190 protein-coding genes, 2 tRNA genes and 6 pseudogenes are annotated in these 222,883 nt (G+C 67.8%); 126 read left to right on the plus strand and 72 right to left on the minus strand.

What is annotated here, in order from left to right:
* From A5753_RS07980 to A5753_RS07995, 4 genes are all read left to right on the plus strand, one after another.
* Nucleotides 1–453 (plus strand): spirocyclase AveC family protein (locus tag A5753_RS07980; RefSeq protein WP_156656013.1); only part of this gene is annotated, 453 nt, incomplete at its 5' end.
* Nucleotides 454–1,266, plus strand: coding sequence for a CbbQ/NirQ/NorQ/GpvN family protein (locus A5753_RS07985; RefSeq protein WP_067125496.1), 813 nt, complete (start codon nucleotides 454–456; stop codon nucleotides 1,264–1,266).
* A 2-nt stretch (nucleotides 1,267–1,268) separates the two neighbouring features.
* Nucleotides 1,269–2,969: a nitric oxide reductase activation protein NorD gene (locus A5753_RS07990; RefSeq protein WP_067125499.1), complete on the plus strand. Its 1,701-nt coding sequence runs from the start codon at nucleotides 1,269–1,271 to the stop codon at nucleotides 2,967–2,969.
* Nucleotides 2,970–3,139: 170 nt separating this feature from the next.
* The gene (locus A5753_RS07995; RefSeq protein ID WP_067125925.1) at nucleotides 3,140–3,919 is read left to right on the plus strand and encodes a DUF6065 family protein; all 780 of its coding nucleotides are present in this window, start codon (nucleotides 3,140–3,142) and stop codon (nucleotides 3,917–3,919) included.
* A gap of 7 nt (nucleotides 3,920–3,926) precedes the next feature.
* On the opposite strand, the gene A5753_RS25175 is transcribed toward A5753_RS07995, so the two are convergent.
* Both A5753_RS25175 and A5753_RS08000 read right to left on the minus strand, forming a co-directional pair.
* Nucleotides 3,927–4,070 carry a hypothetical protein gene (locus A5753_RS25175; protein ID WP_369829302.1) on the minus strand — a complete coding sequence of 48 codons (144 nt, stop codon included), beginning with the start codon at nucleotides 4,068–4,070 and terminating at the stop codon, nucleotides 3,927–3,929.
* Between the two features lie 338 nt (nucleotides 4,071–4,408).
* Nucleotides 4,409–5,500, minus strand: a pseudogene (locus tag A5753_RS08000) (FAD-dependent oxidoreductase); the annotation flags it as partial.
* Between the two features lie 204 nt (nucleotides 5,501–5,704).
* Between A5753_RS08000 and A5753_RS08005 the strand changes: the two are divergent.
* Genes A5753_RS08005 through A5753_RS08020 form a run of 4 tightly spaced genes read left to right on the plus strand, consistent with a single transcriptional unit; the run spans nucleotide 5,705 to nucleotide 8,960 of the window.
* Entirely contained in the window at nucleotides 5,705–6,256 is a 552-nt protein-coding gene (locus A5753_RS08005) for a TetR family transcriptional regulator (RefSeq protein WP_067125502.1), read from the plus strand.
* A gap of 46 nt (nucleotides 6,257–6,302) precedes the next feature.
* A complete protein-coding gene (locus A5753_RS08010; RefSeq protein WP_067125927.1) occupies nucleotides 6,303–6,740 on the plus strand; it encodes a nitroreductase family deazaflavin-dependent oxidoreductase in 438 nt (145 codons plus the stop codon).
* Between the two features lie 38 nt (nucleotides 6,741–6,778).
* Nucleotides 6,779–8,062, plus strand: coding sequence for a threonine ammonia-lyase (ilvA, locus tag A5753_RS08015; RefSeq protein ID WP_067125505.1), 1,284 nt, complete (start codon nucleotides 6,779–6,781; stop codon nucleotides 8,060–8,062).
* A gap of 16 nt (nucleotides 8,063–8,078) precedes the next feature.
* Nucleotides 8,079–8,960, plus strand: coding sequence for a phosphatase PAP2 family protein (locus A5753_RS08020; RefSeq protein ID WP_067125507.1), 882 nt, complete (start codon nucleotides 8,079–8,081; stop codon nucleotides 8,958–8,960).
* A 13-nt stretch (nucleotides 8,961–8,973) separates the two neighbouring features.
* Here the strand turns inward: A5753_RS08020 and A5753_RS08025 are convergent, their stop codons facing one another.
* Complete coding sequence (locus A5753_RS08025) at nucleotides 8,974–9,645, minus strand: pyridoxamine 5'-phosphate oxidase family protein (RefSeq protein WP_067125509.1); 672 nt, start codon at nucleotides 9,643–9,645, stop codon at nucleotides 8,974–8,976.
* A gap of 40 nt (nucleotides 9,646–9,685) precedes the next feature.
* On the opposite strand from A5753_RS08025, the gene A5753_RS08030 reads away from it, so the two are divergent.
* Nucleotides 9,686–11,014 carry an aminotransferase class I/II-fold pyridoxal phosphate-dependent enzyme gene (locus A5753_RS08030; protein WP_067125512.1) on the plus strand — a complete coding sequence of 443 codons (1,329 nt, stop codon included), beginning with the start codon at nucleotides 9,686–9,688 and terminating at the stop codon, nucleotides 11,012–11,014.
* 7 nt (nucleotides 11,015–11,021) lie between these two features.
* On the opposite strand, the gene A5753_RS24545 is transcribed toward A5753_RS08030, so the two are convergent.
* From A5753_RS24545 to A5753_RS08060, 7 genes and pseudogenes are all read right to left on the minus strand, one after another.
* The gene (locus A5753_RS24545) at nucleotides 11,022–11,195 is read right to left on the minus strand and encodes a hypothetical protein (RefSeq protein ID WP_197694625.1); all 174 of its coding nucleotides are present in this window, start codon (nucleotides 11,193–11,195) and stop codon (nucleotides 11,022–11,024) included.
* Between the two features lie 37 nt (nucleotides 11,196–11,232).
* Nucleotides 11,233–12,975, minus strand: a complete 1,743-nt coding sequence (gene treZ, locus A5753_RS08035) for a malto-oligosyltrehalose trehalohydrolase (RefSeq protein WP_067125515.1) — start codon at nucleotides 12,973–12,975, stop codon at nucleotides 11,233–11,235.
* Nucleotides 12,968–15,271, minus strand: a complete 2,304-nt coding sequence (gene treY / locus A5753_RS08040) for a malto-oligosyltrehalose synthase (protein WP_067125519.1) — start codon at nucleotides 15,269–15,271, stop codon at nucleotides 12,968–12,970. Before treY ends, treZ begins: the two co-directional genes overlap by 8 nt.
* Before the next feature lie 3 nt (nucleotides 15,272–15,274).
* Entirely contained in the window at nucleotides 15,275–17,476 is a 2,202-nt protein-coding gene (gene glgX / locus A5753_RS08045) for a glycogen debranching protein GlgX (RefSeq protein ID WP_067125521.1), read from the minus strand.
* Nucleotides 17,477–17,538: 62 nt separating this feature from the next.
* A complete protein-coding gene (locus A5753_RS08050; protein ID WP_067125524.1) occupies nucleotides 17,539–19,695 on the minus strand; it encodes an acyltransferase family protein in 2,157 nt (718 codons plus the stop codon).
* A gap of 366 nt (nucleotides 19,696–20,061) precedes the next feature.
* Nucleotides 20,062–20,706, minus strand: a pseudogene (gene ripD / locus A5753_RS08055) (NlpC/P60 family peptidoglycan-binding protein RipD); the annotation flags it as partial.
* Between the two features lie 330 nt (nucleotides 20,707–21,036).
* Nucleotides 21,037–21,513, minus strand: coding sequence for a hypothetical protein (locus tag A5753_RS08060; protein ID WP_067125530.1), 477 nt, complete (start codon nucleotides 21,511–21,513; stop codon nucleotides 21,037–21,039).
* A 62-nt stretch (nucleotides 21,514–21,575) separates the two neighbouring features.
* On the opposite strand from A5753_RS08060, the gene A5753_RS08065 reads away from it, so the two are divergent.
* The 4 genes from A5753_RS08065 to A5753_RS08080 are packed head-to-tail and all read left to right on the plus strand — an operon-like array spanning nucleotide 21,576 to nucleotide 25,234.
* Nucleotides 21,576–22,880: an adenosylmethionine--8-amino-7-oxononanoate transaminase gene (locus A5753_RS08065; protein ID WP_067125533.1), complete on the plus strand. Its 1,305-nt coding sequence runs from the start codon at nucleotides 21,576–21,578 to the stop codon at nucleotides 22,878–22,880.
* A 6-nt stretch (nucleotides 22,881–22,886) separates the two neighbouring features.
* Nucleotides 22,887–24,032, plus strand: coding sequence for an 8-amino-7-oxononanoate synthase (locus A5753_RS08070; RefSeq protein ID WP_067125537.1), 1,146 nt, complete (start codon nucleotides 22,887–22,889; stop codon nucleotides 24,030–24,032).
* A gap of 9 nt (nucleotides 24,033–24,041) precedes the next feature.
* The gene (gene bioD / locus A5753_RS08075; RefSeq protein ID WP_067125540.1) at nucleotides 24,042–24,722 is read left to right on the plus strand and encodes a dethiobiotin synthase; all 681 of its coding nucleotides are present in this window, start codon (nucleotides 24,042–24,044) and stop codon (nucleotides 24,720–24,722) included.
* Nucleotides 24,722–25,234 (plus strand): 2'-5' RNA ligase family protein, encoded by a 513-nt coding sequence (locus A5753_RS08080; protein WP_067125542.1) that lies wholly within the window; start codon nucleotides 24,722–24,724, stop codon nucleotides 25,232–25,234. Before bioD ends, A5753_RS08080 begins: the two co-directional genes overlap by 1 nt.
* Here the strand turns inward: A5753_RS08080 and A5753_RS08085 are convergent.
* From A5753_RS08085 to A5753_RS08110, 6 genes are all read right to left on the minus strand, one after another.
* Complete coding sequence (locus A5753_RS08085) at nucleotides 25,231–26,637, minus strand: mechanosensitive ion channel domain-containing protein (protein WP_067125545.1); 1,407 nt, start codon at nucleotides 26,635–26,637, stop codon at nucleotides 25,231–25,233. The two genes, A5753_RS08080 and A5753_RS08085, sit on opposite strands and share 4 nt — an antisense overlap.
* Nucleotides 26,637–28,712, minus strand: a complete 2,076-nt coding sequence (locus A5753_RS08090) for an adenylate/guanylate cyclase domain-containing protein (protein ID WP_231990042.1) — start codon at nucleotides 28,710–28,712, stop codon at nucleotides 26,637–26,639. Before A5753_RS08090 ends, A5753_RS08085 begins: the two co-directional genes overlap by 1 nt.
* Nucleotides 28,713–28,794: 82 nt before the next feature.
* The gene (locus tag A5753_RS08095; protein ID WP_067125551.1) at nucleotides 28,795–30,159 is read right to left on the minus strand and encodes a hypothetical protein; all 1,365 of its coding nucleotides are present in this window, start codon (nucleotides 30,157–30,159) and stop codon (nucleotides 28,795–28,797) included.
* Nucleotides 30,156–30,521 carry a hypothetical protein gene (locus tag A5753_RS08100; RefSeq protein ID WP_067125554.1) on the minus strand — a complete coding sequence of 122 codons (366 nt, stop codon included), beginning with the start codon at nucleotides 30,519–30,521 and terminating at the stop codon, nucleotides 30,156–30,158. The genes A5753_RS08095 and A5753_RS08100 overlap by 4 nt, the downstream gene beginning before the upstream one ends.
* Nucleotides 30,522–30,525: 4 nt before the next feature.
* On the minus strand, nucleotides 30,526–32,358 hold the full coding sequence (locus tag A5753_RS08105) for a hypothetical protein (RefSeq protein ID WP_067125930.1): 1,833 nt from the start codon (nucleotides 32,356–32,358) through the stop codon (nucleotides 30,526–30,528).
* Between the two features lie 113 nt (nucleotides 32,359–32,471).
* Entirely contained in the window at nucleotides 32,472–32,663 is a 192-nt protein-coding gene (locus A5753_RS08110; protein WP_067125557.1) for a hypothetical protein, read from the minus strand.
* A gap of 132 nt (nucleotides 32,664–32,795) precedes the next feature.
* On the opposite strand from A5753_RS08110, the gene bioB reads away from it, so the two are divergent.
* From bioB to A5753_RS08125, 3 genes are read left to right on the plus strand one after another with little or no spacing between them, the layout of a single operon-like run.
* On the plus strand, nucleotides 32,796–33,833 hold the full coding sequence (gene bioB / locus A5753_RS08115) for a biotin synthase BioB (RefSeq protein WP_067125560.1): 1,038 nt from the start codon (nucleotides 32,796–32,798) through the stop codon (nucleotides 33,831–33,833).
* Nucleotides 33,834–33,863: 30 nt separating this feature from the next.
* Entirely contained in the window at nucleotides 33,864–34,091 is a 228-nt protein-coding gene (locus tag A5753_RS08120) for a hypothetical protein (protein ID WP_064883538.1), read from the plus strand.
* A gap of 23 nt (nucleotides 34,092–34,114) precedes the next feature.
* Entirely contained in the window at nucleotides 34,115–34,759 is a 645-nt protein-coding gene (locus tag A5753_RS08125) for a DUF2567 domain-containing protein (protein ID WP_067125934.1), read from the plus strand.
* On the opposite strand, the gene A5753_RS08130 is transcribed toward A5753_RS08125, so the two are convergent.
* Together A5753_RS08130 and A5753_RS08135 are read right to left on the minus strand one after the other, a co-directional pair.
* Nucleotides 34,754–36,094, minus strand: a complete 1,341-nt coding sequence (locus tag A5753_RS08130) for a lipase family protein (protein ID WP_067125937.1) — start codon at nucleotides 36,092–36,094, stop codon at nucleotides 34,754–34,756. The genes A5753_RS08125 and A5753_RS08130 overlap by 6 nt on opposite strands.
* A 160-nt stretch (nucleotides 36,095–36,254) precedes the next feature.
* Nucleotides 36,255–36,980 (minus strand): NUDIX domain-containing protein, encoded by a 726-nt coding sequence (locus A5753_RS08135; RefSeq protein WP_067125563.1) that lies wholly within the window; start codon nucleotides 36,978–36,980, stop codon nucleotides 36,255–36,257.
* 46 nt (nucleotides 36,981–37,026) lie between these two features.
* Between A5753_RS08135 and nadA the strand changes: the two genes are divergently transcribed.
* The 3 genes from nadA to nadC are packed head-to-tail and all read left to right on the plus strand — an operon-like array spanning nucleotide 37,027 to nucleotide 40,510.
* Nucleotides 37,027–38,076, plus strand: coding sequence for a quinolinate synthase NadA (nadA, locus tag A5753_RS08140; protein WP_067125566.1), 1,050 nt, complete (start codon nucleotides 37,027–37,029; stop codon nucleotides 38,074–38,076).
* Nucleotides 38,073–39,653 carry an L-aspartate oxidase gene (locus A5753_RS08145; protein ID WP_067125569.1) on the plus strand — a complete coding sequence of 527 codons (1,581 nt, stop codon included), beginning with the start codon at nucleotides 38,073–38,075 and terminating at the stop codon, nucleotides 39,651–39,653. The genes nadA and A5753_RS08145 overlap by 4 nt, the downstream gene beginning before the upstream one ends.
* Nucleotides 39,650–40,510, plus strand: a complete 861-nt coding sequence (nadC, locus tag A5753_RS08150) for a carboxylating nicotinate-nucleotide diphosphorylase (protein WP_067125572.1) — start codon at nucleotides 39,650–39,652, stop codon at nucleotides 40,508–40,510. The genes A5753_RS08145 and nadC overlap by 4 nt, the downstream gene beginning before the upstream one ends.
* Nucleotides 40,511–40,636: 126 nt before the next feature.
* Here nadC and A5753_RS08155 read toward each other — a convergent pair whose 3' ends face one another.
* Nucleotides 40,637–41,050: a nitroreductase family deazaflavin-dependent oxidoreductase gene (locus A5753_RS08155; protein ID WP_067125574.1), complete on the minus strand. Its 414-nt coding sequence runs from the start codon at nucleotides 41,048–41,050 to the stop codon at nucleotides 40,637–40,639.
* 86 nt (nucleotides 41,051–41,136) lie between these two features.
* Between A5753_RS08155 and hisD the strand changes: the two genes are divergently transcribed.
* The 9 genes from hisD to A5753_RS08200 all read left to right on the plus strand — a co-directional run bounded on the left by hisD (nucleotide 41,137) and on the right by A5753_RS08200 (nucleotide 48,806).
* Nucleotides 41,137–42,483, plus strand: coding sequence for a histidinol dehydrogenase (gene hisD / locus A5753_RS08160; RefSeq protein WP_067125578.1), 1,347 nt, complete (start codon nucleotides 41,137–41,139; stop codon nucleotides 42,481–42,483).
* Complete coding sequence (locus tag A5753_RS08165; protein WP_067125581.1) at nucleotides 42,480–43,622, plus strand: histidinol-phosphate transaminase; 1,143 nt, start codon at nucleotides 42,480–42,482, stop codon at nucleotides 43,620–43,622. Before hisD ends, A5753_RS08165 begins: the two co-directional genes overlap by 4 nt.
* Nucleotides 43,619–44,239, plus strand: coding sequence for an imidazoleglycerol-phosphate dehydratase HisB (gene hisB / locus A5753_RS08170; RefSeq protein WP_067125584.1), 621 nt, complete (start codon nucleotides 43,619–43,621; stop codon nucleotides 44,237–44,239). The genes A5753_RS08165 and hisB overlap by 4 nt, the downstream gene beginning before the upstream one ends.
* Nucleotides 44,236–44,859 (plus strand): imidazole glycerol phosphate synthase subunit HisH, encoded by a 624-nt coding sequence (hisH, locus tag A5753_RS08175; RefSeq protein ID WP_067125587.1) that lies wholly within the window; start codon nucleotides 44,236–44,238, stop codon nucleotides 44,857–44,859. Before hisB ends, hisH begins: the two co-directional genes overlap by 4 nt.
* An 82-nt stretch (nucleotides 44,860–44,941) precedes the next feature.
* Nucleotides 44,942–45,673, plus strand: a complete 732-nt coding sequence (gene priA / locus A5753_RS08180) for a bifunctional 1-(5-phosphoribosyl)-5-((5-phosphoribosylamino)methylideneamino)imidazole-4-carboxamide isomerase/phosphoribosylanthranilate isomerase PriA (protein WP_067125590.1) — start codon at nucleotides 44,942–44,944, stop codon at nucleotides 45,671–45,673.
* A gap of 6 nt (nucleotides 45,674–45,679) precedes the next feature.
* Entirely contained in the window at nucleotides 45,680–46,480 is an 801-nt protein-coding gene (locus A5753_RS08185) for an inositol monophosphatase family protein (RefSeq protein WP_067125593.1), read from the plus strand.
* A gap of 1 nt (nucleotide 46,481) precedes the next feature.
* Nucleotides 46,482–47,270 (plus strand): imidazole glycerol phosphate synthase subunit HisF, encoded by a 789-nt coding sequence (gene hisF, locus A5753_RS08190; protein WP_067125596.1) that lies wholly within the window; start codon nucleotides 46,482–46,484, stop codon nucleotides 47,268–47,270.
* Nucleotides 47,267–47,614, plus strand: a complete 348-nt coding sequence (hisI, locus tag A5753_RS08195; RefSeq protein ID WP_067125599.1) for a phosphoribosyl-AMP cyclohydrolase — start codon at nucleotides 47,267–47,269, stop codon at nucleotides 47,612–47,614. The genes hisF and hisI overlap by 4 nt, the downstream gene beginning before the upstream one ends.
* Nucleotides 47,615–47,714: 100 nt before the next feature.
* Nucleotides 47,715–48,806 carry a calcium:proton antiporter gene (locus tag A5753_RS08200; RefSeq protein ID WP_067125602.1) on the plus strand — a complete coding sequence of 364 codons (1,092 nt, stop codon included), beginning with the start codon at nucleotides 47,715–47,717 and terminating at the stop codon, nucleotides 48,804–48,806.
* Between the two features lie 3 nt (nucleotides 48,807–48,809).
* On the opposite strand, the gene A5753_RS08205 is transcribed toward A5753_RS08200, so the two are convergent.
* Nucleotides 48,810–49,268 carry a peroxiredoxin gene (locus A5753_RS08205; RefSeq protein WP_067125606.1) on the minus strand — a complete coding sequence of 153 codons (459 nt, stop codon included), beginning with the start codon at nucleotides 49,266–49,268 and terminating at the stop codon, nucleotides 48,810–48,812.
* Between the two features lie 127 nt (nucleotides 49,269–49,395).
* Here A5753_RS08205 and A5753_RS08210 point away from each other — a divergent pair, with 127 nt between their 5' ends.
* The 10 genes from A5753_RS08210 to A5753_RS08255 all read left to right on the plus strand — a co-directional run bounded on the left by A5753_RS08210 (nucleotide 49,396) and on the right by A5753_RS08255 (nucleotide 60,709).
* Nucleotides 49,396–50,928 (plus strand): anthranilate synthase component I, encoded by a 1,533-nt coding sequence (locus A5753_RS08210; RefSeq protein ID WP_067125608.1) that lies wholly within the window; start codon nucleotides 49,396–49,398, stop codon nucleotides 50,926–50,928.
* The gene (locus tag A5753_RS08215) at nucleotides 50,921–51,607 is read left to right on the plus strand and encodes a TIGR02234 family membrane protein (protein WP_067125611.1); all 687 of its coding nucleotides are present in this window, start codon (nucleotides 50,921–50,923) and stop codon (nucleotides 51,605–51,607) included. The genes A5753_RS08210 and A5753_RS08215 overlap by 8 nt, the downstream gene beginning before the upstream one ends.
* A gap of 110 nt (nucleotides 51,608–51,717) precedes the next feature.
* Nucleotides 51,718–52,536: an indole-3-glycerol phosphate synthase TrpC gene (gene trpC, locus A5753_RS08220; RefSeq protein WP_007776189.1), complete on the plus strand. Its 819-nt coding sequence runs from the start codon at nucleotides 51,718–51,720 to the stop codon at nucleotides 52,534–52,536.
* Between the two features lie 69 nt (nucleotides 52,537–52,605).
* Nucleotides 52,606–53,868: a tryptophan synthase subunit beta gene (trpB, locus tag A5753_RS08225; protein ID WP_197694626.1), complete on the plus strand. Its 1,263-nt coding sequence runs from the start codon at nucleotides 52,606–52,608 to the stop codon at nucleotides 53,866–53,868.
* Entirely contained in the window at nucleotides 53,865–54,680 is an 816-nt protein-coding gene (trpA, locus tag A5753_RS08230) for a tryptophan synthase subunit alpha (protein WP_067125615.1), read from the plus strand. The genes trpB and trpA overlap by 4 nt, the downstream gene beginning before the upstream one ends.
* The gene (locus A5753_RS08235) at nucleotides 54,677–56,218 is read left to right on the plus strand and encodes a prolipoprotein diacylglyceryl transferase (RefSeq protein WP_067125617.1); all 1,542 of its coding nucleotides are present in this window, start codon (nucleotides 54,677–54,679) and stop codon (nucleotides 56,216–56,218) included. Before trpA ends, A5753_RS08235 begins: the two co-directional genes overlap by 4 nt.
* A gap of 89 nt (nucleotides 56,219–56,307) precedes the next feature.
* A complete protein-coding gene (locus A5753_RS08240; protein ID WP_082971222.1) occupies nucleotides 56,308–56,751 on the plus strand; it encodes a DUF2752 domain-containing protein in 444 nt (147 codons plus the stop codon).
* Nucleotides 56,752–56,817: 66 nt separating this feature from the next.
* Nucleotides 56,818–58,236, plus strand: a complete 1,419-nt coding sequence (gene pyk, locus A5753_RS08245) for a pyruvate kinase (protein WP_067125621.1) — start codon at nucleotides 56,818–56,820, stop codon at nucleotides 58,234–58,236.
* Between the two features lie 14 nt (nucleotides 58,237–58,250).
* The gene (locus A5753_RS08250) at nucleotides 58,251–59,168 is read left to right on the plus strand and encodes an acyl-CoA thioesterase II (RefSeq protein WP_067125623.1); all 918 of its coding nucleotides are present in this window, start codon (nucleotides 58,251–58,253) and stop codon (nucleotides 59,166–59,168) included.
* Nucleotides 59,169–59,308: 140 nt separating this feature from the next.
* Nucleotides 59,309–60,709, plus strand: a complete 1,401-nt coding sequence (locus A5753_RS08255) for a bifunctional lysylphosphatidylglycerol flippase/synthetase MprF (RefSeq protein WP_067125939.1) — start codon at nucleotides 59,309–59,311, stop codon at nucleotides 60,707–60,709.
* Here A5753_RS08255 and cydC read toward each other — a convergent pair.
* The 7 genes from cydC to A5753_RS08290 form a co-directional block, all read right to left on the minus strand.
* Nucleotides 60,656–62,410 (minus strand): thiol reductant ABC exporter subunit CydC, encoded by a 1,755-nt coding sequence (cydC, locus tag A5753_RS08260; protein ID WP_369829303.1) that lies wholly within the window; start codon nucleotides 62,408–62,410, stop codon nucleotides 60,656–60,658. The two genes, A5753_RS08255 and cydC, sit on opposite strands and share 54 nt — an antisense overlap.
* Nucleotides 62,411–62,444: 34 nt before the next feature.
* Nucleotides 62,445–64,034 (minus strand): thiol reductant ABC exporter subunit CydD, encoded by a 1,590-nt coding sequence (gene cydD, locus A5753_RS08265; protein ID WP_231990044.1) that lies wholly within the window; start codon nucleotides 64,032–64,034, stop codon nucleotides 62,445–62,447.
* Nucleotides 64,035–64,120: 86 nt separating this feature from the next.
* A complete protein-coding gene (gene cydB, locus A5753_RS08270; RefSeq protein WP_067125627.1) occupies nucleotides 64,121–65,161 on the minus strand; it encodes a cytochrome d ubiquinol oxidase subunit II in 1,041 nt (346 codons plus the stop codon).
* A gap of 35 nt (nucleotides 65,162–65,196) precedes the next feature.
* Nucleotides 65,197–66,669 (minus strand): cytochrome ubiquinol oxidase subunit I, encoded by a 1,473-nt coding sequence (locus A5753_RS08275; protein ID WP_067125629.1) that lies wholly within the window; start codon nucleotides 66,667–66,669, stop codon nucleotides 65,197–65,199.
* Between the two features lie 91 nt (nucleotides 66,670–66,760).
* The gene (locus A5753_RS08280; RefSeq protein WP_156656014.1) at nucleotides 66,761–67,348 is read right to left on the minus strand and encodes an HdeD family acid-resistance protein; all 588 of its coding nucleotides are present in this window, start codon (nucleotides 67,346–67,348) and stop codon (nucleotides 66,761–66,763) included.
* 45 nt (nucleotides 67,349–67,393) lie between these two features.
* Nucleotides 67,394–68,725 carry an adenylate/guanylate cyclase domain-containing protein gene (locus tag A5753_RS08285; RefSeq protein WP_067125634.1) on the minus strand — a complete coding sequence of 444 codons (1,332 nt, stop codon included), beginning with the start codon at nucleotides 68,723–68,725 and terminating at the stop codon, nucleotides 67,394–67,396.
* 753 nt (nucleotides 68,726–69,478) lie between these two features.
* Complete coding sequence (locus A5753_RS08290) at nucleotides 69,479–71,077, minus strand: alkaline phosphatase family protein (RefSeq protein WP_231990040.1); 1,599 nt, start codon at nucleotides 71,075–71,077, stop codon at nucleotides 69,479–69,481.
* Nucleotides 71,078–71,495: 418 nt separating this feature from the next.
* Here A5753_RS08290 and A5753_RS08295 point away from each other — a divergent pair, with 418 nt between their 5' ends.
* Nucleotides 71,496–72,197, plus strand: coding sequence for a GAF and ANTAR domain-containing protein (locus A5753_RS08295; protein WP_156656015.1), 702 nt, complete (start codon nucleotides 71,496–71,498; stop codon nucleotides 72,195–72,197).
* A gap of 35 nt (nucleotides 72,198–72,232) precedes the next feature.
* On the opposite strand, the gene A5753_RS24270 is transcribed toward A5753_RS08295, so the two are convergent.
* Complete coding sequence (locus tag A5753_RS24270) at nucleotides 72,233–72,382, minus strand: hypothetical protein (RefSeq protein WP_156656016.1); 150 nt, start codon at nucleotides 72,380–72,382, stop codon at nucleotides 72,233–72,235.
* Nucleotides 72,383–72,439: 57 nt separating this feature from the next.
* On the minus strand, nucleotides 72,440–72,850 hold the full coding sequence (locus A5753_RS08300) for a hypothetical protein (RefSeq protein ID WP_067125644.1): 411 nt from the start codon (nucleotides 72,848–72,850) through the stop codon (nucleotides 72,440–72,442).
* Nucleotides 72,851–73,818: 968 nt separating this feature from the next.
* Between A5753_RS08300 and A5753_RS23735 the strand changes: the two genes are divergently transcribed.
* Together A5753_RS23735 and A5753_RS24275 are read left to right on the plus strand one after the other, a co-directional pair.
* Nucleotides 73,819–74,157, plus strand: a complete 339-nt coding sequence (locus A5753_RS23735; protein WP_082971224.1) for a hemophore-related protein — start codon at nucleotides 73,819–73,821, stop codon at nucleotides 74,155–74,157.
* Nucleotides 74,158–74,819: 662 nt separating this feature from the next.
* Entirely contained in the window at nucleotides 74,820–74,999 is a 180-nt protein-coding gene (locus A5753_RS24275; protein WP_067125647.1) for a hypothetical protein, read from the plus strand.
* 17 nt (nucleotides 75,000–75,016) lie between these two features.
* On the opposite strand, the gene A5753_RS08310 is transcribed toward A5753_RS24275, so the two are convergent.
* A tRNA-Leu gene (locus A5753_RS08310) sits at nucleotides 75,017–75,090 on the minus strand.
* Between the two features lie 110 nt (nucleotides 75,091–75,200).
* Here A5753_RS08310 and A5753_RS08315 point away from each other — a divergent pair.
* Nucleotides 75,201–75,824 carry an ANTAR domain-containing response regulator gene (locus A5753_RS08315; RefSeq protein ID WP_067125650.1) on the plus strand — a complete coding sequence of 208 codons (624 nt, stop codon included), beginning with the start codon at nucleotides 75,201–75,203 and terminating at the stop codon, nucleotides 75,822–75,824.
* Nucleotides 75,825–75,941: 117 nt separating this feature from the next.
* Here the strand turns inward: A5753_RS08315 and A5753_RS08320 are convergent, their stop codons facing one another.
* Together A5753_RS08320 and A5753_RS08325 are read right to left on the minus strand one after the other, a co-directional pair.
* A complete protein-coding gene (locus A5753_RS08320) occupies nucleotides 75,942–77,105 on the minus strand; it encodes a lipid-transfer protein (RefSeq protein WP_067125942.1) in 1,164 nt (387 codons plus the stop codon).
* A gap of 35 nt (nucleotides 77,106–77,140) precedes the next feature.
* Nucleotides 77,141–77,584: a Zn-ribbon domain-containing OB-fold protein gene (locus A5753_RS08325; protein WP_067125653.1), complete on the minus strand. Its 444-nt coding sequence runs from the start codon at nucleotides 77,582–77,584 to the stop codon at nucleotides 77,141–77,143.
* Nucleotides 77,585–77,748: 164 nt separating this feature from the next.
* Between A5753_RS08325 and polA the strand changes: the two genes are divergently transcribed.
* The 3 genes from polA to coaE all read left to right on the plus strand — a co-directional run bounded on the left by polA (nucleotide 77,749) and on the right by coaE (nucleotide 83,286).
* Nucleotides 77,749–80,409, plus strand: coding sequence for a DNA polymerase I (gene polA / locus A5753_RS08330; protein ID WP_197694636.1), 2,661 nt, complete (start codon nucleotides 77,749–77,751; stop codon nucleotides 80,407–80,409).
* 243 nt (nucleotides 80,410–80,652) lie between these two features.
* A complete protein-coding gene (gene rpsA / locus A5753_RS08335; protein WP_067125657.1) occupies nucleotides 80,653–82,089 on the plus strand; it encodes a 30S ribosomal protein S1 in 1,437 nt (478 codons plus the stop codon).
* 18 nt (nucleotides 82,090–82,107) lie between these two features.
* Nucleotides 82,108–83,286: a dephospho-CoA kinase gene (gene coaE, locus A5753_RS08340; protein WP_067125659.1), complete on the plus strand. Its 1,179-nt coding sequence runs from the start codon at nucleotides 82,108–82,110 to the stop codon at nucleotides 83,284–83,286.
* 7 nt (nucleotides 83,287–83,293) lie between these two features.
* Here the strand turns inward: coaE and A5753_RS08345 are convergent, their stop codons facing one another.
* The 6 genes from A5753_RS08345 to A5753_RS08370 form a co-directional block, all read right to left on the minus strand.
* A complete protein-coding gene (locus tag A5753_RS08345) occupies nucleotides 83,294–83,707 on the minus strand; it encodes a hypothetical protein (RefSeq protein ID WP_067125662.1) in 414 nt (137 codons plus the stop codon).
* 56 nt (nucleotides 83,708–83,763) lie between these two features.
* Nucleotides 83,764–84,540, minus strand: coding sequence for an Fpg/Nei family DNA glycosylase (locus A5753_RS08350; protein ID WP_067125664.1), 777 nt, complete (start codon nucleotides 84,538–84,540; stop codon nucleotides 83,764–83,766).
* Nucleotides 84,533–85,423, minus strand: coding sequence for a non-homologous end-joining DNA ligase (ligD, locus tag A5753_RS08355; protein ID WP_067125666.1), 891 nt, complete (start codon nucleotides 85,421–85,423; stop codon nucleotides 84,533–84,535). Before ligD (A5753_RS08355) ends, A5753_RS08350 begins: the two co-directional genes overlap by 8 nt.
* On the minus strand, nucleotides 85,423–86,433 hold the full coding sequence (ligD, locus tag A5753_RS08360) for a non-homologous end-joining DNA ligase (RefSeq protein WP_067125668.1): 1,011 nt from the start codon (nucleotides 86,431–86,433) through the stop codon (nucleotides 85,423–85,425). The genes ligD (A5753_RS08355) and ligD (A5753_RS08360) overlap by 1 nt, the downstream gene beginning before the upstream one ends.
* A gap of 36 nt (nucleotides 86,434–86,469) precedes the next feature.
* The gene (locus tag A5753_RS08365) at nucleotides 86,470–86,910 is read right to left on the minus strand and encodes a DUF402 domain-containing protein (RefSeq protein WP_067125670.1); all 441 of its coding nucleotides are present in this window, start codon (nucleotides 86,908–86,910) and stop codon (nucleotides 86,470–86,472) included.
* Between the two features lie 96 nt (nucleotides 86,911–87,006).
* Nucleotides 87,007–89,730 (minus strand): ATP-binding cassette domain-containing protein, encoded by a 2,724-nt coding sequence (locus tag A5753_RS08370; protein ID WP_197694628.1) that lies wholly within the window; start codon nucleotides 89,728–89,730, stop codon nucleotides 87,007–87,009.
* 422 nt (nucleotides 89,731–90,152) lie between these two features.
* Between A5753_RS08370 and A5753_RS08375 the strand changes: the two genes are divergently transcribed.
* The 3 genes from A5753_RS08375 to A5753_RS08385 all read left to right on the plus strand — a co-directional run bounded on the left by A5753_RS08375 (nucleotide 90,153) and on the right by A5753_RS08385 (nucleotide 95,840).
* The gene (locus A5753_RS08375; RefSeq protein WP_369829304.1) at nucleotides 90,153–92,117 is read left to right on the plus strand and encodes a serine/threonine-protein kinase; all 1,965 of its coding nucleotides are present in this window, start codon (nucleotides 90,153–90,155) and stop codon (nucleotides 92,115–92,117) included.
* Nucleotides 92,118–92,204: 87 nt separating this feature from the next.
* A complete protein-coding gene (uvrB, locus tag A5753_RS08380; RefSeq protein WP_067125674.1) occupies nucleotides 92,205–94,364 on the plus strand; it encodes an excinuclease ABC subunit UvrB in 2,160 nt (719 codons plus the stop codon).
* A 57-nt stretch (nucleotides 94,365–94,421) separates the two neighbouring features.
* The gene (locus A5753_RS08385) at nucleotides 94,422–95,840 is read left to right on the plus strand and encodes an MFS transporter (protein WP_067125676.1); all 1,419 of its coding nucleotides are present in this window, start codon (nucleotides 94,422–94,424) and stop codon (nucleotides 95,838–95,840) included.
* Nucleotides 95,841–95,884: 44 nt separating this feature from the next.
* On the opposite strand, the gene A5753_RS08390 is transcribed toward A5753_RS08385, so the two are convergent.
* Nucleotides 95,885–97,471 (minus strand): hypothetical protein, encoded by a 1,587-nt coding sequence (locus A5753_RS08390; RefSeq protein ID WP_067125679.1) that lies wholly within the window; start codon nucleotides 97,469–97,471, stop codon nucleotides 95,885–95,887.
* A 282-nt stretch (nucleotides 97,472–97,753) separates the two neighbouring features.
* On the opposite strand from A5753_RS08390, the gene A5753_RS08395 reads away from it, so the two are divergent.
* On the plus strand, nucleotides 97,754–98,197 hold the full coding sequence (locus A5753_RS08395; protein ID WP_067125681.1) for a universal stress protein: 444 nt from the start codon (nucleotides 97,754–97,756) through the stop codon (nucleotides 98,195–98,197).
* Nucleotides 98,198–98,204: 7 nt separating this feature from the next.
* On the opposite strand, the pseudogene A5753_RS08400 reads toward A5753_RS08395, so the two are convergent.
* Nucleotides 98,205–98,390: pseudogene (locus A5753_RS08400) on the minus strand (MBL fold metallo-hydrolase); the annotation flags it as partial.
* 15 nt (nucleotides 98,391–98,405) lie between these two features.
* Between A5753_RS08400 and A5753_RS08405 the strand changes: the two are divergent.
* The 14 genes from A5753_RS08405 (at nucleotide 98,406) to A5753_RS08455 (ending at nucleotide 107,448) form a co-directional block, all read left to right on the plus strand.
* Nucleotides 98,406–99,860: a recombinase family protein gene (locus tag A5753_RS08405; RefSeq protein WP_067125685.1), complete on the plus strand. Its 1,455-nt coding sequence runs from the start codon at nucleotides 98,406–98,408 to the stop codon at nucleotides 99,858–99,860.
* A 158-nt stretch (nucleotides 99,861–100,018) separates the two neighbouring features.
* Entirely contained in the window at nucleotides 100,019–100,189 is a 171-nt protein-coding gene (locus tag A5753_RS24280; RefSeq protein ID WP_156656018.1) for a hypothetical protein, read from the plus strand.
* Nucleotides 100,190–100,347: 158 nt separating this feature from the next.
* A complete protein-coding gene (locus tag A5753_RS08410; RefSeq protein WP_067125686.1) occupies nucleotides 100,348–100,608 on the plus strand; it encodes a hypothetical protein in 261 nt (86 codons plus the stop codon).
* Nucleotides 100,605–101,711 (plus strand): AAA family ATPase, encoded by a 1,107-nt coding sequence (locus tag A5753_RS08415; protein ID WP_082971225.1) that lies wholly within the window; start codon nucleotides 100,605–100,607, stop codon nucleotides 101,709–101,711. Before A5753_RS08410 ends, A5753_RS08415 begins: the two co-directional genes overlap by 4 nt.
* Before the next feature lie 331 nt (nucleotides 101,712–102,042).
* Nucleotides 102,043–102,180, plus strand: a complete 138-nt coding sequence (locus A5753_RS24285; RefSeq protein ID WP_156656019.1) for a hypothetical protein — start codon at nucleotides 102,043–102,045, stop codon at nucleotides 102,178–102,180.
* Nucleotides 102,177–102,485, plus strand: a complete 309-nt coding sequence (locus A5753_RS08420) for a hypothetical protein (protein ID WP_067125689.1) — start codon at nucleotides 102,177–102,179, stop codon at nucleotides 102,483–102,485. The genes A5753_RS24285 and A5753_RS08420 overlap by 4 nt, the downstream gene beginning before the upstream one ends.
* The gene (locus A5753_RS08425) at nucleotides 102,475–102,912 is read left to right on the plus strand and encodes a hypothetical protein (protein ID WP_067125691.1); all 438 of its coding nucleotides are present in this window, start codon (nucleotides 102,475–102,477) and stop codon (nucleotides 102,910–102,912) included. The genes A5753_RS08420 and A5753_RS08425 overlap by 11 nt, the downstream gene beginning before the upstream one ends.
* Nucleotides 102,909–103,244, plus strand: coding sequence for a hypothetical protein (locus A5753_RS08430; RefSeq protein ID WP_067125694.1), 336 nt, complete (start codon nucleotides 102,909–102,911; stop codon nucleotides 103,242–103,244). The genes A5753_RS08425 and A5753_RS08430 overlap by 4 nt, the downstream gene beginning before the upstream one ends.
* A gap of 27 nt (nucleotides 103,245–103,271) precedes the next feature.
* Nucleotides 103,272–104,057 carry a hypothetical protein gene (locus A5753_RS08435; protein ID WP_067125695.1) on the plus strand — a complete coding sequence of 262 codons (786 nt, stop codon included), beginning with the start codon at nucleotides 103,272–103,274 and terminating at the stop codon, nucleotides 104,055–104,057.
* A gap of 88 nt (nucleotides 104,058–104,145) precedes the next feature.
* Nucleotides 104,146–104,286, plus strand: a complete 141-nt coding sequence (locus A5753_RS24290; protein WP_156656020.1) for a hypothetical protein — start codon at nucleotides 104,146–104,148, stop codon at nucleotides 104,284–104,286.
* Between the two features lie 4 nt (nucleotides 104,287–104,290).
* The gene (locus A5753_RS08440) at nucleotides 104,291–104,569 is read left to right on the plus strand and encodes an HNH endonuclease (protein WP_067125698.1); all 279 of its coding nucleotides are present in this window, start codon (nucleotides 104,291–104,293) and stop codon (nucleotides 104,567–104,569) included.
* A 98-nt stretch (nucleotides 104,570–104,667) separates the two neighbouring features.
* On the plus strand, nucleotides 104,668–104,901 hold the full coding sequence (locus A5753_RS08445) for a hypothetical protein (protein WP_231990041.1): 234 nt from the start codon (nucleotides 104,668–104,670) through the stop codon (nucleotides 104,899–104,901).
* Entirely contained in the window at nucleotides 104,898–106,334 is a 1,437-nt protein-coding gene (locus A5753_RS08450; protein WP_067125702.1) for a hypothetical protein, read from the plus strand. Before A5753_RS08445 ends, A5753_RS08450 begins: the two co-directional genes overlap by 4 nt.
* A 316-nt stretch (nucleotides 106,335–106,650) precedes the next feature.
* Nucleotides 106,651–107,448, plus strand: coding sequence for a TIR domain-containing protein (locus tag A5753_RS08455; protein WP_197694629.1), 798 nt, complete (start codon nucleotides 106,651–106,653; stop codon nucleotides 107,446–107,448).
* 404 nt (nucleotides 107,449–107,852) lie between these two features.
* Here the strand turns inward: A5753_RS08455 and A5753_RS08460 are convergent, their stop codons facing one another.
* On the minus strand, nucleotides 107,853–108,206 hold the full coding sequence (locus A5753_RS08460; RefSeq protein ID WP_082971233.1) for an ANTAR domain-containing response regulator: 354 nt from the start codon (nucleotides 108,204–108,206) through the stop codon (nucleotides 107,853–107,855).
* Between the two features lie 258 nt (nucleotides 108,207–108,464).
* Complete coding sequence (locus A5753_RS08465; protein ID WP_067125708.1) at nucleotides 108,465–109,142, minus strand: MBL fold metallo-hydrolase; 678 nt, start codon at nucleotides 109,140–109,142, stop codon at nucleotides 108,465–108,467.
* Nucleotides 109,143–109,341: 199 nt separating this feature from the next.
* On the opposite strand from A5753_RS08465, the gene uvrA reads away from it, so the two are divergent.
* On the plus strand, nucleotides 109,342–112,257 hold the full coding sequence (gene uvrA, locus A5753_RS08470; protein ID WP_067125710.1) for an excinuclease ABC subunit UvrA: 2,916 nt from the start codon (nucleotides 109,342–109,344) through the stop codon (nucleotides 112,255–112,257).
* A 7-nt stretch (nucleotides 112,258–112,264) separates the two neighbouring features.
* Here uvrA and A5753_RS08475 read toward each other — a convergent pair whose 3' ends face one another.
* From A5753_RS08475 to lysX, 4 genes are all read right to left on the minus strand, one after another.
* Nucleotides 112,265–112,513, minus strand: coding sequence for a hypothetical protein (locus A5753_RS08475; RefSeq protein WP_067125713.1), 249 nt, complete (start codon nucleotides 112,511–112,513; stop codon nucleotides 112,265–112,267).
* A 9-nt stretch (nucleotides 112,514–112,522) separates the two neighbouring features.
* Entirely contained in the window at nucleotides 112,523–112,939 is a 417-nt protein-coding gene (locus A5753_RS08480; RefSeq protein WP_369829299.1) for a DUF6653 family protein, read from the minus strand.
* Between the two features lie 8 nt (nucleotides 112,940–112,947).
* Nucleotides 112,948–114,426: an alpha/beta hydrolase family protein gene (locus tag A5753_RS08485; RefSeq protein ID WP_197694630.1), complete on the minus strand. Its 1,479-nt coding sequence runs from the start codon at nucleotides 114,424–114,426 to the stop codon at nucleotides 112,948–112,950.
* A 77-nt stretch (nucleotides 114,427–114,503) separates the two neighbouring features.
* Nucleotides 114,504–117,836, minus strand: coding sequence for a bifunctional lysylphosphatidylglycerol synthetase/lysine--tRNA ligase LysX (lysX, locus tag A5753_RS08490; protein ID WP_369829300.1), 3,333 nt, complete (start codon nucleotides 117,834–117,836; stop codon nucleotides 114,504–114,506).
* Nucleotides 117,837–118,290: 454 nt separating this feature from the next.
* Here lysX and infC point away from each other — a divergent pair, with 454 nt between their 5' ends.
* From infC to A5753_RS08510, 4 genes are all read left to right on the plus strand, one after another.
* Complete coding sequence (gene infC, locus A5753_RS08495) at nucleotides 118,291–118,896, plus strand: translation initiation factor IF-3 (protein ID WP_082971234.1); 606 nt, start codon at nucleotides 118,291–118,293, stop codon at nucleotides 118,894–118,896.
* A 49-nt stretch (nucleotides 118,897–118,945) separates the two neighbouring features.
* Nucleotides 118,946–119,140, plus strand: coding sequence for a 50S ribosomal protein L35 (gene rpmI / locus A5753_RS08500; protein ID WP_066882282.1), 195 nt, complete (start codon nucleotides 118,946–118,948; stop codon nucleotides 119,138–119,140).
* Between the two features lie 81 nt (nucleotides 119,141–119,221).
* Nucleotides 119,222–119,617 carry a 50S ribosomal protein L20 gene (gene rplT, locus A5753_RS08505; protein WP_007776071.1) on the plus strand — a complete coding sequence of 132 codons (396 nt, stop codon included), beginning with the start codon at nucleotides 119,222–119,224 and terminating at the stop codon, nucleotides 119,615–119,617.
* Nucleotides 119,618–119,635: 18 nt separating this feature from the next.
* The gene (locus A5753_RS08510; RefSeq protein WP_067125719.1) at nucleotides 119,636–120,436 is read left to right on the plus strand and encodes an RNA methyltransferase; all 801 of its coding nucleotides are present in this window, start codon (nucleotides 119,636–119,638) and stop codon (nucleotides 120,434–120,436) included.
* On the opposite strand, the gene A5753_RS08515 is transcribed toward A5753_RS08510, so the two are convergent.
* Nucleotides 120,423–121,502, minus strand: a complete 1,080-nt coding sequence (locus A5753_RS08515; RefSeq protein WP_067125722.1) for an oxygenase MpaB family protein — start codon at nucleotides 121,500–121,502, stop codon at nucleotides 120,423–120,425. The two genes, A5753_RS08510 and A5753_RS08515, sit on opposite strands and share 14 nt — an antisense overlap.
* 210 nt (nucleotides 121,503–121,712) lie before the next feature.
* On the opposite strand from A5753_RS08515, the gene A5753_RS08520 reads away from it, so the two are divergent.
* From A5753_RS08520 to A5753_RS08600, 17 genes and pseudogenes are all read left to right on the plus strand, one after another.
* Entirely contained in the window at nucleotides 121,713–122,624 is a 912-nt protein-coding gene (locus A5753_RS08520) for an adenylate/guanylate cyclase domain-containing protein (protein WP_067125724.1), read from the plus strand.
* Between the two features lie 9 nt (nucleotides 122,625–122,633).
* The gene (locus A5753_RS08525; protein ID WP_067125726.1) at nucleotides 122,634–123,452 is read left to right on the plus strand and encodes a rhomboid-like protein; all 819 of its coding nucleotides are present in this window, start codon (nucleotides 122,634–122,636) and stop codon (nucleotides 123,450–123,452) included.
* Between the two features lie 146 nt (nucleotides 123,453–123,598).
* Complete coding sequence (gene pheS, locus A5753_RS08530; RefSeq protein ID WP_067125728.1) at nucleotides 123,599–124,642, plus strand: phenylalanine--tRNA ligase subunit alpha; 1,044 nt, start codon at nucleotides 123,599–123,601, stop codon at nucleotides 124,640–124,642.
* On the plus strand, nucleotides 124,642–127,137 hold the full coding sequence (gene pheT, locus A5753_RS08535) for a phenylalanine--tRNA ligase subunit beta (RefSeq protein ID WP_067125730.1): 2,496 nt from the start codon (nucleotides 124,642–124,644) through the stop codon (nucleotides 127,135–127,137). Before pheS ends, pheT begins: the two co-directional genes overlap by 1 nt.
* 30 nt (nucleotides 127,138–127,167) lie before the next feature.
* Nucleotides 127,168–128,227, plus strand: a pseudogene (gene argC / locus A5753_RS08540) (N-acetyl-gamma-glutamyl-phosphate reductase).
* Nucleotides 128,224–129,438 (plus strand): bifunctional glutamate N-acetyltransferase/amino-acid acetyltransferase ArgJ, encoded by a 1,215-nt coding sequence (argJ, locus tag A5753_RS08545; RefSeq protein WP_067125733.1) that lies wholly within the window; start codon nucleotides 128,224–128,226, stop codon nucleotides 129,436–129,438. The pseudogene argC and the gene argJ overlap by 4 nt, the downstream one beginning before the upstream one ends.
* 49 nt (nucleotides 129,439–129,487) lie before the next feature.
* The gene (gene argB / locus A5753_RS08550; protein ID WP_067125735.1) at nucleotides 129,488–130,375 is read left to right on the plus strand and encodes an acetylglutamate kinase; all 888 of its coding nucleotides are present in this window, start codon (nucleotides 129,488–129,490) and stop codon (nucleotides 130,373–130,375) included.
* Nucleotides 130,372–131,565, plus strand: coding sequence for an acetylornithine transaminase (locus A5753_RS08555; RefSeq protein ID WP_156656022.1), 1,194 nt, complete (start codon nucleotides 130,372–130,374; stop codon nucleotides 131,563–131,565). The genes argB and A5753_RS08555 overlap by 4 nt, the downstream gene beginning before the upstream one ends.
* Nucleotides 131,562–132,488, plus strand: coding sequence for an ornithine carbamoyltransferase (gene argF, locus A5753_RS08560; protein WP_067125737.1), 927 nt, complete (start codon nucleotides 131,562–131,564; stop codon nucleotides 132,486–132,488). Before A5753_RS08555 ends, argF begins: the two co-directional genes overlap by 4 nt.
* A complete protein-coding gene (locus tag A5753_RS08565; protein WP_067125740.1) occupies nucleotides 132,464–132,979 on the plus strand; it encodes an arginine repressor in 516 nt (171 codons plus the stop codon). Before argF ends, A5753_RS08565 begins: the two co-directional genes overlap by 25 nt.
* 22 nt (nucleotides 132,980–133,001) lie before the next feature.
* Nucleotides 133,002–134,219, plus strand: coding sequence for an argininosuccinate synthase (locus A5753_RS08570; protein ID WP_067125743.1), 1,218 nt, complete (start codon nucleotides 133,002–133,004; stop codon nucleotides 134,217–134,219).
* The gene (gene argH / locus A5753_RS08575) at nucleotides 134,216–135,634 is read left to right on the plus strand and encodes an argininosuccinate lyase (RefSeq protein ID WP_067125746.1); all 1,419 of its coding nucleotides are present in this window, start codon (nucleotides 134,216–134,218) and stop codon (nucleotides 135,632–135,634) included. The genes A5753_RS08570 and argH overlap by 4 nt, the downstream gene beginning before the upstream one ends.
* 110 nt (nucleotides 135,635–135,744) lie before the next feature.
* Nucleotides 135,745–136,806, plus strand: coding sequence for a type III polyketide synthase (locus A5753_RS08580; protein WP_067125749.1), 1,062 nt, complete (start codon nucleotides 135,745–135,747; stop codon nucleotides 136,804–136,806).
* Between the two features lie 132 nt (nucleotides 136,807–136,938).
* Nucleotides 136,939–143,316, plus strand: a complete 6,378-nt coding sequence (locus A5753_RS08585; protein ID WP_067125751.1) for a type I polyketide synthase — start codon at nucleotides 136,939–136,941, stop codon at nucleotides 143,314–143,316.
* Between the two features lie 19 nt (nucleotides 143,317–143,335).
* Nucleotides 143,336–149,689, plus strand: coding sequence for an SDR family NAD(P)-dependent oxidoreductase (locus A5753_RS08590; RefSeq protein ID WP_369829301.1), 6,354 nt, complete (start codon nucleotides 143,336–143,338; stop codon nucleotides 149,687–149,689).
* 2 nt (nucleotides 149,690–149,691) lie between these two features.
* Nucleotides 149,692–152,778, plus strand: coding sequence for a type I polyketide synthase (locus A5753_RS08595; RefSeq protein ID WP_067125755.1), 3,087 nt, complete (start codon nucleotides 149,692–149,694; stop codon nucleotides 152,776–152,778).
* Nucleotides 152,779–152,932: 154 nt separating this feature from the next.
* On the plus strand, nucleotides 152,933–153,994 hold the full coding sequence (locus A5753_RS08600) for a type III polyketide synthase (RefSeq protein ID WP_067125757.1): 1,062 nt from the start codon (nucleotides 152,933–152,935) through the stop codon (nucleotides 153,992–153,994).
* A gap of 38 nt (nucleotides 153,995–154,032) precedes the next feature.
* Here A5753_RS08600 and A5753_RS08605 read toward each other — a convergent pair whose 3' ends face one another.
* The 8 genes from A5753_RS08605 to A5753_RS08640 all read right to left on the minus strand — a co-directional run bounded on the left by A5753_RS08605 (nucleotide 154,033) and on the right by A5753_RS08640 (nucleotide 163,536).
* Nucleotides 154,033–155,823 carry an ABC-F family ATP-binding cassette domain-containing protein gene (locus A5753_RS08605; RefSeq protein ID WP_067125760.1) on the minus strand — a complete coding sequence of 597 codons (1,791 nt, stop codon included), beginning with the start codon at nucleotides 155,821–155,823 and terminating at the stop codon, nucleotides 154,033–154,035.
* A gap of 22 nt (nucleotides 155,824–155,845) precedes the next feature.
* Nucleotides 155,846–156,532 (minus strand): PAS and ANTAR domain-containing protein, encoded by a 687-nt coding sequence (locus tag A5753_RS08610; RefSeq protein ID WP_067125955.1) that lies wholly within the window; start codon nucleotides 156,530–156,532, stop codon nucleotides 155,846–155,848.
* Nucleotides 156,533–156,636: 104 nt separating this feature from the next.
* Nucleotides 156,637–157,743 carry an enolase C-terminal domain-like protein gene (locus A5753_RS08615; protein ID WP_067125957.1) on the minus strand — a complete coding sequence of 369 codons (1,107 nt, stop codon included), beginning with the start codon at nucleotides 157,741–157,743 and terminating at the stop codon, nucleotides 156,637–156,639.
* Nucleotides 157,740–158,756, minus strand: a complete 1,017-nt coding sequence (locus A5753_RS08620) for an SDR family oxidoreductase (protein WP_067125762.1) — start codon at nucleotides 158,754–158,756, stop codon at nucleotides 157,740–157,742. The genes A5753_RS08615 and A5753_RS08620 overlap by 4 nt, the downstream gene beginning before the upstream one ends.
* Nucleotides 158,757–158,781: 25 nt before the next feature.
* Nucleotides 158,782–160,575, minus strand: coding sequence for a glycoside hydrolase family 15 protein (locus tag A5753_RS08625; protein ID WP_067125764.1), 1,794 nt, complete (start codon nucleotides 160,573–160,575; stop codon nucleotides 158,782–158,784).
* Entirely contained in the window at nucleotides 160,568–162,268 is a 1,701-nt protein-coding gene (locus tag A5753_RS08630) for a GMC family oxidoreductase (RefSeq protein WP_067125781.1), read from the minus strand. Before A5753_RS08630 ends, A5753_RS08625 begins: the two co-directional genes overlap by 8 nt.
* Nucleotides 162,268–163,014 carry a gluconate 2-dehydrogenase subunit 3 family protein gene (locus A5753_RS08635; protein ID WP_067125784.1) on the minus strand — a complete coding sequence of 249 codons (747 nt, stop codon included), beginning with the start codon at nucleotides 163,012–163,014 and terminating at the stop codon, nucleotides 162,268–162,270. The genes A5753_RS08630 and A5753_RS08635 overlap by 1 nt, the downstream gene beginning before the upstream one ends.
* An 18-nt stretch (nucleotides 163,015–163,032) precedes the next feature.
* Nucleotides 163,033–163,536, minus strand: a complete 504-nt coding sequence (locus A5753_RS08640; RefSeq protein ID WP_067125787.1) for a hypothetical protein — start codon at nucleotides 163,534–163,536, stop codon at nucleotides 163,033–163,035.
* Between the two features lie 801 nt (nucleotides 163,537–164,337).
* On the opposite strand from A5753_RS08640, the gene A5753_RS08645 reads away from it, so the two are divergent.
* Nucleotides 164,338–167,364 (plus strand): acyl-CoA synthetase, encoded by a 3,027-nt coding sequence (locus tag A5753_RS08645; RefSeq protein ID WP_156656026.1) that lies wholly within the window; start codon nucleotides 164,338–164,340, stop codon nucleotides 167,362–167,364.
* The gene (locus tag A5753_RS08650; protein ID WP_067125792.1) at nucleotides 167,361–167,576 is read left to right on the plus strand and encodes a Trm112 family protein; all 216 of its coding nucleotides are present in this window, start codon (nucleotides 167,361–167,363) and stop codon (nucleotides 167,574–167,576) included. The genes A5753_RS08645 and A5753_RS08650 overlap by 4 nt, the downstream gene beginning before the upstream one ends.
* On the opposite strand, the gene A5753_RS08655 is transcribed toward A5753_RS08650, so the two are convergent.
* The 4 genes from A5753_RS08655 to A5753_RS08670 form a co-directional block, all read right to left on the minus strand.
* A complete protein-coding gene (locus tag A5753_RS08655) occupies nucleotides 167,542–168,165 on the minus strand; it encodes a TetR/AcrR family transcriptional regulator (RefSeq protein ID WP_067125795.1) in 624 nt (207 codons plus the stop codon). The genes A5753_RS08650 and A5753_RS08655 overlap by 35 nt on opposite strands.
* 55 nt (nucleotides 168,166–168,220) lie before the next feature.
* Nucleotides 168,221–169,039, minus strand: coding sequence for an ABC transporter permease (locus A5753_RS08660; protein WP_197694631.1), 819 nt, complete (start codon nucleotides 169,037–169,039; stop codon nucleotides 168,221–168,223).
* A complete protein-coding gene (locus A5753_RS08665; RefSeq protein WP_067125798.1) occupies nucleotides 168,973–169,728 on the minus strand; it encodes an ABC transporter ATP-binding protein in 756 nt (251 codons plus the stop codon). The genes A5753_RS08660 and A5753_RS08665 overlap by 67 nt, the downstream gene beginning before the upstream one ends.
* Before the next feature lie 110 nt (nucleotides 169,729–169,838).
* Entirely contained in the window at nucleotides 169,839–171,119 is a 1,281-nt protein-coding gene (locus tag A5753_RS08670) for an ammonium transporter (RefSeq protein ID WP_067125801.1), read from the minus strand.
* Nucleotides 171,120–171,228: 109 nt separating this feature from the next.
* Here A5753_RS08670 and A5753_RS08675 point away from each other — a divergent pair, with 109 nt between their 5' ends.
* The 14 genes from A5753_RS08675 to xerD all read left to right on the plus strand — a co-directional run bounded on the left by A5753_RS08675 (nucleotide 171,229) and on the right by xerD (nucleotide 184,915).
* Entirely contained in the window at nucleotides 171,229–171,873 is a 645-nt protein-coding gene (locus A5753_RS08675; protein WP_067125804.1) for a DNA-3-methyladenine glycosylase, read from the plus strand.
* 33 nt (nucleotides 171,874–171,906) lie between these two features.
* On the plus strand, nucleotides 171,907–173,178 hold the full coding sequence (gene tyrS, locus A5753_RS08680) for a tyrosine--tRNA ligase (RefSeq protein ID WP_156656023.1): 1,272 nt from the start codon (nucleotides 171,907–171,909) through the stop codon (nucleotides 173,176–173,178).
* Nucleotides 173,179–173,276: 98 nt separating this feature from the next.
* Entirely contained in the window at nucleotides 173,277–173,639 is a 363-nt protein-coding gene (locus tag A5753_RS08685; RefSeq protein WP_197694632.1) for a DUF732 domain-containing protein, read from the plus strand.
* 28 nt (nucleotides 173,640–173,667) lie between these two features.
* Nucleotides 173,668–174,468 (plus strand): tetratricopeptide repeat protein, encoded by an 801-nt coding sequence (locus A5753_RS08690; protein ID WP_197694633.1) that lies wholly within the window; start codon nucleotides 173,668–173,670, stop codon nucleotides 174,466–174,468.
* Nucleotides 174,468–175,517 carry an HAD-IIA family hydrolase gene (locus A5753_RS08695; protein ID WP_067125810.1) on the plus strand — a complete coding sequence of 350 codons (1,050 nt, stop codon included), beginning with the start codon at nucleotides 174,468–174,470 and terminating at the stop codon, nucleotides 175,515–175,517. The genes A5753_RS08690 and A5753_RS08695 overlap by 1 nt, the downstream gene beginning before the upstream one ends.
* Nucleotides 175,518–175,540: 23 nt before the next feature.
* Nucleotides 175,541–175,726 (plus strand): hypothetical protein, encoded by a 186-nt coding sequence (locus tag A5753_RS08700; protein WP_064885493.1) that lies wholly within the window; start codon nucleotides 175,541–175,543, stop codon nucleotides 175,724–175,726.
* Between the two features lie 8 nt (nucleotides 175,727–175,734).
* The gene (locus A5753_RS08705; RefSeq protein WP_067125815.1) at nucleotides 175,735–176,544 is read left to right on the plus strand and encodes a TlyA family RNA methyltransferase; all 810 of its coding nucleotides are present in this window, start codon (nucleotides 175,735–175,737) and stop codon (nucleotides 176,542–176,544) included.
* The gene (locus A5753_RS08710) at nucleotides 176,541–177,470 is read left to right on the plus strand and encodes an NAD kinase (protein WP_082971228.1); all 930 of its coding nucleotides are present in this window, start codon (nucleotides 176,541–176,543) and stop codon (nucleotides 177,468–177,470) included. The genes A5753_RS08705 and A5753_RS08710 overlap by 4 nt, the downstream gene beginning before the upstream one ends.
* A 25-nt stretch (nucleotides 177,471–177,495) precedes the next feature.
* Nucleotides 177,496–179,247: a DNA repair protein RecN gene (gene recN, locus A5753_RS08715; RefSeq protein ID WP_067125817.1), complete on the plus strand. Its 1,752-nt coding sequence runs from the start codon at nucleotides 177,496–177,498 to the stop codon at nucleotides 179,245–179,247.
* 113 nt (nucleotides 179,248–179,360) lie between these two features.
* Entirely contained in the window at nucleotides 179,361–180,542 is a 1,182-nt protein-coding gene (steA, locus tag A5753_RS08720) for a putative cytokinetic ring protein SteA (protein ID WP_067125820.1), read from the plus strand.
* Nucleotides 180,543–181,487, plus strand: a complete 945-nt coding sequence (locus A5753_RS08725; protein ID WP_067125823.1) for a copper transporter — start codon at nucleotides 180,543–180,545, stop codon at nucleotides 181,485–181,487. It abuts the gene before it with no gap.
* A gap of 122 nt (nucleotides 181,488–181,609) precedes the next feature.
* Nucleotides 181,610–183,361 (plus strand): CTP synthase, encoded by a 1,752-nt coding sequence (locus A5753_RS08730; protein ID WP_067125826.1) that lies wholly within the window; start codon nucleotides 181,610–181,612, stop codon nucleotides 183,359–183,361.
* Nucleotides 183,354–183,977 (plus strand): NUDIX hydrolase, encoded by a 624-nt coding sequence (locus A5753_RS08735; protein WP_067125829.1) that lies wholly within the window; start codon nucleotides 183,354–183,356, stop codon nucleotides 183,975–183,977. Before A5753_RS08730 ends, A5753_RS08735 begins: the two co-directional genes overlap by 8 nt.
* Nucleotides 183,974–184,915: a site-specific tyrosine recombinase XerD gene (xerD, locus tag A5753_RS08740; protein WP_067125832.1), complete on the plus strand. Its 942-nt coding sequence runs from the start codon at nucleotides 183,974–183,976 to the stop codon at nucleotides 184,913–184,915. Before A5753_RS08735 ends, xerD begins: the two co-directional genes overlap by 4 nt.
* A gap of 33 nt (nucleotides 184,916–184,948) precedes the next feature.
* On the opposite strand, the gene A5753_RS08745 is transcribed toward xerD, so the two are convergent.
* Nucleotides 184,949–185,704 carry an O-methyltransferase gene (locus A5753_RS08745; RefSeq protein WP_067125835.1) on the minus strand — a complete coding sequence of 252 codons (756 nt, stop codon included), beginning with the start codon at nucleotides 185,702–185,704 and terminating at the stop codon, nucleotides 184,949–184,951.
* A gap of 277 nt (nucleotides 185,705–185,981) precedes the next feature.
* Between A5753_RS08745 and A5753_RS08750 the strand changes: the two genes are divergently transcribed.
* The 14 genes from A5753_RS08750 to A5753_RS24305 all read left to right on the plus strand — a co-directional run bounded on the left by A5753_RS08750 (nucleotide 185,982) and on the right by A5753_RS24305 (nucleotide 199,400).
* Nucleotides 185,982–186,845 (plus strand): ParA family protein, encoded by an 864-nt coding sequence (locus tag A5753_RS08750; RefSeq protein ID WP_067125839.1) that lies wholly within the window; start codon nucleotides 185,982–185,984, stop codon nucleotides 186,843–186,845.
* Nucleotides 186,842–187,657: a segregation/condensation protein A gene (locus A5753_RS08755; RefSeq protein WP_067125842.1), complete on the plus strand. Its 816-nt coding sequence runs from the start codon at nucleotides 186,842–186,844 to the stop codon at nucleotides 187,655–187,657. Before A5753_RS08750 ends, A5753_RS08755 begins: the two co-directional genes overlap by 4 nt.
* A complete protein-coding gene (scpB, locus tag A5753_RS08760; protein WP_067125845.1) occupies nucleotides 187,658–188,365 on the plus strand; it encodes an SMC-Scp complex subunit ScpB in 708 nt (235 codons plus the stop codon).
* Nucleotides 188,365–189,108 carry a pseudouridine synthase gene (locus A5753_RS08765; protein ID WP_067125848.1) on the plus strand — a complete coding sequence of 248 codons (744 nt, stop codon included), beginning with the start codon at nucleotides 188,365–188,367 and terminating at the stop codon, nucleotides 189,106–189,108. The genes scpB and A5753_RS08765 overlap by 1 nt, the downstream gene beginning before the upstream one ends.
* Nucleotides 189,105–189,791: a (d)CMP kinase gene (cmk, locus tag A5753_RS08770; protein ID WP_067125850.1), complete on the plus strand. Its 687-nt coding sequence runs from the start codon at nucleotides 189,105–189,107 to the stop codon at nucleotides 189,789–189,791. Before A5753_RS08765 ends, cmk begins: the two co-directional genes overlap by 4 nt.
* A complete protein-coding gene (gene der, locus A5753_RS08775; RefSeq protein WP_067125853.1) occupies nucleotides 189,788–191,188 on the plus strand; it encodes a ribosome biogenesis GTPase Der in 1,401 nt (466 codons plus the stop codon). Before cmk ends, der begins: the two co-directional genes overlap by 4 nt.
* Nucleotides 191,189–191,380: 192 nt before the next feature.
* Nucleotides 191,381–191,454, plus strand: a tRNA-Pro gene (locus A5753_RS08780).
* Nucleotides 191,455–191,546: 92 nt separating this feature from the next.
* Nucleotides 191,547–192,740 (plus strand): site-specific integrase, encoded by a 1,194-nt coding sequence (locus A5753_RS08785; RefSeq protein ID WP_067125856.1) that lies wholly within the window; start codon nucleotides 191,547–191,549, stop codon nucleotides 192,738–192,740.
* A gap of 103 nt (nucleotides 192,741–192,843) precedes the next feature.
* The gene (locus tag A5753_RS25045; protein WP_067125859.1) at nucleotides 192,844–193,053 is read left to right on the plus strand and encodes a helix-turn-helix domain-containing protein; all 210 of its coding nucleotides are present in this window, start codon (nucleotides 192,844–192,846) and stop codon (nucleotides 193,051–193,053) included.
* 155 nt (nucleotides 193,054–193,208) lie between these two features.
* Nucleotides 193,209–194,225 (plus strand): bifunctional DNA primase/polymerase, encoded by a 1,017-nt coding sequence (locus A5753_RS08795; RefSeq protein WP_067125861.1) that lies wholly within the window; start codon nucleotides 193,209–193,211, stop codon nucleotides 194,223–194,225.
* The gene (locus A5753_RS08800; RefSeq protein WP_197694634.1) at nucleotides 194,222–196,273 is read left to right on the plus strand and encodes a phage/plasmid primase, P4 family; all 2,052 of its coding nucleotides are present in this window, start codon (nucleotides 194,222–194,224) and stop codon (nucleotides 196,271–196,273) included. The genes A5753_RS08795 and A5753_RS08800 overlap by 4 nt, the downstream gene beginning before the upstream one ends.
* Before the next feature lie 71 nt (nucleotides 196,274–196,344).
* Nucleotides 196,345–197,004 carry a hypothetical protein gene (locus A5753_RS24300; protein ID WP_156656024.1) on the plus strand — a complete coding sequence of 220 codons (660 nt, stop codon included), beginning with the start codon at nucleotides 196,345–196,347 and terminating at the stop codon, nucleotides 197,002–197,004.
* Between the two features lie 132 nt (nucleotides 197,005–197,136).
* Nucleotides 197,137–197,571, plus strand: a complete 435-nt coding sequence (locus A5753_RS08805) for a hypothetical protein (RefSeq protein WP_067125867.1) — start codon at nucleotides 197,137–197,139, stop codon at nucleotides 197,569–197,571.
* A gap of 689 nt (nucleotides 197,572–198,260) precedes the next feature.
* Nucleotides 198,261–199,400 carry an amidohydrolase family protein gene (locus tag A5753_RS24305; protein ID WP_067125870.1) on the plus strand — a complete coding sequence of 380 codons (1,140 nt, stop codon included), beginning with the start codon at nucleotides 198,261–198,263 and terminating at the stop codon, nucleotides 199,398–199,400.
* Nucleotides 199,401–199,417: 17 nt separating this feature from the next.
* Here the strand turns inward: A5753_RS24305 and A5753_RS24800 are convergent.
* Nucleotides 199,418–199,621, minus strand: a pseudogene (locus A5753_RS24800) (serine/threonine protein kinase); the annotation flags it as partial.
* A 283-nt stretch (nucleotides 199,622–199,904) separates the two neighbouring features.
* On the opposite strand from A5753_RS24800, the gene A5753_RS08820 reads away from it, so the two are divergent.
* Nucleotides 199,905–201,458, plus strand: a complete 1,554-nt coding sequence (locus A5753_RS08820) for a serine/threonine-protein kinase (protein ID WP_067125876.1) — start codon at nucleotides 199,905–199,907, stop codon at nucleotides 201,456–201,458.
* A gap of 118 nt (nucleotides 201,459–201,576) precedes the next feature.
* Here A5753_RS08820 and A5753_RS08825 read toward each other — a convergent pair.
* The 3 genes and pseudogenes from A5753_RS08825 to A5753_RS08835 form a co-directional block, all read right to left on the minus strand.
* Nucleotides 201,577–202,110: pseudogene (locus A5753_RS08825) on the minus strand (hypothetical protein); the annotation flags it as partial.
* 186 nt (nucleotides 202,111–202,296) lie between these two features.
* Nucleotides 202,297–202,716: a cytochrome c oxidase subunit 4 gene (locus A5753_RS08830; RefSeq protein WP_067125878.1), complete on the minus strand. Its 420-nt coding sequence runs from the start codon at nucleotides 202,714–202,716 to the stop codon at nucleotides 202,297–202,299.
* A 13-nt stretch (nucleotides 202,717–202,729) separates the two neighbouring features.
* Entirely contained in the window at nucleotides 202,730–203,830 is a 1,101-nt protein-coding gene (locus tag A5753_RS08835) for a cytochrome c oxidase subunit II (protein ID WP_156656025.1), read from the minus strand.
* Between the two features lie 156 nt (nucleotides 203,831–203,986).
* Between A5753_RS08835 and asnB the strand changes: the two genes are divergently transcribed.
* The gene (asnB, locus tag A5753_RS08840; protein WP_067125880.1) at nucleotides 203,987–205,945 is read left to right on the plus strand and encodes an asparagine synthase (glutamine-hydrolyzing); all 1,959 of its coding nucleotides are present in this window, start codon (nucleotides 203,987–203,989) and stop codon (nucleotides 205,943–205,945) included.
* Between the two features lie 47 nt (nucleotides 205,946–205,992).
* Here asnB and A5753_RS08845 read toward each other — a convergent pair whose 3' ends face one another.
* Entirely contained in the window at nucleotides 205,993–206,964 is a 972-nt protein-coding gene (locus tag A5753_RS08845; RefSeq protein ID WP_067125882.1) for a carbohydrate kinase family protein, read from the minus strand.
* 185 nt (nucleotides 206,965–207,149) lie between these two features.
* Here A5753_RS08845 and A5753_RS08850 point away from each other — a divergent pair, with 185 nt between their 5' ends.
* Entirely contained in the window at nucleotides 207,150–207,827 is a 678-nt protein-coding gene (locus A5753_RS08850) for a hypothetical protein (RefSeq protein WP_067125885.1), read from the plus strand.
* 57 nt (nucleotides 207,828–207,884) lie between these two features.
* Here the strand turns inward: A5753_RS08850 and A5753_RS08855 are convergent, their stop codons facing one another.
* Nucleotides 207,885–208,244 (minus strand): iron-sulfur cluster assembly accessory protein, encoded by a 360-nt coding sequence (locus A5753_RS08855; protein WP_067125889.1) that lies wholly within the window; start codon nucleotides 208,242–208,244, stop codon nucleotides 207,885–207,887.
* Between the two features lie 96 nt (nucleotides 208,245–208,340).
* Nucleotides 208,341–209,417 carry a glycerate kinase gene (locus A5753_RS08860; RefSeq protein ID WP_067125969.1) on the minus strand — a complete coding sequence of 359 codons (1,077 nt, stop codon included), beginning with the start codon at nucleotides 209,415–209,417 and terminating at the stop codon, nucleotides 208,341–208,343.
* A gap of 247 nt (nucleotides 209,418–209,664) precedes the next feature.
* Between A5753_RS08860 and A5753_RS08865 the strand changes: the two genes are divergently transcribed.
* The 4 genes from A5753_RS08865 to A5753_RS08880 are packed head-to-tail and all read left to right on the plus strand — an operon-like array spanning nucleotide 209,665 to nucleotide 212,680.
* On the plus strand, nucleotides 209,665–210,294 hold the full coding sequence (locus tag A5753_RS08865) for a DUF3043 domain-containing protein (RefSeq protein ID WP_231990047.1): 630 nt from the start codon (nucleotides 209,665–209,667) through the stop codon (nucleotides 210,292–210,294).
* Between the two features lie 27 nt (nucleotides 210,295–210,321).
* The gene (locus tag A5753_RS08870; protein ID WP_067125895.1) at nucleotides 210,322–210,858 is read left to right on the plus strand and encodes a bifunctional adenosylcobinamide kinase/adenosylcobinamide-phosphate guanylyltransferase; all 537 of its coding nucleotides are present in this window, start codon (nucleotides 210,322–210,324) and stop codon (nucleotides 210,856–210,858) included.
* Entirely contained in the window at nucleotides 210,855–211,928 is a 1,074-nt protein-coding gene (gene cobT, locus A5753_RS08875) for a nicotinate-nucleotide--dimethylbenzimidazole phosphoribosyltransferase (RefSeq protein ID WP_197694641.1), read from the plus strand. Before A5753_RS08870 ends, cobT begins: the two co-directional genes overlap by 4 nt.
* Nucleotides 211,925–212,680, plus strand: a complete 756-nt coding sequence (locus tag A5753_RS08880) for an adenosylcobinamide-GDP ribazoletransferase (protein WP_067125901.1) — start codon at nucleotides 211,925–211,927, stop codon at nucleotides 212,678–212,680. Before cobT ends, A5753_RS08880 begins: the two co-directional genes overlap by 4 nt.
* Before the next feature lie 9 nt (nucleotides 212,681–212,689).
* Here the strand turns inward: A5753_RS08880 and A5753_RS08885 are convergent, their stop codons facing one another.
* Together A5753_RS08885 and gcvT are read right to left on the minus strand one after the other, a co-directional pair.
* Nucleotides 212,690–213,799 (minus strand): branched-chain amino acid aminotransferase, encoded by a 1,110-nt coding sequence (locus A5753_RS08885; protein ID WP_067125904.1) that lies wholly within the window; start codon nucleotides 213,797–213,799, stop codon nucleotides 212,690–212,692.
* 55 nt (nucleotides 213,800–213,854) lie between these two features.
* Nucleotides 213,855–214,949, minus strand: a complete 1,095-nt coding sequence (gene gcvT / locus A5753_RS08890; protein ID WP_197694635.1) for a glycine cleavage system aminomethyltransferase GcvT — start codon at nucleotides 214,947–214,949, stop codon at nucleotides 213,855–213,857.
* 44 nt (nucleotides 214,950–214,993) lie between these two features.
* Here gcvT and A5753_RS08895 point away from each other — a divergent pair, with 44 nt between their 5' ends.
* Complete coding sequence (locus A5753_RS08895; protein WP_067125906.1) at nucleotides 214,994–216,097, plus strand: adenylate/guanylate cyclase domain-containing protein; 1,104 nt, start codon at nucleotides 214,994–214,996, stop codon at nucleotides 216,095–216,097.
* Nucleotides 216,098–216,127: 30 nt separating this feature from the next.
* Nucleotides 216,128–217,675 (plus strand): leucyl aminopeptidase, encoded by a 1,548-nt coding sequence (locus tag A5753_RS08900; RefSeq protein WP_067125909.1) that lies wholly within the window; start codon nucleotides 216,128–216,130, stop codon nucleotides 217,673–217,675.
* Between the two features lie 7 nt (nucleotides 217,676–217,682).
* On the opposite strand, the gene A5753_RS08905 is transcribed toward A5753_RS08900, so the two are convergent.
* Together A5753_RS08905 and A5753_RS08910 are read right to left on the minus strand one after the other, a co-directional pair.
* The gene (locus A5753_RS08905; protein ID WP_067125913.1) at nucleotides 217,683–219,278 is read right to left on the minus strand and encodes an NAD(P)/FAD-dependent oxidoreductase; all 1,596 of its coding nucleotides are present in this window, start codon (nucleotides 219,276–219,278) and stop codon (nucleotides 217,683–217,685) included.
* Nucleotides 219,275–219,724, minus strand: coding sequence for an SRPBCC family protein (locus tag A5753_RS08910; protein WP_067125916.1), 450 nt, complete (start codon nucleotides 219,722–219,724; stop codon nucleotides 219,275–219,277). The genes A5753_RS08905 and A5753_RS08910 overlap by 4 nt, the downstream gene beginning before the upstream one ends.
* 146 nt (nucleotides 219,725–219,870) lie before the next feature.
* Between A5753_RS08910 and A5753_RS08915 the strand changes: the two genes are divergently transcribed.
* Nucleotides 219,871–220,212 carry an aminopeptidase gene (locus A5753_RS08915; protein ID WP_067125919.1) on the plus strand — a complete coding sequence of 114 codons (342 nt, stop codon included), beginning with the start codon at nucleotides 219,871–219,873 and terminating at the stop codon, nucleotides 220,210–220,212.
* Between the two features lie 6 nt (nucleotides 220,213–220,218).
* Here A5753_RS08915 and A5753_RS08920 read toward each other — a convergent pair whose 3' ends face one another.
* A complete protein-coding gene (locus tag A5753_RS08920; RefSeq protein ID WP_067125922.1) occupies nucleotides 220,219–221,997 on the minus strand; it encodes an SDR family oxidoreductase in 1,779 nt (592 codons plus the stop codon).
* A 197-nt stretch (nucleotides 221,998–222,194) separates the two neighbouring features.
* Between A5753_RS08920 and A5753_RS08925 the strand changes: the two genes are divergently transcribed.
* Nucleotides 222,195–222,883: biotin/lipoyl-containing protein (locus tag A5753_RS08925; RefSeq protein ID WP_304441434.1), on the plus strand; the 689-nt coding region annotated here is incomplete at its 3' end.

Here is a 222,883-nt window from a genome sequence, read left to right on the forward strand (position 1 = left end):
TCGGTCAATCCCGGCACGTATTACCAATGGCCCGTCTATGAAGGTCTGATGTGGGGCGGTGTCCTGACCGCGCTGTGCTGCATGCGCTACTTCACCGACGACCGAGGAAGGACCTTCGTCGAGCGCGGACTCGACCACGTTCGAGGCGGTCTCGTCAAACAGCAGCTCACCCGCTTCCTGGCGATCTTCGCCGCCTGCAGCGCCTTCTTCTTCGTCTTCTACAACCTGCCCGCGCAGTGGTTCGCCATGCACCAAGATCCCTGGCCCGACGACATCCTGAAGCGCTCCTACTTCCTGATGGGCATCTGCGGTGCCGACACCGACCGGCCGTGCCCCGATCCTTCGCTGCCGGTGCCCCTTTCGAATTCCGGCTACATCAATCACGAAGGTCAGCTCGTCCTACCCGGGGGCGTGAAGCTGCCGAAGAACGTTCCACTCGATCGGGGGAAGTAATTGCTTAACAGCCAACCCGCAGCCGTTCGCTCCGTTCCGGAGGCCCCCTTTTACAGGGCCGTCGGCGACGAGGTCGAGGTCTTCCGCGCAGCGGCCCGCAGAGGCCTGCCCGTCATGCTGAAAGGTCCCACCGGGTGCGGCAAAACACGGTTCGTGGAGGCGATGGCTCACCAGCTGGGCCGGGACCTGATCACCGTTGCGGGCCACGAGGACATGACGTCGGCCGATCTGGTCGGTCGTTTCTTGCTCAAGGGTGGTGAAACGGTCTGGGTGGACGGACCGTTGACCCGGGCCGTACGCGAAGGCGCCATCTTCTATCTGGACGAGGTGGTGGAGGCGCGCCAGGACACCACCGTGGTAATCCACCCGCTCGCCGATCACCGGCGGGAGCTTCCGGTCGACCGCCTCGGCACCACGTTGCGGGCGGCGCCCGGATTCCAGTTGGTGATCTCCTACAACCCCGGCTACCAAAGCGTCCTGAAAAACCTCAAAGAGTCGACCCGTCAGCGCTTCGTCGCCATCGAGCTCGGCTACCCGTCCCCCGAGGTCGAGACCGAGGTGGTGGCCTACGAAGCCGGGGTCGACACCGAGACCGCTCGTTCGTTGGTCAGGCTCGCGTCCGCCATCCGCAACCTCGACGGCTCACCGCTGCGCGAAGTGTCTTCCACTCGCATGTTGATTCTCGCCGGCGGCCTAGCGGCTGAAGGGTTGAACCTGCGCAGTGCAGTCCACGCGGCCGTCGTCCAGGTGCTTTCCGACGACGACGATGTGATCCGAGCCCTCGATGAACTCGTCAACACCGTCCTGCCCTAGACGTGACGAACCACCCTGACCGGTTCCGGCTCCTTGCCACCTACATCGCCCGCAGATCCGTCGAGATCACCGAGGCGCCCGTCGGCCAATCCGCGCACACCAACGGCCGGTTCATCTTCGTCTCGCCCGGTGCCTCCGTCGAACAGCAGCGCCGCGAGACGGTGGTCCAGGCGGCACTTCTCGGCGCGGGCAGCCTTGATCCACGGTTGGTGAAGGGCTTGCGCGCTCGGTCCAACGTGGCGCGCCGCTACCTGGCACTCGAAGGTCGGCGGGTTCTTACCGACCTAGCCCGACAGATTCCACTCGATGCCGTGCTCCTCCCGGACGGACGGCCCAGCACCACGACCGCCGATGAGTCACTCGAGGTCGCCAAGAGCCGAACCAGAATTGCCGACCCACCGGGATGGTTCGGTGTCATCAAGCCCTCTCGTTTGATGGCGGCGCCCACTGGACCGGGCGGACGGGCCACCAACAAAGACCTGCAATTGCAGTTCGACCCAATCGACATGCCCGAATCGGAGGACGACGACGACGAAGACGACGACGGCGGGAGGTCGGGGGAGAGCAAGATTCTCAAACTGTTCGAAAGTCCGCTCCTGAACAACAAGTCGATGTCGGACTACTTCCGCAAGATGTTCGGAGGTTCGCGCTCCCCTGGAGAGGGTGCCGCGGGCGCCGAGATGACGGTTCGCTCAACCCGGCGGGTGCAAGACGTCGGTCCGAATGCCCGTCCCCTGCCCACCCGGGTCCAATTCACCGATGACGGCAAGCCCGGTGCCGCGATCGGCGTGGGCGGCGCCCTACATCCGGAGTGGGATGTCTTCAACGACCGGTACAAGCCGGACTGGTGCCGGGTCATCGACTTTCCGTTGACCGTAGCCGCCGACGTCTCCGATGCCGGTGTGGCGCACGACGACCTGCTGCGGCGGCGCCTGGCTCGCGTCGGGCTCGGCCCGAAGGTCCTGCGCGGACGGGCCGACGGGGACGACCTCGACATCGAAGCGCTCATCGACCTGTTCGTCGATCTGCAATCCGGGTTTTCCCCACCCGAACACGTCTACCTGGAGCGCCGCAAACTTGCCCGTAATCTCGGCGTGCTCATTTTGATCGACGCCTCCGGGTCCGCGATCGATGCCGATGCGGACGGCCTCGCCGTGCACGACCACCAGCGACGGGCGGCCGCTACGCTGGCCGTCACACTCGAAGAGCTTGGTGACCGGGTCGCGGTCTACGCCTTCAGATCGCGGGGCCGCCATGCTGTCCATCTGCCGGTCATCAAGACCTTCGACCAAAGTTTCGGCGCCGTCGGGCGCGCTCGGCTCAACCAGCTCGAACCGTCCGGCTACACACGGCTCGGTGCCGGGATCCGAGGTGGGGGTGAAATACTCAAAACCCAGGCGGGCACCCCGAATCGGCTGCTCGTCGTCCTTTCCGATGGATTTCCCTACGACGACGGATATGAGGGCCGTTACGCCGAAGCGGACTCCAACAAGGCCCTCGAAGAACTTCGCACGGAAGGCGTTGCCTGTCTTTGCCTTTCAATCGGTGCCACCACCGCTACCGATGCGCTCGAACGCGTCTTTGGTTCTGCCGGCTACGCCAGCGCCGCAACGCTGGCCGAATTGAGCCCACGGATGGATGAGTTGTTCCTGTCTTCCCTGCGGGAACTCGCCGCGCCGAGACCTTCGCGAAGCACTGCGTGAAGATGATGCCGGATGCGATCCGAACATTCGCCGGAGCGCATGATAGGTGCTATGCCGTTATGGTGGACGTGATTCCAAGGCGGGGCGACGGGCACCAGGCTGGCAACAGCTCGACCGGCCGTCTCGATGGAAACACCGCTACCCCGGGCAGTCAACGGATCGAGGAGCCGATGAGTGACAACTCCGACAGTGGGCAATCCCGCCCACTGATCGGGTACGTCACCCACGACATCGCGCCGCCGATCAGCCCCGCGCCGATCGGCCGGACGTGGATGTCGGAGATGCGGCAAGGGTGGCCGCATCGCTGTCTGCCCATGCTGATCGCCAACCAGAGCGGCTGGGAGGTTCGCAACCGCAGCGCGTTCACCGCTACCTGGATGGGCGGCAATGACCGCACGAACCTGATGATCGCGCCCGACACCCGCGAGAGCGGTCAGTTCCTGCCGTCGAGCCACTTCGGCTACGGCATCCTGACCTGGCACCTGCCGATGCTGTTCCGCACCCCGGCGGGCTACAACCTGCTGGTCCGCGGGCCGGCCAACCGTCCGAAGGATGCCATTTCGCCGTTGGAGGGCATCGTCGAGACCGATTGGTCCAGTTCAAGTTTCAGCATGAACTGGAAGTTCACCCGCGAGTTCATGCCGGTGCGATTCGAGGTCGACGAACCGATCTGCATGATCGTGCCGCAACGCCGGGGCGAGCTCGAGGAGTTCGCTCCCGAGGTCAGGCCGATCGAATCCGACGAGGAGCTGTACGCAAAGCACGAGCACTTCCTCGGTTCGCGTGGCGCACTGGGCCGCGAGCAGGAAGCCGCGGAGAACGAGAAGGTGCCGTGGCAAGGCGATTACACGCGGGGCCGGCACAGCGACGGGGAGCCCGGCGCGAAAGATCACCAAACCCGCCGTCGGCTGCGGTCATTCGTTGCGCGTCAGCCCGAGGACACGGACTAGGACGAAATCACCTCGCGCGCAGGGCGACTCCGCGGCCCGTGATGTTTGCCACCGCGTCGGCCGCCTGCGCCGAGGGACCGGCCCACGCGATGTACCCGTCGGGGCGCACCAGCACGGCCGGCCCGCCGTCGGCCCGCTCGGCCTGCAGCATCCCCGGTGTCTCGACCGGGGCGGCGCCGTATCCGCGGATGAGGACGAAGCCGCCGCCGCGCTGCAGGTGGTAAGCCGCCCCTCGACGAGGGGGATCGCGTCGGCGCGGGTGCCGACCAGGCCGCGCCGGCCGTAACGCAACGTCGTGCCCGCGAAGCTGCCCCCGACGAAATCCAGTACTGCCGCAATCCGAAGCAGGTTGGGCACCAGCAGATTACGCAGCCAGATCGCGGTCCGCCGATGCAGCGTCGCGCCGCGCGCGATCATCCCGGACTGCAACAGCACCCGCTTGCCGATCGGGTGGCGTTCGTCCTGGTAGGTGTCCAGCAGGCCGTCGTCGGCGCCGCCGAGCACCGCGTCGAGCTTCCAGGCCAGGTTCGCGGCGTCCTGGATGCCGGTGTTCATGCCCTGGCCGCCCATGGGGGAGTGTACGTGCGCGGCGTCGCCGGCCAGGAACACCCGTCCATGCCGGTACTGTGCGACTTGCCGTTCGTCGCAATGGAATCGTGACTTCCAGCCGATCTCGATCACACCGAAGTCGCTTCCCATGGCGCGGCCCAGGACGTCGATGATCTCGTCGTCGTCGACGGGCGCGCCGTCGGGCAGCTGGTGGTCGCGGTCCCATACCAGCGCTCGGTACCACGAACCGTCCGCGTCGTGGCGGTTGTACGGGGCCAAGAACCCCAGCGCGTCACCGGTTGTGCCCACCACCAACCCGCCGCGCGAGGGGCCGTGCGCCAGCTTGACGTCGGCCAGCATGAGCGAGGTCAGCACGGTCTTGCCGGGAAAGTCGGTGCCCAGCAGCGTTCGGACGGTGCTGTGCGCGCCGTCGGCGCCGATCACGTACCGCGCCCGCCACGTCTGCCGCTGTGCGGGGTCGTCGTCGTCCTTAAGACGGGCGGTAACGGTGACGCCGTCGGCATCCTGCTCGAGCGCGATCGCCTCGACGCCGCGCCGGATCTCGGCCCCTTCGGCCACGGCGTAGCCGCGCAGTGCCGCGTCGACGTTGGTCTGCGGGGTGATCAAGACGAACGGGTAGGCCGAGTCGAGGCGGGTGAGGTCGAGGCGGGCCTTGGCGAACAGTGTCACGTCCGGTCCGCGCTGGCCTTGCGCCAGCAGGCCGTCGGCCGCGTCCCGCGCGTCGAGTAGCTCCAGCGTCCGCGGCATGACGGCGAAGGCGCGGCTGGTGGGATTCTCGGCGGACCAGCGCTCCAGCACGGTCACCGACCGTCCGGCGCGGGCCAGGTCGCCCGCGGCGGTCAGGCCCGTGGGGCCGGCTCCCACCACCAGGACGTCGACATCGCGAACAGCGGTTGCACTCATCGGATCGCTCCTTCCGGTTCGGGGTACCAGCGACGGATGTCGCCGGGGTGGCTTGGGCCGCCCGATTGAACACGAAGCGGCAGCCGGGCTGGGTGCTGTGCGCGACATTGGCGGTCCGCAGCACCTCCTTGGACGGGCCTGCGAACTGGGCGAACTCCGGCGACGAGTAGTCGATCACGTCGGGATCGAGCCCGATCTGAATGACGGTCACGGTCATGTCTGACCTCCTCGACGAACCGATTCAACAACTGTTGAAATCAACGTAAGCCCACGTGGTAGCGATGTCAACAGTTGTTGAACTAGAATTTCGGCATGCCCACCCGTGACGGCAAAGTCACCCGCGCGACGATCCTCAGTGCGGCGCGCAGCCTGTTCTCCGCCCACGGCTTCGAGCGGACCACCATCCGTTCGATCGCGGCCGAGGCCGGCGTCGATCCCGCGCTCGTGATGCACTACTTCGGTAACAAGGCCGACCTGTTCGCCGCGGTCTCGCGGCTCGACATCACCTTCCCCGACCTCATCGGCCTCGCCCCGGAACGCATCGCCGACGTACTGGTGCCGTTTTTCGTCCGGGTGTGGGACCCGGCCGGGCCCTTCCTGCCGCTGCTGCGCGCGGCCGCCACCAACCGGCCCGCCGCCGAAGCGCTACTGGAAGTGTTCGTCGAAAAGGTGGCGCCGGCCCTGACCACCCTCACTCCCGACCGCGCCGCTGAGCGGACTGCGATGGTGGGATCGCAGGTGTTGGGAATCGCCATGGCGCGCAACGTTGTCGGCGTGCCCGCGCTGGTCGCGATGGACGACGCGACGCTGACCGAATGGTTGCGCCCGGTGCTCGCCCACTACCTCACCGGCTCGGCGCCGTGATTGCGCCGGCGATCGCAGCCGGGAATCCGCGCCTAGAGTGAACGGCATGCCGCTTACCGGAGAATACGAACCGTCCCCTTTAGATTGGTCTCGCGAGCAAGCTGACAAGTACGCCGAGTCGGGGGGTGCCGAGGCCGCCGACATGAAGGGCAAGCCGATCATCCTGCTGACCACGGTCGGCGCCAAGACCGGCAAACTGCGCAAGACGCCGCTGATGCGCGTCGAACACGATGGCCGGTACGCGGTGGTCGCCTCGCTGGGCGGGGCGCCGAAGAACCCGGTCTGGTACCACAACATCAAGAAGAACCCCCGCGTCGAGCTGCAGGACGGGTCGGTCACCCGCGATTACGAAGCCCGCGAGGTCTTCGGCGAAGAGAAGGCCACCTGGTGGGAGCGGGCCGTCGAGGCGTGGCCGGACTACGCCGAATATCAGACCAAGACCGATCGCCAGATCCCGGTGTTCGTGCTGAACCCGATCGGCTGAATTCCGGAGTTGGTCGCCTGTCGTGGCACCATTGACCAGTGTCCGCCGAATTGCGTCACCCCTCGAGCGTCTCGCCGTTATCCGCGGCTGACATCGACGGCGCGGCCAAGCGGATCGCCGCGGTGGTCACGCCGACCCCGTTGCAGTTCAGCGACCGGTTGTCGGCCGTCACCGGCGCGCAGGTCTACCTCAAGCGCGAGGACCTGCAGATCGTGCGCTCTTACAAGCTGCGCGGCGCCTACAACCTGCTGGTCCAGTTGTCCGAGGAGGAGCTTGCCGCGGGGGTGGTGTGTTCGTCGGCGGGCAACCACGCGCAGGGCTTCGCCTACGCCTGCCGGATGCTGCAGGTGCACGGCCGCGTCTACGTGCCAGCCAAGACACCGATGCAGAAGCGCGACCGGATCCGCTACCACGGTGGCGACTTCATCGACCTGATCGTCGGTGGCGCCACCTACGACCTCGCGGCCGAGGCGGCGCTGAGCGACGTGCAAAGCACCGGTGCCATCCTGGTGCCGCCTTATGACGATCTGCGCACCATGGCGGGGCAGGGCACGATTGCCGCGGAAGTGCTCGACCAACTCGACGGCGAGCCTGACCTGGTGGTGGTCCCGGTGGGCGGCGGCGGCTGCATCGCCGGCATCACCACCTATCTGGCCGAGCGGACCGACAACACGTCGGTGCTGGGTGTCGAGCCGGCCGGCGCCGCGGCAATGATGGCCGCGCTGGCCGCCGGGGCGCCGGTGACGCTAACAGACGTCGACCAGTTCGTCGACGGCGCAGCGGTGCGACGGGCCGGAGACCTGACCTACGCCGCGTTGGCGGCCGCCGGCGACATGGTGTCGATCACCGCGGTAGACGAGGGAGCGGTGTGCACCGCGATGCTCGACCTCTATCAGAACGAGGGCATCATCGCCGAGCCCGCGGGGGCGCTGTCGGTCGCCGGATTGCTGGACGCCGACATCGAGCCCGGTTCGACGGTGGTCTGCCTGGTCTCGGGCGGCAACAACGATGTGTCGCGCTACGGCGAAGTGCTGGAGCGCTCGCTGGTCCACCTCGGCCTCAAGCACTACTTCCTGGTCGACTTCCCACAGGAGCCCGGCGCGCTGCGCCGCTTCCTTGACACGGTGCTCGGGCCGAACGACGACATCACCCTGTTCGAGTACGTCAAGCGCAACAACCGCGAGACCGGCGAGGCGCTGGTCGGCGTCCAGTTGGGATCCTCCGCCGACCTGGACGGCCTGCTGGCCCGGATGCGCGCGACGGAGCTGCACGTCGAGACCTTGAAACCCGGCTCGCCCGCCTACCGTTACCTGCTGTTCTAACCCACCGCCGGCAAATATGCACCAGCCGCCTGGACCCGGCGCCGGCGGTTTTGGGCTGGTCAGCGCCGGCGCCATAGCTGCGCTCGTACTGCTCGTATGGGCGGCGATTTGGGTCGCTCGGCATGGGCCGCGGTTACGGGCACTCATTAAGCGGATGTCCGAAGTTCCCGCGACCGGCGAAGCGATGACATGGGTGCGGGGGCGGATCGGTCGATTGCCGACGAGCGAGGTCGCCGGCATCGCAATGCTTCTCGGGCTCGCCGTGGTCGTGTCGTTGGCGGTCGGCTTCACCGAAGTGCTCGACGACGTGCTCGACGGCGACGGCATCGCCGGAATCGACCGGCCGATAACCTCGTGGCTTGCGGCTCACCGTGATCTCTGGCTGACCAGCACCCTGCGGGTGGTCACGCACGCGGGCGGTCCCCTGTTGCTGGCGGCATTTGCGTTTCCGATTTCCGTTGCCGCCGCCTGGCGGTGCAGGTCGTGGCGGCCGGTGGTGCTTGTTCTCGTCTGTGGCGGTGGGATCCCATTGGTGCTCTTCGCCGCCAAGGCCTTGGTAGGCCGAGAACGCCCGCCCGTGCCGTTCGCCCTGGTCGACGCGGACGGGTACTCGTTTCCCTCCGGGCACGCCACCGGCACCGCCGCGACGACGGTCATCACTGCGTGGCTGCTGACCCGGTGGCTGATCCCATGGTGGACCGGGCGAGTGGTGGTTTGGACCGTGGCGATCGCTTCGGTGTTCCTGATCGGGTTCTCGCGCGTCTATCTGGGTGTCCATTACGTCAGCGATGTGCTCGCCGGCTGGATGCTGGGCATCGCTTGGGCCGGCGCCGTCATGCTCGCCGGATTCTGGTGGGACAACGCCAGGAGGGCGGGCCCGCGACAGCCGGATCCGTGAGCACCGTCGCGGATCAGAGGCGGTGCTCGCGGAGGTACGGCGGCATAGGAGTGCCGGGATGGAGGTCGTCGGCCGGCACCGGCGTCCCGGCCGTCAGGCTTAGCGGCACCACGCCCGCCCAGTACGGCAGCGGAACGTCCTGCGGATCATCGGCCGGCGGACCGCTACGCACTTTCGCCGACACCTCGACGAGGTCGAGCGCGAGCACCCCGGTCGCGGCGAGCTCACGGGCATCGGGAGCCCTGCAGTCCTCGGCGCGCCCGGGCGCGACGTGGTCGAGCAGGCAGTGCAGCGCCTGCGACTTCTCCGCCGGATCGTCGACGACGCGCGCATCACCCACCACGACCACCGAGCGGAAGTTCACCGAATGGTGCATCGCGGACCGGGCCAGCACCAGGCCGTCGAGCAGGGTGACGGTCACGCAGACCGGCACTGACGCCCCTGATGCGCTGGCCGCCTTGGCCGCCAGCAACGGGCCGCTACCGGTCGAACCGTGCAGGTAGAGCGTTTCGTCGCGCCGGGCGTGCGTCGTGGGCAAGACCACCGGCCGACCCCCGCTCGAGTAACCCAAATGGCAGATCAGCGCCTCGTCGAGGATGGCGTGGATGGCGCGGCGGTCGTAGTGCGCGCGCTCCCGGTAGCGGGTGGGGGTAGTACGTGCCGTCGGCTGATAGGCGGTGTCCATAACATTGCCCTTTAGTTTGTCCTAGTACATAATTAGTCACGTGCCAGTACAAAACAGCATAACCGGAACGGGCGCGGAGTCCATAGCCGCCAGCATCGAAGCGGCGATCTCGGCCGGCGCCCTGGCGCCGGGCGACCCGCTCCCGCCTGTCCGCGAACTGGCCGGCCAGCTCGGCGTGAACGCCAACACCGCCGCCGCGGCCTACCGCCTGCTGCGTCACCGCGGCGCCGTCGAGACCGCGGGTCGGCGCGGCACCCGCGTGCGCCACCGCCCGGCGACCACCCCGCGCTCGCTGCTCGGGCTGGACGTCCCCGCGGGCGTGCGCGATCTGTCGACCGGCAACCCGAACCCGGACCTGCTGCCCATCGCCGGCGCGTCGCTGGCCGGTTCAGGCGCGGGCCAGCCGGTGCTCTACGGCGAGCAGGCCCTCTCGCCCGAGCTCGAGGATTTCGCCCGCCGCGCGCTGGCCGCGGACGGCATCCCCGCCGAACGCCTGGCCGTGACCAGCGGCGCGCTGGACGGCATCGAACGCGCGCTCACCGCGCATCTGCGCCCGGGCGATCGTGTCGCCGTCGAGGATCCGGGCTGGGCGAACCTGCTCGATCTCCTTGCGGCGCTGGGACTTTCGGCTGAGCCGGTGCGGGTCGACGACGACGGTCCGCTGCCCGACGATCTGGGCCGGGCGTTGGGGAGCGGGGTGCGTGCGCTGGTGCTCACCAACCGCGCGCAAAACCCCACGGGCGCCGCGCTTTCGGCGGAGCGCGCCAAATCGTTGCGCGCGCTGTTGGGTCGGCGGCCCGACGACCTGCTCGTGGTCGAAGACGATCACTGCGCGGGCATTGCCGGGGTATCGCTGCGCGCCCTGGCCGGCTGCACCGCGCATTGGGCGTTCGTGCGCTCGGCGTCCAAGGCTTACGGTCCCGATCTGCGAGTCGCCGTCCTCGCCGGCGACCAGCGGACCGTCGAGCGGGTGCACGGCCGGTTGCGGCTCGGGCCGGGTTGGGTCAGCCACCTCCTGCAGCGCCTCGCCGTCGACTTGTGGTCCGACCAGGCGGCGGTGGCGCTCGTCGCGACGGCCGAACGGCACTACGCCGCCAGACGTCAACGGCTATGCGACGCGTTGGCCGAACGCGGCCTGCCGGCGCACGGACGATCCGGGCTCAATGTGTGGGTGCCGGTTCCCGACGAGGCGGTCGCGGTTTCGCGGCTGCTGGGCGCGGGCTGGGCGGCGGCACCGGGCAGCCGGTTCCGGATGAAGACGCCCGCCGGCATCCGCATCACGATCTCCGAGCTGACTCTCGATGAGATCGATCCACTCGCCGACGCGGTCGCACGGGCGGTGCATCCCGACGGCCGGGTGATCGTGTAGCCGCAGCTCAAGCGCCCTCGTCGTCGTCGGCGGCAGCGGGCCCGGGGCCGCTCCAGAACAGCTCGACGCCGGCACTGGGCGCCGCGTCGGGGCGCACGGAGCGCCGTTTCGGCTCCGTATTCAAGCGTTGGCTCGGCCAGTGCGAACAGATTCGTCGTTGACCGGATTCAAATTGACTCATGGCGGCATCATCAGGTCTGGGCATGTGGGGCCGCCAGTCAGTTATCCACAGCCCGCTCAAGGATGGCGAACGAATGGCCTTGTAGCACAGTGCCGTCCGCGTCGACGGCCGGCTCGTCCCAGGCCAGCACCACGGTACCGCTGACCGGGACCCGCACCGGTTCGGCGCCGAGGTTGCACACGATGCGCAACCTGCCACGGGACAGGCTGATCCAGCGCTGGTCCTCGTTGTAGTCGACCGTGAGGTGGTCCAGCCACGGATCGGCCATGTCCGGGTGGTTGCGCCGCAACGCGATGAGGTCCCGATACAAGCGGTGCAGCCGGGCGTGCTCGCCGGTGTCAACCTCGTTCCAGTCCAGTTTGCAGCGCGCGAACGTCTGGGGGTCCTGCGGGTCGGGGATCTCGTCGGCGTCCCAGCCGTGTTCGGCGAACTCGGCCTTGCGCCCCTCGGCGGTGGCCTTCGCCAGCTCAGGTTCGGGGTGCGAGCTGAAGAACTGGAACGGAGTCGACGCCGCGTATTCCTCGCCCATGAAAAGCATGGCGGTATAGGGGGATCCGAGCGCGAGTGCGGCTTTGGTGGCGAGCTGGCCGCCGGTCAGGTTCTGCGACGGGCGATCCCCGAGCGCGCGGTTGCCGACCTGATCGTGCGTGCAGGTGTAGGCGACCAACCGGGTGGCCGGGATGCCGGTTTCCTCGCTGGTGTCCAGCGGCCGCCCATGGCGGCGACGCCGGAACGACGAATAGGTGGCGGCGTGGAAGAAGCCGTGGCGCAGCGTCTGCGCCAGGGTGGCCAGGCTGCCGAAGTCGCCGTAGTAGCCCTGACGCTCGCCGGAAACCGCGGTGTGGATGGCGTGATGGATGTCGTCGGCCCACTGCCCGGTCAGACCGTAGCCGCCCCGGCCGCGCGGGGTGATCAGCCGCGGGTCGTTCAGGTCGCTCTCGGCGATCAGCGACAGCGGGCGCCTCAACTGCTGTGCGAGCCAGTCCGTTTCGGTGGCGAGCTCCTCGAGGATGTGGATCGCGGTGGTGTCCACCAGGGCGTGGACGGCGTCCAGCCGCAGGCCGTCGGCGTGAAAATCGCGCATCCAGCGCAGCGCGCATCCGATGATGTAGCGGCGCACCTCGTCGGAATCGGCGTCGGCGATGTTGATGCCCTCGCCCCACGGATTGCTCGCCGACGACAGGTAGGGCCCGTAGCGCGGCAGGTAGTTGCCCGACGGGCCGAGGTGATTGAAGACCGCGTCGATCAGCACCCCCAAACCCTTGGCGTGGCAGGCGTCGACGAAGCGCACCAGTCCGTCGGGGCCGCCGTAGGGCTCGTGCACGCTGTACCACAGCACACCGTCGTATCCCCAACCATGGGTGCCGGCAAAGGAATTCACCGGCATCAGCTCGACGAAGTCGACGCCGAGATCGACCAGATAGTCGAGTTTCTCGATGGCGGCGTCGCAGGTTCCGGCCTCGGTGAACGCGCCAAGGTGCAACTCGTAGATCACCGCGCCCTCGACCGCGCGGCCGGCCCACCCGCTGTCTGTCCACGTCGCGGCGGCCGGATCCCACAATTGCGAGCGGGCGTGCACACCGTCGGGCTGGCGGGGCGAGCGCGGGTCGGGCAACACTGTGGGGTCGTCGTCGAGCAGGTAGCCGTAGCGGGCGTCCGGCGCGGTATCCACGGTCGTATGCCACCAACCGCCGGCCGACCGCTTCATGGCGTACACCTGGCCCTCGACGTCCAATTGGACCTGCGCGGGTTTGGGCGCCCAGACCCGGAATTCAGTCATGGTGGCGCTCCAGCAGAGCCACCGGCAGGTCGGCGAACAGTTGGGCGGCCGACGTGGGACCGTCGGCGATCGCCCCGGTGAGGGTGTCCTTCCAGGTTCCGTCCGGCAGCGGCAAAACCGTGTTGCCCCAGCCTGTTTCGGCCAGCCGCACGGTCCAGCGGGTCACCGCCACCACGATGTCCTCGCCGCGGCTGAAGGCCAGCACGTGATCGCTGGCGTCGCCGTCGGCGAGTAGCGGGAGGTAATCGCCGTGCAGGAAGGCGTCCGGATGCTGACGGCGCACCCGAAGTGCGGTGGTGACGACCCGGATCTTCGGATGCTCCAGGGCCAGCAGGGCGGACCGGCGGGCGGCGTAGTCCACGGCACGGCGATTGTCCGGGTCGACCAAACTGTCGTCCCACAGCTCGGTGCCCTGATACACGTCCGGGATCCCGGGCACGGTCAGCGCGAGCAGCTTCTGGGCCAGGGCGTCGCTGGCCGCATGTGGATTGAGTTGGGCGACAAGCTCGGTCAGCTGGCCGGCCACCGGGCCGTCGAGCACGGTGTCCAGCCATCGGTGCACCGCGCCCTCGAATTCGGTGTCCGGCTCGTTCCACGAGGTATGCCAGGCCGCTTCCCGGATGGCCTTCTCAGTGTAGGCGTGCAACCGCTCGCGCAGCTCGGCGGTGACTTCGCCGCTGACGGGCCATACACCGAAGATGTTCTGCCACAAAAATTGTCCGGTTGCCGAATCTGGGGAGGGTGCGTCGATCTCCCAGCGCGCGAGGAACTCGGTCCACAGCGAGGGCACCTGTGACAGCACCGAAATGCGGGCCCGCACGTCCTCGCCGCGCTTGGTGTCATGAGTGGTCAGCGCGGTCATGGTCTGCGGCCACAGCCGGGCCCGGGTGCCGGCGCTGTGATGGAATTCGGCCGCGCCGACACCGAAGCGGTGCGGCTCGCCGCCCACCTCGTTCAGCGAAACCAGCCGGGCGTCGCGGTAGAACAGGCAGTCCTCGACGGCCTTGGCGGTGACCGCCCCACAGAGCTGCTGCAGCCGGGTGGCCGGCTCCCCTCCGCGGGCCAGCGCCGCAGCCAGCACCTGCAGCGCGGGGCCCAATTGTGGTGCGGTCGACTCGGTTTCGGCCAATGCGGTGGGCAGCAGCGCGACCAGGCCGGGGTAGTCGCAGCGGTAGACGTCGATATGGGTGAGCAGCGCGGCCACCGCATCGGGCAGCAACGGGTGGTCGACGCCGGCGGCCGCCACGATGCTGCGGCGCAGGCGACGCAGCTCACTGGCCAGCGTGTCGGTGGCCGAATGGATCTTGAGGTCCACCAGCATGTCCGGCATCGCCGCGTAGTCCACGCCGGCGGATTCCACCAACTCGGTCAGCGCCGGGGCGCCGCTGGGATCCACCAGCACGCCGCCGACTTCGCGCAGCACGTCATAACCGGTGGTGCCGCCGACGGGCAGGGTGGGCTCGAGCGCCTCGTCAACGGCCAGGATCTTCTCGATCACGATCCAGGCTTGCGGGCCGGTCAGTTCGCGCAGCCACGCCAGATACCCGCACGGGTCGGACAGCCCGTCTGGGTGGTCGATGCGGATGCCGTCGACCAGCCCTTCGGAGAACCACCGGCCGACCTCGGCGTGGGTGGCGTCGAAAACCGCGCGATCCTCCTGACGCAACCCGGCCAGCGAGGTGATCGAGAAGAAGCGGCGGTAGCCGCACACGCCGTTGCGCCAGCCCACCAGCCGGTAGTGCTGACGGTCGTGCACCTCAGGGCCGCTGCCCCCCGTGGTGGTGCCGGGCGCGATCGGAAACGCCAGATCGCCCAGGCGCAGCAGGTCCCCGTCGACCCTGAGATCGGCGGCGTCGTCGTCGGACCCCAGCACCGGCAGCACGATGCGACCGTCGTCGTCGAGGTTCCAGTCAATGTCGAAAAACGTTGCATAGGGCGAAGAACGGCCGTTGCGCAGGACGTCCCACCACCACGGGTTCTGCTGGGGCACGTCGATGCCCACATGGTTGGGCACGATGTCGACGATCAGGCCCATGCCGCGCTCCCGGGCCGCCGCCGACAACCGCGCGAGGCCTTCGCGCCCGCCGAGCTCGGGGGACACCGTCGTCGGGTCAGTGACGTCGTAGCCATGGCTCGATCCCGCGGTCGCGGTCATGATCGGAGACAGGTACAGGTGCGACACCCCGAGGTCGTTCAGGTAGTCGAGCAGGTTTTCCGCGTCGGCGAAGGTGAACGCGAACCCACTGGATTCACCACGCAGTTGCAGACGGTAGGTGGCGATGACGGGTAAAGCCATGCGTCACTGCGTCTTACGCAATACCAGCAGTGAGCGCGAGGGCAGCGACACCTTGTCCTCAGCGGTCACCACCTGATCGGCTCCTTCTTTGCGGCCCGCCGGTTCGTTGGTGTCCAGTTCCACGGCCCACTCTTTCGCATAGTCGCTGTTCGGCGTCACGAACTCCACCGGCTCTTCGCCGGCGTTGAAACACAATAGGAATGAGTCGTCGACGACCTGTTCACCTCGGGCGTTGGGTGCGGTGATGGCCTCGCCGTTGAGGAACACCGCGACACACTTGTGAATGCTTTCGCCCCAGTCCTCGTGCGTCATCTCGCGGCTACTTGGATTGAGCCAGGCGATGTCACGCACCTCGTCGCCGCTGCGGATCGGTTCGCCCTCGAAGAACCGGCGCCGGCGGAACACCGGATGCCGCGTGCGCAGCGTGGTCACCCTGCGCGCGAACTCCAGCAGGTCGGCATTCTTATCGACCAAAGACCAGTCCATCCAAGACAATTCAGAGTCCTGGCAGTACACGTTGTTGTTGCCGTTCTGGGTGCGCCCGAACTCATCCCCGTGCGCGATCATCGGCGTGCCCTGGCTGAGCATCAGGGTCGCCCAGAAGTTGCGCATCTGGCGGCAGCGCAGCTCGATGATGTCGGGGTCATCGGTGGGCCCTTCGACGCCGCAGTTCCACGATCGGTTGTGGCTCTCGCCGTCCCGGTTCTCTTCCCCGTTGGCCATGTTGTGTTTCTCGTTGTAGGACACCAGGTCGTTGAGGGTGAATCCGTCGTGTGCGGTGACGAAGTTGATGCTGGCGCTCGGGCGCCGACCGGTCGCCTCGTACAGGTCCGACGACCCGGTCAGCCGGGAAGCGAACTCGCCCAGGGTTGCGGGCTCGCCCCGCCAGTAGTCGCGCACAGTATCGCGATACTTCCCGTTCCATTCGGTCCACAAACCCGGGAAATTTCCGACTTGGTAGCCGCCCTCGCCGACGTCCCACGGCTCGGCGATCAATTTGACCTGGCTGACAATCGGATCCTGCTGCACCAGATCGAAGAACGCGCTCAACCGGTCGACGTCGTGCAGTTCGCGGGCCAGCGTGGCGGCCAGGTCGAAGCGGAAACCGTCCACGTGCATCTCGGTCACCCAATAGCGAAGTGAGTCCATGATCAGCTGCAGCACGTGCGGGTGGCGTGGATTCAGGCTGTTGCCGGTGCCGGTGTAGTCCTTGTACAGCCGCAGGTCGGTGTCGACCAGCCGGTAGTACGCGGCGTTGTCGATGCCACGGAAATTGATCGTCGGCCCGAGGTGGTTGCCCTCGGCGGTGTGGTTGTAGACGACGTCGAGGATCACCTCGATGCCGGCTTCGTGGAAGCTGCGCACCATGGACTTGAACTCCGCGACGCTGGACGTGCGGTTGGCCGCGTACTGGTTGTGCGGGGCGAAATAACCGAAAGTGTTGTAGCCCCAGTAATTTCGCAGGCCGAGGTCCAGCAGCCGCGAGTCATGCATGAACTGGTGCACCGGCATGAGCTCGATGGCCGTGACCCGCAGCGAGCGGAGATGGTCGATGATCGCCGGGTGGGCCAGCCCGGCGTAGGTGCCCCGAAGTTCCTCGGGGACGCTGGGATGGGTTTGTGTCATCCCCTTGACGTGGGCTTCGTAGATGACGGTCTCGTGATACGGGGTCAGCGGTGCGCGGTCGGATCCCCAGTCGAAGAACGGGTTGCTCACCACGCTGGTCATGGTGTGGCCGAGCGAATCGACCATGGGGGGAGTGCCCGGATCGGCTCCGTCGGCGTTGGGTCCGTCCGGGTCTACCGCCTTCATGTCGTAGGAGAACAGCGCCTGGCCGAAGGTGAAGTCGCCGTGAAAAGCCTTGCCGTACGGGTCGAGCAGCAGCTTGCTGGGGTCACAGCGGTGACCGGCCGCCGGGTCGAAGGGGCCGTAGACGCGGTAGCCGTAGCGCTGGCCGGGAGTGATGTTCGGCAGATAGGCGTGCCAGACGAATCCGTCCACCTCGTCCAAGGGAATTCGCGACTCGCTGCCGTGATGGTCGATCAGGCACAACTCGACCTTCTCGGCGATTTCGGAGAACAACGAGAAATTGGTTCCCGCGCCGTCGTAGGAGGCGCCGAGCGGATACGGGTCGCCCGGCCACACGGTGGCGAGTTTGGGTTGGTGGTTACCGCCTGGTTCTGAAGCGGGACTGTTGGTTGACACGCATCGACCTTATCCGCGCGCGGTTGCGCTCACGCGCGTTGGAGGCCGGGTAGTAAGGTGGCTCACCACCAACCCGTGGCCTCGGCGATCTGGCGGCCCAATTCGGGTGCCATGGTCCGCACGTAGGTGGGGGACAGGTGGTGGGCGCCGTGATAGATCAAGATGTTTCCCTCGACCGGGCGGCACAGGTCGGCGCGGCAGATCGCGTCCGACATGTCGAGCACCTTGAGCTGGGGGAACTGTGCGACGAAATCGAGCGTCTGGTTGCGGTCGGAGAGCATGTCGGAGCGTTTGATCGCGCAGGACTGCGCGGTGCCGCCCCGTTTCGCCAGGCAGTCCGCCGGGTCGAACGGCTGACCGTTTTTGACCAGCCAGGGCGTGTCGCGCATGCCGAGAATGGGAATGTTGTTGTCGGACAACGTTTGCCAGATCCCGATATAGGTGGCAGGCATGACATCGCCGTTCTTGATATTCCACGGTCGGGTGGTGGTGGTGAAGACGTAGTCGGGCCGGTCGGTGACCAGTTTGGTCATCGTTTGTTGCACCCACTCCCGGCACTGCGGGTAGGGGGCGTTGTTGCCCATGATCAGCGGGACCTGCTCGGTCGACAGCGGGCAGCCCATCTTGAGGTACGTCACGACCTTGAAGCGGTGCAGCTTGCCCAGGATGTCCAGCGCGGGCAGCCAGTGCTCGGCATGCGACCCACCCGCCAGCGCGATGGTCCGGTCGGCCGCCACATCGCCGTAGGTGCAGGTGACCACCGCGGGATTGACGAAGTCGCTGATGCACCCGTCCCGGGTCGACACGGGCAGGTCCTGCGTGACCTCTAAGACCGTGGGCCGCATGGGCAACGCGGGCGCGCGCAGGTGTTCGGTGAGGGCACGAGCGCCCGGATAATCCTGCGGGTTGAGGACGCTGAGCTCCTTGCCGGCCGACCGCAAGACCGTGACGTGCTGGCGCCAGGTGAACGAGGTCGCGGTCAGCGTCACGCCCAGCAACACGATGGCCGATCCCAGTGCCATCGTCGGCCGGGCCAGGCGCGTGAGCCACGGAATGGTCGGCGCCGCCGCGGCCGGCTTCGAGGATGCGCGGTAGCGCAGCGGGTCCTCGACGAGCCGGTTGGTCAGATACGCCAGCACACCGGACACCAGCAGCAGCACCGCGCCTTCGACGAAGCCGGCGTGCTTATGGCCGCTGTAGGACAGCCAGAAGATCAGCAGCGGCCAGTGCCAGAGGTACAGCGCATACGCCATCGCGCCCAGCTCCACCAGCGGGCGCGTCGCCAAAATCCGGTTGGGCACCGGCAACCGACCGCCCCGCAGGTTGGCTCCGGCGAGGATCATCAGCATGGCGGCGCCGACCGGTACCAGGGCCCACGGGCCGGGGAACGCGTGCACGCCGTCGATCAGCGCCCCGCAGGACAGCACCGCGGCCAGCGCGACCGTCGCCAATACCGTCCGCAACCACATCGGCCAGCGGACGCGGGTGACCAGCGCGCCCACCAGCGCGCCCAGCAGCAGCTCCCAACCTCGCGCGAAGGTGTTGTAGTAGGCGGCCGCCTGGTCCTGCTGATGCGCGATGATCGCGTAGACGAACGAGGCCACCGTCAACGCGGACAGCGTCCCCAGGAACACGGTGCGCAACCGGGCGCCCATCCGGCGCCGGAACAGATAGGTCAAGCCGGCGATCAACACCAGGAAGCTGACGTAGAACTGGCCCTGCACCGACATCGACCAGATGTGCTGCAAGGGGCTGACGGCTTCGCCCGCCCGCAGGTAGTCGGATGCGGTGTTGGCCAGCTCCCAGTTCTGGTAGTAGCCGAGGCTGGCGAGGCTTTGATCAGCGAACGTCTCCCAGCGGGTCTCCGGTTGAACCAGGATGGTCAACACCGCGCAACCGGCCAGCACCACGACGAGGGCGGGAACGAGGCGTCGGGCCAGCCTGACCACCTCGGACGGCGGCGACAATGTCACAGCGGGATTCAGTGCGGCGCGAATCACCTTGCCGCCGAAGAAGAATCCGGACAGCGCCAGAAACACGTCCACGCCGCCCGAGACGCGGCCGAACCAGACATGGAAGACGGCGACCAGCGCGATCGCAATGCCGCGCAGGCCGTCCAGGTCGTAGCGATAAAACCCCTCGGACCCCGCTTTGTGCACCCCGGTGGCCCGCGGATCGGCGATGGCGTCCGGCGCAGGAGACGGTGGCGGGGTCTGCATGATCGACAGTCAATTTACCCAAAACCCGCCACCGGCTCCCGGCACCTCGCGGCGCGGCGGCTGCTCAGGTGGGTCGCTGAGCTTCCGCGCCGGACGGCTGGGGAACTGGTGGCGGGCGTCGGACGGTCGAGAAGGACGGCGAAATTACCTGCCGAGACCGGCGCCGGTCGGCTGCAACGGCGACTGCTGGGTCGGCAGCTGCTGCACCGGGGCCTGCTGGAACGGCGACTGCTGCAGCGGTGCCTGTTGCGCAGGTGCCTGCTGCAGCGGTGCCTGTTGCAGCGGCGCCTGCTGGGCGGGCAGCTGCTGTGGTGCCTGTTGGTACGGCGACTGCTGCAGCGGCGCCTGCTGGGTGGGCAGCTGTTGCGGTGTCTGCTGGTACGGCGACTGCTGCAACGGTGCCTGTTGGGTCGGCAGCTGCTGCGGTGTCTGCTGGGCGGGCAGCTGCTGCGGTGTCTGCTGGGCGGGCAGCTGTTGCGGCGCTTGCTGCAGCGGCGCCTGCTGCGCCGGCGTGGAAACACCGAGAACCCGGACCATGTAGGGCGTCATGCCGTTGGCGCGCACCGGCGAGACCTGCACGACGTCGCCGACCTCGAGCATCTGGTTGTTGCCCAGGTACATCGCGACGCTCTGCGTGCCCTCGGGGCCGTAGAAGATCAGGTCACCCTTGCGGGCCTGCTGCGGCACGATCTTCTGGCCGACCCGGTAGATCGCGCCCGACGAGCGCGGCAGCTTGATGCCGGCGCCGGCGTAGGCGTACTGCATCAGCCCGGAAGCGTCGAAGCCGACGGTGTTGATGCCGGTGCCGGTGCCGCGGGTGGGCCCGTTGATGCCGCCACCGGCCCAGGAGAACGGCACACCGCGCTGCGACAGACCGCGGGCGACCACCACGTCAGTGGCCTGCTGGTAGTCCATCGACCTGGCGCCCGGGTCGGCGGTCGCGATGGTGGGAACCACCATCGGCGCCCCGAGCAGGGCCAAGCCGATCGCGAAGGCGTAGATGCGTTTCATTTTTTTCGTGGCCTCTCAGGCGCTCAATGGCCTCGGCGCGGTGACTTCGCGCGTCCGCCCCCGGTTCATGAACCAAGCGAGGCCCCGACGCTGGGGCCGGACACGGTCCATGACACTTGCGAAGTGAATCAGCGGTCAGGCCGCTCGATTCACATCAGTCACACAAGCCACTTTGACAACAGATTGTGTTGGCCGCCAGACCCACGCGGGATTTTTTGTCGTACCGTGACCGGAAGGTGACTGGGGCGCCCAATCCCAAATGCGCAGTTGTGATTTCGGTCTCAGTCGGCTACAGATTCGTACGTCCGCGGGAGGCCGGCAGCGGGGTGATCAGAGCCAGTAGCGTTCGCTGAACATCGTCAGCAGCGATCCGGCTATCGAGCTGACCATCACCAGCGCCAGCGACAGCACCGGCCAAAAGGACATGTACCAGCCCTTCAGCAGGGAAACGACCGGCCCGATGACCGCCGCGGTCATGGCCGCACCGATGCCACCCCACACCACCGGGTGGATGTACAGGTCGAGCCCATAGGGAACCGGCCCGCAGGTCTCGTCCTCGCACACATTCGCCAGGAAGCCGAAAAGCCTCGTCGGCCAGGTCGTCGCCGTGGCGAGCACCGCGAGCAGGACCAGCAATGCGACGGTGCAGACGATGTCCCAGGGCGCCACCCGCACGCGAAGCACGCGGAGCGCTTCGTCGTCGTAGTCCAGCAGCGGGTAGTGGGTGTCCCGGGACCAGCCGGGCCCCGGCGCGGGCCCGGCCTCGGCTCCGGGCGCTGCGCTGTCGGGCGGCTGCGGCGTGGCCATGATGTCCCATGCTTCCCGACGTCTGAATATTGCGCGAATCGGCTGCTTTACCCTCGATCACTATGCCCGCGGCGAAGGCCGGGATGACGCCCGATCAGATCAGCGCGATCGACGCCGCGCACCTGTGGCATCCCTACAGCACCATCGGCGCCGAATCCGTCGCGCCCGTGGTGGCGGTCGGCGCCCGCGGCTCCTGGCTCACCCTGATCCGCGACGGCACGCCCGTCGAGGCGCTCGACGCCATGAGCTCGTGGTGGACCGCGATCCACGGGCACGGCCACCCGGTGCTGGATGCCGCCATTACGGCCCAGCTCGGCGCGATGAACCACGTCATGTTCGGCGGGCTGACCCACGAACCCGCGGCGCGCCTGGCCCAGCTGCTGGTGGACATCACCCCGGCGGGACTGGAAACGGTGTTCTTCAGCGACTCCGGATCGGTGTCGGTGGAGGTGGCGGTCAAGATGGCGCTGCAGTACTGGCGCAGCCGTGACCGGCCCGGCAAGCACCGGCTGATGACCTGGCGCGGCGGCTACCACGGCGACACATTCACGCCGATGAGCGTCTGTGACCCCGACGGCGGCATGCATTCGCTGTGGACCGACATCCTGGCCAAACAGGTGTTCGCACCGCAGGTGCCGCGGCACTACAACGCCGGCTACAGCGCGGCGTTCGAGGAGCAACTGGTCCGGCACGCCGCCGAGCTGGCCGCCGTCGTCGTCGAGCCCGTCGTGCAGGGCGCCGGCGGCATGCGCTTCCACGACCCGCGATACCTGCGCGACCTGCGCGACATCTGCCGACGGCACGACGTACTGCTGATTTTCGACGAGATCGCCACCGGCTTCGGGCGCACCGGCGAGCTGTTCGCCGCCGACCACGCCGGCGTGAGCCCGGACATCATGTGCGTCGGCAAGGCGTTGACCGGGGGATATCTGACCCTGGCCGCCACCCTGTGCACTGCCGAGATCGCCCATACCATCAGCGGCGGCGAGGCCGGAGCGCTGATGCACGGCCCCACCTTCATGGCGAACGCGCTGGCCTGCGCGGTGTCGGTGGCCAGCGTCGAGGTGCTGCTCGGGCAGGACTGGCGGGCGCGGGTCGGCGAGGTCGGCGCCGGGCTGGCGGCCGGACTCGAGCCTGCCCGGGCGCTGCCCGGCGTGAGCGACGTGCGAGTGCGCGGCGCCATCGGCGTCATCGAATGCGAGCGGCCGGTCGACCTGGCCGTCGCCACCCCCACGGCGCTGGACAGCGGCGTCTGGCTGCGGCCGTTCCGCAACCTGATCTACGCCATGCCGCCCTACATCTGCACGCCCGACGAGATCGCCCAGATCACCTCGGCGATGGTCGAGGTCGCGCGCCTCGTAGGCTGAGCCACGATGAAGGCACCGATCGAGGTCTCCCCGCTGGCCTGGCTGGGGGCGGTGGAACGGCAGCGCCGCGAGGCCGGGCTGCGCCGCTCACTGCGGCCGCGTCCCGCCGTCGCCACCGAGCTGGACCTGGCCTCCAACGACTACCTCGGGCTCTCGCAGCACCCCGATGTGATCGACGGCGGCGTCGCCGCGCTGCGCATGTGGGGCGCCGGTGCCACCGGGTCCCGGCTGGTCACCGGCGACACCGAACTGCACCAGCAGTTCGAGTCCGAGCTAGCCGACTACGTGGGCGCGGAATCGGGGCTGCTGTTCTCCTCCGGGTACGCGGCCAACCTGGGCGCCGTCGTCGGCTTGTCGGGCCGGGGTTCGCTGCTGGTCTCCGATGAGTATTCGCACGCGTCGTTGGTGGACGCCTGCCGTCTGTCGCGGGCGCGGGTGGCGGTGACGCCGCACCGCGACGTCGGCGCCGTGGCGGCCGCGCTGCAGGCGCGCGACGAGGAGCGCGCCGTCGTCATCACCGAGTCGGTGTTCAGTACCGACGGCGCGCTGGCGCCGCTGCGCGAATTGCACGAGGTGTGCCGCGCGCACCGCGCCCTGCTCATCGTCGACGAGGCGCACGGTCTGGGTGTGCGCGGCGCCGGGCGCGGGCTGCTGCACGAGGCGGGCCTGGCCGGGGCCCCCGACGTGGTCATGACCACCACGCTGTCCAAGGCGCTGGGCAGTCAGGGCGGCGCGGTGCTGGGGCCGGCGTCGGTGCGCGCCCATCTCATCGACGCCGCGCGCACGTTCATCTTCGACACCGGCCTGGCCCCGGCGGCGGTGGGCGCCGCGCGGGCCGCGCTGGGCGTGCTGCGGTCGCAGCCCTGGCGCCCCGCCGCGGTGTTGCGCCACGCGGCCATGCTGGCTGAAGCGTGCGGGGTGGCCGAGGTGCCGCAGTCCGCGGTGGTGTCGGTGATCCTGGGTGACCCGGACGTGGCGGTGGCCGCCGCGACCGCCTGCCTGGATGCCGGCGTGCGGGTGGGCTGCTTCCGGCCACCGACCGTGCCCGCGGGGACGTCGCGGCTCCGGCTGACCGCGCGCGCGTCCCTGGATGACGCCGAGCTGGAGGTCGCGCGCCGGGTGCTGACCGATGTGCTCGCCACGCTGGGCTGAGGCGCGCCGGTGACGGTTCTGGTCGTCACCGGCACCGACACCGGGGTCGGCAAGACGGTGGCAACGGCGGCGCTGGCCTGTCACGCCCGTCAGGCGGGCCTCGACGTGGCGGTGTGCAAACCGGTCCAGACCGGCACCGACGCCGGCGACGATGACCTCGCCGAGGTGGCCCGGCTGTCCGGGGTGAGCCAGCTGGCGGGGTTCGGCCGGTACCCGCTGCCGCTGGCGCCGGTGGCCGCCGCCGAGGCGGCCGGGATGCCGTTGCCCACCCGCGAGCAGCTGCTGACGCTCATCGGGGAGCTGGACCGGCCGGGGCGGCTGACATTGGTCGAGGGCGCGGGGGGACTGCTGGTCGAACTCGGCGAAAACGGTGTCACCGCACGCGATCTCGCCGTCGCGCTGGGCGCCGCGGTGTTGGTCGTGGTCAGCCCGTCGCTGGGCACCTTGAACCACACCGCGCTGACCCTGGAATCGATTGCCGCACAGGGTCTTTCGTGTGCAGGCCTGGTCATAGGCAGCTGGCCACGCGGGCCCGGGGTGGTCGAGACGACGAACCGGTCCGCGCTGGCCCGGCTGGCCGCGGTGCGCGCCGCGTTGCCGGAAGGGGCGGCATCGCTGGACAGCGCCGAGTTCGCGACGCTGTGCGCCAAGGCGTTCGACCGCGACTGGGTCACCTCCCTGGTGGCCTGATGGTCCACTCCATCGAGCTGGTCTTCGACCGCGACACCGAGGTGGCGATCCAGCACATCTGGGAAGCGTTGGCCGCGGCGGGAATTCCCAGTCAGGCGCCCGCCAGTCGGCCGCACGTGACGCTGGCGGTGGCCGAATGCATCGCGCCCAACGTCGACGAGCCGCTGAGCCCGGTGAGCGCGCGGCTGCCGCTGCGCTGCCTCATTGGTGCGCCGGTGTTATTCGGCCGCACCAGTACGGTTTTCGCGCGGCTGGTGGTGCCGACCGCCGAGCTGTTGGCCCTGCACGCCCAGGTGCACCGGGTGTGCGGTCCGCACGTCAAGCCCGGTCCGATGCCCAACAGCCTGCCCGGTCAGTGGACCGCGCACGTCACCCTGGCGCGCCGCGTGGGCGGCGCCCAACTCGGTCGGGCATTGCGCATCGCGGGCCGGCCACCTCAAATCGACGGCAGCTTCGCGGGTTTGCGGCGCTGGGACGGCAACCGGAAGGTCGAGCACCTGCTCGGTGGCTAGGCGTCCGCCAGCGCCGGCGCGGTGGCCGCCTGCACTCGGGCGCGCCGCTCGTCGATGGCGCGGCCCAGCTCTTGTAACAGCAGCGGCTTGTCCATGACCAGCTCGACGAGGTGATCGCGATCGATCTCCAGCGCGGTCACTTCGCCGACGGCCTGCGCATCGGCCAGGTTGGGTTGTCGGGTCAGCGCGGTCACACCGAGGAACGAGCCCTCGTCCAGCCCACCGACCACGACCACCGTCCCGTCGGTGGCGGTCGCGGTCATCCGCACGGCGCCCTCGAGCAGAAACGTCATCTTGGCGGGAACGCGGCCGGCATGCTCGACGATCTCATTCGCCCCGTAGCGAACGACTTTCGCGTGCGACACGACTGCCTGCTGATCCGGTTGGCTGAGCCGCAGCGCCGGTGCCACCACGGTCCGCACCGCCCTCTCGATGCGCTCGGTCGTCGAGATGTCGTCCTCGGCGCCGTCGAGGTGCAGACCCTCGCGCCGCGCCGCGTACCAGAGCCAACGCAAAAACGTGGCCTGCGCGGCAGAGTCGTCGGCGGGCGACGTCAGTCCGACGGTGACCCGATACTCGGCACCTCCGGTGGGCACCGACATTGCCGCCGCGTTGGGCCTGCGCTGCGGCAGCGCGTTGGCGATCCGTTCCAAGAGCGCACACACCCGATCCGGCGGGTCGATCTCGGAAAACGTTGCGGTGATCGCCAATTGGTGGGCGCCGGGTGGGCGGCTGAGATTGGTGAACGACGTGGTGGCCAGCACCGAGTTCGGGGTGATCTGAAGCCCGTGGCCGGATTCGATGTGCACGGACCGCCAGTTCGCCTCCACGATCCGGCCGCGGGCCGACGGGGTATCCAGCCAGTCGCCGATCCGAAAGGGCTGCTCGAACAACATGAACAGGCCCGACACGATCTGGCCGACCGAATTCTGCAGCATCAGGCCGATGACCACCGAGGTCACCCCCAGCGCGGTGAACAGACCGCCGACCCGTACGCCCCAGACGTAGGAGAAGATGACCGCCAGTCCTACCCCGATCAGCACGAATCGGGTCACGTCGAGGAAGATGCCCGGGATCCGCTGGCGCCAGGACCCCTGCGGCGCACCTTCGAAAACCGTTGCGTTGAGCCCGGACAGCAGCAGCACCAGCACCACGAAACCGAACACCGTCGCGAGCACCCGAACCGATGTGAACTGGGCCGGCATTCGCGCCACATTCACCAGCAGCACCAGCAGGGCCCCAAGCGGAATGAGGTAACTGCGCAGCAGCAGGACGGGCTGCGCCAGCGGACTCGCCTTGCGCACCAGGCTCTGGTGCCATTCGGTCAGGGCGATCAGCAGCAGGGGCAGGCCGAACACCACACCGGCTGCCCAATAAAGCGACGACGAGTCGAAGGTATTCACTATTCCTTCCCTTCCGACAGCTTCCAGATCTGCTGCTCGGTCCCGCCGACGGTGATGGTGCCCGCCGGGGTGAATCGGCGGATGTCGCGCATCACCTCGTAAACCTTTGCGGTGACAAAGATCCCGGGTTGCGTTGTGCTGCTGCGTGTCTGGTGGGCCAGGTTCACGGCCGCACCCCACATGTCGTAGACGATGCTGGATCGCCCGACCAATCCGCTGATCACGTTGCCGGTGTTGATGCCGGCGCGCAGCGCCAGGTGATAACCCGTCCTGCTGTTGAAGCGCGCGATGATGTCTTGCATCTCGATGGCGAATTCGACGGTGCGGTGGATGCTGTCCAGACGGGGGAAGTTCAGGCCGCAGCTGGCGAGGTATCCGTGGTGCAGTGTGCGGATCGGCTCGATGCCAAGGGACTCCGCCGCCGAATCGAGTTCCCGGATCAGCTCGTCGACGATGCCCACCAGTTCGCGGCCGGAGAGTTCGCCGGAGATGTCGTCGAGGCCGACGATGTCGGCGAAGATGACGGTGACGTCCTGGTGCTCCTGGGCGATGGTTTGTTCGCCGTCACGATAACGCCGCGCCACCGGTTCGGGCATCAACGAAGCGAGCAGCCGGTCGTTCTCTCTGCGCTGCTCGGTCAGCAGTTCCTCTTTGATCTGCAGGTTGCGGCTCATATCGTTGAAAGCGGCCATGAGTTCACCGATTTCATCGCGTGAGGTGACCGGGATCGCGACGTCGTAGTTGCCGGCGGCGATCTCGCGCGCCCCGGCCTGCAACCGGCGAATGGGCCGCACGAAGATCTGGGCGACCAGCAGCGCCACCACGCAGATGACGAAAACCATTGCCGTAGTGGTCAATATCAGCGTCTGGGTCAGTGACGCCACCCGGGCGTTGGCCTCCGAGGTTTCCCGGGTCGCCACGATCGACCAGTGCAGGTCGGAATTCGGCAGGGACAGCGGGGCGTAGGACGCGAGCTCGCGCTGGCCCAGATAGCCGGTGTCGGTCACTGTTCCGGTCTCGCCGCGTTGCGCGGCGCGCACGGCCGCGGTGGCCACGGGCTGGACCAGCGTGGTGCCGCCCCACCTGATCGCGGTGTCGACGGTCTCGCGGCGAGCGCCGGCGGCCAGCGCCTCACGCCGGTATCGCTGCGGGTCTTCGGAGAACAGCCGGGAATCGGAGCGCATGAGGTTGTCCGGCCCCGCGAGATAGGTCTCGGCGGTCTGGCCCATACCCGCGGCGCGCCACTGCTTGTCGGCGGTCATGATCCGATTCACCTTCGCGATCGGCAGCGGCAGCGCCAGCACCCCGGCCGGTCTGCCCGGCGGCCCGACGGGTGCGACCAACCACGCGATGGGCTGACCAAGCTGAGGCTGATACGGCTGAAAATCGGTGATCCAAACGAAATTCACCGAGTTCGCGGCCATCGCCTTCTCGTAGGCGCCGCGCAGATTGGACTGCCGATACGGGCCGGTGAGCACGTTGGTGCCCAACGAGGCGCTTTTGCGCACGGTGTAGACCACGTTGCCGCGGGTGTCCAGCAGCAGCGCGTCGCGGTATTCGAAGCGGGTGGCGATCTCGCGGAAGTAGTCGTTGAAGCGGGCATTGGCGGCCGACCAGGCGCTGCCGTCGCCGGCGTCGTCGGGCGCGGATCCATTCGGAGTCCCATGTGCCGCAACGGTGTAGTGCGCCTGCAGATACCGCTGTGAGTTATTGGTCGGCAGCAGAGCATCCAGAGCCAGCTTGTTTCCGGTGTCGCGCTCCAGCGGTTTTATCAGCCGCTCGTTGTAGAAGTCCACCAGCGCCCGCTGCTGTCCGGGGTCGACCGGTGCATTGGCCAGCTGGTCGAAGCCGGCCGTGAAGGCCTGCACCGCATCCAGCGCGGTGGAACCCCGGCTGTAGACGACCAGCGAGTCCGACAGGTCGGAGAACAGCGTCTCGATCGCGCGTTTCTGTGCCTCCCGCAACTGCGTCATGCGCTCGGAAGCCGCGGGCAGCAGCGCATTGCGCGCCGCGACATACTCGACCGTTCCGATCACGCCCAGCGAGGCCAGGCTGGACACCAGCAGCATCAGCATCACCTTGGACTGAATGCTGATCCACGACAGCGCCCGCGGGCGGCGCCTTTTCCGGGCCGGGGCCTGTTCCACGCCCCGACGCCTACCCCCCGAAGAGCAAATACAAACCGGTGAACGTGTAGCCGACCATCACCAGCATCATCGTCAGCTGCCCGGTGAGCTGATGGCCGGCGGGCAGCAGCCGCAGCGCTTTGTCGTGTGCCGCGATGACCGCGACGATGTGCCCGGTGACCACACACGTCACCTTGACCGCGGCCAGCACCGGAGGGTGCATCGACAACACGTAGGCCACATGCAGATGCGCCAGGCCCAGCAGATTCCACCCGTGGCCGAAGGGGTCGGCGAGCGCGAACAGCGCCTGCTGTCCACGCTCCACCAGGTAGGACAAATAGTGCGCGAAGATGTAGCCCACCACGATCGGGATCAGCGAATGCGCCATCTCGCCGGGCAATTCGCGGCGCTGCTCTGCGGTGACCCCGCCGGCGGCGCGCGCCGCGAGTGAAAACGTCACCGCCACAACGCAAATGAAAACTAGCAGTCCCACTGTGCGCAGCGCCCACGACGCCAGGGTCGGGGGTGCCCCGAATTCCCGGGTGAGCTGGTCGGAGAAGCCGCGCCACGTCGGCGACGACGAGAAACTGTCGAACGCCGTCGAGCCGAGCAGCACCGCCAGCAGCACCACGACCCCCGGCCGCACCGGCAGCGACGGCAGATGGTCGAGCGGATTGCCGATGACGATCTTTGCGGTCTCCCGGTTGCGCCGAAACGGCGACAGCCGGGAGACGGCCATGCTGTAAACGCCGAACGGGTCGGCGCGCGCCAGCCAGCGCTGCCCGCACAGCCACGCGCCGACCAGCATGAGCACGCCGTAGCAGGCTATCCACGTCATGACCCAGGGCAGCGACGCTGAGTTGGGGCTGGCCAGCTCCATCCAGACGAAGGCGAACAGGCCGACCGCGGCGGGCCGATAGCCCCAGCTTTCGGGGTAGGACAGCCGTGGCCGGCCGAGCCGCTCCGGGGCGACGCGCCGCAGCAGCAGGTACACCGTGCGCATCGGCGAAATCACCCGCCACACCGGTCCGATGACTAACGACAGCGCGACGATCCCGACCCAGAGCAGCACGTAGAACGCGCCGAGCAGCGCGTTGGACTCCGATTCGGGACCCCATACCCCGGCGGCCACCGCCCACGCCGCGAACGCCAGGGCCACCGCGGCCGCCAACCACCGCGTCACGCGCGAGTCGACAAACGTCGTCAGCGCCGTCGGCAAGGGCCGTCCCGGCTTGCGCGGATCGAACCGCGGTCGGCGCCACGCGAACGCCACCAGGGCGAAGGTGAAGGTCAGTGCCCAGGCCGCCCCGACCATCGCGTAGGCGTAGGGCACCGGGAGGTCACCCGACCCACCGAGACCGTGCGCGAGCACCACCGCCGCGGCGGCGGAGCTCACGACTGGACTTGGATGGTTGCGATGGTGCGGTCCAGATGGTGCAGCTCCACCGCGACGTTGCCGGGAACATCGACGGCAAAACCGAACGTCTGGTTGGGCGCGGCCGCGACCTGGAACTTATGGTCGGGCGTCGAATGCACGTGTAACTCGTCGGTGGCGTCGCTGGTCACGCGCAGCGTGATCTGCTGATGCACCTTGGCCTGCAGCGTGGCGTTGGTCGGAGTGACCTGCCCGTTGGCGATGGTCACGTCGATCGTCAGCGGTGCGGTCGCGGATTTACCGGCGGAGCCGCCGCCGCAGCCGACCAAGCCGCCGACGAGCGCCACCGCGCACGCCGCTACCAGAGTGCTCCGAAGGGACATCGCCCTACGCCGCCCGCGGAATCGGCCGCTTGTCTTCCACCGGTTCGGGCTCGGCAATAGAGTTGTTGAGCCGGCCGGCCCCCCAGGTCAGGCCGGCGATCACCATGAGGGTCAGGAACAGCACCACGATCCCGCCCGCGGTGAACAACCAGGCCGGTGCGCTTTGGTCGCGTTCGCGCTGCAGGATGGTGACTTCCAGGACGAACGGCCGCGTGCTCGATGCCAGCGCGGGGACTTCGGGGGCCGGAATGGCGGCGTCCGCAGGTTCCCAGATCGGCACGGCCGTCATGGTGCGGCCGTCCTGGACGCGCAGCAGAGTCTTCCATTCGCCCCACACCGGAACCGGCGGGGTTGAGCGGTAGTGCCCCGGCCCGACCTTGGCGAGCCGGTCGATGAGCAGACCGCGGTCGTTATTCATGCGCCCCTGCCAGGACAGGATCGTCAGCCAGTCCGGATTGTCGCTGACCATGTCGGGAGGTAGCAGTTGGACGTCGGCCGAGACCATCCGCTGTCCCGGCGCGCTGGGCAGATCGGTCAACGTGATGGTCGCGTTGTTCTGGCCGGGCACCACGATGTGCAAGCCGTTGGCCACCGCGCCGCCGATCACCAGCACGGTCGCCACAACCACCGAGATGCCGACGGCGCGCCCCGGGAGGCGCTGTCCGGTGAGCACCATGCCGAACATGGCGCCGCACATGCCCATCAGGATCGCTACCGGGACGGCCATGGTCAGGGCCTCGCCCCACATGCTGATCGGCCAGGGGTAGTGGTACACCGCCCCGATCCACAGCGACTCCAGCCAGAGCCCGACGGTGCCCACGCCCAGCCCGGCGACGGCGCCAAACACGATGGGGCGCTTGAAAAGCGGGGTCAGCGCGACCAACTCGACGACCAGAGCGGGGCCGAGATACAGCGGGAACCAGTTGATCGGGGCCCCCAATATCGGCCCGACGAGCAAGGCGACCCCGCCACGAAGGGCGATGGCGAAGAGGGCCGCGATCACGGCCGCACCCCGTCCCATCGTGGTGCGGGCGGCGACCGCCGCGAGGGCCGCAGCGGCGGCGATCAGCATCGGTTGGAACACCAGGCGGAATTGCGGGACACCGAAATCGAATTCGATCTGATAGACCGACAAGCCGATGAACAACCCGCCGAACGACAGGTAGCGCAAGAAGGTAATGAAGACGCCGTGGTAAACGCCCTCGCCTTCTTCGGCCTCACCTTCGCGTTCGAGCATCAGCACCGCGAACAGCGAGAAGCAGGCGCCGCCGATCATCATTAAATGCGTTGGCCCCCAAAGGGTTACGTCTTGGCCGAAGATGCGGTGCCAGATGTCGTCGAGCGGGAACCCGATCATCGCGTACAGCCCACAACCGGCCATCAGCACCCCGCCCACCGGTGCGTACCAGTTTTGCGTGATGCGCACCGCCGCAGGGCCGGGCTTGTCGTACGGCAGCACGACCGCCGTCATCCCACCCAGGAAGATGCCGAACAGTCCGATGATGATGAAGTAGTGCGCCGGGTTGGCCAACGGCCCGGGGTCGCGGCCGTTGCCGATGTGCCAGCTGACGTCCCAGATGAAGCCGAACAACGCGCAGATGATGGACGTGGTGAACACCAAGACGGGCAGGGCAACCCAGCCGGGCCGGTGAAATTTGTCGCCGACCTTGTCCGCGACGCGGGTCAACCAATGAATGCGACGGGTGCGATGGGCATGGCCCACCCACAGCAACAGCAAGGTGATGACCAGCGCCGCGATCGATAGCCCGATCACCTGATTGAGCCCCGCGCCACGAGCCGGTGCCTCAGCAATAATTGTCAGTTCATTCGACCGCATCGTCATGCCTCCCAACCGCGCCGGGCTGCCCCGGAGGATCCGATTCCGTCAACCGCTTTATTACTGTCAAGTAGGTACGTGATTGTTTGTTTAATGCCCCGATGCAGGGCTCGTCAATCACGCTTTGTGTCGGGCGTGTCGGAAGGGGAGGCGTCGGTTGGCGAACGCGTGGCGTTGCGGGCCTCGCGCCGGTCGCGCAATGCGATGTACAAGATCACTCCCACCACGATCACCGCAGGCAGGAACGCCGGCGCCGCCAACAGCAGGTAGTGGTGCGCCAGGATTTCGACGTGCGGAGTCACCAAGGTCGTATACCCATAGGTAGGTCGAGTACTTCGGCCGCTACCCTACTTTGAACACTTTTCATTCGGGCTGCCATCAACACGTGGCGGTGTGTCCCCACGCGCGGGCACGAAAAAGAGGCAGGGGAGTACCTGGTGACGCAAGCGGCGACTCGACCGACGGCCGAAACCGGCAACGACGAGGACATCTTGGCGCTGGCCCGGCAGCAGGTGCTGGAGGACGGCCAAGGACTGAGCCGGGACCAGGTGCTGCGGGTGCTGCGGCTGCCCGACGACCGGCTCGACGAACTGCTGGCACTGGCCCACGAGGTGCGGATGCGCTGGTGTGGCCCCGAGGTCGAGGTTGAGGGCATCATCAGCCTGAAGACCGGCGGCTGCCCGGAGGACTGCCACTTCTGCTCGCAGTCGGGCCTGTTCGCGTCGCCGGTGCGCAGCGCGCGGCTGGACATTCCCAGCCTGGTTGAGGCGGCCAAACAGACCGCCAAGTCCGGAGCCACCGAATTCTGCATCGTGGCGGCGGTGCGCGGTCCCGACGAGCGGCTGTTGGCCCAGGTCGCGGCCGGTATCGAAGCGATCCGCAACGAAGTCGAGATCAACATTGCCTGCTCGCTGGGGATGTTGACGGCCGACCAGGTCGAACAGCTCTCCACGATGGGCGTGCACCGCTACAACCACAACCTCGAGACCGCCCGCTCCTACTTCACCAACGTCGTGACCACGCATAGCTGGGAGGAGCGTTGGGAAACGTTGTCGATGGTCCGCGACGCCGGCATGGAGGTCTGTTGCGGCGGCATCCTCGGCATGGGTGAGACCCTCGAGCAGCGCGCGGAATTCGCCGCCGAGCTCGCGGAACTCGGCCCCGACGAGGTGCCGCTGAACTTTCTCAACCCGCGTCCCGGAACCCCGTTCGGCGACCTCGAGGTCATGCCGGCGAGCGAGGCGCTGAAGTCGGTGGCCGCGTTCCGCCTGGCGCTGCCGCGCACCATGCTGCGCTTCGCTGGGGGCCGCGAGATCACGCTGGGGGATCTGGGTGCCAAGCAGGGCATCCTGGGCGGCATCAATGCCGTGATCGTGGGCAACTACCTGACCACGCTGGGGCGTCCCGCCGAATCCGACCTGGAATTGCTGGACGATCTGCAGATGCCCCTCAAGGGGCTCAACGCCAGCTTGTAGGCCGGCTGACGCGGCTAGGGTTGGAAACTTGTGGTTGGCGATCTGGGCGCTGCGGTCAGCGCGGGCGTCTACAACGTCTACACCGGGGAATTAGGGGGCACCTCAGTGCCGACAGCGGCGCAGTTGGGCCTGGAGCCTCCTCGATTTTGCGCGGCGTGTGGGCGCCGGATGGTGGTGCAGGTTCGCCCCGACGGCTGGCGGGCGCGCTGCTCGCGGCACGGTGAGGTCGATTCCGGCGATCTGGAGACGCAGCGGTGATCGAGCCGGCCAAGTCGGAGGCCGTGGATGTCGCCGTGTCCGCCGCCGTTTCCGCCCGGACGCGAACGCGCGCACTTTTGGTCGTGCTCCTCGGGCCGGTGGTCGCCGGTGTGGTGATCGGCGCGGTGTGGGCGTGGATCGCCCCGGCAATCCACGCCGTCGTGGCGCTCACCCGCTCGGGTGAGCGCGTCCACGACTATCTGGGCAACGAGTCCGAGCAGTTCTTCGTCGCGCCGGCCATGATGCTGGGGCTGTTGACCGTGCTGGCGGCGGTGGCCTCGGTCGGGGCGTGGCAGTGGCGCGAGCACCGTGGGCCGGAGATGGTGATCGCGCTGTCGAGCGGCATGGTGGCAGCGGCGGCCGCGGCCTCGGCGGTGGGGGCCGGGCTGGTCCGGCTGAGCTACGGTGCCCTGAACTTCGACGCGGTACCGCTGACGCAAAGCCCGTCGGTGGCGTACGTCGTGCAGGCGCCGCCGGTGTTCTTCTCGGACGGCCCGCTGCAGATCGCGGTGACCCTGGCGTGGCCGGCCGGTATCGCGGCCCTGATCTACGCCGTGCGTGCGGCCGCGGACGCCCGCGACGACTTGGGTGCGCTGCCGCCGCAGCCTAGGCCTTCCGAAGCGCTGCCGGTGGGCGGCGGAGACGCCGCGGAAGCGCCCATGTCATAGCGGGCGACGGCCGATCTTGCGGCCCGTGACGACTTTTGCCGCGATCTTCATCAGCCGGGCCATTCCGACGTAGGTCATCGGGTTGAACATCGTCGGCCACGTGGTCCGGATCAGGTGTTCGGTCAGCGGGCGCTTTTCGAACCGATCCGTCAGCCAGCGCAGGGCCATCGGCGCCGATAGCGGGTGCAGCATCATGTGCTCGTTGAAGGCGTCGCGGTGGTAGGTGACGTGCGCGCCGCCGGCCGAATAGGCATCGGCAAGCACGTCGATGTCGTTCACGTCGATCAGGTAGTCGTGCACCGCCTGCACAATCAGCACCGGCGGTGTCGGTACCGCGGCACCCAACTTGATGTGATCGAAGACGTAGGTGACTTCCGGGGTGGACAGGATCTGCTCGAGCGGTTCGTCGAGGTAGTCGCCCATGTTCTTGCCGGCCATTCGCACCACGGCTTCCACCGTCGTCATCTTCTCCAGCGAGTCGAGCAGGGCGCGCCCCTCCTCGTTGGTGTGCTCCCGGATCACCCGGTCCAGTTCGGGGTAGATGTGCGCGAGGGCGGCCACCACCAGGGCGGGAAGCCCGGACAGAAAGCTGCCGTTGAGCCGGCGGAAGGTGTTACCGAGGTCGCCGACGGGAGAGCCCAGCACCGCCCCGACGATGTCCAGTTCGGGCGCGTACTCGGCGCACATCTCGGCAGCCCAGGCACTGGCCAGTCCGCCACCGGAGTATCCCCACAGCCCGACGGGGGCCGAGGAGGACAGGTTCAGGCGCTCCGAGCTCCGCGCGGCCCGGATGCCGTCCAGGACGCGGTAGCCGGGTTCATACGGCGCACCCCACAGGCCGCGCAGGCCTTCGTGGTCGGGCACCGAGACGGCCCACCCCTCGGCGACGGCGGCGGTGATCAGGAAAAGCTCGAACTGGCCGATCGCTCCCAACGCCTTCGCCCTGCGGCGCAGCGCGTAGGAGGGAAAACAGCGCGACGAGACGGCGTCGATCGCGCATTGGTACGACAGCAGCGGACACGACTGACCCGGCGCGAGGTCGGCGGGGACGATCACCGTCGTGCCGGTGGCCTCCGGCTCGCCGTTCATGTCCATGGTCCGGTAGAGCAGCTGGACGGCCTTCATCGGTTGCGGGATCAGCCCGAGGAACGCCAGCTCGACGTCGCGCGAGCGCAGCACGGTGCCGGGCGCGGCGTGCTGGAAGCCCAGCGGCGGTTGGTAGAACGGGTCGTCCGAGGGCAGCAGCGGACGCACCTTGTGCTGCAGGTCCTCGTGCGGCGGGCGGGCGATCCATTCCGCGCCGTGCGTGCCTGCCAGGTTGCCGAGCTCAGCCATTGAGGCTCCCTTCGTGGCCACCCGGCATTCTCGCGCACGAACAGCAGGTAACCAAAACGTAATCGCCGCATTGTGGGCGACTTCTCGGCACAGTGGCCAGGTCAGAGCGCGACTCAAGTCGAATTGCCCTCGCGTCGCCCGACGACGCATTCCCACCAGCCTAGCCCGGCAGTCCCGGCGGCTTGAGCGCGGCGAATTCGTCGGTCACCCGCAGCGCCGCGTCGGTGAACCGATACAGCGCCGCCGGGCGTCCGCCGCTGCGCCCGGATTGAGCGATGGTGCCGGTCGCCGTGATCACCCCGCGCCGGCCCAGCACTCGCTGCAGGTTTGTCGCGTCGACCTGATAGCCCAGGGCGGCGCCGTAGATGTCGCGCAGCGTCGAGAGCGCGAATTCCCTTGGTGCCAAAGCGAAGCCGATGTTGGTATAGGACAGCTTGGCGATCAGCCGGGTGCGGGCGTTGTCCACCATCTGACCGTGGTCGAAGGCCATCGGCGGTAGGGCGTTGACCGGATGCCAGCGGGTGTCCGGCGGCAGCTCGGGGCTGGCGGGAGAGGGCACCAACCCCAGGAAGGTCGACGCGATCACCCGGGTGTCCGGCACTCGGTGCGGGTCGGAGAAGACCGCGAGCTGTTCCAGGTGCGCCAGCTCTTTGAGGTCGACCTTCTCGGCCAGTTGCCGCCGAACGGAGGTGATCATGTCCTCGTCATCGCGCAGCTGCCCGCCCGGCAGTGACCACTTGTCCTGTTGCGGCTCCCTGGCGCGCTGCCATAACAGCACGTTCAGCTGCGGTTTCGCGGTGTGGCGTCCCCTCGTAATCTGTTCGGTCACTCCGCGAACCTGGAACACGACCGCGAGCACTTCGTGGGCGGTGCTACCATGGGCCATGTTTTCGATTATAAGTCGAAAACCTCCTGCGCCGAAAGGAGCCGCCATGACGGTTGTCAATCGCATGGACTCGCTCGCCGAAAGCATGGTTGCCGACATCACGAATTCATCCACCGGGTACGCCGGTGTGGCCGGTGATGAGCAATGGGCCGCCGAGGTTCGCCGCCTGGCCAAACTGCGCGGCGCCACCGTACTGGCGCACAACTACCAGCTGCCCGAGATCCAGGACGTCGCCGATCACGTGGGCGACTCGTTGGCGCTCTCGCGGATCGCCGCCGAGGCGCCCGAGGACACCATCGTGTTCTGCGGTGTGCACTTCATGGCCGAGACCGCCAAGATCCTGAGCCCCGACAAGACGGTGCTCATCCCGGATCAGCGCGCCGGGTGCTCGCTGGCGGACTCGATCACCGCCGACGAACTGCGCGCCTGGAAGGACGAACACCCCGGAGCGGTCGTCGTTTCCTACGTCAACACCACCGCGGCAGTCAAAGCGCTCACCGACGTCTGCTGCACCTCGTCAAATGCCGTCGAGGTCGTCGAGTCCATCGACCCGGACCGCGAGGTGCTGTTCTGCCCGGATCAATTCCTCGGCGCCCACGTACGTCGGATGACCGGCCGCGAGAACCTGCATGTGTGGGCGGGCGAGTGTCACGTGCACGCCGGGATCAACGGCGACGAACTCAATGACCAGGCCCGCGCCAATCCCGATGCCGAGCTTTTTGTGCACCCCGAATGTGGTTGCGCCACTTCGGCGCTGTATCTCGCGGGCGAGGGCGCCTTCCCGTCGGACCGGGTGAAGATCCTTTCCACCGGCGGCATGCTGGAGGCCGCCAATCAGACCAACGCGCGCAAGGTGCTGGTGGCCACCGAGGTCGGCATGCTGTACCAATTGCGCCGGGCCGCACCGCAAGTCGACTTCCGCGCGGTCAACGACCGGGCGTCCTGCAAGTTCATGAAGATGATCACCCCGGCCGCGCTGCTGCGCTGCCTCGTCGAGGGGGCCGACGAAGTCGATGTCGCCCCCGATATCGCCGCCGCCGGGCGGCGCAGCGTGCAGCGGATGATCGAAATCGGGCAGCCGGGCGGTGGCGAATGACCGCCCACCCCCAGTGGACGCACAGCGCCGATGTCGTCGTCATCGGCACCGGCGTCGCTGGACTGGCCGCCGCGCTGGCTGCCCATCGCGCCGGGCGCAGCGTCGTGGTGCTGAGCAAGGCCGAGGCGGCTCGCGGGGCGACCGCTACGCATTACGCGCAGGGTGGCATCGCCGTCGTGCTGCCCGACAATGACGACTCGGTGGAAGCCCATGTCGCCGACACCGTGGTCGCGGGCGCGGGGTTGTGCGATCCCGAGGCGGTCTATTCGATCGTCGCCGACGGATACGCGGCGGTGGCCGAATTGGTCGGCGACGGAGCACGATTCGATGAATCGGCGCCCGGCAAGTGGGCGCTGACCCGCGAGGGTGGACACTCCAGGCGCCGCATCGTCCATGCCGGCGGCGACGCCACCGGCGCCGAAGTGCAGCGCGCCCTCGACCATGCCGCGCGGATGCTGGACATCCGCACCGGCAATGTCGCGCTGCGGATCCTGCGCGACGACGCCGCGGTGACCGGGGTCCTGGTCGGCACCCCGAACGGGTGCGGAATCATCAGCGCGCCTTCGGTGATCCTGGCCTCCGGCGGCCTCGGGCACCTGTACGGCGCAACCACCAACCCCGAGGGCTCCACCGGCGATGGACTCGCGCTGGGCTTGTGGGCCGGTGTCGCGGTCAGCGATCTCGAGTTCATCCAGTTTCACCCCACAATGCTCTTCGTCTGCGGCGCCGCCGCTGGCCGGCGTCCGCTGGTCACCGAGGCCATCCGTGGTGAGGGGGCGAAACTAATTGACTCTCAAGGTGATTCGGTGACCGCCGGTGTTCATCCGATGGGAGATCTGGCACCCCGCGACGTCGTCGCCGCGGCCATCGACGCCCGGTTGAAGGCCACCGGCGACGCCTGCGTTTACCTCGATGCCCGCCACATCGGCGACTTCGCCAACCGGTTCCCGACGGTGACGGCCGCCTGCCGGGCCGCCGGCATCGATCCCGTCCGGCAACCCATTCCGGTCGTCCCCGGGGCGCACTACAGCTGTGGCGGCATCGTCACCGATGTGTACGGCCAAACCGAGCTGCCCGGGCTGTTCGCCGCGGGCGAGGTGGCACGCACCGGACTGCACGGAGCCAACCGGCTGGCGTCCAACAGCCTGCTCGAGGGTTTGGTGGTCGGCGGGCGGGCCGGCAAATCGGCGGCCGCGCATGCCGCTACGACCGGGCGCGTGCACGCCGCCGCGCCCGAGCCAGTCGTGCACACCGCGCCCGAACGCGACGAACTGCAGCGCGCGATGAGCCGCGACGCTTCGGTGGTGCGCGACGCCGCTGGGCTGACCCGGCTGTCCACCGCGCTGTCGGAGGCGCAGATCCGCCGGGTGTCCGGCCGTCGCGACTTCGAGGATGTCGCGCTGGCTGTCGCCGCCCGCGCGGTTACCGCCGCCGCCCTGGCCCGCACCGAGAGCCGGGGCTGTCACCATCGCGCGGAATACCCGCAGACCGCATCCGAGCTGGGACGCAGCAACGTGCTGCGCCTGGCCGACGACCAGGACGCCGTGCTGGTGGAGGCGTTGGCGGCGGTCGTATGACCACGATGTCCGACTGCGAAGTGACCGCGGCGCGCGAAATCATCAAGCTCGGCCTGGCCGAGGACCTGCGTTATGGCCCCGATGTCACCACCCTGGCGACGGTGCCCGCCGAAACGATTGCGACCGCGGCCATGGTGCCTCGCGAGCCGGGCGTGATCGCCGGCATCGACATCGCTTTGCTGGTGCTCGACGAGGTCCTCGGTGCTCGCGGCTACGAGGTGATCGACCGCGTCGAAGACGGGGCCCACTTGGAGCCGGGTCAGCCGGCGCTGACGCTGCAAGCCGAAGCCCGTGGCCTGCTGACCGCCGAGCGGACCATGCTCAACCTGATCTGCCACCTGTCCGGAATCGCCACCACGACGGCGCACTGGGTGGACGCGGTGCAGGGCACGAAGGCGAAGGTGCGCGATACCCGCAAGACCCTGCCCGGCCTGCGCGCCTTGCAGAAATACGCGGTCCGGGTCGGTGGCGGCGTGAACCACCGGCTGGGGCTCGGCGACGCGGCCCTGATCAAGGACAACCACGTGGTGGCCGCGGGCTCGGTGGTCGACGCGCTGCGTGCTGTGCGCGACGCGGCACCGGATCTGCCTTGCGAGGTAGAAGTGGATTCACTCGAGCAGCTGGACGAGGTCCTGCCCGAAAAGCCCGAGCTGGTCCTGCTGGACAACTTCCCGGTGTGGCAGACGCAGATGGCGGTGCAGCGCCGCGACGCGCGCGCACCGGCCGTGCTGCTCGAATCGTCGGGCGGCCTCAGCCTGGAGAATGCGGCCGCCTACGCCGCGACCGGGGTGGATTATCTGGCCGTCGGCGCCCTGACCCATTCAGTGCGGGCGCTCGACATCGGCCTCGATATGTAGCCGGCGCTTTCGGGCGCGTCGAGTGTGCATCGTGGGCGCCCCGTTCGTCGCGGCTTTGTCGCCGCCCTGAGCGCACACTCAACGCCGTCAACGCACACTGCACGCCGAGGCGGCGGCCGAAAAGCCTCAGGCGATGTCGGCGACGAATACCCCGATCCGGCGCAGCTGCATGCGTGCCATGCCCGGCAGGCCATCCCCGTCCGAGCCGGCCGGCAGGATCCGCGGGTTGATCAGGTGCACCGTTCGATTGCGGCTGAATTCGACGTCCGCCTGGCCGGCGGCCAGCACATTCTTCACCCAGTTCGTCTTGCCGTGGCCCAGCGCGATCGCCAGGGTGTTGCCCTTGCGATAGGGCGTGACGATCGTCTCGTACGCCTTGCCCGAGGTTCGGCCGCGATGCTTGATCGTCGCTGTCCCGGGCAGGAAGCGGGCGATCGGCTTGAGCGCCGGATTGAAGTATTTGATCTGGAAACGCTCAAACCAGGGCGGGAAGACCATCGGGACGCCTGGGGCATTGTTGGGGTGATCCTTGGCGGGCATGGCGGCTCCCTGAGTCGGCAACGCGGGGTATGGCCTCGATACCGGCACTGTACCGGTCGGATATCGACTTGAGTTCCTCTGGGACAATGGACACCGTGAGCACCGTCCAGCCGTCGCCGATGGCCCGCATCGACCTGCGGGGCGCGGAGTTGACCTCTGCCCGGTTGCGGGCGGCGCTGCCCCGCGGCGGCGCCGACGTGGAGACGGTGCTGCCCAAGGTCCGGCCGATCGTGCAGGCCGTCGCCGACCGCGGCGCCGACGCCGCCTTGGAGTTCGGCGCCACCTTCGACGGGGTCCGCCCCCCGGCCGTCCGGGTGCCCGATGCCGCGCTCGAGGAGGCCCTGGCCGAGTTGGCCGCCGGCGTGGCCGACGCGCTGCGGGTGATGATCGAACGCACCCGCGCGGTGCACGCCGACCAGCGTCGCACCGACGTCACGACCACCCTTGGCCCTGGCGCGACCGTCACCGAGCGGTGGGTCCCGGTCGACCGGGTGGGGCTCTACGTGCCCGGCGGCAACGCCGTCTACCCCTCCAGCGTGGTGATGAACGTGGTGCCGGCCCAGGCCGCCGGCGTCGCCTCGCTGGTGGTCGCCAGCCCGCCGCAGGCCCAGTTCGACGGCCTGCCCCACCCGACGATCCTGGCCGCCGCCCGGCTGTTGGGGGTCGACGAGGTGTGGGCAGTGGGCGGCGCGCAGGCGGTCGCGCTGCTTGCCTACGGCGGCACCGACCTCGACGGCGCCGAGCTGGCGCCCGTCGACATGATCACCGGACCGGGCAACATCTACGTCACCGCCGCCAAGCGGCTGTGCCGGTCGCGCGTCGGGATCGATGCCGAAGCCGGCCCGACGGAGATCGCGATCCTGGCCGACCACACCGCCGATCCCGCGCACGTGGCCGCCGACCTGATCAGTCAGGCCGAGCACGACGAGATGGCGGGCAGCGTGCTGGTGACTCCCAGCGCGGACCTGGCCGACGCCACCGACGCCGAACTGACCACCCAGCTACAGACGACCGTGCACCGCGAACGGGTGACGGCGGCGCTCGGTGGACGCCAATCGGCCATCATCCTCGTCGACGACGTGGACGCCGGGGTAGAAGTCGTCAACGCCTATGCCGCCGAACACCTGGAGATCCAGACGGTCGACGCAGCCGCCGTCGCGGGCCGAATCCGTTCCGCCGGAGCAATTTTCGTCGGACCGTATGCGCCGGTGAGCCTGGGCGACTATTGCGCCGGATCCAATCACGTGCTGCCGACCTCCGGCAGCGCCCGGCATTCCAGCGGCCTGTCCGTGCAGACATTCCTGCGCGGCATCCACGTCGTCGACTACACCGAGGCGGCCTTGAAAGACGTGTCCGGTCATGTGATCGTGCTCGCCGAGGCCGAAGACCTGCCGTCACACGGTGAAGCGGTGCGGCGGAGGTTCGAGCGATGACGACCGAGAGGCCCACCCGCCAACCGACATTGGATGATCTGCCGCTGCGCGACGACCTGCGCGGCAAATCGCCTTACGGCGCACCGCAATTGGACGTCCCGGTGCGGCTGAACACCAATGAGAATCCGCACCCGCCCAGCAAGGCGCTCGTCGACGACGTGGTGCGCTCGCTGGGCGAGGTCGCCGCCGATTTGCACCGCTATCCCGACCGCGACGCGGTGTCCCTGCGCACCGACCTGGCCGCTTACCTGAGCGCCCAGACCGGCGTTCGGCTGGGGGTCGAAAACCTTTGGGCGGCAAATGGTTCCAATGAGGTCCTGCAACAGCTGCTGCAGGCGTTCGGGGGACCGGGGCGCACGGCCATCGGGTTCGTCCCGTCCTACTCGATGCACCCGATCATCTCCGACGGCACCCGCACCGAATGGCTGCAGGCCGCCCGCGCTGAAGACTTCAGTCTGGATGTCGACGCCGCCGTGGCGGCCATCACCGACCGCCGGCCCGATGTCGTGTTCGTCGCCAGCCCGAACAACCCGTCCGGGCAGAGTGTTTCGCTGCCGGACCTGCGCAGGCTGCTCGACGCGGTGCCCGGCATCCTGATCGTCGATGAGGCCTACGGTGAGTTCTCTTCGCAGCCCAGCGCGGTGGAACTGGTGGGGGAGAATCCGACCAAGCTCATCGTCTCGCGCACCATGAGCAAGGCGTTCGCGTTCGCCGGTGGCCGGCTTGGCTACCTGATCGCCACCCCGGCGGTGATCGACGCGATGCTGCTGGTGCGGTTGCCGTATCACCTGTCGGTGCTCACCCAGGCCGCCGCACGCGCCGCGCTGCGGCACGCCGAGGACACGCTGGGCAGTGTGGCGACGCTGATCGCCGAACGCGAACGTGTCTCAACCGCCCTGAGTGGCATGGGTTTTCGGGTGATTCCCAGCGACGCGAACTTCATGCTGTTCGGGGAGTTCGCGGACGCGCCGGCGACCTGGCAGCGCTACCTGGATGCCGGCGTGCTGATCCGCGACGTCGGAATCCCCGGCTACCTGCGCGCCACGACCGGCCTGGCGGACGAGAACGACACCTTCCTGCGCGCCAGCGCCCAGCTGGCCACCACCGAACTCGCCCCCAGCCCCGTAGGAGCACCGTGACAGCGACCGCTACCCGCCGTGCGCGCATCGAGCGCCGCACAAAGGAATCCGACATCGTCATCGAACTCGACCTCGACGGCACCGGCCAGGTCGACATCGACACCGGTGTGCCGTTCTACGACCACATGCTCACGGCCCTGGGCAGTCACGCCAGTTTCGACCTGACCGTGCGCACCAAGGGCGACATCGAAATCGAGGGACACCACACCATCGAGGACACCGCCATCGCGCTGGGCCAGGCGCTCAACCAGGCCCTGGGTGACAAGCGGGGCATCCGCCGGTTCGGCGACGCCTTCATCCCGATGGACGAGACGCTGGCCCACGCGGCGGTCGACGTGTCCGGCCGGCCCTACTGCGTGCACAGCGGAGAGCCGGATCACTTGCAGCACGCCACCATTGCCGGTAACTCGGTGCCCTATCACACCGTCATCAACCGGCACGTCTTCGAATCGCTGGCGATGAACGCGCGCATCGCGCTGCACGTGCGCGTCCTCTACGGGCGCGACCCGCACCACATCACCGAGGCGCAGTACAAGGCGGTTGCCCGTGCGCTGCGCCAGGCGGTGGAGTCCGACCCCCGGGTCTCGGATGTGCCGTCCACCAAAGGGGTTCTGTGACGGCACACAAGAAAGTAGTTGTCCTGGATTACGGCTCGGGCAACCTGCGGTCGGCTCAGCGCGCCCTCGAGCGGGTCGGTGCGTCGGTCGAGGTGACCGCCGACGCCGATGCGGCGGCCGCCGCCGACGGATTGGTGGTGCCGGGCGTGGGCGCCTATGAGGCCTGCATGACCGGGCTGCGCAACATCGGCGGCGAGCGCATCATCGCCGAGCGGGTCGCCGCCGGTCGCCCGGTGCTGGGCGTCTGCGTCGGCATGCAGATCCTGTTCGCCCGCGGCGTCGAATTCAGTGTGGAGACACAGGGCTGCGGTCAGTGGCCGGGATACGTCACGCGGCTGCAGGCGCCCGTCATCCCGCACATGGGCTGGAACGTCGTCGAATCCGGGCCAGGCACCGTGTTGTTCAAGGGGCTCGATGCCGACACCCGGTTCTACTTCGTGCACTCCTACGCCGCGCAGCAGTGGGAGGGTTCGCCCGATGCGGTGCTGACGTGGGCCGCCCACGAGGGCCCGTTTCTGGCGGCGGTCGAGGACGGGCCGCTGTCGGCCACCCAATTTCACCCGGAGAAGAGCGGGGACGCCGGCGCGGCCGTGTTGAGCAATTGGGTCCATGGGTTGTGAAGGGCCTCGCGAAAACGCTCTCTATTAAGCACAAGCCAGGGATGCACGTGACGCGTTGCTATCTCGGCACACAGGAGGAAATGTGTTGATCTTGTTGCCCGCGGTCGACGTGGTCGACGGCCGCGCCGTGCGTCTGGTGCAAGGTAAGGCGGGCAGTGAAACCGAATACGGTTCGGCGCTGGACGCCGCGCTGACCTGGCAGCGCGACGGTGCCGACTGGATTCATCTGGTCGACCTGGACGCGGCGTTCGGACGCGGCTCCAACCGCGAACTTCTCGCCGAGGTGGTCGGCAAGCTCGACGTGCAGGTGGAGCTCTCCGGCGGGATCCGCGACGATGATTCGCTGGCCGCCGCCCTGGCCACCGGCTGCGCGAGGGTGAACCTGGGCACGGCGGCCCTCGAGAACCCTCAGTGGTGCGCCAGGGCGATCAGCGAACACGGCGACAAGGTCGCCGTGGGTCTGGACGTGCAGATCGTCGACGGTGAGCACCGGCTACGCGGGCGTGGCTGGGAAACCGACGGGGGCGACCTGTGGGAAGTGCTGGAACGGCTTGACGGGCAAGGGTGTTCGCGATTCGTGGTCACCGACGTGACCAAGGACGGCACGCTGGGCGGCCCCAATCTGGACTTGCTGGCGTCCGTCGCCGAACGCACCGACGCCCCGGTGATCGCCTCCGGCGGCGTGTCCAGCCTCGGCGACCTGCGTGCGATCGCCACCCTCACGGACCGCGGGGTCGAGGGGGCCATCGTCGGCAAGGCCCTCTACGCCGGACGATTCACCTTGCCGCAGGCGCTGGCCGCGGTGGCGGAGTAGCGCCGCATGGACGTACACACGCTGGTGGTCCAGGCGTCGGCGATCCTCGACGACGCCTCCGAGCCGTTCCTTGCCGGTCACCGCGCCGATTCCGCGGTCCGTAAGAAAGGCAACGACTTTGCCACCGACGTCGACCTCGCGATCGAACGGCAAGTGGTCGCCGCGCTCGTCGAGGCCACCGGAATCGGCGTGCACGGCGAGGAATTCGGTGGCTCGGCCGTCGACTCGCCTTGGGTGTGGGTCTTGGATCCCGTCGACGGCACCTTCAACTACGCGGCCGGATCGCCGATGGCCGGCATCCTGCTGGGCCTGCTGCGGCACGGCGAACCGGTGGCCGGGCTGACCTGGCTGCCGTTCATGGACCAGCGCTACACCGCGGTGGCGGGCGGCCCGTTGCGCAAGAATGGGGTGCCGCAGCCGCCGCTGACGTCCATCGACCTTGCCGACGCCCTGGTCGGTGTCGGGTCGTTCAGCGCGGACGCGCGGGGCAGATTTCCCGGACGCTATCGAATCGCGTTGTTGGAGAACCTCAGTCGGGTCTCGTCGCGATTACGTATGCACGGATCCACCGGACTCGACCTTGCGTTCGTCGCCGACGGAATACTCGGTGCGGCAATAAGTTTCGGCGGCCACGTGTGGGACCACGCCGCCGGAGTCGCGCTGGTGCAGGCCGCCGGTGGCATCGTCACCGATCTGGCCGGCGAGCCCTGGACTCCCGAGTCGGATTCCGCGGTGGCGGCCGGTCCCGCCGCTCACGCCGAGATCCTCGAAATCCTGCGTGCCACCGGACGACCGGAGGACTACTGAGATGCCCCCTGATCCCAACGGCCTCGCGGTGCGGGTGATCCCGTGCCTCGACGTCGACGGCGGCCGGGTGGTCAAGGGCGTCAACTTCGAGAACCTCCGGGACGCCGGCGATCCCGTGGAGCTCGCGGCCGCCTATGACGCCGAAGGCGCCGACGAGCTGACCTTTCTCGATGTGACCGCATCCTCATCGGGGCGGGCCACCATGCTCGATGTGGTGCGGCGCACCGCCGAGCAGGTCTTCATTCCGCTGACCGTCGGCGGCGGGGTGCGCACCGTGGCCGACGTCGACGTATTGCTGCGCGCGGGCGCCGACAAGGTTTCCATCAACACCGCCGCGATCGACCGGCCCGAGCTGCTGGCCGAAATGGCGCGGCAGTTCGGCTCTCAATGCATCGTGCTGTCCGTCGATGCCCGCACGGTGCCGCCGGGCACGGTGCCGACACCATCGGGCTGGGAGGTCACCACCCACGGCGGGCGCCGCGGCACCGGACTCGACGCGGTCGAGTGGGCTTCGCGCGGAGCCGATCTGGGGGTGGGGGAGATCCTGCTGAACTCGATGGACGCCGACGGCACCAAAGCCGGATTCGACCTGGAGATGCTGCAGGCGGTGCGGTCGGCGGTCACGGTCCCGGTCATCGCCAGTGGTGGCGCCGGGGCGGCCGAACACTTCGCGCCCGCCATTGCGGCCGGCGCCGATGCGGTGTTGGCGGCCAGCGTGTTCCACTTCCGGGAGCTGACCATCGGCCAGGTGAAGGCCGCCATGGCCGCAGAAGGGATCACCGTGCGATGACGCTCGACCCCCAGATTGCCGCGCGGCTCAAGCGCAATGCCGACGGCCTGTTCACCGCGGTCGCGCAGGAGCACGGCAGCGGCGACGTGCTGATGGTTGCCTGGATGGACGACGCCGCCCTGGCCCGGACCCTGGAAACCCGTGAGGCAACCTATTATTCACGGTCCCGCGGCCAGCAGTGGATCAAAGGCGCGACGTCCGGCCACACCCAATACGTCCATTCGGTGCGCCTGGACTGCGACGGCGACACGGTGCTGCTGACGGTCGACCAGGTCGGCGGGGCCTGCCATACCGGCGACCACAGTTGCTTTGACGCCGACGTGTTGCTGGCGCCGGAGCGCTGACCTTCACTCGGCAGCGCATCGACTCGGTCGCCAGCGCGCGACGTGTGTAGGGTCACTTTCCGCAGGCGTGGGCTCATCACTTCGACAAGAATGGCAGTCAATGTCGAAATGGTCGTCCTGGAACGTCGTCGTGCCGGTGCTTTCCGTTGTCGTGCTGGCATTGATCTGGGGCAAGACGCTCGGTCCCGTGCTGGTTGGTCTGACGGCGTTGTTTCTCATCGGTGCCGTGGTGGCTGCCGTGCACCACGCGGAGGTGGTCGCACACCGGGTCGGCGAGCCGTTCGGGTCGTTGGTGCTCGCGGCCGCGGTCACGGTCATCGAGGTAGCCCTGATCGTCGAGCTGATGGCGTCCGGCGGTAACGAGACCGCGACCCTGGCCCGGGACACGGCCTTCGCCGCGCTGATGATCACCACCAACGGGATCGCCGGGCTATCGCTGCTGCTCGGTTCGCGGCGCTACGGCGTGACGTTGTTCAACGCCGAAGGCAGCGGCGCCGCGCTCGCGACGGTGACCACCCTGGCGACTTTGAGTCTGGTGCTGCCCGCGTTCACCACCACCACCGTGGGCAAGGAGTTCTCGCCCGGGCAGCTTGCCTTCGCCGCGGTCGCCTCGCTGCTGCTCTACCTCGTGTTCGTCTTCACGCAGACCGTGCGGCACCGCGACTTCTTCCTGCCGATCGCGCAGAAGGGCCAGAAGAGCCTGTTCGCCGACGAAAGCCACGCCGACCCCCCGACCACCCGCGCCGCGCTGACCAGCCTCGCGCTCATGCTCGGCGCGCTGGTGGCGGTGGTCGGCCTGGCCGAGGAGGAGTCGCCGGCCGTGGAGAGAGCGGTGACCGCGGTCGGCTTCCCGCAGTCGTTCGTGGGCGTGATCATCGCGGCGCTGGTGCTGCTGCCCGAGACGCTCGCGGCGGTGCGGGCCGCGCGGCAGGGCCGCATCCAGATCAGCTTGAATCTGGCGTACGGGTCTGCGATGGCCAGCATCGGGCTGACCATCCCGGCGATCGCACTGGCGTCGATATGGCTCAAGGGGCCGCTGGTGCTCGGCCTCGGCGCCATCCAACTGGTATTGCTTGCCCTGACCGTCGTGATCAGCATGCTGACGGTGGTACCCGGAAGAGCAACCCGCTTGCAGGGCGAGGTGCATCTGGTGCTGCTGGCCGCCTACGTGTTCCTGGCGATCAACCCTTGACGGTTACGCGCGGGACCGCAGCGTCGCCAGCGCCTTATCGGCGTGGCTGTCCATGTTGAACTCGCTGGAGATCACCTCGAGCACCCGGCGGTCGGTGTCGATGACGAATGTCGTGCGTTTGACCGGCATCAGCTTGCCGAGCAGGCCCCGCTTGACGCCGAACTGGTTGGCGACGATGCCGTCGCTGTCCGACAGCAGCGGGTAGTCGAACTTCTGCAGGTCGGCGAACTTGGCCTGCTTCTGCACGGCGTCGGCGCTGATGCCCACCCGGTTGGCTCCGACCGCGGCGAATTCAGCGGCCAGGTCACGGAAATGGCACGCTTCCTTGGTGCAACCGGGCGTCATAGCGGCCGGGTAGAAGAACAGCACGACGGGGCCGCCGGAAAGCAGTTCGCTGAGCTTGCGCGGGGTCCCGGTCTGATCGGGTAGTTCGAAGTCCGCGACCGCGTCACCAGGTTTCATGGCGGACACGCTACGCCGCCGTCGGCGTCAGGCTGGCCCGATTGTCTGACTCCTCCTCACCCTGTCCCGGGCTGCATCGTCGTCAGGCTGGGCCGGAGCACAGCAACGCGTCTGGGAGGATGGTTCGGTGCACGCCCACCCCGCCGCGACGACCTCACGAGAGGATTTCCGCCAGCTGGCAGCCGAGCACCGCGTGGTTCCGGTGACCCGCAAGGTGCTGGCCGACAGTGAGACGCCGTTGTCGGCCTACCGCAAACTCGCCGCCGACCGCCCGGGCACTTTTCTGCTGGAGTCGGCCGAGCACGGCCGTTCTTGGTCACGCTGGTCGTTCATCGGCGCCGGAGCGCCGTCGGCGCTGACCGTGCGCGACGGTGAAGCCGTCTGGCTGGGCGCGGTGCCACGCGACGCTCCGACCGGGGGCGACCCGCTGCGGGCTTTGCGGGACACGTGCGAGCTGCTGGCCACCGGCCCGCTGTCGGGTCTGCCGCCGCTGTCCGGTGGCATGGTCGGGTTCTTCGCCTACGACATGGTCCGACGCCTGGAACGACTGCCCGAACTGGCTGTCGACGACCTCCAACTGCCCGACATGTTGCTGCTGCTGGCCACCGATGTGGCGGCGGTCGATCACCACGAGGGCACCATCACGTTGATCGCGAACGCCGTGAACTGGAACGGCACCGATGAGCGGGTCGATGAGGCCTACGACGACGCGATCGCGCGCCTGGACGTGATGACCGCGGCGCTGGGGCAGCCGTTGTCGTCGACCGTCGGCACGTTTGAGCGGCCCGAGCCGCGCTACCGCGCGCAGCGCAGCGTCGAGGAGTACGGAAAGATCGTCGATTACCTCGTCGAGCAGATCGCGGCGGGCGAGGCCTTCCAGGTGGTGCCCTCGCAACGGTTCGAAATGGACACCCACGTCGATCCCATCGACGTCTACCGGATGTTGCGGGTCACCAACCCGAGCCCCTACATGTATCTGCTGCACGTACCGAATCACGCTGGCGGAACTGATTTTTCGATCGTCGGATCCAGCCCCGAGGCCCTGGTCACCGTCGTTGACGGCACCGCGACCACCCATCCGATCGCCGGAACGCGGTGGCGCGGTGGCACCGACGAGGAGGACCAGCTGCTGGAAAAAGAGCTGTTGGCCGACGAGAAGGAACGCGCCGAGCACCTGATGCTGGTCGACCTGGGCCGCAACGATCTGGGCCGGGTGTGCGCGCCGGGCACCGTGCGGGTCGAGGACTACAGCCACATCGAGCGCTACAGCCACGTCATGCACCTGGTGTCGACGGTGACCGGCACGCTCAGCGAGGGCCGCACCGCGCTGGATGCGGTGACCGCCTGCTTCCCGGCCGGCACCCTCTCGGGAGCACCGAAGGTACGGGCCATGGAGCTCATCGAAGAGGTGGAGAAGACGCGCCGCGGCCTGTACGGCGGCGTGGTCGGCTACCTGGACTTCGCCGGCAACGCCGACTTCGCGATTGCTATCCGCACGGCCTTGATGCGCGACGGCACCGCCTACGTGCAATCCGGTGGTGGGGTGGTCGCGGACTCCAACGGCCCCTACGAATACACCGAGGCGACCAACAAGGCCCGTGCGGTGCTCAGCGCGATCGCCGCCGCCGAGACGCTGACAGAACCCGCGCGCGATGGGTGAGGCCGGCGCCGACACCGGACGGCCGACAAGCCGGTGGCTGATCCGAATTGCCCAGCTGGTGCTAGTGGTTGCCGCCGGGACGTTGTGGGGGGCCTCGCGGCTGCCGTGGGTCGTCATCGGGTCGTTCGACGGGCTGGGGCCGCCCAAGCGGGTGACCTTGGCCGGCGCAACGTGGTCGACGGCGCTGCTGCCGTTGGCGTTGCTCCTGCTGGCAGCGGCCGTCGCCGCGATCGCCGTGCGGGGTTGGCTCTTGCGGGCGCTCGCGGTTCTGCTTGCGGTCATCAGTCTGGCGGTCGGTTACCTCGGGGTCAGCCTGTGGGCGCTGCCCGACGTGGCGGTTCGCGGCGCGGAACTGGCGCACGTCTCGGTGATGTCGCTGGTGGGAAGCGAGCGGCGGTACTGGGGCGCGGGCATCACGGTGGTCGCCGCGGCGTGCACGCTGGTTGCCGCCGTCCTCCTCATGCGGTCGGCGTCGGACTCGGGGTCGGCTCGGTCGAGCGCAATGAAATACGCGACACCGGCGACGCGCCGGTCGATTGCGCGACGCAAACAGGCCGACGGGGCGATGCTGGAGGAGCCGGAGACGCCGGGAATGTCGGAGCGGATGATCTGGGACGCGCTTGACGAGGGACGCGACCCGACCGATCGGGCAGGTGAGTCTGACACCGAGGGTCGGTGACGGGCCGCAAGCCGCGGGCCGCTACCCTTCATTGACGTCGTCGCGATCGGCTCGGGACACACAGTGGCCGTGGATGACAGCGGACGACAGGGCGAAGGGAAACGACAGGCATGAGTCCGGCAACCGTGCTTGACTCCATCCTCGAGGGAGTCCGGGCCGACGTTGCCGCGCGCGAAGCGCTCATCAGCCTGTCGGAGATCAAGGCCGCCGCTGCGGCCGCGCCACCGCCACGCGACGTGATGGCCGCCCTGCGCGAGCCGGGAATCGGCGTCATCGCCGAAGTCAAGCGCGCCAGCCCGTCGGCGGGTTCCCTGGCGACCATTGCCGATCCGGCAAAGCTGGCGCGCGCCTACGAAGACGGTGGGGCCCGCATCATCAGCGTCTTGACCGAGGAGCGACGTTTCCACGGCTCACTCGACGACCTCGACGCGGTTCGCGCGGCGGTCTCGATACCGATTCTGCGCAAAGACTTTGTCGTGCAGCCCTATCAGATCCACGAAGCCCGTGCGCACGGCGCCGACATGCTGTTGCTCATCGTCGCCGCCCTGGAGCAGTCGGCGTTGGTGTCGATGCTGGACCGCACCGAATCGCTGGGCATGACAGCGCTCGTCGAGGTGCACACCGAAGAGGAAGCCGACCGGGCGCTCAAGGCCGGCGCGAACGTAATCGGTGTCAACGCGCGCGATCTGGCGACACTGGAGGTGGACCGGGATTGCTTCGCGCGCATCGCTCCGGGCCTGCCGAGCAACGTGATCAGGATCGCCGAATCCGGTGTGCGCGGTACCGGCGACCTGCTGGCGTATGCCGGCGCGGGTGCCGACGCCGTCTTGGTCGGCGAAGGCCTGGTCAAAAGCGGCGATCCGCGTGCCGCGGTTGCCGATCTGGTCACCGCGGGCACCCATCCGTCCTGTCCGAAACCGGCTCGCTAGTCGCTGGGTCACTGAAGAGCCCCTGCGCTGATACGTTGAACCCATGAGCCATCCCTGCGTAGAGCCTTGGTGATGGTGGACCTGTCCCGCCCGGACCTTCCGCTCCCGAGCGCAGCCATCGCCGAACCCACCCGCCACGAACCCGATGCGGGTGGCCATTTCGGGGTATACGGCGGGCGCTACGTCGCCGAGGCATTGATGGCCGTGATCGAAGAGGTCACCGCCGCCTACGAGAAGGAACGTGTCAACCAGGATTTCCTGGACACCCTCGATTACCTGCAGGCGCATTACGCGGGTCGACCGTCGCCGCTCTATGAGGCGCCCCGGCTCTCCGAGCAGGCCGGCGCGCGCATCTTCCTCAAGCGGGAAGACCTGAACCACACCGGTTCTCACAAGATCAACAACGTCCTCGGCCAGGCGTTGCTGGCCCAGCGGATGGGCAAGAAGCGGGTGATCGCCGAGACCGGGGCCGGCCAGCACGGCGTGGCGACCGCCACCGCGTGCGCTTTGCTCGGCCTCGAATGCGTGATCTACATGGGTGCCGTCGATACGGAGCGTCAGGCGCTCAACGTGGCTCGGATGCGCTTGCTCGGGGCCACGGTGGTCTCGGTCGAAAGCGGTTCGAAGACGCTCAAGGACGCCATCAATGAGGCGTTTCGGGATTGGGTTACCAATGCCGACAACACCTTCTACTGCTTCGGCACCGCGGCCGGCCCGCATCCCTTCCCCGCCATGGTGCGCGACTTCCAACGCATCATCGGCCTCGAGGCGCGCGCCCAGATCCAGGCGCAGGCGGGCCGGTTACCCGACGCCGTCGTGGCCTGCATCGGGGGCGGATCCAACGCCATCGGCATCTTTCACCCGTTCATCGACGACCCGAACGTGCGGTTGATCGGATACGAGGCGGCCGGTGATGGTGTCGAAACCGGAAGACACGCTGCGACATTCAGCGGCGGCTCACCCGGTGCGTTTCAGGGATCCTTCTCGTATCTGCTGCAGGACGAGGACGGGCAGACCATCGAATCCCATTCCATCTCAGCGGGTCTCGATTACCCGGGAGTGGGTCCAGAGCATGCGTATCTGCGCGAGACGGGGCGCGCCGAATACCGTCCGATCACCGACTCGGAGGCGATGGATGCGTTCCGCGTCCTGTGCCGCACCGAGGGGATCATCCCGGCGATCGAATCGGCGCACGCGGTAGCCGGTGCCCTGAAATTGGGCCCCGAATTGGGGCGGGGCGCGATCATTGTGGTGAACCTGTCCGGCCGCGGCGACAAGGACGTCGAGACCGCGGCGAAGTGGTTCGGGCTGTTGGGATCCAGCGATCGATGACGGTTGAACACAGCGAGGCGGACGAACTCGAGTCGGTTTTCGATGGCTGCCGTAACGACAATCGCGCGGCGCTGATCGGTTATCTGCCCACCGGTTACCCCGACGTGCCGACGTCGGTCAAAGGGATGACCGCGCTGGTCGAATCGGGTTGCGACATCATCGAAGTCGGGGTTCCCTATTCGGATCCCGGCATGGATGGCCCAACCATCGCCAAGGCCACCGAGATCGCGCTGCGCGGGGGAGTGCGCGTTCGCGACACCCTTGCCGCGGTCGAGGCGATCAGTGCGGCCGGTGGCCACGCCGTGGTGATGACGTACTGGAACCCGGTGGTGCGCTATGGGATTGACGCGTTCGCGCGGGACTTGGCATCGGCCGGCGGGCACGGCCTGATTACGCCCGACCTCATCCCCGACGAAGCCGGGCGGTGGTTGGCGGCCTCCGACGAGTATGGATTGAGCCGGATCTTTCTCGTCGCGCCGTCCTCGACGCCACAGCGGTTGGCGATGACGGTCGAGGCGTCGCGCGGCTTCGTCTATGCGGCTTCGACGATGGGCGTGACGGGGGCGCGTGACGTCGTGTCCAATGCGGCGCCCGAGTTGGTGAGCAGGGTCCGGGAGATATCCGACACGCCCGTCGGCGTCGGTCTGGGGGTGCGATCGCGAGAGCAGGCCGCCCAGATCGGCAGCTACGCAGACGGTGTCATTGTCGGGTCCGCGCTGGTGTCGGCGCTGGGAGACGGAGGGTTGACTGCATTGCGTGCACTGACTGAAGAACTCGCCGCCGGTGTTCGTCAGAGGGCGGCCGCCTCATGACGAAGCTGCTGGCCTATTTCCCGAGCCCCTCACAGGGCGTATGGCACCTCGGGCCGCTGCCCATCCGGGCTTACGCGTTGTTCATCATTGCCGGCATCGTGGTCGCATTGCTGATCGGTGACCGGCGCTGGGCAGACCGAGGCGGCGAGCGCGGCGTGATCTACGACATCGCGCTGTGGGCGGTGCCGTTCGGGCTGATCGGTGGTCGGCTCTACCACTTGGCCACCGACTGGCGCACGTATTGGGGCCCCGGCGGCGCGGGACTCGGCGCGGCCGTGCGGATCTGGGACGGCGGCTTGGGTATTTGGGGCGCGGTGGCGCTCGGCGGCGTCGGCGCCTGGATCGGCTGCCGCCGGCGCGGCATTCCGTTGCCGGCTTTCGCCGACGCGCTGGCCCCGGGAATCATCCTGGCGCAGGCCATCGGTCGGCTCGGCAACTACTTCAACCAGGAACTCTATGGCCGCGAGACCACGCTGCCGTGGGGCCTGGAGGTTTTCTACCGCCGAGACCCGTCGGGCTACATCGACCCGCACTCGCTGGATGGCATCTCGACGGGCCAGATCGCGTTCGTAGTGCAGCCGACGTTTCTCTACGAATTGATCTGGAATGTGCTGGTTTTCGTCGCGTTGATCTACGCCGACCGGCGCTTCAATCTCGGCCACGGCCGACTGTTCGCTCTGTATGTGGCGGGCTATTGCGTGGGGCGGTTCTGTGTCGAGCTGCTGCGCGATGACACCGCCACCCACATCGCCGGCATCCGGATCAACTCGTTCACATCGACTTTCGTGTTCATCGGGGCCGTGGTGTATCTGATGGCGGCACCGAAGGGCCGCGAGGATCCCGCCACACTGCGCGGCGATGAGTACCTCGACGAGGACGCGGCCGGCGCCGCGTCGGAGGACGAGCCCGCGACGCTGGCCGTCGCGACGACTGCGGCGGGTGCTGCGGCCGCGGCTGACGCGCCGTCAGGCTCGGCAAAGATGGCGGATACCCCTGACGACACCACTGCCGCCGATGCGGAAGCCAAAGAACCGGTGGCGGATTCGACGGAAGCGGCTCCCGAAATAGAGCCGAGCGACGCCGGGACAGACGAGCCCGAGGTCGAAACGGAAGTCGAAGCGCCGGAAGCCGAGCCCGCAACCGAGGCCTTCGCCGAGGGTTCCGAGTCGCACGAGCCTGCAGCCGAAACTGAAAAGACCGACGCGGAAGCGGAAGAGCCTGACGCGGAAGAGGCAGAAGCGGAAGAGCCTGAAGCCGAAGCCGAAGAACCGGAAGCCGAAGCCGCAGCGGCCGAGGGCGATGAGCCGGAAGCCGATGAGCCAGAAGCCGAAGAGCCGGGAGCGGAAGAGCCGAAAGCTGAAGAGCCGGAAACCGAGGCCGAAGCCGAAGAACCGGAATCCGCAACGGACGACGAGACCGTCGAGAAGGATTCGGACGACGAACCCGCCGCCGAACAGCCCGCCGAAACGAGCCCTGCCCAGCCAGAACCCCGTCGGCGATGGGGCTCGCGCCTGCGGAACCGGTTGTCGGGCCGCTAACCGCCGCCCTGTCCCGATTTTCCACGGCGGTTCGCAACGGATCTGGCATGCTGAAAAGCGTGTCCAACGTGAGGTCAGCGGGCTAGGTGATGCAGCCTCATCCACCGGCGCATGCTCCGGGACAGCCCGATCCGCGCGGCGCGCGGCGTCATCGCCTCCGCACCGCGGCCGGTGCCGGCGTGGCGCTGGGTGGCGCGCTCGGTTACGTCACACTGGTCGACCCGCACAGCCCGAGTTCGGTCTACCCGGCCTGTCCGTTCAGGTGGCTCACCGGCTGGAACTGCCCGTTTTGCGGTGGCCTTCGAATGACGCACGACCTGTTGCACGGTGACTTGATGGCCGCCATCCAGGACAACGTCTTCGCGCTGGTAGGAATCCCGCTGCTGGCCGCATGGATGCTGGTGCGCCGCGCCCGCGGCAAGGGGGCGCCGCCCAAAGCGGCGTTGCTGACGGTCGTGGTCGCGACGATCACCTGGACGGTGCTGCGTAACCTGCCCGCCTTCCCGTGGTATCCCACCGTTCTTGGTGGGTGAAAGCACACTGCGCGGCGGCGATTATGTGCGGGCCCCGGGGGTCGCACGCGACTATGCTGGGTCGGCGTGAGTAGACGCGGAAAGATCGTCTGCACCCTTGGCCCCGCGACCAGTTCGGATGAGTCGATCCTGGCCCTGGTTGGGGCCGGAATGGACGTCGCACGGTTGAACTTCAGCCACGGCGACTACTCCGATCACAAGGCCGCCTACGAGCGTGTCAGATCCGCCTCCGACGCCACGGGCCGTGCCGTCGGCGTACTCGCCGACCTGCAGGGCCCCAAGATCAGGCTGGGACGTTTCGCCACCGGTCCCACCTACTGGGCCGACGGTGAAACGGTGCGCATCACCGTCGCCGACTGCGCAGGCGACCACGACCGGGTCTCGACCACCTATAAGAAGTTGGCCGTGGACGCCGCCGTCGGTGACCGGATTCTGGTCGACGACGGCAAGGTCGGTCTGATGATCGACGGCATCGAGGGCGACGACGTGATCTGCACGGTCGTCGAGGGCGGGCCGGTCAGCAACAACAAGGGCATCTCGCTGCCCGGCATGAACGTGTCGGCACCGGCCTTATCGGCGAAGGACATCGAGGACCTCACCTTCGCGCTGGAACTCGGTGTCGACCTGATCGCGCTCTCCTTCGTGCGTTCCCCGTCCGACGTCGAGTTGGTGCACGAGGTGATGGACCGTGTCGGCCGGCGGGTGCCGGTGATTGCCAAACTGGAGAAGCCCGAGGCCGTCGACAATCTGGAAGCCATCGTGCTGGCCTTCGACGCGATCATGGTGGCCCGTGGCGACCTTGGCGTCGAACTGCCCCTCGAAGAGGTTCCGCTGGTGCAGAAGCGGGCCATCCAGATGGCACGGGAGAACGCCAAACCGGTGATCGTGGCGACCCAGATGCTCGATTCGATGATCGAGAGCTCACGACCGACCCGGGCCGAGGCGTCTGACGTCGCCAACGCCGTCCTCGACGGCGCCGACGCGGTGATGCTGTCCGGGGAAACCTCGGTGGGGAAGTACCCGCTGGCCGCCGTTCGGACGATGGCGCGCATCATCTGCGCGGTCGAGGACAATTCCACGGCCGCGCCGCCGCTGACACACGTGCCGCGCACCAAACGGGGGGTGATCTCCTACGCGGCCCGCGACATCGGCGAGCGGCTCGACGCCAAGGCGCTCGTCGCGTTCACCCAGTCCGGCGACACGGTCAAGCGCCTCGCACGCCTGCACACCCCGCTGCCGCTGCTCGCCTTCACCGCGTGGCCCGAGGTGCGCAGCCAGCTGGCCATGACCTGGGGAACCGAAACGTTCATCGTCCCGATGATGACCTCTACCGACGGCATGATCCGCCAGGTCGACAAGTCGTTGCTGGAGCTCGGTCGGTACAAACGCGGCGACCTGGTGGTCATCGTCGCGGGGGCGCCACCTGGCACAGTAGGGTCAACCAACCTCATCCATGTGCACCGGATCGGGGAGGACGACGTCTAGCTAGAGGAGAACGTGTGGCGGCCGGCTGTGAGTCTCGAGAGCCTGAAGAAGCCGCGCCACAGACCCATTCGGATTTCGCGGAGCTGCTTGCGACGTTCGACCTCCAGCGCGTCGGCGACAACCTGTTCATCGGCTCGCACCCGAGCAAGAACCCGATGCGGACCTTCGGTGGCCAGCTGATGTCGCAGTCGTTCCTCGCGAGCAGTCGCAGCCTGGTTCGCGACGACCTGCCACCGAGCGCGCTGTCGGTGCACTTCGTCAACGGGGGAGACACTGCTAAGAACATCGAATTTCACGTCACGCGGCTGCGTGACGAGCGCCGCTTCGCCAACCGGCGCGTCGATGCGATGCAAGACGGCACGTTGCTGTGCTCGGCGCTGATTTCCTACATGTCAGGCGGCCGCGGCCTGGAGCACGGCGTCGAACCGCCGCAGGTGGCCGAGCCGCACACGCAGCCCACGATCGGCGAACTGCTACGTGGCTACGAGCAGACGGTTCCGCACTTCGTCAATGCTCTGCAGCCGATCGAATGGCGATACACCAACGACCCGGCATGGGTGATGCGCACCAAGGGCGACCGGCTCCCGCACAACCGGGTCTGGGTCAAAGCCCTGGGCGACCTTCCCGACGACCCCCTATTGCACACGGCAACAATGGTGTATTCGTCGGATACCACGGTTTTGGACTCGGTCATCACCACGCACGGTCTTTCGTGGGGATTCGACCGCATATTCGCCGCGTCGGCCAATCATTCCATTTGGTTTCACCGGCAGGTCAACTTCAACGACTGGGTGTTGTACTCGACATCGTCACCGGTCGCAGCCGACTCGCGCGGCCTGGGCACCGGGCACTTCTTCGATCGGTCCGGGCAACCGCTGGCCACGGTGGTGCAAGAAGGAGTGCTCAAATACTTCCCTCCATCCGGCCGTTAAAACGTTACCGAATAGGTGCATAACCTCTCGTTCGAATTCGGCCGCGAAACGGTCGTCTTCGGGCGTAGCGTTGACGTAGTCGGGTATTCGGTGCAAAAGGCGGCCATCAAGCCGCAGTGTCATTGCATCGGGAGGTGATGGTGAACGGGCCAGTGGTCGACGTCACGGCAGCGAGAACCCGCGCGCGCGAACGCGTTGTCGTGTCGGTCGATTCACTCGCGGCGCGGTTGATCGGCGCTCTGGCGCTGTTCGGCGCCGCATGTTGGTTCATCGGGATACTCGCCCGGCACCACACCCAACCGAGGTGGGACTACACCGATCGGTTGGCCTGGTCGCTGACCGTTCTGGTGGCGGTGGCGTGGATGGCTCGCGGCATCTTCCTGGGCCGGCCAGTGACGACGCTGCATGCCATCGCAGCCGCGTTTTTCGTGCTGGCCGGGCTGGGCCTGCACGTGCTGTCCTTCGATCTGTTCGGCGATGTGGTGATCGCCAGTTCGGGCATGGCGTTGATGTGGCCGACGACCTCCCATCCCCGTCCCGATGATCTGCCCAGGATGTGGCAGCTGATCAACGCGACCGGCGGCGACGCGCTCGCCCCTTTCACCATGCAGACCGGCAAGAGCTACCACTTCACCGCCGACGGCGCCGCAGCGCTCGCGTACCGCACACGGATGGGGATCGCCGTCGTGGGGGGCGACCCGGTGGGTGACGAGGCGCACTTTCCGGAACTGATCGCCGATTTCGCCGCCACCTGCCACGCGCACGGATGGCGCATAGCTGTCGTGGGGTGCAGTGAGCGGCGGCTGAGCCTGTGGACCGATTCGTCGGTGCTGGGACAATCGTTGCGGCCCATACCGATTGGCCGTGATGTGGTGGTCGATGTTGCCGGTTTCGATATGGTGGGCCGCAAATTCCGCAACCTGCGTCAAGCGGTGAAGCGGACCCACAACTGCGGTGTGACAACCGAAATCGTGGCGGAGCAGGAACTCGACGACAAGTTGCTGGCCGAGCTCACGGAGGTGGTGCGGGAGTCGTCCAAGGGCGCCCACGCGGACCGCGGATTCCACATGAACCTCGACGGCGTACTGGAAGGCCGGTTCCCCGGGATCCAACTGATCATCGCCAGGGACAAAGCGGGCACCGTGCAGGCGTTTCACCGGTACGCCACGGCCGGCGCCGGCAGCGACATCACCCTCGACGTGCCGTGGCGCCGGCGCGGTGCCCCCAACGGTCTTGACGAGCGGCTCAGTGCCGACATGATCATGGCGGGCAAAGAGACTGGGGCGCAGCGGGTATCGCTCGCATTCGCAGCTTTTCCCGAAATTTTCGACGACAAGAACCGCGGCCGGACGCAGCGCGTCTTCTATCGGTTGATACACGTTCTCGACCCGTTGATCGCCCTCGAGTCGTTGTATCGGTATCTACGCAAGTGGCATGCCCTTGACGCCCGGCGCTACGCGCTGATCTCCATGACGCAGATCGTCCCGCTACTGTTCGTGTTGTTGTCGCTGGAATTCATGCCGCGCCGGCGACACCTCTGAGTGTGCCTGCGTCTCTTCGACGGTTAGTTGCCGACAGTCCAGCCCCTCGGGCAGGTGGTGAGTCGCCACCACCACCGTCCGCTGCGGGGAAAACAACCCCGAGGTCGGGGTCAACAGATCTCGCAGAATCTGTTCCGCGTCGGTGACGTCGAGGTGTTCGGTGGGTTCGTCGAGCAGCACGATCCGCGCGGGCGAGATCATGGCCCGGGCGAGTAACAGCCGTCTGCGCTGGCCCGCCGAAAGAGCTTGCGCCCCACCGGTGAGCACCGTGGCCAAACCGTCGGGAAGACCGGCGATCCACGAGTGCAGGCCGACCGCCTCCAGTGCTGCGGTCAATTCTTCGTCGGTGCAGTCTCCGCGCGCGACCAGCAAGTTGTCGCGGACGGTGGTGGCAAAGATATGGGCGTCCTCGGCGAAAAAACCGATCGCGCGACGCAAGTCGCCTTCGTCGAACTCGCTCACGTCGGTATCGTCCAGCCTCACCTGCCCGTCCAGTGGCGGCAGCAGTCCGGCGAGCGTCATCAGCAGGGTCGTCTTCCCCGAACCGCTGGCGCCGGTGATGCACAAGCGCGCGCCCGGTGGCAGGTCCAGCTTGATGCGGCTCGAGCGTGCCGCGTCGTCGTGACCCGAACGGATGTCGGCGGACAATCCCCCGCACGCGGGAGGTGCCCCCGAGCCGACGTGGCGCGGAGTGGACGCGCTCGCCGCCGCGGTCTCGATGCCGGGCGGCGCCAGTTCGAGCAGCCGACGCGCGGCGATCCGCGACCGCGTCAATTGAACGGCGGCGGCCGGCAATGGCGTCATCGCCTCGAAGGCGGACAGCGGCAATAGCATCAACACGGCCAGCGTGGTGGGGGCGACCGTGTGTGCCAACCCGATCCCGGACACCACCGCGCCCAGCACGCTGGCCCCTATCGCCGCGGTGGGCATCGCTTCGGCGAAGGCGGCCGGTTTGGCGGCGGCGTCCAGCGCAGCGCCCCAGGCGCGTTGGCGGCGTTGCGATTCGGCGATGACATCGGGAAGCAGGCCGGCCACCCGAAGCTCGGGCGCGTGTTCGAGGGCGATCATGGCCGACGTGTCGCGTTCGGAATGATGCTGCCGGGCAACGTCTTCCTGGGTGGCGGCGGCCCGACCTGCAAGCCTGGGAGCGACCAACCCGGCGGTCAGCAGGCAGACGGCCAGCACGGCGCCTGCCGATGGTGAGATGGCACCGACGACCGCCGTAGCCGCCACCGCCAGCACCACTGCGACGCCGATCGGCACCAGGGCGCGCACCAGGACGTTGGCCAGCTCGTCGACGTCAGCGCCCACCCGGGCCACCAGTTCGCCGCTGTGCAACCGGACTGACGCCGCCGCCGGTCCGCGCGCCAGCCGTTGGTAGATCTGAACGCGTGCGGTGCCGGCCGCGCGCAAGGCCGTGTCATGGGTGGCCAGTCGCTCGCAGTAGTGCAGCACGCCCCGGGAGATCGCGAACATGCGGACCGCGACCGCCGCCACCGACAGGTCCAGCACGGGCGGCATCTGCCAGGCCCGGGTGATCAGCCATGCCGATACGCCGGCCAAGGCCAGCGCACTGCTCAGCGAGAGCACCCCGAGCGCGATCGCCGCCAGGACGCGGGGCAGCCGCGCGCGCAGTAGGTCGGCGGCCAGCAGAGGTCCAGCGCGGCGACCCGCAGCGTCCGGCCTCGCCGCGCTTGCGATCGCCGCGGGCTTCTGGCGGCGACGCGACACGGAATCAGGTTGGAGCATAACGCAGCTCCCGCTCGGCGACGACTTCGATGACCTGGTCGCCGATGGCCAGGACGGGCGCCCTGTGGCCGACAACGATCACGGTCGCACCGGCACGCGCCCGCTCGACGACGGCCCGCAAGACCCGTTCCTCGGTGGCGGCGTCCAGGTGTGCGGTCGGCTCGTCGAGCAGTAGCACGGCGGCCGTCGAGCCGAGCGCCCGAGCCAGGCCCAGCCGTTGCCGCTGTCCCAGTGACAAGCCGACACCGCCGCGCCCGAGCGCGGTGCTGCCCGCATCTGGCAGCTCGGCCAACACCGCATCGAACCCGGAATCGGCACAAGCCTTTTCGACGTCGTCGAGGATTCCGAGCAGCATCAGGTTCTCATCGACGGTGCCCGGCACCAGCACCGGACGTTGCGGAAGCCAGGACAGCTGCGACCACCATCCGGTCGGCTCCAGGTCGGCGACGTCGACACCGGCCACGATGACCCGGCCCGACGAGGGCACACCGATGCCGGCGATCGCCTGCAGGGTGGTGCTCTTGCCGGCGCCGTTGCGCCCGGTGAGCACGGTCACCGAGCCGGGTTCGATGACCGCGTTCAGATCACTCGGCGCGCGGCCGTCGCGGCCGTTGACGGTCAGATGATCGAGGCGAATTTGCGCGCCGCGCGCGCCGACCGTCTGAGTCCTGGCCTTCGAAGCGGTCGGCTCGCCGATGAGGGCGAACGCGGCACCGGCCGCGGCCCTGCCGTCCTGCGCGGCGTGGAATTCCACGCCAATGCGGCGCAGCGGCCAGTAGACGTCCGGCGCTAGTAACAGGACCGTCAAACCGGTGGTCAGTGTCATCTCACCGAACACCAGCCGAAGGCCTATGCCGACCGCGATCAACGCCACCCCGAGCGTGGCCAACAGCTCCAGCACCAAAGCCGACAGGAAAGCGATGCGCAGTGTCGCCATGGCCGAATGACGATGTGCGGCAGCCAGTTCGGCGATACGGCGCTCGGGCCCCAGGGTTCGCCCCAGCGCGCGCAGGGTGGGGATCCCGGCGATCAGGTCGAGCAACCGGGTCTGCAGCGTCGTCATCGCGGACAGCGCCGCGGCCGATCGGTCAGCGGTTGCGAGTCCGATCAGCACCATGAAGATCGGTATCAGTGGCAGCGTGATCGCCACGACCACCGCCGATTTCAGGTCGTACGCCGCGATCACGGCGACGGTGGCCGGGGTCAGGATCGCGGCGAGCAGCAACGTCGGCAGGTAGCCGGTGAAATAGGGGCGCAAGCCATCCAGCCCACGGGTGACCACAACCGCGGCGGAGTCACGCTGCGTCGCAAGTTCACTCGGTGGTCGGGCCGTCACCGCGGCCAGCACCTGACCGGACAGATCGGCGATGACCGCGCTGGCTCCGCGTTGGCCCAACCGGGACTGCAGCCAATGCGTCACAGCGCGGACTAACCAGAGCGCCAACAGGATTGACAGCGGGACCAGGAAGACGCGCAAGCTACGGGCGGCGGGATCGCCGACGGCACGCGCGACGATGCCCGCCAGGACGATCGCTGAGCCGATAGCGCAGCCCGAGATCAGTACACCGCAGCCCACCACGGCGACCAGATAGCGGCGCACCGCCGCCGACGCCCCCCACAGCCGCGGGTCTAGGGGCGCCCGGCCGGTGCGGTCCGTACCGCTCAGGACGCGCGCCTTGCCAGGCCGATGGGCGCGGGTATCCGGTCAGCCGAGATCCGTTGCCGGAATATCCAATACGACCATGCTTGGTAGATCACCGTCAGCGGAGCCATGAACGCCGTAACCCACGTCATGACTTTGAGGGTGTAGTGGGTGGAGGAGGCGTTGTAGATGGTCAGGCTCCATTGCTTGTTCAGCGTCGAGGGCACCAGGTTCGGATACAGCGACGCGAAGAGCAGGATGACCACGGCCGCGACCACCAGTGCGACGCAGGTGAACGCCCAGCCGTCGGAGGCACGCCGCCACACCAGCAGCACCGCCGTCCCTTGCGCCAGCACCGCCGCGGCCAAGACCAGCCAGCTCCACTCCTTGCCGTGAGACAGCTGCGTCCAAAGTCCGAAGGCGGCGACCAGTCCGGTGACGGGAAGGGACAACCAGACGCCGAATCGGTACGCGTCGTCGCGGATTGCGCCGGCGGTCTTCAACGCGACGAACGTCGCTCCGTAGAACAGGAACAATCCGGCGGTGGCCAAGCCGCCCAGCACCGTATAGGCGTTGAGCACATCGGTGATCGAGAGGTGAATGTGACCGTTGGCCCCGACTGGGAGCCCACGCACCAGGACGGCGAACGCAACGCCCCATAAGAAGGCCGGCAGCCAGGACCCGGCCGCGATCCCGACGTCGGCCCAGCCGCGCCATTTGGTGTCATCGATCTTGCCGCGCCACTCGATCGCCACCGCGCGCACAATCATGCCGAACAGGATCGCCAGCAGCGGCAGGTAGAGCGTGGAGAACACGGTGGCGTACCAGCCGGGAAAGGCGGCGAACATGGCCGCCCCGCCGACGATCAGCCAAACCTCGTTACCGTCCCACACCGGCCCGATGGTGTTGAGCGCCGTGCGGCGCAGCGGTTCGGGCTCACCGATGCCGATGCGCGCGAACGGTTCCATCAACATGCCCACGCCGAAGTCGAAGCCCTCGAGGATGAAGAATCCGAGGAACAGCACTGCGATGATGCCGAACCACAACTCCTGCAGTCCCACCGTCTCAGCTCCTTTCCGCGTCGGTTAGGTCCTTGTCAATACGCGAAGGACAGAGGCGCAACCTCGTCATCGCTCGGCGCCTGCGGGGGAGCGGGCTCCGCATCGTGTTCCAGCGGCCCTTCGACCACGTAGCGCTTGAGCAGGAAGAACCACAGGACCGCGAGCACCGCATAGACGAGGGTGAAGGTCACCAGCGAGGTAATGACCATGCCGGGCACGTGATTCGACACCCCTTCGCGAACCGTCATCCGAACCAATTGATCCCCAGTGGGATTGGGTGCCACCACCCATGGCTGACGGCCCATCTCGGTGAATACCCAGCCCGAAATGTTGGCCAGGAACGGCGTGGGGATGGTGAGTAGCGCGACCCAGGAGATCCAGCGGCTCTTGGCTGTTCGACCACCGCGGGTGAGCCACAGCACGGTGAGGGCGAACAACACCGGGATCGCCAGGAACCCGATCATCGCCCGGAAGGACCAGTAGGTGACGAACAGGTTCGGCCGATAGTCGTCGGGTCCGAAGCGTTGCTGGTATTCCTGTTGCAACTCGTCGACCCCGCGCAGCGTCACGCCGCTGAACTTGCCCTCTGCCAGGAACGGCAGGACGTAGTGCACCTTGATGACTTCGGCGACGCTGCCGCAGTTGTTGTGCGTACCGATTGTCAGCACGGAGAAGTCGGGGTCGGTCTGCGTGTGACACAACCCTTCGGCCGACGCCATCTTCATCGGCTGCTGCACGAACATCAGCTTGCCCTGACGGTCACCGGTGAAGAACAGGCCGACAGTGGCGAGCAGCACCACCCCGCAGCCCAGGATGGCCGCCGGACGAAACATGGTGCCGGCGTTGGTTTGCGCATCGGGTGCGGCCGACTCGGACTTGCGTGAGCTCACCATCCACCAAGCGCTGACCGCGGCGACGAAGGTGCCCGCGACCAGCAAAGCCCCGGTTATGGTGTGCGAAAACGCCGCTTGCGCCGTGTTATTGGACAGCAGGGCGAAGATGTCGTCCAGCTCGGCGTGACGCGTCGCCGGGTTGTAGTGCGCGCCGACCGGATGCTGCATGAACGAGTTCGCCGCGATGATGAAGAAGGCCGACGCGTTGACCCCGAACGCGACGATCCAGATGCAGGCAAGGTGTATCAGTTTCGGCAGTCGGCTCCAGCCGAATATCCACAACCCGATGAATGTGGACTCGAAGAAGAACGCGAACAAGCCCTCCATCGCCAGTGGCGCACCGAAGATGTCGCCGACGAACTTCGAGTACTCCGACCAGTTCATCCCGAATTGGAACTCTTGGACGATCCCGGTCGCCACGCCAATGGCGAAGTTGATCAGGAACAGCTTGCCGAAGAACTTGGTCAGTCGGTACCAGGCGGTATTACCGGTGGCCATCCACACCGTTTGCATGATGGCGATCAGCGGCGCCAAACCGATGGTAAGCGGCACGAAGATGAAGTGGTAGACGGTAGTGATACCGAACTGCCACCGCGAAATATCGACGACATTCATCTGTCATCTCCCGAAACTGCGGAGGCCCGATCCAAACGGCTACGACAGAGTGTAGTAGATGCGTCGGTGCCGCCGCCACCGGCTGCTCTTCTCAGCCGGCGAGGGTCTTGGATGCCTTGCGGATTCCGAACGACGAAACGATCTCGAACACGCCGATGACCACGAACCACGCGCCGACCACGATCGCGAGCGTGACGATGGATTGGAACGGTGACGCCAGGACGACGACGCCGGCGATCAGGCTGATCACGCCGACGAAGATGTTCCAGCCCCGTCCGGGAAGGTGCGGGTCGCTCATCGCCGAAACCGTCGTTGCGACTCCGCGGAAGATGAACCCGATGCCAATCCAGATGGCCAGCAGCAGGATCGCGTATCCCTGACCGAAGTGGCGGAAAGCCAACAACGCCAGGATCAACGACGCTGCGCCACTGATGAACAGCAGGATCCGGCTTCCCGCCGAGACGTGCAGTGAGAACGCGAAGACAACCTGCGCGATACCGGTAATCAGTAGATAAACGCCGAAGGCTACGGCGGCGACCAGGATGGAAATTCCCGGCCACGCCAACACCAGGACACCAAGGACAAGCGACAGAATTCCCGACAGCAGAGCGGATTTCCACAGATGCGGCAGCAAGCTCGGAACGGGGTGGGTCCCGGTAGAGCCAGGGGGGATAGTCATGGCCGAAGTCTGGCACAAACGTCGGGCTCGGTACAGGGACTTCGGTCAGACGTGGACCGTGCGTGGATCCTCGGCACGCAGGTCGGTGGGTTCTTCGCCTGCCCTGCGGCCGATTAGATACCAGGTGCGCATAACGCCCTTGCCCTTGACTTCGATGCGGCCGCGCTCTTGCAGAACGAAGTCGTTTTTGAGGCGCTCGAACATTGCCTCGGGCACTTGGATTCGGCCCACCGAGTCGGTGGACTCCATCCGCGAGGCGACGTTGACCGCGTCACCCCACACGTCGTAGAAGAACCGGCGCGAGCCCACCACGCCCGCTACGACGGGTCCGGAGGCCATGCCTATCCGCAACGGGACGGCCTTGCCATACGGATCATGCAGTGTGGCAGCAACATTGGCCATTTCGATCGCGAAATCGGCCAGCGCGGAGGCGTGATCCGGCCGTACCCGCGGGACCCCGCTGACGACCATGTAGGAGTCGCCGCTGACCTTGATTTTCTCCAGGCCGTGCTTGTCGACCAACTCGTCGAAGGCGCCATACAGCCGGTCCAGGAACCGCACCAGGTCGGCCGGGGCTGTGCTGCTGGCGCGTTCGGTAAAGCCGACGATGTCGGCGAACAACACGGAGGCCTCGTCGTACTTGTCCGCGATGACGTCTCGGTCGGCGCTCTTGAGACGCTCGGCGATGCTCCCCGGCAGCATGTTGGCCAGCAGCGCCTCCGACCGCTGAAACTCGGCTTCCATCACCGTCTCGGCGCGCTGCGTGTCGCGCAGCGCGTACCACACCGTGATGAACACCATGACGCAGGCGGAGATGATGGTGACAATGAACATCATGGACTGCGCCCACGCGGGCACCAGACCGGTGTCGCGGGGAACGAGGAACTCCAACCCAATGACGAGGCCCGCGGCGATCGCCGCCAGGCCCGCAGCCAACACGATGTGTTCGAGGCCCAGCAGCAACACCACCAGGCAGGCGCCCACCACCAAGAAATATTGGGAGCCGGATGAGGTGCCGGCATCCCAACAGCTGGCGGAGACGGTGACGTAGGCCGCGCCGATGAAGGTCAGCGGCGCAACCAGGTCACCGAACCGGTGCAGCCACGGCACGCTCGCGAAGATCATTGCCGCGACGGCGTTGAGGAGGAGCATCTGCCAAATCCAGGCGCCGGTGACCACCTGTAGCACGACGAAATTGGTGCTGACTATGACCGCCAGCCAGGCAGCGATCGTGAGCACTCGATACTGGCGTGCGGCACTGTCGGCGTAATGCTGATTGCGGTCGCGCGATTGGGCGCGCGCCACGGCCACGCAGTCCGGGCGCTCCGACGAACCGTCTGGGCGTGTTGGTGGGGCACCACATTTCCTGGCCGCCACGGGGTAAGCCTAACCGCTGCGCAGCACGCTCGTCGGCAGTCCTGAAGGAAAACTCGCGAATGAGCGGACCCCGTCCGGGTGAATCCCGGTACTAACTCGCCACCGGCGGTCGCCATTCGGCGTACCGCACGGGCTCACTAATGGGCCGACTACCGACATAATCGGTTTTTCGAACCGGCGCTACGCGGCGAGGTCTGCGATCAATCGATCGGGCGCCGGGCCGAACATCTGCGCGTGGGTCAAAGCGTTCTCCGCGCTTTGACTGTAATCGGCTCTTTTTCATTCCACGGCAGCGAGCAAACCACGCGATCGGCTGCCTCGCCGCGCAGATTGGGGCCAGCACCGCCAACGTCACAAAAACGGCTTGTTGTAGATGTGACACTTCAGTTCTCCAATCTTCGGGTTGCGCCCGCCAGGCCGACGCAACCAGCCCCGCGACGCGGCGACTGCATCAGAGCGTATGAGAGGACACTGACGACTCCACCTAACGACGCGCCAAATTCCGCCCGCGAATAGTCACTTTTTGATAACCGGTGGGGATGCCGGCATCTCCGGATGACCGGTGGTAATTTACGTTCGGTCCAGGAACTGTAGAAGATTACTTGCCTCGGGGATTTGTGAAATTCTCCGCAGTGAAATCCAAATGCGTTTCAGGGACCCATCCCGGCTGGCGCCCGCACGCGAGGCCGTCGTAATTCGGTCAGCGCTGGCCGGTGGGCAGTGTCAGTCACCGCATCGGGTGAGAACCCCGCTCTAGCCCGGCCAATATTCGTTCATCGGCTGGGCGAATTTGTCGTTGTTCGTAAGTCGGGGAAGTTGAAGTGAGTCTTCGATGGTGCGCAGCAGGCTGTAGTGATTGTTGTAGTTGGCGGCAACGATGTGGCCTTGGCGCATACCGGAATTCGGCGAAGGGATGACGATCATGGGGACGTGATTGCCTTCGTTGCCGATGCCCAGCGAAAGGTTGTTGTAGTCCTCGTCCCACGTGATGAAGATGGCACTGCGCTGCGTTTGGAATGCGGGCGAGTTCAGGATCGTGGGCAGCGTGGCCGCGAGGAACTGGTCGCCTGCCTTGATGTTGTATTGGTGGGTCGTCAGCAAGCTCAGGATGAACTCGAGGTTGACCGGGCCTTCCATGTTGTGGTCTTCGTCCGCGGCCCACCACACGTAGTTCGGGGTGGTGGTCGGCGAAGCGAGATCCGTCGCCATCCGCTCCAGCGGCAACACGTGCGCCTGGCAGCGAGCGTCGTTGGCGACGATGTCGTGGAAGGCGAGAAACGGTAGTTCACCGGGGCTGTAGGGACCCGCGGACTGCTTGAAGCATGGCGCAGGCATGGATTGCTCGTAGGAGGCCCAACCCCCGTGCGCTGCTTCGATGTTGTCTACCAAGTTGGGTTTGTCGAAGCAGTCCAGCTCGCAGTTGTAGTTGAAGCCGAAGTCGGAGCCGCCGAGGATCGGGTAGTAGTTCGGAAGACTCGGGTGAGTTTGCGCGTAGTAGTTTTTGCCGTATCCGTAGTTGTTGATGAGTCCGTTGGTGTATGGCGCATTGCGGCTGCCGACGATGTCTTTTACGCCATGGTTCTCGAGGTAGATCATGAATACGTGGTCGAGGGGGCCGACTTTCGACGCCGGTGGTGTCGGCGGCGGCGGGAGAGGCAACGGGGCGCCGACGGTGAACGAGATGTTGTCGGCGTAGGCGTTGTTGTAGTTGCCGATCACCGGGTTTCTGTCTTTAAGGGTAACGACCACGTTCGCGCCGCGGGCTCCCCGGGGAATCGTCCCGGCCGTCTCACGTTGCAGGAGCGCGGTTTTCAAGCGGCGATCCAGCACAGTGACCGGCCCGATCTTGCCGGCACCCAGCGGCGTTTGGTGGTCGGCGGCGATGAAAGTGACGGTGACCGACGCTTCGGAGGGGTCTTCAAGGAAACCCCCGAGCCATCCGCTCAACATGTATGGCACTGTGCCGGTGTCGATTTGAGGCGCCGAGCCGGACAGATCGACGAATTGGGTGAGCGTCGACGTCGCCACGTTCCCACCGCCGAAGAATTGCACGGCGCCGTCGGGCGGTCCGTTCTGAGGCCGCGGAAATCCCAGGGCCGCTGGCAGAGTCGGGCCGGGCGACCCCAGCGGCCATGGCAGCCGGCGCATGGTGCCGTATTTGATCACGGTCGGTGTGCCGGTCACGGCCCACGCCGGGATGGACACCGAACTGTATGCCGACAGAGACGGGTCGCCGAACTCGGCACCCGGGTTCATCAACAGATTCGGACTCATCACAACCGCGGCGGACACTTTCGGCGCGGTGAACGCCGACAGCACCAGTAGGGCAGCCCCGGCGGCGCCACCAGCCACCCGACCAATCCGACAGAACATCAGGTACCACCTCTGCGGTTAAGGCGCCGCGAATTGCTCCGTCGATCGTGAGCTATGTCACGCTGAACTCCTATGTTCTTACGCGAATTGATATCCAGCAGTTGCCATTCGGTGACCGAGTCAAAGAAGCGATTTTTGGTGCAATCGTGTATGGGCGGTCTCGAGTCCGCGTGGGAAGCGGGCCTTTACTGGCCGGTCAGCCACGGCGAGGTGGGCGACCCGCGAATGACCCGAGAGAGCCCCGGCACCTGGTCGCCGGTGCCGCACGAAAGGAGGGACCGCCAGCATGCGCTGCTCGGAGCAACGCGGTAACCTGAGCGGTTGTATACATGTCTAACAATTCGCAGCCCCGGCGTGCCGCTAAATTACGCCGGGTTGAATCGGGTAACAAATGACTATGCCTTTGGGTCACGAGGACTTGGCCGAAGTTTTCTCGGATATCGCCGCTGAAATGCGGCTCAAAAAGGGATCCCCCGACACACTGCAATCGATCGTCCATTCCGCTGCGCGGATCGTGCCCGGGGCGCGCTGGGCGGGCATCTCGCTCGTCGAGGGCACGGCGGTTGTGCCGAAAGTGCCCACCAGCCCAACGGTGGCCGAACTTGACCATCTGCAGTCCGACCTGAATGACGGGCCGTGTTTGACGTCGTTACGAGGTCACCACACCGTGCTGGTTGATGACATGCGCACCGATCCGCGTTGGCCCAGATACGTTCATGCAGCACGGCAGCAAGGCATCCTCAGCTTGTTGTCGTTTCGGCTTTTCGCCGAGGGCAGCACTCTTGGCGCGCTCAACCTCTACAGCGACAAAAGCTGCGCCTTCACCGAGGATTCGATCATCCAGGGCGAAATTCTGGCCCGGCACGCGGCGGTGGCCATGATCGGAGCCGCCGCGGAAGCACAGTCCGAGCTCGGATTGGCTACCCGCGACATCATCGGGCAGGCCGAGCGCATTCTCATGCACTGGATGGACCTGACCAGTCTGCAGGCGTTCAGGCTACTGACCCGTCTTTCGCAACAGTCCAACATGAAACTGGTCGAGATCGCCCGCTTAGTCGTCGAACAGCACCAATCCAAGGTGAAGCCCGCGAATCCCTGAGCGCTGCCACACCTTCCGCCAGGGTGACGTCCTGGCTAGTCGACCTTGCCGGTCAGATCGCAGTCAGCGAGGGTACGCCTTGCCAGCTCACGCAGAGCATGCTTGGTGTTCTGGGCACCCGGTTGGTAGGCGTTGATGGTGAGGTAGATCTTGGAGCCGCCGTTGCGCCAGGACTGGAGGGTCATTCGACCGCTTGTCTGCTCGAGCCACGCGTCACGTGCTGCCCGGTCGCTTGGGTTATGTCAATGCCAGCCGTAGGTGCCTTCGAGGCGGCACACCAGCGGGTCGAGGTCACCGAGGTTCGAGCAAAGCACGGGGACGTCGGGGTCGGTGAACCCCGCCTCGACCATCCGTTTCAAAGCCTGCTTCGGGGTGTACGGGATCAGCGAGCGTAACTGCAGTGCTTCGTCCGGACTCTCCCGCAGCGTCGTCAGCGCCTGCGTGACGCTCGCACGGAGGTCACTCAGATCCATCGTTACCCGCGTCGGATCGACGCGCACGATCGCAATCGACATTGCGTTTGCACGCGTGTCGCCCTCAGCGCGGTCGTTCATCGGTAGATGCAAGGTGACCACGCCGGCACCGTCGCGCCGGTGCCGTGTTGCATTGTTGCTTACTTCGTTGGTAACCGCGTTCGGCGGCTTTGCACTCATTGCAGCGCCGCCCGCGAATGTATCGGGTGCGCCTATGGTCCAATGTCATCGTTTTGCTCTCAAATGCGATCGGGGTGGTCACATGTCGGGGAGGCAGGGTGCTGCTACGCGAAGTCGAGGCCCCTGACGCTTTTCGCTTACGAGTTCAAACTCATATGTGAGACTAAATTTTTCGTGGGCGAATCCCGCCGCAATCACTCGCTCGTCCGCTGAGATTTTCACACCCCCTTTCGGCGAGCGCGGCGCAAAGCGAGTCGACGGTTTAAAGACTCAGGGTCAGGGTCAATCTTTAGATTTACAGGTTCCTGATGGGAGGTCCTTCGATGAGCATGCTTATTAGCCGCATGGCGGGCATCGTCATGATGGCAATAGCGCCCATGGCGTACGTGGCAGCGGTGTCTCCGGCGATGAGCTCGGCGCAGCCCCCAGATTGCGGTCCGGGCAACTGGTGGAATCCGGGAGCTAATGCTTGCCAGCCGTTAGGGGCACCGCCGCCTCAGGATTGCGGTCCGGGCAACTGGTGGAATCCGGGAGCTAATGCTTGCCAGCCGTTAGGGGCACCGCCACCCCAGGATTGCGGTCCTGGCAACTGGTGGGACCCGGGGGCGAACGTGTGCCGACCTGTCGTGCCACCGCCGCCACCCTAGAGCCAGCGCGTAGGGGAGTTGGGCATAACCTGGCTTGCGCGCAAAGAAGGCCATATCAAGCCAGCGGATGTCGGTCCTGCGAGATCGCGCACGGCGTCATGTGAAGTGCCGTCCACTCCCGCTAACGCTTCCAGACTATGCGCCCTCGGTGACATTCGACCTCTATTTGGTCGTCAGATGACGAGACTCGGAACGCGTTCTAGCTGGGAAGAAGGCATCACGATACTTCACGCGATTTGTCTGTAACGGTGGCATCTGGGATTTACATAGCCCCTACTTAGCTGCATGCCCTAGAGTCTGTGGTCAAAGAAGGAGTGACACATGGCCAAATTGTCGTTGACTAGACTTGCTGTGGCGATTGGTAGTCTGACATTGTCGTTGACCGCTGGGGCTGGGGTTGCTTCCGCCGATCCCGATCTTGGGCCGGCCGTCAACACCACCTGCACTTACGACCAGCTCGTCGCTGCCTTGAATGCGCAAGATCCGACACTCGCCGCGGCCTTCAGCTCCGACCCGCAGATGCAAGCCGGGTTGCGTGTGTTCGTTGCTTCGCCGCCTAGCCAACGGAGGCAAATGGCTCAGCAGATAGTGAGCAATCCAGCGAGCCAGCCCTACATTGGAACTCTTCAACAGAGCTTCGCTACCTGCAATAACTATTGAGCGTTCGGGTGATGCCGACTGGGCGACGAAGCTGGTCCTCTGGTTTGCCCGGATCGTTCTTTTTGTTGATTTCGCATACCTCCGGTCATGCGTTTGATTACCATTAATTAATCCGGGGTGCCGCGGGGTTGGCGGGAATAAGGTAAACCTTTATTCCGTTATCCGGCCACCCCTTGAATCCATTTTTCCACGTCTGGCTCAGCGCTCGGCGCTAATCACAGCTAGGTCTCGGCGTGTTCGATGCTGATCGTAGCTCGGGCTGGAGTTCAATCGTCGTGGCCACGCCACTGCACCCAATGCTTCGGTGTGGAAACGGTTTTGGAGACGGCCCCAACTCGATTTCCCTGCGCCGCCGTGTTGTGTTGCACGAGAACGCTGTCGCGGTCGGGGGCCGCACTGACGTCGCACGCTCAACCGGGCGCAGCCGAACGGTGGGGCTGCCGCAGTTCGTGCTCCACGAGCTGGGGCGACGTGCGTAGGCAAGGACCGCGATCAAACTGATCTGGCCACCGCGCGACCGCGGCTACCTGGCACCTCCGACGAACAAGTCGTGGCGGTCCGCTGCGGTCGAGCGTTGCCAGAGGGCAGACAAAGCGTTTCCGCGGATCATGCCCAAGCCCTTCGTCACACTGCGGCGTCTCTGGCAATCTCGGCGGGCGCGAATGGAAGTCGTGCAACGGATGCTGGGCCATGCATCGGCAGCGATCGATGTCTACGCCGATTTGTTCGACGACGACTTCACCGCAGTAGCAGACAAGTTATCTGAAACTGTGGGCAAAATGTGGGCCCAAGGGGGCGATGCGACGATTCAGCAAACAGGAAACGCCTTTTACCTGCACTAACACTTTCGCGGCTGGAGTGCCCTCGGTGAGATTCGAACTCACACTGTACGGGTTTTGAATCCGTTTCCTCTGCCAGTTGGGATACGAGGGCGCGGCCTCTTACCTTAGAGGCAGCCTCCCACCATAGAGGATCACGAGTGTTCACCTGTCTCACCGCCCCCGAGGTCGCTGGTCTGAGGCGTTCACGACACAATATCCGTCATGACCGGCCCCACGACCGACACCGACACCGACGCCGCTGTGCCGCGCCGGGTCCTGATCGCTGAAGACGAAGCGCTCATCCGAATGGATCTCGCCGAGATGCTCCGAGAGGAGGGTTACGAGATCGTCGGGGAGGCCGGCGACGGACAGGAAGCCGTCGAATTGGCCGAGCGTCATCAGCCGGATCTGGTGATCATGGATGTGAAGATGCCGCGCCGCGACGGCATCGACGCGGCCTCGGAGATAGCCAGCAAGCGCATCGCCCCGATCGTGGTGTTGACCGCCTTCAGCCAGCGCGACTTGGTGGAGCGGGCGCGGGACGCAGGCGCCATGGCCTATCTGGTGAAGCCGTTCACCATCAGCGACCTCATTCCGGCCATCGAACTGGCCGTCAGCCGCTTCAGTGAGATCGCCGAGCTCGAACGCGAGGTGGCTTCGCTGTCCGACCGGCTGGAGACCCGCAAGCTCGTGGAGCGCGCGAAAGGGCTGCTGCAGAGCGAACAGGGCATGACCGAGCCCGAGGCTTTCAAGTGGATTCAACGGGCCGCGATGGACCGCAGGACAACGATGAAGCGGGTGGCCGAAGTCGTCCTCGAGACCTTGGATCCGTCCAAAGACGCCTAGCTCTCAACGCCACGGCATCGAGTGTGCGCTCAGGGCGACGACACGCCGACGGCAGGCGCCGAGGTTGCACACTGAAAGCCCTTGTCGCACAGTCAAAGCCGCCAGCGGCCCCAGCCCCTAGCGGGCGACGATCACCGACGAGCCGTGCCCGAACAGGCCCTGGTTGGCGGTGACGCCGACTTTGGCGTTCTCGACCTGCCGGCCGGTCGCCTGACCACGCAGTTGCCAGGTCAGCTCGCAGACCTGAGCGATCGCCTGGGCGGGGATGGCCTCGCCGAAGCACGCCAGCCCGCCCGACGGGTTGACCGGAACCCTGCCGCCGATCGTGGTGGCGCCGCTGCGTAGCAGCTCCTCGGCTTCACCCCTGGCGCACAGCCCCAGGTGCTCGTACCAGTCGAGTTCCAGCGCGGTGGACAGGTCGTAGACCTCGGCCAGGCTCACGTCTTCGGGCCCGATACCCGCCTCGGCGTAGGCCGCGTCGAGGATCTGATCCTTGAAAACCCGCTCGGGTGCGGCTACCGCGGCGGTGGAATCCGTTGCGATATCCGGCAATTCGGGCAGATGCTGCGGGTAGCGGGGGGTGACCGTGCTGACCGCACGCACCGATGGCACGCCGTCGAGCGAGCCGAGGTGCTTGCGGGCGAACTCGGCGCTGGCGACGATCAGCGCCGCGGCGCCATCGGACGTGGCGCAGATATCGAGCTGCCGCAGCGGGTCGGAGACCACCGGACTGGCGAGCACGTCCTCGACCGAGGATTCCTTGCGGTAGCGGGCATTCGGGTTCTGCAGGCCGTGCTGGGAGTTCTTCACCTTCACCGCAGCGAAGTCCTCGGACGTCGCGCCGTAGAGGTCCATCCGCCGGCGCGCGAGCAACGCGAAGTACACCGGATTCATCGCGCCGATGAGGTGGAAGCGCTGCCAGTCGGGGTCGTTCTTGCGCTCGCCGCCAACCGGGGCGAACGCGCCCTTGGGTGTGGTGTCGGCGCCGATGACCAGAGCGACGTCGCAGAAGCCGGCCAGGATGTGGGCGCGGGCGCTCTGCAGCGCCTGCGAACCGCTGGCGCAGGCGGCGTAGCTGGAGCTGACCGGCACACCGTTCCAGCCGAGCTTCTGAGCGAACGTCGACCCCGCGATGAAGCCCGGGTAGCCGTTGCGGATGGTGTCGGCGCCCGCGACCAACTCGATCTGCTGCCAGTCCAGCCCGGCCTCGGCCAGCGCAGCGCGGGCGGCGACCACCCCGTATTCGGTGAAGTCGCGACCCCATTTGCCCCAGGGGTGCATCCCGGCGCCGAGGATGTACAGCGGTTCGGGAGTACTCACGACGCGATCCTCCAAGCGTGCACGACGCGCTCCACGCCGTCGCCGTCGGTGAACAACGGCATCGTGGTCAGCTCCATCTCCATGCCGACCCTCAGGTCGGCCGCCAGCGTGCCCTCGACCACCTTGCCGAGCACGATGATTCCCTCGCCGGCCAGCTCCACCGCGGCGATGGCGAACGGCTCGAACGGGTCCGCCGCCGGGTACGGAACCGGTGGCGGGTATCGGTTTTCGGTGTAGCTCCACAACTTCCCGCGGGTCGACAGCGCGACGGACTCTAGCGTGTCGCTGGCGCACGCCGGGTTTGGGCAGTTGTTCTCCCGCGGCGGGAAGACGTAAGTCCCGCACTCGGGGCACTTGCTGCCGATCAGATGGGGATTTCCGGCGTCATCGGTGGCGAACCACCCGTCGATCGCGGGTTCATGACTGGTGACCTCGGGCACTGGGCCAGACTACCCAGCCCAAACCCAAAACTGAAACGTGTTGCAGTTCTCCCGGTGGCACCGTCGGGGCGCCCAGCGCGTCGCACCGGGTGCCTAGAGTGAGACCCGTGCCCGCCACGAAAACCACCACGAAGGCCAGCGAGGAACAAACCGCGCCGACGCTGATGCTGCTGGACGGCAACTCGCTGGCGTTTCGCGCGTTCTATGCGCTGCCCGCCGAGAACTTCAAAACCCGCGGCGGGCTGACCACCAACGCGGTCTACGGCTTCACCGCCATGCTGATCAACCTGCTGCGCGACGAAGCACCGACGCATATCGCCGCGGCCTTCGACGTGTCCCGGCAGACCTTCCGCTCCGAGCGTTACCCGGAGTACAAGGCCAACCGCTCGGCAACGCCCGACGAGTTCCGCGGCCAGATCGACATCACCAAGGAAGTCCTCGCGGCATTGGGCATCACCGTGCTCGCCGAGGAGGGATTCGAGGCGGACGACCTGATCGCCACCCTGGCCACGCAGGCCGAAAACGAAGGCTACCGGGTGCTGGTGGTCACCGGTGACCGCGACTCCTTGCAGTTGGTCAGCGACAACGTGACCGTGCTGTATCCGCGCAAGGGGGTCAGCGAGTTGACCCGGTTCACCCCGGATGCCGTCGTCGAGAAGTACGGGCTGACACCCCGGCAGTACCCCGACTTCGCCGCGCTGCGCGGCGATCCCAGCGACAACCTGCCGGGCATCCCCGGCGTGGGGGAGAAGACCGCCTCCAAGTGGATCGGCGAATACGGGTCGCTGCAGGGGCTGGTGGACAACGTCGACTCGGTGCGCGGCAAGGTGGGCGACGCGCTGCGCGCACACCTGGCCAGCGTCATCCGCAACCGTGAGCTGACCGATCTCGTCAAAGACGTGCCGCTGGCCCACACCCCGGACACGTTGCGCCTGCAACCGTGGGATCGCGACCAGATTCACCGGCTTTTCGACGACTTGGAATTCCGGGTGTTGCGGGACCGGTTGTTCGAGACCCTCGCCGCGGTGGAGCCCGAGGTCGACGAGGGCTTCGACGTGCGCGGCGGCGCGCTGGAAGCCGGCGAGCTGGCCGTCTGGCTGGCCGAGCACAGCTCGGGAAAGCGGTTCGGCCTGGCCGTCGTCGGCACGCATTTGGCCTTCGACGCCGACGCCACCGCGCTGGCCATCGTCTCCGCCGATGGCGAGGGCCGCTACATCGATACCGCGACGCTGGATCCCGAAGACGAAGCGGCGCTGGCGTCTTGGCTGGCCGATCCGGGTCCACCCAAGGCGCTGCACGAAGCCAAGCTGGCGATGCATGACCTGGCCGGGCGGGGCTGGACGCTGGCCGGCGTCACCTCCGACACCGCGCTGGCGGCCTACCTGGTGCGGCCCGGGCAGCGCAGCTTCTCCCTCGACGACCTTTCGCTGCGCTACCTACGCCGCGAGCTGCGCGCGGAAAACCCTGAACAGCAGCAACTTTCGCTGCTCGACGATACCGAAGGCACCGACGACCAGGCCGTGCAGACGCTGATCTTGCGCGCCGTGGCGGTGCTGGATCTGGCCGACGCGCTCGACGAGGAACTGGCCCGCATCAACTCCACCTCGTTGTTGAGCGGCATGGAGCTGCCGGTACAGGCGGTGCTGGCGGGCATGGAAAATGCCGGCATCGCAGTCGATTTGGACCTGCTCACCGAGCTGCAGAGCGATTTCGCCCACCAGATCCGCGACGCGGCCGAAGCGGCGTATGCGGTGATCGGCAAGCAGATCAATCTGGGCTCGCCAAAACAGTTGCAGACGGTGCTCTTCGACGAGCTGGAGATGCCGAAGACCAAGCGCACCAAGACCGGCTACACCACCGACGCGGATGCCCTGCAATCGCTTTTCGACAAGACCGGCCACCCGTTCCTGCAGCATCTGCTCACCCACCGCGACGCCACTCGGCTCAAGGTCACGGTCGACGGGTTGCTGAACTCGGTGGCCTCGGACGGGCGCATCCACACCACGTTCAACCAAACCATCGCCGCGACAGGCAGATTGTCGTCGACCGAGCCGAACCTGCAGAACATTCCGATCCGCACCGAGGCGGGCAGGCGCATCCGCGATGCGTTCGTCGTCGGCGACGGCTACAGCGAGCTGATGACGGCCGACTACAGCCAGATCGAGATGCGCATCATGGCCCACCTGTCCAAGGACGCAGGCCTCATCGAGGCGTTCAACACCGGCGAGGACCTGCACTCGTTCGTCGCCTCCCGGGCATTCGGCGTCCCGATCGAAGAGGTCACCGCCGAGCTGCGCCGCCGGGTCAAGGCGATGTCCTATGGCCTGGCCTACGGATTGAGCGCTTACGGGCTTTCCGCCCAGCTCAAGATCTCCACCGAAGAGGCCAAAGACCAGATGGAGCAATACTTCGCCAGATTCGGCGGAGTGCGCGACTACCTGATGCAGGTCGTGGAGCAGGCCCGCAAGGACGGCTACACGTCGACGGTCTTCGGCCGCCGGCGCTACCTACCCGAACTCGACAGCAGCAACCGTCAGGTGCGCGAAGCGGCCGAACGGGCGGCGCTCAACGCGCCGATCCAGGGCAGCGCGGCCGACATCATCAAGGTGGCGATGCTCGAAGTCGACAAGGCGATCAAGGATGCCGGGCTTACGTCTCGCATCCTGCTGCAGGTGCACGACGAGCTGTTGTTCGAGGTCGCGTCCGGCGAACGAGATGAGCTGGAGGCGCTGGTGCGCGACAAGATGGGCGGCGCCTATCCGCTCGACGTCCCGCTGGAGGTGTCGGTGGGATACGGCCGTTCCTGGGACGCTGCGGCGCATTAACCCGGCGTATGGCGCATTCAGGCCGCCGAGCGCGTATCAGCTGCTCAAACGGTCGCCGAGTGGGCGTACCGCCCCCTTGCGGCAAACAAAGCGCGGGAAAATTTGCCGTGGTGTCAAATTCGGCGCGACCATTCGACGCGAATCGACGGCGCTGAGTTTGGCCAGCATGTGCACAGTCGAGTAGCCTCGACAGGTAATCCCAATTGTCCCTACGACCAAACCTGTCCGGAGCAACCCAACAACATGCCGAGTCCCGCCGTCACCTCGCCGCAAGTAGCAGTCAACGACATTGGCTCGAGCGAGGACTTTCTCGCCGCAATAGACAAAACGATTAAGTACTTCAACGATGGGGACATCGTCGAGGGCACGATCGTCAAAGTGGACCGGGACGAGGTGCTCCTCGATATCGGCTACAAGACCGAAGGGGTCATCCCCGCCCGCGAACTCTCCATCAAGCACGATGTCGACCCCAATGAGGTCGTTTCCGTCGGTGATGAGGTCGAAGCCCTGGTCCTCACCAAGGAGGACAAAGAGGGTCGCCTGATCCTGTCCAAGAAGCGCGCGCAGTACGAGCGCGCCTGGGGCACCATCGAGGCGCTCAAGGAGAAGGACGAGGCGGTCAAGGGCACCGTGATCGAGGTGGTCAAGGGTGGCCTGATTCTCGACATCGGGCTGCGCGGCTTCCTGCCCGCCTCGCTGGTGGAGATGCGCCGGGTGCGCGATCTGCAGCCGTACATCGGCAAGGAGATCGAGGCCAAGATCATCGAGCTGGACAAGAACCGCAACAACGTGGTGCTGTCGCGGCGCGCCTGGCTGGAGCAGACCCAGTCCGAGGTGCGTAGCGAGTTCCTCAACCAGCTGCAGAAGGGCGCCATCCGCAAGGGTGTCGTCTCCTCCATCGTCAACTTCGGCGCGTTCGTCGACCTCGGCGGTGTGGACGGTCTGGTGCACGTTTCCGAGCTGTCCTGGAAGCACATCGACCACCCATCCGAAGTGGTGCAGGTCGGTGACGAGGTCACCGTCGAGGTACTCGACGTCGACATGGACCGTGAGCGGGTTTCGTTGTCGCTGAAGGCAACTCAGGAAGACCCGTGGCGCCACTTCGCCCGCACCCACGCGATCGGTCAGATCGTGCCGGGCAAGGTCACCAAGCTGGTCCCGTTCGGTGCGTTCGTGCGTGTCGAGGAGGGCATCGAGGGTCTGGTGCACATCTCCGAGCTGGCGGAGCGCCACGTCGAGGTGCCCGACCAGGTGGTTGCCGTCGGCGACGACGCGATGGTCAAGGTCATCGACATCGACCTGGAGCGCCGCCGGATCTCGTTGTCGCTCAAGCAGGCCAACGAGGACTACACCGAGGAGTTCGACCCGGCGAAGTACGGCATGGCCGATAGCTACGACGAGCAGGGCAACTACATCTTCCCCGAAGGCTTCGACTCCGAGACCAACGAATGGCTCGAGGGATTCGAGAAGCAGCGCAACGAGTGGGAGGCCCGCTACGCCGAGGCCGAGCGCCGGCACAAGATGCACACGACGCAGATGGAGAAGTTCGCCGCCGCCGAGGCCGCCGGGCACGCCGAGCAGGCACCGGGCAATGGTGCTCCTCCGGAGAAGGCGGGCGGATCGCTGGCCAGCGATGCGCAATTGGCCGCTCTGCGGGAGAAACTCGCCGGCAACGCGTGACGCTTCCCTGACCACGCCATGCTGCGTATCGGCTTGACCGGTGGCATCGGCGCCGGCAAGTCGGCGCTGTCATCCACCTTCGCGCAGTGCGGTGCGGTCATCGTCGACGGGGACGTCATCGCGCGTGAGGTCGTTGAGCCGGGAACCGAGGGTCTCGCCTCCCTGGTCGAGGCGTTCGGAAGTGACATCCTGCTTCCGGACGGATCGCTGGATCGACCGGCCCTGGCCGCCAAGGCTTTTCGCGACGACGAGGCTCGCAAGACGTTGAACGGGATCGTCCACCCGCTGGTGGGCAATCGCCGTTCGGAGATCATCGCCTCGGTGCCCGAGGATTCTGTTGTAGTCGAAGACATTCCGCTGCTGGTGGAGTCCGGGATGGCGCCGCTGTTCCCGCTCGTCGTCATCGTGTTCGCCGATGTCGATGTGCGGCTGCGGCGCCTGGCCGACCAGCGCGGCATGCCGGAGGATGACGCTCGCGCGAGGATCGCCGCGCAGGCCAGCGACGAGCAGCGTCGGGCGGTCGCCGACATCTGGCTGGACAACTCGGGCAGCACGGAGGAGTTGGTCCAGCGCGCCCACGACGTGTGGAGCAACCGCATCGTCCCGTTCGCGCACAACCTGAGCGCGCGCCAGATCGCCCGGGCTCCGGCCCGGTTGGCTCCACCCGACCCCAGTTGGGCGGACCAGGCGCACCGAATCGTGAACCGCCTGCGGACCAGCTGCGGTCACCGCGCGCTGCGCGTCGACCACATCGGCTCGACCGCCGTGCCGGACCTCGCCGCCAAGGACGTCATCGACGTCCAGATCACCGTCGAATCCCTCGCCGTCGCAGACGAACTCGCCGAACCGTTGTTGTCCGCCGGGTACCCGCGCATCGAGCACATCACCGAGGACGTGGCCAAGGACGACGAAGCCGCCCTGTGGCGCAAGCGCATTCACGCCTCGGCCGACCCAGGCCGGCCGACGAACGTGCATATCCGGGTGGACGGCTGGCCCAATCAGCAGTTCGCCCTGCTGTTCGTCGACTGGCTCAAGGCCAATCCCGACGCCCGCGCCGACTATGTGAACGTCAAGCGCGCCGCCGAAAAGGGCGGTGGCGGAGACACTGCGGCCTACGTCGAGGCCAAGGAGCCGTGGTTCCTCAACGCCTACCGCCGGGCCTGGGAGTGGGCCGATTCGACGGGCTGGACGCCCTGAGACGCGCCTAGGGCAACGGTGCCCCGCACTGCAGCGCCCCGTTCATCGGGTCGGCACTGCCGGCCACCGGCCTGACCAATTGGTCGGATTGGACGAAAACGTTCTCGTCCACGTCGATTTCGCAGTGCACGTTCGCCGAGTACGGGAAGTGCACCACGACACGCATGCCGGCCTGCTGCGGATCGGGCAACACCGTGTCGGCTTCGAAAGCGTTGCCAGGCATCGAGCTCAGCGCGGCCGTGTTCGTCTGACCGCCGTTGATGACGAAGGTGGCCTGGCTCCCCGTCGTGACGCCGTCGACCCTGGCCCGATAGGTGATGTTGTGCAGATCCGCTCTCGCGATTGCCGGACTCAGCTGGGCGCCAGCGGCGATGACCGTCAGCGCGGCGATCGGCATCCACCTGCGGGATGTGGGGCTCATAGCAGCTGAGATTACGCCCGACGTCGCCCGGTCCACCAGGCTGTTCGGCGGAGCCACTAGGGCTGGCAATGGGGACACCAGAACGACATCCGGCCGCCGATCCGGTCATGGCGAAGGGCGCTGCCGCAGCGCGGGCAGTGCGGGTCCGGATCGTCGCGTGCCCCGGTGAGCCAACGCGGAAGGCCGGGCACCCGGCCGTGGCGTACCGCAGTGTGCAGCACTTGCGTCATCGCCCGATGCAACTCCTTGACGGCTTCGTCGTCCAACTCCGCAACCGGAACGGTGGGTCGTATGCTGGCCCGCCAGCAGATTTCGTCGACGAGCAGATTGCCGAGGCCCGCGATCACCGACTGGTCCATCAGCGTCGGCTTCAGGCGACCGCGTCGCCCGGCCACCACGTCGCGAAACTCGCGCAGCCCCATGTCTAGGGCGTCGGGCCCCTGCGGGCCCAGTACGTCGGCGAGGTCGTCCTGGTCGTCCGTCAGCCAGACCCCGCGCAGCTTGCGCAGGTCGGCATAGCGCAGTTCACCCTTGTCGAGCGACACCACCAGGCGCTCATACTTTTGTGGCTCGGCGCCCGCTTGGGTGTAGTACGGGTGTCCGGTCATGCCACTGTGGATCAGGAGCGCCGGACCATCGGTCGGCAGTATCAGCCATTTGCCGTGCCGGTGCGGGGCACGGAAGCGACGCCCGACCAGGCCCCGGGCGAGCGTGGTGGCGGAGGAGTTGCGCAAAATTCCGGGGTCGCGGACGTCTACGTCTTCAATCCGGCGGTGGGGCAAGGTCTTAGCGAGCTCGCGCCGGAACCCTTCGACATCCGGCAATTCAGGCACGAAGTTTCGCCAATCGTTCGCGCGGCCCAGCGAGGGAGCGGGCGTGCCGGAACATGTCTGCCCACGGATCACCCTGCCCAGCAACCCGTTTGGGAACATCGCGAATGCTGAACCGATCCGCCCGCAGACCGCGCGTGTCCAGTTCGTCCCACTCCAGCGGGGTGGCCACCGGCGCACCGCCGCGGGCCCGCACCGAGTAGGGGGCGACGGCGGTCTGCGCGTAGGCGTTGCGCATGACGTCGAGGTAAATGCGGCCATCGCGTTTGTCCTTGCGGGCCTCGACGGTGCGGTGCGCGTCGTCATCGGCGGCGACGACTTCGGCGACGTCACGGGCGAATTGGCGGACGGTGTCGAAGTCGGTTTCGGCGCGCAACGGCACCACCACATGTAGCCCGCGCGATCCGGTGGTCTGCACGTAGCGTGCCAGTCCCAGGTCATCGAGCACATCGGCCACCGCGTGGGCCGTCGCGCGCACCGCCGCGAAATCGGCGTCGGACGGGTCGAGATCGAAGACCAACCGGTCGGGATGGTGCAGGTTGCCCTGCCGCGACTGCCACACATGCAACGTGATGCAATTCTGGTTGGCCAACCAGCGCAGCGCCTCCGGGCGTTCGGCCAGCGGATGCACCAGGGTGCCGCCCTCTTTGTCGACCTCGACCCCGCTCATCCAGTCCGGCAAGGTATCAGCGAAATCCTGCTGAACGAAGCCTTTTTCGCCAATGCCACGGGGGAACCGTTGCACGGTCAGCGCGCGGCCTTTCAGGTGCGGCAGCATGGTCTCGGCCACCTCGCCGTAGTAGTCGGCCAGGTCCCGCTTGGTGATCCCGTCCTTGCCGAACATGACCCGATCCGGGTGGGTGATCTCGATGTCGATGCGCGTCATCAGCGTGTCTCCCGTACCACCTCTGCGGCGTCCTTGTCGATGCGCAGGCCCTCGTAGCGCGGATGACGGAGCTTGCCGTCGCGGGTCCACTCGGTAAACCCGATCTGCGCCACCACCTCCGGGCGCACCCAGCGAGCTCCGTTCTCGCGCACCAATCCACGGGTGAACGGCGGGGCCTCCTGTTCGAGCGGGGAGAGCCGCTTGTGCAGGCTGCGCAGCGTGGCCTCGTCGAACCCGGTGCCGACCTTGCCGGCGTAGACGAGGTCGCGGCTTTCTCCATGTCCTGTGTAGTAGCCGAGCAGCAACGCGCCCAGTTCGATTCGGCTGCCTTTCGGGTTGGTGTAGCCGCCCACGACGAATTCTTGGTCGCGGACGCATTTGAATTTCAGCCAGTTCTTTGACCGGCCGCTGTTGTAGGTGGAGTCGGCCAGCTTGGCGATCACTCCTTCGTCGCCGCGCTCGCAGGCGGCGCGGTAGGCGCCGAGGCCGTCGCCGACCCGGTGCGCGGTGTTGCGCAACGGATCATCGAAGCTGATCGCATCGCGGAGTAGTCGCTTGCGCCAGCGCAGCGGCAGCGCGGTGGTATCCCTGCCGTCCAGGTGCAGCACATCGAACACGTAGTAGTAGACCCGGATTCGCGAGGCACGGGCCACCTCGGGGTCGGTGATACCCAGGCGTCCCTGCAGGCGGGCGAAGCTGGTGCGGCCTCCCTGGAACGCGACGACCTCACCGTCCACCACGAATCGGGTAGTGCGCTGGGCCGCGAGCGCATCGACCAGCTCCGGATAAGTTCCGTTGAGCGGCTTCCGATTTCGTGACAGCAGACGGACTTCGTCGCCGTCACGAAAGGCGAGGCAACGCATACCGTCGAATTTGCGTTCGAAAATCCACTGCGGGTCACAGAACCGTTCGTCGGTCAGGGTGGCCAGTGTGGGATCTCGCCAGACGGGCACCGGTTCGGCGTGCAGCGTTTCACGCACTGCATCGGGCAGACCGGCGATATCCGTCATTTCAAGTGCATACCCGCCGTCGGACCGTGAAAACGACTACCGCCCGCGCCAGGTCAGTGACATGCCGTGGTGCGCCAGCCACCGCGACAGGTCATAGCCGTTGGCCGCCAAGCCATCGACGGCCGCCACGGCTCGTCGCACCGCCCGCTCGGCGGCCTCGGGGGTCAGCAGGCCGTGGCGAACGGCGTCCAGCAGTTCGTCGACATCGGTGAGTCCGGCTCTGGCGCCGGTGCGGACCTCGATGTCCAGATAGTGGTCTTCGGAATGCCACACGGTGGCGCCGGGCAGGTATTCGCCGACATCCAGGTAGTAGTCATGGTCGCGTTCATGCCCGGGATTGAAGTGAAACACGGTGGCGCGCAGGCCCAACGACGGTAGTAGCCAGGATTCGAGGTAGTGGAACTGGGCGCGACCGGGGGTGGGGCGGGCTATGTAGAGGCCCCACGGTTGCACCGCGTATTCGTCGACGGCCCGCACGATGCCTTTGGGATCGGTGTTGGTGCTGGCCAGAAGGTCGAACGTCTCGTGCTTGGGCGGGTGAATGGTGTCACCCTACCGCTGCCGGGCGAGCCGCTACCGGCGCAAGCGGATCTTCCATCGCACGAAGCCGGCGTAGAAGATCGACAAGGCCGCCAGCATGCCCATGTCGAGCAGCCAGGTCTTCGACGTGTGTTGCCAGAATCGATCCTGGGAGAGCAGCGAATCGGGCACCAGGTGGCGCAGATCCACCGTCGACGACGCCGCGGCGTAGCCCCAGCGCGCCGGCATCGCCCACGACAGCTGGTTCAGACCGAGCCGGCCGGTCACCGGCACCATCCCGCCGCACAGCACCAGCTGCGCCATCACCGTCACCACGAACAGCGGCATGATCTGCTCGCTGGAGCGCACCAGCGACGAAATCGCCAGTCCCAGAATGGCCGAGGCGACACACGTGGCCGCGACGGTGGCGAACAGTTCCAAGGTGGCCCCGACGGTCGAGTGGCCGAACAACACCGCGCCTCGCGTCGGGGCGCTCTTGCCGATCACCACGATCGCCGTGACGATCGCCGACTGCAGTATGGCGAACCCGCAGAACACCGCGGTCTTGGCGAGTAGGTAGGCGGTGGTCGACAACCCGACCGCTTGCTCCCGTTGGAAGATGGGGCGTTCGCCGACCAGATCGCGAATTGTCAAGGCAGTGCCCATGAATGCGGCCGCCGGCATCAGCAGGGCCAGTATCTGCGCGGCTTCGTCGGGTGTGCCCGCGGCGGGTGCGGGGAGATGAAAGCCGTTGTTGCCCGGCACCGTCAGAGACAGCGAGCCGAGGATGAACGGCAGCAGCGCGAGGAAGACGAAATAGGCGCGGTCGGCGATCACCAGGCGGACCTGCCGGCGGGCGATGGTCGAGATCTGCCGCCGCACGCTGGTGTGAACCGGTTCGCCGAGACTGCCCGGCTCGTCAACCTTGTCCGGCAGGTACCGCTGGGGCCGCTTTTCGGCCTCGTTCTGTTCCAGGAAGCGGCGGTTGGCTTCGTCGGGGTCGGCGCCGACCTGGGTGAAGATCTTCGCCCAGTTGGTGGTGCCCATCGCCCCACCGATCTGGTCGGGCGCGCCGCAGTAGGCGGTCTTGCCGCCGGGAGCCATGAGCAATACCTGGTCGCACACATCCAGGTAGGACAGCGAGTGCGTCACCACCAGCACGACCCGACCGGCATCGGCCAACTGGCGCAGCATCGTCATGACCTGCAGATCCAGCGCGGGATCCAGACCGGAGGTCGGCTCGTCGAGGATCAGCAGCGACGGCCCGGTGAGCAGCTCGAGCGCCACCGAGGCGCGTTTGCGTTGCCCCCCGGACAGCTTCTCGACGCGGGTATCGGCGTGCTTGGTCAGGTCGAGTTCTTCGAGCACCTGGGCGACGACCTTGGCGCGGTCCGCTTTGCTGGTGTCCGGCGGCAGCCGCAGCTCCGCGGCGTAGCCCAGCGCCTGGTTGATGGTCAACTGGCGATGCACCACATCGTCCTGTGGGACCATGCCGATCCTGCTGCGCAGGGAGGCGTATTCGGCGTGAATGTCGTGGCCCTCGAAGGTCACTGAACCGGAGGTCGGTGTGGTGTAACCGGCAATGAGCCGGGCCAGGGTGCTTTTTCCCGCACCCGAACCGCCGATCACGGCGGTCAACGTGCCGGGGCGCGCGGTCAGCGAGATGTCGTCCAGCAGTTGTTTGCCGGCGTCGACGACGTACTTGACGTTGCGCACCTCGAGTCCGCCGGTGCGCGCCGTGGCGCCGCCGTGTTCGGTCAGGGTGCCGTCGCGAAACACCAGGTCGACGTTGCCGATGGTGACGATGTCGTCCTCGGACAGGATGGCGGACCCCACCCGGGTGCCGTTGACGAACGTTCCGTTGACGCTGTTGTCCCGGACCTCGGTGCCCAGCGGGGTGGGCACCAAGCTGGCGTGCTGACGGGACGCCAAGACATCGGAGACAACGATGTCGTTCTCGGGGGCGCGGCCGATCGTCATGGCGCCTGCCGTGCCCGCGGCCGACGACGCGCGTGGCGAGAGCAATTTCACAAAACGCGTCGCGAGGTTCGACACGTCGGCCGTCTTGGCGTTGATCACGGTGAATTCGGTCGCGGGCGCGGCGGATGGCTGGGGCGGTGCCTTGGTTTCGCCGGCGCCGGGCGGCGCGGCCTGCATCCTTGCCGGCGAGCCGGGGTCGATGACGGTCAGTTCCTCGGGTGGTGTGCCTCGTGGCGCCGGTTGCCGTGGCCCGCGGGGCGGTGGCGCCTGTCGCGGCGGGGCATTCGGCGGTCTCGCCGGCTGCCGGGGTGGGGTGGGACGCGACGGCGCACCCTGCGGACCGCCGCGCGCCGGCCTCCTGTCGGGGCCCCCGGGCCGGGCCGGCGAGCGGGTCGGATTCGTTAGCTCAGCGAGCGCCGACCACGCCAGGGTCGGCGGTCCGGAGTCGTGGCTCGGCCGAGTCCGCGACGGCTGGCCGGCGTGGCCGGTCTGCGGTCCGATCGCGAAGGTCAGGCGCGGACCTTGGGGGTTGCCGACGTGAATGCTCTGGCCGTCATGGATATCGACCACCGGCATCCGGTAGCCGTTGAGGTAGGTCCCGTTCAGCGAGCCGTTGTCGATTGCCAGCCAACGGCCTTGATCGAACCGCAGGATCAGATGCGCGCGCGAGATGCGCGGATCGGCGATGCGCACATCGGCCTGCACGTCGCGGCCGACGACCACCTCGTGGCCGGCCGCAAAGGATCGTTGGGACCCGTCATGCCGAATTGTCAGGATGGGCGGGGCGGGTCGAGTCACTACTCAAGTATCGGCCCGCGTCGGCAGTGCGCTCTATTGGACCCGGCTGTGACTTCCCTTTGTTTTCATTCGCCGACTCATAGCGCATTCATAGCCTGCTGCGACGAATCGCCCACTGCGGTGCGGCATTATTCGATCGGGAGGGTTGCAATCTTCGATTGTGTCCGTGCGTGCCGAGCACAGTGTCGTGTTCGCAGACAGCAAGACGGAATTCAGGGCCCAATCGCGATGCGCACGCTCATGGTGTGCGATCCGCATCACATTGCGGCAACACCTGGGCGGTGCCGGGACACGAGGGGGGCGAGGCATTGACGAACGAGCACAAGGGGACTACTCGCCGCATCGGCGCCGGGCGGGGGCTGCTGAGCAATCCGCGGCAAGCCCGCGAGGCGTTGCGCGCGGGTTTTCACTCGCTACCCGCCATGCCCATCGGTCAGTTGTTCCGCCGGATACCCCCCGTCGATTCCGCGCCGAACGCGCAACCCGTGGTGGCGCAGCAGAAAGACGAGTCCTCTGAGTCGCGCCCGGCGGTCAGCAACGGCGCGTCGTTCGCCGGCTACACGATCCTGCGGCAGTTGGGCGCCGGCGGCATGGCCGAGGTTCACCTCGCGTTGCATCCCAGGCTGCCCCGGCGTGACGTCATCAAGGTCCTCGCCGAGGCGGTGACCGCCGACCCCGAGTTCCGCGAAAGATTCAATCGGGAGGCCGATCTCGCGGCGACGCTGTGGCACCCCCACGTCGTCGGTGTGCACGACCGCGGCGAATTCAACGGGCATCTGTGGATCTCGATGGACTATGTCGAGGGCACGGATGCCTCGCGGCTGGTCAAGGAGAACTACGCCGAGGGGATGCCGATCCGCGAGGTGTGCGCCATCGTTCAAGCGGTCGCCGGCGCGCTGGACTACGCCCACGATCGAGGCCTGCTGCACCGCGACGTCAAGCCCGCCAACATCCTGCTCACCCATCCCGAAGAGGGAGAGCGTCGAATCCTGTTGGCGGACTTCGGTGTCGCGCGTCACCTGGGGGACATCAGCGGGATCACCGAAACCAACGTCGCGGTCGGCACGGTGGCGTACGCCGCGCCCGAGCAGCTGACGGGTTCGCCCATCGACGGCCGGGCGGACCAATATGCTTTGGCCGCAACGGCTTTCCATCTTCTCACCGGAGCGCCTCCGTTTCAGCATTCGAATCCGATCGCGGTGATCAGTCAGCACCTGCACGAGGATCCGCCGCGGCTCAGCGATTTCCGGCCCGAGCTGGCCGAGCTCGACGAGGTGTTCTTCCGGGCCCTCGCCAAAAACCCCGAGGAGCGGTTCGAGCGGTGCCGCGCGTTCGCCACCGCCGTCCGCGAGTCACTCGGTGACGTCTCCGAAGTCGGCGGCGGGCTCGGGCCCCGCGCCGTGGTAACGAACCCGCAGCACCGGCGGGGTCCCGGAGGCGCCATCGTCGGCCTGGGCCACCGGGTTTCGTCGAAGGCCCGGTGGGCCATCGCGCTGCTGTGTGCAGTGCTCATCGCCGTCGCGGCGACCTGGTCGATCCTCTACTCCGTCCAGCCCGACGCGTCGCCGGCCAACCCCGCGCTCGCGTCGAAACCGTCCGTCCCGGCCGCGAGTGCCGCACCCACGCCGGGCGGGCCGGTACTCAACGGGACCTACCGGTTGGCCTACGACCAGACCAAGCGCACCACCAATGGCGTCTCGGTCCGGCACGCCGGGGCCACCACCAGCTGGTGGGCGTTCCGGTCGGTATGCACCACCAACGGATGTGCGGCCACCGGCACCCGGCTGGACGACGCCACCCACCAACTGGCCAGCACCGCCGGCGGCGTACAGACCGACACCCTGCGCTTCATCGGCGGCTACTGGCAGGGCACTCCGGCGCAACAGCGGGTGGGCTGCACCCAACCCAATGGACAGGTCACGGCCACCCAGCAGGAAACCATCGCCTGGTCGCTGGCGCCGCAGGCCGACGGCACGCTGCGCGGCACCTTGACCGAGGCCGTGCTGAGCAATGAATGTGGCGCCCAGGGTGCGGTGGTGAGGGTGCCCGTGGTCGCCACCCGGACCGGCCAGGCGCCCGCCACGGTGACGCTGGGCGACCCCACCCAGGTGATCAACACCTCGACCACCGCGTCCGCCTCGGCGCCGCCGGTGCTCGGCGGGCCGTGCAGTGACGTCGGCAAGGTCGCCTACGACCCGACCAACAGCGAGGAGATCGTCTGCGAGGGCAGCAGCTGGGCCAAGGCGCCGATCACGATGGGCGCCCACGCCGCCGGGACCTCGTGCGACCGGCCGGGCACGCCGGTATTCGCCATGAGCACGTCCAGTGACGGCTACCTGCTGCAATGCGATCCGATCACCCGGACGTGGACGCGGCCGGCGGGATAGTTTCCCGGGTACCACCAGGCGAGCCTCGCATCCGCTACCGCGACCAGCTCGCCGACGCTTGTCGGTGATCGGTTCTACCCTGGTGCCATGGCATTCGCCACGGAGCATCCCGTAGTAGCGCACTCGGAGTATCGCGCTGTCGACGACGTCGTTCGCGTCGGCGGCGACTTCGAGGTCGTCAGCCCGCACGATCCCGCCGGGGACCAGCCGGCCGCGATCGATGAGCTGGAACGCCGGATCAGGGCGGGGGAGCGTGATGTCGTGCTGCTCGGCGCCACCGGTACCGGGAAATCGGCCACCACCGCCTGGCTCATCGAACGCCTGCAGCGACCAACCCTGGTGATGGCACCCAACAAGACGCTGGCCGCCCAGCTGGCCAATGAGCTGCGAGAGATGTTGCCGCACAACGCAGTTGAATACTTCGTCTCGTACTACGACTACTACCAGCCCGAGGCGTACATCGCGCAGACCGACACCTACATCGAGAAGGACAGCTCGATCAACGACGACGTGGAGCGGCTCCGGCACTCCGCGACGTCCTCGCTGCTGTCGCGCCGCGACGTGGTCGTGGTGGCGTCGGTGTCGTGCATCTACGGACTGGGCACGCCGCAGTCCTACCTGGACCGCTCGGTCGAGGTGCGGGTGGGCGCCGAGGTACCGCGGGATGCGCTGCTGCGCCTGCTGGTCGACGTCCAGTACACCCGCAACGACCTGTCGTTCACCCGCGGCTCGTTTCGGGTGCGCGGCGACACGGTGGAGATCATCCCGTCCTACGAAGAGCTGGCGGTGCGCATCGAGTTCTTCGGCGACGAGATCGAGGCGCTGTACTACCTGCACCCCCTGACGGGCGACGTGATTCGCCAGGTCGATTCGCTGCGAATCTTCCCGGCCACCCACTACGTCGCCGGCCCGGAGCGGATGGCAATGGCGATCTCGACGATCGAAGCGGAACTGGCCGAGCGGCTCGCCGAGTTGGAGGGGCAGGGCAAGCTGCTCGAGGCCCAGCGGTTGCGGATGCGCACCAACTACGACATCGAGATGATGCGCCAGGTCGGGTTCTGCTCGGGCATCGAGAACTACTCCCGGCACATCGACGGCCGGGGTCCGGGCTCGCCGCCGGCGACCCTGCTGGACTATTTTCCGGAAGACTTCCTGCTGGTCATCGACGAATCCCACGTCACCGTCCCGCAGATCGGCGGCATGTACGAGGGCGACATGTCGCGCAAACGCAACCTGGTCGAATACGGATTCCGGCTGCCATCGGCGTGCGATAACCGCCCGCTGACCTGGGAGGAGTTCGCCGACCGGATCGGGCAGACGGTGTACCTGTCGGCCACCCCCGGCCCCTACGAGCTCAGCCAGTCCGCCGGCGAGTTCGTCGAGCAGGTGATCCGGCCCACCGGCCTGGTGGACCCGAAGGTTGTGGTCAAGCCGACGAAGGGGCAGATCGACGACCTGATCGGCGAGATCCGGAAGCGCACCGAGGCCGACGAAAGGGTGCTGGTCACGACGCTGACCAAGAAGATGGCCGAGGACCTCACCGACTACCTGCTCGAGATGGGCATTCGGGTGCGCTATCTGCACTCCGAGGTCGACACGCTGCGCAGGGTGGAACTGCTGCGTCAGCTCCGGCTGGGCGAGTACGACGTGCTCGTCGGCATCAACCTGCTGCGCGAGGGCCTGGACCTGCCCGAAGTGTCACTGGTCGCGATCCTGGACGCGGACAAAGAGGGCTTCCTGCGGTCATCGCGCAGCCTGATTCAAACCATCGGCCGCGCCGCCCGCAACGTCTCCGGCGAGGTGCACATGTACGCCGACACCATCACCGATTCGATGAAAGAGGCCATTGACGAGACCGAGCGCCGCCGGGCGAAGCAGGTCGCCTACAACGAGGCCCACGGCATCGACCCACAGCCGCTGCGCAAGAAGATCGCCGACATTCTCGACCAGGTCTACCGCGAGGCGGACGACAGCGAGACGGTGGAGATCGGCGGGTCGGGGCGCAATGCGTCCCGTGGCCGGCGCGCCCAGGGAGAGCCGGGCCGCGCGGTCAGCGCGGGGGTGTTCGAGGGCCGCGACACGGCCAGCATGCCGCGCGCCGAACTGGCCGACCTGATCAAGGACCTCACCGCCCAGATGATGGCCGCGGCTCGTGACTTGCAGTTCGAGCTGGCGGCGCGGTTCCGCGACGAGATCGCCGACCTGAAGAAGGAACTGCGGGGCATGGACGCCGCCGGCCTGAAATGAGTTTGCTGGCAATCGATCTCCGGCTCTGCTCGGCGCGAGAACCCATACGGTGGAGGAGTGACCGACGCGGCGACTATCACCGGCGGCTGGCGTGAGCTGCTGGGCGCGAGGTATCTGAGAACTTCGGTACTGCTGGCCGGCGGGGTGGCGCTCTACGCCACCAATGAATTCCTGACCACCAGCTTGTTGCCCAACACCATCGCCGAAATCGGCGGCAGCCGGCTCTACGCGTGGGTGACAACTCTGTATCTCGTCGGCTCGGTGGTCGCGGCCACGATGGTCAATCCGACGCTGCTGCGCGTCGGTGCGCGGTCGTCATATCTGCTGGGGCTCGCCGTGTTCGGCGTCGCTAGCCTCGTTTGCGCTGCCGCTCCCACCATGCATGTTTTGATTGCTGGACGGGCCATGCAGGGGGTGGCCGGGGGCTTGCTGGCCGGGCTGGGCTATGCGGTCATCAACTCCGCGCTTCCCCGCCGGCTGTGGACCAGGGGCTCTGCCCTGGTGTCGGCGATGTGGGGGGTCGCCACGGTGGTCGGCCCCACGACCGGCGGCCTGTTCGCGCAGTTCGGGATCTGGCGATGGGCGTTTGTTGCGATGGCCGTTCTGACCGCGCTGATGGCCCTGCTGGTCCCGGTCGCGCTGGCCCGCGTCAGCTCGGCGAGCGGTATTCCCAGGATGAGAGTCCCGGTGTGGTCGCTGCTGATCATCGGGGTGGCCGCGCTGGCCGTCAGCGTCGCGCAGATTCCGCATAACACAGCCGCGACGTATGGGCTGCTCGCGGCCGGCATCGGCCTGGTCGGCGTGTTCGTGATCGTCGACTGGCGCATGCACGCCGCGATCCTGCCGCCCAGCGTGTTCTCTCCCGGCCCCCTGAAGTGGATCTACCTCACCATGGGCGTGCTGATGGGCGCGGCGATGGTGACCACCTATGTGCCGTTGTTCGGGCAGCGACTGGCGCACCTGACGCCGATCGCGGCGGGGTTCCTGGGGGCGGCGCTCGCGGTGGGCTGGACGGTCAGCGAGATCGTCAGCGCCTCGCTGGAGCACCCGCGGACGATCGGGCGGGTGGTCCTGGTGGCGCCGATGGTGGTGGCGGCGGGCCTGGCGCTGGGTGCCGTGGCACGGCATGGCGATGACTCGGGGTGGACCGCCGCGCTGTGGGCGGTGGCCCTGGTGGTCGCCGGCATCGGGATCGGGATGGCCTGGCCCCACCTGTCGGCCCGCGCGATGGCGTCCGTCGCGGACCCGGCCGAAGGCGGCGCCGCGTCCGCGGCGATCAACACCGTCCAGCTCACCTCCGCCGCGATCGGCGCCGGATTGGCCGGTGTCGTCGTCAACACCGCCACCGGTGGCGAGGGGATGGCGGCGCACATGCTGTTCACCGTCTTCACCGCGGTGAGCGCGGCCGGCGTGGCGGCGTCATACGCCGCGACGCGCGCCACCCGGCAGACCGAGGCCGTCGGCGCCGGAGGCTGAGCTCATTCCCTGCTTGCCGGCCGGCCGGCTAAGTGAGTGGCAAATCACCGCGTGGACTTGACAACCTGCGAGTAGTGGAATTGCCATCGCTCGACGATGCGGAAACCGAGATAGCCCGGGAATCGGTACGCCGGAGCCCGCCCGAAAGCGCTTCCGGGCGGCAGCGATCGCCCGGCTTGGTGGTCGGGCAGTGAGTTGTCTTTGTTGGTGATGGTCCAAATCGCCGGGCATTTGTTGATTTTGGCCGTCGTCAGCCACACGGCGACGTGCCCGTCCCACAGCGATCCGACCTTCGGGCCGTACGCGCCGCGCTCGACGTCGATCAGCGACCGAAAGGCCGCCGGCCGGGTGGCCAGCAGCGCACGAATCGGGCCGGGCCGCCACGGCACGGTGTTGTCAACCACCAGGCAATCGCCGGGGGCGGCGTGCGTGCTGATCAGATCGGCGACCTGGCTGTAGTCCCACCCTTCTTTGGCATACGGCCAACGTTGGACGAACAGGTAGTCGGGGACGGCCGCGCCGACGAAAAGCGCGACAAGACCGGCGATCAGCCACGCCCGGCGCCCGACGGTGACGATGCAGATCGCCAGCACAACGGCCATCGCCGGCGTGGTCAGGATCAGGTAGCGGGGGAAATACATCGGCTCGTCGACCGCCGAGTAGATGACGACGGCGGCGGTGGGCAACACCACCCACGCGATGCAGCTGGTCAGCAGGCGAGCGATGTCGCCCGGAGGGGCGGGCGCGCCGGCCATTCGAGCGGCGACCGCGGCCACCATGATGACCGCACTGAGCACCGCGAACGGCACGCTGTGGTCGAAATACTGGCGCTGGGTGATGTCGAAGGCGTAGTGCCAGCTGACCGGGAAAAGCCAATTGACCTGGAACGCCTGCCCGTGCGCGAACAGGATGAACGGCGTCATCGCGCCCAGCGCGACGGCCGTGCTGGCCGCCCACCAGATCGTTGGGAACTTGCGGGATCCTTTGGCGGCTACTAGCGGCAGCATCGCCGCGTAGACGAGGACGAGCAGGATCAGGTTGAGGCTCAGCAGAATCGACACCATCAGCGCCACGGCGTAGCCGACCCACAGCCAGGACCGGCGCCGCCGCACCGCGGCGACGAACAGGACCGTCAGCCAGATCGCCGCGGCCACCGACATCGCATACGAGCGGGCCTCGATGCCCGCCCACGTGATGCGCGGCAGGATCGCAAAGACGACTCCGGCGCATACCGCGGTACTCCGGCTGGGCGTGAACTGCCTGGTCAAGACCACGACCCCGGCCGCGGCGACCCCGACCGCCAACGCGCTCGGAACGCGCGACCAGAACTCGGTGGGGGGAAAGATGGCGAACCAACCGTGCATCAGCAGGTAGTAGGCGCCATGGACGGCGTCGATGTGGCCCAGCAACCGCCACAGCTCTGGCAAAGTCCGGCTGGCCGCAGCCGATATCGTCGCCCCTTCGTCGAACCACAGCGAGGGCCGGCAGGCCCAGGCGGCGCTGACACCCGTGGCGAACAGGGCGATCGCCCAGGGATCGAGCAACCTGCCGCGCGCACGCCCCGACGCAGGTTCGGCGCCAACATCCCCGGCACGCGGTTCGAGCGTGGGCTCGAGGGTGGGCATGGACATGATGCTTGTTACTGTAAGTCGCGGTTCATGCAATCGGTCACAAAGCGTCCGGCGCATTCGCTCTTCGTGCGTTCAATGGCGAAAAGCGGCGTAATGCAATGCCTTCCACGTTGGGCGCGTGCAATTAACTGTTTTGTCATTGCCGATATCTTCGGTCGCCACGGCCAGAACCCGCAAATTGCGGACGCGCCACGCCGCTTCGTGTGATTGATCTGTCTCCTCTGCATCGAGCAAACGCGCTACTGTCTTGGGTTGGCTGACCAACCGAAACTGGGAGGGTAAATGGGCGCCTATCGGACTGTGGTGGTAGGAACCGATGGCTCGGATTCGTCGATGCGCGCGGTGGAGAAGGCGGCGCAGATCGCCGGAGAGGACGCCAAGCTGATTGTGGCGTCGGCATATCTGCCCCAACATGAGGACGCCCGCGCCGCAGACGCCCTGCGGGAGGAAAGCTATAAGGTTTCGGGCACCGCGCCGATTTACGCGATTTTGCGCGACGCCAAGGACCGTGCCCACGCCGCCGGCGCAAAGAACATCGACGAGCGACCCATTGTCGGGGCCCCGGTCGATGCGCTGGTGCAGCTTGCCGAGGAGGAGCAGGCCGATCTGCTCGTCGTCGGCAACGTCGGCTTGAGCACGATCGCCGGTCGGCTGCTGGGATCGGTGCCGGCCAACGTCTCGCGTCGGGCCAAGACCGACGTGTTGATCGTGCACACGACGACGTAGCGCCCGGCTACCAGCCCCGCTCGCGCCATTCGCTCAGGTGGGGGCGCTCGGCGCCCAGCGCCGTGTCATCGCCGTGGCCCGGGTAGATGACGGTGGAGTCGTCATACACGTCGAACACCCGGGTGCTGACGTCCTCGATCAGCTGGGTGAAATCGCCCGGTTGCCACGTCTTCCCGACACCGCCCGGGAACACCGTAGGCTCTTGCATGTGAACACTTCGGCCGCGACCTCCGGCGAGCGAGTAGCGCTGTATGCACGTATCAGCCAGGACACCAGCGGCCAAGCCGTCGGCGTCGCTGACCAGCTTGACCACGCGCGCACCTTCGCATCCGCCCGCGGCTATCAGGTCGTGGCCGAGCATGCCGACAACGACATCAGCGCCTTTCGCGGCGCCAGCCGACCCGCATATCAGAAGGTGCTCACGCTGGCCCGCGACCGCCGTATAGATCGCGTCATCGTCTACCACCTGACCAGGATGACTCGTAACCGTCGCGAGCGCGCCGAGTTCATCGACGCGTTCCACTCCTGCAAGGTCAACGTGTCCGAGGCGCAGGGCGGCGACTACGACCTGTCGACCGCGGCCGGCCGCACCTGGGTCGACATTCAGGGAGCCCTCGCCACCTGGGAGTCCGAAATCAAGTCCGAGCGCGTAACCGCTGCCGCCGCACGCCGGGCCCGATCAGGCCGGCCATCCGGCGACCTCGGCTACGGCTGGACCAAGCACGGATTGGGCGCCGCGGCCACATGGACCGAGCACCCGCAAGAGGCGAACGTGGTCCGCGAAATCGTCGACCGCTTGCTGGCCGGCGACACGCTGCGCGGGATCACCGAGGATCTGAACCGGCGCGGCGAGCCGGCGCCGAAGACGACGGCCTGGGGGAAGACGTCGGTCAAGAAACTGGCCATGCGCGAATCGAACATCGCCCAGCGCGTCCACCACCGCGGCTTGCCCGATGAGGAACGGTTCGACGGCTGCTGGCCGGCGATCGTCGACCGTGTGAAACACGAGAAGGTCGTCGCGCTTCTCACTCAGCCGGCCCGGCGCACCAACGCGACAGTCACCCGGCCCGGCGCGCGCCGGCATCTGCTGTCGTGGGGGATCGGCGAATGCGGGATCTGCGGCGCGAAGCTACGCGCGGTCACGAAGCGGGGACGCCACGGCCGGCCGCTCGAACTGTATGTCTGCGACGGCAAGGGCTGCGTGGGTCGGTCTGAGCCGTCAGTCGACGAGCTTGTCCGGGAGGTCGTCATCGCGCGACTGTCGAAGCCGGACGCCCTGGACTGGCTCATGGGCGACGACGAGCAGGCCCGGCGTTACTCCGATCGTGTGGATGAACTGAACCGGCGCCTATCCGAAGCTGCGGACGCGTTCGCGGACGCGGCGATATCAGCTGAGCAGCTGCGCCGCATCACCGCTCGGATACAGCCGGAACTCGACGAGGCGGAGAGCCGCCTGCGCGATTCGGTCGTGTCGCTCGACGTCGAGGCGATTCGGCCGCTGGCTGGGCCAGCCGCCCGGCAGCGGTGGGACGAAATGGCGGTATCGCAGCGTCGCGCGGTGCTGGAAGCGTTGGGACTGCGCGTCGCCATCAATCCGACGCGGCCAGGTCCAGGTTTCGACCCGGCGAGCGTCGAGTTCCGCTGGAAGACGCAAGCGTCGTGATATAAAGGCGACACCGGCGCCCTCCCATGAGGGAATTGCTGTGAGAACAGGGGACACCCGGCGTTCCGCGTAAGCGTCGAAGTAAGGCCAGGTGTACAGGCGGTCTCAGCCCACTCCGGCAGCGGAGTCTCTACTAAACGCTGCCTGGAGTACCCCAAATGGCTACAACTGCCACGAAAAACACTGCGCTGCAAAGCGATCGCAGTGACCCCAATTCCGCCGCGCAACGCATCGCAAACTGCGTTCAGAAGGCCCTGGCCGCTGCTCCGCCGCTCACGTCCGAGCAGCGCGACCGCATTGCGGCGATCATGCGGGGCGGTGCGGCATGACCCCGGAACGAGAAAGCCGCCCGACGCACAATCGGGCGGCACAGTTCTCGGCGAAGAACTATAACGACGATACCGCGGCCGACACCGTGCCTGCGCACAAGCGACTGCGGTGGGTTCCATGCACTCGCCCGCCAGCACGGCAGGACGCTCGAAGCCAAATGACGCGCCGGCGGCAAGCCGCCTTGCGCTCCGCGCCGCTGGACTGCGGATGCCGCGATCCGTGGCCCTGTCGCTGCTCCGAACCGCCGTTGTCCGACAAGCTGGTCGACGCCGGCCGTGATGCGGCACTGCACGTCCTCGAGTCCGGTCTAGTTCCACTGCTCAAATTCGAAGTGCTGCAAGCACTTTGGCGACGCGGTGGCGAGGATCGCGAACTCGCCGAGTTGCTGTACGCCCTGACAGACGGAGCCCTGGCGTGACCGCCAACGTCGATCCCGGCCTGGTCTCGGCGCGGCAGATGGCCGCGGTCGCCAACCTCGAACGGCTCGACGATCCCGGCGCACCCGAACCGCCACCCGGCGGCGAAACCTCTCGGGGGGAGGCGCCCACGGTGCCGATGCCGGCGCACAAACGACACCCCGTCATCGACTGGCAACGAGCATTCGACGGCGCACGCGAGGAAGTGGACTGGCTGGTTCCAGACTTCATTGCGCGCGGCCAGTCCTATGCGCTGGTGTCGACAGCGAAGGCCGGCAAGAGCCTTCTGATGCTGGACGTCGCCGCCGCGCTCGCGACGGGCCGACCCGTCTTCGGCCAGAAACCACAACCGCCGGTCCGGGTGCTCTACGTCGATCACGAGAACGGCCAGTTCGACATCATCGAACGGCTGCGCGATATGGGTTACACACCCGGCGAGCTAGGCAATCTGCGGTACCTGTCGTTTCCGAGCATGTCGCCGCTCGACGGGCCCGCCGGCGGCGTCGACCTGGTGGACCTCGCCGGGCACCACGAGGCCGCGGTGGTCGTCCTCGACACCGTTGCCCGAGTAGTGGCCGGCGAGGAAAACAGCGCCGACACCTACCGGGCGCTGTACCGGCACACGCTGGCACCGCTCAAAGGTGCTGGCCGCGCTGTCGTGCGGCTCGACCACCGCGGGCACGGCGTGAAGACGACCGCGCGGGGGTCGAGCGCAAAGGCCGACGACGTGGACGCCGTGTGGATGCTCGCCACCCAACCCAGCGGCGTGGACGACGAGGTATTCGTGAACCTCGCGCTCGAACGCCAGCGTGGCAATGCGCACCCCGACCGTCTGCTGCTGCTGCGCCAGTACGACCCGCACCTCCGGCACATCATCCGACCGAAGTCCCTGCCCGACGCTGAACGGCGTCAGATCGGCGCGTGCATCGACGCCATGATCCAACTTCGGCTGCCAGTCGAGACGGGGAATCGTCGGGCGCGCGAAGCGCTGCGGCTGGCCGGACACACCTTCCGGAACGCCACGATCGCCGACGCAGTGCGTCAGCGGAAGGCCGTCACAACGTTTCCCCGAACCGCCGGGGAAACGTCAGAAGGGATGTTCTGACCATGCTTCTGGTGACAGCGAAAGGCCAGGTCAACGTTTCCCCGATTTGGCGGGGAAACGTCGGTACAAACGTTGCGACAATGACCGGGGAGACGTCGACCCTGCCGACACGTAAAAGCGCAGGTCAGACGTTTCCCCGATCCGGTGGGGAAACGTTGGGAACCGTGGGCCGCGAGCGTGTCCCAACGTTTCCGCGGGGGGTGTGTCTCGTAGAGACACCCCCGCGGACGGGGACGCGCGGCCCGGTGCGCCGTCCAGGCGGTGTGAAGTGAACCGCGCGGAGCGCAGGCGAGCGCGCGTGCGGATCAGCCGACGCCAGCCAGGGCAGGACATGGCGGCAGTCGTCGCATGCCCGGACTGCAACAGCGTCGCGGCCGTCGCCGAGGTCGAGCCCGGATACTTCCGCGGCGTCGTCAAGCACGACGACAGCTGCCCTTGGTACGCCGCATTGAAACGAGACCTCGCATGAACTGGAAGTCCATGGCTGCGCTGATCGCCGGCATACCAGACCTCCCCGGCGCCCGCTGCAAAGGCAGGGCGGACCTGTTCGAGGCGACGATCGCCGAACGCACCAAGCTCGCCAGCAGAGCCGAACTCGAGCTCGCCCGCGCAGCCGCTCTGCGTACATGCGCCGACTGCCCAGCGCTTGACCGCTGCCGGGAGTGGTTCGGGGCGCTGCCGCTTGCCCGCCGGCCGCGGGGAGTTGTCGCCGGCCTGGTGATCGGATCGACCGGGCTGCCGTCGAAGAGCGGGGCGCCGGCCGGTGGCCGCTGAATCGGGTCTGCTGCGTGTCGGCGGCGTCGTGGTTCTGAGCGGGCCGGCGCTGCGCGCCACGCTGCAAGGCCAGCTGATCGCGATCCGGCAGCGCCGCATGTCCGGGCTGCCAACTGGCGAATTCGAGGATCTAGCTGCCGAATTGCACGCCGCGATGACCGCGCAAGCGGACATGACCGCCGACGACAATTCTGCTGGTCCAGGCAACGGCATGGCCGCGAACGGACATTCGGACATGCGTTTGCTGCTCGCCGGCCATCCTGTGCCTGTGGAACCAACCGTGCCCCTCGCCGAAGCAGCTGCCCGCCTGGGTATCTCGCGCCGACAGGCCCGCCGGCTGGCACGCCGGCTCGGCGGCGACAAGATCGCCGGCCGCTGGCTGGTCGACGAACTGGCACTTCGCCAACACATCGAAGGGAAGTCATGAACCAGAGAGAGCGAGCCCGACTGCTCGCGAGCTTGACCGACGACGAGGTGACGCAACTTCGTGAACGCCTGAGTTCGAACGCGACCAGCGACGCCGACCGGAAGTTCGCCTCGGACTTCTTCGCCGGCCGCACCACCACCGGCGACGACCAAGACCAGGACCAGGACGCCGGCGAATACACCGACGAACAGCGGCAGTGGGCGAGAGAACTGTTCGCGCCGGACGACGAAGACGCCAACGTCCTACCCGGACTCACCGACGGGCGCTCCGTCAGCCGGACCAGCCCACCCCGACACGACGACATCCCGCGCGACAACTTCAACTTCAGCTAGCTCCACCACCCCAGAAAGGAACCCACCGTGCAAATCTCAGCCCGCGGCTACCAGCAGATCGTCCACAAGACCGCACAAATCCTCAGCGTCGAATTGCCGAGCGAGTACGTCGACCAGATCCAGCACGCCGACGAGGTTGCCGCCGCGATCGCCGAAATCGCCGCGACCCCAGCACTCACCGCCGCCCTTCACAACGCAGTGATCGACGCCATCAGCGAGGGACGCGACTACCGCACCGACAAGCGCATCCAACAACTCCTCACATCCAGAGAACTCGCCGCGTCGAACATCAGCCAGACCGCCCGCACGCGGGCAGAAAGCGAACTTCGGGAAACCCTCGTCGAACACAGCCAGCGCATCCTGGCCGGCTGGTCCGACGCCCTCACCGAGCATTCGGCCGCGCTCTCCGCCGCAGCGGAAGCAGGCCTGAACCTCGGGAACACATCTGCCGTCGTCGCGAAGGGCGGCGACGACATGCGCCTCCTGCACGACGCGCAGATCGCTGTGACGGCGTGGTCGGCAGCCCGAGCCGGATTCGAGGCGCTGGCCACCGTCGCCGGTGTCAACCTCGCCGGACCCGTCCCGCTGATCTACACCGCGGCGCCCTCCGAGGAGTGGGTGCCAGCCGTCGAGGCAGCCGGCGCCCAGCGCCTCGACGTCTCACCGTGGGACCTCGCCCGCCGCCGGATCGCGCTGGCACTGCCGACGCTGGCCGAATACCAGGGACGCCTCGCGACGTTCCAGGCTGACCGTCGGCAGCGGCAGCAGGAGGAAGAAAAGCAGCGTGCAGAACGGCTCGTGAATAGCTGGTAGCCGCCCCCGATCACTCGCGGCCGGCGTGCGTTGCGTAGCCATGGCGCGTCGCCGGCCGCGAGCCCACCACGACAAAGAGGACCAGGACGTGAGCACCCACCCAGACTGCGCACCCGAGGGCCAACGCTGCGACCGCTGCCGAGGCACGCACAACCCGCGGCCCGGCGTTACGTTCGAGACCAGCCGGACATGGGGCGCGGACAACGACCGCGACGGCGAGCAGGACTAAGTCAATGCCGTTCGCCACCAAAGCAATCCGCGACCGAGCGCGACGACGCATCGCCCAACTCGTCCGCGCCGGCCAACCCTGCTGCTTCTGCGGCCAACCCATCGACCTGTCCGTGCCCTGGCCCGACCCATGGTGCTTCGTCGTCGACCACAACACGCCAACCAGCCACGGCGGCGACGACCACGGCGACAACCAGCTACGCCCAGCACACAAGCACTGCAACGAACGCCGCAGCAACCAACCCGACGGCACCGTCGGCCGCAACAGCGGTGCCCTCGGATGAGCCGACTGACCAGCCACAACATAGGAGTAGGGGGATGGACCCGTTGAGCACGATCCGCGCGACGCCCCCCTGGCATAGGTAAATATCTGGAGCCCCGAATGTCCCGAGCAAACAGGAAGCCGAAACCGAAGACCGATCGCGCTCGTTTGGAGGCGCTGCGGGACCGTCTGGCGGGCATCATCGACAGCCCGGAGACGTCGCCGCGCGACGTGATCGCCGCGTCGCGTGAGTATCGGATTACGGTCGCGGCGCTGGGCCAGTCAGTGCCGGCGGCTGCTGGGTCGAAGCTCGACGAGATAGCGGCGCGCCGCCGTCGACGGGCGGCACGATGAGCACCAGGACCAGGCCGGCGCCGGCCGTGACGACCGCGGCGCCGACGTTCGAAACATGGCCTGCGGGTAGCGAACTGACCGGGAAAGATTGCGTCGAGCTTGCCGCCGCGTACGGAGTGCCGCTCGACGATTGGCAGGGCCGCATCGTGCGCGGCATCCTGCGGGAGTCCGGCGGCACCTGGTCGTGCTCGCAGGCCGGTGTCGTGGTGGCCCGCCAGTCCGGCAAGGGCCAAATCTTGTTGGCGTTGGAGCTATTCGGCCTATTCGAACTCGACGAGCAGATCTTGCACACCGCGCACGCGGTGAAGACGTCCAGCGATGCCTTCCGCCGGCTGTGGGAAGTCATCCAGTCCGACGCCGACCTCGCCGGCCGGGTACGCCGGCATTCGCAGATGATCGGCGCCGAGTACGTCGAACTGGACACTGCGGCGCGGATCGCGTTCACGACGCGCTCGGCGTCGGCCGGCCGCGGCCTGTCGATCGACCGACTGATCGTCGACGAAGCCGAAGACTTGCCGGCCGCGGAGGTCGGCGCGCTGCAACCCACCGTCTACAGCCGGCCACACGCGCAATCGTTGTTCTTCGGCACCGCACCGGGTCCGATGCACGACTCCGAAGCGTTCTCGACGATGCGCAAGTCCGCCCACGACGGGCTGAACCCGCGGCTCGGTTGGTCCGAGTGGTGCGCGGAGTGGGGCGACGATATCGACGACCAGGCGGTGTGGATCCGCACGAATCCGGCCGTGGCGACGGGCCGAGTTCCGTTGCAGGCCATCGCCGACGACCGCGCCGTCTTGCCGCCCGACACATTCCGGGCCGAGCGGCTCAGCATGTGGGTTCCGCACGCCGCGGGCGATCAGGTGTTCGACGCCGCCGTGTGGGAAGCGCTCACCGATCCTGGCTCGGTGCCGGTGACCGACGTCGCGATCGGCGTGGATGCTGGGCCGTCGCGGGACAAGGCGACCGTGTGCGTCGCCGGCCGGCGCGCGGATGGTCGGCTCCACGTCGAGTGGTACACGACGGCGCCAGGTGTGACGTGGCTGCCGCAGTGGATCAGCGCGCACTTGAACGGGCGGGTGCGAGCCGTCGTCGTCGACGAACGGGGGGCGCCGGCCGAACTCGACTGGGCTGGCGCCAGAGTGCGTCCGACGATGATCGGACACCGCGACGTCGCGATCGCTGCGGGCCAGTTCGTCGATGCGGTCGCCGATGGCGCGCTGGCGCATCGCGGTCAGGTCGAGTTGTCGCGGGGTGTGCTGTCTGCGAAGCAGCGGCCGATGCTGGGCGGTCAGGCGTTCGGCTGGGACCGCAAGGCACCCGGCTCGTCGGTGCTGATCGCGGCGTCGCTGGCGGTGTGGGGCGTGGCGTGTGTGCGGCCGGCGCGACCCGGACGGCGCACCACTGGTGACCGGCGCGAAGTCGTCCTGCTCTAACCAGGAAACCCAGAGCGTCGGCGTGGCACGACGGCGCGGGACGCGGTCGGGGCGCATCCTGGGCGCGTGACGACGATGCGGCAGGCCGCGACCCGTGCGCTCTACGAGGGCTCGTTGGCCGACGTCGGCGACGCGAATCCGTACGCTGGCCGGTCTCTGGTCCTCGCGAAGCTATGGCAGCGCGGGTACGCCAGGAACTTGCGGGTACGGATCAACAGCGGGCCGGCGATGCAGACGTACACTCGGGCGTGCAACGGTGGGGAACGGTTACCCCGCTGCTGTGCTCGGATGCGTCCGCTGTGACAAGCTGACCTCCGTGGCTCCCAGCAAGGCTCGCAAGATCGAGCTCCTCGAAAAGCAGATTGCCGCGGCCAAGGACGGCGATCCAGACGACTTCAGCGAGTGGAGAACCACGACGGAGACTGTGTTGCGCCACACCGTCGGCGAGGGAAGCACGGCTCTTGCCGAGTTCCGCGAAAATAGGTACTCGCTGGGCGCGTTCTCAATCGGCCCTGGTGGCACACCGCAAAGTGAATTCGACGCAGCCAGACGCCGCGGAATTCAGCGCGGTATTGGATACCTCCGCGCTGCGATCGCGGAAGTCGAATTGCAGGATGACGACGCACCGGAGACACCGCTTGAGGTCGCGGAGAGCGAGCCCGGAGTCAAAACCGAGATATTCATAGTCCACGGCAGGAACAGCGAGCGGAAGGAGACCGTCGCGCGCTTCGTCCGCAATCTCACGAACATCGAGCCAATCATCCTCCATGAACAGGTCAGCGGCGGATCGACCATATTGGAGAAACTCGAAAAGTACGCTGCGACAGCAGGTTTCGCGATCATTCTCGCCACCGGCGACGACGTCGGGCGCGCAGCGACCGACGCGGATGACCGGCCACGCGCGCGACAAAACGTCGTCTTCGAGATGGGCTACTTCTTCGCCCTCCTTGGCCGCGATCGAGTGGTGATGCTCTATGACGATGGCGTCGAGACACCATCGGACCTCGACGGCCTTGTCTACGTCGAGGTCGACGCCCGCGGCGCTTGGAAGATCGACCTCACGCGCGAAATCGAAGCCGCCGGGTTCACGGTTGACCGGACCGCGCTGAGGTAGTCGCCAGGCCAGGCCACTTAGAGCGTGCCCGCTTCCATCGCGGCTCGTATCTCGTCGTTGTCGACCGCTGTATATAGCTCGGTGGTCGCGACGCTGGCATGTCCGAGCATCGTTTGCACCGCGTAGGTTGCGGGATGATCCGGCGGCACGCGCTCTGGTAGCGAATCGGTGTCGCAGCGGTGCGTCCAAGTGGTCGGGTAGTGCCGCGGCCATCAGCTTGCCGGCCAACCGCGGCGACAGGTGACCATCCTCGTCGCCGGGAAACAGACAGCCGTCGATGAACAGGGCGGGCACCCGAACGCTGTTGATCTCGCGATTGAACGCGGCGACTCGCCAAACGGAAGACAACCGCGCAGCTACCGTAAAGGTTCCCGGTGCCGCTAACACCTGCGTAATGGGTGGCGTCAACTCCGACTCAGGTACGTCGTATGCGTTCCGTCGGGTGCCGGACTTAATACGGCGCCAGATCGACCTTTGCGCGTCGGGTGATCGGCGTCTACCAGCTTTTGAGCAATCACGGCCACAGGGGTGTTCGACCTCTGCGAAAGCTTCACCAGCAGATCGAATGCTGCCATCGCGTCGACATGGAAACGCTCCATCACCATGCCCTTGGCCTGCCCAATGATGTCGCGCGTTTCCAGAGCACGGCGCAGCTGCTCAACCTCTTGAGCCAAAGCCTGTACCTTCGCAGCTAGCGCAGACGGTTCGTCCACGCCCAGACGAGTGGCTTCGACAACCGGCAAGTTACTGTCCAACATGGAAAGCACCTCGTCAGATCACAAAGTCGTGTTCCCGGCTAGCGACTTGGATCGGGGCCCGGTTCGATCCAAAGTCATCTATAGAGAGGAATACCCGATCTAGCCGCAGTTGTCATCGACAATTCCCGGCTTTCCTCTGAAGGCAGCGCCAGGCAGACGCGAAAAGTCGGACATATGTCGCTACCAGCGCAAATGCCGGAATCAGGCATATGTGGCGACGCGCGCATATGTCGGCGCGAGATAACCCCCGCGCGGTGATTACCAGCCGCGCTCGCGCCACTCCGCGAGGTGCGGCCGCTCGGCGCCCAGCGTCGTATCGTCGCCGTGGCCGGGGTAGACGACCGTGGCGTCGTCGAAGCGGCCAAAGACCTTCGTTTCGAGACCGCTCATCAGCGAGTCGAACTCCTCCGGGCGTGTTGTACGTCCAGGACCTCCGGGGAACAGGCAGTCGCCGGTGAACAACTGCGTGACCCCGCCGGTCGCGGGGCCGTCGAGGGCCAGTGCGATCGATCCCGGGGTGTGCCCGCGCAGGTGGATGACGTCGAACGTCAGCTCGCCGATCCGCACCGTGTCACCGCCGGCCAGCAAACGGTCCGGCTTGACCGGCAGTGGGTCCGCGTCGATCTCGTGGGCGGCGGTCGGCACCCCGGTGGCGGCCGCCACCGCCTCCAGCGCCTGCCAGTGATCGAAGTGCTGATGGCTGGTCACGATCAGCGACACCTTCGGCGCGTTCTGCCGGATCAGGTCGATCAGCACGTCCGCGTCGTTGGCGGCGTCGATCAGCAGTGTTTCGCCCGTAGCGGAACAAGTGACCAGATAGGCGTTGTTGTCCATGGGGCCCACCGACACCTTTAGGATCGTGGCGCCGGGTAGGGTCCGGCGGGCCGCGGCACCGGGGTCAACGTGTCCGGTGTAGTTGTCGTCCACTGCAGTCATGTGCGCTACTCCTCGATCCCGCCTGGCGCCGTCCGAGCCGGGAGCGGGTCGTCGGCGCCACTCACTGGCGGCCACGTTACTGGTCGCGCGTCGCTTGTCGGTATGGGCACATAGCATGGATTGCGCCGCGCGCAATTCCGGTTCGGATTCCGCATTGCGGCTACGAGAAGTCGTCAGATAGTTCCTGAGAGGGGCAGCGTTGGCTGACCGTCTGATCATCAAGGGCGCCCGCGAGCACAACCTGCGCGGCGTCGATCTCGACCTGCCCCGCGACGCGCTGATCGTGTTCACCGGGCTGTCGGGTTCGGGTAAGTCGTCGCTGGCCTTCGACACGATTTTCGCCGAGGGGCAGCGCCGCTATGTGGAGTCCCTGTCCGCCTACGCCCGCCAATTCCTGGGGCAGATGGACAAGCCGGATGTGGACTTCATCGAGGGTCTGTCCCCGGCGGTGTCCATCGACCAGAAATCCACCAACCGCAACCCGCGCTCGACCGTCGGGACCATCACCGAGGTCTATGACTACCTGCGGCTGCTCTACGCGCGGGCGGGCACACCGCACTGCCCGATCTGCGGCGAGCGAATCGCCCGCCAGACGCCGCAGCAAATCGTGGATCAGGTGCTGGCGATGCCGGAGGGCACCCGATTCCTGGTGCTCGCCCCGGTGGTGCGCACCCGCAAGGGCGAGTTCGCCGACCTCTTCGAGAAGCTCAACGCGCAGGGCTACAGCCGGGTGCGGGTCGACGGCGTCGTGCACCCGCTGACCCAGCCGCCGAAGCTGAAGAAGCAGGAAAAGCACGACATCGAGGTGGTGGTCGACCGCCTGACCGTCAAGGCCTCCGCCAAGCAGCGGCTCACCGATTCGGTGGAGACCGCGCTGAACCTCGCCGACGGCATCTTGGTGCTCGAGTTCGTCGACCACGAACACGACGCGCACAACCGGGAGCAGCGGTTCTCCGAGAAGCTGGCCTGCCCCAACGGGCACGCCTTGGCGGTCGACGACCTGGAGCCGCGGTCGTTCTCGTTCAACTCGCCCTATGGCGCCTGCCCCGAGTGCAGCGGCCTGGGCATCCGCAAGGAAGTCGACCCGGACCTGGTGGTGCCCGACCCCGAGCGGACCCTGGCCGAGGGCGCGGTGGCGCCGTGGTCCAACGGCCATACCGCCGAGTACTTCATCCGGATGATGGCCGGGCTCGGTGACGAGCTGGGCTTCGACGTCGACACCCCGTGGCGCAAGCTGCCGGCCAAGGCCCGCAAGGCGATTCTCGAGGGCTCCGACCACCAGGTGCATGTGCGATACCGCAACCGGTATGGCCGTACCCGGTCCTACTACGCCGATTTCGAGGGTGTGCTGGCGTTCCTGCAGCGCAAGATGGCGCAGACCGAGTCCGAGCAGATGAAGGAGCGCTACGAAGGGTTCATGCGCGACGTGCCCTGCCCGGAGTGCGAGGGCACCAGGCTCAAGCCGGAGATCCTGGCCGTCACGCTGAGCGCGGGCGAGCGCGGCGCGAAGTCAATCGCCGAGGTCTGCGAATTGTCGATCTCCGACTGCGCGGAGTTTTTGAACCGGCTCACCCTCGGCCATCGCGAGAAGGCGATCGCCGGGCAGGTGCTCAAGGAAATCCAGTCGCGGCTGGGGTTTTTGCTCGACGTCGGGCTGGAGTATCTGTCGCTGTCCCGCGCCGCGGCCACGCTGTCCGGCGGTGAGGCACAACGCATTCGCCTGGCCACCCAGATCGGGTCGGGTCTGGTCGGCGTGCTGTACGTGCTCGACGAGCCGTCCATCGGGCTGCATCAACGCGACAACCGTCGGCTCATCGAAACCCTCACGCGGCTAAGGGGTTTGGGCAACACACTGATCGTCGTTGAGCACGACGAGGACACCATCGCGCACGCCGACTGGATCGTCGACATCGGCCCGCGCGCCGGCGAGCACGGCGGCGAGATCGTGCACAGCGGCACCTACAGCGAGCTGCTGGCGAACGAGGATTCGATCACCGGCGCCTACCTGTCCGGCAAGGAACGCATCGAAATGCCGGCCAAGCGGCGCGGGATAGACCGCAAGCGGCAGCTGACCGTCGTCGGCGCCCGCGAGCACAACCTGCGCGGCATCGACGTCTCGTTCCCGCTCGGCGTGCTCACCTCGGTGACCGGGGTGTCCGGATCCGGCAAATCGACACTGGTCAACGACATCCTGGCCGCGGTGCTGGCCAACCGGCTCAACGGCGCCCGCCAGGTCCCCGGCCGGCACACCCGCGTCACCGGGCTGGACCACCTGGACAAGCTGGTGCGGGTGGATCAATCACCGATCGGTCGCACGCCGCGATCCAACCCGGCCACCTATACCGGGGTGTTCGACAAGATTCGCACCCTGTTCGCCGCCACCACCGAAGCCAAAGTCCGTGGCTACCAACCGGGTCGGTTCTCGTTCAACGTCAAGGGCGGCCGCTGCGAAGCGTGCACCGGCGACGGCACCATCAAGATCGAGATGAACTTCCTGCCCGACGTGTACGTGCCGTGCGAGGTCTGTCATGGCGCTCGGTACAACCGAGAAACGCTGGAGGTGCACTACAAGGGCAAGACCATCTCCGAGGTGCTGGACATGTCCATCGAGGAAGCGGCGGAATTCTTCGAGCCGATCACCGGCATCCACCGCTACCTGCGCACCCTGGTCGACGTCGGGCTGGGATACGTGCGGCTCGGCCAGCCCGCGCCCACGCTGTCCGGTGGCGAGGCGCAGCGCGTCAAACTGGCCGCTGAGCTGCAGAAGCGCTCGACCGGGCGCACCGTCTACATCCTCGACGAGCCCACCACGGGCCTGCATTTCGACGACATCCGCAAGCTGCTGAAAGTCATCAATGGCCTTGTCGACAAGGGCAATACGGTCATCGTCATCGAGCACAACCTGGACGTGATCAAGACTTCGGACTGGATCGTCGACATGGGGCCGGAGGGCGGTGCCGAGGGCGGAACCGTTGTCGCGGAAGGCACTCCGGAGGACGTCGCGGCGGTGCCGGAGAGCTACACCGGGAAGTTCCTCGCCGAGGTGATCGGCCGCAGCCCCGAATCACCCAGTGCCCCGCGACGATCGAGCCGGCGCCGCAAAGTCACCGCCTGAGCCCGCTTCAACCCTCCTCGGGCCGCATCGACTCCCGGATCTGGGCCAGCCGCTCGGCCGCCGCGCGCCGGCGTTCCTCGTACCGCTCGTCGACCGATCGGCCCTCGGGTGACTCCGCGCCGAGTTCGGCGGCGCCCTGGGCGGTCGCGTAGCGGGCCTCGATCTGGTCGCGCACCGACTCGAAGGTAGGCACACCGGCGTCGTCGTATTCCGGGCCGGGCCCCGCGGAGCCGGGAGCGGATTTTTCGTCGGGCATGCCGTCACGCTAGCGCGATTGGCGGTCCAGATACCGAACCATCTGTTGCCAGTACACCAGCGTCAGCGCCATCTGTACCGCGATGGCGATCAGCGCCGGCCGCAGCCGGTGCCGACGCGCGGCGACTAGCGCTCCCAGCGCGGCCGCCGACGAGGCTGCGCTGACCGCCATCGCCGCGTCGCGGGGCCGCCGGCTGATCCACAGCTCCTCGCCCAGCATCGCGCGCGTCGACCATGCCCGGTGATGCGCGGGCTTCCCGAAAACCACGGGATTCAGGGTCAGCCACAGGGCAATCCACCCGGCATGCGCCCATTGCCGCGTCCAGATCGGGACCAGGATCAGCGGTGTGCTCGCCCATCGGGTCCATGCGCTGCACGGATGGCAGTGCCGAGCGAAGACGGCACGCCGAATGCGCGCGAGGGACAACGCGGGCACTATCGGGTGTTGGAGTGCTCGGCTGGGACGACCACAGGGGTGCCGGCCGCGGGCGCGGAGGCGGCGGGCAGTGGCGTCCGCGGGATCCCCGGAGTGCCCAGCTCGCCGGCGAGCCAGGGCAGCGAAGCCGCGAACACGCGGTCCGCGAACGGCCAGTCGTGTTTGCCTGGCTGCGGCACCACCGCGCAGTCGATTCCGTTGGAGCGGCCGAGCGCACAGAGCGAATAGGCCGCCGCCGTCTGATTGCCCGGATTGACGGCCGCGTCGCGTCCGGCGACGCGGATGGCGCCGCTGTCGGTGAGCTGGGGGTCGCGCCGTGGGGCCGGCGGGCCGTCAGAGGAAATCGCGAACCAGCCGGCCACGTCGCGGTACGGCCCGTGCCGGTTGATCACCGTGGTCGGATCGAAAGCCGCCCAGGCCTCGGCGTTTCCGCCGAACAGCCTGGCGATGGTTTGGGCCTTGTTGCCGGCGTTGGGGAAGAAATCGCCGGCGACGTCGACGAATGCGCTGAACATATCGGGGTGCATGACGGTCAGATCCACCGCGCAGGTCCCGCCCATCGACCAGCCGGCGACGCCCCAATTGGTCCGGCTCGGACTGACGCCGAAAGTCGAAATCATGAACGGCACAACGTCTTTGGTCAAATGGTCGGCCGCGTTGCCGCGAACCCCGTTGACGCACTCGGTGTCGTTGTTGAACGCGCCGCCGGAATCGACGAACACCAGCACCGGCGCCTTGCCGTCGTGCGCGGCCGCGAAGTCGTCGATCGTCTTGACCGCGTTGCCCGCGCGCGTCCAGTCCGCCGGCGTGTTGAACTGCCCGCCGATCATCATCACGGTCGGCAGCGGTGGAGGCGGGGTACGGGCGAACCACTCGGGCGGCAGGTAGACCAGCTCGCCCCTGTGTTTGAAGTGCGATCCGTCCGAGGGGATCGCCACTGGCACCACGGTGCCGTGCGGTGGCCGAGTCCCCTTGGCGGCCATGGCGGTAACCGTGGCCTGATCGGTCTGATCGGGCAGCGGGCCCGACGTCAGCTGACTCCACGCCGACTGGACGGTGGGGAAGTAGCCCACCCAGAGGTTGAGCATCAGCGACGTGCTGAGCAGGCATAGGGGCACTGCCAGCACCGCGGCGCCACGCCGCCAGCGGCGCGCGGTGCGCCAGCCCAGGGCCAGTACCGCCGCCGCCATGCCCGTCAGCGCGATCCAGATCCACAGCGCCGCCGGGGCGGGGTCATCGGAAAGACCGCGGTCGACGATGTACCAGTGCGTCAGGTAGGCCGCGACCCCGCCGGCCAGCGCGGCCGCCGGCATCCACACCGTGCGCCAGCGGCGCGACCGCCAGCCGACCGCCGACGTCAGCACCACCGCGGCGAGCACCTGGATCGTCGTCGGCACCCAGCCGTGCATCAGCGAGGTGTGGCTACTTGCCAGGAACTGCGCGGGCGCGCTGTCCGTCGGGTCTGTCACGTGCTTCATTGTGATCTATCGGTAACCTGCCCGGAACATATTTGCCGAATGTTCGCTTTGGGCTTTCCGGATAGTCAGGGACTCCGCTAATGCGGCTTGGCCAGCGGAAATGGCAGCGTTTCGCGAATGCTGCGGCCCGTTATGAGCATGACGAGCCGATCGATGCCCATCCCCAGCCCGCCGGTGGGGGGCATCGCGTATTCCATCGCCTGCAGGAAATCCTCGTCGAGCTCCATCGCCTCGGGATCGCCGCCGGCAGCTAACAGCGACTGCTCCTGCAGGCGGCGCCGCTGCTCGACGGGATCGGTGAGCTCGCTGTACGCGGTGGCCAGCTCGACACCCCACGCCACCAGGTCCCACCGCTCGGCGACGCCCGGCTCAGTGCGGTGCGGCCGCGTCAGCGGGGACACCGATGTCGGGAAGTCGATGTAAAACGTCGGCTCCTCGGTCCGGTCCTCCACCAGGTGTTCGTACAGTTCCAGCACCACCGCGCCGGCATCCCATTGCGCCCGATAGGGGACGTGCGCGGCATCGGAGAGCTTGCGCAGGGCGGACAGTGACGTGGTCGGGTCGATGCGCTCGCCGAGGGCTTCGGACAGGGCGTCATGGACGGTCTTGACCGCCCACACCCCGGAGACGTCGACCGGTTCCAGCCGCCCGTCGTTGCCGTGCCGCATCACCACCTGCTCGCCGTGCGCGGCCTGGGCGGCGTTCTGGATGAGCTCGCGGCATCCGTCGATCCACACCTTGTAGTCGGCGTGGGCCTGGTAGGCCTCCAGCAGGGTGAATTCCGGGTTGTGGCTGAAGTCGACACCCTCGTTGCGGAAGGCTCGCCCCAACTCGAAGACTCGCTCCACGCCGCCGACGCACAGCCGCTTCAGGTAGAGCTCCGGCGCGATGCGCAGGAACAGGTCCAGGTCGTAGGTGTTGATGTGCGTGACGAAGGGCCGGGCGGTGGCCCCGCCGTGGATCTGCTGCAGGATCGGGGTCTCGACCTCGATGAAGTCCTTGGCGAACAGTGTCTGCCTGACCGAACGCAACACCTCGCTGCGCGACTTGATCAACTCACGCGACTCGGGATTGACCGCCAGGTCGACGTAGCGGGTCCGCACCCGCGCCTCCGGGTCGGTCAGCCCCTTCCACTTGTTCGGCAACGGCCGCAGGCACTTACCGATCATCCGCCAGTCGGCCACGATCAGCGAGCGGCTTCCCTTCTTGGAAAAGCCCATGTGCCCGGACACCTCGACCAGGTCGCCCAGGTCGATGGCGGCGGTGAAGTCGGCGGTCCGTCCGCGCTGCAGCCGCGAATTGTCCAGCAGCACTTGCATTTCCCCCGACCAGTCACGCAGCTGGGCGAAGAGCACCCCGCCGTAGTCGCGGATCCGCAAGATCCTGCCCGAGACGGTGACGTCGTCGTGGTCGTCCGCGTCGAGCGCGTTGACGACGGTGTGGCTGGGCGGGGCGCCGACCGGATACGCGTCAACCCCCTCGCGCTGCAATATCTTGAGCTTGGCTAGCCGCACTCGAACCTGTTCGGGCAGGCGGGATCTGGATTCCTCCTCGTCGGCGGATTCGCGGCGCTCCCGCAGCCCGCTGACGTCCGGGGCGCTGCCGTCGTGATGCAGGAGCCCGGATTCCGCCAGCCGCGGCGGGACGGCGGGGTAATGGCCGGTGTGCGTCTTGCGCCGGCCGAACGGCAACACCAGGAATCCCTCCGCGAGGGCCGAAGCGACGCCGACCCGCGGGATCAGGCGGGCGTCCTCGTAGCAGGCGTAGCGCGGCACCCATTCCGGTTGGTACTTCATGTTCGAGCGGTACAGGGTCTCCAGCTGCCACCACCGCGAGAAGAAGAGCAACAGTCCTCGCCACAACCGGGCGACGGGACCGGCGCCGAGCTGAGCGCCCTGCTCGAACGCCGAGCGGAACATCGCGAAGTTCAGTGAAATGCGAGTGATACCAAGGGCTTCCGCGTTGAGTGCCAGGTCGCTGACCATCAGCTCGATGGTGCCGTTGGGGGACTGCGGCGAACGGCGCATCAAGTCCAGGGAAACGCCGGTGGTGCCCCACGGCACCAGTGACAGCATCGCCGCGACGTTGCCGTCGCGGTCCAGCGCTTCGACCAGCAGGCAGTCCCCGTCGGCGGGATCGCCGAGCCGGCCCAGCGCCATGGAGAAGCCACGCTCGGTCTGGGTGTCCCGCCAGGCGTCCGCGCGGGAGATGGTGTCGGCCATCGCGTCGGCGGTGATGTCGCGGTGTCGCCGGATCCGCACGGTCAACCCGGCCCGACGGGCGCGGGTCACCGCCTGACGCACCCCGCGCATGTCGGGGCCGGACAGCTTGAAGTCGGAGGTCCGCAGGATGGCTTCGTCGCCGAGCTCGAGCGCGTTCAGGCCGCCTTCACGAAACGCCCGCGCCCCCTGGGTGCTGGCGCCCATCACGCCGGGCGCCCAGCCGTAGCTCTGGCACAGACCCAGCCAGGCGTCGATGGCCTGCGGCCAGGCCCTGGGATCGCCGATCGGGTCGCCGCTGGCCAGGCAGACGCCGATCTCGACCCGGTAGGTGATGGCGGCGCGCCCGCTCTGGGCGAAGACCACCGACTTGTCGCGACGGGTGGCGAAGTAGCCCAGCGAGTCGTTCTTGCCGTACAGCTCGAGCAGCCCGCGGATCGCCGATTCGTCCTCCCCGGTCAGCGCGTTCTCCGCGCGCTGGGATTGGAAGAGCACGATCGTCGCCACGATCAGCGCCAGCGCACCGAACAGCCCGAAGATCGCGTTGAGGAACACATGCGGGCGTCCGGTGAACAGGTCCGGATCCGCCAGCGCGAACCCGACCACGCGGTTGGCCACATAGGGTAGGCGGTCCTGGCGGGCCAGCGTCCCGGGAAACAACTCGACCAGACCCCAGGACAGCAGGATCCCCACCACGTCACCGGCGACCAGCACCGCGGCGGCCTTGACCAGTGCGCCCTTGCGGACCTTGGCCCAGAACTCGCGGTAGGCCAGCACCAGCAGGACGATCGCCACGACATGTACGGCGAAGCCGAGATTCTCGCCGAAGATCTCGGCGGCGGTGTTGTCGCCCGCGGCGATGTCCGCGGCGTTGAGCGCCGCGGCCAGAATCATGTTGGCCAGCAACAGCAGCCAGGCGATGCGCTTGCGCGCGGTCAGGGCCGCGGCCAGCAGGGCCAGAATGAACGACCACGCGATGCTGGTGTCCGGGAAGTTGAACAGATAGTCGTTGATGAACTCGCGCGGGACTTTGATCAAGTACCTGATCAGCGGGGACACGCTCCCGAGCAGTGACACCGTGGCGATGACGCCCACGGTCCAGCCGGCCGCCGCCGGCACCCAGCGGAACCGCGAGTCGGACCGACCGCCGCGTCCCACACGCGGCCCCGAACGAGGAGATGCGAGAGTCACAGACCGCGAGGATATGCGCTCAATCCGGGAAAAGCTTGTCTAAGCGCCAAGTGTGGCGGGCACTAGTTGGACAGGTTTTTCGGGCCCTGCTACGGCCCGCTGGAGCCCGGCGGTCCGGCCGAAGTGCTAAAAGGCACCTCAAGGCTGCTAAACTAACGCCTGCGACCATCCCGGCGAATGCCAGGACAGTTAAGTGGAGTCCCACTCCCACCGCGAGCCGACGAAATCCCTGAGCGGGTCTTCAAGGTTTGGCGGTCCGGTCACAGGCATCGCGGATGCCTGTTCCGCGGGCAACGCGGACGGCTCGAGTAGTTTCAGCCGTGTATCGGTCGGCATTGGGCCCTGCTTGTGCAGGGCTTTTTTGCTAGTGGTGTGGTGTCTCCGCCGCTGATTCCCGGACCGACCCAGGCGGTTGTCACCGCAGGACCTAGAGAAGCCCAACAAGGGAGGCCCCATCAGCACTGAGACCCGCGTCAACGAGCGCATTCGCGTACCTGAAGTCCGATTGATCGGCCCAGGGGGAGAGCAGGTAGGCATAGTGCGCATCGAAGACGCACTGCGCGTCGCTGCGGACGCCGATCTCGACCTCGTCGAAGTTGCCCCTAATGCCAGGCCTCCGGTCTGCAAGATCATGGACTACGGCAAGTTCAAATACGAAGCGGCGCAAAAGGCGCGCGAATCACGCCGAAACCAGCAGCAGACCATCGTCAAAGAACAAAAGCTGCGACCGAAAATCGACGATCACGACTACGAGACCAAGAAGGGTCACGTCATCCGCTTCCTGGAAGCGGGATCGAAGGTGAAGGTCACCATCATGTTCCGCGGACGTGAGCAGTCGCGGCCCGAGCTGGGCTATCGGTTGCTCCAGCGCCTGGGTGCGGACGTGGCCGAATACGGCTTCGTCGAAACATCCGCCAAGCAGGACGGCCGCAACATGACGATGGTGCTGGCACCGCATCGCGGCGCGAAGACTCGCGCCAAGGCGCGGCATCCGGAAGGACCCGACGCCGGCCCCGCAGCGGACGATGCGGCCGCCGAAGCCGAACCTTCGCCGAACTGACCCACGCGAGACTCCCGAGAGCTCGAGTACTTCATAGAACAGAGGAAACATGCCCAAAGCCAAGACCCACAGCGGGGCGTCAAAGCGGTTCCGGCGCACCGGAACCGGCAAGATCGTGCGCCAGCAGGCCAACCGTCGCCATCTGCTCGAGCACAAGCCGACCAAGCGGACTCGCCGCCTCGACGGCCGAACGACGGTGTCGGCCAACGACACCAAGCGTGTCAACAGCCTGCTGAACGGCTGACCACCACGCCGGCCAGACCCGCATAGCCGAGCTGGCACGGCGACCCGACCAACCAATTGTGAACGAGAGTAGGAACAACCAATGGCACGCGTGAAGCGGGCGGTCAACGCCCACAAGAAGAGGCGCAGCATCCTGAAGGCCTCGAAGGGCTATCGCGGCCAGCGATCCCGGCTCTACCGCAAGGCCAAAGAGCAGCAACTACATTCACTGAACTACGCCTACCGCGACCGTCGTGCGCGCAAGGGCGAGTTCCGCAAACTGTGGATCTCGCGGATCAACGCGGCGGCGCGCGCCAATGACATCACCTACAACCGGCTGATCCAGGGCCTCAAGGCCGCCGGTGTGGAAGTGGACCGCAAGAACCTGTCCGACATCGCGATCGCCGACCCGGCCGCCTTCACGGCGCTGGTCGACATCGCGCGGGCGGCCCTGCCCGAGGACGTCAACGCTCCCTCGGATTCGGGAGAAGCGGCCTAACTCCCGCGGACCGGCCAGGTGCTGACCGAACGTTCGGCCAGGGTTACCGCGGCGGTCAAGTTGCACCGCCACGTCGGCCGCCGGCGGGCGGGCCGCTTCCTTGCCGAAGGCCCCAACCTCGTGGCGGCCGCCGCGCGCCGCGGGCTGGTTCGCGACGTCTTCGTCACCGAAGTCGCCCAGCAGCGTCATGCGTCGCTGCTGGCGACTTTGGATTCCGCGCGATGCCCGGTGCACTCCGTCACCGAGCGCGCCGCAAAAGCGCTGTCCGACACCGTCACCCCGGCCGGGCTGGTCGCCGTATGCGAAACGCCGGCGACCGGACTTCGGGACGTGCTGGCGGGCTCGCCCCGGCTGATCGCGGTCGCCATCGAAATCGGCGAGCCGGGCAACGCCGGCACCCTCATTCGCCTCGCCGACGCGATGGGCGCGGCCGGCGTGGTCCTCGGCGGCCACAGCGTCGACCCCTACAACGGCAAGTGCCTGCGCGCGTCGGCCGGCAGCATCTTCTCGCTCCCCGTCGCGGCCGCGCCCGACACGCTCGCCGTCCTCGACGCGTTGCGTGCGGCGGGTTTGCAGCTGCTCGCCACCACCGTGGACGGTGAGACGGGGCTCGACGAGGCCACCGAACTGCTCGGCGCACCGACGGCGTGGCTATTCGGCCCCGAATCGCACGGTCTGCCAGTCGAAATCGCTGCGGCGGCCGACCACCGGATGCGCATCCCCATGGTTGGCGGCGCGGAGAGCCTGAATGTGGCGTCGGCCGCGGCCATCTGCCTGTATCAGAGCGCGCGGGCCCTGGGCCTGCCTACGCGGCCGTAGCCGGCCGTTTGGGGCGGCCCCGTCCCGCGCGCAGGCCGGCCAGCGACAGCGTCGTGTGCACCAAAGATCCGGCGCGTTCCATCAAAACCCGGGCGGGCTGCAGCGCGGGATCGAGTGGCGACCTGGGCGGCGGCGGGAAGTAGTGCATCGGCAGCCCGCGCCGGTCGCGCGGGGGCGCCATGAATGGCGGCGCCTCGACCAGCGGAGCGTCGCTGGGCAGCCGTCCCTCGGCCCGGCGATAGGCGGCCAGCGCGCGTGGGTGCAGCCGGATCTCGTCGGGCACCGCCAGGAAAGCCAGCTCGACGACTTTGCCGAACAGGCGCAGCAACACCTCGTCGCCCGGGGTCCAGCGCATGCCGGCCTTCTCGCGCACCGCGGGTTCGAAGAGTCCGGCCGCGATCCAGCGCTGGCCGGCGACCAGCGGCTTGAAAAGCTGGTCCCAGATCGGCGTGGGCATCAGGACAAACCTCGGCTTCGGGATGCGTATCTCGAAGATGTCCAGTGTCGCCCGGTTGATTTCCAGCTCCTCGCGGCAGACCCGCTCCCAATACTCCTGGAACTCCTCCCACGATTCGGGCACCGGCCGCATGCTCACCCCGTACATCCGGTACCACTGCACGTGCTCGGCGAACAGCTGCCGCTTCTCGGCCTCGGTCAGGCCGCCGCAGAAATACTCGGCCACCTTGATGATCAGCATGAAAAACGTGGCGTGCGCCCAGTAGAAGGTTTCCGGGTTGAGCGCGTGGTAGCGCCGCCCGGCGGCGTCAGTCCCCTTGATGGTGTGGTGGTAGCTGGTGATCTGCCGGCCGGTCTGCGAGGCCCGGTCGCCGTCGTAGACCACGCCCATGATCGGGTAGACCGACCGGGCCACCCGCTGCAGCGGCTCCCGCAGCAGGATCGAATGCTCCTCGACGGCCGCGCCGAGTTCGGGATACATGTTCTGGATCGCCCCGATCCAGACCCCCATCATTCCGGTGCGCAGATCGCCAAAATATCTCCAGGTCAAAGAGTCTGGGCCCAGCGGATCGACGGATTCCGACCCGGAAGCGTGCACAGTGCCAGTCATCGCGGCCTCCTGCTCCAGTTGCGCTCACGATAACTTTGACAACGAACGTTGTCTACGATTTCGGGGATGTGTTCGCTCGGGTGTTATCGAGCTTCCACATCGATGTGGCGCCACCGTGATCAGGCGCTTTCATGCGAGATGTGACACATCCACCGGACCGGGCCGGGACTGTCGTTGCCTGCCTGCGACGAAACCAAATAACCTGGCCGGGTGGAACTCGCGCGTCGCGATCTGGACCCGGGCGAGCCCGAAGAGACCCAGGCGCAATCCGCTCCGCAACGCTCTCCGGTACACAGCGCGACTCAATGGCTGCACAGCCGCAACCGCAGCCCCGGTGCGGTTGCGTTCATCCGGCGTGCGCGCCGGCTGCTGCCGGGCGACCCCGAGTTCGGCGATCCGCTGTCCACGGCGGGTGACGGCGGTCCGCGCGCCGCGGCGCGTGCCGCCGATCGGCTACTGGGGGACGGCGACGCGGTGTCCCGCGAGGTCAGCCTCGGTGTGCTGCAGCTGTGGCAGGCGTTGACCGAGGGGGTGTCGCGCCGGCCGGCCAACCCGGAGGTGACCCTCGTCTTCACCGACCTGGTCGGCTTCTCCACATGGGCCCTGGAGGCAGGTGACGACGCGGCGCTGGCGTTGCTCCGGCAGGTGGCGCGGGCCGTCGAGCCACCGCTGCTCGACGCGGGCGGACACATCGTCAAACGGATGGGCGACGGCCTGATGGCGGTGTTCGGCGATCCGACGGTCGCCGTGCGGGCCGCGCTGGCCGCCAAAAAGGCGCTGAAATCCGTCGAGGTGGCCGGTCACACTCCCCGGATGCGGGTCGGAATTCACACCGGGCGACCGCAGCGGCTGGCTGCGGACTGGCTTGGCGTCGATGTGAACATCGCCGCACGAGTTATGGAAAGAGCCACCAAGGGTGGAATCATGGTGTCGAGTTCGACGTTAGATCTCATACCGCAAAGCGAGTTGGACGCGTTGGGCGTCGAGGCCAAACGCACGAGGAAGCCGGTCTTCGCGCCGAAGCCCGCCGGCATCCCCGACGATTTGGCGATATATCGCCTCAAGACTCTTAAGGAGTTGTCAGGCTCTGATGACACGGCCGAGACAGAACCGCAGCCATAATGGACGCCAATGGTAGGGGGCATCCTGGCCCGGCTCGCCCGGGTCCAATTCACACTCGGGTACGCGGCGCTGCTGCTCGCCATCAGTTGCGCGATCCTGGCCCTCGGCCCGCACGCGCATGACGTCATCGTTCAGCGGGCCAGCACCAACGTGCACAACCTTGCCCACGGCCACCTGGGCACGCTGCTGGGCAGCGCGCTGGTGGTCGACGCCGGCCCGCTCTACTTCTGGCTGCCCTTCCTGACCTGCCTGCTGGCGCTCGCCGAGCTTCACCTGCGCACCATTCGGCTGGTGGTGGCCTTCGTCGTCGGCCACATCGGTGCGACGCTGCTGGTGGCTGCCGCGCTGGCCGCGTCGGTCGAGTGCGGCTGGTTGCCCCTGTCGATCACCCGGGCCAGCGACGTCGGGATGAGCTATGGCGCCCTGGCCGTGCTCGGCGCGATGACGGCCGTGATTCCCTCCCGCTGGCGGGCCGCCTGGGTCGGCTGGTGGGTGTCGGCGGGCATCGTCTCGGCGATCGTCGGCGGTGATTTCACCGATGCCGGTCACACCGTCGCGGTGATCCTCGGCGTGCTGGTCTCCGCCCGGTTCCGGCAGCCGATCCACTGGACGCCGGCTCGGTACCTGATGCTGGCGGCGTCGTCGGGCTTCGGCTTCCTGATGCTGGCCCACCACTGGGGGACCCTGGCGGCGACACCGGTGTTCGGTCTCATCGGCGCCTTCGTCGCCTACTACGTGGCGAAGTTGGCCGGCGATCGACGCGTTGTGGCCATGCCGCTCGACGTCGACGACACGCTGGCCGGACCGCAGCCGGCCGTCGCCGGCTAGGCCAGTCCCCGGCCGACCGTCGCCCTCGGCGACCGCCGGCCGCTCACTGCCAAGCGCCCGCCGGATGCGATGCATCGAATCACTATGATCAGCACTTGCTGCCGGGCAACTTGCAGCCAACCAACAGCCGAGGAGAGTGTCGCCGCGTGGGTGATCAACCCGTCGACCTGTCGCCGGCAGCCCTGGCCCAAGCGGTCAGCGCCGCCCGGGAGGCATTCACGCGCGCCGGCGATCTCGACACACTGGCGCATGTCAAAACCGAGCACCTCGGTGACCGCTCACCGCTGGCGCTGGCGCGCCAGGCGCTGGGCGCCATCTCGAAGGACGAGCGTGCCGACGCCGGCAAGCGGGTCAACGCCGCCCGATCCGAAGCCCAACAGGGTTACGACGAGCGGCTCGCGGTCCTGCGGGCCGAACGCGACGCCGCGGTGCTGGTCGCCGAGGGCATCGACGTCACGCTGCCCTCCACACGGCAGCCGACCGGCGCGCGGCACCCGATCACGATCCTGGCCGAGCACATCGCCGACACCTTCATCGCCATGGGCTGGGAACTGGCGGAGGGCCCGGAGGTCGAGACCGAGCAGTTCAACTTCGACGCGCTCAACTTTCCAGCCGACCACCCCGCCCGCAGCGAGCAGGACACCTTCTACATCGCGCCCGACGGTTCCCGGCAACTGCTGCGCACCCACACCTCGCCGGTGCAGGTGCGCACCCTGCTCGCCCGCGAGCTACCCGTCTACATCGTGTCGATCGGCCGGACGTTTCGCACCGACGAACTCGACGCCACCCACACGCCGGTCTTCCACCAGGTCGAGGGCTTGGCGGTGGACCGCGGCCTGACCATGGCGCACCTGCGCGGAACGCTGGATGCGTTCGCGCGCGCCGAGTTCGGTCCCGAGGCGCGCACCCGGATCCGGCCGCACTTCTTCCCGTTCACCGAACCGTCCGCCGAGGTCGACGTCTGGTTCGTCGGCAAGAAGGGCGGCGCCGGCTGGGTGGAGTGGGGCGGCTGCGGGATGGTGCATCCAAACGTGTTGCGCGCCGCCGGAATTGACCCGGACGTCTATTCCGGTTTCGCCTTCGGCATGGGGCTGGAACGGACGCTGCAGTTCCGCAACGGGATTCCGGACATGCGCGACATGGTCGAGGGTGACGTCCGCTTCTCGCTGCCGTTCGGGGTGGGTGCCTGATGCGTGTTCCCTACAGCTGGCTGCGTGAGATCGTGGCGTCCGGCGCGCCGGATTGGGATGTCACCCCCGAGGAGCTCGAACAGACACTGGTGCGCATCGGCCACGAGGTCGAAGAAGTCATCACCCTCGGACCGGTCGAGGGCCCGCTGACCGTGGGCCGGGTCACCGCCATCGAAGAACTCACCGGTTTCAAAAAGCCGATCCGGTTCTGCCACGTCGACGTCGGCGAGGGTAACGAACGCGAAATCGTTTGCGGTGCAACCAACTTCGCTGTGGGCGATCTCATCGTCGCGGCGCTGCCCGGAACCACATTGCCCGGTGACTTCACCATCGCCGCCCGCAAGACCTACGGGCGCAAGTCCGACGGGATGATCTGCTCGGCAGCAGAACTCGGCATGGGCGCCGACCACTCCGGGATCCTGGTGCTGCCGCCGGGCACCGCAGACCCGGGAGCCGACGGCGCGGCGGTGCTGGGACTCGACGACGTGATCTTTCACCTGGCGATCACGCCCGATCGCGGCTATTGCATGTCGCTGCGCGGCCTGGGCCGCGAGATCGCCTGCGCCTACGACCTGGACTACGTCGATCCCGCCGGCAGCCAGGTGGTCAAGCCGCTGCCGGTCAACGGCGAGGCGTGGCCGCTGACGGTGCAGCCCGGCACCGGTGTGCGGCGCTTCGCGCTGCGGCCTGTCATCGGCATCGACCCCGCGGCCGTTTCGCCGTGGTGGCTGCAGCGCCGGCTGCTGTTGTCCGGCATCCGCGCGACCTCCCCGGCGGTCGACGTGACCAACTACGTGATGCTCGAGCTCGGCCACCCCATGCACGCCCACGACCGCAAACGGATCACCGGAAGCTTCGGCGTGCGGTTCGCCCGGCCCGGCGAGACCGTGGTGACCCTCGACGACATCGAGCGCAAACTCGAGCCGGCCGATGTTCTCATCGTCGACGACACCGCGACCACCGCGATCGGCGGCGTGATGGGCGCGGCGAGCACCGAGGTGCGCCCCGATTCGACCGACGTACTGCTCGAGGCCGCGGTCTGGGATCCTGCCGCCGTCTCGCGCACCCAGCGCAGGCTGCACCTGCCCAGCGAAGCCGCCCGGCGCTACGAGCGAGGGGTGGACCCGGCGATCTCGGTGGTCGCGCTGGACCGGTGCGCCACGCTGCTGGCCGACATCGCGGGCGGCGAGGTCTGCGACGGCCTGACCGATTGGCGCGGTGACCCGCCGCGCGACGACTGGGCCCTGCCGCCCATCGAGATCGCCATCGACCTGCCGGACCGCCTAGCCGGGGTGGGCTATGCGCCCGGCACGACGGCCAAGCGGCTCACCCAGATCGGCGCCGACGTGGCGGGACGGGGCGGCACACTGACGGTGACGCCACCCAGTTGGCGTCCCGACCTCGTGCAGCCCGCCGACCTCGTCGAGGAGGTGCTGCGGCTCGAGGGGCTGGAAGCCATTCCATCGGTGCTACCGTCGGCGCCGGCCGGCCGGGGCCTGTCCGCGGTGCAAAAGCGTCGCCGCGCCATCGGCAGGTCTTTGGCCCAGTCCGGTTACGTCGAGATCCTGCCGACTCCGTTTCTGCCCGCCGGCGTGTTCGACCTGTGGGGCCTGGCGGCCGACGACCCACGGCGCACGACCACCAACGTGCTCAACCCGCTGGAAGCCGACCGCCCGCAGCTGGCCACCACGCTGTTGCCCGCGTTGCTGGAAGCCTTGGTGCGCAACGTCTCTCGCGGCCTGGTCGACATCTCGCTGTATGCCCTCGCGCAGGTGGTCCAGCCGACGGCAAAAACCCGCGCCGTGGAGCTCATTCCCGTCGACCGCCGGCCCACCGGCGACGAGATCGCCGCGCTCGACGCCGCGTTGCCCCGGCAGCCGCAGCACGTCGCGGCGGTGCTGACCGGCCTGCGCGAGCACCGCGGGCCCTGGGGCCCCGGCCGCCGGGCCGAGGCGGCCGACGCGTTCGAGGCGGTGCGCATCATCGCCCGCGCCGGCGGGATCGACGTTCGGTTGCGCGCCGCGCAGCAGCTGCCGTGGCATCCCGGGCGGTGCGCCGAGGTGCTCGTAGGCGACACCCCGGTCGGCTATGCGGGCCAGCTGCATCCCGCGATGATCGAGCGGTCCGGGCTGCCCAAGGGCACCTGCGCCCTCGAGCTGAACCTGGACGCGATGCCCATCCCGCTGACGCTGCCCGCGCCCCGAGTATCGCCGTTCCCGGCGGTCTTCCAGGACGTCAGCCTGGTGGTAGCGGCAGACGTACCGGCTCGGGCGGTGGCCGACGCGGTACGCGAGGGCGCGGGGGAGTTGCTCGAGGACCTGCAGTTGTTCGACGTGTTCACCGGCCCGCAGGTCGGCGAGGACCGCAAGTCGCTGACCTTCGCGCTGCGGTTCCGCGCACCCGACCGCACGCTGACCGAGGACGACGCCACCGCGGCCCGCGACGCGGCGGTCCGCCGCGCCGCCGAGGCGGTCGGCGCGGAGCTGCGCGCGTAGTGGAATGGATTTGCAAAGCACTGCATAACCATGCAGAATCGGCGGAATGGCCGACGGGATGAAGGTGGCGGTTGCCGGTGCCAGCGGATACGCGGGCGGTGAAGTCCTACGTCTGCTGCTCGGCCACCCGGCCTACGCACACGGGCGCCTCACGATAGGCGCCGTGACCGCGGCAGCCAGCGCCGGCAGCACGCTCGGCGAGCACCACGCGCACCTGACACCGCTGGCCCAGCGCGTCGTCGAACCGACCGAGCTCGACGTGCTTGCCGGCCACGATGTGGTGTTCCTGGCCTTGCCGCACGGCCATTCGGCCGCGCTGGCCGAACAGCTCGGCCCCGACACCCTGATCATCGACTGCGGCGCCGACTTCCGGCTCACCGACGCCGCCGCGTGGGAGCGGTTCTACGGATCGCCGCACGCCGGTAGTTGGCCGTACGGGCTGCCGGAGCTGCCCGGCGCTCGCGAGCGGTTGCGCGGCGCCCGGCGCATCGCGGTTCCCGGCTGCTACCCGACCGCGGCGCTGCTGGCGTTGCTGCCCGCCGTGGCCGAGGACCTCATCGAGCCCGCTGTCACCGTGGTCGCCGTCAGCGGCACCTCCGGGGCCGGACGGGCCGCCAAGACCGACCTGCTGGGCGCCGAGGTCATCGGCTCGGCGCGGGCCTACAACATCGCCGGGGCGCACCGGCACACCCCCGAGATCGCGCAGGGCCTGGGCGCCGTCACCGGCCGCGACGTCACCGTGTCATTCACCCCGGTGCTCATCCCGACGTCGCGCGGCATCCTGGCGACGTGTACCGCACGCACGCGGGCACCGCTGCCGCGGCTGCGGGAAGCCTACGAAAAGGCCTACCACGCAGAACCTTTCATCTATCTGATGCCCGAAGGGCAGCTGCCCCGCACCGGGGCCGTGATCGGCAGCAACGCGGCGCACATCGCCGTCGCGGTCGACGAGGCGGCGAGCACGTTCGTGGCGATCGCCGCGATCGACAACCTGGTCAAGGGAACGGCCGGTGCCGCCGTGCAGTCGATGAACCTAGCGCTGGGTTGGCCGGAGACGGAGGGCCTTTCGGTGATCGGGGTGGCGCCATGACGTCCACGGCTGCCCAGGTGCGGTTGCTGCGCGAACAAGGCGTCACCGCGCCGGCCGGATTTCGGGCCGCCGGCATCGCCGCCGGGATCAAGGCCTCGGGCAATCGCGACCTGGCCCTGGTCTTCAACGAAGGACCCGACTACGCGGCGGCCGGGGTGTTCACCCGCAACAAGGTCAAAGCCGCGCCGGTGTTGTGGAGCCAGCAGGTACTGAGCACCGGCGCGCTGCGCGCGGTGATCCTCAACTCCGGCGGCGCCAACGCCTGCACCGGACCGGGGGGCTTCGGAGACACGCACGCCACCGCGGAAGCCGTCGCGGCGGCGTTGTCGGACTGGGGCACCGAGACCGGCGCCATCGAGGTCGCCGTGTGCTCGACGGGATTGATCGGCGACCGGTTGCCGATGGACAAGGTGCTCGCCGGGGTACGCACGGTCGTGCAGGACATGGCCGGCGGCCTGTCCGGCGGCGACGAGGCCGCGCAGGCGATCATGACCACCGACACCGTGCCCAAACAGGTTGCGCTGCACCATCCGGGCAACTGGACGGTCGGCGGGATGGCCAAGGGCGCCGGCATGCTCGCGCCGTCACTGGCCACGATGCTCTGCGTGCTCACCACCGACGCGGCCGTCGACGCCGCGGCGCTGGACTCCGCACTGCGTCATGCCAGCGCCCGCACCTTCGACCGGCTCGACATCGACGGCGCCTGCTCGACCAACGACACGGTGCTGCTGCTCACTTCGGGGGCCAGCGGGATCGGGCCCAGCCAGGGCGATCTCGACGAGGCCGTGCTGCGGGTCTGCGACGACCTGTGCGCCCAGCTGCAGGCCGACGCCGAGGGCGTCACGAAGCGGGTCAATGTCAACGTGCAGGGGGCGGCCTCCGAGGATGACGCTCTGGTCGCCGCCCGGACGATCGCCCGCGACTCCCTGGTCAAGACGGCGGTGTTCGGCTCGGACCCGAACTGGGGCCGGGTGTTGGCGGCCGTTGGAATGGCGCCCATCGACCTGGATCCGGACCGGATCACTGTGTCGTTCAATGGCTTTGAAGTCTTCGCCAAAGGGTCCGGAACCCCGGGTGCCCGCGAGGTCGACCTCTCGGGACCCGACATCGATATCACGGTCGATCTGGGGCTCGGCGACGGCCGGGTCACCATCCGGACCACCGACCTGTCGCACGGCTACGTCGAAGAGAACTCGGCCTACAGCTCATGAGCCGCGCCGGCGACGATGCAGAACGAAGTGATGGGGAGGAGCGGCGCTGATGAGCTCAGCCACCGAATCGCTGCCTACCGCGGTCAAAGCGGAGGTGCTCGCCGAAGCCCTGCCCTGGCTAAAACAGTTGCACGGCAAGATCGTCGTCATCAAGTACGGCGGCAACGCCATGACCGACGACACCCTGCGCCACGCGTTCGCCGCCGACATGGCGTTCCTGCGCAACTGCGGCGTGCATCCCGTCGTGGTGCACGGCGGCGGCCCGCAGATCAGCGCGATGCTGCGCCGGCTCGGCATCCCCGGCGACTTCAAGGGTGGATTCCGGGTCACCACACCGGAAGTGCTCGACGTGGCGCGGATGGTGTTGTTCGGCCAGGTCGGGCGCGAGCTGGTCAATCTGATCAACGCGCACGGACCGTATGCCGTCGGCATCACCGGCGAGGACGCCCAGCTGTTCACCGCCGTGCGGCGCAGCGTCACGGTGGACGGCGTGGCCACCGACATCGGCCTGGTCGGTGACGTCGAGATGGTCAACACGGCCGCTGTGCTGGATCTGATTGCGGCGCGGCGTATTCCGGTGGTATCAACGCTGGCCCCGGACGCCGAGGGTGTGGTGCACAACATCAACGCCGACACCGCCGCGGCGGCGCTGGCCGAAGCGCTGCGCGCCGAGAAGCTCTTGATGCTCACCGATGTCGAGGGCCTGTACACCAGCTGGCCGGACCGCGGCTCGCTGGTCAGCGAAATCGACACCGCGACACTGTCACAACTGCTACCCACACTGGAGGCCGGCATGATTCCCAAAGTCGAAGCCTGTCTGCGGGCGGTGACCGCGGGCGTGCCGAGCGCGCACGTCATCGACGGGCGCGTCGAACACTGCGTGCTGGTTGAGCTTTTCACCGATGCGGGCACCGGCACCAAGGTGGTGAGCGCGTGACAAACACGGACACCATCAAACAGCGGTGGGAAGCCGTGATGATGAACAACTACGGCACCCCACCGATGGCTTTGGCCACCGGGGACGGCGCCGTGGTCACCGACGTGGACGGCAAGACCTACCTCGACCTGCTCGGCGGCATCGCGGTCAACGTGCTCGGCCATCGCCACCCCGCGATCATCGAGGCGGTCACCCACCAGATGTCGACGCTGGGCCACACGTCGAATCTGTATGCCACCGAACCCAGCATCGCGCTGGCCGAAGAACTGGTGAACCTCCTGGGCGCCGATTCTGCGGCGCGGGTGTTCTTCTGCAACTCCGGGACCGAGGCCAACGAGGTGGCGTTCAAGCTGTCCCGGCTCACCGGACGCACCAAACTCGTTGCCGCACACGAGGCTTTTCACGGCCGAACCATGGGATCGCTGGCCCTGACCGGTCAGCCGAGCAAGCAGGCGCCGTTCGCGCCGCTGCCCGGCGACGTCACGCACGTGCCCTACGGCGACGCCCACGCGCTGGCCGCCGCGGTCGACGACGCCACCGCCGCCGTGTTCTTGGAACCGATCATGGGGGAGAGCGGCGTCGTCGTCCCCCCCGAGGGCTACCTGGTCGCCGCGCGCGACATCACCGCGCGGCACGGGGCGCTGCTGGTGCTCGACGAGGTGCAGACCGGGATGGGCCGCACCGGAACGTTTTTCGCCTACCAGCACGACGGCATCACCCCGGATGTGGTGACGCTGGCCAAGGGGCTCGGCGGCGGCCTGCCCATCGGCGCGTGCCTGGCCGTCGGCCCGGCCGCGGACCTGCTGACCCCCGGCCTGCACGGCAGCACCTTCGGCGGCAACCCGATCTGCGCCGCGGCGGCGCTCGCGGTGCTGCGGGTGCTGGCCGAGCAGAACCTGGTCCGGCACGCCGAGACGCTGGGCAAGTCGTTGCGCCACGGCATCGAGGCGCATGCCCACCCGCTGGTCGACCACGTGCGCGGCCGCGGCCTGCTCTGCGGCGTGGCGCTCACCGCGCCGCGCGCCAAGGACGCCGAAGCGGCCGCACGCCGGGCCGGGTTCTTGGTGAACGCGGCCGCACCCGATGTCCTGCGGCTGGCGCCTCCGCTGATCATCACCGAGGCCCAGATCGACGGCTTCGTCGCGGCGCTGCCGGGCATCCTCAATGAATCCGCCGGAGCCGCAGCATGACTCGTCACTTCCTTCGCGACGACGACCTGTCGCCGACCGAGCAGGCCGAGGTGCTGCAACTCGCCGCCGAACTGAAAAAGGATCCCTTCAGCGTCCGACCGCTGGACGGCCCGCGCGGGGTCGCGGTCCTGTTCGACAAGAACTCCACCCGCACCCGGTTCTCATTCGAGATGGGGATCGCCCAGCTCGGCGGGCACGCCGTCGTCGTCGACGCCCGCAGCACCCAGCTGGGCCGCGACGAAACGCTGGAGGACACCGCGCGGGTGCTGTCGCGCTACGTCGAGGCCATCGTCTGGCGGACGTTCGGCCAGGAGCGCCTCGAGGCCATGGCCGCGACCGCGACGGTGCCGGTCATCAACGCGCTCTCCGACGAATTCCATCCCTGCCAGGTGCTCGCCGATCTGCAGACCATCGCCGAGCGCAAGGGCTCGCTCACCGGTTTGCGCATGACCTATTTCGGCGACGGCGCCAACAACATGGCCCACTCGCTGATGCTCGGTGGCGTCACGGCCGGCATTCACGTGACCGTCGCCGCCCCGGACGGTTTCACCCCCGCCGCGGCGTTCGTGACGGCGGCCCGGCGGCGCGCCGAAGACACCGGGGCCTCGGTCACCGTCACCACCGACGCCGACGCTGCCGCGCGCGGCGCCGACGTCCTGGTCACCGACACCTGGACGTCGATGGGGCAGGAGGACGACGGGCTGGACCGCCGCACGCCGTTTCGGCCCTACCAGATCAACGCCCACCTGCTGTCGCTGACCGATCCGGAAGCGATTGTGCTGCACTGCCTTCCGGCTCACCGCGGCGACGAGATCACCGACGAGGTGATGGACGGGCCGGCCAGCGTGGTCTGGGACGAGGCCGAAAATCGGTTGCACGCCCAAAAAGCGCTGCTGGCATGGCTTTTGGAGCGCCGCTCGTGACCCGCTCGAAGACCACACCCGAAACCACCCGGGCCGGCCGGCAGGCGCGCATCGTGGCCATCCTGTCGTCGGCCGAGGTGCGCAGCCAGAGCGAACTGGCCGCGCTGCTGGCCGACGAAGGCATCGACGTCACCCAGGCCACCCTGTCGCGCGACCTGGAAGAGCTGGGCGCGGTGAAGCTGCGCGGCGCCGACGGCGGCGTCGGGGTCTACATGGTGCCCGAGGACGGCAACCCGGTGCGCGGGGTATCCGGCGGCACCGCAAGGCTGTCCCGGCTGCTGAGCGAACTGCTGGTGTCCGCCGACGCCAGCGCCAACCTCGCCGTGCTGCGCACCCCGCCGGGCGCCGCCGACTATCTGGCCAGCGCCATCGACCGCGCGGCGCTACCGTACGTCGTCGGCACCATCGCCGGCGATGACACCGTCTTCGTGGCCGCTCGAGAGCCGATGACCGGCGCCGAGCTGGCCGCCACCCTGGAAAAACTCACGTAAGCGTTTCAACCTAAGGAGATTTATGTCAGAACGCGTCATCCTGGCGTATTCCGGCGGCCTGGACACCTCGGTGGCCATCAGCTGGATCGGCAAGGAGACCGGCCGTGAGGTCGTAGCGGTGGCGATCGACCTCGGCCAGGGGGGCGAAGACATGGAGGTCATTCGCCAGCGCGCCCTGGACTGCGGCGCGGTGGAAGCCGTCGTCGTCGACGCCCGCGACGAGTTCGCCGACGAGTACTGCCTGCCCACGATCCTGTCCAACGCCCTCTACATGGACCGCTACCCGCTGGTGTCGGCGATCAGCCGGCCGCTGATCGTCAAGCACCTGGTGGCGGCGGCGCGCGAGCACGGCGGCAGCATCGTCGCCCACGGCTGCACCGGCAAGGGCAACGACCAGGTCCGGTTCGAGGTCGGATTCGGTTCGCTGGCACCCGATCTCGAGGTGCTTGCGCCGGTGCGTGACTACGCCTGGACGCGGGAGAAGGCGATCGCGTTCGCCGAGGAGAACGCGATCCCGATCAACGTGACCAAACGCTCGCCGTTCTCCATAGACCAGAACGTGTGGGGCCGTGCGGTGGAAACGGGCTTCCTGGAACACCTTTGGAACGCGCCCACCAAGGACGTGTACGCGTACACCGAGGACCCCACGCTGAACTGGAGCACGCCCGACGAGGTGATCGTCGGGTTCGAACGCGGCGTGCCCGTGACGATCGACGGCAAGCGTGTCTCCGTGCTTGGTGCCATCGAGGAGCTCAACACCCGCGCGGGCGCCCAGGGCGTCGGCCGCCTCGACGTCGTCGAGGACCGGCTGGTGGGGATCAAGAGCCGCGAGATCTACGAGGCGCCCGGCGCCATGGTGCTCATCACCGCGCACACCGAGCTCGAACACGTCACGCTGGAGCGGGAACTGGGCAGGTTCAAGCGGAACACCGATCAACGTTGGGCCGAGCTGGTCTACGACGGGCTGTGGTATTCACCGCTCAAGGACGCCCTGGAGAGCTTCGTCGCCAGGACCCAGGAGCACGTGTCGGGTGAAGTGCGAATGGTGTTGCACGGCGGCCACATCGCGGTCAACGGCCGGCGCAGCGCGGAATCCCTGTACGACTTCAACCTGGCCACCTACGACGAGGGCGACAGCTTCGACCAGTCGGCCGCAAAGGGTTTCGTCTACGTGCACGGGCTGTCCTCGAAGATCGCGTCCCGCCGGGACCAGACCGCAAAGGGCCCGGCCGAAGCGTGAGCACTCGCGAGGGGTCACTGTGGGGCGGGCGGTTCGCCGACGGCCCGTCGGACGCGCTGGCCGCGCTGAGCAAATCCACCCACTTCGACTGGGTGCTGGCCCCCTACGACATCGTCGCCTCGCGGGCCCACACCGTGATCCTGTTCCGGGCCGGGCTGCTGAACGAAGAGCAGCGCGACGGGCTGCTGGCCGGCTTGGACCAGCTCGCCGAGGACGTCGCCGACGGCAGCTTCGCACCTCTGGTCACCGATGAGGACGTGCACGGGGCGCTGGAACGCGGACTGATCGACCGGGTCGGCCCCGACCTGGGCGGCCGGCTGCGCGCCGGCCGCTCGCGCAACGACCAGGTGGCCACGCTGTTCCGGATGTGGCTGCGCGACGCGGTGCGCCGGGTTGCCGCCGCGGCTCTGGACGTCGTCGGCGCGCTGGCCGCCCAGGCCGCCGCCCACCCCGGCGCCATCATGCCGGGCAAGACTCACATGCAGGCCGCGCAGCCGGTGCTGTTGGCCCACCACCTGCTGGCGCACGCCCATCCGCTGCTGCGCGACGTCGACCGGATCGTCGACTTCGACAGGCGCGCCGGGGTGTCCCCGTACGGCTCGGGCGCCCTGGCCGGCTCGTCGCTGGGGCTGGACCCCGACGCGATCGCCGCGGAGCTCGGTTTCACCACTGCGGCCGACAACTCCATCGACGCGACGGCCTCCCGGGATTTCGCGGCGGAGGCCGCCTTCGTGTTCGCCATGATCGGTGTCGACCTGTCCCGCCTGGCCGAGGACATCATCCTGTGGAGCTCGACGGAATTCGGCTACGCCACCCTGCACGATTCGTGGTCGACCGGCAGCTCGATCATGCCGCAGAAGAAGAATCCCGACATCGCCGAGCTGGCTCGGGGCAAGTCCGGGCGACTGATCGGGAACCTGGCCGGCCTGCTGGCCACACTGAAGGCGCAGCCGCTCGCCTACAACCGTGACCTGCAGGAAGACAAGGAACCGGTGTTCGATTCGGTCGCCCAGCTCGAGCTGGTGCTGCCGGCGATGGCCGGGCTGGTGGGCAGCCTGACGTTCGATGTCGAACGGATGGCCGCCCTGGCGCCGGCCGGCTACACGCTGGCCACCGATATCGCCGAATGGCTGGTGCGACAGGGGGTGCCGTTCCGGTCCGCCCACGAGGCCGCCGGGGCCGCGGTGCGCGCCGCCGAGCAGCGGTCCGTCGGACTCGACGAGCTGACCGACGACGAACTGGCCGCCATCAGCGGTGATCTCACGCCACAGGTCCGTGAGGTGTTGACGATCGAGGGCTCGGTGGCTTCCCGCGACGCGCGCGGCGGCACCGCGCCGGTTCGGGTCGCCGAGCAGATCGAAACCGTCCTGGCCAGCGCCGATAGGCTCAAAAGCCAGCTGCGCGACGCCGATTGAGGTGAGCTTGTTTCCCTGACGGGTCGTGACAGGCAGACTAGACTTCGGGCTCGAAGCGATCCGGTTGAACGGTTGGGGCCGGGTCCTCGTCATCAAGGGGTGGAAGAACAATGAGCGTCATCGCCGGCGTCTTCGGTGCGTTGCCGCCGCACCGATACTCCCAGCGTGAGCTCACCGACTTCTTCGTCAGCATCCCGGAGTTCGAGGGCTATGAAGACATCGTCCGGCAGCTGCATGCAAGCTCCAAGGTCGGCAGCCGCCACCTGGTGCTGCCGCTGGAGCAGTACCCCGCCCTGACCGACTTCGGCATGGCGAACCGGATCTTCACCGAGCACGCGGTGAAGCTGGGCTGTGAGGCGCTGTCCGGTGCCCTCGATGAGGCGGGCCTGCGGCCGCGCGACGTCGACGTGCTCATCACCACCACCGTCACCGGCCTCAGCGTGCCCTCCGTGGACGCCCGGATCGCCGCGCAGCTCGGCCTGCGTGACGACGTGCGGCGGGTGCCGTTGTTCGGCCTGGGGTGCGTCGCCGGCGCCGCGGGCGTGGCCCGCGTGAACGACTACCTGCGCGGCGCGCCCGACGCCGTGGCCGCCCTGATCTCCGTCGAGCTCTGCTCGCTGACCTATCCCGGATACTCGCCGTCGCTGGCCGGCCTGGTCGGCAGTGCCCTGTTCGCCGACGGGGCCGCGGCGGTGGTGGCGGTCGGCGAGCGGCGCGCCGAACAACTGGCCCCCAGCGGACCCACCGTCCTGGACTCGTGCAGCCACCTGTATCCCGATTCGCTGCGCACCATGGGCTTCGACGTGGGCGCCACCGGCTTCGAGCTGGTGCTGTCCAAGGACGTCGCGGCCGTCGTCGAGCAGTACATCGAAGCCGATGTCACCCAGTTCCTCGCGGCGCACGGCTTGACCACGGCCGACATCGGCGCCTTCGTGAGCCACCCCGGCGGCCCCAAGGTCATCGAGGCCATCAATGCGGCGCTCGGCCTGCCGCCCGAGGCCCTCGAACTCACCTGGCGTTCGCTCGGCGAGATCGGCAACCTGTCATCGGCGTCGGTGTTGCATGTCCTGCGCGACACCATGGCCAAGCCGCCGCCGAGTGAGAGCCCCGGCCTGATGCTCGCCATGGGTCCGGGATTCTGTTCCGAATTGGTGTTGTTGCGGTGGCACTGATTTTCGCCCGTGCACTTCTACGGTAAGGCGTCGCTTTTTGGGCTTGAGAGTTTGTGGCGATGGGACCCGGCCGGCGTGGGACAGACCCATCGCGGGAGTACCGCTGTGAGTGACACGAGAGGCCGCCTGGCGATGAACGGCAACACCGAAGAGCTAATCAAGGCTCTTCGCCAATCGCTGAAAGAAACCGAACGACTCAAGCGCGAGAACCGCCAGTACCTGGCGGCGGCGACCGAACCGGTGGCGGTGGTCGGCATGGCGTGCCGCTACCCGGGCGCCGTCGATTCACCAGAGGCGTTGTGGCAGATGGTAGTTGACGGCCGCGATGTGGTCTCGGAGTTCCCGGCAGACCGTGGCTGGAACTTGACCGGGCTGTTCGACGCGGATCCCGACGCCGTGGGCAAGTCCTACGCGCGCTGCGGCGGGTTCCTCTCGGACGTCGCCGATTTCGATGCCGCGTTCTTCGGGATCGCCCCCAGCGAGGCGCTGGCCATGGACCCGCAACAGCGCCTGCTGCTCGAGGTGTCCTGGGAGGCGTTGGAGCGGGCCGGGATCGACCCCGCCACCCTGCGCGGCTCGGCGACCGGTGTGTTCGCCGGGATATTCCACGGCTCCTACGGGGGGCAGGGACGAGTCCCGGGACACCTGGAGCGATACGGCCTGCGCGGCTCGACGCTCAGCGTGGCTTCGGGCCGGGTGGCCTATTCGCTGGGGTTCGAAGGCCCGGCGGTCTCGGTGGACACGGCGTGTTCGTCGTCGTTGGTGGCCCTGCACCTGGCGGCGCAGTCATTGCGTTCCGGCGAGTGCGATCTGGCGCTGGCCGGCGGGGTGACGGTGATGGCCACACCGGCGATGTTCGTCGAGTTCAGCCGGCAGCGCGCGCTGGCCGCCGACGGTCGGTGCAAGGCGTACGCGGGTGCGGCCGACGGCACCGGGTTTTCCGAAGGCGTCGGTGTGCTGGCGCTGGAGCGGCTGGCCGACGCCCGGCGACACGGGCATCAGGTGCTGGCCGTGATACGCGGGTCCGCGGTGAATCAGGACGGCGCGTCTAATGGCCTGGCGACACCCAACGGGCCGTCGCAGCAACGGGTGATCCGGGCGGCGCTGGCCAACGCGCGGCTGGGCACGGCCGACGTCGATGTGGTCGAGGGTCATGGGACGGGCACCACGCTCGGGGATCCCATTGAAGCGCAAGCCGTTTTGGCGACCTACGGGCAGGACCGCCCGGCGGATCGGCCGCTGTGGCTGGGTTCGATCAAATCGAACATGGGCCATACCTCGGCGGCCGCGGGTGCCGGCGGGGTGATCAAGATGGTGCAGGCGGTCCGCCACGGGGTGATGCCCAAGACGTTGCACGTGGATGAGCCGACGCCGCACGTGGATTGGACGGCCGGGGCGGTATCGCTGCTGACGGAGCAGCGCCCCTGGCCGGCGATGGACCGCCCGCGCCGCGCCGGAGTCTCCTCCTTCGGCATCAGCGGCACCAACGCGCACGTCATCGTGGAGCAGTACGTCCCGGAACAGGAAGACGGCAGCTGCCTAGGTGATGACGTGGTGGTGCCGTGGGTGCTTTCGGCCCGCTCGGGTGAGGCGCTGGCCAATCAGGCCGCGCGGCTGCTGGCCCGCGTGAAGGCCGATCCCGGGACGCGGGTGCTGGACGTGGGCTGGTCGCTGATCGCGACGCGGTCGAGCTTCGAGCACCGGGCTGTCGTCGTGGGCGCCGACGGCGCGCAGTTGCTGCGTGGCCTGGCGGCATTGGCGGCCGGCGAGCAGGGCGCCGGCCTGGTGTCGGGCCGGGCGCAGCCGGTGGGCAAGACGGTGTTCGTGTTCCCCGGCCAGGGCTCGCAATGGGCAGGCATGGGCGCTCAATTACTGGACAGTTCAACGGTGTTCGCCGAGCAGCTGCAGCGCTGCGCTCACGCGCTCGCCGAGTACGTCGACTGGTCACTGATCGACGTGATCCGCGGCGTCCCGGACGCTCCCGGATTGGACCGGGTGGACGTGGTGCAGCCGGCGCTGTGGGCGATGATGGTGTCGCTGGCCGAACTGTGGCGCTCCGTGGGGGTGGTTCCCGATGCGGTGATCGGCCATTCGCAGGGCGAGATCGCGGCGGCCTACGTGGCGGGAGCGCTGTCGCTGCAAGACGCCGCCCGGGTGGTAGCGCTGCGCAGCCGGCTGCTGGTGCAGTTGTCGGGCCGGGGCGGCATGGTGTCGCTGGCGTGCGGTCTGCCGCGCGCCGAGCAGCTGATCGCCGGCTGGGGCGAGCGACTGAACATCGCGGCGGTCAACGGAGTTGCGGCGGTGGTGGTGTCCGGCGAGGTGGACGCACTGGCCGAGCTGATGCAACGGTGCGAAGCCGAGAACATTCGCGCCCGCCGGATCGACGTCGACTACGCATCGCATTCCGCTCAGGTGGACGCGATTCGCGAGCCGCTGGCCGGCGCGCTGCACGGCCTCGAGCCGCGGTCCTGCGCGGTCGCCTTCTTCTCCACCGTCACCGGTGAGCCGATGGACACCGCGGGCCTGGACGCCGCCTACTGGTTCCGAAGCATCCGGCACACCGTGCAGTTCGAGCGGGCGGTACGCCGCGCGTGCGACGCGGGCTATCAAGCGTTCATCGAATCCAGCCCGCACCCCGTGCTGATGGCCGCCATCGAAGAAACCGTGCCCGACAGCGAACGGGCGTGCGTCATCCCGACGCTGGGCCGCGATGACGGTGGCCTGGACCGATTCTGGCTTTCGGTCGCCCAGGCCCACGTCGCGGGCGTGGCCGTGGACTGGCGCGCCCCGATGGCCGGCCTGGGCGGCCGGGCCGTCGACCTGCCGACGTACGGGTTTGTCCGCCAACACTTTTGGCTGTCGGGCGGCTCGGCGGGGTCACAAGACGCCGCCACCCTGGGGCTGGCGGCCGCCGAGCACGGGTTGCTCGGTGCCGTGGTACCACGGCCCGATTCCGGCGGTGTGGTGCTGACCGGCCGGTTGTCGACGGTGGTCCACCCGTGGCTGGCCGATCATGCGGTGGGCGAAACCGTCTTGTTCCCGGGGGCCGGGTTCGTCGAGCTCGCCATCCGCGCGGGTGACGAGGTGGGTTGCGGGGTGCTCGACGAGCTGACCTTGTCGGCCCCGTTGCTGTTGGCCTCCGAGGGTGTACAGGTACAGCTGGTGGTCGGCGCGGCCGACGAGTCGGGTGCGCGGCGGTTGTCGGTGTATTCGGCTGGCGCTGCGCCGGATTCGGACTGGGTGTTGCATGCCGAGGGCGTGCTGCGGCCCGGCACGGTGACACCGGCCGCGGACCTTTCGGTCTGGCCGCCCGCCGGGGCGACCGCACTGGACGTCACCGGCGCCTACGCGGGGTTGGCGCAACGGGGCTACGAATACGGGGACGCTTTTCAGGGTCTTCGCACCATGTGGCAGCGCGGGGACGAGATCTTCGCCGAGGTCGCCGTGCCCGAGGCCGGCGCCCAGGACGGCGGCTTCGGAGTGCACCCCGTGCTCCTGGATGCCGCGCTGCAGGCGATCGGCGTCGCCGCCGAGCAGGACCAAACCGTGTTGCCGTTCTCGTGGCAGGGCGTGTCGTTGCACGCATCGGGTGCGGCGCGGGCGCGGGTCCGCATCGCGCCGGCCGGTGCCGGCTCGGTCTCGGTGGAATTGGCCGATGCGGCGGGACTTCCGGTGCTCACGGTGCGATCGCTGGCCATGCGCCCGGTCTCCGCCGGGCAGTTGACGGCGGCGGCTCCCGCGCAGCGCTCCGCGGGATTGCTCGACGTGACGTGGTCGCCGATCGCCCTGGGCGGCGGCGAGGGCCGCGCCGAGGCCAAGGTGTGGGAGCTTGGCGATCATGGCGGCGACGTGGTCAAGGCGGTACACGCCGCGGCCACCGAGATATTGGCCGAGCTGCAATCGGAGTTGCGTGACGAAAGCGGCGCGATGCTGGCCGTGCAGACCCGCGGGGCGGTCGCCCTTGCCGGGGAAGACGTTTCGGACCTGGCCGGCGCCGCGGTGTGGGGCCTGGTGCGCTCGGCGCAAGCCGAGCACCCGGGCCGGGTGGTGCTGATCGACTCCGACGGCTCCCTGGACGTCGGCGCGGTGATCGAGTGTGGCGAGCCGCAAGTCGTGATTCGTCAGGGTGTGGCGTATGCGGCGCGGTTGCGGCCGGTGCGCGGCGCGATCGGGCTCCCTTCCGCGGGCTGGCGGTTGGATGCGGGCGGAGAGGGCACGCTTGAGGACCTGGTCGTAAGCCCGTGCCCGAGAAGGAAACTGGCCGGCGGGCAGGTGCGGGTGGCGGTGACCGCGGTCGGAGTGAACTTCCGCGATGTCCTGGTGGCCCTAGGGATGTACCCGGGTGGTGGCCAGCTGGGAGCCGAGGGCTCCGGTGTGGTCGTCGAGGTGGGGCCCGACGTGACCGGTCTGGCCGTCGGCGACGCGGTGATGGGATTGCTTGGGGTCGTCGGTTCCGAGGCGGTGGTGGATCAGCGCGTCGTGACACCGGTGCCGCCGGGACTGTCGCTGGTCGCGGCCGCGGGGGTGCCGGTGGTCTTCCTGACGGCGCTGTACGGCCTATCGGTGCTGGGCGGGCTGCGCGCCGGCGAGCGGGTCTTGGTGCACACCGCCACCGGCGGGGTGGGCATGGCCGCGGTGCAGCTCGCGCGGCACTGGGGCGCCGAGGTGTTCGTCACCGCCAGCCGCGGTAAGTGGGACACCTTGCGCGCGATGGGTTTCGACGACGACCACATCGGCGATTCGCGCACGACTGGATTCGAGGTGAAATTCCTCTCGGCCACGCAGGGTGCCGGGTTCGACGTCGTGCTCAACTCCCTGGCCGGCGAACTCACCGATGCGTCGTTGCGGCTGTTGGCTCCCGGCGGACGGTTCATCGAGATGGGCAAGACCGACGTGCGCGATCCGCGCGACGTCGCCGAGCGCTATCGGGGAGCGCGGTACCGGGCGTTCGACCTGATGCAGGCCGGCCCCGACCGCACCGCCGCCATGCTGACAGAGATCGTGGGACTGTTGGCGGACGGAACGTTGAAACCGTTGCCGCTGAAGACCTTCGACGTGCGCTGTGCCTCGGCGGCCTATCGGTATGTCAGCCAGGCACGCCACGTCGGCAAGGTCGCGCTGACCGTCCCATCGGGGCCGGGCGAAGTGCTCAGTGGCTGCGGAGGGGGGCTGGTGGGGGCCAGCGTGGTGATCACCGGTGGCACCGGGATGGCCGGTTCGGCGCTGGCCCGCCACCTCGTCGACCGTTACGCAGTGGCCCACGTGGTGCTGGTCAGCCGCACCGGCGCCCGGGCCGCCGACCTGGTGGCCGACCTGGTGGCCGGGCTGCAAGCGGCCGGCGCGCAGGTGTCGGTGGTGGCCTGTGATGTCGCGGACCCCGACGCGGCATCGGCGATGCTGGCCGAGATACCGGCGCAGTACCCGCTGCGTGGAATCGTGCACGCAGCGGGCATTCTCGACGACGGGTTGCTCTCGTCGCTGACCCCGGATCGGCTGGACGCGGTACTGCGGGCCAAGGTCGACGGGGCCTGGAACCTGCACGAGCTCACCCGGCACCTGGATCTCTCGGCGTTCGTGGTGTTTTCGTCGATGGCCGGGATCGTGGGGACACCGGGTCAGGCCAACTACGCGGCGGCCAACAGTTTCCTCGACGGGCTGGCCGCCTATCGGCGCGCCCAGGGACTTCCGGGCCTGTCGCTTGCCTGGGGCCTGTGGGAGCAGGCCTCGGCGATGACCGCGCACCTTGGCGATCGCGACAGGGCCCGGATGAGCAGGATCGGGTTGGCGCCGCTGTCCACCGAGCAGGCGCTGGCGGCGTTCGACGCCGCGATGCTGGCCGACAGCCCGCTGCTGGTTGCCGCCCGAGTGGACCGGGCCGCCCTGTCCGAGAACATCGCCGCGCTGCCCGGACTGCTGCGGGAACTGGTGGCCGGGCCGACCCGACGCGTCATCGACGACGCGGACGTCGCCGGCTCAACAAGCGGGCTGTCGACGCGTCTGCACAGCCTGAGTCCCGAGGCGCGGCAGCGCGAGCTGATCGACCTCGTTTGCGGCAACGCCGCGATGGTGTTGGGCGTGCCCAATCCGGCCGACATCGACGCCGGCCGCGCCTTCCAGGAACTGGGGTTTGATTCACTGACCGCGGTCGAACTGCGCAACCGCCTCAAAAACGCTACCGGCCTTACCCTTTCACCGACATTGATCTTCGACTATCCGACACCCACCGCGCTGGCCACGCATTTGGACGCCCAACTGGCCGGCACCGTCGGCGGCGACGATCAGCCGAACCTGATGGGTCGCTTCAACGACATCACCCGGGAACTGCAGGCGCTGCTCGGGGCGCCCGATTGGAATGCCGACGACAAGTCGGTGCTGCGGGCCCGCATTCACAACCTGCTCGCCGCGCTTGCGCCGGGCGATCTTTCCGACGTCGAGCACCTCGACGATGACCTCGACGCCGCCACCGAAAGCCAACTCTTTGCGATCCTCGATGAAGAACTCGGCCGCTGACACCCCGCAAGGAGCAACGATGCCGGGCACCACGCAGCACGTCGACTACCTGAAACGCCTCACGGCGGATCTCCGGCGGACCCGGCGGCGCGTCGCGGAATTGGAGGGCCGGCTTTCCGAGCCGGTCGCCGTGGTGGGCATGGCGTGCCGCTACTCCGGCGGAGTCGAAACGCCAGAAGACCTGTGGCAATTGGTGATCGAGGGCCGCGACACGGTGTCGGACTTCCCGGCCGATCGCGGCTGGGACGTCGAAGGGTTGTATGACCCCGACCCCGATACCAAGGGGAAGATGTACACCCGCCAGGGCAGCTTCCTGCAAGACGCGGGCGACTTCGACGCCGGATTCTTCGGCATCGGGCCCAGCGAGGCGCTGGCGATGGATCCCCAGCAACGCATGATGCTGGAGATCTGCTGGGAAGCCTTGGAGCGGGCGGGCATCGACCCATTCACGCTGCGGGGCTCGGCGACCGGAGTGTTCGCGGGGGTCATTCACGCCGGGTATGGCGGCGAGGTGAAGGGCGAACTCGAGGGCTACGGGCTGACCGGCTCGACGCTGAGCGTGACGTCGGGCCGGGTGTCCTATGTGTTGGGCCTGGAAGGCCCGGCGGTGTCGGTGGACACCGCGTGTTCGTCGTCGTTGGTCTCCATGCATCTGGCCGCGCAGTCGCTGCGGTCCGGGGAATGCGATCTGGCGCTTGCCGGTGGGGTGACGGTCATGGCCACCCCCGCGGCCTTCGTCGAGTTCAGCCGCCAGCGCGCGCTGGCTCCCGACGGCCGCTGCAAGGTGTATGCCGGTGCGGCGGACGGGACTTCGTGGTCGGAGGGCGCGGGTGTACTGGTGCTGGAGCGGCTGGGCGACGCGCGGCGCCTGGGGCATCCCGTCTTGGCAGTGTTGCGCGGCACCGCGGTGAATCAGGACGGTGCATCGAACGGGTTGACCGCGCCGAACGGGCCGTCGCAGCAGCGGGTGATCCGGGCGGCGTTGGCCAACGCCGGGCTGGCGGCGGCGGACGTGGATGTGGTCGAGGGCCACGGAACCGGGACGGTGCTCGGGGATCCCATCGAGGCCCAGGCCCTGCTGGCGACCTACGGTCAGGACCGCCCGGCGGACCGGCCGCTGTGGTTGGGGTCGATCAAGTCGAACATCGGGCACACCTCGGCCGCGGCGGGGGTGGCCGGGGTGATCAAGATGATTCAGGCGATCCGGCACGGGGTGCTGCCCAAGACGCTGCACGTCGACATCCCGTCGCCGCACGTGGACTGGTCGGCCGGCGCGGTGTCGCTGTTGACCGAGCCGCGGCCGTGGCCCGATCGCGGCGGGGTACGGCGGGCCGGCGTCTCGTCGTTCGGGATCAGCGGCACCAACGCGCACGTGATCGTCGAGCAGGCTCCCGCGCCACTCGACAGCGAACCCGAACCGGTCACGGAGACACCGAATCCGGTGATCCCGTGGGTGGTTTCGGCTCGGTCCTCCGAGGCGTTGGCCGGTCAGGCGCAACGCCTGCTGGATCGGCTCAGCGCCGACGAGGACCTGCGGCCGGTCGACGTGGGTTGGTCGCTGGCGACCAGCCGGGCCGCCTTCGAGCATCGCGCGGTGCTGGTGGGTGCGGACCGCGAGGCTCTGGCGGCGGGGCTGGCCGGGCTGGCGTCCGGGCGGCCGGACCCGGGCGTGCTGGTCGGTCGGACGCGGGCGGCGGGCAAGCGGGTGTTCGTCTTTCCGGGCCAGGGCTCGCAGTCGCTCGGGATGGGCGCCGGGCTGTATGAGCGTTTCCCCGTGTTCGCCCAGGCTTTCGACGAGGCCGTCGCGGCGGTCGGCCCCCACGCGCGGTTGCCGCTGCGCGAGGTGATGTGGGGCAGCGACCCAGAGTTGCTGCAGAGCACGGAGTTCGCCCAGCCGGCGCTGTTCGTCGTGGAGATCGCGTTGGCCGCGTTGTGGCAGTCCTTCGGTGTGACACCTGATGTGGTGATCGGCCATTCGGTGGGGGAGATCGCAGCGGCGTGCGTGGCCGGGGCGCTGTCGCTGCCCGATGCGGCACGGCTGGTGGCGGCGCGCGGCCGGTTGATGGCCGCGCTGCCCGCCGGCGGCGTGATGGTCGCCGTGACCGCGACGGAAGCGGACGTGGCCCCGTGGCTCAACGGAGCCGTGAGCATCGCTGCGGTGAACGGACCGCGATCGCTGGTGCTCTCCGGTGCGCACGACGCGGTGGCGGCGATCGCGGACCGGCTGGCCGCCGGCGGCGCGAGGGTGCACCGGCTGGCGGTCTCGCACGCGTTCCACTCGCCGTTGATGGAGCCCATGATGGAGGACTTCGCGGCGGTGGCGGCCGGGGTGGCGGCGGGCGAGCCGCGAGTCGCCCTGGTGTCCAACGTGACAGGGCAACCGGCCGGCCCCGACTATGGGACCGTCGGTTACTGGGTCGACCACGTGCGCAAGCCGGTGCGATTCGTCGACGGGGTGCAACTCGCCGAATCCCTGGGTGCCGGTGCGTTCCTGGAGGTGGGTCCGGGCGCGGCGTTGACCTCCGCGGTGGAGCAATCCCTCACGACCGACCGGGCGACCACGGTGGTGACCATGGCCAAGGGCCGCCCCGAAGTGGACTCACTGCTGCGGGCGGCGGGGCAGCTGTTCACCGCCGGGGCCGACGTGCGGTGGGCAGCGGCGTTCGCCGACTCCAACGCCCAGCGGATCGAGCTGCCGACGTATGCCTTTGTGCGGCGCCGCTTTTGGCTATCCAGCGATTCGGTGGGTTCTGCCAACATCGCCAGCCTGGGCCTGGCCGAGGCCGAACATGCGCTGCTGGGCGCGGTGGTGGACCGGCCGGATTCCGGCGGTGTGGTGTTGACGGGCCGGCTATCGCTGGCCGCCCAGCCATGGCTGGCCGACCATGCGGTGGCCGGCACGGTGCTGTTTCCGGGAGCCGGCTTCGTCGAGTTGGCGTTGCGGGCCGGCGATGAGCTCGGCTGCTCGGTGATCGAGGAGTTGACGCTGTCCGCGCCGCTGTCGGTGCCGGCGGCCGGGGTGGTGCATCTTCAGGTGGTGGTATCCGCGGCCGGCGAGGCCGGAACGCGCTCGGTCGCGGTGTATTCGCGTGCCGCCCAATCCGATTGGGTGCTGCACGCCGAAGGGATGCTCAGCGACGGTGCGCCCGTGCCGGGCGCCGACCTGTCGGTGTGGCCGCCGCCGGGTGCGGACGCGGTGACCGTGGACGGCGCGTACGACGGCCTGGCGGGCCGGGGCTACGGATACGGTCCGGCTTTTCAGGGATTGCGGGCCGTATGGCGAAGGGGGACCGAGACTTTCGCCGAGGTGGAGCTTCCACAACAGGCAGGGGTATCGACCGGTGGCTTCGGCATCCATCCGGTGGTACTGGATGCGGCGCTGCATGCGCTGGGAGTGGCCGACGAGCGGATCGCGACCGTCTTGCCATTCTCGTGGCAGGGAGTGAGCCTGAACGCCGCCGGCGCATCGCGGGTCCGGGTCAGGCTGGCGCCGGTCGGTGCGGGCGCCGTGTCGGTCGAGTTGGCCGACCCGTCCGGGCTGCCCGTCTTGTCGGTGCGCGAGCTGGTGACGCGCGCCGTCTCGGCCGAGCAGTTGAGCGCGGCCGGGGCGGCCCGCTCCGGCAGCGGTGAGCTGCTCGACGTGGTGTGGTCGCCGGTCTCGCTGCCCGGCAACGAGGCTGGTGCGGACTTCACGGTCTGGGAGTCACCGCTTGCGGGCTCGGGCGAGCTCACCTCCGTTTACAGCGCGACCCACGAGGCCCTGGGTGTGCTGCAGCCCTGGCTGACGGGTGAGGCGGCCGGCGTCCTGGTGGTGCTGACCCGCGGGGCGGTGGGCCTGGCGGGCGAGGACGTCGCGGACCTGGCCGGTGCCGCGGTGTGGGGGCTGACGCGTTCGGCCCAGGCCGAGCACCCGGACCGCGTGGTGCTGGTCGATACCGACGGGACTCTCGATGTCGCGGCGGTGATCGGTTGTGGCGAGCCGCAATTGGTGGTGCGCGACGGTGTGGCCTACAGCGCCCGGCTGAAACCGGCCGATCGGCGACCCCTGCTGCAGCTGCCCGACGCGCCGTCGGTGTGGCGCCTGGCCGCCGGCGACGCGGGGACGCTCGAGGATTTGGCGGTGCAGGAGACCGCGCCGGCGTCACCGGAGGCCGGTCAGGTGCGGGTGACGGTCGCCGCGGCCGGGGTGAACTTCCGCGACGTGCTGGTGGCGCTGGGCATGTACCCCGGTGCCGCGCAGTTGGGCGCCGAGGGCGCGGGAATCGTCACCGAGCTCGGCTCGGGTGTGACGGATTTGGCCGTCGGGGACGCGGTCATGGGGATTTTCGGGCTGGCCGGCTCCGAGGCGGTCATCGACCGTCGGTTGGTGACCCGGGCGCCGCAGGGCTGGTCGATGGCTCAGGCCGCGGCCGTGCCGGTGGTGTTCTTGACGGCCTATTACGGGCTGTCAGTGCTGGCGGGCCTGCGCGCCGGGCATCGGGTGCTGGTGCACGCCGCCACCGGTGGCGTCGGCATGGCCGCGGTACAGCTGGCCCGGCACCGGGGCGCGGAGGTGTTCGCGACCGCCAGCCGCGGCAAGTGGGACACCCTGCGCGCCATGGGATTCGACGATGCGCACATCGCCGATTCCCGCACGCTCGATTTCGAGCAGAAATTCGCCGCCGGTGTGGACGTCGTGCTCAACTCTCTGGCAGGGGAATTCAACGATGCGTCGCTGCGCCTGCTGCGGCCCGGCGGGCGCTTCATCGAGATGGGCAAGACCGATCTGCGTGACCCCGATGCCGTCGCATCGGCCCACCCCGGGGTGACGTATCGCGCGTTCGATCTCATGGAGGCCGGCCCCGACCGCATCGCCGAGATGCTGGCGGAATTGATGGGGTTATTCGCCGGAGGAGTACTGGCGCCGTTGCCGGTCAAGGCGTTCGACGCGCGCAGCGCCGCCGATGCCTACCGGTTCGTCAGCCAGGCCCGCCACATCGGCAAGGTCGTGCTCACCATGCCGGACGGGCCCGCCGGGCTGGCCGGCGGCACCGCGCTGATCACCGGCGGCACCGGCATGGCGGGTTCCGCGCTGGCTCGGCATCTCGTCGAGCGGCACCGGGTGCCCCACGTGATGCTGGTCAGTCGCGGCGGTGAACGCGCCGACGGCATCGCCGCGCTCGTCGCAGAATTGCGCGACGCGGGGGCTTCGGTGGCCGTGCTGGCGTGCGACGTCGGCGACCGAGACGCCGTCGCGGCACTGCTGGCGCAGGTTCCGGAACGGTACCCGCTGCGGTCGGTGTTCCACGCGGCGGGCGTGCTCGACGACGCGGTGATCGCGTCGTTGACGCCCGCGCGCATCGACACGGTGTTGCGGTCCAAGGTCGACGGGGCCTGGCATCTGCACGAGCTCACCAAAGAGCTGGATTTGTCGGCGTTCGTGGCGTTTTCGTCGATGGCGGGCATCGTGGGTGCACCGGGGCAAGGGAATTACGCCGCGGCCAACAGCTTCCTCGACGCGCTGGCGGCGCATCGCCGCGCTCACGGGCTGCCGGGCCTGTCGGTGGCCTGGGGAATGTGGGAAGAGACCTCCACGATGACCCAACACCTCGGTGAACGTGACAAGGCCAGGATGAGCCGGGCCGGGCTGAGCGCGTTGTCCACCCGGCAGGCACTGGACCTGTTGGACGCCGCGTTGCTGACCGAACACCCCATGGTGGTGGGCACGCGGCTGGACAGGGGAGCGCTGGCGCATCACAGCGACACGCTGCCGCCGTTGCTGAGCCAGTTGGCCACCCGGCCGGCACGTCGGGTCCTGGAGCCCACCGACATGGTGTCCCTGACGGGCCTGCGGGCGCGCCTGGAGGGCATGACCCCCGACCAGCGGCACGGCGAACTGGTCGAACTGGTCTGCAGCAACGCCGCCACGGTACTGGGCCACAGCACCGCGGACGTCAACGCCGACGACGCGTTCGGCGACCTCGGCTTCGATTCGCTGACCGCCGTCGAACTGCGCAACCGGCTGAAAATCGCCACCGGGCTGACTCTTTCGCCCACGCTGATCTTCGACCAGCCCACACCGGGTGCGCTTGCCGAACACCTCGAGGCCCAGCTGGCCAGCAGTGGCCCCGGAGGGGCTACCGCCGCGCCGCCCGATCGAATGCCCCGCTTCAACGACATCGCCCGGGAGCTGCAGGCACTGCTCAACCAGCCCGATCTGCCACCCGGCGACAAGGCCCAGCTCATCAGCCGGCTGGAAAGCCTGTTGAGCACCGTGACGAGCCCGCCGCCGGCGCCGCTCCTGCTGGCCCCCGAGGACGCGTTCGACGACGACATCTCCACCGCCACCGAGAGCCAGCTTTTCGCGATCCTCGACGACGAAGTCGGCCCCTGACCTTGCCGCCGACAGACGTAGCGATCATCGGGCTGGCATGCAGGTTCCCCGCCGCGGCCGGCCCCGGCGCGTTCTGGGGCCTGATCCGCGACGGGCGCGAGGCGACTCAATTCACCGAGGACGCCGGCGAATTCGATGCCGACTTCTTCAACCTGTCACCGCGTGAGGCGAGCGCGATGGACCCCCGGCAACGCCTGGCCCTCGAACTGAGCTGGGAGCTGTTCGAAGACGCCTTCTTGGTGCCGGAAACGCTTCGGGGAAGACAGATTTCGGTGTACCTGGGGGCGATGACCGATGACTACGCCGCGCTGACACTGCGAGATCTCACCGACAACCTCGACCACCACACCTTCACCGGGATCAGCCGAGCGATGATCGCCAACCGCATCTCGTATGCCTTCGGGTTGCAGGGGCCGAGCATGACCGTCGATTCCGGCCAGTCGTCTTCTCTGGTGGCGGTGCACCTCGGCTGCGAAAGTGTGGCCTCCGGTCAGTCGACGCTGGCGATCGCGGGCGGGGTCCACCTCAACCTCGCCGACGAATTCACTATGCTGGAGCGGGAATTCGGCGCGGTATCGGTGTCCGGTCACACCTATGCGTTCGATCGGCGCGCCGACGGCTACGTGCGCGGTGAAGGCGGCGGGCTGGTGCTGCTGAAGCCGTTGCCGTCGGCACTCGACGACGGTGACCGCATCCGCGCGGTCATTCGCGGCAGCGCCGTCGGCAACGCCGGGCACAGCGCGACCGCCCAGACCGTGCCGTCGGCGCGCGGTGAGGCCGAAGTGATCCGGCGCGCGCTCGCCGATGCCGGCCTGCGGGGCAGCGATATCGACTACGTCGAGGCTCACGGCACGGGGACGAAGGTCGGCGACGCGATCGAGGCTCTGGCATTGGGGGAGGTCTTCGCCGAGCGCGCCCACGATCCGGTGCGGGTGGGATCGGTGAAGACCAACATCGGTCACGCCGGAGCCGCCGCGGGAATCGCGGGCCTGCTCAAGGCCGTACTGGCGATCGAACATGCCACCATCCCGCCCAGCCTCAACTACGCTGACCCGGATGTCGACCTGAAAAGCCTTGGGCTGCAGGTCAACACCGCCCTGGAGCCGTGGTCGCCGGTCGGCCATCCGCGACGGGCCGGGGTGTCGTCGTTCGGAATGGGCGGCACAAACGCGCACCTCATCGTCGAGCAAACCCCCATCCGACAAGACACCAGGTGCCCCCAAACGCCCGGGTCCGCAGCCGAGGCATTGCCATGGGTATTGTCGGCCCGCTCTGAGCAGGCACTGGTCAACCAGGCGCAACGGCTGTCCGCTTATGTGGCCGACCGGGCCGATGTGAGCCCACTCGACATGGCCTGGTCGTTGGTCAGCACCCGAACGGCCTTCGAGCACCGCGCGGTGGTGGTCGGCGGCGATCGTGTGGCGCTGGCGCGCGGTCTGGCGGCCCTCGCGGCGGGCGAGTCAGCGCCGGATGTGGCTGTGGGCCGGGCGATCTCGTCGGGCAAGACCGTCTTTGTGTTCCCGGGTCAAGGGTCGCAGTGGTTGGGGATGGGACGGCAACTCTATGACCGGTTCGACGTGTTCGCCCGGGCCTTCGACGAGGCCGCCGCGGCGGTCGACGCTCATCTGCGGCTGCCGCTGCGCGAGGTGATGTGGGGCAGCGACCCGGAGTTGTTGCGTAGCACCGAGTTTGCCCAGCCGGCCTTGTTCGTGCTCGGGATCGCGCTGGCGGCGTTGTGGCGGTCCTTCGGTGTGGCGCCCGACGTGGTGATGGGCCACTCGGTGGGGGAGATCGCGGCGGCATGTGTGGCCGGCGTGCTGTCGCTCGCGGATGCGGCGCGCATGGTGGCGGCGCGCGGCCGATTGATGGCAGCATTGCCGGCCGGCGGGGTGATGGTGGCGGTCGGTGCCGGCGAGGCCGAGGTGGCCGGGTTGCTGACCGACGGGGTGAGTATCGCCGCGGTCAACGGCCCCGACGCCGTGGTGCTTTCCGGCGCGCAGACGCCGGTGGAAGCGCTGGCGGACCGGCTGGCGCACGAGGGGCGGCGCGCCCACCGGTTGGCGGTGTCGCACGCGTTTCATTCGCCGCTGATGCAGCCGATGGTGGCGGAATTCATCGCGGCGCAGGCCGGCATCGAGGTGGGGGCACCGCGAATCGGATTGGTGTCCAACGTGACCGGGCGGGTCGCCGGCATCGGGTACGGGTCGCCCCAGTACTGGGCGGCGCATGTCGTTGCGCCGGTGCGCTTCTTCGAGGGCGTACGCGCCGCCGAGGCGGCGGGCGCCGAACTCTTCGTGGAGCTGGGTCCAGGCGCCTCGCTGTCGGCGGCGGTGGACCAATCGCTGAGCACCGAGCGGGCCATGTCGGTGCCCACCATGGCCAAGGATCGGCCCGAGACGGAATCGCTGCTGGGCGCGGTGAGCCAGCTGTTCACCCGCGGCCTCAACCCGAACTGGCCGGGACTGTTCGCCGGGCTGAACGTGCGGCGGGTCGAGTTGCCAACGTATGGCTTTGCGCGGCAGAGGTTTTGGCTGGGTGCGGGCGGTTCGGGGTCTCCACCCGCAACGGCGACTCGGACGCCCGACCTGGCGCACCGGCTGCACGCACTTGCGCCCGACGACCAGCAACGGGCGCTGGTGGAGCTGGTCTGCGAACATGCGGCGGCGGTGTCGGGACATCCGGGCGGCCACGCCATCGACCACGACCGCGCTTTCGCCGACCTCGGCTTCGATTCGATGATCGGGGTCGAGCTACGCAACCGGCTCACCAGTCATACCGGCCTGGCTCTGTCGCGAACGCTGATCTTTGATTACCCGACGCCGGCCGCGCTGGCCGACCAGCTACGCCGGCAGCTCCTGCATGACGAGGCGGGCGAATCGGAGGAGGAAAAAATTTGGTCGGCGCTGCACAACATTCCGGTGCGCGAGCTTCGAAGAACCGGATTGCTCGACAAACTTCTATTGCTCGCCGGCACGCCGGAAACACCCGTCCCCGATGCAAATGTCAGTGCCGACGACATCGACTCGTTGAGCCCCGAGGCGTTGATCGCGATGGCGCTCAGCTCGACGGACGAGGATGACACCGGATGACGAATTCTGTGCTGGCGGAGAAGATTACGCGAACCCAGGCCCCGCTGATTAGACATGTGTTGAATACGCGAGACTTTTGCGCCACCAAACAGAACCGCATAAACTTTCCCGCAATAAGGGAAGCTATTCTGCTGGGCAATCAAGAGGGTAGACCATGAGCGTCATCGCGGGTGTATTCGGCGCGTTGCCGCCACATCGGTATAGCCAGCGCGAAATCACCGACGCGCTAGTCGAATTGCCCGCACTGCAAGAACACGAAGGCATCGTCCGGCGACTGCACGCGGCCGCCAGGGTCAACGGCCGCCACTTCGTGCTGCCCCTCGAGCGATACAGCGAGCTGACCGACTTCGGCGCGGCCAACGAGATCTTCATCGACAAAGCCGTAAAGCTGGGCTGCGACGCACTGCTGGGTGCCCTGGACGAGGCCGGGCTGCAACCGCAAGACATCGACATGATCGCCACCACCACGGTCACCGGCATCGCGGTCCCGTCGCTCGATGCCCGGATCGTCGGACGGCTGGGCCTGCGTCCGGACGTGCGCCGGGCCCCGCTGTTCGGGCTGGGCTGCGCGGCCGGCGCGGCGGGCGTCGGACGGCTACACGATTACCTGCGGGGTGCCCCCGACGGCGTCGCCGTCCTGGTGTCGGTCGAGCTGTGTTCGCTCACCTTTCCGACGGTCAGGCCGACCGTGTCCGGTCTGGTCGGGACGGCCATGTTCGGTGACGGCGCCGCGGCTGTGGTCGCGGTCGGCGACCGTCGCGCCGAGCAACTCAATTCCGCAGGACCCGACATCGTGGATTCGCGCAGCCGTCTGTACCCCGAATCGCTGCACATCATGGGCTGGAACGTCGGGTCGGACGGCATGCAACTGGTGATGTCCCCCGAATTGCCGGACGTCATCGACCGTTACCTCGCCGACGACGTGAAGGGTTTCCTCGCCGGACATGGCCTGACCAAGGACGACATCGGCGCCTGGGTGACCCACCCGGGCGGCCCCAAGGTGATCAACACGATCGCCAAGAGCCTCGAACTGCCCTTGGAGGCACAGGAATTGACGTGGCGCTCGCTGGGGGAAGTCGCCAACCTCTCGTCGGCGTCCGTGCTGCATATCCTGCGCGACACCATCGCCAAACCGCCGCCCAGCGGCAGCCCCGGGCTCATGCTCGCACTGGGTCCAGGCTTCGGCTCCGAACTGGTGTTACTGCGCTGGCACTGAGTTCCTGACCGCATCACGAAAACCTCTGCGCGTCAAGCTCATTCGAGCTGCTCGGAGAGCTCCAGCCAGCGGCTCTCCGTCTCGGCGACCTCGTCTTCGAGGGCGCGCAACTCTTGGGTGAGCCGGGTGATGCCGACGTGGTCGGACTGGTCGTGCGCCGCGAGTTCCGTGTGCTTGTCCTCGATGCGGTCCGCCAGCCGCGCGAGCTGGCGATCGAGGGAGGCCACCTCTTTTTCCGCCGCTCGGCGTTGCGCGCCCGACATCGCGTGTGACGCCGGCTCTGCGGGCCCCGTGGGCCGCGACGATCCGGCGGACGACTCGCTGGTCCGCTGATGGGCCAGCCGCAGATATTCGTCGACACCGCCGGGCAGATGGCGCAACCGGCCGTCGAGCACCGCGTACTGCTGATCGGTGACGCGCTCCAACAGGTAGCGGTCGTGCGAGACGACGATCAGGGTGCCCGCCCATGAGTCCAGCAGGTCCTCCATCGCGGCCAGGGTGTCGGTGTCGACGTCGTTGGTCGGCTCGTCCAGCAGCAACACGTTGGGCTCGGACAGCAGCGTGAGCATCAGCTGCAGCCGCCGCCGCTCACCGCCGGAGAGGTCTTCGACACGGGCGGACAGCTGGCCGCGGGCGAACCCGAGGCGCTCCAGCAGCTGCGCCGGGGTGACCTCACGGCCGTCGACCCGATAGCCGCCCTGCAGCCCGCCCAGCACGTCGGCGATCCGGTCGCCGCCGACCGGGGCCAGGGCATCGCCCTGCTGGTCGAGCACCGCTAGGCGCACGGTCTTGCCGCGTTTGACGCGGCCCGTGTCCGGTGTGATGGTGCCCTCGATCAGGCCCAGCAGCGTCGACTTCCCGGCCCCGTTGGCCCCGACGATGCCGGTGCGCTCGCCGGGGGCGATCCGCCACTCCACGTCGCGCAGCACCGGGCGACCGCCGAACGAGACCGACACGTCGAGCAGGTCGATCACGTCCTTGCCCAGCCGGGCGGTGGCCAGCTTGGCCAGCTCGACGGTGTTGCGCAGCGGCGGCACGTCGGCGATCAACTGGCTGGCCGCCTCGATCCGAAACTTGGGCTTGGAGGTGCGCGCGGGCGCCCCGCGGCGCAGCCACGCCAGCTCCTTGCGCATCAGGTTTTGCCGCTTGGCCTCGGCGACGGCGGCCATCCGGTCCCGTTCGACGCGTTGCAGGACGTAGGCCGCGTAACCGCCGTCGAACGGTTCGACGATCCCGTCATGCACCTCCCACATGGTGGTGGCGACTTCGTCGAGGAACCAGCGGTCGTGGGTCACCAGCAGCAGGCCGCCGGTGTTGCGCGCCCAGCGCTGGCGCAGATGGTCGGCCAGCCAGGTGATGCCCTCGATGTCCAGGTGGTTGGTGGGCTCGTCGAGTGCGATGACGTCCCACTCGCCGACCAGCAGCCTGGCCAGCTGAACCCGGCGGCGCTGACCGCCGGACAGCGTGGCAACCGTTGCCGCCCAGGCGATGTCGGAGACCAACCCGGCGACCACGTCGCGCACCCGCGCGTCGCCGGCCCACTGGTGTTCGGCCGCTTCACCGACCAGGGTGTAGCCCACGCTATGGTCCGGCTCCAAAGTGTCGGCCTGGCTCAACGCGCCGACCCGCAGCCCGCTGCGCTGGGTGACCCGGCCGGAATCGGGTCGTTGGTGGCCGGTCAGCAGCCGCAGCAGGCTGGATTTGCCGTCACCGTTTCGCCCGACGATGCCGATGCGCGCACCGTCGCTGACCCCGAGCGTGATCGAGTCGAAGACCACCCGAGTCGGATATTGCAGGTGCACGGCCTCGGCTCCAAGCAGGTGCGCCACCGGGCCGACCCTACTGTCGCAGCTAGCCGAGGGTCAGCAGTGCCTGGTCCACCTGACTCTGTGTTTCCGCCGACGCCTTGCTCGCTACGGCGTCCAAAAAGCGGCTGGCGACGTCGCGCAGCTTGAGGTTCGTCTCCTGAGAACGCCACACCAGAATGTCGAACGCGCGCTCGGCCGAGATGTCGTAGGCGGTCATCAGCACCCCCTTGGCCTGCTCGATGCGCGCCCGGGCCTCGGCCACCGCCGACAGGACGTTGGTGATGTCGGAGTGCAGCGAGTCGGTGACGTCGACGTAGAACCCGGACGTGCCGGCCAGCTCACCGCTGTCGTCGAGCATCCGATCGCCGGCGACGACGACGCAGTGGGTGCGGCCGGCGGTATCGATGATCCGATGCCGGCTGCTGAACGGTTTTCCCTGCATCACGCGGTCCAGCACGGCGGCCACCCGCTCCCGGTCTTCGGGATGTTTGTGCTGCAGCAGCAGTTCGGTGGTGGGCTGTACCTTTCCCGGCTTGTAGCCGTGCATCCGCGCTACCGCATCCGACCACTCCCAGCGATGGCCGTCGAGGTAGAACCAGAATCTGCCGACGCGCTGGGGCTCACCGAGACCCAGCACCAGGTCGACGGCGCTCAGGTCGTTGTCCGCGACGACGTCAGACACCAGCGCCTCGTGACGCTCAACGGTTTCGTCGTTGGAGTTCACTGTCATCGCGCGTTTCCCCAATCCCCTTTGTGAGAACCTTGGCGTATCGATTCCCGTTTTTGCGCACGTTCATTCCTCGCCATGGGAGGCAAATGGGCAACGCCCGACAATCAGGCCGTCCGGTAACGCTCGGCGTCCTGGTGTTTGAACTCCAGGCCGAACCCAGGGCGATGCTGATCGGGCCGTAGTGCGCCACCCTCGGGCGACAACGCGCCATCGAAAAGCATGTGTTCGATGCGGTGGTGGTCGTGGAAGTACTCCAAATGCCGCAGGTTGGGGATGGTGCTGGCGACGTGGGCGTGCAGGTTGGGAGCGCAGTGTCCCGAGACGTCCACGTTGTAGGAGGCGGCCACGGCGGCGGCGCGCACCCAGTCGGTGATGCCACCGCAGCGCGTGACATCGATCTGCAGGCAGTCGACCGCGTCGGCGGCGAGCATCCGGTTGAAGTAGGCCAGGTCGTAGCCGTACTCACCGGCGGTGACGTCCGGGCTTACCTGGTCGCGCACTTCGCGCAGCCCGGGCAGGTCGTCGGAGGACACGGGTTCTTCGAACCAGGTGACCCCGTGGTCGGCCATGGCGTGGGCCACCCGGATCGCCTGTTTGCGGCGGTACCCACCGTTGGCGTCCACGTAAAGTTCGACGTCGGGGCCGATGACCTTGCGCGCCAACGCAATACGATCCAGGTCCCGGCTGACGTCGGAGCCCCATGACTCACCGATCTTGATTTTGACGCGCGGAATCTTCCATTCGTCGACCCAGCGCTCGAGTTGCGCGCGGGTGGTGGACTCGTCGTAGGTGGTGAAACCGCCGCTGCCGTAGATCGGCACTTCGGGGTGCGCCATGCCGATCAACCGGCACACCGGTAGGTCCAGCAGCTTGCCCTTGAGATCCCACAACGCGGTGTCGACCGCCGAGATCGCGCAAGACACCAGCCCGGGCCGCCCGTTGTTGCGCATTGCCCTGACCATCGACCCCCATCGTGCGGGGATGTCGACGGCGCTGTGTCCGGTGAGCGCGCCGGCGAGCTTGCCGCCGATCAGCTTGGCGCACACCCCGTCGGCATACGTATAGCCGATGCCGCGTCGGCCGTCGGCCGCAACCTCGGCCAGCACCAGCGTGGTCGACGACCAGGACAGCGTGCCGTCGGCTTCCGGTTCGTCGGTGGGGATTTCATAGACCTGCGCGGTGACCTCCGCTATCCGCGCTTCGGGCGTCATCGACACCACCGTCGCCCCGCCCGCGCCGCTAGCCACGCACCAACCCCGGCCGCGCTCAGCGCGCCGGTGCCGCTGACGACCGGGTGCTGGGATGCCCACAGCTGCGGGCTGTGCGCGTGCGACTGGTCGTCGAACTGGCCGCGCGGGCCGTGGTCGGTGCCCGACTCCTGATCCAATGGCTGCCAGAGGTTGTTGGGCCGGTCGCGGCTGACGTGTTCCTTGGTCTGTTGTGAGTCGTATCCGGTGCGGCCGAGGTAGCGGTCCAGCAGCGGCGCGACGAACTTCTGCCCCAGCAGCGTCACCATGGTGGAATCCCCAACCCAATATTGTTTACGCCCTGGATGATCGGCGGCGTACAGCACGCCGCGGGCCGCCACCTCGGGCTGGTAGATCGGCGGCACCGGCTGGGGATGGCGGGGGAGCCGGGACAGCACCCAGGAGAATTGCGGGGTGTTCACCGCCGGCATCTGAACGACGGTGATCCGCACCTTCGAACCCTCGTGGAACAGCTCGCAGCGCACCGATTCGGTGAACCCGTTGACGGCGTGTTTGGCGCCGCAGTAGGCCGACTGCAACGGGATCGATCGCTGGCTGAGCGCAGAACCGACCTGCACGATGGTGCCGCGGTTGCGGGGGCGCATCTTCGCCAGCGCCGCCATGGTGCCGTGCACGTACCCGAGGTAGGACACCTCGGTGACGCGTTTGAACTCCTCGGCGCTGATCTCACTGAACGGCGCGAACACGGAGGTGAACGCGACGTTGACCCAGACGTCGATGGGGCCGAAGGCGGATTCGGCCTCGTCGGCGGCGGCGACGACGGCCGAGTGGTCCGCCACATCGGTCGGGAGGGCCAGCGCCTTGCCGCCGCCGGCCTCGACGTCGCGTGCGGCGCCGTCGAGCCCGGCGGCGCCGCGGGCGATCAGGGCGACGTTGGCGCCGCGCTGTCCGAATTGTTGGGCGGTGGCGCGGCCGATGCCGGCGCTGGCCCCGGTGATCACGACTGTTTGTGTCATTGAGAGTCCTTTCGGTCGATCTGGATCAGTCGCGGTGGTCCACTTCTTCGGTGAGCGTCGCCGTGCATTCGAGGAGCAAGGCGTGCGTGAAAGCCTGAGGCAGATTGCCGCGGAGCTGGCGCTGCTGGATGTCGTACTCCTCGCAGAACAGGCCGGGGGGACCGCATGCGGTGCGATTGCGTTCGAACCAGCGCATCGCGCAATGACCATGACCCAGATGGTGTTCGGCCAGCGCCATCATGAATCCGCACAGCAGAAACGCCCCTTCTGCATCACCCAGGTCACGCTCGTCGTGGCGGAAGCGGTACACGAATCCGTCGTGGGTCAGGTCGCGGCGAACGGCATCGAGGGTGGCGCGGGTGCGCGGGTCGGATACTGGCACGGCGCCGCGTAGGGGCGGCAGAACCAGCGACGCGTCGACTTGGTGCAGTTGCGGGCTGCGTTGCCAGTATCCCTCCTGCCGGTGCAGGCTGCTGGCGGCCGTTTCGGCCAGGATCTTGTCGGCCAGTGACGTACACGCGGCAATCTCGGGGCCGTCCCCGGCCACCTTGGCGATGCGGCGAAGCCCGGCCACACAGGCCAGCCGGGACTGCGTCCAGTGCTCATCATCGATCTCCCAGATTCCGGCCTCCGGCTCGCGCCAGCGCTTCTCAATGGCGGAGATCGCCGCCTGGGCCGCGCGCCATCCTTGGGCGTCGAGCCGGTCGACGGATCCCGCCATCGCGAACAGCTGCAGCGCCTCGCCGAAGACGTCGAGCTGAAATTGCTCGTTGACCCGGTTGCCGAGCTTGTCGTTGCCGCCGGGGTAGCCGGGCAGGTCGAGAGTTTGTTCGCTGGGCACGCGACCGCCGGTGACGGTGTAGGCGGGCTTGAGGTTCGGGCCGTCCTCGAGCAGCCGCGCGCCGACGAACTCGACGGCGCGGTCGAGCAGCTCGGTGGCCCCCGCGGCTGCCGCCGCAATACCGGCATACGCCTGGTCCCGGACCCAGGCGTAGCGGTAGTCGTAATTGCGGTTGGTGTGCGCGCGTTCGGGCAGGCTCATTGTTGCGGCGGCGACCATTCCGCCGCCGCTGCTGGTCAGCCCACGCAGCACCGCGTACGCGTGATGCCCGTCGCGAGGCGCAATGGCGCAGTTCAACTGCGGGACGTGGCGGTGCCACGCGTCGTTGGTGGCATCCCAGCTGATTGTCGGATCGGGCGGCTGATCGGGCAGTGCGCGCTCGGAGAACTCGAGCACGAGGTCGTGCTCCTGCCCCTCGCGGATGGTGATCTCACAACTGAGCACTTCCCTGCTGCCGTGTGCGGAGCGCACGGTACGCGCGGCGTGGCCGCCCAGCCACCGCCAGCGCAACTTTCCCGACCGGCCGCTCCAGATCCCGTTATCGAAGGTCGGCCGCCCCGGGCCGTGGCGGCCGAACCCGGCGCTCGGTTGCAACAGCACCCGTAGCCGCGTCGTCCCGCGGCAACCAACGATGCGCCGCAGCAGCACCACCCGGTCGGGGTCGCCGGGAAAAGCCAGTGCCTCGCGGCACTCCACGATGCTGTCGCGGGTGATCCACCGATTGCGCCAGATCAACGACCCGGGTTCGTAATAGCCACCCCACACGTGCCGCACATCGGTCGGGGTGATCGCGTACACCCCGTTGCCTCCGATCAGGTTGGAGAAGACGGCGTCGGAGTCCCAGCCCGGCGCGCACATCCACGCGACGTCGCCCCGCGGGCCGACCAGCGCGCCGCGCTCCCCGTCGGCGAGGAGCGCGTACTCGCGCAGCACCCGCGGCGGGAACGCCGCCTCGATGTCGATGGTTTGCTCAGCCACGGGCTCCCGCCTTTGACGGCCTCCGTCCGGCGGTGGCGTCGATCTTGCCGGTGGCCAACCGCTCGGCGAGCCGCGAGGCGAGCGCCATGATGGTCAGCGCGGGGTTCGCCGAGCCCTGCGTCGGGCACACCGAGCCGTCGGCGAGAAACAGGTTCGGTACGCCCCAGACGCGTTGATCGGAGTCGACAACCGAGTTCTCACGCCTGGTGCCCATACGGGCGCCGCCGATCAGGTGGGCGTAACGCTCGATGGTGAGCACGTCCTGGGCGTCCGCGGCGTGCAGGATGTCGGCGATCACCTTGGTGGAGTAGGCCATGTTGGCCTTGTCGTTGTCGCAGAGCGTGTAGTCGAACCGGGCCACCGGGATGCCGTACGGGTCCTTCTCCCCGGCCAGCGTCACGCGATTCTCAGGCAGTGGCAACAGCTCGTTGAGCACGCCGACGGTGGCCCAATGGTTGTAGTCGCGCATGTACTCCCGTAGGGCGCGGCCCCAGTGCCCGTCGGCCAGCACGTGTTCGGCCCATCCGATGGGCATCGGCGACACGGTCTGGATGGCAAAGCCGCGGGCGAAGCCACGGGAGAGGTCGGTCTCGTAGAACTGTTCGGAGGTCACCTCCGGGGGCGGCGCCTTGTACATCCGGACCTCCTCGGGCCACCGGCCCGCGGACTGGGTGGCGCCCTGCACCATCACGTAGCGCCCGACCTGATCGTCGTTGTTGCCCAGCCCGTTCGGGAAGCGTTCGCTGGCCGAGTTCAATAGCAGGCGGGGCGTTTCGATCGAATACCCGGCAACGGCAACGACTTTGGCGCGCTGCAGCCGCTCCTTGCCGCCGATCTCGTCGTAGTAGACCACGCCCCGAGCGGCGCCGCTCTCGTCGAGCTCGACCCGGGTGGCCATGCAGTTGGCGCGGATCTCCACGGCATGGGCCAGCGCATCGGGCAGGTGCGTGACGTACGGGCTGGCCTTGGCGTTGACCTTGCAGCCCTGCAGGCAGTAGCCACGGTAGATGCAGTGCGGGCGGTTGCCGAAGGTGCCGTTGACGATGCCGACGGGCCCGACGCGCATCTCGATGCCGAGCTTGAGCGCGCCCCGCCAGATCTTAGCGGCGGCGCCCGAAATAGGATGTGGGGCAAAGGGATAGCGATGCGGATCGCCCCACGGCCAGTTCTGCCCGGCCACCGGAAGCTCGAGCTCGACCTGCTCGTAGTGACGGCGGATGTCCTCGTAGCGGATGGGCCAGTCCGCCCCGACCCCGTCTCGGGTGTAGGTCTCGAAGTCGCTGGGGTGAAACCGCGGGGTGTAGCCGGCGTAATGCACCATCGAGCCGCCCACCCCGCGCCCGGAGTTGTTCTTGCCCAGCTCGATAGGGTCGTCGCCGCCGAGGATGCGTTTCTGGGTCCAGTACAACGCATGCGAGCCGGCCTCGTCGGACACCCAGTCCTCGTCGGGATGCCAGAACGGGCCGGCCTCGAGGATCACGACCCGCCAGCCCTCGCGGGCCAGCCGCTGCGCCAGCACCGAACCGCCGGCCCCGGCACCCACCACAACCAGATCGACCTCGTCCTCGTCGGCATAGCGGCGCATGGTTTTCTCGCCCGGCAGGTCGCGCGTGTGTACGTCGAGCAGGAATCGCGAATCGTTGTCCTTCGGTTCGACCGCTCCTTTTAACAGACCGCGCAAGATGTCGCCCATCACAACTCCCCGTTCCGCACGATCTGCACCGGATCCTCGTCGGTGGCACCGCGGGTCTCGTATGGTTCGCGCGCGGCGGCCGGTCCGGTGGCGCCGCCGAGGCGCATGAAACCGCGCGGGTAGGCCGGGCCGCCGAATCCGATCTCGTTCCACGCCCATGGGTGGGAGTAGAAGCCGGACAAGGTCGCTCGCATGCACACCGACCACGCGCGCTTGACGTTCAGGCTCTCCCACACTCCGCCCTGCAGTTCGGCCTGGGAGAACTTGTCGACGATCGCCTCGCGGGTGGTGATATCGGCGTCGGCGAACGAGGGTGCACCGTAGTGGGTCGACGCCGTCTCGTCGAGCCCGCGCAGCACCAGCCGCCAGGTGTCGCGGTCGTCGGGCATATCGGCGTACTGGTAGCCGTCGAGGCGCCCGTCGGCGAGCTTGGAGTCGACCGACTCGGCCACCGGAACGCGCGGGTCGACGTCCTGCGCCAGCACCGTGTCGCAGAACGCGCGCAGGCACGGTTCCTCTTCGGACGTGAAAAACCGCAAGGGGCCGGGCGGTTCGAGCCGCGCCAGCACCACCTTCCGGGTGGCCTCGTCCCACTTGTCCGCGGTTTCCAGCACGTCGTAATCGGGGTAGCGCCCGATCATCTGCGGCGTGACGCCGCGACGTTGCTTGGGTAGCCAGGACGGGTGCGGCGGTTTGCCGTCGGGGCGCAGATTGGGCAGGTGGTCGGGGCGCGAGGTGTTGGCCATCTCAGGAATCCCAGCGCCCTAACCCCGGAACCGCTCGCGGCGAAGGATCGAGGCCAGTAACCCCATCCCCCCGACCATGCACATTAATCCCGGCGCCGCGATCGGGGGCCCCATCGGCACGTTGTAAGACGCGTTCTTCCATCCGCCCGGCTTGCGGGCGACCCCGCGTGCGTGCAGGTATTCACCCATCAGCCCGTTAGCCGTGTAGATGCCCGCGGTGATCGGCAGCCAGAGTTTGGCCCAGCGCCGCGAGAACACCCCACCGATTCCGGCGACGACCACCGGCGGGGTCACCACGATCGGGCTCCACATCCACTTGTTGCCGAAGCTGGCTTTGTAGTGCTCGAAGTAGATCTCGGCCGTGGTGACCAGTGCCGCTATGGCCGTCAGCCCGGACAGCGAGCGTTCGAAACGGCCGTGCGCGACGTCGTACAAAGCTCGCCCGGCCAAATGTTGGACCTCGCCGAGTCCGTCCCCGGCGGTGCGGTCTTTTGACCGTCCGCCGTTGCCCAGCAACAACATTTGTCTCCCTTTCTCGCGCGCGTTTGCCTGGGTCGGCGATTACCGGCCCCGGGCTGGTTTGGTTGATGGAGTCCTTGGCGGCCCTTCGCTCGCCAAGGACGTCGTCTTTCGTGGCCGCTGGAATGCGGTGGTGATTTCGGTGGTGCGCTCGCCGAGTGAATCCGTCGTGGTGTCCATAAAGCGACCTCGCCTTCGGGCTGGGAAGGAAGCACGGCCTGACGGGCTCCGGCCCCGGCACTGTCAAAGCAGTAACGGTCGCCAAAACCGCCCAGAAAACTGGGAAGCGCCCAGCTGTGTCTTTCAACCGAGAAGGCCCCGACAACGCGTCGCGACCGAAGCGCAACGGCTGTGTACCCGGCGTCCTGCTGCGCAAACCGGGTTCGCAGCTTGTTCTCAGCGTGCCTTCAGGAGGGCAGGCCGCGCCGATGGATCCGCTTTCGGGGAAGCCGGCGGATCACGATGCGATGGAACCCCTTGTCGCGTAATCGCTTGAGCATGAGTCGTCGAACCTGCATCGAAATCGCCGGCGAGAGGCGATCCAGGTACCACAGCGCCCTCCACCACGCGGGCACGATGACGATCGCGTCCCCACCAACACTGCTCGCAGGGTGAGGAATGCGACCTTGCCCGACAAGCTCGACACCATGAGGGAAGGATAGGCCGCCGCCCGCGCAGCTAGGCCTGGTGATGGCCGCGCAAGGCGACGGCGGCGCACAACGCGTCGGCCATCGTGCGGCCACACCGGAAAACCGGGCCATCGGCACCCGATTCAGGGGAACCACTGCCGTTCTAGCTGGCCTGATGTGCCATGATGTCCAAGCTGTCAACACTCAGGGAGCAGCAGTGGATCTCAATTTTTCGATGGTCACACGACCGGTCGAGCGGCTGATCGCCACGGCGCAGAACGGGCTGGAAGTCTTGCGCCTGGGGGGCTTGGAAACCGGCAGCGTCCCGTCGCCGTCGCAGATCGTCGAGAGCGTGCCGATGTACAAGCTCCGGCGATACTTCCCGCCGGACAGCCGCGGTGGCCAGTCGCCCGTCGGGCCGCCGGTGCTGATGGTGCACCCAATGATGATGTCGGCGGACATGTGGGACGTGACGCGCGACGAAGGCGCCGTGGGGATCCTGCACGCGAGAGGGCTCGACCCCTGGGTCATCGATTTCGGCGAACCCGACAAGGTCGAAGGCGGCATGCGCCGCACCCTGGCCGATCACATCGTCGCGCTCAGCCAGGCCATCGACACGGTGAGGGACGCCACCGGCAGCGACATCCATCTGGTCGGCTATTCGCAGGGCGGCATGTGGTGCTACCAAGTCGCCGCCTACCGGCGTTCGAAAAGCCTGGCCAGCATCGTCACCTTCGGTTCGCCGGTGGATACCCTGGCCGCGCTGCCCATGGGCATCCCGGCGAACTTCGCTGCGCCCGCCGCCAACTTCATGGCCGACCACGTCTTCAGCCGGCTGGCCATCCCGAGCTGGATGGCGCGGACCGGCTTCCAGATGCTCGACCCGCTCAAGACCGCCAAGGCGCGCGTCGACTTCGTGCGCCAGCTGCACGACCGGGAGGCGCTGCTCCCGCGCGAGCAACAGCGCCGGTTCCTTGAGCGCGAAGGCTGGATCGCCTGGTCGGGCCCGGCGATCTCCGAACTGCTCAAGCAATTCATCGCCCACAACCGGATGATGACCGGCGGCTTCGCCGTCAACGGTCAAATGGTCACCCTCACCGACATCACCTGCCCGGTGCTGGCCTTCGTCGGCGAGGTGGACGACATCGGGCAGCCGGCGTCGGTGCGCGGTATCCGGCGGGCGGCGCCGGACGCCGAAGTGTACGAATCCACCATCCGCACAGGTCATTTCGGCCTGGTCGTCGGATCCAAAGCGGCGCAACAGAGTTGGCCGACGGTGGCCGAATGGGTCAAGTGGTTGTCGGTGGGAGGCGACAAACCCGACAGCATCGACCTGATGGCCGACCAGCCCGGGGAGCACTCCGACAGCGGAGTCGCATTGAGTTCCCGGGTGGCGCACGGAGTCGGTGAAGTCTCCGAGGCGGCGCTGGGGCTGGTCCGCGGAGCGGCCACCACCGTCGTCGCGGCCAACAAGTCGGTGCGCACCCTGGCCGTCGAGACCGCCCGCACCATTCCGCGACTGGTCCGCCTGGGCCAGATCAACGACCACACCCGGATTTCGCTGGGCCGAATCATCGAAGAGCAGGCCCACAACGCGCCCCAGGGCGAATTCCTGCTATTCGATGGCCGCGTGCACACCTACGAGGCGGTTAACCGGCGCGTCAACAACGTCGTTCGCGGCCTGATCGAGGTCGGGGTGCGCCAGGGTGACCGGGTGGGTGTGTTGATGGAAACCCGGCCCAGCGCGCTCGTGGCCATCGCCGCCCTGTCCCGGCTCGGCGCCACCGGGGTGGTGATGCGGCCCGACGCCGAGCTGGCCGCATCGGTGCGGCTCGGGGGAGTGACCGAGCTACTGACCGATCCCACCAACCTTGAGGCTGTGCTGTGCTCCGACCGCCAAGGGCTGCGTCAGGTGCTGGTGCTTGGTGGTGGAGAGTCGCGGGATCTGCACCTGCCCGAGGACTCCGACGTCATCGACATGGAGAAAATCGACCCGGACGCCGTCGAGTTGCCCGGGTGGTATCGCCCCAACCCGGGACTGGCCCGCGATCTGGCGTTCATCGCTTTCAGCGCGGCCGGGGGCGAGCTGGTGGCCAGGCAGATCACCAACTACCGCTGGGCGGTGTCCGCCTTCGGTACCGCCTCGACGGCCGCCCTGGATCGCCGCGACACCGTCTACTGCCTGACGCCGCTGCACCACGAGTCGGCACTGCTGGTCAGCCTCGGCGGCGCAGTGGTCGGCGGCACCCGCATCGCGCTGTCGCGCGGCCTGGACCCGACCCGATTCGTTCAGGAGGTGCGCCAGTACGGCGTCACCGTGGTGTCCTATACGTGGGCCATGCTCCGCGAGATCGTCGACGATCCCGCGTTCGTGCTGCAGGGCAACCACCCGGTGCGGCTGTTCATCGGTTCCGGCATGCCGACCGGCCTGTGGGGGCGCGTCGTCGAGGCCTTCGCGCCCGCCCACGTCGTCGAGTTCTTCGCCACCACCGACGGGCAGGCCGTATTGGCCAACGTGTCCGGCGCCAAGGTCGGCAGCAAGGGCCGCCCGCTGCCGGGCGCCGGGCGAATCGAGTTGGGCGCCTACGACGTCGAGCATGACCTGATCCTGGAGAACGAGCGCGGCTTCGTGCAGATCGCCGAACCCAAACAGGTGGGGGTCCTGCTCGCCGCCTCCAACGGTCCGATCGATCCGAACGCCTCGGTCAAACGCGGCGTGTTCGCCGCCGGTGACACCTGGATATCGACCGAATACCTGTTCTACCGCGACGACGACGGCGACTATTGGCTGGCGGGCAGGCGCGGCTCGGTGGTGCGCACCGCGCGCGGCCTGGTCTTCGCCGAGCCCGTGACCGACGCGCTGGGTTGCATCAACGGAGTCGACCTCGCGGTGACATACAACGTTCCGCTGGGCGACCACGAGGTGGCGGCGTCGGCGGTCACGCTGTTGCCGGGGGCCTCCATCACCGCGGCCGACCTGACCGAGGCTTTCGCCAAGCTTCCGATCGGCCTGGGACCCGACATCGTGTGCGTGGTGCCGGAGATGAACCTGAGCGCGACATTCCGGCCCACGGTCAGTGCGCTGCGCGCGGCCGGCATCCCGAAGGCCGGACGTCACGTCTGGTATTTCGACGCCGACGCCGAGCAGTACCGCCGGCTGACTCCCGGGGTTCGAGCCGAGCTGAACCGAGCGCAGTCATGATCGACGATGCACTGCTGAACATCCTGGTGTGCCCGGACGACCGCGGCCCACTGGTGTTGGTGGGGGACGAGCTGCTCTATAACCCGCGGCTGCGGCGTGCGTACCGCATCGAGGACGGCATCCCGGTGCTGCTCATCGACGAGGCCCGCGACGTCGGCGACGACGAGCACGCCCGGCTCATGGCACAAGCCCGTCCGGCAGATCCCCGGTGAGATAGCGCTGCAGGTTCGGCGCGATGGTCTGCGCGATCTGCTCGGGCGGCAGCGATGCGAAGGGCTCCAACTGCAGGATGTAGCGCGCCATCACCACGCCCACCAGCTGTGACGCGACGAACTGGATCCGGATGGTTCCGCTTCCCGGCGGATTGTCCACGCGCGGCCCGACTTCGACGGCGATGACGTCCTCGATGAAGGTCCGGAACAGGTTGACCTCTTCGCCGGCCAGGATCGATCGCAGCGCGGCGATGAACGCCGTGCCGACCTCGGAATCCCACAGCGGCAACAACATTGACGGTATCCGGTAGCCGAGTTCGGAGACCGGCACCTCCCGCAATGGGCCGATGATGGCCATCGGGTCGATCGGGATGTGCACGGCCGCGGCGAACAGCTGCTCCTTGGTGCCGAAGTAGTGATGCACCAACGCCGAGTCCACCCCGGCCGCGGCGGCCACCGCGCGGATCGAAGTATTACGAATTCCGTTGCTCGCGAACAGCGTTCGTGCGCCATCGAGAATTCGGTCGCGGGTGTCGGAGTTCCCGGCCGGCCGGCCCCGCCGCCGGCGCCCGGCGTTGGTGGTTGTCACTAGGACCCTCCGTGGCGACCCGCTGCGCCCGGGCGCGCCGCGCTTGCGATCGCCACTACGGCGTCCGTCGCCGCAGCGTGGCCGCGGCCAGGCACAGCGCCGCCAGGGCAAAGCCCAGCACCACGACGATGTCCCGCACCGCGATGAACGTCAGTTCCGGGTGCGCGCCCACCTGCTGCAAGGCCTCCAGCGCATAACTGGCCGGCAGCACATTGCTGATCCATTGCAGCCAGTGTGGCATCAGCGCGCGCGGCACGATGATGCCGGCCAGCAGCAGCTGCGGCACCATCACCAACGGGATGAACTGCACAGCCTGAAACTCGGTGCGGGCGAACGCACTACACAGCAGGCCCAGACCGACGCCCAGCACGGCGTTGACGATTGCGATGACGAACACCCACGCCGGGCTGCCGGCGGTGTCGAAACCCAGCAGCCAGAACGACACGATGCACGCCAGAATCGCTTGCGCCGCAGCCGCGATGGAAAACGCGGTGCCGTAGGCGATCAGCAGATCCAGGCGGCGCAGCGGCGTGGTCAGAATGCGCTCCAGCGTCCCGGAGGCCCGTTCGCGCTGCATGGTGATCGCCGTGATGATGAACATCACGAACAGTGGGAACAGGCCCAGCAGAATCAGGCAGGCGTTGTTGAACGGGGTCGGCCCGCCGGGGCGGTGCGGGGCGTTCTGGAACATGAAGTACATCAGGCTGATCACCAGGACCGGCACGAGCAGGATCATCGCGACGCTGCGGTGATCGGCGACCAATTGGCGCAGGATTCGCGCGGTGGTCGCGGTGTAGCCGCGCAGGCTCAGCCCGCTTCGCGCATGGTGCTGCGCTTGATCATGGACAGAAACGCGTCCTCCAGTGACGTGCATCCGGTGTCCTCTCGCAGTTGGGTCGGGGTGGTGTTGGCGACCAACCGGCCGTCGCGCATCAGCAGCAGGTCGCCGCAGTGGTCGGCTTCGTCCATCACGTGGCTGGAGACCAGCAGCGTGGTCCCGGTGCGGGCCAGCTCGGCGAACTGCTCCCAGAGGTCCGCGCGCAGGACCGGGTCCAGGCCCACCGTGGGCTCGTCGAGCACCAGCAGGTCGGGCTGGCAGACCAACGCGCAGGCCAGCGAAACCCGGGTGCGCTGGCCGCCGGACAGGTTGCCGCACAACGCAGTCCGGTGATCGGTCAATCCGACGCGATCGATGGCGGCATCGGCGGCCTGGCCGTCGAATCCGTAGAGCGCCGCGAAATAGCGGACGTTGTCCACGATCCGCAGGTCGTGGTAGATGGTCGGGTCCTGTGGCAGGTAACCGATGCGATGGCGCAGCTCGGCGCAGCCGGCCTCTTTGCCGAGCACCGTGACGGTGCCGCCGGAGATGACCTGGGTGCCGACGATGCAACGGATGAGCGTGGTCTTGCCGCAGCCCGACGGGCCGAGCAGGCCGGTGATGCTGCCTTGGGCGATCTGTACGGAGAGGTCGTGCACAGCTGGACGTTTACCGCGAATTACGCGCAGGTGCTCGATGCGCACCGCCGGGGCGGGAATTAATTCATCATGCGATGAACTCATCATGCGATGAATAATCGTCCGGCCGACCTGTGTTGTCAAGGTCGACGTTGAATTCGTGAGGGACGCGGTTGCGTCGCCGCTTGGTCGCGGGACGGGGCGCAGCGCCGATGGGCCTAGTTGAAGCGTTCGCCGGTGGGCGGGCGGCGCTGCGGCAGATGGCCGTGCACGCCCTCGGCGTAAGCGGTTTCGGCGTGCTGCGTGAGGTCGACACCGGTCGTCTCGTCTTCGGCGCTGACCCGGAAACCCATCAGCCGGTCGATGACCTTCCCCAGCACGAACGTCATCGCGAACGCGTAGAGCGCGACGACCCCGATCGCCAGCGCCTGCTTGCCCAGCTGGCCGACGCCGCCACCGTAGAACAGGCCCCGCGGGCCCGCCGTCATGACCGCCGTCGCGAACAGGCCGATCAACGACACACCGACCACGCCGCCGACGAAGTGCACGCCGACCACGTCGAGCGAATCGTCATAGTTGAAGCGCAATTTCGCGCCTACCGCAAACGCGCACACGACGCCCGCCGCCAGCCCGACGACCGTCGCGCCGAGCGTGTTGACCGTCCCGCAGGACGGGGTGATGGCGACCAAACCGGCGACCACACCCGATGCCGCACCGAAAGTGGTGGGACGGCCGTCGCGGACCTGTTCGACCGAGAGCCAACCCAGCATGCCCAGGCACCCGGCGACCAGCGTGTTGAGGAAGATGGCCGCGGCAGTTCCGTTGGCGGCCAAGGCGGAACCGGCGTTGAAGCCGAACCAGCCGAACCACAGCAGCCCGACACCGACAAACAGCAACGGCAGATTGTGCGGCCGCATCGCATCCTTTTTGAATCCGATACGGGGTCCGAGCACCAGCGCCAGCGCCAGCGCGGACGACCCGGAGACGATCTCGACGACGAGCCCGCCCGCGTAGTCGAGGACGCCCAGCTTGGCCAGCCAGCCGCCGGGACCCCAGACCCAGTGCGCGACAATCGCATACACGGCGATCGTCCATACCGGAACGAATACCATCCAGGCGGCGAACTTGGCGCGGTCCGCGATCGCGCCGCTGACCAGGGCGGCCGTGATGATCGCGAATGTCAACTGGAAGGTGGCGAACAGCAACTCGGGCACCGCTGTGCCGTGAACGGTGTCGGGAGTGATGCCGAGCATCCCGAAATGCCTGAGGCTGCCCACGAGCCCGCTCATCCCGTCCTGGGAGAACGCGAGGGTGTAGCCGACCAGGAGCCACGCCACCGTCACCAGCGGGATGGAGATGAAGCTCATCATCATCATGTTGAGCACCCCGGTGGTGCGGACCATGCCGCCGTAGAAGATCGCCAGGCCGGGGGTCATCAGCAAGACCAGCGCGGTGCTGGCCAACAGCCACGCCGTGGCGGCGGGATCGATCGCATGCATGAGGTGGGCTCCTTCTCGCGGCCCCCGGGGTCACGGGACACCGGGATACTGCCACGTTTGGGCTGCCGGTAGGTTCGTTGGGTTCAGAAAAGAGGAATCAGGATCTGATGTGGTCGAGGCTCGAGGACGCTTTCGCCAAGGCACCGCTGCGGCGCAGCTGTTAGTCGACCCGGTCGAGGCCGCGCGCCGGTTATTGGGCGCCACCCTCACCGCGCGGGGGGTGCGCGGGACGGTCGTCGAGGTCGAAGCCTATGGGGGAGTCCCCGACGGTCCCTGGCCCGACGCCGCCGCGCACTCGTACAAGGGGTTGCGCGCCCGCAACTTCGTGATGTTCGGGCCTCCCGGCCGGCTGTACACCTACCGCAGCCACGGCATCCACGTTTGCGCCAACGTATCCTGCGGACCCGACGGCACCGCCGCCGCGGTGTTGCTGCGTGCCGCGGCCATCGAGGACGGCACCGACGTCGCGCGTGCCCGCCGAGGCGAGTTGGTGCACACCGCCGCTTTGGCGCGCGGCCCGGGCAACCTGTGCTCTGCCATGGGAATCACCATGGAAGACAACGGCATTGATCTCTTCGCGCGCAACAGTCCGGTGACCCTCGAACTGCACGAACCGCTGAGCGCAACGGCCGGCCCGCGCGTCGGCGTCAGCCAGGCCGCCGACCGGCCGTGGCGGCTGTGGCTTGCCGGCCGGCCGGAAGTCTCGGCGTATCGCCGCAGTCCCCGCGCGCCGGCCCCGGGCGCCAGCGATTAGCCGGACGGTTCTCGGGTGGAAGGATCTTGGATCATGGGCGACATGATCATCGACGAGCTGGGCTGGCGCGGCCTGATCGCGCAGTCCACCGACCTCGATGCGCTGACCGCCGAAGCCCGGGGCGGCCCGATGACGGTGTACGCCGGCTTCGACCCCACCGCGCCGAGCCTGCACGCCGGGCACCTGGTGCCTCTGCTGGCGTTACGCCGGTTCCAGCGCGCCGGCCATCGCCCGATCGTGCTCGCCGGAGGGGCCACCGGCATGATCGGCGATCCCCGCGACATCGGCGAGCGCATCCTCAACGAGGCGGACACCGTCGCCGAATGGACCGAACGGATCGGCGGGCAGCTGCAACGCTTCGTCGACTTCGATGAATCACCGACAGGCGCAGTCGTCGTCAACAATCTGGACTGGACCCGCCCCATGTCGGCGATCGAGTTTCTGCGCGACGTCGGCAAGCATTTCTCGGTCAACGTCATGCTCGACCGCGACACCGTACGTCGGCGTCTCGACGGCGACGGCATCTCCTACACCGAGTTCAGCTACATGCTCCTTCAGGCCAACGACTACGTCGAGCTGCACCGGCGCTACGGCTGCACTCTGCAGATCGGTGGCTCGGATCAGTGGGGCAACATCATCGCCGGCGTCCGGTTGGTGCGCCAGCAGCTGAGCGCCTCGGTCCACGCGCTGACGGTGCCGCTGGTGACCGCCGCCGACGGCACCAAGTTCGGCAAGTCCACCGGGGGCGGCAGCCTGTGGCTCGACCCGACACTGACCACGCCCTACGCCTGGTACCAGTACTTTTTCAACACCGCCGACGCCGACGTGGTCCGGTACCTGCGCTGGTTCACCTTCTTGACGGCCGACGAGCTCGGCGAGCTGGAACAGGCGACGGCAGAGCGTCCGCAGCAGCGCGCCGCCCAGCGGCGGCTGGCGCGCGAATTGACCGTGCTGGTGCACGGCGAGGCAGCCACAGACGCCGTCGAGCACGCCAGCCGGGCGCTGTTCGGGCAAGGCGAACTCGACCGCCTGGATGAGGCCACGCTGGCGGCGGCGCTTCGGGAGACCTCGGTCGCCGAGCTCAAACCCGGTGGACCTGACGGGATCGTCGACCTGTTGGTCGCCAGCGGGCTGTCCGAGAGCAAGAAGGCCGCGCGGCGAACCATCGGTGAGGGCGGCGTCTCGGTCAACAACGTGCGCATCGACAGCGAGGAATGGGCGCCGCAGCCGTCGGACTTCCTGCACGGCAAATGGCTGGTGCTGCGCCGCGGTAAGCGCACCGTCGCCGGGGTCGAAAAGCTCTAGCCGGACCGGGGCCGGAAGGGCCGCACAAAACGCGTGCGTGTACGAATCTTTACCTCACCGTGTCCTTGACGTGACCCTCGAGGACGACTGTTGTCACGGTGCTTTTCGCGACGCGCCTGCGGTTTACCGGCCTGGCGATCCTGGGGGTGATCACCGGCCTGGTGGCACTGGCCGCGACGCTGTCGGCGCCGATCCGCGCCGACATGGTGAGCAATGCTTTCCTGTCGGCGCTGACGAATGCCGGAATTTCCTATACCCAGCCGACCGGCACCACCGCGATGGGGCAGTCGGTATGCCCGATGCTGTTCGAGCCCGGCGGGTCGTTCGACGAGGTGACCGCCAAGATGGCCGAGGGCAACGGAATGTCGTACGAGATGGCGGGCCGGTTCACGATCGTCGCGATCGCGACGTACTGTCCGGCGATGATCGCGCCGCTGGTGGGTAACCGGCCGCAAAGCTAGGCGGCGGCCTGCCCGTATTCTCGGCTGCGTGGTCGACGACAGGCAAAGGCACCGCGGCGAACGGCGGGGGCGGCCGGCGTCCAACGGCTGGTCGGGTCCGGGCCGTGCGCGCCCGGCTCAACCGCAGGGCGCCGGGCGCGGGGAGGCCCAGGCCGATCGCGCGCCCCAGGACGGGCCGCCGATACCGCCCGGCGTGGAAGCCAAGCAGCTGGCGCCCGAGATCCGGCGCGAGCTCAGCACGCTGGACCGCGCCACCGCCGATGCCGTCGCGCGCCACCTCGTGGCCGCGGGCGAGCTGCTCGACGAAGACCCGGCGGCCGCCTTGCGCCACGCCCGGGCGGCACGCGCCCGGTCCAGCCGGATCGCCACCATTCGGGAAGCGGTCGGCATCGCCGCCTACCACTGCGGTGACTGGGCCCAGGCGCTCGCCGAGTTACGCGCTGCCCGCCGGATGGGCAGCAAGTCCTCGCTACTGGCGCTGATCGCCGATTGCGAACGCGGACTTGGCCGTCCGGAGCGGGCGATCGAACTCACGCGCGGGCCAGAGGCCGCCGAGCTCAGCGGTGACGACGCCGACGAGTTGCGCATCGTCGCCGCCGGGGCGCGCGCGGATCTCGGCCAGCTCGAGCAGGCGCTCACCATCTTGTCCACGCCTCAACTGGACCCGGCCCGCACCGGTACGACGGCCGCGCGGCTGTTCTACGCGTACGCGGACACCCTGCTGGCGCTCGGCCGCGGCGACGAGGCGCTGCAGTGGTTCCTGCACTCCGCTGCCGCGGACGTCGACGGCGTCACCGACGCCGAAGACCGGGTCAGTGAACTCGGCTGATGACCGGCTCAGATCACGCCAAAACCCTTGCGCAGCAATATGACTGCCTGCTGATAGACCTGGACGGCACGATGTTTCGCGGCCGTCGGCCCACCGAGGGCGCGGTGCAGGCGCTGGCCGAGGTGCGCAGCCGCGCGTACTTCGTGACCAACAACGCCTCGCGCAGCGCCGACGAGGTCGCCGCGCACCTGACCGAGCTGGGCTTCACGGCCGTCGCCGACGACGTCGCCACCAGTGCGCAAAGCGCGGCGCGGCTGCTGGCCGACCGGTTGCCGCCCGACTCACCGGTGCTGATCGTGGGCACCGAGGCCCTGGCAGACGAGATCACGGCGGTCGGACTGCGGGCGGTGCGCAGCTACGACGACGACCCGGCGGCCGTCGTGCAGGGTCTGTCCCAGACCATCGGGTGGCCGGAGCTGGCCGAGGCCGCGCTGGCCATCCGGGCCGGCGCGCTGTGGGTGGCGTCCAACGTCGACCTGACGCTGCCCACCGAGCGCGGACTGCTGCCCGGCAACGGATCGTTCGTGGCCGCGCTGCGGGCGGCCACCGGCGGCGAGCCCCAGGTGGCGGGCAAGCCGGCACCCGGACTGCTGCGGGATGCCGCGGCCCGTGGCGACTTTCGCGCCCCACTGGTGATCGGGGACCGGCTCGACACCGACATCGAGGGCGCCAACGCCGCCGAGCTGCCCAGCCTGATGGTGCTGACCGGGGTCAATTCCGCGCGGGACGCGGTTTTCGCCAAGCCCGCGCAACGCCCCACCTATATTGGCCACGACCTGCGCTCGCTGCACACCGACGCCGGGCGGCTCGCGGTCGGCCCGCAGCCGGGGTGGCGGGTCGAGGCCGCGGACGCGGAGATCACCGTCAGTGCCGACGGGGCGGACGACGGGGATGACCTGTCGATCGTTCGCGCGGTCGCCGCCGCGGTGTACGCGCGCCCCGACTCAGAGTCCGGCTCCGACTCCAGCTCTAGCGACGTGCGCGTCGAGGCCGCCGACGACCGGGCACGCGCCGCGCTGCAACGCTGGTCTTTGGTGCGCACAGACTGACGGGTGACTAGCGTAGGAACGCGATGACTATCGATCCCGACGAGATTCGCGCGGAAATCGACGCCCTGCTCGCGCGGCTGCCCCAGCCCGGGGACGGCGAAGACCCCGAGAAGGTGCCGTCGCTCGACGAGCTCGAAGAAATAGCACGCCGCCTGTCCGAGGCGCACGACGTGCTGCTGGCCGCGCTGGAGTCGGCGGAGAAGGGCTGAGTGCGCGGATGTCTCGACGCGCCCGCGTTGACGCCGAGCTGGTCCGGCGCGGCCTGGCCCGGTCCCGTCAGCAGGCCGCCGAATTGATCGGTGCGGGGAAGGTCTGCATCGACGGCATGCCGGCGCGCAAGCCGGGCACCGCCGTCGCCGTAACCGCCGCCCTGACCGTCGCCGAGGACGGCGAGCGCGGCTGGGTGTCGCGCGGGGCGCACAAGCTGATCGGGGCGCTGGACGCCTTCGAGATTTCGGTCGCCGGCCGCCGCTGCCTGGACGCCGGCGCATCGACGGGTGGCTTCACCGAAGTCTTGCTGGATCGCGGGGCCACCGAAGTGGTTGCCGTCGACGTGGGGTACGGCCAGCTGGCCTGGTCGCTGCGCAGCGACACCCGGGTCATCGTCGTCGAACGGACGAACGTTCGCGACCTTACCCCGGCGGCGGTCGGCGGGCGGGCCGACCTCGTGGTGGCTGACCTGTCGTTCATTTCACTATCCACGGTTCTGCCGGCGCTAACTGGATGTGCCGCGCCGAACGCGGATATCGTTCCCATGGTGAAGCCGCAGTTTGAGGTGGGCAGGGGCTTGGTCGGCGCCGGGGGTGTGGTGCACGACCCCGGCCTGCGTGCCGACGCCGTGCTGGCGGTCGCCGGTCGCGCGGACGAGCTGGGGTGGCACACCGTCGACGTCACCGCCAGCCCACTGCCGGGGCCGTCGGGCAACGTCGAGTACTTCCTGCGGCTGCGCGCCCAGACCGATAGCCCACTTGCCGGCGACGAGCTGGTGACGGCGGTGCGGCGAGCCGTGGAAAGCGGGCCACAGTGAACGAGAGCGCGCCACGCACCGTGTTGATGGTGGCCCACACCGGCCGAGAGGAGGCCACCGAGACCGCGCGGCGCGTACAGAAAGTGCTGAGCGACAAAGGGATCGAGCTTCGTGTGCTGTCCGCCGAGGCGGTCGACAAGGGGCCGATGCACCTGGCCCCCGATGACATGCGCGCCCTGGGTATCGAGATCGAGGTGGTCAACGCCGACCCCCAGGCGGCCGCGGGCTGCGAACTGGTGCTGGCGCTCGGCGGCGACGGCACGTTCCTGCGGGCCGCCGAACTGGCCCGCAACGCCAATATCCCGGTGCTGGGCATCAACCTCGGCCGCATCGGTTTCATGGCCGAGGCCGAGGCCGAGGCCATCGACCGGGTGCTGGATCATGTTGTCGCACAAGATTATCGGGTGGAGAATCGGTTGACGCTCGACGTGATGGTGCGCCACGGTGGCGACGTCTCGGTACATGGTTGGGCGCTGAACGAAGTCAGCTTGGAGAAGGGTCCCCGGCTGGGTGTGCTCGGCGTGGTCCTCGAGATCGACGGGCGCCCGGTGTCGGCGTTCGGCTGCGACGGGGTCCTGGTATCGACGCCGACCGGATCCACCGCCTACGCGTTCTCCGCCGGCGGGCCGGTGTTGTGGCCGGACCTGGAGGCAATCCTGGTGGTACCCAACAACGCTCACGCGCTGTTCGGCCGCCCCATGGTCACCAGCCCGGACGCCACCATCGCGATCGAGATCGAGGCCGACGGCCATGACGCCCTGGTGTTCTGCGACGGTCGCCGCGAGATGCTGGTACCGGCGGGCAGCCGGCTGGAGGTAAAGCGTTGCGACACACCGGTGAAATGGGCCCGGCTGGACAGCGCCCCGTTCACCGACCGGCTGGTGCGCAAATTCCGGTTGCCGGTGACCGGGTGGCGCGGGAACTGACGGCCTTAGCTCTGGTGCTAGCTGAATGCTGACCGAAATCCGCATCGAGTCACTCGGTGCCATCAGCGCCGCGGTGGGGGAGTTCGGCCGCGGCCTGACCGTATTGACCGGTGAGACCGGCACGGGCAAGACGATGGTGGTGACCGGGTTGCACCTGCTCGGCGGTGCCCGCGCGGACGCGACCCGGGTGCGGTCCGGTGCGGACCGGGCGATCGTCGAAGGCCGTTTCACCACAACCGATCTCGACGAAGCCACGATCATCAAGCTGAACGACATGCTGGACGCCTCGGGCGCCGAACGCGACGAGGACGGCAGCGTGATCGCGCTGCGCTCGGTCAGCCGGGACGGACCGTCGCGGGCGTACCTCGGCGGCCGCAGCGTGCCGGCCAAGTCACTGGGCGACTTCACGGCCGGGCTGCTGACCCTGCACGGGCAGAACGACCAGCTGCGGCTCATGCGGCCCGAGGAGCAGTGCGGCGCGCTGGACCGGTTCGCGAAGGCCGGCCCCGCACTGGAGCGTTACAGCAAACTGCGCGACGCTTGGCTGTCGGCCCGGCGCGACCTGCTGGACCGCCGCAACCGGATGCGCGAGCTCGCGCTGGAGGCCGACCGGCTGAACTTCGCGCTCAACGAGATCGATGCGGTGGACCCGCAACCCGGCGAGGACGATGCCCTGGTCGCGGACATCCTGCGGCTCTCCGAACTGGACACCCTGCGCGAGGCCGCGGCCGGCGCCCGTGCGGCTTTGTCCTCGGACGAGGCCGACGGATCCGGATTCAGCGCGACCGACAGCCTCGGAAAGGCAAGGGCCGCACTGGAATCGACGGACGACGCGAAGCTGCTGGCGTTGGCCGGCCAGCTCGGCGAGGTGCTGACGGTGGTCGTCGACGCGGCCGGTGAGCTGGGCGGCTTCCTCGAGGAGCTGCCGGTCGATGCCAGCGCGCTGGAATCCAAACTGGCCCGCCAGGCCGAACTGCGCACGCTGACACGCAAGTACGCCGCGGACATCGACGGCGTGCTGGCCTGGGCCCGTGAATCCAGGGAGCGACTGGCCCAACTCGACGTCTCCGAGGAAGGGCTGGCCGCGCTGACGAAGCGGGTCGACGAACTCGCGCACGAATTGGCCCAGGCCGCGGTCGATCTGAGCAACATCCGGCGCAAGGCCGCCAAGCGGCTCGCCAAAGAGGTCACCGCCGAGCTGTCCGGGCTGGCGATGGCCGACGCGCAATTCAGCATCGGCGTCACCGTCGAGGTCGCGTCGGCCGCCGAGGACGCCGCCACGCTGATGCTGCCCTCGGGCGAGCTCGCCCGCGCCGGCGCCGACGGGGTCGACCAGGTGGAGTTCGGCTTCGCGGCCCACCGCGGGATGGACCAGCTGCCGCTGGCGAAGAGCGCGTCGGGGGGCGAGCTGTCCCGGGTGATGCTGGCGTTGGAAGTGGTGCTGGCCGCCTCGGCGGCGGGCACGACCATGGTCTTCGACGAGGTCGATGCCGGCGTTGGCGGCCGGGCGGCGGTGCAGATCGGGCGGCGGCTGGCGCGGCTGGCGCGCACCCATCAGGTCATCGTGGTCACCCACCTTCCGCAGGTCGCGGCGTACGCCGACGTGCACCTGGTGGTGCATGGAGCCGGACCCAAGGGAACCAGCGTGGTGCGGCGGGTCGCCGACGACGAGCGGGTGGCCGAGCTGGCGCGGATGCTGGCCGGGCTGGGCGAATCCGACAGCGGCCGCGCGCACGCCCGTGAACTGCTCGACGCGGCGCAGAAGGATGAGATCTAACCGTCCGGAACACGTGATACAGCTGTGACTCGTGGGACTCTAGATAACTTCTGAGGCTGATGTTACGGCGCGCCTCCCGTCCTCGCCGGGGCTTCGCGGACAGAATCGCCCCCATGAAGATGTCAGGCCTGCTTTCCCGTAACCCCGCCCGGCCGGGCCTCGTCGGCACCGCCCGCGTTGACCGGAACATCGACCGACTGCTGCGTAGGGTCTGCCCCGGCGACATCGTGGTGCTCGACGTCCTTGATCTGGACCGCATCACGGCCGACGCGCTGGTGGAGGCTGACATCGCCGCGGTCGTCAACGCGTCTCCGTCGGTGTCGGGCCGCTACCCGAACATGGGCCCCGAGGTGCTGGTCAACAACGGGGTGACGCTGATCGACGAGGCCGGACCCGACATCTTCAGGAAGGTCAAGGACGGCTCCAAGATCCGCCTGCACGAGGGCGGGGTGTACGTCGGCGATCGCAGGCTGGTCCGCGGGACCGAGCGCACCGACCACGACATCGCCGACCTGATGCGCGAGGCCAAGAGCGGACTGTCCGCGCACCTGGAGGCGTTCGCCGGCAACACGATCGAGTTCATCAAGAGCGAGAGCCCGCTGCTGATCGACGGCATCGGCATCCCCGACGTCGACGTCGACCTGCGCCGCCGGCATGTGGTGATCGTCGCCGACGAGCCCAGCGCCGAGGAGGACCTGAAGTCGCTCAAGCCGTTCATCAAGGAGTATCAGCCGGCCCTGATCGGGGTGGGCACCGGCGCCGACGTCTTGCGCAAGGCGGGCTACCGCCCCCAGGTCATCGTCGGCGACCCCGACCAGATCAGCACCGACGCGCTCAAGTGCGGTGCCCAGGTCGTGTTGCCCGCCGACGCCGACGGCCACGCGCCCGGGCTGGAACGCATCCAGGATCTCGGCGTCGGGGCGATGACGTTCCCGGCCGCCGGTTCGGCGATCGACCTGGCCCTGCTGCTGGCCGATCACCACGGCGCCGCGCTGTTGGTGACGGCCGGTCACACCGCCAACATCGAGACGTTCTTCGACCGCACCCGCGCGCACAGCAACCCCTCCACCTTCCTCACCCGGCTGCGGGTGGGCGAGAAGGTGGTGGACGCCAAGGCCGTGGCCACCCTGTACCGCAATCACATCTCGGCGGGCGCCATCGCGCTGCTGGCGCTGACCATGCTGATCGCCGTCATCGTCGCGCTGTGGGTATCACGCACCGACGGCGTGGTGCTGCACTGGGTCACCGACTACTGGAACCACTTCTGCCTGACGGTGCAGAAGTGGGTCACCTAAATGATCTCGTTGCGTCAACATGCCTTGTCGCTGGCCGCGGTCTTCCTGGCGCTGGCCGTGGGAGTCGTGCTGGGCTCCGGCTTCTTGTCGGACACCTTGTTGTCCAGCCTCCGCGACGAGAAGCGCGACTTGAACACCCAGATCAGCGGGCTGAACGACCAGAAGAATGTGCTGAACGAAAAGCTCAGCGCGGCAAACAATTTCGACACCCAACTGGTCGGCCGGATAGTGCACGACGCGCTGGGCGGCAAGTCGGTGGTGGTGTTTCGCACCCCGGACGCCCAGGACGACGACGTGGCCGCGGTGTCGAAGTTCATCGGTCAGGCCGGCGGCACGGTGACCGGGACGGTGTCGTTGACGCAGGAGTTCGTGGAGGCCAACTCTGCGGAGAAGCTGCAGACGGTGGTCAACTCCTCGGTGCTGCCCGCGGGCCAGCAGCTGAGCACCAAGCTCGTCGACCAGGGTTCGCAGGCGGGCGACCTGATGGGCATCGCCCTGCTGGCCAACGCGAACCCGGCAGCGCCGGCGGTCGATGAGATCCAGCGCAACACCGTGCTGGCGGCGCTGCGTGACACCGGCTTCATCACCTATCAGGCCACCGATCACCTGGCCGCGGCCAACGCCGCGCTGGTCGTCACAGGGGGCGCGCTGCCCCCGGACGCCGGCAACAAGGGCGTCAGCGTGGCCCGGTTCTCGGCCGCGTTGGCCCCGCACGGCTCGGGCACCCTGCTCGCCGGGCGCGACGGTTCGGCAACCGGAGGCGCCGCCGTGGCGGTGACCCGCGCCGACGCCGGGATGAACTCGGCGATCACCACCGTCGACGACGTCGACTCCGCGCCGGGGCGCATCACCGCGGTCCTGGGCCTGCACGACCTGCTGGGCGGCGGCCACGCCGGGCAGTACGGCACCGGGCACGGGGCGGCGTCAATCACGGTGCCTCAGTAGCGGGCGTGTTAGCCGCGGCACAGGGCGGCGGATGTTAGGGTGGGTTTCCGTGGGTCGGCAGGCCCATCTAGTTATTCGCTAGAACAATTTTCACGCCCTGCCCGTCTTCACGGAGGTCGTCTGTGCGAAAGCACCCGCAATCCGCCACCAAGCACCTCTTCGTCAGCGGGGGAGTCGCTTCCTCGTTGGGCAAGGGTTTGACCGCCAGCAGCCTCGGTCAGCTACTGACGGCCCGCGGGTTGTACGTGACGATGCAGAAGCTCGATCCGTACCTCAATGTCGATCCGGGCACCATGAACCCGTTTCAGCACGGCGAGGTCTTCGTCACCGAGGACGGCGCCGAAACCGACCTCGACGTCGGCCATTACGAACGGTTTCTGGACCGCGACCTGTCCGGTTCGGCGAATGTCACTACGGGACAGGTCTATTCGACGGTCATCGCCAAGGAGCGGCGGGGTGAGTACCTCGGCGACACCGTCCAGGTGATCCCGCACATCACCGACGAGATCAAAGGGCGCATCATGTCGATGGCCCAGCCCGACGCCCAGGGCAACCGTCCCGACGTGGTCATCACCGAGATCGGCGGCACCGTCGGCGACATCGAGTCGCAGCCCTTCTTGGAGGCGGCGCGCCAGGTGCGTCACGACCTGGGGCGCGAGAACGTCTTCTTCCTGCATGTCTCGCTGGTGCCCTACCTGGCGCCGTCGGGTGAACTCAAGACCAAACCCACCCAGCACTCGGTGGCCGCGCTGCGCAGCATCGGTATCACCCCCGACGCGCTGATCCTGCGTTGCGACCGCGTCGTTCCCGAAGCGCTGAAGAACAAGATCGCGCTGATGTGTGATGTCGACATCGACGGCGTCATCTCCACCCCGGACGCGCCGTCGATCTATGACATCCCCAAGGTGCTGCACCGTGAGGAACTCGACGCCTATGTGGTGCGCCGGCTCAACCTGCCGTTCCGGGATGTGGACTGGACCGAGTGGGACGACCTGCTGCGCCGGGTGCACGAGCCGCACGAGATCGCGCGAATCGCCTTGGTGGGCAAGTATGTTGAGCTCTCCGATGCCTATCTGTCGGTCACCGAGGCGCTGCGCGCCGGCGGATTCAAGCACCACGCCAAGGTGGAGCTGGTCTGGGTGCCCTCCGATGACTGCGAGAGCGCGGCCGGTGCGGCGTCGGCCCTGGGTGACGTGCACGGCGTGCTGATCCCCGGCGGGTTCGGCATCCGCGGCATCGAGGGCAAGATCGGCGCCATCCACCACGCGCGCAACCGGGGGTTGCCGGTCCTGGGCCTGTGCCTCGGTCTGCAATGCATCGTGATCGAGGCGGCCCGCTCCGCCGGTCTGGCGCAGGCCAACTCGGCGGAGTTCGACCCCGAGACGCCCGATCCCGTCATCTCCACGATGGCCGACCAGGTCGACATCGTCGCCGGCGAAGCCGACCTGGGCGGCACCATGCGGCTGGGCGCCTACCCCGCGGTGCTGGAACCGGAATCGATTGTGGCCCAGGCGTACGGCGCCACCGAGGTGTCCGAGCGTCACCGCCACCGCTATGAGGTCAACAACGCCTACCGCGACAAAATCGCCGAGAGCGGCCTGAAGTTCTCCGGCACATCTCCGGACGGCCATCTGGTGGAGTTCGTCGAGTACCCGCCGGACGTGCATCCGTTCATCGTCGGCACCCAGGCTCACCCGGAGCTGAAGAGCCGACCCACCCGGCCGCACCCGCTGTTCGTCGCCTTCGTCGGCGCGGCCATCGACTACAAGGCGGGCGAGCTGCTGCCGGTGGAAATCCCGGAGCAGTCATCGAACGGCATCCAGCACCGGGACAGCGCTGCGCGGCCGATAGCTGAGCCCGCGGCCCGTGGCTGAACACGTCTTCGAGACGGCGTCGTCCGAAACCCTGTACACCGGAAAGATTTTCGCGCTGCGCAGCGACCGGGTGCGGATGCCCGGCGGCAAGGTCGTGACCCGCGAGATCGTCGAACATTTTGGCGCGGTCGCCGTGGTCGCGATGGACGACGAGGGCAACATCCCGATGGTCTACCAGTACCGGCACGCCTTCGGCCGGCGACTGTGGGAGCTGCCCGCGGGGCTGCTCGATGTCCACGGCGAGGCGGCCCACCTCACCGCGGCCCGCGAGCTGATGGAGGAGGCGGGGCTGAAGGCCGCGGCCTGGACGGTGCTCGTCGACCTCGACTCCACACCGGGTTTCAGCGACGAGTCGGTGCGCGTCTATCTGGCCACCGGCCTCACTCAGGTCGACCGGCCCGATGCGCACGACGAAGAGGCCGACATGACATTGGAGTGGTATCCCCTGGCCGACGCCGCCCGAAAGGTACTCAGCGGTGAAATCGTCAATGCCATTGCGGCGGCGGGGATTTTGGCCGCCCACGCCGTGACGGCAGGGGTTGCGCAGCCGCGTCCGGTGGACAGCCCGTGGCGGGACAAGCCGACGGCGTTCGTCGCGCGCAAGGCCGGGCGATGACGACGGCGGCGCTCGACACGCAGCTGCAGGGCTACCTCGACCATCTGACGATCGAGCGCGGCGTCGCCGCGAACACCCTCAGCTCGTACAGCCGCGACCTGCGCCGCTACACAAAACACTTGTCCGACCGTGGAATCCACGACCTCGCCAAGGTGGGGGAGAACGACGTCAGCGAATTCCTGGTGGCGCTGCGCCGCGGCGATCCCGACACCGGGGCCGCCGCGCTGTCCGCGGTGTCCGCGGCGCGGGCGCTGATCGCGGTGCGGGGCCTGCATCGATTCGCCGCCGCCGAAGGGCTGGCCGAACTCGACGTGGCGCGTGCCGTCCGGCCACCGACGCCGGGCCGACGACTGCCCAAAAGTTTGACGATCGACCAGGTGCTGGCGTTACTGGAGGCCGCGGGCGGCGACAGCCCTGCCGACGGCCCGCTGACCCTGCGTAACCGGGCGCTGCTGGAACTCCTGTACTCCACCGGCGCGCGCATCTCCGAAGCGGTCGGCCTCGACGTCGACGACGTCGACACGCACGCGCGCTCGGTGTTGTTGCGCGGCAAGGGCGGTAAGCAACGGCTGGTGCCGATCGGGCGTCCCGCCGTCGCGGCCCTGGACGCATACCTGGTGCGGGGCCGTTCGGAGTTGGCGCGCCGCGGGCGCGGAACGCCGGGCATCTTCCTCAATGTGCGCGGGGGGCGGTTGTCGCGGCAAAGCGCGTGGCAGGTCCTGCAGGACGCGGCCGAGCGTGCCGGCATCACCTCGGGGGTGTCGCCGCACATGCTGCGGCATTCCTTCGCGACCCACCTGCTGGAGGGCGGCGCCGACGTGCGGGTTGTGCAGGAGTTGCTCGGGCACGCCTCGGTGACGACGACGCAGATCTACACCATGGTCACCGTGCACGCGCTGCGCGAGGTGTGGGCCGGGGCCCACCCGCGGGCGCAGTAGTCTTCTCCACCCCGCCCGGCCAGCTCAGCCGGCTCAGCCGCCGAGGTAGTCGGACTCCAGCACCAGGTCGGACACCAGTGTCTGGTACTCGACGTGGGCCTTGTGCTCGACGGTGTTGAACAGCTTGCCCTGCTGTCGCCGCATGTACTCGCGATACTTCGGCGCACCGGGCACCCGAACGTTGTCGGCGACCACGATGGAGCCCGGATGCAACCACTGCCGATCCAGGATGCTGTTCAGGTCGTCCAGGTAGGCGTCCTTGTCGTGATCGAGGAACACGAAATCCAGTGTGCCGGCGGTAAATCCATGTTCGTCGGCCAGCGCGTCCAGGGTGCGCCCACCATCGCCGATGGTGCCGACCACACACGTCACGCGGTCGGCGACGCCAGCGTGCGCCCAGATCTGGCGGGCGTTGGCGGCGTTGGCCTCGGCCAGTTCGACCGAGAACACCTTGGCCTTCGGGGCGGCCCTGGCGATGCGCAGGGCGCCGTATCCGCAGTAGGTGCCCAGCTCGAGCGCCAGCGACGGATCGGCGCGCCGCACGGCGGCGTCGAGCAGCAGCCCCTTCTCGTCGCCGACATTGATCAGCAGCGACTTTTCGTACGCGAACTTGTCGATGGTGGCCAGCACGTCGTCGACGTCGCCGGCCCGGGCGTTCCGCAGGACGTACTCGACGGCGGCCGCCTCGCGCCCGTCACCGATCTGGCCGGTGGTGGTGATGTTCCGGGCGCCGGCGGCGATGCGCCAAAACGACCACCGCAGGAGAGGAATCCGTCGCTTGAGATCCATAGACGTCACGATAGGCCGTGGACTCATCGCGCCCATCGCCCGTGGTGGTGACGATGGACCATTCGCTAGAGCGATAGCGCCGGTGCTAGCGCGTTTCGGAGTCGCATCGCCCTCCGAAATTGGTGCTGCTGTGACTGAAGTTAACAGGCTGTCGGGATGTGCGTTCTACCACCCAATTTTGCGCATATTAGCTGGTTAATTGCCTGCGGGTCGCCGGGTTTCGCGCCACGAACCCGTTAGACTTTCCGACGATGTTCACCTCCCGAACACCCCCGCCATGACCGAGCAGCCGGACACCGGCGCCGAGCTCGGCCTGACCGGGCGGCCGCTCCGGGAGATCCCGGAGCCACAGCCGCGCACCTCGCACGGCCCGGCCAAGGTCATCGCCATGTGCAACCAGAAAGGCGGCGTCGGCAAGACCACGTCCACCATCAACCTGGGCGCCGCGCTCGCCGAATACGGCCGCCGGGTGCTGCTGGTGGACATGGATCCGCAGGGCGCGCTGTCGGCGGGCCTGGGCGTGCCGCATTACGAGCTGGACAAGACCATCCACAACGTCCTGGTCGAGCCGCGGGTGTCGATCGACGACGTGTTGCTGCAGACCCGCGTCAAGCACATGGACCTGGTGCCCAGCAACATCGACCTGTCGGCCGCCGAGATTCAGCTGGTCAACGAGGTGGGACGCGAGCAGACGCTGGGCCGCGCGCTGCACCCGGTGCTCGATCGCTACGACTACGTGCTGATCGACTGCCAGCCCTCGCTGGGGTTGCTCACGGTCAACGGCCTGGCCTGTGCCGACGGCGTGGTGATCCCCACCGAGTGCGAGTACTTCTCGCTGCGCGGGCTGGCGCTGCTGACCGACACCGTCGATAAGGTGCGCGACCGGCTCAACCCGAAGCTCGAGATCAGCGGGATCCTGCTTACCCGATACGACCCCCGCACGGTCAACTCGCGCGAGGTGATGGCCCGGGTGGTGGAGCGGTTCGGCGACCTGGTCTTCGACACCGTCATCACCCGCACTGTCCGATTCCCGGAGACCAGCGTCGCCGGCGAACCCATCACCACGTGGGCCCCGCGATCCACGGGGGCCATCGCCTATCGCGCGCTGGCCCGCGAGTTCATCGACCGATTCGGCGCGTGAACGCGACCGAAACCGGTGAGGCGCCACAGCAGAACGGCTTCCAGGTTCGCCTGACCAATTTCGAGGGCCCGTTCGACCTGTTGCTGCAGCTGATCTTTGCCCATCGCCTCGACGTGACGGAGGTGGCGCTGCACCAGGTCACCGACGACTTCATCGCCTACACCCGCGAGATCGGCCCGCAGCTGGAGCTGGAGGAGACCACGGCGTTCCTGGTGGTCGCCGCGACCTTGCTGGACTTGAAGACCGCCCGGCTGCTGCCCGCCGGACGGGTCGACGACGACGAAGACCTGGCGCTGCTGGAGGTCCGCGACCTGCTCTTCGCCCGGTTGCTGCAATATCGCGCGTTCAAGCACGTCGCCGAGATGTTCGCCGAGCTCGAGGCGACAGCCCTGCGCAGTTATCCGCGCTCGGTGTCGCTGGAGGACCGGTTCACCGCGCTGCTGCCCGAGGTGATGATCGGCGTCGACGCCGAACGCTTCGCCCAAATCGCCGCGATCGCCTTCAGCCCGCGACCCGTGCCGACCGTGTCGGTCGGGCACCTGCACCAGGTGCAGGTGTCGGTTCCCGAGCAGGCCAAGAAGTTGTTGGCCATCCTGCAAGCGCGGGGCAGCGGTGCGTGGGCGACGTTCTCTGATCTGGTCGCCGACTGCGAGGCGTCGATGGAGGTGGTCGGGCGCTTCCTGGCGCTGCTCGAACTGTATCGGTCCCGGGCGGTAGCATTCGACCAGTCAGAGCCGCTTGGCGTGCTCCAAATCTCGTGGACCGGGGAACGTCCGGCGAGCGAAGCCTTGGTAGAAGTGCGGGACGAATAGGTGACTGAAGATATGCCGGACGTCGATCTCCAAGCAGATCTCGACGCGGGCATCCCGGACATCGCCGAAGTCGTGCCGATGGAGTCCGAAGAGCTCGGCTCGGTGCTCGAGGCGCTGCTGCTGGTGGTCGACACCCCGGTCACCGCGGAGGCGCTGGCGTCGGCCACGCAGCAACCGGTGTACCGGATCGCCGCCAAGTTGCAGGAGATGGGCGAGCAACTCACCGAACGCGACAGCGGCATCGACTTGCGGAAAAACAGCGAGGGCTGGCGGATGTACACCCGCGCCCGGTTCGCGCCCTATGTCGAGAAACTGCTGCTGGACGGGGCGCGGTCCAAGCTCACCCGGGCCGCGCTGGAGACGCTGGCCGTCGTGGCCTACCGCCAGCCGGTGACCCGCGCGCGGGTGAGCGCGGTGCGGGGCGTCAACGTCGACGCCGTGATGCGCACGCTGCTGGCGCGCGGCCTGATCACCGAGGCCGGGGTCGACGAGGACACCGGCGCGGTGACGTTCGCCACCACCGAGCTGTTCCTGGAGCGCCTGGGGCTGACCTCGCTGGCCGACCTGCCGGACATCGCGCCGCTGCTTCCCGACGTCGACGCGATCGAGGACCTCAGCGAATCCCTGGACAGCGAGCCACGTTTCATCAAACTGTCCGGCGGTCAACAGTCCGACCAGGCACTGACGTTCGACGTGGACCAGGATTGATGCAAGAAGCTCAGGGGATCCGGCTGCAAAAGGTGTTGTCCCAAGCCGGAATCGCGTCGCGGCGGGCGGCCGAGAAGTTGATCATCGACGGCCGCGTCGAGGTGGACGGCCGCGTAGTGACCGAACTGGGCACTCGCGTCGATCCCGACTCCTCGGTGATCCGCGTCGACGGCGCCCGGGTGGTGCTCGACGACTCGCAGGTGTACCTCGCCCTGAACAAGCCGCGCGGTGTGCACTCGACCATGTCCGACGACCGCGGCCGGCCGTGCATCGGCGATCTGGTCGAGCGCAAGGTCCGCGGCAACAAGAACCTGTTTCATGTCGGGCGGTTGGACGCCGACACCGAAGGGCTGATCCTGCTGACCAACGACGGCGAATTGGCACACCGGCTGATGCACCCTTCACACGAGGTGGCCAAGACGTATCTGGCGACGGTGGCCGGGTCGGTGCCACGCGGCATCGGCAAGAAGCTGCGTGCCGGCATCGAATTGGACGACGGAGTGGCCAAACTCGACGAGTTCGCGGTGGTGGACGCCATTCCGGGTAAGACGCTGGTGCGGGTGACGCTGCACGAGGGGCGCAACCGCATCGTGCGCCGGCTGCTGGCGGCCGTCGGATTCCCGGTGGAGTCGCTGGTGCGCACCGACATCGGGCCGGTCGCGCTGGGAAAGCAGCGGCCCGGCACCATCCGGGCGTTGGCTCATCACGAGGTCGGCCAGCTGTACAAAGCGGTGGGAATGTGAGCGGCGACGTGGTGGTGGCCATTGACGGACCGGCGGGCACCGGAAAGTCTTCGGTGTCAAAGGGATTGGCGCGATCGCTCGGTGCCCGCTACCTGGACACCGGTGGCATGTATCGGACGGTGACGCTGGCCGTGCTGCGCGCCGACATCGACCCGGCCGACGCCGATGCCGTCGCACGCACCGCCGACACCGTGCAGATGTCGGTGGACTATCACCCCGACGGCAACCGTTATTTCCTGTGCGGCGAGGATGTCTCGACGGAGATCCGCGGCGACCGGGTCACCGGCTCGGTGTCGGCGGTGTCCTCGGTGCCCGCCGTCCGTACCCGGCTGGTCGCCATGCAGCGCGAAATGGCCCAGGGCCCGGGCAGTGTGGTCGTCGAGGGCCGGGACATCGGCACCGTCGTCCTGCCCGATGCGCCCGTGAAGATCTTCCTGACCGCGTCGGCCGAAACCCGGGCGCGGCGGCGCAACGATCAGAACGTGGCGGCCGGCTTGGCCGACGACTACGAGGCGGTGCTGGCCGACGTCCGCCGCCGCGACCGTCTGGATTCCACCCGGGCGGTGTCACCGCTGCGGGCGGCCCCGGATGCGGTGGTCGTCGACACCAGCGAGATGACCGAGGCCCAGGTCATTTCGCACCTGCACGACGTTGTCAAGCAGCGAATCGGGGTCGTGCGGTGAGTCAGGATGGCACGTGGAGCGACGAAAGCGACTGGGATTCCGTCGGATTCGGTCTGGCCGAACAGGAGGCGGCCGGCCCGGCGCCCGTAGTGGCGGTGGTCGGCCGGCCCAACGTCGGCAAGTCGACGCTGGTCAATCGGATCCTGGGCCGCAGGGAAGCGGTTGTGCAGGACATCCCGGGCGTCACTCGCGACAGGGTGTCCTACGACGCGCTGTGGACCGGCCGCCGGTTCGTCGTGCAGGACACCGGGGGATGGGAACCCGACGCCAAGGGACTGCAGCAACTGGTGGCCGAACAAGCCTCGGTGGCCATGCGCACCGCCGATGCGGTGATCCTGGTGGTCGACGCCGTCGTTGGCGCCACGGCGGCCGACGAGGCCGCCGCACGGATCCTGCTGCGGTCCGGCAAGCCAGTTTTCTTGGCGGCCAACAAGGTTGACAGCGACAAGGCCGAGGCGGACGCGGCGATGCTGTGGTCGCTGGGGCTCGGTGAGCCGCACGCCGTCAGCGCCATACACGGCCGCGGAGTGGCGGATCTGCTCGACCAGGTGCTTGCCGCGCTGCCCGAGGTGTCCGAGGTGGCGCCCACGTCCGGCGGCCCGCGACGCGTCGCGTTGGTCGGTAAGCCCAACGTGGGCAAGAGCTCTCTGCTGAACAAGCTGGCCGGCGATCAGCGCTCGGTGGTGCACGACGTCGCGGGGACCACCGTGGACCCGGTGGACTCGCTGATCGAGCTGGGCGACAAGGTGTGGCGGTTCGTGGACACCGCGGGCTTGCGACGCAAAGTCGGTCAGGCCAGTGGGCACGAGTTCTACGCCTCGGTGCGAACGCACTCGGCGATCGATGCGGCCGAGGTGGTGATCGTGCTGATCGACGGGTCGGACCCGCTCACCGAGCAAGATCAGCGGGTGTTGTCGATGGTCATCGAGGCCGGCCGGGCCTTGGTGTTGGCCTTCAACAAGTGGGATTTGGTCGACGAAGACCGCCGCGAGCTGTTGGAGCGTGAGATCGACCGCGAACTTGTGCAGCTGCGGTGGGCGCCGCGGGTCAACATCTCCGCCAAGACCGGTCGGGCATTGCAGAAACTGGTGCCCGCCATGGAGACCGCGCTGGCGTCGTGGGACGCGCGGATTCCGACCGGCCCGTTGAATTCGTGGCTCAAAGAGGTGGTGGCGGCTACGCCGCCCCCGGTGCGTGGGGGCAAACAGCCTCGCATCCTGTTCGCCACCCAGGCGACCGCCCGGCCGCCGACGTTCGTTTTGTTCACCACCGGGTTCCTTGAGGCCGGGTATCGCCGCTTCCTGGAGCGCCGGCTGCGCGAAACCTTCGGGTTCGAGGGATCGCCGATCCGGATCAACGTGCGGCTGCGCGAAAAGCGGGGAGCCAGACGGCGCTGAGCGACGCCGTTTTCGGGACGCTGACGGTCTCTCCAAACCAATAGATGTTTCCCGATTTCGCTAGCACCGGCGCTAGCGCATTTGCGATCAGGTCATTGGTCGCCTGCCGCCCGCCACGCGAAGGTCGCCTGGCGGGTCGCTCGCGCGTTTACGGTAGGCTTTCGACCTGCTGCCGATGCAAGCATCGGCGCGCGGGCTGTGGCGCAGTTTGGTAGCGCACTTGACTGGGGGTCAAGTGGTCGCAGGTTCAAATCCTGTCAGCCCGACACAGTTCAGAAGGTGTTTTCACCTCTTATAGGAATCCAGCCGAAGGGGTGTGACCCCAATTCATACCCCAATTGGCCGGTAAGATGGCGCCGTGGCAAAGCGCGCAGCAAACGGGCGGGGAGCAGTCCGGCAACGTACCGATGGACGCTGGGAAGCCCGCTTGTCGTATCGGGACTCCGCTACGGGAGAACGCAAAAGAGTCTCCGTCTACGGGGCCACGCAGAAGCTCGCGCTGGCCGAACTGGACAAGGTGCAGGATCGGTTGGAGGCGGGGAAGCCTCCGAGGGACGCCACCTCGACTTTGAGCGCATGGCTCGTGCACTGGCGAGCGACCACCTTGGCTGCCGGTGACCGCAAGGCGGCGACCAAAGAGTTGTACGCCAACCTCAGCCGTAAGCACCTTGAGTCCGGCCCCCTCGGTGCAGTGCGGCTGGATCGGCTCAAGCCGTCCGACATCGAAGGCCTGGTGCTCTCGATGCGAGCAGCGACTAAGCCGGGCAAACCGACCCAGGAACACCCCAACCCTGAGCCGGTGCGAGCACTGTCCGACTCGACCATCCGGCAGACGTTCACGATTCTGCGCCAGGCTCTCGACGGTGCTGTCCGCGACGGCCTGCTGGCGCGCAATCCCTGCCATCTGGTGAAGCGTCCCGGAGTTCGGCGAATCGAGGCCAAGTACTTGGACACCAGCGCGGTCTCGGCCCTCCTGGTGGCTGCTGACGGTCTGCGCTACGCGCCGGTGCTCAAGCTCATCGCCTCTACCGGACTGCGGCGTGGCGAAGCCCTGGCGCTCCGGTGGGCTGATGTGGATCTCGACGACGGCGTGCTGCTGGTGCGCGGCACGCTAAGCCGAGTCAATGGCAAGCTCGCCATCACCGTGCCCAAGAGCGAGCGGTCACGTCGAGAGATCCCGTTGGCACCTCCTGTGGTCGCCATGCTCGAGGCACACCGCAAAACCCAGCTGGAAGAGCGGCTGCGCGCTGCCAATGTATGGCAGGACACCGGCCTGGTGTTCACGTCGGAGTTGGGCACCCCCGTTGAGCCCAGCTCCGTGCTGCGCGACATAAAGCTGGCCTCGGCCGAGGCAGGCCTGGAAGGTGTTGGCGTGCATACGCTGCGGCACAGTGCAGCCGTCGCCTGGTTGGAAGGCGGTACCCACATTCGGCAGGTGGCCGACCTGCTGGGCCATAGCTCGATCAGCATCACAGGTGATGTGTATGGGCATGGCTCTCACGATGGGGCCAGGGCTGCCGTGGTGGCTCTCGGTGTTCAATTAAGTCTCTGAGCCGCTGACCGGGATAAATCCGCTTATCAATCTAAATTGTTTCTAAGACAACGCATTTAATTAGTTCCCTTATTGGGGGGGGCCCACGGTAGCTTCCGATCTCATGTACGCACGTGAGGGGCTACTTGTGCACGATCAACTTCTTTCGATACCGACCACCCAAACGAGGCTTGGCGGGGTCTGCCGACGGATGGTCTACACACTGATCGAGCAGGGGCAAATCAAACGGGTGAAGGTCGGTTCACGGGCCTTCATCACGGAATCGTCTGTGGCCTCCTACATCGCCCGCCTGACTGAGACAGCGGCATCCTGATGTCCTCAAGGCCCCCGGCCCGACCGCGATCCGTGCAATGTCGTTGCCTTGACGGCGGTTTCACGGATGTCTCGCACTCGAATTGCGCAGACAAACCGAGGCCCCCGCGTCAACGGAGGCCGGACATATACCCCACTTTGGCAAGTAAGGATGGGATGAAATCAATGGTAGCAGCACAATTGCTCAGTACAGAGGACCGGCAGGGTCGTGAGCTAGCGGAGATCCTGCTGCACGAGGCTGTCGAATACGCTGAGCATCATTGGCCGATCATCCCACTGCGTGGCAAGGTTCCGGCTATCCCCAGCGCCCATCCTGCGTACAAGAACATCGGCTGCTGTACACCACTGCCGCCCCCGGATCCTTTGCGCGGCAAGTGCAAGGGTGGATGCGGGAAACTCGGTCACGGGGTCTACGACGCCACCGACGACGTGGTCACGGTGCGGTCCTTATGGTCCGGTCCGTATCGAGGTTGCAATATTGGTGCCCGGGTTCCGAAGTCGATGCTGCTGATAGACATCGATCCGCGTCACGGGGGGAACATTAGTTGGGCCAGAATGCAGAGGCACTACGGAAAGTTCCCCGAGTGCCTTACGACCGTCTCGGGGCGCGGGGACGGCGGTGTTCATCTATACGTGCGCCGTCCTCCCGGCAGGCTGATCTCCGAGAACTTGGGTTCCGGTATCGAGCTGAAGACGTCGACGAGCCTTGGCGTGCAAGCTCCCTCGATCCACCCGATTACTGGTAAAAGCTACGTGCGGATCGACGGGCCGGTTCCGATCCCACCGGAGTGGTTCATCGAGCTGGTCGTTGATGGCCGCCGCGGTCGGTCCAGATCAACGTTGCGCGAACACAACTTTCCGGCCGGCTCAGTCGCAGACGATTTCTGCGCAGCGACGAGCTGGGTGGAGGTCCTGGGCCCACATGGCTGGGAGTGCTTAGATTTCGACTCGGAGGAGGACGGTAGCCGCTGGCTTCACCCGGCTGCGACGTCGTCGTGCTCGGCAACGATCCGTCATGGGTGCTTGTTCGTGTACTCCACCAACACGCCATTCGAACTGACCGAGGCGGGATCGCCCAAGGGCTACACGAAATTTCGAGCTTACGCGGTGCTGAACCATAACGGTAACCTTCGAGCCGCCGCCCGCGCTCTCAGGAAGGGGGCCGGACTGTGATTGATGCAGAATCCGTTAATCCGATGCCTGAGAACGACGGTTGGCCGCCGGGAGACGAAAGCAACGAGGGCGACACCCATCTCGATGGAGATGCCGAGAACACGCAGCGTGACCGCGACGAAGCGACCCAAGACGAGAATTACTACGTCATCGAGCCATTGCCCGGTCTTCCTCATGACGACTACGGGCGGGAGTTCGATGCTCCGCCGCCATCTGCGCCGATGGAAGTGGCGCGCAGGATCGATCGACTGTTCCGTATGGATAGCGGTCGCACCCTCCTATCTTGGCGTGGCGGTTGGATGCGTTGGCACGCCACACATTGGAGTGAGTTGGACGTGGCGCAATTGCGCAGCCACATCTACCGCAGTCTGAGCGGCGCCACCTACGAGCACGCGATGGCCAACGGGGTAGAGACGAGGAGCTGGAACCCCGACCGGCGCAAGGTCGCGAACGTGATGGAGGCGATGGACGCACTGGCGCACTTTCCCTTCGATATCGATCCTCCGTCGTGGATCTCGGAAAGCGAGGTGAAAACTGACGCTGCCCAGATGATTTCGTGTGCCAACGGGCTGCTCGATTTACCCCGGAGAACGCTGATTGGCCACACGCCGTCGCTATTCAACCTCGTCTCGGTCCCGTTCTGCTACGACCCGGAGGCCCCTGAGCCCACCGTCTGGCTTGAGTTCTTGGATTCGTTGTGGTCCGGCGATCCTGAGTCGATCATGTTGCTCCAGGAGTTTTTTGGCTACCTGCTCTCGGGGCGGACCGACATGCACAAGTTGCTGGTGTTAATTGGCCCGATGCGTGCGGGAAAGGGCACTATCGCGCGGACGCTCACCACGTTGATCGGCAAAGGCAACGTGGCGGGTCCTACGCTGAGCAGCCTGGGGACTAACTTCGGCCTGTCGCCCCTGTTGGGCAAGCCGGTGGCCATCATCTCAGACGCCCGCCTTGGATCTGGGCCATCGCACGCTGTCGTTGAGCGTCTGTTGTCGATCACCGGCGAGGACATGCTGACCGTCGACCGCAAGTACCGAGAGCCATGGACGGGCCGGCTGCCGACTCGGTTCGTCATGCTGTCCAACGAACTGCCAAGATTCACCGATTCATCAGGTGCGATCGCTACCAGGATGCTCATTTTGCAACTGACGAAGAGCTTCCTCAACCGCGAGGATCGCACGATAGAGAGTCGCCTACTACCCGAGATGCCTGGGATCTTGAATTGGGCACTTGAAGGCTTGGACAGGCTCGTCGCCAACGGTAGGTTCACCGTTCCTGGATCGTCCGAGGACGCCACCACCATGATGATGGACCTCGCTTCGCCGGTGTCGGCGTTTGTGCGGGAGCGGTGCGAATTGGGGCGGGACAAGGTCGTCGAGAAGGACCTTCTTTATGTCGCCTGGAAGCTGTGGGCCGATTCGAACGGGCACCACGCCGGAGCAAAGGTCACGTTCGGCCGGTCTCTGCGTGCCGCGGTGCCCGGGTTGGGCAGGGCCGACATCCCCATCGACGGCAAGCGGGTGCACGGTTACCGGGGAATCGGTCTGCTCGCCAAAAGCGACTACCGCGAAAACAATTCGGATCAACCTGCGCAACCTGCGCATGGGGCTGAATCCGCAGCTCACAATGGTTTCAACGACGAAAATCATTCTGCGCGAGCGGCGACGGCTTCCTTTGGGGGCAATGAGGCGCAAGCGGCTGCGCCGGATAAGTTCGGACAAAACCGCAGGTCAGGGGCTACTGCGCAAGATGCGCGGGATGAAACCCAATGTAGGTCCTACAACGGGCACCAAGGGCTGTTGACGAAAGTCCCTCCAACACAAGGGCAGGAGGGGCAGGACTACGCGGGGAGATCAAGGTCGGTTGACTTCGCCGCATTGAGGAGGCGGCTTGGAAGCGAGCTCGCTGACTCGCGAGGGGACACTGCGACCGCCACGGCGGCCAGCGGCAAGCCAGCTGCACCCGTCCGCATCAACGGTCGCCCCATCGACCGCAGCGCCCATTACAAGGCATCCGGCAAGGGCGGCAGAAGGAGCCGCAGGCGATGAGGGCTTCGAGGGCGCTCGGTTCAGAAACAAATTCCGGACTAGCACGGATACAAAATAAGGAGATCACCATCGTGACTAACGCTCCCTGGCAACGGAGACACGACGTCGACGACGACGAGGCAAAACATTCCTACGCCGACAAAATCATCCGCATCAGAAACATCTCGGACAGATTGGCTGACATCACCTGTCGACGACGGCGGATCGACAGAAAGACCCTGTCGTGGCTCCAATCTCAGCTTCAAGAACTCGCTGACGGCGTCTACGACGAGACGTTGGCTCAGATGACGGTCGCAAACATTGATGTGGATCCTCTGCAGGCCGCTCTCCTGAAGGCCTTCTACGAAACTTACAGTGATGGAACGCCTGTCTGGACGCGCGCAGAAGGCACTGGTGCAGCGGGCGATCCCGGGCCCGCCGATTTCTACAGCCGAAGCATTCAACGGCGCGCCGGCGGGCTCAGAGGACCCTTGCCGCCAGGCTGCGAAGTAAGTGTGGCAGACCCGCCTCACCGTCGCCAGAGAACTGAAACCCCAACGTCGTTCGCCTCGTTACAGGAAATACTGCTCAGACGGGCGAATGAGTTTCATGAGGGGGTGGCTTTATCGGCAACTAATCACATGTCGGAGAAGAAGAACCGATCCCCTTCTGGCTTTAGCCCCACCGTTGTGCGAAGTAGACCTGAAAACGGTCATTCGGGTGTACGTGCTGCACGACAAGAGCAGCGCTGATCACCGCGAAGCGAGCCCGGCCGGACACGCATGCGCTGTGTGGCAGCTCGTGAGCGAATGCAGTTTCCCCAAGACAATGCCGCACTCGACCGTTATGCAACTTCAACCCCCGCAAAGATAAAGGACTTCGTAATGACTACTGCTGAGGACCATAAAAAGTACATCTACGCCCTGGGATCTCGGACCATCCGGCGAGCGGCTTTCAAGGTCGATGAAGCCGAACTGGATCACGAGCTACGCGCGGCACTCCTGAGGGACCTCGACGTGGCTACGTTATGGCTGAAGGCCGCTGCCTTCCTTGATCAGCTGCCGAGAGATGCAGGAGGAGGCGAGAAGAACAAAGGAGACATTACTGACTGGGACGTCTACTCCGATGGTCGATCAGTTTCCAACCAGATTGAGTGGCACGGGAGATTCACCACCCTGGTGCACCGCCCCGATGCGTCTGTGGACGATATGGAAGATGGCGAACTGGAGCCCGAACTCTGTCCCTGCTGCCAACAGTATCCAGGAGACAATGCCGATTTCGACGAGGACGGGGGCACCGCGAGCGGTGAACGCCTATAGAAAAGCTGCAATCAGAACGTGTCAAGCATGAATTTCATGCCGCTCGGCAGCGGAGATGGGTGAATGAGGATCTCGGGTGGGCGTGTATGCGACGGCCGGTTCGAACGCATTGAGCCGCGCTGCCACATTTGCCGTGATGAGGAAGTTCGCCTACGGGTCAACGAGCTGCTGGATTGGCTCCGTGTCCCGATCAGATGGCGTCGCGGCGAGGTAGACGTCCTCACATACCCAGACATTCTGCGAGACGTGAACGGAGGTCGTGACGAGGCGGACCGCATCAGTCACGCCAGCCTAAGAGTCCACGCTAAGCGTCACTACGACCTGGACGCCGTGGTGGCTCACTGGGCAGCCCAGATGGACAGGGCGCTGCGGAGTGCCCTGAACGGGTTCCGAGGTCCAAAACCTATTGAGTAGCTATAGGCAGCTGGCGCCAAGTATGCAGTTCGGTTGCTGCAGATGACGTTTCCCTATAGGCCTGCTATAGGTTCGAGGTAGCCGAGCACTGCCTCCATGATCTCCAGAGCTGGGGCGACGGGAGCTGAACTGGACTCGGCCGCAAAGTCGTAATTCGGCAACCAGTAATTCGGCCACCAGTTGAGGCCGCGGAACTCGACCAAGCTGAGGGGCTCGCGGGGGCGCGGTTTCTGCAGGCCTTGACGTGGCAAGGTTGTGGTGGGACAACTAGCGATGTGACCCGCATCGTCGACTCAGACCAGCACCTCTACGAGAGCCGTTCGCTCTGGGCCGATTACGTCGACCCGGCTGCACGCGACGACGCGCTGGGCTTGGTTGACGACGAACTTGGCTATACCTGGCTCAGCTGGCGCGGCACTCGCCTTGGGCTAGCCGACGTCCACCTTCCTGGTAACACTGCGTCCTGTGGGGAGCACCGCAACCGTCAAAGGAGAGGCCAACCCGCCTCCTACCGCTACGACGAAGCCCTGCCCGCCGCCTATTGGCAGCCCGCGTCTCGCCTGCGCTGGCTCGACAACACTGGACTCGATGCGGCGGTCCTGTTTCCGAATTTTGGCCTGCTCTGGGAGCGTCGCCTGTCACCGTCGCTGCAAGCAATGACAGCCAACATGAGGGCATGGAATCGGTGGTGCGCGGTCGTGCGAGCCGAGGGCGGCGGGCGACTGCATCCGGTCGCACATTTGACGTTGCGCGACCCGCAGTGGCTCGAGGATGAGCTGGATGCGCTCGCCAGCGCCGGCATCACGATGGCCATGATCGGTGCGGGGCCGGTGGATGGCCGCCAGCTGTCACACTCCGACCACGACCGAATCTGGTCGGCGTTCGTCGACCACGCCGTCACGCCTGTGTTCCACGTCGCCGATCAGGTGCGGGTCTTCGACGACTGCTGGTATAAGGACGATTCAGTGACCGAGCTGGTGCCCGCCACCGAGGCGGTGTTTCTATGGGTGCCACCGGCATTGGCGTTATCGAACCTGATCCTGCATGGCGTCTTCGACCGCCACCCACGGCTATGCTTCGGCGTGGTCGAACTTAGTTCGGCATGGGTGCCGCCGTTCCTGCTGATGCTGGACGGTGCTGCCGCGTTCACCGCGCTGCTCAACGGCGAGCCGGTGGTGAATCTGTCCCGGCGACCCAGCGAGTACTTTCTGGACCATGTCCGGGTGTCCTCGTTCTCCTACGAGAACCCCAAGCAGCTGGCCGAGATGAGCGGCGACGTGTTCATGTTCTGTAGTGACTATCCCCACTCCGAAGGAACGGCGAGGCCGCTGGACGACTATCGGCGGATGGGTTGCGAGGAGCAGGAAATGCCCGGTCTCTTTCACGCCAACGTCGACTCGTTGCTCAACCGATAGATGCCTCGCATTGGAAGATGCCACAGCTTCGACGCCAAGTCGGTCACGCTCGAAGCGAGCACGGTAGTCAGAGTCGGCGGAGATCTCGGTTGGGAGCACTTTCAGGGCGTTGTGGCGGGGGAGCCGAGGATGTTCGGCCAAATAAACCTCGCCCATCCCGCCAGACCCGAGCAGGCGCACGACCTGTAGTCAGCGAAAACCTGGCCCCTGCTCAACGGCATGAGCTGGATACTACGAATCAGCATGGACAGGTCGTCAGATATTGCGCACGATTACTCGGGCGCCGGATTGAAATGCGCCGTCGCGACCTCGTTGGTAATAGCCGCGCGTGCGGGAGCGTGTTCGGGAGTCGTTGGGGTGGGAAGCCTGCCATGCATCCCTCATGAGGGGCCTCATTCCGTAGCCGAACCCAAATAGCGAGTTCGGCGACCCTGGTTTTGGCATATCGGACCCCGGATGTCGGTGGCCGACCGATAATTCGTGGCGGCACTTTAAGGGGGTGGCGTGGTCGCAGCAGATGACCGCACTGGTTCGAAGTTCGGCAGATATCAGCTCAGACGACTGCTCGGACGAGGCGGCATGGGGGAGGTGTATGAGGCGTACGACACCACCAAGGATCGAACCGTCGCCTTGAAGATCCTGCGCCCGGAACTGTCGTGCGACGAGCGGTTTCGGACCAGGTTCCAGCGGGAGTCCCACGCCGCGGCGATGCTGGAGGATCCGCACGTAATCCCTATCTACGACTGGGGTGAGATCGGCGGCAGTCTGTACATCGACATGCGGCTGGTCCGGGGCCAAGATCTTCACGAGCTGCTCAGGCGCGGACCGTTGGAACCGGCGCGTGCGGTCGGGATCATCCGTCAGGTCGCCTCAGCCCTGGATGCCGCTCACGCCCGGGGGTTGATCCATCGCGACATCAAGCCACAGAACATCCTGCTCACGTCGGCAGAGGATTTCGCCTACCTGATTGACTTCGGCATCGCGCAGAATCTCGCTGATACCCGTTTGACGACCGAGGGTTCCGCGGTCGGCTCGGTGGCCTATATGGCTCCGGAGCGGTTCGAGGACCGGCCGACCACCGGGGCGGTGGACGTCTACTCGCTGGCCGCTGTGCTGTATGAAATGCTCACCGGTGAGGTTCCTTTCAGGGCTAATGGGCTTGAACAGGTAATCGCCGCCCACACTTCGTTGCCGCCGCCGCGCCCCAGCATGGTCAACCCTCGGCTGCCGGCCGCGTTCGATGACGTCATTTCCCGCGGGATGGCCAAAGACCCCGACGACCGATTCGGCACCCCGGGAGGGCTGGGCCGTGCGGCGCAACGCGCTCTGGATGGGGCGTCGTCACCGGGGCCCGACAGTGGACCGTTTGCGACGACCCGGCAGGCACCTCCCGGTTACCGCGGGCCCAGTGCCGGTGACGCGGGGCCCTTCCGTCCGCAAGGACAACCCGGACCGCAGGGATCGAATCGGCCTCGGCCGTGGTTGGTGCCGGCGGCGATCGTCACGGGTGCGGTGCTGCTGGGAGGTGTTGGTGTCATCATCGGGTTGCTGGTTCAGCAGAACCATGTCACCTCGCCAACGCCGGCGCCGACGACCGGCTACGCGGTGCCGTCGCCGGGCTCCTACCCGCCTCAGCTGCCGACGTCGGGGGAATCGGTCCCACCACCGGCACCCCCCTTCACGGGTTCACCACCGCCGGCACCGCCGTCACTCGCGCGCCCCCCGCTGATCAGCGGCCCCGACACCAGTGCCAGCCATCAGAGCTGCGACTATGGGTGGTCGCTCATCGAGGCCTCCGGCTGGGGCAGCCACGCCGGGCGGGGAACACCGGAGACGTCGTGCTTCTTCGCCGGCAGCGTGCTCAAGTCGTATTGGAATCGATACGGCAACGCCAGCCGACAATTCCGCAATGTGTCGGCGCCGGGCGCAGTCGATTGCGGCACCGTGGACGGGGCGGTGTGTGACGGGTCGAACTTTCTTATGCAATGCACGGCTTATGGTTCCGATAACTGGATCACCTGCGCCGGTGGCAAGAACGCGCGGGTTTATCTGTACTGAGGACTGCATCGGCCCGTCGGCGGTGACCCAAAGTCGCCCTCGTGCTCCTGGTTTAGTGAGAAAGGGGTGTCGCGAGGACTTAACTCAGCCATCACCTATGTGAATGAAAACGTCACGCCGCTGGCTTGTCGGGAATAGCCTGGCTTGGGGCTTGGGGCTTGGTGGTAGTGATCTCGTCCTGCAGCGGCGGCGTGGACGGGGCGGTGGTCGTTCCGGGATTGGCAAGCTTGGTGGTGTCCGTGCGGGCGAACAGCAGCGATACCGATACGACGAGCGCGATCGCGGCCACGATGGCGGCGACCCCCACCACCCAGGGCCAGCGCGCGGTACTGCGCCCGTCGTCGGCGCCGGAGGACTCGTCGAAGTCGTCGTAGTCGTAGAGCCGCAGATCGGCCGGCACGTAGGGGCCGGTGGTGAAATGCTCGGACTCCGGAGCCGAGTACGCCCTCGAGTACACGTCCGTCTCGTCGGCCTGGTGCGCGGCGGCCTGTTCGGCACTGTCCGCACTGGGTTCCGGCTCGCTCTCGACGTCGCCGCCGGCGGCGGGTTGCAGATCGTCGCCCGGGGCATCGCCGGAATGCGGTTCGTGGCTGATCGAGTCGGCAGGGTCGGGTTCGTCAGGATCCCAGCCCGGGGGTCTCGACCCGCTCATCTCTGCCTTTGCCTACCCTGTCGACTGCCTCACCTGCGCGTAAGACTCCGCGATCACATCGTTGCGGGCGCGCTGGGACGCTCCTCATTTGCCTGGGCAAAACACTACCGAACCCCAAAGGGGCAAAGCCGTCGTGGCGAAGTGCCCACCAATCACGTGATCTGATTGTGACCTTTATGCCGCGAATCAGTGCTTCTCGGGACCGAGGTAATACTCGAAGACGAGCCCGGCCACCGACGTCAGAACGAACATGACTCCGGCGACGATCAGCCACGGCAACCACAGCGCGATGCCCACCGCGACCACCGAGCCCGACAGCGCCACCAGAATCGGCCACCAGCTGTGCGGGCTGAAGAAGCCCAATTCGCCTGCTCCGTCGCTGATCTCAGCGCCCTCGTAGTCTTCCGGCCTGGTGTCCAGCCGGCGCGCCACAAAGCGGAAAAAGGTCGCCGTGATCAACGCCAGGCCACCGGTGAGCACCAGCGCGGTGGTGCCCGCCCACTCCACACCTCCGGTGGCGAAGACCGCGGTCAGCGCCCCGTAGAGCACCGCAACGACAATGAAGAACCCGGCAATGAATTCGAATAGCCTGGCCTCGATATGCATTTGGTGTCCTAACCTACTGGCTTCCGGCCAATTGACCGCGCTTGGTGTCGAACGGGTGAGTGGTCACCGCGAGCGGGGGCTGCCCGATCGACTGCAAAGCCTCGGCGTTGCTCTTCCCGCCCATCCGCTGCTGCAGGTAGGCCTTGAATTCGTTGGGCGTCACCACCCGAACCTCGAAGTTCATCATCGAGTGATAGGTGCCACAGAACTCGGCGCAGTGGCCCACGAACGCACCCGGCGTCTGAATCTCCTCGGTCTGAAAGACGTGCACCGAGTTGTTCGCATCGGCATTCGGGATGACGTCGCGTTTGAACAGGAACTCGGGCACCCAGAACGTGTGAACCACGTCCGCGGACGCGAGGTCGAATTCGATGCGCTTGCCGGTCGGCAGCACCAGCACCGGAATCTCTTCGCTGGATCCCAGCGTCTCGACCTTGTCGAAGTTCAGGTACTGACGGTCCGAGGTGTTGAACCCGCGGACGGCACCGACGCGCTCCTCACCGTGCGTGTCCTTGCCCTCGGGCTTGGACAGCATGGCCTTCTTGCGCTCGGGGTCCGTGCCGTCGTAGGTCAGCGTGCCGTCTTTGAAGGCGACGCGCTGGTAGCCGAACTTCCAGTTCCATTGGAAGGCGGTGACATCGATCACTACCTCGGGGTCCTTGGCCAGGTGCAGCATCTTCTCCTGCACCACAACGGTGAAGTAGAACAGCACCGAGATGATGAGGAAAGGCGTCACGGTCAGCGCCAGCTCCAGCGGCATGTTGTAGCCGAACTGGCGGGGCAGCTCGGTGTCGGTCACCTTCTTGCGGTGGAAGGCCGACGCCCAGAAGATCAGCCCGAACACGATGCCGCCGACCACGAGCGAGGCGATCACCGCGCCGATCCACAGTTCGCGGTTGAGGTGCGCCTCCGGGGTGATGCCCCGCGGCCAGCCCAGGGCCAGCGCGTCCGCCCAGCTGCTGCATCCGCTCAGGAACAACGCCAGCACGCCCAGCACACACGCCAGCGCGAAGGGCCGAAGACGACGGGAAAGACCCTTCCCCGCGCCCCCGGAATGGCGCCGAAAGCCGCCCTGCGACAAACGTTGCGAACGGTCCTGCTCGCGAGGGGTCACGTTAGCGCCTCCTGCTCGGATATCGAATACTACGCAGCGTAGACCACGCACCTGAGCCGGGCGACGAAACCCCGGGCCGCCAGTCTGCCCGGCCATTCACGACGTGCCGGGTGTGACGTCCACGCGAGCTCCCGCAGTGCGGCATACTGGGGCGCCGTGTGTGGTCTGCTGGCGTTCGTTGCCGCCCCGGAGGGCGCGGATGATGAAGCGGCCGCCGCCCGAGCCGACGATGCCGTCGCGCGCGCGTCGCACTCGATGCGCCATCGCGGGCCCGACGAGCCCGGCACCTGGGCGGACCCGGACACCGACGGCTCCGCGGTTTTCGGCTTCAACCGGCTGTCCATCATCGACATCGCGCATTCGCATCAGCCGCTGCGCTGGGGACCGCCCGGCGCGCCGGACCGCTACGTGCTGGTGTTCAACGGTGAGATCTACAACTACCTCGAGCTGCGCGACGAACTGGCCGTCCGGCACAGCGCCGCCTTCACCACCGACGGCGACGGCGAGGCCATCGTCGCGGGCTACCACTTTTGGGGCACCGACGTACTGACGCGGCTGCGCGGCATGTTCGCGTTCGCGCTGTGGGACACCGAGACACGCGAATTGTTCTGCGCCCGAGACCCTTTCGGCATCAAGCCGCTGTTCATGGCGACCGGCGCCGGCGGCACCGCGGTGGCCAGCGAGAAGAAGTGCCTGCTGGACCTGGCCGAGCTGATCGGATTCGACACCGGGATCGACGAGCGGGCGGTGCAGCACTACACGGTCCTCCAGTACGTGCCCGAGCCCGAGACGCTGCACCGCGGGGTGCGCCGGCTGGAATCGGGCTGCTACGCCCGGATCCGTCCCGACCGGCTGCAACCGGAGGTCACGCGGTACTTCGCGCCGCGCTTTGCCGCGGTGCCGATGACCCGCGACACCGAACAGGCCCGCTACGACGAGATCACCGCGGTGCTCGAGGACTCGGTGGCCAAGCACATGCGCGCCGACGTCACCGTCGGGGCGTTTCTGTCCGGGGGGATCGACTCCACCGCCATCGCGGCGCTGGCCATCCGGCACAACCCCCGGCTGATCACGTTCACCACCGGTTTCGAGCGTGAGGGCTTCTCCGAGATCGACGTGGCGGTGGCCTCGGCCGAGGCGATCGGCGCCCGCCACATCGCGAAGGTGGTCAAGCCCGACGAGTTCGTCGCGGCCCTGCCCGAGATCGTCTGGTACCTCGACGAGCCGGTGGCCGACCCAGCGCTGGTGCCACTGTTCTTCGTCGCCCGCGAGGCGCGCAAGCACGTCAAGGTGGTGTTGTCCGGCGAAGGCGCCGACGAGCTGTTCGGCGGCTACACGATTTACCGCGAGCCGCTGTCGCTGAAGCCGTTCAACTATCTGCCGCGGCCGCTGCGGCGGTCGATGGGCAAGGTGTCCAAGCCCCTGCCGGAGGGGATGCGAGGCAAGAGCCTGCTGCATCGGGGGTCCCTGACGCTCGAGGAGCGCTACTACGGCAATGCCCGCAGCTTCTCCGACGCACAGCTGCGCGACGTCCTGCCCAACTTCCGCGAGGAGTGGACCCACACCGACGTGACAGCGTCGCTGTACGCCGAATCGGCGGGCTGGGACCCGGTGGCCCGCATGCAGCACATCGACCTGTTCACCTGGCTGCGTGGGGACATCTTGGTCAAGGCCGACAAGATGACCATGGCCAACTCGCTGGAGCTTCGGGTGCCGTTCCTGGATCCCGAGGTGTTCGCCGTCGCCTCGCGGCTGCCGGTCGAGGCCAAGATCACCCGGTCGACGACGAAGTACGCGCTGCGGCGCGCGCTGGAGCCCATCGTTCCGGCGCACGTGCTGCACCGGCCCAAGCTCGGGTTCCCGGTGCCGATCCGGCACTGGCTGCGCGCCGGCGAGCTACTGGAGTGGGCCTACGCGATGGTGGACTCGTCGCAGGCCGACCGCCTGGTGGATTTGGGCGCCGTGCGCCGGCTGCTCGACGAGCATCGCAACGGCGTCAGCGATCACAGCCGTCGGCTGTGGACGCTGCTGATCTTCATGCTCTGGCACGCGATCTTCGTCGAGCACAGCGTGGTGCCGCAGATCAGCGAGCCGCACTATCCCGTGCAGCTGTAGCGCGCAACCGGGGCTTCGTACCCGATGCGCCCGGTCGGCGCGTCGCGCTAGGCGAGGACCGCGGCGATCTCGGCGGCCGCCTCGTCGCCGTAGGCGTCGGCCAGCCTGGCCTTGGCGACCGCGCCGTCCCACGTCCACTCCTGGGTTCCGGTGGACTCCAGCACCAACACGGCGACCAGCGAACCCAGCTGAGCCGACCGCTCGAGGGTCAGCCCGGCGGTGCGGCCGGTGAGGAAACCGGCCCGGAACGCGTCACCGACGCCGGTGGGGTCGGTCTGGCTGGTCTCGGGCACCACGCCGACGTGGGTGGTGGTCCCGTCGCGTTCGACGATATCGACGCCCTTGGCGCCCAGCGTGGTCACCCGCAGGTCGACCTTCTTCTGCACGTCGGCCTCGGACCAGCCGGTCTTGGAGAGCAGCAGCTCCCACTCGTAGTCGTTGGTGAACAGGTAGGCCGCGCCGTCGATGAGCTTGTCGATCTCCTCGCCGGACAGGCGCGGCAGCTGCTGGGACGGGTCGGCGGCGAACGGCAGGCCGAGCTTGCGGCACTCCTCGGTGTGCACCACCATCGCGTCCGGATCGTTGGCCCCGATGATCACCAGGTCCGGCCTGCCCGCCGATGCGACGTCGGCAAGCTTGATGTTGCGGGCCTCCGACATGGCGCCGGGATAGAAGGAAGCGATCTGGGCCATGTCCAGGTCGGTGGTGCAGACGAATCGCGCGGTCTTCGCGGTCTGCGAGATCAGCACGTGGTCGCAGTTGACCCCGTGCGACTGCAGCCACTCGCGGTACTCGCCGAAGTCGTCGCCGGCCGCACCCACCAGCGCCACGTCGCCGCCCAGCACGCCGATCGCGAAGGCGATGTTGCCCGCCACGCCGCCGCGGTGGATCACCAGGTCGTCAACCAGAAAACTCAGGGAGACCTTCTGCAGGTGCTCGGCCAGCAGGTGCTCGGAGAACCGGCCGGGGAACCGCATCAGATTGTCGGTTGCAATCGAACCTGTCACCGCGATCGTCACGAAAACTCCATCCTTCGTTAGTAAGGTTATCTAGCGTACTCACCGGGCCTCGACCGTCGCTGTGTGCACTCCTCGGCGCGGGGCAGTGCGCTAGCCTCCCTAGGGAACTCACTCAAGTCGCCGGGATCACATTGCTCGGGCCGCAACCCGATCGCTGTCCCGCCTACCACCGTAGGAGAACCACGATGGCAGGTCCGCACTCGCCGAACCACAGCGTCGGCGGCGGCGGTGGCGGTGGCGGACCTGAGCCCTCCAGCCAATCCCAGCCACTCGAGTTTCCCGATGACCCCAACACCCCGGGCTTCGCCTCAGCTCCGCAGGCAGGACCTGCTCCCGCCAATTATGCCGGGCAGCCTCCCGCGCCGGTCCCGTACCCGCGATCCAAGCGGAGGCTAATCGTCGGCATCGTGCTGGCCATCGCGCTCGTCGCGGTGCTGACGGTGGCCATCGTGTACGGGGTCCGCACCAACGGCGCCAACACCGGCACGACGTTCTCCGAGGGCGCGGCGAAGACGGCCATCCAGGGCTACCTGGATGCGCTCGAGCGCCGCGACACCGACGAGATCGCCCGCAACGCACTGTGTGGCCTGTACGACGGCGTCCAGGACAAACGATCCGACCAGGCCCTGGCCAAGCTCAGCAGCGACGCGTTCCGCAAGCAGTTCTCCGAGGTCCAGTTGACCTCGATCGACAAGATCGTCTACCTGTCGCAGTACCAGGCGCAGGCCTTGTTCACCATGCGGGTGTCACCGGTGAGCGGCGGTCCGATGCGCGGGCAGGTGCAGGGCATCGCGCAGCTGTTGTTCCAGCGCGGCCAGATCATGGTCTGCTCGTACGTGCTGCGCACCGGCGGCTCGTACTAAGCACAAACCGTCAGCCGGACCGCACGGCCCGGCTGACGGATTCGCGGGATTAACCGATCAGTTGAACGAGTCGCCGCAGGCGCACGATCCCGTGGCGTTGGGGTTGTCGATGGTGAAGCCCTGCTTCTCGATGGTGTCCACGAAGTCGATGGACGCGCCTTCGACGTAGGGCGCGCTCATCCGGTCCACCGTCAGCTTCACTCCGCCGAACTCCACGGTCAGGTCGCCGTCCAGCGCGCGGTCGTCGAAGAAGAGGTTGTAACGCAGGCCGGCGCACCCGCCCGGTTGCACCGCGATGCGCAGCGCGAGGTCGTCGCGGCCCTCCTGGTCCAGCAGGGACTTTGCCTTGGTGGCGGCGGCCTCGGTCAGGATCACGCCGTGGGTCGTCGTGGCGTTCGACTCGTTTTGCACCGTCATTGCTTCTCCTACATGCCTCATTGTTGGGTGGGGTCGATCAGGCCCGAAATCGCCGGCTTGCGCCGGACGGTCCGGACCGCCCGAAAGTCCACTCCCTCAACGGTACCTTGCAGGACCGGTATTCCCGAGTCGCGCCGCAACTACCGACGCCAGCCCCATGAGCTGGTTGGCCGCGTCGGCCTGCGCCAGTCGCACCGATCCGGCGTGCTCGGCGATCGATAGCGCGGCCATGATGCCGGCCGATCGCACGGTCGCATTGTCCAGGTCGACCTGGCCGGCCAGCACAACCACCGGAATCCCCCGCGGCCGGGCCGCGTCGGAGAGACATCCGACCACCTTCCCGTGCAGGGACTGCTCGTCGAACCGGCCCTCACCGGTGACGATCATCTCAGCGGTGTCCAGGTCGTCGGACAACCGGGTGTGTTCGGCGATGATGCCGGCCCCGGACTCGCAGCGCCCGCCGAGCGCCAGCAGCCCCGCGCCGATGCCGCCGGCGGCCGCGGCGCCCGGCTCGGCGCTCACGTCCCGGCCGGCCACCGCCTCCAGGATCAGCGCCCACGCCTGCAGGCGAACTTCCAGTGCGGCGACGGTGGCCGTGTCGGCGCCCTTCTGCGGCCCGAACACCCGGGCCGCCCCCCACGGTCCGAGCAGCGGATATTCGGTGTCGGAGGCGGCGATCAGCTCCACATCGTCCAGTTTCCTGCGGGCGGTATGCAGGCCGCCGAGTTCGGAGATCATGCCCTGTCCGCCGTCGGTGCAGGCGCTGCCGCCCAACCCGACCACGATGCGCGTCGCCCCGACCCGCAACGCCTCGGCGATCAGCTGTCCCACGCCTTTGCTGTGCGCCGCCATGGCGGTCTCCGGGGTGGGCGCTCGGCCGATCAGCGCCAAGCCGCACGCTTGAGCGCACTCCAGGTAGGCGGTGGCCGAGCCGCGATCGAACACCCAATCGGCTTCGACGGTGGCTTTCAGCGGTCCGGACACCCGCAGCCGCCGCATCTCCCCCAGCCGGCTGGCGAGGACCTCGACGAAACCGGTGCCGCCGTCGGATTGCGGGGCGACGATGAACCGGTCGCCGGGACGCGACCGCGTCCAGCCGGTCGCGATGGCGGCGGAGGCTTCGAGGGCCGACATGCTGTCGCCGTAGCAGTCCGGGGCCACCAGGACTTGCATGGCGGGCAATTGAAGACGGCCGGGGGCCAGGCCGGGACCCTCATCAGAGTCCATTGACCCGTTGTCCATCAAAGGCAGCCGTTCATCTCGTGTAAGCGTAGGGCCAAGCCACGCACTCAGCAGGCCTAATAGAAAGGCATTCCAGGCGAATTCCGGCGCGAGTCGTCCGCGAAGTAACCTGGCCACTGTGAAGCTGTTGGGCCGCAAGAAGGGCCAGGACCCCGACCTCGACGAGAGCGCCGCCGCGCTGGCCTCCGACGTCGCGGGCGCCTCAGGCGCTGCAGCACGCGATGCGCAGCGCACGGGCCCCAAGGGACGGCCCACGCCCAAACGCAACGAGTCCCGCCGCAACGCCAGAAAGGGGCCGATCGCGCCGGCCCCCATGACGGCCTCCGAGGCGCGGGCCCGCCGCAAATCGCTGTCCGGTCCCAAGCTCAGCCGCGAGGAGCGCCGCGCGGACAAGGCCGCAGGCCGTGCTCGCATGTCGGAGCGCCGGGAAAGGATGATGGCCGGCGACGAGGGCTACCTGTTGCCCCGCGACCAGGGGCCCATCCGCCGCTACGTTCGCGACGTGGTGGACTCCCGGCGCAATCTGCTGGGCCTGTTCATGCCGTCGACCCTGTTCTTGATGTTCATCATGTTCGGCGTGCCGCAGCTGCAGCTGTGGATATCGCCGGCCATGTTGGTATTGATGGCCGTGATGAGCGTCGACGGCCTGATCCTGGGCCGCAAGGTGAGCGGGCTGGTGGACTCGAAATTCCCGAGCAACACTGAAAGCCGTTGGAAGCTAGGCCTTTACGCTGCCGGCCGGGCGTCTCAGATGCGCCGGATGCGGACGCCACGGCCCCAGGTCAAGCACGGCACCAGTGTCGATTAGAGCTCGCCGGAAGGCGGGCTGACACCGGTGCGCACCCTGGTGCTCGGCGGGATCAGGTCAGGCAAATCGCAGTGGGCGGAGGAAGCCATCACCGACGGGTTGCCGGCCGGGCAGGCGGTTCACTACCTGGCGCCCGGGCCGGCCGGCCACGACGATGCGGCCTGGGCGCACCGAATCGCTCAGCATCGCGGCCGCCGGCCGGCGCACTGGTCGACGATCGAAACCGACGACATCGCAACGCAACTGCGTCGATCGCCGGACACGCCCACGCTGGTCGACGATCTGGGCACCTGGCTGACCGGCGCGCTGGACCGCACCAACGCCTGGGAGGGCGGCTCGGTGGCGGCGCCCGTCGATGAGGTGCTGGCCGCGGTCGGCGACTTCGCTTCCCCACTGGTGCTGGTCAGCCCGGAGGTCGGGTTGACGATCGTTCCCGCCACCGCCTCCGGACGCCGCTTCACCGACGAACTGGGCAGCCTGAACCAGCGCCTCGCACGGCTGTGCGACCGAGTGGTACTGGTGGTGGCCGGTCAGCCGGTACCGATCAAACCGTCGGGGTCCTGATGGAATTCGCCGCCGTCTCGCCGCCCGATGCGGTGGCCGCCGCCGCCGCCCGGGCCCGCCAGGACACCCTGACCAAGCCCAAGGGTGCAATGGGCCGCCTCGAGGACCTGGCGGTATGGGTCGCGGCGTGTCAAGGACAGTGTCCGCCAAGACAATTCGAGCGCGCCCGGGTGGTGGTGTTCGCCGGTGACCACGGTGTCGCCCGCTCGGGGGTGTCGGCCTATCCGCCGGAGGTGACCGCGCAAATGGTCGCCAACTTCGATGCGGGCGGGGCCGCGATCAATGCCCTGGCCGACATCGCCGGGGCGACGGTGCGGGTCGCCGACCTGGCGGTCGACGCGGACCCGCTGACCGAACGGATCGGCGCCCACAAGGTGCGACGCGCCAGCGGCGACATCCGGGTCGAGGACGCGTTGAGCGACGACGAGACCGCACGCGCGCTCGAGGCCGGCGCCGCCATCGCCGACGAGGAGGTCGACGCCGGGGCCGATCTGCTGATCGCCGGCGATATGGGGATCGGAAACACCACGGCCGCAGCGGTATTGGTGGCGGCGTTGACGAACGCCGAGCCGGTCGTTGTGGTGGGGTTCGGCACCGGGATCGATGATGCCGGGTGGGCCCGCAAGACCGCCGCGGTGCGTGATGCCCTGTTTCGCGCGCGACAGGTGTTGCCGGACCCGGTCGCGCTGCTGCGCCGCGCCGGCGGCGCCGACCTGGCCGCGATGGCCGGTTTTTGCGCGCAGGCCGCGGTCCGGCGCACGCCGTTGCTGCTCGACGGCATGGCGGTGACGGCGGCCGCGCTGGTCGCCGAGCACCTGGCGCCGGGCGCCCGGTTGTGGTGGCAGGCGGGGCATCGGTCCACCGAACCCGCGCACACGCTGGCGCTGACGGCGCTGGATATGGAGCCGATTCTCGACCTGCGCATGCGCCTGGGCGAGGGCACCGGCGCTGCGCTCGCGCTGCCGGTGCTGCGCGCCGCGGTGGCCGCCCTGTCGTCGATGGCGACCTTCACCCAAGCCGGTGTGTCCAACCGCGCCGAGAATCCCCATCAGGCCGCCCCCCCATCGTGATCCGTTCTCTGGCCAAGGCTTTCGCGTTCGGGACGGTGCTGCCCGTCCCGGGCGGCGGCGATGCGCCGATGGGCCGCGGCGCCATGACCGCGCTGCCGGCGGTGGGCGCCGTTCTGGGGGCGTTGGCCGCGGCGGTGACCTGGGGTGGGGCGTTGGCGTTCGGCCGGTCCAGTCCGCTGCCCGGTCTGCTCGCGGTCGCGGTGCTGCTGCTGGTGACCCGCGGCCTGCATCTCGACGGTGTCGCCGATACCGCCGACGGCCTGGGCTGTTACGGGCCGCCGCAGCGCGCGCTGGCGGTGATGCGCGACGGATCGACCGGGCCGTTCGGCGTCGCCGCCGCGGTCATGGTGATCATGGTGCAGGCGCTGGCGTTTTCGGCGCTGGGGGCCGCGGACCGCTTTCTTCCCGGGGTGGCCGTGGCGGTTTTTGCGGGCCGAGTCACCGCGGTGTTGGCCGGTCACCGATCGTTGCCGGCGGCCGGCGGCAGCGCCCTGGGCGCCCGGGTCGCCGGAAGCCAGCGGACCGCGGTGGTGGCCGGCTGGGTCGCGGTGCTTGTGGCCGTTTCGCTGGTGGCCGGGCCGCGGCCGTGGCAGGGCCCGGTGGCGGTTCTGGCGGGCCTGGGCTGCGGCGCGCTGCTGGTGTGGCACTGCGTTCGCCGATTCGGCGGCATCACCGGCGACGTGCTGGGCGCCGCGATCGAATTGACCGTGACAGTGGCCGCGCTGATGCTCGCGGGCCTGGTGCGGTTCTAGCTGAGCGCGTCAGCCCAGCTTTGCCATCCAGCCGTGGGTGTCGGCGAAGGTGCCGCGCTGAATCCCGGTCAGGGTGTCGCGCAGCGCCATCGTCACCTCGCCGGGTTGGCCGTCGGCGACGGTGAACTCGGCATCGCCGTACTTCACCTGCGAGACGGGGGTGATGACCGCGGCGGTGCCGCAGGCGAACACCTCGGTGATCTCCCCGGCGGCGGCCTTTTTCTGCCATTCGTCGATATCGATCCTGCGTTCCTCGATGGCGAACCCGGCGTCAATGGCCAGCTGCAGCAAGGAGTTTCGGGTAATGCCGGGCAGTAGGGAACCGGACAGCTCCGGGGTGACCAGCCGCGCCGACCCGCCGCTGCCGAACACGAAGAAGATGTTCATCCCGCCCATCTCTTCGACGAAGCGCCGTTCGACGGCGTCCAGCCACACCACTTGGTCGCAGTCGTTGGCCGCAGCTTCGGCCTGAGCCGACAGGGAGGCCGCGTAATTGCCGCCGAACTTGGCCGCGCCGGTCCCGCCGGGGCTGGCCCGCACGTATTCGGTCGACACCCAAACGGTGACCGGGCTGATGCCACCCTTGAAGTAGGCGCCGGCCGGCGAGGCGATCAGCAGGTAGCGGTAGCGCTTGGACGGACGAACCCCCAATCCGGGCTCGGTGGCGATGACGAACGGGCGCAGGTACAGCGCCTCCTCGCCGCCGGCGGCCGGAACCCACGCGTTGTCGACCGCAATGAGCTGGCGCAGCGATTCCATGAACAGCTCTTCGGACAGCTCCGGGATCGCCAGCCTGCGCGCCGAGGACCGTAGCCGGGCGGCGTTGGCTTCGGCGCGAAACGACACGATCGAGCCGTCGGCCCAGCGGTACGCCTTGAGTCCCTCGAAGATCTCCTGCGCGTAGTGCAGCACGATCGCCGAAGGGTCCAGCTCGATGGGGCCATACGGGATGACGCGCGCGTTGTGCCAACCGCCACCGGTCTCGTCGTAGTCGATCGACACCATGTGATCGGTGAAGTACTTGCCGAAACCGGGCTCGGCCAGGATGGTTTCGCGTTCGGCATCGGTCGCCGGATTTGCCGAACGCGAAACCGTGAACTCGAGGGAGCCACTGGTCATTGGCTGATTGTATATCCGCCTAACGAATCGGATTTCGCCCGCGCAAGCGGCGCGGCTAACGGGTTTTCACCGCTACGAAGGGCGGGCGCACGACTTCGCACGCGGCGCGACGGCCGCGCACGTCGACGGTGATCTCCTCACCGTCCTGGACTCCGGCGCCGGCGTCGATGAGCGCCAGCGCGATCCCGGCCTGCAGCGTCGGGGAGAACGTGCCCGAGGTGGTGACTCCCACCCGGGTGTCGCCGGCGAGCACCGTCAGCCCGGCGCGCAGCACGCCGCGGCCCACCATCCGCAGCCCGCGCAGCAGCCGCGCCGGGCCAGCCTCCTTCTCAGCCAGCAGGGCGTCCCGGCCGAAGAACGCTTCCTTCTTCCAGCCGATCGCCCAGCCGCAGCGGGCCTGCAGCGGGGAAATGTCGAGCCCGAGTTCATGGCCGTGCAGCGGATAACCCATCTCGGTGCGCAGGGTGTCGCGCGCGCCCAGGCCGGCCGGCTCGCCGCCGGCCGCGCTCACCGCCGCGGCCAGGGCGTCGAACACCACTCCGGCGGAGTCCCACGGCGGCAGCAGCTCGTAGCCGTGCTCGCCGGTGTAGCCGGTGCGGCAGACCCGCACCGGCACGCCGGAGAACGAGGTGTCCGCGTACGCCATGTAGTCCATGTCGGTGGGCAGGCCCAGCTCGCCGAGCACGTCGGCCGATCGCGGTCCCTGCACGGCCAGCACCGCGTGCGCGCGGTGCTGATTGGTGATGGTGAGCCCGCTCGGCGCGGCGGCCTGCAGCGCGTCGACTACGGCGGCGGTGTTGGCGGCGTTGGGCACCAAGAAGATCTCGTCGTCGTCGACGTAGTAGGCGATCAGGTCGTCGACGACGCCGCCGGATTCGGTGCAGCACAACGTGTATTGCGCCTTGCCCGGCCCGATCCGATTCAAGTCGTTGGTGAGCGCGGAGTTGACGAACTGCGCCGCCCCCGGACCGCGTACCAATGCCTTGCCCAGGTGGCTGACATCAAAGAGGCCGACCGCGTTGCGGGTCGCGTTGTGCTCGCTGACGGTGCCGGCATACGACACCGGCATGAGCCAGCCGCCGAACTCGGCGAAGCTCGCGCCCATCTCACGATGACGGTCTTCCAGCGGTCCGTGCTGCAGCTCGCTCACGGCGTCCCACCTTAATCCGCCCGTATGCTGGCACACTTGGGCAGGTGTCCGAGTCGTATGACTTCGACGAGCTCGAGGCCGCCGGGATCGCGAATCCGCGCGAACGCGCTGACCTGATCAAGTACCTCGACGGTCTTGGCTTCACGCTCGACGACATGGTCGAAGCCGAACGGCGCGGCCGGCTGTTCGGGCTTGCCGGTGATGTCCTGGCCTGGTCGGGTCGTCCGACCTATACCGTGCAGGCCGCGGCCGACGAACTCGGCATATCGGCCGAAGAGGTGGCGCACGCGTGGGCTTTGCTCGGCCTGACGGTCGCCGGGCCCGACGTTCCCGTGCTGAGCCAGGCCGACGTCGACGCCCTCTCGACCTGGCTCGCGTTCAAGGTGGTGGTGGGTGAGGACGGCGCGCACGGCATGCTGCGGGTCCTCGGCGCCGCGATGGCGCGGCTCGCGGAGGCCGAGTCGACGGCGATCCGCGCCGGGACGCCCGACATCCAGATGACCCACACGCACGACGAGCTCGCCACGGCGCAGGCCTACCGCGCGGTCGCGGAGTTCGTCCCCCGCATCGGTCCGCTGATCGACGTCGTGCACCGCCACCACCTGACCGGCGCCCGGACCCACTTCGAGGGCGTCCTTCGCGACACCTCGGCAAGCGTGGTGTGCGGCATCGGTTTCGCCGACCTGTCCGGCTTCACCGTGCTCACCAACGCGCTCACCCCCGCGCAGCTGTCGGACCTGCTCAACGAGTTCGCCGGAACGGTCTCGGACCTGGTGCTTCGCAATGGCGGCCGGGTGGTGAAGTTCATCGGCGACGAGGTGATGTGGGTGAGCGCGTCGCCTGAGCGCCTCGTCAGGGCGGCGGTCGATCTCGTCGACCACCCGCGGGCGCGTGAGGAGGGTCTGCAGGTGCGGGCCGGTCTGGCCTATGGCAGCGTCCTGGCCATCAACGGCGACTACTTCGGGGGCCCGGTCAACTTGGCGGCGCGACTCGTGGCGGCCGCGACCCCGGGACAGATCCTTGCCGACTCGGCGCTGCACGACGAGTTGCCGGACTGGCCCGCGGATGCTTGCGGCCCGTTGCTGCTCAAGGGATTTGACGGCCCCGTGCCGGCTTTCGACCTGAGGGTCCGGACGCCACCGAGCTAGGCCGCTCCGCGGTGACTAGGGTGATGACGCGTGAGTACCGAACCCGGATATCAGGCCCCTTCCGTCACCGTCGCCTCCTCGCTGCCGCGGCGCACCGGCGCGTCCACCGTGCTGATCGTGCCCGTCGTCTCGACCGGCGAGGACGACAAGCCGGGCGCGGCCGTTGCGGCTGCCGAGCCATTCCTGTCCTCCGGGGCGGTCGCTGAGATCGAATCGGGTCTGCGGGCGCTGGAGGCAACCGGGGGCGCCGAACAGGTGCACCGGCTGGTAGTGCCGTCGTTGCCGGTGTCCAGCGTGCTGACGATCGGTCTGGGCAAACCGCGGTCCGAATGGCCGGCCGACACCATCCGCCGCGCCGCCGGTGTGGCCGCGCGGTCGCTCGGCAAGACCGAATCCGTGATCACGACGCTGGCCGAACTGCCCGGTGCGGGCGTCGCCTCGGCCACTGTCGAGGGCCTGATCCTGGGCAGCTACCGGTTCACCGATTTCCGCAGCGACAAGACAGCCCCGAAAGACCAGGGGCTGGGCAAGATCACGGTGCTGGCCACCGCGAAGGACGCCAAGAACGACGCAGCGCACGCCGCCGCCGTTGCGGCCGCCGTCGCCACCGCGCGCGACTTCGTCAACACCCCGCCAAGCCACCTGTTTCCCGCCGAATTCGCCAGGCGTGCAAAAGCTTTGGGCGAATCCGTCGGCCTCGAGGTGGAGGTGCTGGACGACAAGGCCCTGCAGAAAGGCGGCTACGGGGGGATCATCGGCGTCGGGCAGGGCTCGTCACGCCCGCCACGGCTGGTGCGCCTGACGCACCGCGGTTCGAAGCTGGCCAAGAGATCGAAGCAAGCCAAGAAGGTCGCGCTGGTCGGCAAGGGCGTCACGTTCGACACCGGCGGCATCTCGATCAAGCCGGCGGCGGGGATGCACCACATGACCTCGGACATGGGCGGTGCCGCCGCCGTGATCGCGACCGTAGCCCTGGCCGCGCAGCGCAAACTTCCGATCGACGTGATCGCCACCGTGCCGATGGCCGAGAACATGCCGTCGGCGACGGCGCAGCGTCCGGGCGACGTCCTGACGCAGTACGGCGGGATCACGGTCGAGGTGCAGAACACCGACGCGGAGGGCCGGCTCATCCTGGCCGACGCCATCGTGCGGGCGTGCGAGGACAACCCCGATTACCTGATCGAGACGTCCACGCTGACCGGCGCGCAGACGGTGGCGCTGGGCGCCCGGATCCCCGGGGTGATGGGCAGCGACGAGTTCCGCGACCGCGTCGCGTCGATCTCGCAGCGCGTCGGCGAAAACGGCTGGCCGATGCCGCTGCCGGACGAACTCAAGGAAGACCTGAAGTCCACGGTGGCCGACCTATCGAACATCAGCGGGCAGCGCTTCGCCGGCATGTTGGTCGCGGGGGTGTTTCTGCGGGAATTCGTCGCCGACGGCGTGAGTTGGGCCCACATCGACGTGGCCGGACCGGCCTACAACACCGGCAGCCCGTGGGGCTACTCGCCCAAGGGCTCCACCGGCGTGCCGACGCGGACCATGTTCGCAGTGCTCGAGGACATCTGCGAAAAGGGCTAGCAAACGGCTAGCCGGTCAGCCGTTTGAGCACGGCTCGGCCCAATTTGCGGCGTGGCCAGCCGGTCGCGCCGTCGGCGGCCAGCGCGGCATTCGCCGCGTTGCGTCCGCACGCGCCGTGCACCGAGCCGCCCGGCGTCGCCGACGCGCTGCCCAGATAAAGCCGCTCGATCGGTGTTTCGGCCCGGCCCATGCCGGGCGCCGGCCGGAAGACCAGCATCTGTTGCAACTGCGCGGTTCCGCCGTTGAGCGCCCCGAGATGCAGGTTGGCGTCGCTGGCCTCGAGATCCGACGGCCGTTGCACGAACCGGTCGATCACCGCCGAGCCGAAGCCCGGGGCATGCTCTTCGATCACCCGGTCCACCGCCGCGGCCAGCCGGTCAGCCGAGGCGTCGTCGGACACGTTGCGCGGCAAATGCGTGTAGGCCCACACACTTTCGGTGCCGGCGGGCGATCTGCTGGGGTCCGCGGTGGTGGTCTGACCCAACAACATGAACGGATGCTCGGGTACCACGCGGGTGTTCAGGTCGGCCATCCAGCGAACCAGCCCGTCCCCGTCGGCTCCCAAGTGGACGGTGCCCACCGACCGCAGATTTCGGGCTCGCCATGGAACCGGTGTTGCCAGCGCATAGTTGACTTTCACCACCGGCGGATCCCACTCGTAGTGTTGGAGGTCTCGACGCAGTGCCGACGGCACCGCGTCCGCAGGCAGCATGTCGCAGAACAACCGCGGGGCCGTCACGTCGGCGACCACCGCCCGGCGGGCAGCCACCGATCGCCCCTGCGCGGTGGTCACGCCGACTGCCCGGCCTCCCCGCACCTGGATGCGAGAAACATTCTGATTGCACTCGATTCGCGCTCCGGCCGAGCGCGCGCGATTCACCAGAGCCGCGGTGAGTTGGCCCGATCCGCCGACCGGCACCGGCCAGCCGTGATCCTGGGCCAGCATCGTCATCAAGAAGCCCATGGCGCCGCTGATCGGCGCGTCTGGGGGGACGTCGGCGTGCATTGCGTTGCCCAACAGCAACACTCGCGGTGCCTCACCCTCAAACAGCTGGCTGGCCATCGCATTGGCCGGCTGCACCAAGAGACGCGCGACGCGGACAGCCTCGGGCGTACCGAGTCTGCGCAGCAGCCCGAGCAGCGGGCGCACCGGCGGGAAGGGCGCCAGCATGGCGTCCAGCAGTGGGGCCTTGATCTTGTTCCACAGCTCCACCAGCCGCCACCAGTTCTCGCCGTCGGCAGGTGTTCGCCGCGCGAATTCCGCCGCCGTCTGGGCGGGATCGTGATACACGATGGGCGGGTCGTCGTCGGCGGCGCTGCGGGGGTGACCCACCACCGTGGGCGCATGCGACCACCGCAACCCATGATCCTCCAAGTGCAGCGCCGTCATCGCCGGAGACGCCGCCGTCATCGGATAGTAAGAACTGAACAGGTCGGTGATATACCCCGGCGTCAGCTCGGCGCTGCGCACCGCGCCGCCCGGTTCGGGCTGGGCTTCCAGCACCAGCACGTCCCAGCCCGCGTCGGCGAGCATCGACGCCGCCACCAGTCCGTGGTGTCCCGCCCCTATCACGACGGCGTCGGCGGTGTCGCCCACGGTCACTTCACCTGGCTCGGCTCCAGCCGTTGCGACAAAGCCGCCAACCGCCACAGGCACTCCTTGTTGCGCGGATAGGCCGCAGCCAGCGCAAGGGAATCGGGAACGGCTGCCATCGGCCCTTCGGCGGGCACCTCAATCATCTCGATCCGGCAGCCCTCCGGAATCTCGTGCAGCAGCAAGGTGATTCGCGCGGCGCCGAGCGGACCCAGCCGGGCAAGCAGCACCAGCTTGTGCGGCGGTTCGCTTTCCTCCACGATGGTCGCGTCGTCGATCACCAGCGGCCAAATTCCGATCGAATGCCTGATCGAGGACCCCGGCTCCGGCCAGTTCGGATCGACGGCCCGCATGCGGCTGTTCCCCACCACCCACTGGGTGTAGGTCCAGCCCTGGGCCAGCACCTCCCACACCCGTTCACACGACTCGGGCACCTCACGCGTTGCAGTGATCACCTAAAAATTCCCTCCATGTATGTCGCTACCGCTGCGGATACCCGGCAATCGTGGGGGTTATTCGACCTCAACCTCGGGTTTACCGGCGGTGGACTGCGGATAATCTCCCTAGCGGTCGAAATCCTCGGCGACGAAAGGCGAAACCAGTGACGATGCGACGGTTGATCATCGGTGTGGGCGCCGTGCTGCTATTGGCCGGAGTGATCGGACTGCTGACGCCGGTGTCGGTTTCCGACAGCAACGGCCATTCGGTCGGCTGCGGAAACGCCGTGGCGACTGACCTTTCCGCCGCCAGAAGCGCCAACAACAGCAATGGGTCCAACATCCCCATCCTCAACCAGATCATCCCGCACACCGACTACGTCGCGCAGTGTCAGTCGTCGGTCGGCAGCAGGCGCGCGTGGGCGATACCGCTGGCCGTGCTCGGGGTCATAGCGATCGGTGCGACGTTGTTGACGGGACGTCGCGGCGCCGCACCGGGCGTCTAGCCCACCTTAGATCACCCGCATCCGCGCGGCGTTGCGCAGCCCCTGCGGCGCTAGTCGTGAAAGCCCGTACAGCGCATAGGCTTCCGGCGCCACCGGACGAATGGGTTTCTTCTTTTTGACCGAAGATAGAATCGCGTTGGCGACCTTCTCAGGGCCGTAGTGGCGCAGCGCGAACATCTTGCCCAGCTGCCCACGGCGGCCGTCGACGGCGTCGGATTGCTTTCCCGCCGGCGCGTCGAATCTCGTGGTGTTGATGATGTTGGTGTCGATGACGCCCGGGCAGATCGTGGTCAGGCCCACCCCGGCGGCGTCGAGCTCGGCGCGCAGGCAGTCGGAGAACATGTAGGTCGCCGCCTTGGACGTGCAGTAGGCGTTCAGCGACTGCAGTGGGGCATAGGCCGCCATCGACGACACGTTGACGATGTATCCACCGGTGCCGCGCTCCACCATCCGCCGGGCGAACGACCGGCAGCCGTTGACCACACCGCCCAGGTTGACGTCGAGCACCCTGTCGAACTGCTCGGCAGGGGTGTCCAGGAATCCGCCGGCGTGCCCGATGCCGGCGTTGTTGACGACGATGTCCGGCACGCCGTGTTCGCTGCTGACCCGCTCGGCGAACGACTCCACCGCCTGCGCATCGGACACGTCGAGCACATAAGGGTGCGCGACGCCACCGCGGGTGGCGATCTCGGTCGCGGTGGCCTTGACCGCGGCTTCGTCGATGTCGCTGATCACCAGCTCGGCGCCTTCGCGCGCGAAGGCGAACGCGGTCTCGCGGCCGATTCCGCTGCCGGCTCCGGTGACCGACACCAGGGTGTCGCCGAACGACCCGCGGGGACGGCCCACCTGCGCTCGCAGCAGCGCCCGGCTGGGTCGCTTGCCCTCGGCCTGGTCGGCGAACTCGCGCACCGCCGCCGCCATCACCTGGGGATGCGACATCGGGGAGAAGTGACCGGCCTGGATGTCACGGCGCCATAGCCGCGGTACGAAACGCGGCGTGTGGTCGTAGCCGTATGGCCGCACGTACTTGTCTTTGGTGTTGACGATGAGCTGCACCGGTACGTCGATGACGGCGACGCCCTGCTTACGACCGGAAAACGATCGAAAGTAGTTGGCGGGGTAGGTTTTAACCGACTGCGCGGCATCCCGGGCGAGTTTCTCGGAGTGGTGGATCTGCTCGACGGGGATGTTGTCGACGGCATTGCGCCGCAGGGCCGGGACCGACAGGGTCAGCCGCAGGAACAGCGGCGCGAGCACCGGTATCGATAAGAAGATCATGTAAGTCAGCCGCAGCGCCTGGCTGATCGCCCGGACGAAGGTGCGCGGCTTCCACGGCGCCCGCAGACCGCTGAAGATGTAATCGACCAGCTGGTCCTGAGCGGGGCCGGACACCGACGTGAACGTGGCGACCCTGTCATTGGCCCCGGGACGCTTCAGGTAGTGCCACACCCCGACCGAGCCCCAGTCGTGGGCGAGCACATGCACGGGCTGGCCCGGGCTCAGCTCGCCGGTCACCGCCGCGAAGTCGTCGGCGAAGCGGTCCATGCTGTAGGCAGACACCGGCTTGGGGACCGACGACATGCCGACGCCGCGGTTGTCGTAGCGGATGATCCGGAATCGCTCGGCCAGCAGCGGGACGACCCCGTCCCACAGCACGTGCGAGTCGGGGAAGCCGTGCACCAGCACGACGGTGGGGCCCTCGGGGTTGCCCTCTTCGTAGACCGCGATGCGGGCGCCGTCGGCGCTGTCGACGAAATGCTGGGGTACTGGTTGTGATGGCGGCATCTCCGACCTCCCGCTCTGGCTGTGGTGGCCACACCGTAGCAAGCGTGATGGGCGTCACCCGACCAGCGCGGGGTATCCGCCCTGGATGTGTGCCGACGAGGGCGCAGTGACAGGATAGTTTTGGATTGCTACTTCGCCTTCCGCTAGCGAGCTGATCGACCCGCCCCGACCCACGAGCGATCGAGGAGTCAGAAAAGATGGCCTTCTCCGTCCAGATGCCGGCACTCGGTGAGAGCGTCACCGAGGGGACGGTCACCCGCTGGCTCAAGCAGGAAGGCGACACGGTCGAACTCGACGAACCGCTCGTCGAGGTGTCCACCGACAAGGTCGACACCGAAATCCCGTCGCCGGCCGCCGGTGTGCTGACCAAGATCGTCGCCCAAGAGGACGACACCGTCGAGGTGGGCGGCGAGCTGGCCGTCATCGGGGACGCCTCCGAGGATGGCGCGGCAGGTGGCGATTCGCAGCCGGCTGAGCCGGCGCCGAGCCAGCCGGAGCCGCAGGAACAGTCCGCGCCGCCGCCCCAGCCGGAGCCCCAGGCCCAGCCGGAGCCGCAGGCGCAGCCGGAGCCCGCGCCCGCCCAGCAGAGCTCTGGTGGCGGCGACGCGACCCCGGTGTTGATGCCCGAACTCGGCGAGTCGGTAGCCGAAGGCACCGTGACCCGCTGGCTCAAGAAGGTCGGTGATTCGGTCCAGGTCGACGACGCACTGGTGGAAGTGTCCACCGACAAGGTCGACACCGAGATCCCGTCACCGGTGGCCGGTGTGTTGATCAGCATCACCGCCGAGGAAGACGCCACCGTGCCTGTCGGCGGCGAGCTGGCGCGCATCGGCGCAAGTTCCGACGCCGCCGCACCGGCGGCACCCGCCGCTCCACCGCCGCTGCC

It is taken from the genome of Mycobacterium sp. 852002-51971_SCH5477799-a (assembly GCF_001667145.1).
In the GTDB taxonomy this organism is placed as follows: domain Bacteria; phylum Actinomycetota; class Actinomycetes; order Mycobacteriales; family Mycobacteriaceae; genus Mycobacterium.

Bases quoted from the DNA above. Each gene is read 5' to 3' on its own strand.
- A5753_RS07995 (WP_067125925.1), top strand. From the start codon at position 3,140: ATGAGTGACAACTCCGACAGTGGGCAATCCCGCCCACTGATCGGGTAC.
- A5753_RS25175 (WP_369829302.1), bottom strand. From the start codon at position 4,070: ATGCTGCAGGCCGAGCGGGCCGACGGCGGGCCGGCCGTGCTGGTGCGC.
- A5753_RS08005 (WP_067125502.1), top strand. From the start codon at position 5,705: ATGCCCACCCGTGACGGCAAAGTCACCCGCGCGACGATCCTCAGTGCG.
- A5753_RS08010 (WP_067125927.1), top strand. From the start codon at position 6,303: ATGCCGCTTACCGGAGAATACGAACCGTCCCCTTTAGATTGGTCTCGC.
- A5753_RS08020 (WP_067125507.1), top strand. From the start codon at position 8,079: ATGCACCAGCCGCCTGGACCCGGCGCCGGCGGTTTTGGGCTGGTCAGC.
- A5753_RS08025 (WP_067125509.1), bottom strand. From the start codon at position 9,645: ATGGACACCGCCTATCAGCCGACGGCACGTACTACCCCCACCCGCTAC.
- A5753_RS24545 (WP_197694625.1), bottom strand. From the start codon at position 11,195: ATGAGTCAATTTGAATCCGGTCAACGACGAATCTGTTCGCACTGGCCG.
- treZ (WP_067125515.1), bottom strand. From the start codon at position 12,975: ATGACTGAATTCCGGGTCTGGGCGCCCAAACCCGCGCAGGTCCAATTG.
- treY (WP_067125519.1), bottom strand. From the start codon at position 15,271: ATGGCTTTACCCGTCATCGCCACCTACCGTCTGCAACTGCGTGGTGAA.
- A5753_RS08050 (WP_067125524.1), bottom strand. From the start codon at position 19,695: ATGCAGACCCCGCCACCGTCTCCTGCGCCGGACGCCATCGCCGATCCG.
- A5753_RS08060 (WP_067125530.1), bottom strand. From the start codon at position 21,513: ATGGCCACGCCGCAGCCGCCCGACAGCGCAGCGCCCGGAGCCGAGGCC.
- A5753_RS08065 (WP_067125533.1), top strand. From the start codon at position 21,576: ATGCCCGCGGCGAAGGCCGGGATGACGCCCGATCAGATCAGCGCGATC.
- A5753_RS08070 (WP_067125537.1), top strand. From the start codon at position 22,887: ATGAAGGCACCGATCGAGGTCTCCCCGCTGGCCTGGCTGGGGGCGGTG.
- A5753_RS08080 (WP_067125542.1), top strand. From the start codon at position 24,722: ATGGTCCACTCCATCGAGCTGGTCTTCGACCGCGACACCGAGGTGGCG.
- A5753_RS08090 (WP_231990042.1), bottom strand. From the start codon at position 28,712: ATGCTGATGCTGCTGGTGTCCAGCCTGGCCTCGCTGGGCGTGATCGGA.
- A5753_RS08100 (WP_067125554.1), bottom strand. From the start codon at position 30,521: ATGTCCCTTCGGAGCACTCTGGTAGCGGCGTGCGCGGTGGCGCTCGTC.
- A5753_RS08105 (WP_067125930.1), bottom strand. From the start codon at position 32,358: ATGCGGTCGAATGAACTGACAATTATTGCTGAGGCACCGGCTCGTGGC.
- A5753_RS08130 (WP_067125937.1), bottom strand. From the start codon at position 36,094: ATGGCTGAGCTCGGCAACCTGGCAGGCACGCACGGCGCGGAATGGATC.
- A5753_RS08135 (WP_067125563.1), bottom strand. From the start codon at position 36,980: ATGGCCCATGGTAGCACCGCCCACGAAGTGCTCGCGGTCGTGTTCCAG.
- nadA (WP_067125566.1), top strand. From the start codon at position 37,027: ATGACGGTTGTCAATCGCATGGACTCGCTCGCCGAAAGCATGGTTGCC.
- A5753_RS08145 (WP_067125569.1), top strand. From the start codon at position 38,073: ATGACCGCCCACCCCCAGTGGACGCACAGCGCCGATGTCGTCGTCATC.
- nadC (WP_067125572.1), top strand. From the start codon at position 39,650: ATGACCACGATGTCCGACTGCGAAGTGACCGCGGCGCGCGAAATCATC.
- A5753_RS08155 (WP_067125574.1), bottom strand. From the start codon at position 41,050: ATGCCCGCCAAGGATCACCCCAACAATGCCCCAGGCGTCCCGATGGTC.
- hisD (WP_067125578.1), top strand. From the start codon at position 41,137: ATGGACACCGTGAGCACCGTCCAGCCGTCGCCGATGGCCCGCATCGAC.
- A5753_RS08165 (WP_067125581.1), top strand. From the start codon at position 42,480: ATGACGACCGAGAGGCCCACCCGCCAACCGACATTGGATGATCTGCCG.
- A5753_RS08185 (WP_067125593.1), top strand. From the start codon at position 45,680: ATGGACGTACACACGCTGGTGGTCCAGGCGTCGGCGATCCTCGACGAC.
- hisF (WP_067125596.1), top strand. From the start codon at position 46,482: ATGCCCCCTGATCCCAACGGCCTCGCGGTGCGGGTGATCCCGTGCCTC.
- hisI (WP_067125599.1), top strand. From the start codon at position 47,267: ATGACGCTCGACCCCCAGATTGCCGCGCGGCTCAAGCGCAATGCCGAC.
- A5753_RS08200 (WP_067125602.1), top strand. From the start codon at position 47,715: ATGTCGAAATGGTCGTCCTGGAACGTCGTCGTGCCGGTGCTTTCCGTT.
- A5753_RS08205 (WP_067125606.1), bottom strand. From the start codon at position 49,268: ATGAAACCTGGTGACGCGGTCGCGGACTTCGAACTACCCGATCAGACC.
- A5753_RS08215 (WP_067125611.1), top strand. From the start codon at position 50,921: ATGGGTGAGGCCGGCGCCGACACCGGACGGCCGACAAGCCGGTGGCTG.
- trpC (WP_007776189.1), top strand. From the start codon at position 51,718: ATGAGTCCGGCAACCGTGCTTGACTCCATCCTCGAGGGAGTCCGGGCC.
- trpA (WP_067125615.1), top strand. From the start codon at position 53,865: ATGACGGTTGAACACAGCGAGGCGGACGAACTCGAGTCGGTTTTCGAT.
- A5753_RS08235 (WP_067125617.1), top strand. From the start codon at position 54,677: ATGACGAAGCTGCTGGCCTATTTCCCGAGCCCCTCACAGGGCGTATGG.
- A5753_RS08240 (WP_082971222.1), top strand. From the start codon at position 56,308: ATGCAGCCTCATCCACCGGCGCATGCTCCGGGACAGCCCGATCCGCGC.
- A5753_RS08275 (WP_067125629.1), bottom strand. From the start codon at position 66,669: ATGAATGTCGTCGATATTTCGCGGTGGCAGTTCGGTATCACTACCGTC.
- A5753_RS08280 (WP_156656014.1), bottom strand. From the start codon at position 67,348: ATGACTATCCCCCCTGGCTCTACCGGGACCCACCCCGTTCCGAGCTTG.
- A5753_RS08295 (WP_156656015.1), top strand. From the start codon at position 71,496: ATGCCTTTGGGTCACGAGGACTTGGCCGAAGTTTTCTCGGATATCGCC.
- A5753_RS24270 (WP_156656016.1), bottom strand. From the start codon at position 72,382: ATGACCCTCCAGTCCTGGCGCAACGGCGGCTCCAAGATCTACCTCACC.
- A5753_RS08300 (WP_067125644.1), bottom strand. From the start codon at position 72,850: ATGAGTGCAAAGCCGCCGAACGCGGTTACCAACGAAGTAAGCAACAAT.
- A5753_RS23735 (WP_082971224.1), top strand. From the start codon at position 73,819: ATGGCCAAATTGTCGTTGACTAGACTTGCTGTGGCGATTGGTAGTCTG.
- A5753_RS24275 (WP_067125647.1), top strand. From the start codon at position 74,820: ATGGAAGTCGTGCAACGGATGCTGGGCCATGCATCGGCAGCGATCGAT.
- A5753_RS08315 (WP_067125650.1), top strand. From the start codon at position 75,201: ATGACCGGCCCCACGACCGACACCGACACCGACGCCGCTGTGCCGCGC.
- A5753_RS08320 (WP_067125942.1), bottom strand. From the start codon at position 77,105: ATGCACCCCTGGGGCAAATGGGGTCGCGACTTCACCGAATACGGGGTG.
- polA (WP_197694636.1), top strand. From the start codon at position 77,749: ATGCTGCTGGACGGCAACTCGCTGGCGTTTCGCGCGTTCTATGCGCTG.
- rpsA (WP_067125657.1), top strand. From the start codon at position 80,653: ATGCCGAGTCCCGCCGTCACCTCGCCGCAAGTAGCAGTCAACGACATT.
- coaE (WP_067125659.1), top strand. From the start codon at position 82,108: ATGCTGCGTATCGGCTTGACCGGTGGCATCGGCGCCGGCAAGTCGGCG.
- A5753_RS08345 (WP_067125662.1), bottom strand. From the start codon at position 83,707: ATGAGCCCCACATCCCGCAGGTGGATGCCGATCGCCGCGCTGACGGTC.
- ligD (WP_067125666.1), bottom strand. From the start codon at position 85,423: ATGACGCGCATCGACATCGAGATCACCCACCCGGATCGGGTCATGTTC.
- ligD (WP_067125668.1), bottom strand. From the start codon at position 86,433: ATGACGGATATCGCCGGTCTGCCCGATGCAGTGCGTGAAACGCTGCAC.
- A5753_RS08375 (WP_369829304.1), top strand. From the start codon at position 90,153: ATGCCCATCGGTCAGTTGTTCCGCCGGATACCCCCCGTCGATTCCGCG.
- uvrB (WP_067125674.1), top strand. From the start codon at position 92,205: ATGGCATTCGCCACGGAGCATCCCGTAGTAGCGCACTCGGAGTATCGC.
- A5753_RS08390 (WP_067125679.1), bottom strand. From the start codon at position 97,471: ATGTCCATGCCCACCCTCGAGCCCACGCTCGAACCGCGTGCCGGGGAT.
- A5753_RS08395 (WP_067125681.1), top strand. From the start codon at position 97,754: ATGGGCGCCTATCGGACTGTGGTGGTAGGAACCGATGGCTCGGATTCG.
- A5753_RS24280 (WP_156656018.1), top strand. From the start codon at position 100,019: ATGGCTACAACTGCCACGAAAAACACTGCGCTGCAAAGCGATCGCAGT.
- A5753_RS08410 (WP_067125686.1), top strand. From the start codon at position 100,348: ATGACGCGCCGGCGGCAAGCCGCCTTGCGCTCCGCGCCGCTGGACTGC.
- A5753_RS24285 (WP_156656019.1), top strand. From the start codon at position 102,043: ATGGCGGCAGTCGTCGCATGCCCGGACTGCAACAGCGTCGCGGCCGTC.
- A5753_RS08420 (WP_067125689.1), top strand. From the start codon at position 102,177: ATGAACTGGAAGTCCATGGCTGCGCTGATCGCCGGCATACCAGACCTC.
- A5753_RS08430 (WP_067125694.1), top strand. From the start codon at position 102,909: ATGAACCAGAGAGAGCGAGCCCGACTGCTCGCGAGCTTGACCGACGAC.
- A5753_RS08440 (WP_067125698.1), top strand. From the start codon at position 104,291: ATGCCGTTCGCCACCAAAGCAATCCGCGACCGAGCGCGACGACGCATC.
- A5753_RS08445 (WP_231990041.1), top strand. From the start codon at position 104,668: ATGTCCCGAGCAAACAGGAAGCCGAAACCGAAGACCGATCGCGCTCGT.
- A5753_RS08450 (WP_067125702.1), top strand. From the start codon at position 104,898: ATGAGCACCAGGACCAGGCCGGCGCCGGCCGTGACGACCGCGGCGCCG.
- A5753_RS08460 (WP_082971233.1), bottom strand. From the start codon at position 108,206: ATGTTGGACAGTAACTTGCCGGTTGTCGAAGCCACTCGTCTGGGCGTG.
- A5753_RS08465 (WP_067125708.1), bottom strand. From the start codon at position 109,142: ATGACTGCAGTGGACGACAACTACACCGGACACGTTGACCCCGGTGCC.
- A5753_RS08475 (WP_067125713.1), bottom strand. From the start codon at position 112,513: ATGCCCGACGAAAAATCCGCTCCCGGCTCCGCGGGGCCCGGCCCGGAA.
- A5753_RS08485 (WP_197694630.1), bottom strand. From the start codon at position 114,426: ATGAAGCACGTGACAGACCCGACGGACAGCGCGCCCGCGCAGTTCCTG.
- rpmI (WP_066882282.1), top strand. From the start codon at position 118,946: ATGCCCAAAGCCAAGACCCACAGCGGGGCGTCAAAGCGGTTCCGGCGC.
- rplT (WP_007776071.1), top strand. From the start codon at position 119,222: ATGGCACGCGTGAAGCGGGCGGTCAACGCCCACAAGAAGAGGCGCAGC.
- A5753_RS08515 (WP_067125722.1), bottom strand. From the start codon at position 121,502: ATGACTGGCACTGTGCACGCTTCCGGGTCGGAATCCGTCGATCCGCTG.
- A5753_RS08525 (WP_067125726.1), top strand. From the start codon at position 122,634: ATGGTAGGGGGCATCCTGGCCCGGCTCGCCCGGGTCCAATTCACACTC.
- pheT (WP_067125730.1), top strand. From the start codon at position 124,642: ATGCGTGTTCCCTACAGCTGGCTGCGTGAGATCGTGGCGTCCGGCGCG.
- argJ (WP_067125733.1), top strand. From the start codon at position 128,224: ATGACGTCCACGGCTGCCCAGGTGCGGTTGCTGCGCGAACAAGGCGTC.
- argB (WP_067125735.1), top strand. From the start codon at position 129,488: ATGAGCTCAGCCACCGAATCGCTGCCTACCGCGGTCAAAGCGGAGGTG.
- argF (WP_067125737.1), top strand. From the start codon at position 131,562: ATGACTCGTCACTTCCTTCGCGACGACGACCTGTCGCCGACCGAGCAG.
- A5753_RS08565 (WP_067125740.1), top strand. From the start codon at position 132,464: ATGGCTTTTGGAGCGCCGCTCGTGACCCGCTCGAAGACCACACCCGAA.
- A5753_RS08570 (WP_067125743.1), top strand. From the start codon at position 133,002: ATGTCAGAACGCGTCATCCTGGCGTATTCCGGCGGCCTGGACACCTCG.
- A5753_RS08580 (WP_067125749.1), top strand. From the start codon at position 135,745: ATGAGCGTCATCGCCGGCGTCTTCGGTGCGTTGCCGCCGCACCGATAC.
- A5753_RS08585 (WP_067125751.1), top strand. From the start codon at position 136,939: ATGAACGGCAACACCGAAGAGCTAATCAAGGCTCTTCGCCAATCGCTG.
- A5753_RS08590 (WP_369829301.1), top strand. From the start codon at position 143,336: ATGCCGGGCACCACGCAGCACGTCGACTACCTGAAACGCCTCACGGCG.
- A5753_RS08600 (WP_067125757.1), top strand. From the start codon at position 152,933: ATGAGCGTCATCGCGGGTGTATTCGGCGCGTTGCCGCCACATCGGTAT.
- A5753_RS08610 (WP_067125955.1), bottom strand. From the start codon at position 156,532: ATGACAGTGAACTCCAACGACGAAACCGTTGAGCGTCACGAGGCGCTG.
- A5753_RS08615 (WP_067125957.1), bottom strand. From the start codon at position 157,743: ATGACGCCCGAAGCGCGGATAGCGGAGGTCACCGCGCAGGTCTATGAA.
- A5753_RS08620 (WP_067125762.1), bottom strand. From the start codon at position 158,756: ATGACACAAACAGTCGTGATCACCGGGGCCAGCGCCGGCATCGGCCGC.
- A5753_RS08630 (WP_067125781.1), bottom strand. From the start codon at position 162,268: ATGGGCGACATCTTGCGCGGTCTGTTAAAAGGAGCGGTCGAACCGAAG.
- A5753_RS08635 (WP_067125784.1), bottom strand. From the start codon at position 163,014: ATGGCCAACACCTCGCGCCCCGACCACCTGCCCAATCTGCGCCCCGAC.
- A5753_RS08640 (WP_067125787.1), bottom strand. From the start codon at position 163,536: ATGTTGTTGCTGGGCAACGGCGGACGGTCAAAAGACCGCACCGCCGGG.
- A5753_RS08645 (WP_156656026.1), top strand. From the start codon at position 164,338: ATGTGCCATGATGTCCAAGCTGTCAACACTCAGGGAGCAGCAGTGGAT.
- A5753_RS08650 (WP_067125792.1), top strand. From the start codon at position 167,361: ATGATCGACGATGCACTGCTGAACATCCTGGTGTGCCCGGACGACCGC.
- A5753_RS08660 (WP_197694631.1), bottom strand. From the start codon at position 169,039: ATGCACGTCACTGGAGGACGCGTTTCTGTCCATGATCAAGCGCAGCAC.
- A5753_RS08665 (WP_067125798.1), bottom strand. From the start codon at position 169,728: ATGATGAGTTCATCGCATGATGAATTAATTCCCGCCCCGGCGGTGCGC.
- A5753_RS08670 (WP_067125801.1), bottom strand. From the start codon at position 171,119: ATGCATGCGATCGATCCCGCCGCCACGGCGTGGCTGTTGGCCAGCACC.
- tyrS (WP_156656023.1), top strand. From the start codon at position 171,907: ATGGGCGACATGATCATCGACGAGCTGGGCTGGCGCGGCCTGATCGCG.
- A5753_RS08695 (WP_067125810.1), top strand. From the start codon at position 174,468: ATGACCGGCTCAGATCACGCCAAAACCCTTGCGCAGCAATATGACTGC.
- A5753_RS08700 (WP_064885493.1), top strand. From the start codon at position 175,541: ATGACTATCGATCCCGACGAGATTCGCGCGGAAATCGACGCCCTGCTC.
- A5753_RS08705 (WP_067125815.1), top strand. From the start codon at position 175,735: ATGTCTCGACGCGCCCGCGTTGACGCCGAGCTGGTCCGGCGCGGCCTG.
- recN (WP_067125817.1), top strand. From the start codon at position 177,496: ATGCTGACCGAAATCCGCATCGAGTCACTCGGTGCCATCAGCGCCGCG.
- steA (WP_067125820.1), top strand. From the start codon at position 179,361: ATGAAGATGTCAGGCCTGCTTTCCCGTAACCCCGCCCGGCCGGGCCTC.
- A5753_RS08725 (WP_067125823.1), top strand. From the start codon at position 180,543: ATGATCTCGTTGCGTCAACATGCCTTGTCGCTGGCCGCGGTCTTCCTG.
- xerD (WP_067125832.1), top strand. From the start codon at position 183,974: ATGACGACGGCGGCGCTCGACACGCAGCTGCAGGGCTACCTCGACCAT.
- A5753_RS08745 (WP_067125835.1), bottom strand. From the start codon at position 185,704: ATGGATCTCAAGCGACGGATTCCTCTCCTGCGGTGGTCGTTTTGGCGC.
- A5753_RS08750 (WP_067125839.1), top strand. From the start codon at position 185,982: ATGACCGAGCAGCCGGACACCGGCGCCGAGCTCGGCCTGACCGGGCGG.
- A5753_RS08765 (WP_067125848.1), top strand. From the start codon at position 188,365: ATGCAAGAAGCTCAGGGGATCCGGCTGCAAAAGGTGTTGTCCCAAGCC.
- A5753_RS25045 (WP_067125859.1), top strand. From the start codon at position 192,844: ATGTACGCACGTGAGGGGCTACTTGTGCACGATCAACTTCTTTCGATA.
- A5753_RS08795 (WP_067125861.1), top strand. From the start codon at position 193,209: ATGAAATCAATGGTAGCAGCACAATTGCTCAGTACAGAGGACCGGCAG.
- A5753_RS08805 (WP_067125867.1), top strand. From the start codon at position 197,137: ATGACTACTGCTGAGGACCATAAAAAGTACATCTACGCCCTGGGATCT.
- A5753_RS08830 (WP_067125878.1), bottom strand. From the start codon at position 202,716: ATGCATATCGAGGCCAGGCTATTCGAATTCATTGCCGGGTTCTTCATT.
- A5753_RS08850 (WP_067125885.1), top strand. From the start codon at position 207,150: ATGGCAGGTCCGCACTCGCCGAACCACAGCGTCGGCGGCGGCGGTGGC.
- A5753_RS08855 (WP_067125889.1), bottom strand. From the start codon at position 208,244: ATGACGGTGCAAAACGAGTCGAACGCCACGACGACCCACGGCGTGATC.
- A5753_RS08860 (WP_067125969.1), bottom strand. From the start codon at position 209,417: ATGCAAGTCCTGGTGGCCCCGGACTGCTACGGCGACAGCATGTCGGCC.
- A5753_RS08885 (WP_067125904.1), bottom strand. From the start codon at position 213,799: ATGACCAGTGGCTCCCTCGAGTTCACGGTTTCGCGTTCGGCAAATCCG.
- A5753_RS08920 (WP_067125922.1), bottom strand. From the start codon at position 221,997: ATGCCGCCATCACAACCAGTACCCCAGCATTTCGTCGACAGCGCCGAC.